The organism is Pseudomonas sp. SA233 (assembly GCF_054792385.1).
This window is the reverse complement of the sequence record NZ_CP096449.1, coordinates 169,889-400,574: the sequence shown is the minus strand read 5'-3', so window position 1 is coordinate 400,574 and position 230,686 is coordinate 169,889. Positions and strand designations below refer to the sequence as shown.

Genomic DNA, 230,686 nt, shown 5'->3' with positions numbered 1-230,686 from the left:
CAGGCCCTGGGCGTCGATCACCAGGTCGTACTTGCGCTCGCGTACACGTTGCTTGAATGCCTTCCACTCACCGCTCTTGATGGTTTGCCAGAGGTTCTTGCGCCAGCGGCGAATGGCCACCGGGATCACCTGGTCGACCGCCGGGTGCCAGCTGGGGATTTCGGCGAAGCCTTCTTCCACCACCCAGTCGAAGCGGATGCCCGGGATGGCGTGGGCGGCATCGGTAAGCGCCGGCAAGGTGTGGATCACATCACCCAGCGACGAAGTCTTGATGATCAGTACCCGCACTTAGTCGACCTCGGCCACGGTATCGATCAGGTCCGGCCCGGTCAGGCTGTGCAGGGCAGCGATGACTTTGCCCGGTTCCAGCAGGCGCAGGCAGTTGTAGTGGCCGAAGCGGCAGGTGCGGTCGAAGCACGGGCTGCACTCGATGCCGGTGCGCACCACTTCCACGTGCTCGGCCAGCGGCGGGGTGAAGCCCGGCGAGGTCGAGCCGTACACCGCCACCAGCGGGCGGTTCAGCGCGGCGGCCACGTGCATCAGGCCCGAGTCGTTTGACACCACGGCATGGGCGCAGGACATCAGGTCGATGGCCTCGGCCAGCGAGGTTTCGCCGGCCAGGTTGGACGACTCTTCACGCAAGCCCGGGATCAGCCGATCGCGAATCTGCTCACCGACCGGGTGATCGTTCTTCGAGCCGAACAGCCACACCTGCCAGCCCTGGCGGATCATCGCATCGGCCACGGTGGCGTAGTGCTCGGCCGGCCAGCGCTTGGCCTCGCCGAACTCGGCACCGGGGCACAGCGCCAGCACCGGGCGGTCCAGCTCCAGGCCGAACTTGGCCAGGGCGGCGTCGCGGCTTTGCGCTTCGATCTGAAGGCTGGGGCGCGGGTACGGCTGCGGCAGCTCGGCGCCGGGTGCGTAGGCCAGGGCCATGAAGCGCTCGATCATCAGCGGGTAACGGGCCTTGTCCAGCTTGCGCACGTCGTTGAGCAGGCCGAAGCGCATTTCGCCGCGCCAGCCGGCTCGCTTGGGGATACCGGCAAAGAACGGCACCAGCGCCGACTTCAGCGAGTTGGGCAGCAGGATGGCCTGGTCGTACTGGCCGGCCAAGGACTTGCCGATGCGTCGCCGCGTGGCCAGTTCCAGTGCGCCGTGGCCGAGCGGGAAGCTCAGGGCCTGACGGACCTCGGGCATGCGTTCGAGGATCGGCCGGCTCCACTCGGGGGCCAGCACATCGATCACGCAGTCGGGATGCTGCTGTTTCAGGCACTGGAACAGGGTCTGCGCCATCACCATGTCGCCGACCCAGCTGGGGCCAATGATCAGTATTCTCATGCTTAGTCCAGAAACGCTCGGGGAGGCTACAGGCTGCGGTACAGCCTGGCCTCCCCTCTTTATCTTCAGGCTATGTGGCGGACAGTGTACCACTCAGGCATATCCGCCGCTGAGTGCAGACCCTGTGGGAGCGGGTTTACCCGCGAACACCGGCGAAGCCGGTGCCAGGCACCGCGTGGCCTTATTCGCGGGTGAACCCGCTCCCACAGGGTTGGCGGGGCCTTCAGGTAAGGCCCAATTCACCCCAGATCCGCCGCACCTCACGGCGTTCATCGGCAAACTGCGCCGCATCGATAACCCCGGCCTGCTTCTGCAGGGCCTGGCGGTGCGAGGCCGAGCGGAACGCCTTGTACACTTCACGCAACAGCACCGCGTCACTGGCCGGCATCAAACCCGCCTGCTCCAGCTCTTCCAGAATGCGGATGTTATCGGTCCATCGGAGTATGGCCGGGTGGTCGTGGGACCAGGCCAAAGCGGCGTATTGCACCATAAATTCGATATCGACGATACCGCCGGCATCCTGCTTGATATCGAACGGCACACCGGCCTCGAAGGCGTTGGCCGCGGTACCGGCAGCGGTGGCCTTGGTGCCGAGGTTGTCGCGCATCTTGGCGCGCATTTCGCTCACTTCGCTGCGCAGTTTTTCCAAGTCGCGGGCCTGGCCCAACACCTTGGCGCGCACGCCTTCGAATGCCGTGCCCACCTGCTTGCAGCCCACCAGCACCCGGGCCCGCACCAGGGCCTGGTGCTCCCAGGTCCAGGCCTCGTTCTGCTGATAGCGCTCGAACGCTCCCAGCGAGCTCACCAGCAGACCCGAGGCACCCGACGGGCGCAGGCGCATGTCCACGTCATACAGCTGGCCCGAGTTGGTCTGGGTGGTCAGCAGGTGAATGATGCGCTGGCCCAGGCGGGTGAAGAACTGCGCACTGTCGATCGGCTTGGCGCCGTCGGTTTCCGCCTGCGGGTCGCCATCATGGATGAATACCAGGTCCAGGTCCGAACCGTGGCCCAGCTCCAGGCCACCGACCTTGCCGTAGCCGATGATGATGAAGCCCGGGTCGCACAGGCTGCCGTCGCTGCGCTTGGGCTGGCCGTGGCGGGCCACGGTCTGGCGCCAGGCGAGGGCCAGTACCTGGTCGAGGATGGCCTCGGCCAGCCAGGTCAGGTAGTCGCTGACTTTCATCAGCGGCAGGTTGCCGCTGATTTCCGAAGCGGCCACGCGCAGGCTGTGGGCCAGCTTGAAGTGGCGCAGCGCCTCCATTTGCTGTTCCAGGTCGTCCTCAGGGATGCGCGTCAGGCGTTCGCGCAGTTCGCTGGCCAGCTCCGGCGCCAGTGGCGGGCTGAACAGGCGGCCTTCGTTAAGCAGCTCGTCGAGCAGCAGCGGGTAGCGGGCAATCTGCTCGGCAATCCACGGGCTGGCGGCGCACAGGGTCAGCAAGCGGCGCAAGGCGCCGGGGTTTTCGGTGAGCAGCACCAGGTAGGCAGAACGCCGAGCCACGGCCTCGACCAGCGGCAGCACGCGCTCGAGCACCAGGTCGGGGTTGTCATGTTCCACAGCCTGGGCCAGCAACCGTGGGATAAAGGCGTCCAGGCGCTCACGGCCAATCCGCTGCATCGAACGCAGCTGCGGGCTGGAGCGCAGCGCGGCCAGGCGCCGCAGGGCTTCGGCGGGCTGCTGGAAACCGGCCTCTTGCAGCTGACGGCCAGCCGCATCTTCATCCTGTGCCTGCTCCCACAGCGGTGACCATTCCCCCCCCACCACCAGCTCGCCCTCGCCGTCTTCATCATCCGGGTCGGCGATCACTTGGCGGAAGTGCCAGTCAATACGGCCACGCCAGTGCGTCAGCTGGTCATGGAAGCTTTGCCAGTCGGCATAGCCAAGCATGTAGGCCACCCGCGCCTGATCGATCTCGTTGTCCGGCAGCATCTGCGTCTGGCGGTCGGCGATGGCCTGGATGGCGTGTTCGGTATAGCGCAGGAACTCATAACCCTCGCGCAACTCGGCGACCACGGCTGGCGGCAGGTAGCCCTGGCCCTCGAGGGTGGCCAGCACTTTAAGCAGCGGCCGCTGTTGCAGGCTGAGGTCGCGCCCGCCGTGGATCAGCTGGAAAGCCTGGGCGATGAATTCCACCTCGCGAATGCCACCGGCACCCAGTTTGATGTTGTCGGACATGCCCTTGCGCCGCACTTCCTGCTGGATCAGCTGCTTCATGGTGCGCAGCGCTTCGATCGCGGAAAAGTCCAGGTAGCGGCGGTACACGAACGGCCGCAGCATCTCCTGCAACTGTGCCCCGGTCGCCTGGTCGCCGGCCACAACCCGCGCCTTGATCATCGCGTAGCGTTCCCAGTCACGGCCCTGGTCCTGGTAGTACTGCTCCAGGGCATTGAAGCTGAGCACCAGCGCGCCGGCCGAACCATACGGGCGCAGGCGCATGTCGACGCGGAACACGAAACCGTCGACGGTGACCGGGTCCAGCGCCTTGATCAGGCGCTGGCCCAGGCGGGTGAAGAACTCCTGGTTGTCCAGCGAGCGCTTCACCCCCTCGGTTTCGCCGCCTTCGGGGAAGGCGAAGATCAGGTCGATGTCCGACGACAGGTTCAGCTCCACCGCGCCCAGCTTGCCCATGCCCAGCACCACCATGTGCTGCGGCTGGCCGCTGCGGTTGCCGACAGGCGTGCCGAACTGCTGACAGTGGCGCGGGTACAGCCATTGGTAGGCTTCGTCGATGGCGGCGTCGGCCAGGTCGGACAGGTCGCGGCAGGTTTCGCCCAGCGCGGCCTGGCGGGTGATGTCGCGCCAGATGATGCGCAGCTGTTGGCGGTTGCGCTCGCGGCGCAGGTTGCGCGCCAGCTCGTCCTCGCTCTGCGCCGCCTGGGCGGCTGCAGCGATGTGCCCGCGCAGTTCACCCGCGGCGTAACGCCGATCCAGCTCGCCACTGGCCAGCAGGCCGAACAGCATGGCCGGCTCGCGCCGGATCAGGCCGAGCACGAAGTCGCTGGCGGCGGCTACCTGGTCGAACTGTTGCCGGTGCAGCGGGCTCCAGGCCTGGAGGTCGAGTTCCGGGTGGGCAGCCACCGCATCGCTGATGAATTGCTGGTTGCGCGCGACCAGCGGCTGCAGGGTAGCGGGCAGATCGGACGGCAAAGGTAGGCGCATGGTCTATCCTTGATCGGCGTGAAATAGAGGGGAAGAAGCGGCCAAGGGGAAGCCGGACCACGGTTGGACTGTCGTACAAAAGTTGGAAATAGCTGAAAGAAGCGAAAAAATGGCAGCAAACATCAAGAATTACCCGTTCGCGACACAATGCCAACCAACATGAACGTTTTTCCTCACAAGCCAACATGCGACGAAACGTCGCACAAATGTAGTTTTACTACTACTCGTGTCGTGTAAAAGCATGAAATGCGAAAGCAAATGTAGTAAAACTACACGGCGCCGGAGGACACCCCGGTAATCCAAGAATTCACGACGTCTGCCCATAAGGCCAGTCGCAATCTCAGGCAATCGATTCTGGTTGCCTTTCCGCCCTGGAGCAAGCCATGCAAGACCTCGATCCAATCGAAACCCAGGAATGGCTGGATGCCCTGGAGTCGGTCCTCGACAAAGAAGGCGAAGACCGCGCTCATTACCTGATGACCCGTATGGGCGAGCTGGCCACCCGTAGTGGCTCCCAGCTGCCGTATGCGATCACCACGCCATACCGCAACACCATCCCTGTCACCCACGAAGCACGCATGCCTGGCGACCTGTTCATGGAACGCCGCATTCGCTCGATGGTGCGTTGGAACGCCCTGGCCATGGTCATGCGTACCAACCTGAAAGACTCGGACCTGGGCGGACACATCTCCAGCTTCGCCTCCAGCGCCACCCTGTACGACATCGGCTTCAACTACTTCTTCCAGGCCCCGACCGAAGAACACGGCGGCGACCTGATCTTCTTCCAGGGCCATGCTTCGCCAGGCATCTACGCCCGTGCGTTCATGGAAGGCCGCATCAGCGAAGACCAGATGAACAACTTCCGTCAGGAAGTGGACGGCAACGGCCTGTCTTCGTACCCGCACCCATGGTTGATGCCTGATTTCTGGCAGTTCCCGACCGTTTCGATGGGTCTGGGCCCGATCCAGGCCATCTACCAGGCACGTTTCATGAAGTACCTGGAAGCCCGCGGCTTCATCCCGGCCGGCAAGCAGAAGGTCTGGTGCTTCATGGGTGACGGCGAGTGCGACGAGCCGGAATCCCTGGGCGCAATCGCCCTGGCCGGCCGCGAGAAGCTGGACAACCTGATCTTCGTCATCAACTGCAACCTGCAGCGCCTCGACGGCCCGGTTCGCGGCAACGGCAAGATCATCCAGGAACTCGAAGGCGTGTTCCGTGGCGGTGGCTGGAACGTCAACAAGGTCGTGTGGGGCCGCTTCTGGGACCCACTGTTCGCCAAGGACACCAACGGTGCCCTGCAGCGCCGCATGGACGAAGTCATCGACGGCGAGTACCAGAACTACAAAGCCAAAGACGGCGCGTACGTTCGTGAAAACTTCTTCAACACCCCAGAGCTCAAGGCCATGGTCGAAGACCTGTCCGACGAAGAGATCTGGAAGCTCAACCGTGGCGGCCACGACCCGTACAAGGTTTACGCGGCGTACCACCAGGCGGTCAACCACAAGGACCAGCCTACCGTCATCCTGGCCAAGACCATCAAGGGTTACGGTACCGGTGCCGGCGAAGCCAAGAACACCGCGCATAACACCAAGAAGGTCGACGTCGACAGCCTGCGTCACTTCCGTGACCGCTTCGACATCCCGGTCAAGGATGCCGACCTGGAGAACCTGCCGTTCTTCAAGCCGGAAGAAGGTTCTGCCGAAGCCAAGTACCTGGCCGAGCGCCGTGCTGCCCTGGGCGGTTTCGTGCCACAGCGCCGCGCCAAGAGCTTCAGCGTACCGACCCCGCCACTGGAAACGCTGAAAGCGATCCTGGACGGCTCGGGCGACCGCGAAATCTCCACCACCATGGCCTTCGTGCGTATTCTGGCGCAGCTGGTCAAGGACAAGGAAATCGGCCAGCGCATCGTCCCGATCATCCCGGACGAAGCCCGTACCTTTGGTATGGAAGGCATGTTCCGCCAGCTGGGCATCTACTCGTCGGTCGGCCAGCTCTACGAGCCAGTCGATAAAGACCAGGTGATGTTCTACCGCGAAGACAAGAAGGGCCAGATCCTCGAGGAAGGCATCAACGAAGCCGGCGCCATGTCGTCGTTCATCGCTGCCGGTACCTCGTACAGCTGCCACAACCAGCCGATGCTGCCGTTCTACATCTTCTACTCGATGTTCGGCTTCCAGCGTATTGGCGACCTGGCCTGGGCCGCTGGCGACAGCCGCACCCGTGGCTTCCTGATCGGCGGTACTGCCGGCCGTACCACCCTTAACGGTGAAGGCCTGCAGCACGAAGACGGTCACAGCCACATGATGGCGGGCACCATCCCGAACTGCCGCACCTACGATCCGACCTACGGCTACGAGCTGGCGGTGATCATCCAGGACGGCATGAAGAAGATGACCGAAGAGCAACAGGACATCTTCTACTACATCACCGTGATGAACGAATCCTACCAGCAGCCAGCCATGCCGGCCGGTGTCGAGGAAGGCATCATCAAAGGTATGTACCTGCTGGAAGAAGACACCCGCGAAGCCGCGCACCACGTACAGCTGATGGGCTCCGGCACCATCCTGCGCGAAGTCCGCGAAGCAGCGAAGATCCTGCGTGAAGAGTTCAACGTTGGTGCCGACGTGTGGAGCGTCACCAGCTTCAACGAACTGCGTCGCGACGGCCTGGCCGTGGAACGCGCCAACCGCCTGAAGCCTGGCCAGAAGCCACAGCAGACCTATGTCGAGCAGTGCCTGAACGGTCGCAAGGGCCCGGTCATCGCCTCCACCGACTACATGAAGCTGTTCGCCGAGCAGATTCGCCAGTGGGTACCGAGCAAAGAGTTCAAGGTCCTGGGTACCGACGGTTACGGTCGCAGCGACAGCCGCAAGAAGCTGCGTCACTTCTTCGAAGTCGACCGCCACTTCGTGGTGCTGGCTGCCCTGGAAGCCCTGGCTGACCGCGGCGAGATCGAACCAAAGGTTGTTGCAGACGCTATCGTCAAGTTCGGTATCGACCCGGACAAGCGCAACCCACTGGACTGCTGAGGAGTATTTTTAAGTGAGCGAACTCATTCGCGTACCTGACATCGGCAGCGGTGAAGGTGAAATCATCGAGCTGTTCGTCAAGGTCGGTGATCGTATCGAGGCTGACCAGAGCCTGCTGACCCTGGAGTCCGACAAGGCCTCCATGGAGATCCCGGCCCCGAAAGCCGGCGTCATCAAGGAACTGAAGGTCAAGCTGGGCGACCGCCTGAAAGAAGGCGACGAGCTGCTGGTCCTGGAAGCCGAGGGCGCCGCTGCAGCGGCCCCTGAGGCTCCGGCCGCCGCTCCGGCCCAGGCTGCTGCGCCGGCTCCGGCCGCCGAAGCCGCCCCTGCCCCAGCTCCGGCAGCAGCCCCGGCTGCCGCCAGCGTGCAGGACATCCACGTGCCGGACATCGGTTCGTCGGGCAAGGCCAAGATCATCGAAGTGCTGGTCAAGGTCGGCGACACCGTCGAAGCCGACCAGTCGCTGATTACCCTGGAGTCCGACAAGGCCTCCATGGAAATCCCGTCGCCGGCTGCCGGCGTGGTCGAAGAAGTCCTGTGCAAGCTGGAAGACGAAGTCGGCACTGGCGACCTGATCTTCAAGCTGAAAGTCGCGGGCGCTGCCCCGGCTGCTGCTCCGGCACCTGCCGCTGCTGCCCCGGCCAAGGCTGAAGCGGCTCCGGCCGCCGCACCTGCCGCTGCAGCCCCGGCTGCTGCCCCTGCACCGGTTGCTACCGCACCGGCTGCCGGTAGCAACGCCAAGGTTCACGCAGGCCCGGCGGTTCGTCAGCTGGCCCGTGAATTCGGCGTCGACCTGGGCGCGGTTGCCGCGACCGGTCCGCACGGCCGCATCCTGAAAGAAGACGTGCAGGTCTACGTCAAGGCGATGATGCAGAAGGCCAAGGAGGCACCGGCAGCCGCCGGCGCAACCGGTGGCGCCGGCATCCCGCCGATCCCTGCCGTGGACTTCAGCAAGTTCGGTGAAGTGGAAGAAGTGGCCCTGACCCGCCTGATGCAGGTCGGTGCTGCCAACCTGCACCGCAGCTGGCTGAACGTGCCGCACGTGACCCAGTTCGACTCCGCCGACATCACCGAGCTGGAAGCCTTCCGCGTTGCGCAGAAGGCCGTGGCCGAAAAGGCTGGCGTTAAGCTGACCGTGCTGCCCCTGCTGCTCAAGGCCTGCGCCTTCCTGCTCAAGGAACTGCCAGACTTCAACAGCTCGCTGGCGCCAAGCGGCAAGGCCATCATCCGCAAGAAGTACGTGCACATCGGCTTTGCCGTGGACACCCCGGACGGCCTGCTGGTCCCTGTGATCAAGAACGTCGACCAGAAGAGCCTGCTGCAACTGGCTGCCGAAGCGGCTGCGCTGGCCGAAAAAGCCCGCACCAAGAAGCTGTCGGCCGACGAGATGCAAGGCGCCTGCTTCACCATCTCCAGCCTCGGCCACATTGGCGGCACCGGCTTCACGCCGATCGTCAACGCACCGGAAGTGGCGATCCTGGGCGTCTCCAAGGCGACCATGCAGCCAGTCTGGGATGGCAAGGCCTTCCAGCCGAAGCTGATGCTGCCGCTGTCGCTGTCCTACGATCACCGTGTGATCAACGGCGCTGCCGCCGCGCGCTTCACCAAGCGCCTGGGCGACGTGCTGGGCGATATCCGCACCATGCTGCTGTAAGGCAGCCCGCTGCCCCTCCCTGCGAGGGGCAGTATGCTTTTCGAGCTGCCACGCTCGTACCTCAACCCCGTCGATTGGCGGGGCTTTTTTTTTTGCCTCGCATAAGGCACATTGGGGGCGCAAAGCGGCCCCGGATATATCAGCCAGACTACAGATTCCCACCCACCAGCCGATAACCCGTCCACAGCATCACGCATGGCTGCTTGCCAGCCCCCGGGACATGATGCAACCTTGCCAGACCTGCCGCCCCCAAAGGCCGCGTTTCCTCTTCAAGCGAGTCTTCGATGAAAAGCCAACCCGATGCCGCCAGCCGTGTGGCGGCCGAGGTCGTCACGCAGTTACCCGTGCCCTCGCGGCTCGGCATGCTGCGCTTCGAAAGGCTCAACGAAGCCACTTGGGCCATGCTCTACCTCGACCCGGCCTGCGAGCGCCAGTTCGGCCTGCACGCTGGCGACCTCTGCGCCCTGGTAGACGCACCCTACGCCAGCCTGATGGAACCCGAGGCCCGCTACCGGCTACACGACGAGATCCAGCTGCAACTGGCCCAGCGCGGGTACTACCGCGTGCGCTACACCTTGCACACGCCAACTGCTTCGCTACGCCTGCTGGAGGCTGGGGAAGCCTACAAGCAGCACAACCGCCATCTGTTGCGCGGCTACCTGAGCGTGCTCGACGACCAGGCCGAAGAAACCAGCGATGCCGGTGCCAGCGACCTGGAATCGCGCAACAACCGCCTGCAACTGGCCCTGCAACTGAACCAGCGCGCGCAGCAGGAACAACTCGAACACCTGGAACGGGTACGTGGCCAGCAAGACCTGATCCTGCGCCTGGCCCGCCAGCGCTACAGCGCAGACAACTCTCTGCGGGAAGCCGCCCAGCTGATTACCCAGAGCGCCTGCGAAATCTACAAGGTCGATATTGCGAGTATCTGGCACCTTGAAGACCAGCGCCTGGAGCCGATCATCGCCTGGTACCGGGACACGCAAGAACACCGCCAGCCCAATGCCATCGATGCCAGCCGCTTCCCCGACTACCTTGACGCGTTGCACGCCAGCCGCGCCATCGACGCCCACAATGCCAGCCACGACCCGCGGACCCGCGCCCTGACGCAAAGCCTGTGCCCGGATAACAAGGCCATGCTCGATGCCAGTATCCGTGTCGATGGCCAGGTCGTCGGCGTGCTGTGCCTGGAGCAGACCGGCCAGACACGGGCCTGGCAGTCGGACGAAATCGCTTTTGCCGGCGAACTGGCCGACCAGTTCGCCCAGGTCATCACCAACCACAACCGGCGCACCGCCGCCAGCGCCCTGCACCTGTTCCAGCGCGCGGTCGAGCAAAGCGCCAGCGCCTTCCTGCTGGTCAACCGCGACGGTGTGGTGGAATACGTCAACCCCAGCTTTACTGCCATCACCCAGTACAGCACCGAGGAAGTGCAAGGCCGCCACCTGGCCGAGCTGCCAGCGCTGGAGAACCTGAGCGAGCTGCTGTTCGACTCGCCGTCGAGCCTGGCCATGGGCAACAGCTGGCAGGGCGAGTTCAAGAGCCGGCGCAAGAACCTCGAACCCTACTGGGGCCAGCTTTCGATTTCCAAGGTATATGGCGACAACCGTGAGCTGACCCACTACATCGGCATCTACGAAGACGTCACCCAGACGAAGCTGGCCCAGCAGCGCATCGAGCGCCTGGCCTACACCGACAACCTGACCAACCTGGGCAACCGCCCGGCGTTCATTCGCAGCCTGGACGAGCGCTTTGCCCGTGATGGCGAATACTCGATGTGCCTGCTGCTGGTGGACATCGACAACTTCAAGCGCATCAACGACAGCCTCGGCCACCAGACCGGCGACAAGCTGCTGATCAGCCTGGCCCGACGCCTGCGCAACAGCTTGCACTCCGGCGGTATCCTCGCGCGCTTTGCCAGTAACGAGTTCGCGGTACTGCTCGACGATACAAGCCTTGAAGATGGCCAGGGCGTCGCCCAGCAATTGCTGCGCACCCTCGACAAACCGATGTTCGTCGACAACCAGCTGATCAACGTCACCGCCTCGGTGGGCCTGGCCTGCGCGCCACTGCATGGCGCCGACCCGGCCAGCCTGATGAAGAACGCCGGCCTGGCGCTGCACAAGGCCAAGGCCAACGGCAAGCATCAGGTGCAGGTGTTTACCGAAGTGCTCAATGCCGAAGCCAGCTACAAGCTGTTCGTCGAGAACAACCTCCGTCGTGCCCTGACCCAGAACGAGCTGGAGGTGTTCTACCAGCCCAAGCTGTGCCTGCGCAGCGGTCGCCTGTTGGGGCTGGAAGCGCTGCTGCGCTGGAACCACCCTGAACGCGGCATGATCCGCCCGGACCAGTTCATCAGCGTGGCGGAAGAAACCGGCCTGATCATCCCCATCGGCAAATGGGTGGTGCGACAGTCGTGCCGCATGAGCCAGCAACTGCGCGAAGCTGGCATGGGCAACCTGCATGTGGCCATCAACCTGTCCCCCAAGCAGTTCTCCGACCCGGACCTGGTGGCATCGATCAGCACGATCCTCGAGGAAGAAGCCCTGCCCCCGCACCTGCTGGAGCTGGAGCTGACCGAAGGCCTGCTGCTGGAAGCCACCGAAGATACCCACCGCCAGCTGGATGAACTGAAGGCCCTGGGCCTGACCCTGGCCATGGACGATTTCGGCACCGGTTATTCGTCGCTGAGCTACCTGAAGAAGTTTCCGATCGACATCCTCAAGATCGACCGCAGCTTCATCAACGAGATCCCGGACAACCAGGACGACATGGAAATCACATCAGCGGTGGTGGCCATGGCTCACAACCTCAAGCTGAAGGTGGTGGCCGAGGGTATCGAGACACCGGAGCAGCTGGCGTTCCTGCGTCGGCACCGCTGCGACGTGGGCCAGGGCTACCTGTTCGACCGGCCGATTCCGGGGCGCGAGCTGGCTGAACGGCTGAAGCGCTATCCGCGTGGCCCGGTGGCCTGACAGCCGCGCAAACCTCGGGCACTATAGAGCCCATACGGGCCCCTTCGCGGGTGAACCCGCTCCCACAGGTACATCACAATATTCGAAATCTGTGCAGGACCTGTGGGAGCGGGTTTACCCGCGAATGCCCCCAGCCCCCATCTCAAAGATCTACAGAGGAACGGCCATGGTCCTGCGTTCGGAAATCCTGGTGAACAAAAACGTCATGCCAACCGCGGAACAGGCCCTGCCTGGCCGCGAAACGCCAATGAGCCTGCCCGAGTTCCACTATGTGTTCAAAGACACGCCGCTGCTCGGCCCTTTCTTCGAAGGCGCCATCGACTTCGCCATCTTCGGCCTCGGTTGCTTCTGGGGCGCCGAGCGCCGCTTCTGGCAACGTGAAGGCGTAGTCAGCACAGTGGTCGGCTACGCAGGCGGCTTCACCCCCCACCCCACTTACGAAGAAGTCTGCTCGGGCCTGACCGGCCACACCGAAGTGGTGCTGGTGGTGTTCGACAAGGACAAGGTCAGCTACCGCGAGCTGCTGGCGATGTTCTGGGAACTGCACAACCCGACCCAGGGCATGCGCCAGGGCAACGACATCGGCACCCAGTACCGTTCGGCCATCTACTGCACCAGCCCTGAACAGCTGGAACAGGCCAAGGCCAGCCGCGACGCCTTCCAGGCCGAATTGAGCAAGGCCGGCTTCGGTGAGATCACCACCGAAATCGATCAGGCACCGACCGTGTACTTCGCCGAGGCCTACCACCAGCAGTACCTGGCCAAGAACCCGGGGGGCTACTGCGGTATCGGCGGTACCGGCGTGTGCCTTCCACCGAGCCTGCAGGGTAACTGAAGCATGAGCACGATGACCCTGTTCCACTCGCCGTTGTCGCCTTTCGTGCGCAAGGTCATGGTGGTGTTGCACGAGACCGGCCAACTTGAGCGCGTGCAGCTGCAGCCGGTGAACATCAGCCCGGTCAGCGGCGACCCACAGCTCAACCAGGACAATCCGATCGGCAAGATCCCGGCCCTGCGCCTGGAAGACGGCACCGTGCTGCATGACAGCCGGGTGATCTGCGAGTACCTCGACCTGCAGCACGTCGGCCTGCCGCTGCTGCCGCGCGAAGGCTCGGCGCGTTGGCGGCGCATGACGCTGGTGTCGCAGGCCGATGCCATCATGGATGCGGCGGTGTCGAGCCGCTACGAGAGTTTTCTGCGCCCTGTAGACAAGCGCTGGGATGGTTGGCTGCAGGCACAGGGCGACAAGATCCGCCGTAGCCTGGCCAATCTGGAGCAGGAGCATTTGCCCGAGTTGATGTCCGGGTTCGACCTGGCAGCGATTGGCGTGGCCTGTGCGCTGGGGTATCTGGATTTGCGCCAGCCCGAGTTTGGCTGGCGCGAGCACCAGCCTGGCTTGGCTGCGTGGTATGCCGAGGTGGTCAAGCGGCCGTCGATGGTGGCAACAGCACCGGCAGCCTGACAGGCCCATTCGCAGCACAAGGCTGCTCCTACAGGCACTCGCGCTCCCCTGTAGGAGCAGCCTTGTGCTGCGAATGCCTCACCTCGGTATCACAGGAAACAACTGCCCGATCCTGAGGGCCAACCACCGCCCTATCTCTCTGTCCTCCCTCATGCCGCCCTCCCCACCCGGGCCCAATCCAGCCGCCTGGTCAACACCATGAATACCCCCAGCAGGCCAAAGCACAGCAACGAGCCCATCAACAGCGCATAGTCCTCGGCACTCAGCAGCCCATAGAGCAGCGCATACAACGTCGCCAACCCCACCGCAAAGCCCACCCCACGCCCCAGGCTGCGCAGCACATGGCTCAGATAGAAGCCGATCAGCAGCACACACGCCGAAGCTGACAACCCATACGCCAAACCAAAGCCGATGTGCTCGGACAACGACAGCAACAGCAGGTAGAAGAACGCCAGCGCCACCCCCACCAGGATGTACTGCACCGGGTGCACGCTGAGGTTCTTCAGCACTTCGAACAGGAAGAAGCCGGCGAAGGTCAGGGCGATGAACAGCAAGGCGTACTTGATCGCCCGCTCGCTCTTCAGGTACTGGTCCACCGGGTCGACGAAGCTGACACCGAAGCTGCGCTCGCTGAAGTCCGCACACTGCCCGGCGGTGGCGCACTGGCGCAGGGCGTCTTCGAGGTTGGTGGCAAAGAACGAGGTCTGCCAGTGGGCAGTGAAGCCGTGGGCGTCGATATCGCGGCGACTGGGCAGGTAGTTGCCGACGAAGCTCGGGTGCGGCCAGTTGGCACGCAGGTCCACGGCACTGGTGCGGCCCACCGGCATTACGTGCAGCTGACCGGTGCCTTGCAGTGCGAGATCGAAACCATAGCTGAATTCACGCGCCTGCAAGCCGTCCAGCCCCGGCAGGCTGGCGTGCACGCCGCCGCGCATCCAGTCGAGCCGGGTACCGGCTTCGAACGGTACTTTCTGCTCGCCGATGCTCAGCTCAAGGCCGTTTTCGATGCCGCGGATATCGCTGATACCCACCACCAAGAACGGCTTGTCGAAGCGGTAGTCGTCGAAATCCTTGTCGATGCCCCAGCGTTCCGGGAGCTTGAAGCGGCCACTGATACGGCCCTTGGCGTGGAACAGCCGGGCCTGGTAGATGCCACGGGCGCGCAGTTCGGTGTCCACGCCCAGGTCGGCGTCGAAGTTTTCCGGCAGGAAGTACAGGTGACCGGCAATGGTGCTGGTTTCTTGCGTGCGCTCGCCGTCCTTTTCGATCCAGCGGCGCTGGTACTTGCGGTAGGGCACCACCAGCAGCGGGCCGCTGAGTTGCTGGTCGAAGCTGGCGCTCTGGGCGATATCGCGCAGCACACTGTCGCGCAGGGCCTGGCGTTCACCGATCAGGCCGCTGATCAGCAGTAGCGGGACGAGCAGCAGCAACATCAATACGGCGATCATGCCGAGTTTGAAACCGAGGGTCTTGTTCATGGGGCCTCCTGTGGCTGTGGGCGCAGTGTCTGCGCCTTGCGTGGAGGCCTCGGGGAGATGGTGTGGAGATTGTGTGTTTTTGGGGCTGCGCAGCAGCCCCGGCAATGTCAGCTGATACGCCGCACCGGCAGCCACAACCTCACCCGCACCCCACCATCGACGTTATCCACCGCCAACGCCCCGCCATGCAGCTGCATCACCTCGGCCACGAAATTCAGCCCCAGCCCGGTACTCTTGCGCCCACTCCCCGGCCGCGGCAGCGAGTAGAACCGCTCGCTCACCCGCCCAATGGCGTAGGCAGGTATCGCCTGCCCCTGGTTGAACACACTCAGCGCCACCCGCTCGCCATCGCGCTCCAGGTCGAACAGCAGCGCGCCGCCCTCCGGGGTGAAGTCCAACGCGTTGTCGAGCAGGTTGGCCAGCGCCTGGCGCATCAGGAATGGGTCACACAACAAGCGCAAGCCAGCCGGCACCCGCTGGCGCACCTGCAAATCGGCACCTTCGATACGCGCCGCATGGGCCAACAGCAACTCGTCCACCAATGCAGCCAGCGCCACCTGCTGCTCATCCTCCAGCGCCTGCATCTGCTCGACCCGGGCCAGGTTGAGCAGGCGTTCGATCATCTGCTGCAAACGCTCGCTCTCGCGCTCGATGTTGCCGGCAAAACGCGCCCGCTGGTCAGCCGGCATATCATCGCCCTGCAACAGTTCGGAAGCGCCACGAATGGCCGCCAGTGGGCTTTTCAGCTCGTGTGTCAGGGTATGCACATACCGCTCGACATAGGCCTTGCCCTCCAGTTGCGTGCGCATGCGCTCGACCGCCTGGGCCAGGTGCGCCAGTTCGCCACCCTTGTAATGCGGCAGGGCGGCGCGCTCGCCCTCGCTGACCGCCTGGGCGTAGCGGGCCAGCCGGCGCAGCGAGCGCGCCAGCCACCATGACAACGCGGCACCGATCAGCAGGCCCAGGCCGATCAACCCCAGGCCCAGGGTCAGCAAGCGCCGTTCGGAGCGGTCGATGTACGGTTGCAGCGAGCTGTTGGGCTTGGCCACGGTGACCACGCCGATGATCTTGCCCTCGTCGATGATCGGTGCGCCCACGTGCATCACTGATGTGCTTTCATCGTCGGGGTCGCTGCGGGTGGAGCGGGCGCCGTACCGGCCCCGCAAGGTCAGGTACACGTCATTCCACTTCGAGTAGTCCTTGCCCAGGTCCTCGCCACTGGAGTCCAGCAGCACGGTGCCCTTGGCGTCGGTGACATAGATGCGGTGGCTGACCTGGTTCTTGGCCAGGCCCCAGATCTGCGCACCCGGGCTGCGCGAGCCGTAGGCCTTGAGCACTTCGGGCAAGCGGCTCTGGTTCAGGGTGCCGGCCTTGACGTCATCGCGCAGGATCTCGGCCAGCAGGTTGGCGGTGTCCACCAGCGTTTCTTCCGAGGACTGTCGCACTACCGGACGGATCTGTTCACGCACCGTGTTGAGCAGAAAGTAGCCCGCCAGCCCGACGAACAGGAAGTACACCAGGAAGATCCGGATGCCCAGGCGCATCAGGCATGGTCCGGGCTGTAGCTGTAGCCGAGGCCGCGGTGGGTCTGGATCGGTTCGGCGTCGCTGGCCACCTGGCGCAGCTTGGCGCGCAGGCTCTTGATATGGCTGTCGATGGTGCGCTCGTACCCCACGTCAGAGGCCACGCCCACGGCGTCGAGCAGCTGTTCGCGGCTGAATACCCGGTGCGGTTGCTCGAGCAGGCATTGCAGCAGGCGGAATTCGTGGCGGGTAAGGGGAAGAGGCTGGCCGCGGTAGGTGATCTGCATGCGCAAGGTATCGAGCTGGAACAGCGTGGTCTCGACAGCTGGCTCGACCCTGGGGCCCATGCGCTTGAGGATCGCCCGTACTCGCGCCGCCACTTCACGCGGGCTGAAGGGTTTGACCACATAATCGTCTGCGCCGATTTCCAGGCCCACCACCCGGTCGATTTCGCCGTCGCGGGCGCTGAGGAACATTACCGGTACTTCGCTGAAGCGGCGCAGCTGACGGCAGGTTTCGAAGCCACTGATATCGGGCAGGCCGATATCGAGGATGACCAGGTCGGCCGGGCGCTGACGCTGCTGGTCGAGGGCGGCGCTGCCCAGGGTTACCCATTCGGTGCTATGGCCGTCGGCCTGCAGGGCATAGACCAAGGTGTCGGCGATGGCGGCTTCGTCTTCGACGATGAGGATGTGGGGCATGGCGTCCGGCCTAACTGGGGGCAGACTGGACTTTTAACTTACCGGCCTCTTCGCGGGCAAGCCCGCGAAGAGGCCGGCACAGGTGGCTTGCGATCAGCAGTCAGGCTTGCCAGCGGTGAACTTCTTGGCCGGGTTGACCGCCGCCTTGAACTCGCGCAAAGCCTTGGAGCCCACCAGCAACGGGTAGTTGAAGCTGCTGCGGTCCACCAGGTTGACCTCGACGGTGCGCTTCACGTCCCCCAGGCACAGCTCCAGGTCGACCACCGGGCGCTTGGAGATTTCCGGCGCATCGCCGTCCTCTTCTTCATCGGCACGGCCCTTGATCTTGCTGATGCGCGAGACCTTGTGCTCGTACACCTTGCCGTCCGAGTCCTTGGTAGCCAGGCGGAAGCGCACCCACTCGTCGCCATCACGGGTGAACAGCTCGATGTCCTTGGCCGACAGCGACGCGGTGAAGGCACCGGTATCCATCTTGGCTTTCAGGGTTTCGCCCAGTTCGGGCAGGGCTATGTTCTCGTAACGGCCATAGATTGTGGGCTCGGCGGCCATGACCGGCAGCGCCAACAACGACAACAGGGCAAGCAGAGGTTTCACAGGCAAGCTTCCTTGAGGAGGGTCAGTGCTTAGACTGCACTGGCAGGATAGGTTCGCTGTCACAAGCCTATCCAACATAATGTGAAACATTTGTCCTCGCCGCAGGGCACTGGAAATTTGGCGTAGGCCACTGCCCTGCTTATCATTGCCAACCGTTTATCTCCCACAATAAGAGTCTCTTTATGCGTCGCCTGCTGACCGGCATCCTCACTACCACCCTGCTGCTGCTCAACACCCTGGTGTTGATCTGCCCGCTGCTGGTCTTCGCCCTGCTCAAACTGGTGCTGCCGGGGCGTGGCCGTGACTATGCCTCGTGGGCGGTGATGTGGGTGGCCGAGACCTGGTCGGAGATCGACAAGGCCATCTTTGCCCTGTGCATTCCTACCCAGTGGGATATCCGCGGCGTCGAGAACCTGCGCAAGGACACTTCGTACCTGGCCGTCAGCAACCACCAGACCTGGGTCGATATTCCGGCGCTGATCGAGAGCCTCAACCGCCGTACACCGTTCTTCAAGTTCTTCCTCAAGAAAGAGCTGATCTGGGTGCCGTTGCTGGGCCTGGCTTGGTGGGGCCTGGACTACCCGTTCATGAAGCGCTACAGCAAGGCCTTCCTGGAGAAACACCCAGAGCTCAAGGGCAAGGATCTGGAGATCACCAAGGCGGCCTGCGAGCTGTTCAAGCGCCAGCCGGTGACCGTGGTGAACTACCTGGAAGGCACACGCTTTACCGAGGCCAAGCACCGCGAGCAGCAATCGCCCTATCGCTACCTGCTCAAGCCCAAGGCTGGTGGCGTAGCGTTCGTGCTGGCGGCATTGGGCGAGCAACTGGATGCCTTGCTGGACGTGACCATTGTCTACCCCGGCAACAAGGCGCCGGGGTTCTGGGATTTGCTAAATGGCAGTATCAGCCGGGTGATTATCGACATTCGTGTGCGTGAACTGGACCCGATGCTGTGGGCAGGGGATTACGAGAATGATGCTGAGTTCAGGCAGACCGTGCAGGCCTGGGTGAACCAGTTGTGGGTGGAGAAGGACTTGCGGATCGAGCAGCTGCGGGTGGAGATGGGCTGAGATTTCCATTGCCTGACCAGGCCTCTTCGCGGGTAAACCCGCTCCCACAGGTACTGCGCAGTACTCAAGACCTGTGAGCCCCCTGTGGGAGCGGGTTTACCCGCGAAGAGGCCGGTACAGGCATTACAAGAATCCGATTAAAAACCTGGCTAATAATCAGCATTAGGATTACTTCTTTGTCACACCCCACCTAAGTGGATAAAAATCGACCAAAGCACAACTACAAAAAAGCTCTGGATCGAACGATGGCCAACCCACCCAGCTCCACCCCCGTCCAGCTCCGCCGTGTCCTCGGCCTGCCCGCCCTGGTGTTCTTCGGCCTGGTGTACATGGTCCCGCTGACCATCTTCACCACTTACGGCATCGTCACCGAACTTACTGGTGGCCGCACGGCCGGCGCCTATATCGTCACCCTGGTGGCCATGCTGTTCACCGCCACCTCCTACAGCTTCATGGTCAAACGCTTCCCGGTCGCGGGCTCGGCGTACTCCTACACCAACATGGCCTTCGGCCCGAACGTTGGCTTCCTGGCCGGCTGGTCGCTGCTGCTCGACTACCTGTTCCTACCGATGATCAACTACCTGCTGATCGGCTTGTTCCTGAACATCGCCTTTCCGGCCATCCCCGCGTGGTCGATCGCGCTGGCCTCTATCGCCCTGGTCACGGTGCTCAACGTGGTCGGTATTCACTCTGTGGCCAAGACCAGCAACCTGATCGTCGGTGCACAGATCGTCTTCATCGGGGTGTTCGTCGCCCTGTCCTGCCAGTCCCTGGCCGGCCAACCGCTCGACCTGCTTTCACCACTGCTGGGCGACGGTTCGCAGCCGGGCTTCGGCGCGCTGATGGCCGGTGCGGCGGTGCTGTGCCTGTCGTTCCTCGGTTTTGACGCTGTCTCGACCTTGGCCGAAGAATGCCGCGATGCCCGCCGCGATGTGCCACGGGCAATCATCCTCACCACCCTGTTCGCCGGGGTGCTGTTCACCGTGCTGGCCTATGTCAGCCAACTGGTACTGCCGGGCACCACCTTTGCCAATGCCGATGCGGCGGCCAACGAGGTGATGTTCAAGGCGGGCGGGCAGTTCCTGGCCAACTTCTTCACTGCGGCCTATGTGGCTGGCAGCCTGGGCTCGGCGCTGGCCTCGCAGGCGGCTGTGTCGCGCATTCTGTTCACCATGGGCCGTGACAAGGTGCTGCCGCAGCGAACGTTCGGCTACCTGTCACCGCGCTTTGGCACGCCGGTGTTCGCCATTCTGCTGGTTTCGGCGTTCTCGTTGCTGGCGTTGGTGATCGACCTGGCGACCCTTGCCTCGCTGATCAGCTTTGGTGCGCTGGTGGCGTTTTCGGCGGTGAACCTGGCAGTGGTGAAGACACACCTGGTGGACGATGCCTCACAGCGCAGCCTCAAAGGGCTGCTGAGCCATGGCCTGGTGCCGCTGGTGGGGTTGGGGTTGACACTGTGGCTGTGGACCAGCCTGTCGGCGCTTACCTTGGTGATTGGCCTGTGCTGGTTTGCGCTAGGTCTTGCGTACCTGGCAGTACTGACCGCCGGCTTCCGCCGCCCGGTGCGGCTGGTGGATTTTACCGAAGCGACCTGACTCGCCTTTGCGGGATACACCAATCTCATGGCCTGCGCTGGCCTTTGTAGGAGCGACCTTGTGTCGCGAAAGGGCTGCAGAGCAGCCCCGGCTATATCTACATCGATGCTGAAATAGGGCGGCCGCTTTGCGGCCCTCTCGCGACACAAGGCCGCTCCTACAGGTACAGCGTCAGCCTTCAAGGCTGTGAAGCTGGCAAAATCCTCAGACCGAAGGTCGAGTCAACGGAGCAGGAGTGGTCCACAAACTCCCCAGGTTCTGCAACAACGACCCGGCAATCCCCTGCTGCCCCAGGTACTGCAACAGCAACGGCGCAAACTGCCCGATCATCCCGGTATCCATCCCCAGCGCCTTGAACGCATTGTCCAGGTCGCTGCGGTTTTCCACATTGTTGCCCAGCGCATTGCTCAACGCCGACTGGCTCTCGCTGTTCTTGCCCAGCAGCTCACCCAGGCCACTCAAACCACCCAGTGCATTGGCCCCGGCAAGCAGGTCCAGCCCTGGCACGGCCTTGGTCAATTGGCCGTAGTCGTCGCTGCTCAGGTTGTTGCGCGCCAGCCCAAGCATGGCCCCCGCCCCGCCCACGGCTTGCTCCGGGGTGATATTCAATTGGCTGCCCAAGGTATTGAGCAGGTTTGCCTGCGCCTCGGGTGCCTGTAACTGGCCTTGCTGGCTCTGATTCTGGTTCTGCATGGCCGACACGGCGTTGGCGGCGTCGCTGAGGTTGAAGGCGAACACCGGGCTTGCGGCCAGGGTCATCAGGATTGCCAGGGTGAATGCTCTCATCGGGAGGGGACCTCGTCGGCCAGGATGGCGTGGGAAACGAGTAATTTGACTCATGGTTTTGGGGTTTGTTCCAGCCGTTCGTTACCTAGCAGAATTGCTAGTTGTCACCATCTAAACATGGCGCGCAATGTAAAGCACCATCGCAAAATCGCAAGCGCCCAGGAAGAAATTTATGATGGACAACACCGGAAGTAGAAGAGAATTGGTTTCAACATCAATCGGCCCGCACTCCCAAAAGGTCTCAGATAGAAGAACCATGACCTTCTATAAAAATGGCAAACTTACTACCGAGATATATGCGCAAGGCTATTGTCATGTTTTCGGTGCGCAAGCCACCCATATGGCTCAGCTTGACAAAACTCAGGAGCCCAACTTTTTTAGAGTCGATGAAGCCAATACAGTACTTGGCATGCTGAGTGACTCAATGTCGTACTCCCCCTATGGCTATCTAAATATTGAAAAAGCGGCAGCACTGCTCGGATTCAATGGGCAGCGGCGAGACCTTTTGACTCAAGGATATCTACTGGGCAATGGGCGCCGACTATACATCACATGCCTTATGCGGTTCGGCAGCCCGGACACGTTCAGCCCCTTCGACAGAGGAGGTGTGAATGCTTACGCTTACTGCCAGAACGACCCTATCAATAAAGTAGACCCCTCGGGGAACATTCCCCACCATTTACGTAGCGTCGCCAAGTGGATCGGCAATATTACGGGATTGAGAAAGCCTTCATCCAACCCAGGGGGCACTTTAAGCATCATCAATGAACCAGGTGTACGAGATAAAATATTCAGTCAACTTCCAGCAAAAGACCTGGGGAACCTCGCCTCCACATCAAAGGCATTCCACTTGGAGATTGGGGAATTATCCATAAAGAATGTCAAAAAACTAGATGCAAACTTAGTACCTGCGGCAATCCAAGGAGAAGTTGAGGGCATTCTTCCAATTGACACAAAACGTAAGCGCGCCCTTCATAATAGTGTCATACAGGAAATTGAAAATTTACCTATCCGCCGACTGGAAAACAGCGACGCACTTGCTGACCTGCACCCAGGAGTCGCATTCTTACGTATAAATAGAAATAACCAAAAAATGCTAAACTTTGCCCATGAATCCGGAGTTCCCATAATCGATCCAGTAAGTGGCAGGCGAAATGCCATTCGCTTGCAGCGCTAGCTACAAATACCACTCCCATAGGAAGTACATTACGCCTTTGTGTCTATATTTGTACTACAATGCCACAAAGCCCCTCACCTCCTGAGGGGCTGTCATTTTCAAGCCGCACGGAACATACTCCCAACTCCCTCCAAGCCATTGTGGTGTTCTGGGTTGCGTCCTAGTCTCGGGCGGTCGCTGTACATCAGCGATCGGCTTTGACAGGCCGACTCAAATTGAAAGCTATGCCCTGCCTTTCATGGCGGCTGTGCGTGGGGCATCTTCGGGTGCGCCGAGTTCCTCAATTTGACAGGTCTGTCACCCCACTGCACAACTGCCGCCCTTTGTTTGACAGCAAATGGCGGCGGATTCATCGCAAATTGAGGGTTACACCATGCTGAAAACTGTTTCTGATCCGTCCCATAATCCCCACTCCCTTGAAGACGGCATCCTCCAGACCATGGAGTACGCCCAGTGATGATCGCCGACGGGCATATTCAAATCTTCAGCAGACACGGACTTTACGTCGCGGCGGGCACCGAAATACTTCAGGAATACAGCAATTATTTTGAGCGTATTGGAAGGAGAGCAGAGGAGATCCGCCAACAACTCGGGACTGATCAACTCCGATGGTTTCACTTTTAACGCAGATACCCAGATACTCAAAGGAGTCGGCCCCTAATCACCCGCTACCTGATAAAACTGCTGGCCGCCGGTGATAGGGCCAGCACTACGCGTCCTAAAATTTCAGACTGAAGGCTGAACCAAAGGCGCCGGCTTTGCCCACAGTGAAGGAAGAGACGACACCGCACGGTCAGCTTTCCCTCAGCCTTTGCTGGAACGCTTGGATATCGCGCGCCATTTGCTCTTCCAGAGTTATAAACCTGCCAAAATCTGTAGGCTCGCCTGGACTTGAAACTCGCTTGAACCTAAGCAAGTGGTGCGCCGCCCTGGGAATCCTAAGTTCATTTATACCTTTGCTCCGTACCACTCCCCGTGAGGATTCTTTCTGAACCCCTTCAAAATCAACTGCACTTACCGCTAACACAGTACCTTTTTTCTTTAAACGTGCATAGTTTAGCGCGTTCTCGTACGTATCGGTCACAAACAATGTGCCAGTTGGGCTTTTAAAACCTTCGTTCAAAATTTTCCTTGCTGCGGCCTTACTTGTACCATGATAACCAATCCGGACGTTTTGGTCTGCCTGCTTTCCGCCAGGACTTTTAGAGGACCAATGAAGACTCCTAAAAAAGTTGAAAATCCGCCCATGACCTGTCGGATCGGTAAAGTTTACAGGGTCACCAATGCAGTACACGTACGAATTCACTCCCCCTCTACCAAATGGGCTCAAGTTATCCGGACTGGTAAATCGCATCAGACTGGGACTATACGCACGATATCCATTACCTAATAAGTAACGAACTGCGATTTCATCAAATCGCTCACCACTGAACCCGAGCAAAGCATCCTTTAAATTTTCTAAGGATCCACAACCATAGGGCGCGTAGGCGACTCCAAATTTCGCTCCATATTTCGGCACACGCGAAACAGATAGTTTTTCATCATGATAAAGCAGTCCTATCTCGTATCGACCGTCATGAATTTCACGCTGGGCAAGCACGCCGTGCTCGAACCTATAAATCGATTGCCATTTATAGCCTTGGTTTCTTGCATGTAGATTATCACCTTGATAGAAATACTGAGCGAAGGCTAGTTCCAACTTGACATCATATTTCTCAGGCATCCCTTGTTCAGGTACAGGTTCAATAGGCATAGATATCACCTCCAGCAGCATGATTACCTCTATCCATACACTCGCCCACTCAGGTTATGCCGTCTACTAGCAAAAATATCAGTTGATGGCGCTACTCACAGCGCAATCGGACATTTCTTCAGAGAAAGGCCAAAGAGCCATGTCGCTCCAGAAAAGCAACTGTCAAATTTGCCAGTAGCAGAATCGACATAGATGAAGTTAGTCTAATTTATACTTCCGCGACTCCGCCATCGTACCGCCAAGCACCACGAGGCTAGCTCAATCAATTTATTGGAGGACTATCATGGCACACCTCTTCTACCAAAGCAGTCATCTCATCACTTTAAAAATAGGCGATTATTACCGCTCGACTTTCCGGTCCGCCAAACATATTTTCGCTGAATCCTCTACTGATAGCGCCCGAAAACGTGAACTGTTAGCGACAGATACGAAAAACTCAATAATGTACGCCCATGACAGCGTAAAAAAAGAAGAGTATGCATATGCCGCTTTTGGGCATTCGAGAAAACTACCGTCCAAACGGACGTTGCAAGGATTCAATGGCGAATTTATAGATATACTATTAGGAGTCTATCACCTTGGATTGGGGTATAGAGCATACTCCCCAGATCTAATGCGCTTTCAATCACCTGATAGTCTCAGCCCCTTTGGAAAGGGTGGAACGAACTGTTACGCATACTGCGGCGGAGATCCAGTCAACTATACAGACCCGACAGGTCATACACTCGTACGTTTGAAAAATGGCCAGATCATGAGGGTAGGCAAGAACTCTGCCGTGGCGCTTTCTCGTGAACTCAAGCCCAACACGCTCAAGCCCTCCACGCTCAAACGTACCACCTCGCATGCCAGTGCATTGCGTCCAAATGCCCCACGCTACTCTGCCACACCTGAAAATCACTTTGGTAAAATAACAGAGCCCGATATATTCGAGGCCATTATTAGCAATCTATTCTACCAAGAGGCAGCCGCACTCTCAAATACATCTAGATCCATCAATAGCTATACCGCCCCAATCATTCAAAGATACACAAAAGCAATAACCGCAAACAATCAAACAATGAGCGCTGCGAGGGCGGGAACACTCTCCGGCGTACCGGGCAATTTCAGCAGAAGCGCTGTAGCTAGGTTTGATCTATTAGAAGATATAAACAGCATAGGAGTTCATGGCGGTGCAAGCAATTATTTGAGACTGATCAGAGATGGCCGACAGCAAGCTCGTCGAGACGCTTGGAGAGAGCGAACTGGTAGGCTTGAGCACCTCATCTTCGATGCTGATTAAAACATGAGGGCGAACACTTCAAAGTCGCCCTCTACAAGCGGCTTTGAATGTTCAATACATTTCTCAGATTTATTGTATTCGTCCGGCCAATAGATCTTCCTGCCGCAACCGCCGAAGGCCATGGTGTCCACCAAATTTGAGTGGACTTCGGTTGCACGATCAGAAAGCCGTAGCGGTATGTGCGGGATATGACCATTGACGGACTGATGGACAACAAGCCGCAGCTGCTTTGGGCTTCACATTACCTGAGCGCGTTGGCCAAGGCGCTGATGGATGATGCCGAGTTGGGGATGATGCGCTGAGCCTTGTATATGGCCGGTTAACGCGGTCAGCTGTAGGAGCGGCCTTGTGTCGCGAATGGGCTGCCAAGCAACCCCAGGGTTTTGGCGCAAATGCACAGCGCAGCCCTTTCGCGACACAAGGCGCTCCTACAGGGGGCAGTGCAGGCTTGAGATCAGTGCAACAGCCACAAAAAAGCCCCTCGATTCGAGGGGCTCTTGTTAATCGGCGCTGATTACGCCGCCCCCCACATCTTGTGCGGGTCAATCACGAACTTCTTCGGCACACCCGCATCGAACTCGCCATAACCTTCCGGCGCCTGGTCGAGGTTGATCACCTGCACACCCACCACTTCGGCAATGTTGATACGGTCCCACATGATCGCCTGCATCAGCTGGCGGTTGTACTTCATGGTCGGGGTTTGGCCGGTGTGGAAGCTGTGCGATTTCGCCCAGCCCAGGCCGAAGCGGATGCTCAGCGCACCGATCTTGGCAGCAGCATCCACTGCACCCGGGTCTTCGGTCACGTACAGGCCCGGGATACCGATGTTGCCGGCAACGCGGGTAACCTGCATCAGCGAGTTCAGCACGGTGGCCGGCGCTTCATGCTTGGCACCTTCGTGGCCATGGCCGCGCGCCTCGAAGCCAACGGCGTCGATGGCGCAGTCCACTTCAGGCTCGCCGAGGATATCGACGATCTGCTCGTGCAGCGGGGTGTCCTTGGACAGGTCGACCACTTCGAAGCCCTGGGACTTGGCGTGAGCCAGACGGGCCTGGTTGAGGTCGCCGACGATGACGCAAGCAGCACCCAGCAGGCGCGCCGAGGCAGCGGCAGCCAGACCGACCGGGCCGGCGCCAGCAACGTAGACGGTGCTGCCCGGGCCAACGCCGGCAGTCACGGCACCGTGGTAGCCGGTCGGCAGGATGTCGGAGAGACAGGTCAGGTCACGGATCTTTTCCATGGCCTTGTCGCGCTCGGGCAGCTTCAGCAGGTTGAAGTCGGCGTACGGCACCAGCACGTACTCGGCCTGGCCGCCGGTCCAGTCGCCCATGTCGACGTAACCGTAGGCACCGCCAGCGCGGGCAGGGTTGACGGTGAGGCAGACACCGGTGTGCATTTCCTTGCAGGAGCGGCAGCGGCCACAGGCGACGTTGAATGGCACCGAGACCAGGTCGCCAATCTGCATGCGCTCGACGTCACGGCCCTTCTCGACGATCTCGCCGGTGATTTCGTGGCCCAGTACCAGGCCGACCTGGGCAGTGGTGCGGCCACGGACCATGTGCTGGTCGGAGCCGCAGATGTTGGTGGAGACCACCTTCAGGATCACGCCGTGCTCGATCTTCTTGCCGCGTGGGTCCTGCATTTTCGGGTAGTCGATCTTCTGCACCTCGACCTTGCCGGCGCCGAGATATACCACTCCACGATTGCCAGACATGCTCTTACCTCGCTTGATTTATATTTATGCAGCGGTGGTTGAACGCGCCGCCATCCGTGGGCGGCATGTGTTACTGGAATGCAGGGAATTGTGGGCCTGATGGGGACGGATGCACTGACTGGAAACGACAGGCAAATGCCTCTGAACGGCAATCGGCCAGGTGGTGGTCGCGCGCTTGCGCAGGACGATGAATATCTACCGCAATACGTCGGCGGCCGGGTGTTTCGATAGGGATGCAGCAACCCATCGTCCATCAAACTGGAGAACCACCATGACAGATATTGAACGCCCCGAGGACGCCTTCTGGCCCTACTGGGTCGAGGCTGCCAAGCAGCAGGGCTTCGACCCAGACATCGAAGCAGCATTGTTCGGCAAACAGCGGTACTTTCTGGACGCCGATAAGATCTTCTATTACGCGGCTTATGGTCCCGGCTACGACTTCGACGAAGAAGCCGAAGGCATGGATCTTCACGAGTTCAAAGCAGGCTGGGTGGACCGCGACGGCGATCCAATCCCAGGTAACAAACTGGGTGCGGACATGCGCCAGAGGTTCGTTACAGCCATCCGCGAAACCCTGAAAGCCCATGCCCGCGATAAAAGCTAGACGCGGTCAGAGCACCACAGTCCTGTTCGCATTGAGGAACACTCGTCGCTCGATGTGATACCCCACCGCTCGCGCCAGGGTCAGGCACTCGATGTCGCGCCCCTTGGCAATCAGGTCTTCGGGGTAATGACTGTGGTCGACCACCTCCACGCCCTGGGCGATGATCGGGCCTTCGTCCAGGTCGTTGTTGATGTAGTGCGCCGTAGCGCCAACCATCTTCACGCCCTTGTTGTACGCCTGGTGATAAGGCTTGGCACCCTTGAACCCTGGCAGCAACGAGTGGTGAATGTTGATCGCCCAACCATCCAGGCGCCGGCACAGCTCCGGTGACAGCACCTGCATGTAGCGCGCAAGAATCACCAGTTCGGCACCGGTTTCCTCGATCACCTGAAGTACCTTGCGCTCTTGCCCGGGCTTGTCCTTGGGGTCGAGGGCAAAGTGGTAGTAAGGAATCTTGTGCCAGTGTGCCAGTGGTTCGAGATCAGGGTGGTTGGACACCACCGCGACCACGTCCATGGCCAGCTGACCGATACGCTGGCGATACAGCAGGTCGTTAAGGCAGTGGTCGGCCTTGGACACCATGATCACCACCTTGGGGCGATGGTTAGGTGCGGTCAGCTCGAAGGTCATGCCGAACGCCTCGCTGCGCTCGGCAAGGCCGGCCCGAAAGCCGGCTTCGTCGAAATCATCCGGCTGGCGGAACTCCACGCGAATGAAGAAACGCCCCGACAGCCGGTCATCGAAGGAGTGGTGCTCCGTCACGTAGCAGCGCTGCTCGAAGAGGTAACGCGTCACCACGTCGACGGTGCCGAGCATGCTCGGGCAGTCGGCGGTGAGAATCCAGGTATCCGGTGCCCGACTCATGTTCTGTTCTCCTTAAGCCTCGATGCTCAGGCCGTACTCGGCCGAAGCGTCCTGCAGCCACAGCCACCAGTAGTCGGCGAAGCTGCGGCGAATCACCAGCTCCCAGGTATCTTCGGCGGTGCGGCGGATCACCAGTTGCGACTTGGCGAAGACGGTGCCGACTGCCTTGCCCACCGGGAAGTTGTTCGGATGAACATCATAGCTGGTGGATTTCATCAGCACTTCGCGCACGTTCGGGCCGCGCAGTTCCAGCAGGCTCTGCCCACCGCTGACGTTGACCACCTGGATGTGCTGGCCTTCGAGGGCTGCGCGCAGCTTTTGCTCAACGGCAAACTCCTGGCCGCCCGGGACGATCAGCAACCACTCGTCGGGGCCCATCCATTGCAGCGACATTTCGTTGTTGGCGACCACGGTCAGGGCCACTGGCAGCTCCAGGCCCAGGGCCTTGTGCACACCGGCGGCGAATTCCGGGTCGTGGCCATCGCCACGGATGGTCAGGTGGCCGAGGAACTTGCGTTCACGCAGGGTCACGCCTGCGTTCTTGCGGCCTTTGCCAACCAGGCTGGCCAGGTCGGCGTGGTGCAGTGGCGACTGGGCCTTGGCCTCGGCGCCGGGGTTTTGCTGGAAGACGTTGATAGCGCTCATTTCTTACCTGCCTTGAATTCTGTTGATCGCGAAGACCTGAGGTAGAACCTGTAGTCACAGACTGAGGAGACCCATTGTGGGAGCGGGTTTACCCGCGAAGAGGGCGGTGAATCCACCATCGCATTCGCGGGTGAACCCGCTCCCACAGAGGCCGCATTCCAATCAGAGCTACCGGTGAAGCCTCAAACGTTCTGCCGCTCACCCTTCGGATCGAAGAACACCGAAGACACGATCTCCGCCTCGATCACGCTGCCATCCGCCTGCGGCGAATAGACGCGCTCGCCCATGCGCTTGAGGCCGCCTTTGACCACACCCATGGCGAACGAGTAGCCGAGGGAGTTGGACGCATAGCTGGAGGTGACGTGGCCAACCATATCCATCGGGATCGGCTGTTTCGGGTCGAATACCAGCTGGGCGCCTTCCGGCAGCCACTGGTTCGGGTCGACCGGCTTCAGGCCTACCAGTTGCTTGCGGTTCTCGCGCACGCAGTCTTCGCGGTTCATGCCACGCAGGCCGATCCACGAGTACGGCTTGTTGCGGCCTACGCACCAGCTCATGTTCAGGTCGTCCGGGGTCATCGAGCCGTCGGTATCCTGACCAACGATGATGAAGCCCTTCTCGGCACGCAGTACGTGCATGGTCTCGGTACCGTAAGGGGTCAGGTTGTACTTCTTGCCTGCCTCGATGATCTGTTCCAGCACGCCCATGGCGTAGTTGGCCTGCACGTTGACTTCGTACGACAGCTCACCGGTGAACGAGATACGGAACACCCGGGCCGGTACGCCGCCGACGTTGCCTTCCTTCCAGGTCATGAACGGGAAGGCTTCCTTGTCCATGTCGATGTCGGTCAGCTCGCTCAGCAGCTTGCGGCTGTTGGGGCCGGACAGGGTCATGGTGGCCCAGTGGTCGGTGACCGAGGTGAAGTACACCTTCAGTTCCGGCCACTCGGTCTGGTGGTACAGCTCCATCCACTGCAGCACACGGGCGGCGCCGCCAGTGGTGGTGGTCATGATGAAGTGGTTGTCGCCGACGCAGGCGGTCACGCCGTCGTCGAAGACCATGCCGTCTTCCTTGCACATCAGGCCATAGCGGGCCTTGCCCACGTCGAGCTTGGTCCAGGCGTTGGTGTAGATGCGGTTGAGGAACTCACGAGCATCCGGGCCCTGAATGTCGATCTTGCCCAGGGTCGAGGCGTCCAGCAGGCCCACGCTGTCGCGCACGGCCTTGCATTCACGGGTCACGGCGGCGTGGATGTCTTCACCGGCTTTCGGGAAGTACCACGGGCGTTTCCACTGGCCGACGTCTTCGAACTCGGCGCCGTTCTTCACGTGCCAGGCATGCAGGGCGGTGAAGCGTACGGGCTCGAACAGGTGACCACAGTGACGGCCCGCTACTGCACCGAAGGTAACCGGCGTGTAGTTGGGGCGGAACATGGTGGTGCCCATTTCCGGGATGGTAATGCCGATCGAACGGGCGGCGATGGCCAGGCCGTTGATGTTGCCCAGTTTGCCCTGGTCGGTACCGAAGCCCAGCGCGGTGTAGCGTTTTACGTGCTCGACCGACTCGAAGCCTTCGCGGGTGGCCAGTTCGATGGCGGCCGCGGTGACGTCGTTCTGCTGGTCGACGAACTGCTTGGGTGCGCGGGCAGTGCCCTTGTCGTGCGGCACCTGGAACAGTGCCACGGTGGCCTCTTCCTTGCGCGCAACGGTTTTTGGCAGGCTGCCAACGGTGGCCTTGAAGCCCGCTTCGGTGGCTGCGCGAACGCCGCCTTCGAAGCCATCGGCGATCACGTCGCCCAGGGCGTAGACGCCGTTGATGCCACCCACGCATTCGCGTTTCTGCGGAGCATCGCCCGGCACGAAGCCGAGGATGTCTTCACGCCATACCGGGCGACCGCCCAGGTGCGAAGCCAGGTGCACGATCGGGCTGTAGCCGCCGGAGGTGGCGATCAGGTCGCACTCGAGGGTTTCGCCAGGGCTGGTGACCTTGTGTGCCTGCACATCGATGGCGGCCACGCGGGCGCCGGTGACGTGCTTGCTGCCCTTGGCCTCAATCACGGCGCTGGAGGTGAGGATGCGAATGCCTTTGGCACGTGCTTCTTCAACCAGCGAGCCACGTGGGTTGTGGCGGGCGTCGGCAATGGCGACCACTTGCAGGCCGGCGTCGTGCCAGTCCAGCGCGGCGCGGTAGGCGTGGTCGTTGTTGGTCGACAGCACCAGCTTGCGGCCCGGGGCCACGCCGTAGCGGCGTACGTAGGTGGACACGGCACCGGCCAGCATGTTGCCCGGCAGGTCGTTGTTGCCGTACACCAGCGGGCGCTCGTGGGCGCCGGCAGCCAGCACCACGCGCTTGGCGCGGACGCGGTGCACGCGGTGGCGTACCTGGCCGATCGGGGCGCGATCGCCGAGGTGGTCGGTGAGGCGCTCGTGGATGGTCAGGAAGTTATGGTCGTGGTAGCCGTTGACCGTGGCACGTGGCAGCAGGGTCACTTCAGGCAGGCTTTCCAGCTCTTTGACCACGGCGCTGACCCAATCGGCAGCAGGCTTGCCGTCGAGGGTTTCGCGGGTGTCGAGCAGACTGCCGCCGAACTCTTCCTGCTCGTCAGCCAGAATCACGCGGGCACCGCTGCGGCCAGCGGCCAGGGCAGCGGCCAGGCCGGCAGGGCCGGCACCGACGATCAGCACGTCGCAGTGCTGGTTCATGTAGTCGTAGCTGTCCGGGTCGTTCTGCAGCGGCGCGCGGCCAAGGCCTGCGGCTTTGCGGATGTACTTCTCGTAAGTCATCCAGAACGATTTCGGGTACATGAAGGTTTTGTAGTAGAAGCCCGGCGGCATCATGCTGCCGCCAACCTTGCCCAGGATGCCCATGACGTCGTTATTGACGTTCGGCCAGCCGTTGGTGCTGGTAGCTACAAGACCTGCGTACAGCGCCTGCTGGGTGGCACGCACGTTGGGGATCTGGGTGGCTTCGCTGGAGCCGATCTGCAGGATGGCGTTCGGCTCTTCGGTACCGGCGGCGATGATGCCGCGTGGACGCGAATACTTGAAGCTGCGGCCGACGATGTCGACGCCGTTGGCCAGCAACGCGGCGGCCAGGCTGTCACCGGCATAACCCTGGTAGGTCTTGCCGTTGAAGCTGAAGTTAAGGACCTTGCTGCGGTCGATACGGCCGCCGCTGGCGAGGCGATAGGTCTGGCTCATACTTTTTCCCCTTGGCCTTTGACGGTCGACGCGGCGCTGCTCTGCTTGCCGCTGGCGGTCACTTGCGGCTTCTCGCCAATCTTGTAGGTTTCCAGAATCTCGTAGGTCACGGTGTCACGGGTGACGTTGAAATACTGGCGGCAGCCGGCAACGTGGTCCCACAGTTCGTGGTGAATACCGCGTGGGTTGTCACGGTAGAACATGTAGGTACCCCACTCCTCGTCGGAGCAGGCGTTAGGGTCCAGCGGGCGGGCGATGTGCGCCTGGCCAGAGGCGTGGAACTCTTCTTCGGAGCGCAGCTCGCCGCAGTGGGGACAGAAAATATGCAACATGACGGTGTCTCCGGTTAGTGGGCGACGGCGGCGGCGCCGTGTTCGTCGATCAGTGCGCCGTTGTAGAAACGGTCCATGGAGAACGGCGCGGCCAGTGGGTGCATTTCGCCCTTGGCCAGGCTCGCGGCGAAGACGTTGCCCGAACCCGGGGTCGCCTTGAAGCCGCCAGTACCCCAACCGCAGTTGAAGAACATGTTCTTGACCGGGGTCTTGGTGATGATCGGGCAAGCGTCCGGCGAGGTATCGACGATGCCGCCCCACTGGCGGTTCATGCGCACGCGCGAGAGGTTGGGGAACATCTCGACGATGGCCTGCAGGGTGTGCTCGATCACCGGGTACGAACCGCGCTGGCCGTAGCCGACCCAGCCGTCGATACCGGCACCGATCACCAGGTCGCCCTTGTCGGACTGGCTGATGTAGCCGTGCACGGCGTTGGACATGATCACGCTGTCGATGATCGGCTTGATCGGCTCGGATACCAGTGCTTGCAGAGGGTGCGATTCCAGCGGCAGGCGGAAGCCGGCCAGCTTGGCCATGTGACCGGAGTTACCGGCGGTGACCACGCCGACGCGCTTGGCGCCGATGAAGCCTTTGTTGGTTTCCACACCGATGACCGCGCCGTTTTCCTTGCGGAAGCCGATCACTTCAGTCTGCTGGATCAGGTCCACGCCCAGGGCGTCGGCGGCACGGGCGAAGCCCCAGGCCACGGCGTCGTGACGGGCCACGCCGCCACGGCGCTGCACGGTGGCACCAAGGATCGGGTAGCGGGTGTTCTTCGAGCAGTCCAGGTACGGGATCTCGGCCGCGACCTGGGCGGTGTTGAGCAGCTCGCCATCCACGCCGTTCAGGCGGTTGGCGCTGACCCGGCGCTCGGAGTCACGCATGTCCTGCAGGGTGTGGCACAGGTTGTACACGCCGCGCTGGGAGAACATCACGTTGTAGTTGAGGTCCTGGGACAAGCCCTCCCACAGCTTCATGGCGTGCTCATACAGGTGTGCCGACTCGTCCCACAGGTAGTTGGAACGTACGATAGTGGTGTTACGGGCGGTGTTGCCGCCGCCCAGGTAGCCCTTCTCGATCACGGCAACGTTGGTGATGCCGTGCTCCTTGGCCAGGTAATAGGCCGTGGCCAGGCCATGGCCGCCACCGCCGACGATAACCACGTCGTAGACCTTTTTAGGGGTTGGCGTGCGCCACATGCGCTGCCAGTTCTCGTGGTGGCTGAGGGAGTGCTTGAAAAGGCCGAAGCCCGAGTAACGTTGCATGGTGTTTGACTCCACTCAGCGGTAAACAGGGAAATCTGCGCACAGGGCCGCGACGTTCTTCGCCACATCGGCTTCGACGTCTGCGTCACCGAGGTTGTCGAGGATGTCGCAGATCCAGCCGGCCAGGGCCACGCACTGAGCAACCTTGAAGCCGCGGGTGGTAACGGCCGGGGTACCGATGCGCAGGCCCGAGGTGACGAATGGCGACTGCGGGTCATTCGGCACGGCGTTCTTGTTGACGGTGATGTGCGCGCGGCCCAGGGCGGCGTCGGCATCTTTGCCGGTGAGGCCCTGGCGGATCAGGCTGACCAGGAACAGGTGGTTGTCGGTGCCGCCGGAAACCACGTCGTAGCCACGGTCGATGAACACCTGGGCCATGGCCTGGGCGTTTTCGATCACTTGTTGCTGGTAGACCTTGAATTCAGGCTCCAGCGCTTCCTTGAAGCAAACGGCCTTGGCGGCGATCACGTGCATCAGCGGGCCGCCCTGGGCGCCGGGGAACACCGCGGCGTTCAGCTTCTTCTCGATCTCTTCGTTCGACTTGGCCAGGATCAGGCCGCCGCGTGGGCCGCGCAGGGTCTTGTGAGTGGTGGTGGTAACCACATCGGCGAACGGAATAGGGTTCGGGTACAGGCCAGCGGCAACCAGGCCGGCTACGTGGGCCATGTCGACGAACAGCAGTGCGCCGACCTTGTCGGCGATGGCGCGGAAGCGTGGGAAATCGAGGGTCTTGGAGTAGGCCGAGAAGCCGGCAACGATCATTTTTGGCTTGTGCTCGACAGCCAGGCGCTCGACTTCGTCGTAGTCGATCAGGCCGGTGTTGGTGTCGATGCCGTATTGCACAGCGTTGTACAGTTTGCCCGAAGACGACACCTTGGCGCCGTGGGTCAGGTGGCCGCCGTGGGCCAGGCTCATGCCGAGGATGGTGTCACCAGCCTGCAGCAGGGCCAGGTAGACGGCACCGTTGGCCGAGGAGCCGGAGTGCGGCTGGACGTTGGCGTAGTCGGCACCGAACAGCTGCTTGGCGCGCTCGATGGCCAGGGCTTCTACCTTGTCCACGTGCTCGCAGCCACCGTAGTAGCGCTTGCCCGGGTAGCCTTCGGCGTACTTGTTGGTCAGGCCGCTGCCTTGGGCCTGCATCACGCGCTTGGAGGTGTAGTTTTCCGAGGCGATCAGCTCGATGTGGTCTTCCTGGCGCTGCTCTTCGGCATTCATCGCCGCCAGCAGTGCATCGTCGTAACCCTGAATCTGGTCTTGCTTGCTGAACATCGTGTATCTCCCGGCAGCGATCGTTTTTTGTCGTGGGGCACTGTGGCCCTTTGTGGCGATGTTATGACTGGCCGGGGCGGGTCAGATGCCTGCGCACGCCTTGCAATGGCGCGTTTACGACATTCGCTTTTGTGTTGACCGTGCCGGCCCTTTCGCGGGTGAACCCGCTCCCACAGGTACGGCGCTGCCTCAATGCTTGCAATCTCCCAGTGGGAGCGGCTTTAGCCGCGAATAGGCCAGTACAGGCAATGCCGAAATCAAACGCTGCACCGCTTGTATAGGCAACTGCTGAATCGATGGTTTAGAGTGCTGTTCTGCGTCGTTCACAGGACAGTGTCATGACAGATAAGAGCCAACAATTCGCCAGCGACAACTATTCCGGCATCTGCCCCGAAGCCTGGGCAGCGATGGAAAAGGCCAACCATGGCCACGACCGCGCCTACGGCGACGACCAGTGGACCGAACGCGCCGCGGAATACTTCCGCAAGCTGTTCGAAACCGACTGCGAGGTGTTCTTCGCCTTCAACGGCACCGCCGCCAACTCCCTGGCCCTGGCCTCGCTGTGCCAGAGCTACCACAGCGTGATCTGCTCCGAGACCGCCCACGTCGAAACCGACGAGTGCGGTGCGCCGGAGTTCTTCTCCAACGGCTCCAAGCTGCTGACCGCGCCCAGCGTCAACGGCAAGCTGACACCACAGTCGATCCGCGAAGTGGCGCTGAAGCGCCAGGACATCCACTACCCCAAGCCACGGGTGGTGACCATTACCCAGGCCACCGAGGTGGGCACCGTGTATCGCCCCGATGAGCTGAAGGCGATCAGCGCCACCTGCAAGGAGCTGGGACTGAACCTGCACATGGACGGTGCCCGCTTCAGCAATGCCTGCTCGTTCCTGGGCTGCACCCCGGCAGAGCTGACCTGGAAGGCCGGCGTCGATGTGCTGTGTTTTGGCGGCACCAAGAACGGCATGGCAGTGGGCGAGGCGATCCTGTTCTTCAACCGTCAGCTGGCCGAGGACTTCGACTACCGCTGCAAGCAGGCCGGGCAACTGGCATCGAAGATGCGCTTCCTGTCGGCGCCTTGGGTGGGCCTGCTGGAAGATGGCGCCTGGTTGCGCCATGGCGCGCATGCCAACCATTGCGCGCAGTTGCTCGCCTCGCTGGTGAGTGACTTGCCGGGAGTGGATCTGATGTTCCCGGTTGAGGCCAACGGGGTGTTCCTGCAGATGCCGGAGCATGCGATCGAGGCACTGCGCGCCAAGGGGTGGCGGTTCTATACCTTCATTGGCAGTGGCGGGGCGCGGTTCATGTGCTCGTGGGATACCGAGGAAGAGCGGGTGCGCGAGCTGGCGGCGGATATCCGCGCCATCATCAGCGCCTGACAGGCCGCATTCGCGGGTAAACCCGCTCCCACAGGGATCGCGCAGGTTTCAAGGCCTGAGGTGAGCCTGTGGGAGCTACAGGTACAGCTCTGCCCTCAAGAGCAATGATGAACCTGTGGGAGCGGGTTTACCCGCGAAGAAGCCAACACTGATCTAAAGCCTGAACCCACCCATCTGCCGCGCCAGGTCATCCGCCAAGCCACGCAGCGCCTGGCACTCTTCGCGACAGCCCTGCACCTCCGCCGCGGTCTCCCGCGCCAGGTCGGAAATCCCCTGCACCGTACGATTGATCTCCTCGGTCACCGCCGACTGCTCTTCGGTCGCAGTAGCTACCTGATGGTTCATGTCGCTGATGTGCTCGACCTGGTCAGTGATCGCCCCCAATGACGCTCCGGTGCGCTGGCTAGACTCCACCCCGCTACCCGTCGCCTGCTGCCCAGCCTGCATCGAACTCACAGCCGAACCCGCGCCCTGCTTCAAGCGCTGGATCATCTGCTGCACTTCGTCGGTGGACAGCTGCGTGCGCCGGGCCAAGGTACGCACCTCATCGGCCACCACGGCAAATCCACGGCCCATCTCCCCTGCCCTGGCCGCCTCGATGGCGGCATTCAGCGCCAGCAGGTTGGTTTGCTCGGAAATACTACGAATAACCGCAAGAACTTCGTCGATCGAGGCTACTTCATCGGCAAGTTGGCTGACTGCCTCGGCAGCCTTGCCGATATCACCCGACATCCCCTCGATACCACGGATCGAGCGCTGCACCACTTCACGCGCCTGCAGGGCTTCGTCCCTCGCCGATTGCGAGGCCTGGGCAGCATCACCGGCATTGCGGGCAATGTCCTGCACGGTCAAACCCATTTCGTGCACGGCGGTAGCGACCATTTCGGTCATTTCCTGCTGGCGCCCGGAACGCTCGGCGGTGTTGTCCACCACCTGTGTCACCTGCTCGACCGCCAGGTGCAGCCGCTCGGAAGTGTGCAATACCTCGCCGATCAACCGGCGCTGGCTGTCGAGGAAGCGGTTGAAGCCACGCGCCAGGTCACCCAGTTCGTCCTGGCGTGAATCGTCCAGCCGATGGCTCAGATCACCCGCGCCACTGCCAATCTGCACCAACGCCGCTGTGACGCGGCGGATCGGCCGCACCAGGCCACGCGCCAGCAGCACCACCAGCAACAGCGACACCAGGGCCACGGCACCACCGATCAGGCTGGTCAGCCATACCGCCTGGTGCATTGGCGCGTAGATTTCCTCCTCCGGCACCTCGGCCACCAGGGTCCAGTTGAGGTCGCGCAGGGGCAGGCCGAGCGCCAGGTAGCTTTCGCCGTCACGGCTGAAGCGGCTGCTGCGCAGGCCTTCGCCGCCGGTCATCAGCACCTTGGCGGCATCCGCGCCGAGCTGTTCGGTGAGCTGGCGTTTGCCGCTGAAGGCAGCGTCCGGATGAACCTGGATCAGGCCATCGTTACGCACCAGGAACACCTTGCCGTGCTCGCCAAATTTGAAGTCATGGATCAGCTTCGACAGTTCGGTCATGCGCAGGCCCATACCGGCCACACCGACCAGTTGGCCATTCTTTTCCACGCGATAATCGATGAACAGCGCGAGCTCGCCGGTGGCACCGTCGATGTCGATGTTGATCAGGCGTTCGGCACCGCTGTCGATGTAGCCGTAGAACCATTTGTCCTTGGGATTGCTTCGGCTGAGGGTACGGTCCAGGCCATTCTCGTTGTAGTAGTGGCCGGTGTCGGTCGAGACGAACAAGGTGGTGAAGGCCTGGTTGCGCTGCTTGGCGGCGGTCAGGTATTCGATGAATGGAGCGGCATGGGCGGGGTCTTCACCGGCGGCAAGCCAGTCGCGCAGCAGGGTGTTGCCGGCAATATCCGCCGCCGCCACCAGCGGCTGTCCGAGCATGCGCTCGATGTCGTTGCGGATGGCCTCGATGCTGGCGGGCAGCGCGGTATCGACCAGATAGCGTTCGGTGAGACGGTTTAGCGCCACCGTGAAAATGATGACCACCACCAGGATGCTCGCCAGCAGGGCTGCGCCCATGCTGGAGATCAACTGCCACTGGATGCTTTTACGCCAGATACGCATGCCCTACTCCCCGCATAATTATTGTTTTGCGGAAAGTGTATACACTTGCGTATCCAGTTAATCCAGTGACCTGAAGCAATCAGATACCCTGTGGGAGCGGGTTTACCCGCGAATGCGATGCTGAATACACTGACGCATTCGCGGGTGAATCCGCTCCCACAGAGGACGATGTAAGGCCTTATTGTTCGGCTATGGTCCGCACGATGGCATCCACCGTGGCATCGATCTGCGCCTGGGTACGCTCCAGCGTCTTGCGGTGCTCATCCTGCAGCTCGATCTGCCGCGAACACAGGTTCAGCGCGGCCAGCACCAGCAGCTTGTCGCCGATCAGGGTCGGGTACTGACGCTTGGTCTGGGCCAGGGCGGTGTTGAGCATCTGCACCGCCTGGGCCAGGGTCGCTTCCTGGCCTTCAGGCGCCTTGATCGAATAGTCGTTGCCGAGGATCGACACGACATTGATCGGCTGCGCTCGAAGTGTCATGCGCCTACGACGCCGGCGTTGGCGCGCTCGAGCAGGGCCTGCAGGCGTGCAGCAGTGCTGCCGTTCTTCTCTTCCTGCTCCATCAGCGACAGCTGCAGGGTTTCGTTCTCTTCCTTGGCCTGGGCCAGTTCCTGACCGAGGGCGGCGTTCTGCTCGGTGAGTTGAGCGTTCTTCTGCATCAGGTCGCTGACCAGTTGCTCGATTTGATTCAGGGAAGCTTCCAGCATGGGTCTATCTCAGGTTGTTGCGAGGGGCGCACACGATAAAGAAAAGTGCGGCCCATCGCCATTAAATATCGGATTCACAAAGTGTCTAACCCGCAGATTGACAGGGTAGCCGGCCCCTTGTTCCGACCTGGGTCAACCGCCGGTCAGGAAAAGGACAGACGAAAGCGCCCGCGGCCAGCAGCAGAACAACGAAATCGAACAGGCGGCCAGCACCCTCATAGAGATGATCAGCGCTGTGGAAGAAGTGGCGCGGAAAGTGGACGCAACCTGGCGAACATCATTGACCTGTCGGTGCAGAGTGCTACCGGGGCGCAACAGGCCCGTGCGGTGATTGCAGAATTGTCACGCCTTGCCTTGGACTTGAATGGGTTGGACGAGATACAGCCCTGATCTGTTCAGCAAGCTCCAAGGGGCTTGGAGACTCGCTGGCGGTGGTAGGGCCAACGAAGGGCGAAAAATCAGCCCCAGCCAAATCCATCATGAGAGGCCCAGAACTATTCTCAACCTGTTTCTTCAGCGACCTGCCGACCGAAAGTCCTTTTAACCCGACCTTCACAATACTCCCTGCAGTCGCCAACTCTTTACCACCAGGTACTCCGTAAAAAGCCAGGCTGCCTCCGATACTGGCCGTCCATTGAGCCGCTTCAGCCAACACCTTCAATCTAGCTGGACGAGCCCAAGCTGCTTTAATCCGCGAGCCTAGCCATATCGCGCTTTTGAGAAACGAGAGAATGCTGAATGCTCCGCTCGGATCTTGCCTGTTAACCGGATCTCCCAAGCAATAGGCATAAGCATTGATACCCCCCTTGGAAAATGGGCTTAGCTGGTCTGCAGACAAGAATCGCCTTGATGCGGAGCTATATGCTCTTCTGCCATTGCCGAGCAGATAAAAGCCTGTGAAGTTATCTTGGCGCTCGCCATTAAATGCGAGTACCCAAGCAGCATTGCCTGGATGTGCACCATAGGGGTCATATGCGCCGTGTGTTCTGCAGTGGCTGCCGTAAAACACTGAACCGCTCATATCCACAACTAGCAAATGGCAACGGTTCATGCTCAATACTCAAAGAGGACTGAGGCAATTCTATTTGGTACCTCGGGTAATCTGGAACTGTCGGAAATACCAGTTGTGAAACACAACAGGGCCGCTTTGCGGCCCTGGGAACACCGGATCAGTAATCGATCCGCACATCTCCTTTCGGCACACTGCAGCACGACAGGATGTAGCCCTCGGCTTCGTCCTCTTCGGTAATGCCGCCGTTGTGCTCCATCTCCACTTCGCCGCCCAGCTTGAGCACCTTGCAGGTGCCGCAAATGCCCATACCGCAGGCTTTCGGGATCATCAGGCCAACCTTGGCCGCCGCCGCGTGCACGGTCTCGCCCGGGGCGATGCGGATGCTCTTCTCGCTGCCGATGAACTCCACCAGGTTGAGGTCGGCCGCATCCAGTTCCGGCGCGTCGGCAGCCTGCTCGGCATGCTCCACCGCATCGGCCTTGGCCTCAGGCGGCGTCGCACCGAACGATTCCTCGTGATAGTTCTTCATGTCGAAGCCGACCGCTTCGAGCATGCGCTTGACCGCAGTCATGTATGGCGTCGGGCCGCAGCAGAACACCACACGGTCCATGTAGTCCGGCGCGATCAGCTCCATCAGGCGCTGGTTGAGGTAACCGCGATAACCCGCCCACGGCTCACCCAGGCCATGCTTTTCACAAATGATGTGCAGGCTGAAATTGGGGATGCGCGAGGCCATCTGCTCCAACTCGCGGTGGTAGATGATGTCCTTCGGCGAACGGGCGCTGTGCACGAACACCATGTCGACATTGCCGTTGGTGTCGTAGAACCAGCGCGCCATCGACATGACCGGGGTGATCCCGACACCGCCCGAGAGGTACAGCACCTTCTGCGCCGGGAAATCGATGGCGTTGAACAGCCCCACCGGGCCGTGCACCGGCAGCTCGGCGCCTTCGTGCATGGTGTCGTGGAGGAAGTTGGACACCAGGCCGCCCGGTACACGCTTGACGGTGATCGAGAAGCTGTAGGGCACCGACGGTGAACTGGAGATGGTGTAGGAACGCATCACCGGCTTGCCTTCGATCTCCAGCTCCAGGGTGACGAACTGCCCCGGCTTGAAGAAGAACATGATCGGTTGATCGGCCATGAAGCAGAAGGTGCGCACGTCCCAGGTCTCCTGGATGACCTTGACGCAGCGCACGATGTGGCGGCCGTTGGCCCAGGTCTGGGTAGTGACCGGATTGAGGAAGGTATCGGACATGTTCATCTCCAGCAGCCGACTATTGGCCGTTTTATGGCTTGGATAATGCGCAAGCTGAAGACGACGTACATTCCTGCCAGCGACATCGGCGTGCTTATCGCGACCAGCCCCGCACTGCAAGGGCTGGCGCGTCGTAATTCAAATCGGCCATGTCGCCCATGGATACGGTTCATGACGCCTTCGGACGCACACTCCACGGCAAAACAACTAGCTGTTTCTGATGAGCAGCCTTGCGGCACCACAACAACGATTAGCCACCTTTTGCCGGCCGCACACGGCCCCGAGGAATACACGATGGACGTCACCGCAACCCTGAGCCTGGGCGATCCACTGGAACCTGCACGCAAGGCCACCGCCGAGATGCTGCAGACCCGCGAGCGCACCTACTCGCTGCCCCAGCCTTTTTACACCGACGAGCGTCTGTTCCAGATCGACATGCAGGAGATCTTCCACAAGGAGTGGCTGATCGCGGGGCTGGTAAGCGAGATCCCGACAAAGGGCAACTTCCTGACCCTGCAGATCGGCAAGAACCCGATCATCGTGATCCGTGGTGCCGAGGGTAAGGTGCATGCCTTCCATAACGTCTGCCGCCACCGCGGCTCGCGTCTGTGCACCAGCGAAAAAGGCAAGGTGGCCAAGCTGGTCTGCCCTTACCACCAGTGGACCTACGAGCTGGACGGCCGCTTGCTGTTCGCCGGCACTGAAATGGGCGCCGACTTCGACATGAACCAGTATGGCCTGAAGCCGGTGAACGTGAAGGTCGCTGGCGGCTACATCTTCATCAGCCTGGCGGAAAACCCGCCCGCCATCGACGAGTTCCTGGCCACCCTGGACCACTACATGGAACCGTACGACATGGAAAACACCAAGGTGGCGGTACAAACCACCTTGATGGAAAAGGCCAACTGGAAACTGGTGCTGGAAAACAACCGCGAGTGCTACCACTGCAATGGGTCGCACCCTGAGCTGCTGAAAACCCTGCTGGAGTGGGATGACACCAACGACCCTCGCGCCGACCAGGCCTTCAAGGACCACGTAGCCGCCTCCGCCGCTGCCTGGGAAGCCGAGAAGATCCCGTACCTGCACAAGAGCCATGGCCTGCGTAACCGTATCGTGCGCATGCCGCTGCTCAAGGGGACCGTGTCGATGACCATGGATGGCAAGCAGGCGTGCAAGAAGCTGATGGGCCGCATCAAGAACCCGGACCTGGGCTCGATGCGCATCCTGCACCTGCCACACTCCTGGAACCACTGCATGGGCGACCACATGATCGTGTTCACCGTGTGGCCGATCAGCGCCCAGGAAACCATGGTCACCACCAAGTGGTTGGTGCACAAGGATGCCGTGGAAGGCGTGGACTACGACCCTGAGCAGATGCGCAAGGTCTGGGACGCAACCAACGATCAGGACCGTCGTTTGGCTGAAGAGAACCAGCGTGGGATCAACTCCACTGCGTATCAGCCTGGGCCTTACTCGAAGACCTACGAGTTTGGCGTGGTCAACTTCATTGACTGGTATAGCCAGCGCTTGCTGAACAATCTGGGCGCGGAACCTGCGCCTTACCTGAAAGAAGTGCAGGCGCAGTAACTGCCCGGGAAATACGGATAGCGACAGATGTCGCTATCCGTATTTCTAGGATGGGGTTATGCCTCTGATACCGGCCGCTGAAGTGTTCACATTTGCGGTAGGCGGAAATTCTCGCGGCCCCAAAGCGACAGGCGTGTCCGTTTTCCATGGCTTCTCCTGAGCCAGCCCCCATGCCTCATAGCCCGTCGTTGCGAGCGACACAACGGTCAGCGTAGCCAAGGCCCATGTCTGCCAGTTGTTTTCAGGATCGGCCGTTCTCACAATACCAATGGTCAACCCCGCAACGCCAGCGACCGCACTCACGCTGGACAAAGCCCAATCCTGTCGTGTTGGCGGCATAATCGACGGTGAAAGGCTTTCCACGGCAATTCTTCGACTAGCGCCCACCTGCTTGACGAAAGCTCTGAATCGTAGCGCGCTGATAAACAGACCTAGCACGTTGGTAAGGATACTTAGCACTGGCAGTACATAATCCTCTGCCTTCTGCCCTGTGGGATCGCGGTGGTTGACCGGGTCACCAAGGCAGTACAAATAAGCATTGAGCCCGCCCTTGCCGAACGGGCTTTGCGTGTCCGGTGACAGGAAACGCATGAGCGAGGGTGTGTAGGTACGATGGCCATTTCCCAGTGGGTAATTCCCAGTCACTGGGTCCCGATACTCTCCACAAAATGCCAGCCCTGGTGCGCAGGCGGCGCTTATGACTCCATAAGGCGCATAAGCACGCGGGCCGCCGAGATGCGCACCCAGTACAGAGTGCTGCCGATCGGCATTTAGCAGGTATGTCGCCATGAGTTATTCACAAATACGAAGACCTGTGGATACGGTAATGGTTGGTTGAACATTCGCGTACTGGCAAAAATGTCAGGTAGGACCTTGATCATTATTTGACCATATCAGCCAAGGTCGCGTATTAACTGGGCTACAGCGGAGTTCATACATCTTGTCCACAGAAACACCAACAGACTTTGTGGGCAACCAATGAGCTTTTTGCGATCGCCCTGTTGATAAGTGACCCAAGGGCTTGATTTTCAGGCATCGCGTAGCATCCGGGCGGGATTGTTCAATTTTTGAACAGATCTGCCAAAGCCTTTGACTACGCCGCTTACAGGTGATGCCGAACAGATTATCCACAGACCGGCTAACAGCGATTGTGGGCAAAATAAGCAGGGTGCTGCCGTGCTTTGCATGCGAAGGCAGGGATAAGACTGATCGTTTTTTGATCAAACGCTTGGAGGCCATGTCAGACAAGGGCTGCGGCCATGCGCCAACACTTTATCCACACCTTGGCGAACAGATTCGGTGGGCAAAAGCGCTCGGGTGGATGCTGAGTATTGAATGTAGGAGCGGCCTTGTGTCGCGATGGGCCGCAGCGCGGCCCCAGGATCTCGACTACGAGTCAAGATTGCTGGGGCTGCTGCGCAGCCCATCGCGACACAAGGCCGCTCCTACACCGGGACCGCGTGAGGCTCTAGCGCAGCACGCCTTCTTCCACCAGCAGCTTGAGGATGGCCTCGGCGCCTTCCTGTGGAGAAACGTCCTTCAACACCTTGCCACCGCCACCACTGGCCTTGGCCGTCGCCGCCTTCATCCGGTCGGCACCGCTCTTGGCCTTGATCACCTTAAGCCGCTTGGGCCGTGGGCGGGCTGGCTGCAGTTCGGCTTCGGCCAGCAGTTCGTCCTCGACGATAGCCACGTTGCGTGCCGCCAACACACCCCGACGCGCCGGCCCGAAAGCGCTCTGGCGCGGCTTGGGCGCAGCGTTATCCACAGTCGCCAGCAGCGGCAGGCGTACCTTCAGTCGACGCCGCTGACCGCGCGGCAGCGCCTGCAATACCTGGGCGGTGCCGTTGTCGATCGACTCCACTTCAGCCAACCCCACAATCAGTGGCCAGCCGAGCTTTTCGGCCAACAGGAACGGCAACATGCCCGACCCTTCGCCAGTCTCGGCCTGGCTGCCGGTCAGCACCAGCTGTGCCCCGGCATCGCGCAGGTAATCCCCGAGCACGCCCAGCACGTCGGCACCGGCCGGCTGCTCCAGCACATCCAGATGGTCCAGGCCCATCCCCAGGTAGGCGCGCAGCGCCTCTTCCCGTGGGTCGCCGGCATGCACCACCTGCAAGTTATCCCCCGCCAGCTGCAAACCCAGCTCCACGGCGCGCGCATCCTGCTCGGCGCGGCGAGCGCGGCCGGAGCTGGGGTGGGCACCGATGGAAACCAGGCTGATCACTTTCGTACTCATGCTCGTGCCCTTACGCCGCGTCGCGCTGGCCGCCGCTGCGGTAGTTGTCCACAGCCTCGATCAGTGCCTGGAGAATCGCCGAACTGTCGCCAATTACCGACAGGTCGGCCCGTTTGATCATGTCGCAGCCTGGGTCCATGTTGATCGCCACCACCTTGTCGCAGGCGCCGATGCCCTGCAGGTGCTGGATCGCGCCCGAGATACCCACAGCCACGTAGACCCGCGCGGTAACCCAGGTACCGGTGGCACCCACCTGGCGGTTGCGCGGCATGAAGCCGTCGTCCACCGCCACCCGCGAGGCGCCTTCGGTGGCGCCAAGGGCCGCGGTGGCCTTGTGATACAGGTCCCAGTCCTTGACCCCGTTGCCGCCCGAGACAATGAACTCGGCTTCAGCCATGGCAATGGTGGCCGGGTCCACGGCCACCGAGCCGAGGTCTTCGATGCGCGACAGGCTGCGTGCCACGCTTGTGGACAACTCCACCGGCAGCGCTTCGTGACGGGTTTCGCTGACTGGCTCGGCGCACTCGGCCGCCGCCAGGATCAAGCGTGGTACGGCGCGTTGCAGGTCTTGCTGGCCGGCACCGGCACGGCCGATGCACTGGCCGTCCTTGACCTGCCATACCCGCGTTGCCGGGCGCTCGCCCAGTGCCGCGCCCAGGCGCCGGCCCAGTTCGCCGCCACCGGTGCGGCTGTCGGGCAGCAGCCAGTGGCGCGGGGTGAACTGGTTATCCACAGCCCGCAAGCCTTGTACCAGTTGCTCCGGTGCATAACCTTCGAAAGCCTCGCCTTCGATGACCAGCAGGCGGTCGACCCCGGCTGTGGAAAAGTTGCTTTCCTTGTGCTCGCCAAACACCACTGCCAGCACCGCACCGTCGCTGCCGGCCAGGCTGTGGGCCAGGCCGAGCAGGTCGCGGTCGTGGCTGCTCAGGCGGCCACCGACCATGTCCGGCACCACGGCGATGTAGAACGCCGGCGCCGGCACCTGGTGCAGCGGCAGCTTGACTTCGGCCGCCGCCGTGCGTCGCCCGCCCACGGCGGTGCCCTGCTGGGCGCCGCTGCGGTCGATGCGCTTGATGCCGGCCGGGCCGATGAAGCCTGCGGCAATCGCGTGGGGGTTCTTGCGGATGAGGCCGTTGGGCCCCATCCAGCTGGTCTGCTGCGTCTGCATCGCTGCATGCAGCGGGTGCAGACGGTTACGGGCGATCCACTCGGCGCGTGGGTCGCGGCGGATAATGTCGCTCATCAGTGCACCTCCGCAGGTTCACGTTTGGCCGTTTGCGGCTTTGGGGCAGAGGGCGCGTCCTCTTCGATCAGCACGTCGGCCACCAGTTCGGCCAGGTCCTTGATCTGCGGGCGCGGTTCGACCACACCTTCGAGCATGGCGGTGCACTGTGGGCAACCCACAGCTACCAGCTCGGCCTCGGTCTCGCGGATGTCGTCCATGCGCATGTCCGGGATACGCTGCTTGCCAGGGATGTCGGTGATCGGCGCACCGCCACCACCGCCGCAGCAACGGGAACGGAAGCCCGAGCGCTGCATCTCGCGCACTTCGATACCCAGGGCCTTGAGCACGGCACGCGGAGCTTCGTACTCACCGTTGTAACGGCCCAGGTAGCATGGGTCGTGGTAGGTGACGCTGCCGCCCTTGTGCTGGCCGAGGTTGAGCTTGTTGGCCGCGATCAGTTCGGCGATGTAGGTGCTGTGGTGCAGCACCTCATAGTCGCCGCCCAGGGCGCCGTACTCGTTTTTCAGCACATGGAAGCTGTGTGGGTCGCAGGTGACGATGCGCTGGAACTTGTACTTGGCCAGGGTCTGGATATTGCGCTTGGCCAATTGCTGGAAGGTCGCTTCATCGCCCAGACGGCGCGCCACGTCGCCGCTGTCGCGCTCTTCCAGGCCGAGCACGGCAAAGTCCACGCCCGACGCCTTGAGCACTTTGACGAACGAGCGCAGGGTGCGCTGGTTGCGCATGTCGAAGGCACCGTCACCGACCCAGAACAGCACCTCGGTGGTTTTCACCTCCGACAGCAGTTGCAGGTTGAGGTCGGCGGCCCAGTTCATGCGCCCGCCAGGGGCGAAGCCGCCCGGGTTGTCAGTAGCGATCAGGTTGTCCAGCACTTCGGCGCCCTTGTTCGGGGTGGCGCCTTTTTCCAGGGTGAGGTGACGGCGCATGTCGACGATGGCATCGACGTGCTCGATCATCATCGGGCACTCCTCGACGCAGGCACGACAGGTGGTGCACGACCACAGCGTTTCGGCGTCGACCAGGCCATTGACGATTGGCTGGTGCGGGTGGCCGCCATGCTCACCGATCGGTTTGCCCGGGTATGGGCTGCCGGCAAACTGCGCGTCGGTACCACCGGCCAGGCCGATGACCATGTCCTGGATGAGCTTTTTCGGGTTCAGCGGCTGGCCGGCGGCAAAGGCCGGGCACATGGCTTCGCATTTACCGCACTGCACGCAGGCGTCGAAGCCCAGCAGCTGGTTCCAGGTGAAGTCCACCGGCTTTTCCACGCCCAGCGGCGCGTTCGGGTCTTCCAGGTCCAGCGGCTTGAGGCCGGTGGAACGGCCGCCGCCAAAGCGTTCGGCGCGGCGGTGCCAGGCCAGGTGCAGGGCACCGGCGAAGGCGTGTTTCATCGGGCCGCCCCAGGTCATGCCGAAGAACAGCTCCGACACGCCCCACAGCACGCCCAGGCCGAGAATGCCCACCATCACCCAGCCACCGGTGTTGGCCGGCAGGATGCCGGCAACCGGCAAGGTGGCGATGAAGAAGCTAACGGCAAACGCCAGCAAGCTCTTCGGCAGGCGCATCCACGGGCCCTTGGACAGGCGCGAAGGCGGGTTGAGGCGGCGCTTGAAGACGAAGATGGCGCCGCTGAACATGATCACCGTGGCCACCAGCAACGCGTAGCCGAGGATCTTGCTCTGCAGGCCGAAGCCGTGCACCAGGATCGCCAGCACGGCCGACAGCACGAAGCCGCCAGCGGTGGCCACGTGGGTCTTGGACATGTACTTGTCGCGCTCGACCACATGGTGCAGGTCCACCAGGTAGCGGCGCGGCATGGCCAGCAGGCCGCCGATCAGGTTGACCTTGGACGGCCGGCCACGCCGCCACATGCGCACCCGGCGCAGGGCGCCGAGCACTGCCAGGCCAAGGGCAGCGAACAGCAGGATTGGTAGAAGGGTGTTCAACATGGGAGGCTCCCACAACAGCTGGATTCTTGCGCCACTCTGAAGATGGGATTGGCCCCTTGTAGGAGCGGGTTTACCCGCGAATGCGTCAGATCAGACAACTCTGTTGCTTGTGCTGACGCTTTCGCGGGTGAACCCGCTCCCACAGGGACCGCGCCCGGTGGCGACGATTTTTCTCGATCAGAAGTCCTTGCACAGGCGCAAGGCGTCGTAGATCGCCGCATGCACGTTGCGCTGGGCCACGCAGTCGCCGATGCGGTACAGCAGGTAGCCTTCGCCCGGCTGGCTGAGGATCGGCTGTGGCTTGATGGCGAACAGCGCCTCCACGTCGATCTGGCCTTTGTTGCGCGAACCTTCCTTCAGTGCGTAGTACAGCTGCTCGTCAGGACGCACGCCGTTCTCCACCACCACCTGGTCGACCACGCGCTCTTCCTTGGCGCCGGTGTATTCGTTTTCCAGCACCGCCACCAGCTTGTCGCCTTCGCGGTAGACCTTTTCCAGCATCATGTCGCCGGTCATGATCACTTCTTTCGGATACATGCTGCGGTAGTAGGTCGGGAAGGTAGTACCGCCCATGGCCACGCCTGGCTTGATATCGTCGGTGACGATCTCGACCTGGCTGCCCTTGTCGGCGATGAAGTCAGCCACCGACATGCCAGTGAACTCGCAGATGGTGTCGTACACCAGCACGTTCTTGCCCGGCGCAACCTTGCCGTCGAGCACGTCCCAGCTGCTGACTACCAGCCCTTCGGCGGCGCCCCAGTGCTCGTTCTGCTCCAGGAAGGAATGCCCACCTACCGCCAGCACGATGATGTCGGGGCGCAGGTCCTGGATGGCAGCCACGTCGGCGGCGGTGCCCAGGCGCAGGTCGACCTTCAGGCGCGCCAGCTCCAGCTGGTACCAACGGGTGATACCGGCGATCTGGTCACGCTGCGGGGCCTTGGCGGCGATGGTGATCTGCCCGCCAATCTGCTCCTTCTTCTCGAACAGGGTCACATCGTGGCCACGTTCGGCAGCCACACGGGCCGCTTCCATGCCGGCCGGGCCGGCACCAACCACCACCACCTTGCGCTTGGCGCCGGTGGTCTTCTCGATGATGTGCGGCACGCCCATGTATTCACGGGAGGTCGCGGCGTTCTGGATGCACAGCACATCCAGGCCCTGGTACTGGCGGTCGATGCAGTAGTTGGCACCGACGCACTGCTTGATCTGGTCGATCTGGCCCATCTTGATCTTGGCGATCAGGTGCGGATCGGCCATGTGCGCACGGGTCATGCCGACCATGTCCACGTAGCCACCTTCGAGGATACGGGTAGCCTGGTTCGGGTCCTTGATGTTCTGCGCGTGCAGCACCGGTACCTTGACCACTTCCTTGATACCGGCCGCCAGGTGCAGGAACGGCTCCGGCGGGTAGCTCATGTTCGGGATGACGTTGGCCAGGGTGTTGTGGGTGTCGCAACCCGAGCCGACCACGCCGATGAAGTCGAGCATGCCGGTGGCGTCGTAGTAGGCAGCGATCTGCTTCATGTCCTCGTGGCTGAGGCCATCGGGGTGGAATTCGTCGCCACAGATACGCATGCCCACGCAGAAGTCGTCACCGACTTCGGCGCGCACGGCCTTCAGTACTTCCAGGCCGAACTTCATGCGCCCTTCGAAGGTGCCGCCCCATTCGTCAGTACGCTTGTTGACCCGTGGGCTCCAGAACTGGTCGATCATGTGCTGGTGCACGGCCGACAGTTCCACGCCGTCCAGGCCGCCTTCCTTCGCACGGCGGGCAGCTTGCGCATAGTTGCCGATCACGCGCCAGATCTCTTCCACCTCGATGGTCTTGCAGGTGGCGCGGTGCACGGGTTCACGGATACCCGACGGCGACATCAGGGTCGGCCAGTTGAAGCCGTCCCAGCGCGAGCGACGGCCCATGTGGGTAATCTGGATCATGATCTTGGCGCCATGCTTGTGCATGGCGTCGGCCAGGTTCTGGAAGTGCGGAATGATGCGGTCGGTCGACAGGTTGACCGACGACCACCACTCCTGCGGGCTGTCGATTGCCACTACCGACGAGCCGCCGCAGATCGCCAGGCCGATACCGCCCTTGGCCTTTTCTTCGTAGTACTTCACGTAGCGGTCGGTAGTCATGCCGCCGTCAGTGGCGTAGACCTCAGCGTGCGCGGTGCTGAGCACACGGTTGCGGATGGTCAGTTTGCCGATCTGGATCGGCTGGAACATTGCTTCGAATGCCATGACGCTATCTCCGGCTTACAACGGCTTTGTAACGAACAGGCCATCTTCGTGGCCTTCTTCCGACCCGCCATAGACCTGTTCGGCCACGGTGCGGATCGAGCTGCCGCGGGCAGCGAGAATCTGGTCCATGGCGCCGGCGAACCAGCCGGTGAACATGTAATCGACCTTGCGGCCGCACTTGCCATAGACGTACACGAATGCGGAGTGCTTGAGCTTGACGCTGCAGGTGCCTTTGTCGAGGTCGATGTCCTGGATTTCGAACAGGCCCCAGCCACGCTGGCTCAGACGCTTCATGTAGTGCTCGAACACCGCCACGCCTTCCAGGCCATGGCACTCGGCCTCTTTTTCACACCAGTGCCAGGCGGACTTGTAGCCGGCCTTGTAGAGGATCTCGGCGTACTTGTCGGCGCCCAGGACTTCTTCGATGCCCATGTGGTTGTTGACGAAGAAATGGCGCGGCACATACAGCATCGGCAAGGCGTCGCTGGTCCAGACACCGGTCTCGCTGTCTACTTCGATTGGCAATTGCGGGGCGATCTTGGCCATGGAAACTCAACTCCATAAAATTTTTTATCGGGATGCCCCGGCGTTGCTGGCAGGGGCTTTCAGGCTTGGAGAGCGGCTTATTCGCCCCACACGTCCTTGAGGACGTTGACCCAGTTCTCACCCATGATCTTGCGCACCACGCGCTCGGAGTGGCCGCGCTTGAGCAAGGTTTCGGTGAGGTTGGGGAATTCGCCCACAGTGCGGATGCCCAGTGGGTTGATGATCTTGCCGAAGTTGGTCAGGCGACGGGCGTAACCCTTGTCGTGGGTCAGGTATTCGAAGAAGTCCTGGCCGTGGCCCTGGGTGAAGTCGGTACCGATACCGATGGCGTCTTCACCGACGATGTTCATGGTGTACTCGATGGCTTCGGCGTAGTCGTCGATGGTCGAGTCGATGCCCTTGGCCAGGAACGGCGCGAACATGGTCACGCCAACGAAACCGCCGTGGTCGGCGATGAACTTCAGCTCTTCGTCCGACTTGTTGCGCGGGTGCTCTTTCAGGCCCGAAGGCAGGCAGTGCGAATAGCAGACCGGCTTTTTCGACTCAAGGATGACTTCTTCGGAGGTCTTGGAGCCCACGTGGGACAGGTCGCACATGATGCCGACGCGGTTCATTTCGGCAACGATCTCGCGGCCGAAGCCCGACAGGCCGCCGTCACGCTCGTAGCAACCGGTACCGACCAGGTTCTGGGTGTTGTAGCACATCTGCACAATGCCCACGCCCAGCTGCTTGAATACGTCGACGTAGGCGATCTGGTCTTCGAAGGCGTGGGCGTTCTGGAAGCCGAAGAGAATGCCGGTCTTGCCCAGTTCCTTGGCCTTGCGGATGTCGGCGGTGGTGCGTACCGGCATCACCAGGTCGCTGTTATCGCGGATCAGCTTCTGGCTGGCGGCGATGTTGTCGACGGTAGCCTTGAAGCCTTCCCAGACCGACACCGTGCAGTTGGCCGCAGTCAGCCCGCCTTTGCGCATGTCTTCGAACAGCTCGCGGTTCCATTTGGCAATGATCAGGCCGTCGATGACGATGCTGTCGGCGTGAAGTTCGGCTGGGCTCATCAGGCTGTCCCCTTTTATTGAATGGGTTTGCGCCAAACCTTATTGCCGGCGCTTTGGGGCCAGCATATGCCTGTGCCCAAAGGCGCCCCGATGCAAAAACGACAGGGGGTTTGCCGAAAGCGTCAATGCGCGACATCGCGCCCTCTGGCGCGCCGTCTGGCGATGAGAGACAGTCTCGATAACGACATTTCCGACCGTTTCATGAACATTTCTTCAGGGAGCTATCGTCTTGTCGGCGGCTGAGCGAGAATCCAGCCGATTCGTCAGCCTTGTTGAGGAGAAAACGGATGAAATCAATGGCATGGCTGGTATTGCTGGCTGTCGTATCGGGCGCCCAAGCCGGCGAGGAAGAAAGCACCCCGTGCGACAACGTCGAGACCGACCAGCAGACATTCGCTTGCGCGGCGTTCAACAAGCAGACGGCCGAGCGTGAACTTAAGTCGGCGTATGACGACCTGATACAGCGCATTCGCGACCAGTACGCCGACGAAGGCGACAAGGCAGACGCCTTGGCCGAGCGTATGGAGGCGGCCGAGAAACTGTGGACGCAACTGCGCGATGCCGACTGCAAGGTCGAAACCTATGCCGAGAAACCGGGCAGCAAGGCGTTCGAAGCGGCGTGGAACACCTGCGTGGCACAACGCAGCGATGACCGCTCGGAGTACCTGCAGTCCATCGGCCAGCAGTAAGGGAGTTCCTCGGCAGGAAAGGCTTTCGGCTTATCTGTCTTGACGATCCGAACCAAAGTGCGTCCCCGGCGCCTCACCCGAGGTGCCGATGATGAACTCGATCGGAAACCAAGACATGACCTCTACTATCAGCAAGACCGACATGAACAGCGCCATTGCCGCCCTGAAGAAAGAAGGCGAAGAACGCGCCGTCATGGTTGCCAACACCGTCTGCATCTTTGCCCCGGATGTACCTGCCAGCGTTGCCGAAGACGTGCTCGATGGCATGCGCTTGATGAACCTGTCGGCAAACAAGAAGTTCGACAAGGAAACCCAGCAGCGCGAGTGGTACAACTTCTACAACGACGGCCTGGGCAAGTTCGGCTGGACGCTGACCGGCGCCGCCCATGTCGAGGAAGCAATCGACAAGGACACCCACACGCTGGCCACCCTGGTGCCGCAGATCGTCACCGTCCAGATCGGCGCCAGCCATCGCCTGAGCCGCTGTGTAAAACGTTCCTTCGAAGTGATCGTGCAAACACCCAAGGCGCAGCAACTGCTCGAAGAAAGCAGCGTGAGCGTTTCGGGCAAATCCAGCACCATTCAGATTTCGGCCTGCGAGATGACACCGCAAGGCCTGCCGATCATGCACATGACCAGCGTTCAGCTGAGCTATGACAAGGCCGAGAAAGCCGCAGGGTCCGCTGGCCGCATCATCGACAAGTCGAATACCCGTGTATACCGGGCCTCGCAACAGGGCTCGTTCAGTGTTCGCCACTTCGACGCCATGCGCGAAGCCGTCAGGATGAAGTTGGCCAGCCAGGCGTTCGACATCCTGGCATTGGACATCTGACCTGCACCTGGCGCCGTCATGCGGCGCCAGGTTCCCCTTCCTACGCCTACGGCGAGGGCCAAAAGCATGCCCACCAAACCTGCCACCCAACCCTGGGAAGACCTTCACGCCTGCTTGCGCCTGGCGCAACTGGAAGCCAACCAGGTTCACGATCGCCAACAGGATGGCCAGCGCTGGTTCAGCCGTTTTCTGCAGGGCCTGGAGAAAACCGGTGTCGAACTGATCGAGCGGACGACGAAAAGCATCAACTGCGTACCCACGGATGCTGTGTTTCAAGACGTCTTCAACGGCTGGATTCCAGCGCCCCAGCGTCGCAACCTCAAGTTCGAGCGGGTTGCCAACGACATACTTAATGGCTTGAAACAGCCAGACCTCGCCCTGCTGCGCAGCACTTCGGCCAGCTCGCACCTGCGCATCGAATTTGACCTGGATGACAGCGGCAGCCCGCTGGCGATCGTCTTCAACCTGTGCTGTTCGACCGACCCGGATGCCCCACGTACGCGCCTTGCCCTGCAACTGGACCACATGGGCGCGAAACTCGACGCCCGGGCTTTCGAGGCGCGACGAGTACAGGTCGAAAACCGCCTCCAGGCGCTTTCTGACCTCGATCAGTTCTAACCAGGCGGCATTGCACGCTCCACGGCTGAGGGTGGTCGCCACCGTGCAAAGGTTAGTCGCCAGAACGCATGGCCCAGAGCATGGGCCGCGTAAAGGATTTCAGTTACTTTTTCACCCTGTTTGGCTTCTGCTCGGTAGACAACTTGGCCGATTCGCTCGATACCTCCTACCGATTGCGCCATGCTCAGCCCCTTAGGCAGCGGATGCTCCTGATACATGTCTGGGACGTTGAATCACCAAGGTGATTAAAGATGAATGATTCGATTAACAATATTAAAGAAATAGAATTTTTGGAGTTTGTGAACAAAATTTACCTAGTTGACTACCCTAGCGACGAAGCTCACCGTAGCGCTGTGGAGAAGTTTGAGAAACTGTCAGAGCACCCCGCTGGATCAGATCTTCTTTTTTACCCAGAGGAAGGGAAAGATAGCCCTGAGCAAATTGTGGCCGAGGTGAAGGCTTGGCGTGCTGCAAACGGCAAACCAGGGTTTGCTCAACCTTAATATGTGTCCCCCGATCAAAAAACTGATCGGGGCTCCCACCTCGTCTAACCAAACAAGTTTCCAAGGAGGCGAGAGTTGAACCTCGATGGCTCACGAGGACCAGTCACACCACCCGGGCCAACCGATCCTCCCGCGGACACCGCTCGAACCGTGCCCGGTAGCTGCGTGTGAAATACGACGCCGACTCGAACCCGCACGCCACCGCCACCTCCAGCACACTCATGTCGGTCTGGCGCAATAACTGCCGAGCCTTGTCCAGTCGCAATCGCAGATAGAAGCCACTGGGCGTGTCGTCCAGATGCAAGCGGAACAGGCGCTCCAGTTGCCGCCGGGTCACCTGCACTGCATCGGCCAGCACCTGGGTGTTGAGCGGCTGCTCGATATTTCGCTCCATTTCTCCGATCACCTTCACGAGCTTCTTGTTGCTGATGCCGTAACGGCTCGCGATCTGCATACGCTGGTGGTCCTGGCGCTGGCGAATGCGCCCGAGCACGAACTGCTCGGACACCTGCACCGCCAGCTCGCTGCCATGGGCCTGGCCGATCAGGTCGAGCATCAGGTCGATCGACGCGGTACCGCCTGCGCAGGTGATGCGACGCCGATCGATCTCGAACAGCTCCTGGGTCACCTGCAAGCGTGGATAGCGCTCCTTGAACGCCTCCAGCGCCTCCCAGTGCACGGTGGCGCGGTGGCCGTCGAGCAGGCCGGCCTCGGCCAGCACCACCGCGCCGGTATCGATGCCACCCAGAACCACCCCCTCATGGTCCAGGCGGCGTAGCGCCTGCTGCAGCGCCGGCCCATAACAGGCCAATGGCTCGAAACCGGCGACGATCAGCAGGATGCCACCAGGCTCGCCCGCCGCCAGCGCTGCATCGGCGTTCACCGACATGCCATTGCTGGCCAGCACCGCCCCGCCGTCCAGGCTCAACACCTGCCAGCGATACAACGGGCGCTTGAAGCGGTTGGCCACCCGCAGTGGTTCCAGGGCACTGATGAAACCCATGGCCGAGAACCCGGGCAACAACAGGAAGTGAATGATCTGCGGCATTGCATGCTCCACGGCAAAGGTGGTCGCCTCCGTGCAAATGTTGGTCGCCAGGGTGCGATTTTCCACCCTGACAGCAGCGTAGCTTCTTCATACGACCCAGAGAGGTCGAACCCCAATAACAATATGCACTGCCGATGGAGAGCCACCATGCACAGCTTGATCCGCCGCAGCCTGTTGACCCTTGCCCTGAGCAGCATCGCCACTTCCCCACTATTCGCCGCCGAGCCCGCGGCTTGCAAGAACGTCCGTCTGGGCGTGGTCAACTGGACCGACGTCATCGCCACCAGCGCCATGGCGCAGGTGCTGCTCGATGGCCTTGGCTACCAGACCAAGCAGACCAGCGCTTCACAGCAGATCATCTTCGCCGGCATCCGCGACAAGCGCCTGGACATGTTCCTGGGATACTGGAACCCTATCATGACCCAGACCATCACACCGTTCGTCGACGCCAAACAGGTCAAGGTGCTCGACAAGCCGAGCCTGGAAGACGCCCGCGCCACCCTGGCGGTGCCCAAGTACCTGGCCGACAAGGGCCTGAAGACCTTCGCCGACATCCACAAGTTCGAGAAGGAACTGGGTGGGAAAATCTACGGCATCGAACCAGGCTCCGGCGCCAATACCCAGATCAAGGCGATGATCGCCAAGAACCAGTTCGGCCTGGGCAAGTTCCAGCTGGTCGAGTCCAGCGAGGCCGGCATGCTCGCCGCCGTCGACCGCGCGGTGCGGCGCAACGAGGCAGTGGTGTTCTTCGGCTGGGCACCGCACCCGATGAACGTGAATATCGACATGGTCTACCTGGGCGACAGCCAGGACGCACTGGGCCCGGACGAAGGCCGCGCGACAGTGTGGACGGTGACCGCGCCGGACTACGCCGAACGCTGCCCCAACGCCCACCGCCTGCTGGCCAACCTGAATTTCAGTGCCGAGGACGAGAGCCGCATGATGCAGCCACTGCTCGACCACAAGGATGCGCTGGAGTCGGCCCGCCAGTGGCTCAAGGACCACCCCGAGGACAAGGCCCGCTGGCTGGAGGGTGTGACCACCTTCGATGGCAAGCCGGCTGCCGACAACCTAAACCTCACTGCCAACTGATCCGGCCCATTCGCGGGTAAACCCGCTCCCACAAGTCATGCACATGCCAGGGGCAACATCGTCCCCTGTGGGAGCGGGTTTACCCGCGAAAAGGCCACCAGACACCACAAGGAACCCCGACATGAACCACGACGTCATCATCACCTGCGCCCTCACCGGCGCCGGCGACACCGCCTCTAAAAGCCACCTTGTTCCAGTCACACCCAAGCAGATCGCCGAGTCTGCCGTAGAGGCCGCGAAAGCCGGCGCCACCGTGGTCCACTGCCACGTGCGCGACCCGCAAACCGGCCGCTTCAGCCGTGACGTGGCGCTGTATCGCGAAGTCATGGAGCGCATCCGCGAAGCCGACGTGGACATCATCGTCAACCTTACCGCGGGCATGGGTGGCGACCTGGAAATCGGCCCGGGTGAAACACCACTGGAGTTCGGCGCGGGTACCGACCTGATCGGCCCACTGGAGCGTCTGGCCCATGTCGAAGCGCTGCTGCCGGAAATCTGCACCCTCGACTGCGGCACTCTCAACTTCGGCGACGGCAACTCGATCTACGTCTCCACCCCGGCACAACTACGCGCCGGCGCCAAGCGCATTACCGAGCTGGGGGTAAAAGCCGAGCTGGAAATCTTCGACACCGGCCACCTGTGGTTCGCCAAGCAGATGATGAAGGAAGGCCTGCTCGAAGACCCGCTGTTCCAGCTGTGCCTGGGTATCCCGTGGGGCGCTCCGGCCGATACCACCACCATGAAGGCGATGGTCGACAACTTGCCGCCAAACGTCACCTGGGCCGGGTTCGGTATCGGTCGCATGCAGATGCCGATGGCCGCACAGGCGGTGCTGCTGGGCGGCAACGTGCGGGTGGGCCTGGAGGACAACCTTTACCTGGACCGTGGCGTGCTGGCCAGCAACGGCCAGTTGGTCGAGCGCGCGGTGGAAATCATTTCGCGCCTTGGCGCACGTGTGCTGACCCCGGCCGAAGGCCGGGAAAAGATGAACCTCAAACGCCGCTGACACTTTCAGGAGCCCAACATGACCTTCATCACCGAGATCAAGACCTTCGCCGCGCTGGGTAGTGGCGTGATCGGCAGCGGCTGGGTCGCGCGCGCCCTGGCCCACGGGCTGGACGTGGTCGCCTGGGACCCGGCGCCAGGCGCCGAGCAGGCCTTGCGCAAGCGCATCGCCAACGCCTGGCCGGCACTGGAAAAACAAGGCCTGGCCCCAGGCGCATCACAAGACCGCCTGAAGTTCGTCGCCACCATCGAGGAATGTGTCCGCGACGCCGATTTCATCCAGGAAAGCGCCCCTGAGCGCCTGGACCTGAAGCTCGACCTGCACGCAAAGATCAGCGCCGCCGCCAAACCCGACGCGATCATCGGTTCCAGCACCTCGGGCCTGCTGCCCAGCGAGTTCTACGAGTCGGCCACCCACCCCGAGCGCTGCGTGGTCGGCCACCCGTTCAATCCGGTGTACCTGCTGCCGCTGGTGGAAATCGTCGGAGGCAACCGCACCGCCCCCGAAGCCATCGAAGCGGCCCGGACCATCTACACCGCCCTGGGCATGCGCCCGCTACACGTACGCAAGGAAGTGCCCGGGTTCATCGCCGACCGCCTGCTCGAAGCGCTGTGGCGCGAAGCACTGCACTTGGTCAACGACGGCGTGGCCAGTACCGGCGAGATCGACGATGCCATCCGTTTCGGTGCCGGCTTGCGCTGGTCGTTCATGGGCACGTTCCTCACCTACACCCTGGCCGGTGGTGATGCGGGCATGCGTCACTTCATGGCCCAGTTCGGCCCGGCGTTGAAACTGCCCTGGACCTACCTGCCGGCGCCGGAACTCACCGACAAGTTGATCGACGATGTGGTCGAAGGGACATCCGTGCAACTGGCGGATCGCAGCATCGCCGCGCTGGAGCGCTATCGTGATGACACCCTGTTGGCAGTGCTGGAAGCGGTAAAGACCAGCAAGGCCAGCCACGGTATGGCTTTCGGCGACTGAGGAGACCGCGATGCCCGCACTGATCACCTACCGCACCCCGGTCCAGGAGGACTGGGTCGACTACAACGGGCACCTGCGCGATGCCTACTACCTGCTGATATTCAGCTACGCCACCGACGCGCTGATGGAGCGCATCGGCCTGGATGCCGACAGCCGCGGCCAGAGCGGTAACTCGCTGTTCACCCTGGAGGCGCACATCAACTATCTGCACGAAGTGAAGCTGGGCACCGAGGTATGGGTGCAGACGCAGATCATCGGCTTTGATCGCAAGCGCCTGCATGCGTACCACAGCCTGCACCGGGCAGGGTTCGCCGAAGCGCTGGCGGCCAGTGAGCAGATGCTGCTGCATGTGGACCTGGCGGGGCCGAAGTCGGCTCCGTTCAGTGAGCGTAGTGTCGAGTTGCTGCAAGGGTTGGTGGATGAGCAGCAGGATGTGCCCCCGGCTGAGTTCGTCGGACGGGTGATGGGTTTGAACACCCGATCCTGAACAAAACTGCGTACCCTGTGGGAGCGGGTTCACCCGCGAATGCGATGGTGAAGCTACCGACGCATTCGCGGGTGAACCCGCTCCCACAGAGGCATGCATGCCTGCAAGTACTGAGCAAGACATTGTGCCAACAGCGGTGGAGGTGTTGCTCCGGGCAAAAAATAACCCCGGAAAGCCGTGAGCATCCGGGGCCAAGAGCGAGCAACATCCACTGTACACGAACGAGGGTGACCAAACCCTCCGTTGCGGCAGATGGCTTGAGTTTGCGCACTTCCCGAACACTGGATTTAGCCGTAAACGACCTGTTCTTAGCCAAAGCAGCCATGGCGCCATTCTGTTGTTGCGGGCATGTCGCCGGCGTCACAGAATCGGTCGTAAATCACAGCAGCACTCTCTTAGCGATAAAAGGGACAACAGCCATGATGCATGCGGATTTGATTGACCAGGACGATCTGGCAGGCCACCTGCGCGCGCGCGGGTTCGAGATTCCGGCCGGCGCTACTGCCGAGCAGGCGTGCGAAGCGGTGGTGCGTGGGCTGACCGAGCCCAATGCACGGGCGCTGAAGGGGATGGTGGAGCAGATGTATACCGGTAGTGCGACGATCCTGCCGGCGGTGCGCCAGGCCATCGACAAACAGCTGTTGCCGGCGTTGGCGCAGTTCAACAAGCGCGGCTGATTCGTTTTCCTGTACTGGCCTCTTCGCGGGTAAACCCGCTCCCACAGGTACTGCACTGAATTCAAAAGCAGTGCAGTACCTGTGGGAGCGGGTTTACCCGCGAAGAGGCCAGTGCTGTTTCAGAGCCTTACACTGGCAAAGGTCGACTCGTTGCGCGCCTGGCTCAGGGCCGCCATCGGCCCGCTGTGCGGCGACAGGGTCATGGCCTGCGGGATCGGCATCATCGCCACCTGCTGCGCGGTGTTGGAGCCCACGCGCTCGTCACGCGGCGGAATGCCGAAGTACTCGCGATAGCACTTGGAGAAGTGCGGGGTAGACACGAAGCCGCACACCGACGCCACTTCGATGATCGACATCGGCGTCTGCTTCAGCAGCTGCCGGGCGCGGATCAGGCGCAGCTTCAGGTAGTAACGCGACGGCGAACAGTGCAGGTACTTCTGGAACAGGCGCTCGAGCTGCCGGCGCGATACCGACACGTATACCGCCAGTTCGTCCAGGTCGATCGGCTCTTCGAGGTTGGCCTCCATCAGCGCAACGATTTCCTGCAGCTTCGGCTGGTTGGTGCCAAGCATGTGCTTGAGCGGCACGCGCTGGTGATCCTGCTCGTTGCGGATGCGCTCATAGACGAACATTTCGGAGATCGCCGCCGACAGTTCACGGCCGTGGTCGCGGCTGATCAGGTGCAGCATCATGTCCAGCGGCGCAGTACCGCCGGAGCTGGTGAAGCGGTTACGGTCGAGGGTGAACAGGCGGGTGCTCATGTTGACGCGCGGGAAAGCCTCTTGCATCGCGGCCAGGCACTCCCAGTGCACACTGCAATCGAAACCATCCAGCAACCCGGCACAGGCCAAGGCCCAGCTGCCGGTGCATACCGCGCCCAGGCGGCGCGACTGGCGGGCCTGGGTTTGCAACCAGGTGACATGCTCGCGGGTGACACTGCGCTGGATGCCCACGCCGCCGCAAACAATCACGGTATCGATGGGAGGCGCACTGTGCATCGCGGCGTCAGGGGTTATCTGCAAGCCATCGCTGGCCCACACCTGTCCACCATCGGCGGTGAGGGTGTGCCAGCGGTACAGCTCGCGGCCGGACAGCTGGTTGGCCATGCGCAGCGGCTCGACGGCCGACGCCAGGGAAATCAGGGTGAAATTGTCCAATAGGAGAAACCCGATGGACTGGGGGGCTGTGCGGTTCTGGGTTGGGTTCCCGGAGGTGTACGACGTCATCGCGATTTCTCCTCACACAAATGCAGGGGGTGCCTCAGGCGAGCACTGATTTCTTGTTATGTATGGCCCCGGTTTCATGTGTGGGGGCCTTGGTACCAATCTCTACGCAAACGCCGTGCCTGAAGTTGAACGGCCATCCAAAAAAACCTGAAAACGACGCCTTTGTTAGGCAAATCAGGTGCTTTGATCGAGTTGGTCAATCATCGTAGAACGGGCGTGCTAGGCGGTGTGCGTGGAATGGCTGAGCAATTTGGTGACACGCGCAGTGTAGGATGCCCAGAAACGACACTCTTGAGTGTCACCGACAATGCCCGCACTGATTACGACACCCGACGATTGGTATGCGTCGCACTGCACCATAAGGATGCATTGGGGGGCTGTGCTGCACCTGCGTCAAACTCAAGGGCCTCTTCACGGTTTCACCCGCGAAGAGGCCCTTGAGGTCCGGTCAAGCTATCAGCACTCGATCGCGCTGACCGCCAAACCACCGCGCGAAGTCTCTTTATACTTGTCGTGCATGTCGGCCCCGGTATCGCGCATGGTGCGGATCACCTGGTCGAGGGAAATGAAGTGCTCGCCGTCACCACGCAGGGCCATCTGCACAGCGTTGATGGCCTTGACCGCGGCAATCGCGTTGCGCTCGATGCACGGAACCTGCACCAACCCACCGACCGGGTCGCAGGTCAGGCCCAGGTTGTGCTCCAGGGCGATCTCGGCAGCGTTCTCCACCTGTGGCGGGGTCGCGCCCAGCACTTCGGCAAGCCCCGCCGCTGCCATGGCGCAAGCCGAACCGACTTCCCCTTGGCAACCCACTTCGGCACCAGAGATCGAGGCGTTCTTCTTGCACAGGATGCCCACCGCGGCAGCACCGAGGAAGAAGTCGACCACGCTGGACTCGTCCACCGCATCGCTGAAGCGCATGTAGTAGTGCAACACCGCCGGGATGATGCCCGCCGCACCGTTGGTCGGTGCGGTAACCATACGCCCGCCGGCAGCGTTTTCTTCATTGACCGCCAAGGCGAACAGGTTGACCCACTCCATGGCGCTCATGGTCGAGCCGATCACGTTGGGTTTGCCGATTTCCTGCAGGCTGCGGTGCAGCTTGGCGGCGCGGCGGCGCACGTTCAATCCGCCGGGCAGCGTGCCTTCGTACTTGAGGCCGTTGTTGACGCATTCCTGCATGGCTTCCCAGAGCTTGTGCAGGCCGGCGCGGATCTCTTCCTCGCTGCGCCAGACCTTCTCGTTGGCCATCATCAATTGCGACACGCTGAGGTCGTTTTGCTTGCACAGGCGCAGCAGTTCGGCAGCGCTATTGAAATCGTAAGGCAGCACCGTCTGGTCAGCATCCAGCACGCCGCTGGCGGCCTGGGCGGCATCGACCACGAAGCCGCCACCCACCGAGTAGTAGGTGTCGCGGTGCAGCTCGCCCTGTTCGCCTTCGGCAACCAGGGTCATGGCGTTGGGGTGGTACGGCAAATTCTCGTCCAGCAACAGCATGTCGCGGGCCCAGACGAATTCGATGGGCAGGCGGCTGTCCAGCTGCAGGGTGTTGGTTTCGCGCAGGTCGGCTATACGCGGCACGATCTGGGTCGGGTCGATGGCGTCAGGCCATTCACCCATCAAGCCCATGATGGTGGCATTGTCGGTGCCGTGCCCCACACCTGTGGCCGACAGCGAGCCATACAGGCGCACTTCGATCCGCTTCACACGTTCCAGCTCGCCGCGTTCGCGCAGGCCCTGGACGAACAGGGCGCCAGCACGCATGGGGCCTACGGTGTGGGAGCTGGAGGGCCCGACACCGATCTTGAACAGGTCGAACACGCTGATGGCCATTGTCGAATCACCTCTTGCTGGGCTTGTCTCTGCGCGCCATGCGCAGGGCGGGGCAACTGCTAGGCTGAAGCAGCGGGCCGCCTTGAATGCACGCATCATCGGGCTTTTACCAACCCCCTCGCCGTCTGCAACCGACGTACTTTTGTCCAGCAGCGCCGCGCTGTTTTCAACCGGGGAGCTGCCCTTGCCACGCCGCTTTACGGCGGCCTGGTGACGTAAAAATGCGGCTGAGGGGGTGGAAAAATCCATAAACGACATCGCCCATACTGGATACGACCCGTTCCGTACTGGTTACGACCCCACCAGTAGGCGATTGCCCGGCGCTGGAGGATTATCGAAAGCGACTCGTAAAGCACGGCCACGCATCCTGCCCTCTGCAGGCCTGGTCGACCGGACCCTGAGAAAGCCCGGCGACCCACGCGAACCCGAAGACAAAATCACAGGAGTCCATCCATGAAAGGTTCACCCTCGCTGTTGCTGGTTGCGTTGCTGTCCGCGCCTTTGCTGGCCCAGGCCGCCGAACCCGAGCAATGCCAGACGGTACGGTTCTCGGATGTCGGCTGGACCGACATCACGGTCACTACCGCGACCACCAGCGTTGTGCTCGAAGCACTGGGTTACAAGACCCACACCACCATGATCTCGGTACCGGTGACCTACAAGTCGCTGGCCACCGGCAAGGACCTGGACGTGTTTCTCGGCAACTGGATGCCGACCATGGAGAACGACATCAAGCAGTATCGCGACGCCGGCACCGTGGAAACCGTGCGCGCCAACCTGGAAAACGCCAAGTACACCCTGGCAGTGCCCCAGGCGCTGTATGACAAGGGCCTGAAGGATTTCAGCGACATTCCCAAGTTCAAGCAGGAACTGGACGGCAAGATCTACGGCATCGAGCCCGGCAACGATGGCAACCGCACCATCCAGAGCATGATCGACAAGAACGCCTTCGGCCTGAAGGACGCCGGATTCAAGATCGTTCAGTCCAGCGAGGCCGGCATGCTGTCGCAGGTCGACCGCGCGCAGAAACGCGGCGAGGCCATCGTGTTCCTCGGCTGGGAACCGCACCCGATGAACACCCGCTTCAAGATGCAGTACTTGACCGGCGGAGACGAATTCTTCGGCCCCGACTTCGGCAAGGCGACCGTATTGACCAACACCCGCAAGGGCTATGTGCAGGAATGCAGCAACGTTGGCCAGCTGTTGAAGAACCTGTCGTTCGAGCTCAAGGATGAAAGCACCATGATGGGCTATGTCCTGGACGACAAGATGAAACCCGAGGCGGCTGCCAAGAAGTGGCTCAAGGACAACCCTGGCAAACTGGATGCCTGGCTGGCCGGCGTAACCACCGTGGATGGCAAACCCGGCCTTGAGGCGGCCAAGGCCAAGCTGACGCAATAACGAAATACGCAATAGCGCTACCTCGGGGCAGGACCGTGCCTGCCCCGGGTTGAGTTCAATCTATGCAGGTGGAAGCTCGCTATCATGCTTATCGATCAGAAAATACCCCTGGGCCAGTACATCGCGTCGTTCGTCGAGTGGCTGACCCAGAACGGCGCGAATTACTTCGACGCCATCGCGCAAGGCCTGGAGTTCATGATCCATGGCGTAACCAGTGCCCTGACTTTCTTCAATCCGTTCGTGCTCATCGCTCTGTTCGCCGCCCTGGCGCATTTCATCCAGCGCAAGTGGGCGCTGACCGCATTCGTCGCCCTGTCGTTCCTGCTGATCCTCAACCTGGGTTACTGGCAGGAAACCATGGAAACCCTGGCGCAGGTCACCTTCGCCACGGTGGTTTGCGTGGCCATCGGCGTGCCACTGGGCATCGTCGCCGCGCACAAACCGATGTTCTATACCGCCATGCGCCCCGTACTCGACCTGATGCAGACGGTACCTACCTTCGTCTACCTGATCCCCACCTTGACCCTGTTCGGCCTGGGTGTGGTGCCGGGGCTGATCTCGACAGTAGTGTTCGCCATCGCCGCGCCGATCCGTCTCACCTATCTGGGCATCTGCGACGTCCCGCAGGAGCTGATGGATGCCGGCAAGGCCTTTGGCTGCTCACGGCGCCAGCTGCTCACCCGTATCGAACTGCCGCACGCGATGCCAAGCATCGCCGCCGGCGTTACCCAGTGCATCATGCTGTCGCTATCGATGGTGGTGATCGCCGCCCTGGTCGGCGCTGACGGCCTGGGCAAACCTGTGGTCAACGCACTGAACACCGCCGATATTTCCCTGGGCTTCGAAGCGGGCCTGGCGATCGTGCTGCTGGCGATCATGCTCGACCGTATCTGCAAGCAACCGGACCTGCCGGTAAGGGGTGAAGCATGAGCATCATTCGTTTCGAAGACGTCGACGTCATCTTCTCCAACAAGCCGCGCGAAGCGCTGGCGCTGCTCGACCAAGGCCAGACCCGCGAGCAGATTCTCAAGCAGACCGGCCTGGTTGTGGGTGTCGAGAAGGCCAACCTGGATATCCAGAAGGGCGAGATCTGCGTGCTGATGGGCCTGTCCGGCTCGGGCAAGTCGAGTTTGCTGCGCTGCATCAACGGCCTGAACACCGTCAGCCGCGGCAAGCTGTTCGTCGAGCACGAAGGCAAGCACATCGATATTGCCCACTGCACCCCGGCTGAACTGAAGATGATGCGCACCAAGCGCATTGCCATGGTGTTCCAGAAGTTCGCCCTGATGCCTTGGCTGACGGTGCGCGAGAACATCAGCTTTGGCCTGGAAATGCAGGGCCGCCCCGAGAAGGAACGGCGCAAGCTGGTAGACGAGAAGCTCGAACTGGTGGGCCTGACCCAGTGGCGCAACAAGAAGCCGGACGAACTGTCTGGCGGCATGCAGCAGCGCGTGGGCCTGGCCCGGGCGCTGGCGATGGATGCCGACATCCTGCTGATGGACGAACCGTTCTCGGCACTGGACCCGCTGATCCGCCAGGGCCTGCAGGACGAGTTGCTTGGCCTGCAGGCCAAGCTGAGCAAGACCATCGTGTTCGTCAGCCACGACCTGGACGAGGCACTGAAACTGGGTAGCCGCATCGCCATCATGAAGGACGGGCGGATCATCCAGTACAGCAAGCCGGAAGAGATCGTGCTCAACCCGGCCGACGAGTATGTGCGTACCTTTGTCGCCCATACCAACCCACTGAACGTGCTGTGCGGGCGCAGCCTGATGCGCAGCCTGGACAACTGCAAGCGGGTGAACGGTTCGGTGTGCCTGGACCCCGGCATCGACTCGTGGCTGGACCTTGGCGAAGGCGGCTCGATCAAGCGCGCACGCCAGGGGCAGAACGGGCTTGACCTGCAGAACTGGGCACCAGGGCAGGATGTGGAGCTGCTGGGCCGCCGCCCAACGTTGGTAAATGCCGATATCGGAATGCGCGAGGCGCTACAGATTCGTTATCAGACCGGCAACAAGCTGGTGTTGCAGGATAACGACAAGGTGGTGGGGATACTTGGGGATACCGAGCTTTATCACGCATTGCTCGGCAAGAACCACGGTTGATGCCATTGGGGCCGCGTTGCGGCCCTTTCGCGACACAAGGCCGCTCCTACAGGGGAACGCATATCCCTGTAGGAGCGGCCTTGTGTCGCGAAAGGAGGGCAAAGCCCTCCCAACAATGGGTCAGCGAACGACGATCCCGCGCGAAGCCATGTAGGCCTTGGCTTCCGGCACCGTGTACTCACCAAAGTGGAAGATACTGGCAGCCAGCACCGCACTGGCATGCCCTTCCAGAATGCCGTCAGCCAGGTGCTGCAGGTTACCCACACCGCCCGAGGCAATCACCGGAATACCCAGCGCATCACTGATCGCACGGGTAACACCCAGGTCGAAGCCGTTCTTCATGCCGTCCTGATCCATGCTGGTCAGCAGGATCTCGCCAGCACCCAGGCCTTCCATCTTCTTCGCCCATTCAACGGCATCCAGCCCGGTCGGCTTGCGCCCGCCGTGGGTGAAGATTTCCCAGCGTGGTTCTTCGCCCGGCCCGGACACCTTCTTGGCATCAATGGCGACAACGATGCACTGCGAACCGAAACGGTCCGCTGCCTCGCCGACGAACTCTGGGTTGAACACCGCGGCCGTGTTGATCGAGACCTTGTCGGCACCGGCATTGAGCAGGTTGCGGATGTCCTGCACGGTGCGCACGCCACCGCCCACGGTCAGCGGGATGAACACCTGGCTGGCCATGCGCTCGACGGTATGCAGGGTAGTGTCGCGGCCGTCGACGCTGGCAGTGATGTCGAGGAAGGTGATTTCGTCGGCACCTTGCTCGTCGTAGCGACGGGCGATTTCCACCGGGTCGCCGGCATCACGGATGTTCTCGAACTTGACGCCCTTGACCACCCGGCCGTTGTCCACGTCCAGGCAAGGGATGATGCGCTTGGCCAGTGCCATGGTTCAGTCCTCAGCCTTGGTAGTTGTCGCAGAAGGCCTGGGCCTCGGCGACATCGAGGGTGCCTTCGTAGATGGCACGGCCGGTGATGGCGCCGATGATGCCCGGGGCCTTGGCGTCCAGCAGGGCCTTGATGTCGCCCAGGTTGTGGATGCCGCCCGAGGCGATCACCGGGATCGAGGTAGCTTCTGCCAGCGCCTTGGTGAACGGCACGTTGCAGCCCTGCATCATGCCGTCCTTGGCGATGTCGGTGTAGACGATCGCCGAGACGCCATCGGCCTCGAAACGCTTGGCCAGGTCGATGACCTGAACCGAGCTCACTTCAGCCCAGCCGTCGGTGGCGACAAAGCCGTCCTTGGCGTCCAGGCCGACGATGACCTTGCCCGGGAAGGCCTTGCACGCTTCGGCGACGAATTCCGGCTGCTTGACCGCCTTGGTGCCGATGATCACGTAGCTGACGCCGGCCTTGACGTAGTGCTCGATGGTTTCCAGCGAGCGAATACCGCCGCCGATCTGGATCGGCAAAGTCGGGTAGCGCTTGGCAATGGCAGTGACCACTTCACCATTGACCGGCTGGCCTTCGAAGGCACCGTTGAGGTCGACCAGGTGCAGGCGGCGGCAGCCACCCTCGACCCACTTGGCGGCCATGCTCACCGGGTCGTCGGAAAATACCGTGGAGTCTTCCATGCGGCCTTGGCGCAGGCGCACGCAGGCACCGTCCTTCAGATCGATAGCGGGGATAATCAGCATCTTTGGAACCTGTCTGTTCTTGGGGTTTCAGGGCTTCTCGAGCGCCCACAGATCGCTTTCGATGCTCTCGAACCGCTCCTTGAGGTGCAGCTGAACATCGGCAATCGCCCTGTTGTAGTAAAGGGGTGCAATTTCTTTGCTGAACAGTTCGAGGACTTCGGCCACTTCGAACGACCCCAGCTCCAGCTCGAAACGGTCTTCGAGGAAGCGCTTGAGCATGTGCAGCGCTTCGCGCTCCTGCTCGGGGGCCAGGGTGATGACCGGGGCCTTGGTCTTCGACCTGCTCATTTACCAGCGCCCGTCCCAGGCGACGAAGTTCTGCAGCAGCTGCAGGCCATGGGTATGGCTCTTCTCCGGGTGGAACTGCACGGCAAAGCGCGAGCCATCGGCCAGTGCAGCGGCGAAATCGACACCGTAATGGCCGCGACCGACCACCTGGGCCGGCTTGCCGGCATTGATGTAATAGCTGTGCACGAAGTAGAACCGCGCACGATCGGGGATGTCGTGCCACAGCGGGTGGTCGTTGGTCTGGCCGACTTCGTTCCAGCCCATGTGCGGCACCTTCAGGTGCTCGCCGTCTTCCTGCAGGTCTTTGCCGAAGAAGCGAACCTGGCCGGGGAATAGGCCGATACAGTCGACACCGTCGTTTTCTTCGCTGTGGTCGAGCAGTGCCTGCATACCCACGCAGATGCCGAGAAACGGGCGGTCCTGGCTGACTTCACGCACCAGGCTGTCGAAGCCCAGGCGGCGGATTTCTGCCATGCAGTCGCGAATCGCGCCCACGCCCGGGAATACCACGCGGTCGGCTTCGCGGATGACCGTGGCATCACTGGTGACCAGCACCTTGCCGGCACCTACATGCTCGAGCGCCTTGGCCACCGAGTGCAGGTTGCCCATGCCATAGTCGATTACGGCTACCGTCTGCATTTACAGGCACCCTTTGGTGGAAGGCATCTGCCCGGCCATGCGCTCGTCGAGGGTAATGGCCATGCGCAGGGCGCGGCCGAAAGCCTTGAACACGGTCTCGATCTGGTGGTGGGTGTTGTGGCCACGCAGGTTGTCGATGTGCAGGGTGACCAGGGCGTGGTTGACGAAGCCCTGGAAGAACTCCTGGAACAGGTCGACATCGAAGCCGCCGACGCTGGCGCGGGTGTACGGCACATGCATCTGCAGGCCCGGGCGACCGGAGAAGTCGATGACCACGCGCGACAGCGCTTCGTCCAGCGGCACATAGGCGTGGCCGTAGCGGAAGATGCCCTTCTTGTCACCGATGGCCTGGGCAAATGCCATGCCCAAGGTGATGCCGACGTCTTCGACGGTATGGTGATCGTCGATATGCGTGTCACCCTTGCACTCGATATCCAGATCGATCAGCCCATGGCGGGCAATCTGGTCCAGCATGTGTTCAAGGAAAGGCACACCGATATCGAATCGGGCCTTGCCACTGCCATCGAGGTTGATCGAGCACTTGACCTGGGTTTCCAGGGTATTGCGCTCGACGGAAGCCTTACGTTCGACCATCACCAGCTCCGCAAAATCATTAGGCGAAAAGGGCTTCATTATAGGCCTAGAACGCGCCGGCTTGAAACGCGGATGACATATGGCAGAACGAGGAATTACGCAGGCTGGATACCGTTACAGGTCTATACAACCGCATGGCTTGGGGCTGCTTTGCAGCCCATCGCGACACAAGGCCGCTCCTACAGGGGTCACCTGTGGGAGCGGCCTTGTGTCGCGAAAGGGGCGCAAAGCGCCCCCAATCAATGGAACAGCACAGCCGTCTTCTGCAGGGTAATCCAAACGCCCCAGGCCAACGGCACCACCACCACTGCCCAGGCCAGCAGCACCAGCGGCAGGCTACCCGGCGCCGCTTTCCACTCCAGCGAGCGCGCCCCATCGGCGCCCTTGTCATGGCTCAAAGCTCGCTCGGCAGCCAGTTCGGCATCGCTCATGAAGTGCTTGTCGGCCACCGGTCGTACCAGCATGTTGCAGACAAAGCCCAGCACCAGCAGGCCGGCGAGGATGTACAGGGTCATGTCATAAGCAGCCGCACGCTCCACCCCGGCCGCCAATTGGTACTCGCGCAGGTAGGTGATAAGCACCGGCCCCAGCACCCCCGCCGCCGCCCAGGCAGTCAGCAGGCGGCCATGAATTGCGCCGACCATCTGCGTACCGAAGAGGTCGGCCAGGTAGGCCGGTACCGTGGCAAAACCACCACCGTACATCGACAGGATGATGCAGAACGCCGCCACGAACAGCGCCACGTTACCCAGGTGCCCCATGTTCGGCACCAGGCTGTACAAGCCCACGCCCAAGGCAAAGAAGGCGAAATAGGTATTCTTGCGGCCAATGTAGTCCGAGAACGACGCCCAGAAGAACCGCCCGCCGATGTTGAACAGGCTCAGCAGGCCGGTGAAGCCGGCGGCGATCGCGGCAATCTGCGCCAACTGGGCGCTGTTCAGCTCGCTGAAGCTCAGCCCGTTGCCCAGCAGCTTGCCGGCGAACACTTCCTGCAGCAACGGCGAAGCCATGCCGAGGATGCCGATACCCGCCGACACGTTCAGGCACAGCACCAGCCAGATCAGCGCGAACTGCGGGGTCTTCCAGGCCACGCTGACGTGAACGTGGCGGTCGGTGACCATGGTGTTGCCAGCTTTCTTCACTGGGGCGCTCCAGCCTTCGGGCTTCCAGCCGGTTGGCGGTACGCGATACGCCAGGGCACCAGCGGTCATGAACACGAAGTAGATCGCCGCCATGACGACGAAGCTCTGCCACACGCCCACTTCCTGCGCATTGCCGAAATGGCCCATCAGCGCGGTGGCCAGCGGTGCACCGACCATGGCCCCGCCACCGAAGCCCATGATCGCCATGCCGGTGGCCATGCCGCGCTTGTCCGGGAACCACTTGATCAAGGTCGACACCGGCGAGATGTAGCCCAGGCCCAGGCCGATACCGCCGATTACGCCGGAACCCAGCCACATCAGCCACAGCTGATGGGTTTTCACGCCAATCGCCGAAATCAGCATGCCACCGCACCAGCACAGCGCCGACACCAGGCCAGCCTTGCGCGGGCCGGCGTGTTCCAGCCAACCACCCAGCACGGCCGCCGAGCAACCGAGGAAGACGAAGAACAGGGTGTAGATCCAGCTCAGCATGGAAATCGGCCAATCGCATTCGGCGCTGAACATACGGGCCATGAAGCCCATGTCCGCCGCGCAGGCGACCGGGGCGGTGATGCCTAGGGCTTGCGACAGCGGCAGCCAGAACACCGAGAAACCATAGGCCATGCCGATGCACAGATGAATGGCAAGGGCGGCCGGTGGGACCAGCCAGCGGTTGAAGCCCGGACGGGCGATGATGCGCTCCTTCGACAGGAAGCCTGGCGCACTGGCCAAGGTCCCCGCCGCGACGGTACTGCTCATGGATCAGATCCTTCTTATAGGGAGGGTGCAGGCAAAGCGGCGCAAGGGTAGCAGTATCAAGTAGCGTGAAAGCAATCTGATATCGTTAATTTTTGCTCGGCTGAAACGGTCATGTTGCCTATACCGGCCCTATCGCCGGCAAGCCAGCTCCCACAGGGATCCCACCGACCTCGGGGACAGCGGGATCCCTGTGGGAGCTGGCTTGCCGGCGATAGGGCCAGTACAGGCCACACATTCGGAACTGACAAAATCATGGCTGTCGAAAGCCGTACCATCTGCTGTACGCGTAGGAAATGCCCCGTATCTCTAGTCGAATACGCAGGGGTAACCACTGCGGCGCTATACTCTGGCGCTTGAATTTCAAAAACGGACTACAAGGACTCGCCCATGAAAGCGTTCGGCAAAATCCTGGGACTTGGGCTTCTCGGGTTGCTGCTGATCATCGTGGCGCTGGGCTTCGCCCTGACCCACCTCTTCGATCCCAACGACTACAAAGACGAGATTCGCCAGCTGGCACGTGACAAGGCTCACGTCGAGCTGACCCTCAACGGTGACATAGGCTGGAGTCTGTTCCCGTGGCTGGGCCTGGAGTTGCACGATGCGAGCATCGCCACCTTGAACAAACCCAAGGAGCCGTTCGCCGACCTGCAGATGCTCGGGCTTTCTGTACGTGTGCTGCCACTGCTGCGCCGCGAAGTGCAGATGAGCGACGTGCGCGTCGAGGGCCTGAACCTGACCCTGGCCCGTGACGAAGAGGGCCATGGCAACTGGGAAGACATCGGTAAACCGCTGCCCGCGCAGAACGGCGCCAGTGCCGATGAGCAGGCCAGTGCTCCAGCCCAGGCACCGGCCGAACAGGCGTCGCCACCGGTCGCCAGCAACGAACGCGCCGTCAAGCTTGACATCGACAGCCTGACCGTGAACAACGCCCGCGTACAGTACACCGATGCCAAGACCGGCCAGAGCTACAGCGCCGAAAGCATCCAGCTGAGCACCGGCCCGGTCCACGAAGGGGCGAACATTCCGCTCAAGGCCAGCGCTTTCCTCAGCGCCAGCCAGCCGAACATCAAGGCCCGCACCGAACTGGCCGGCGAGCTGCGCTTCGACCGCAAGCTCAAGCGCTACAACTTCGAAGACATGCGCCTGTCGGGCGAAACCTCGGGTGAGCCCACCGGCGGCAAGACCGTGACCTTCGCCGCCCAAGGCCAGTTGCTGGTCGACCTGGCCGCCAATGTCGCCTCGTGGAACGGCCTGAAAGTCTCGGCCAACCAGCTGCGCGCCCTGGGCGAGCTGAACCTGCGAGACCTGGACAAGGCACCGCAGCTGAGCGGCGGCCTGTCCATCGCCCAGTTCGACCTGCGCACCTTCCTCGACAGCATCGGCCGCCCGCTGCCGGCCACCAACGACCCGGCGGCCTTCGCCAAGCTGGAACTGGTCACCCGCCTGCAGGGCACGCCGAACAGCCTGGCCCTGGAAGACCTGGCGGTGAAGCTGGACGACAGCACCTTCACTGGCCGCGTGGCCGTCGAAGACTTCGCCAAACAGGCCCTGCGCCTGCAGCTCAAGGGTGACACCTTCAACGCCGACCGCTACCTGCCGGCCAAGAGTGAAGAGGCCAAAGGCGCCACCGCCGCGCGTCAGGCCGAGGTCAAGCAACAGGAAGCCACCGCGGTCGCCGGCCCTGGCACCACGCCGCTCCCCAACGCCCCGACCCAGGTCGCCTGGAGCGACGACAAGCTGCTGCCGGTCGACCGCCTGCGCGCCCTCGACCTACAGGCCGACCTGGCCTTCGGCTCGCTGACCCTGGACAAACTGCCGATTGAGGACGCCCAGCTCAAGGCCATTGGCCAGGGCGGCCTGCTGACCCTGCAAACCCTGCGCGGTGAGCTGTACAACGGCACCTTCGAGGCCAAAGGCACCGTCGATGTGCGCCCTGCCGTGCCGCAACTGGGCGTCAACACCAGCATCCAGCGGGTGCCGGTGGAACACTTCATCAAGACCGAGGGCAAGGAACAGACGCCACCGGTCAAAGGCCTGCTGACCCTGACCAGCGACCTGACCGCCACCGGCAACAGCCAGAAGGCCCTGGTCGACACCCTCAACGGCAACGCCAACTTCGTCATCAACGATGGCGTGCTGGTCAATGCCAATCTGGAACAGCAACTGTGCAAGGCCATCGCCACGCTGAACCGCAAGTCGCTCAGCGGCGAGCCGCGTGGCAAGGACACCCCGTTCCAGGAACTGCGTGGCAGCCTGGTAGTACGCAATGGCGTCGCCAACAACCCGGACCTCAAGGCGCGCATTCCGGGCCTGACCGTCAATGGCCATGGTGACCTCGACCTGCGTGTACTGGGCATGGATTACAACGTTGGCGTGGTCGTCGAAGGCGACCAGCGCGCCATGCCGGACCCGGCCTGCCAGGTCAACGAACGCTATGTCGGTGTCGAAATACCGCTGCGTTGCCGCGGCCCGCTGGAGCTGGGCGCCAAAGCCTGCCGCCTGGACCAGGACGGCCTGGGCAAGGTTGCCGCCAAGGTGGCCGGCAATCGTCTGCAAGACAAGATCGATGAAAAACTCGGAGACAAAGTGAGCCCGGAATTGAAAGACGCGCTCAAGGGGCTGTTCAAGCGATGAGCCCCGAGCAGTTCTCCAGCGCAGTGCTGGATTGGTATGACGAACACGGTCGGCACGACCTGCCCTGGCAACAGGGCATCAACCCGTACCGGGTGTGGGTGTCGGAAATCATGTTGCAGCAGACCCAGGTCAGCACCGTACTCAACTACTTCGACCGCTTCATGCAGGCCCTGCCGACCGTGCAGGCCCTTGCCGAGGCGCCGGAGGACGAAGTGCTGCACCTGTGGACAGGCCTGGGTTACTACACCCGGGCACGCAACCTGCAAAAGGCCGCGAAGATCGTGGTCGAACAGCATGGCGGCGAATTCCCGCGCAGTGTCGAGCAGCTCACCGAGCTGCCTGGCATCGGCCGCTCCACCGCCGGCGCCATCGCCAGCATCAGCATGGGCATCCGCGCACCGATCCTCGACGGCAACGTCAAGCGCGTGCTGGCCCGCTACACCGCCCAGGCCGGCTACCCCGGCGAACCCAAGGTGGCCAACCAGCTGTGGGCCACGGCCGAACGCTTTACCCCACAGCAGCGCGCCAACCACTACACCCAGGCGATGATGGACATGGGTGCCACGCTGTGCACCCGCAGCAAGCCCAGCTGCCTGATCTGCCCGCTGCAGCGCGGCTGCGAAGCGCACCTGCACGGTGAAGAAACCCGCTACCCCGAGCCCAAGCCGCGCAAGGCACTGCCGCAGCGCCGCACGCTGATGCCGCTGCTGGCCAACCACGAAGGCGCCATCCTGCTTTACCGCCGTCCGTCCAGCGGCCTGTGGGGTGGTTTGTGGAGCCTGCCGGAACTGGACGACATTGCCCAGCTCGATGACCTGGCCTACCAGCACGGCCTGCGCCTGGCTGACAGCCGCGCCATGGACGGCCTGACCCATACCTTCAGCCACTTCCAGCTGGCGATCGAGCCCTGGCTGGTGCGCGTCGACCCGGTCGGCCAGCACGTGGCCGAGGCCGACTGGCTCTGGTATAACCTCGCCACCCCGCCGCGCCTGGGCCTCGCCGCCCCGGTGAAAAAGCTGCTCAAACGCGCGGCCGACGAACTGATTGCAGGAGACGCCCGATGACCCGCACCGTGATGTGCCGCAAGTACAAAGAAGAACTGCCAGGCCTGGAGCGCCCGCCCTACCCAGGCGCCAAGGGCCAGGACATCTTCGAACACATCTCGCAGAAAGCCTGGGCTGACTGGCAGAAGCACCAGACCATGCTGATCAACGAAAAGCGCCTGAACATGATGAACGCCGAGGACCGCAAATTCCTCCAGGGCGAGATGGACAAGTTTTTCGCCGGCGAAGAATACGCCCAGGCGGAAGGCTACGTTCCACCCTCGGAATGACCACACGGAACGTAAGCGACGGAATTAATTTAAAATTTTTTCAAAAAGTCGTTGACGAGCGGTCTGAAAGTCTATTTAATTCACCTCGTCGCCCAGATAGCTCAGTCGGTAGAGCAGAGGATTGAAAATCCTCGTGTCGGCGGTTCGACTCCGTCTCTGGGCACCACCTTCAAGCTTCTGGTGGTTGCAAAGTTACCCGAAGCGACAACAAGAAACCCGCCTAGTGCGGGTTTTTTGTTGTCTGTGGTTTTCTGCCCGCTCCGCCTATCCGCCCAAGCATACCCCCACCGCAACATACCGTCATGACAAGGCGCTGGACTCGGTTACCACTCACGCCGAGACTCTTCCCCCAAGCGGCCCGCTTGAAAGGAGAGGCAAATGGTTTTTACGGTAGAAGAACAGCAGCTGTGGAACTGCGCCATAGCATTTGCAAAAGCCAATAAGAAAGCGATCGCCAGAAAACTCACCTGTACCGATCGGTACCCGGCCGAGCAGGAGCCAGTGTCGGTTTTCATGTCTGGCTCACCCGGCGCAGGCAAGACAGAGGCTTCCATTGAGCTTCTGAACCTGTTCTCCGATCAGCCAATCCTTCGGATTGATCCTGATGAGCTGCGCAGTGAGTTTGCCGACTACCAAGGCGGAAACGCCTACCTCTTCCAGGGCGCGGTCTCCATCGTGGTAGAAAAAATTCTGGATTTCGCCCTGAAACAGCACCAGTCGTTCCTGCTTGACGGGACGCTGGCCAACCTGGATGTAGCACGGCGCAACATTGATCGCTCGCTACAGAAGGGGCGCTACGTTCAGATTCTCTACGTCTATCAGAATCCGCAGTTAGCATGGGAGTTCGTGAAGGCCCGGGAGCAAGCTGAAGGACGACGGATTCTGGTCGACCATTTCGTCGAACAGTATTTCGCCGCTCGTGACGTGGTGAATACCCTTAAGCTAGAGTATGGCAAAGAGGTCCACGTTGACCTACTGTTGAAGCACATTGATAACTCGAACCGCCTTTACAAGGCAGGCGTTGACAAAATCGACTACCACATTCCCGAGCGCTTCACCCGCGAACAACTGAAGGCGACGCTTGAGAACCCCCAGGAGTGAAGCATGAGCCTCTTCAAGTCCACACCCGAGAAGGTAAAAAGCCCCTTCGCGGAGTTCATTCGCAATGCCAAGTCCGACGAGAAGAAACGCGTATATAACACCGTGCTCGTTGAAGCCACAAAACGCCAGAAAGCAGTCATGCTCGAGGCTGCTGCCAAATCTGCGTAAGGCCTGTTCTCAATGGCCGCTGGACTGCATCAACCCTGCAAGGGCCCATAAAGGGCCCTTTGAAGCACACCATTTTCCGCTAGCCTTCATACCCCTTGCTTTCACCCCTCTTCCTCCGTCTCCAGACCAATGAACCGCAGGCAGAAATGGCCCATTCAGGCAACCTGAGTTGACCAGCATCAAAAAGCCATCAATCGCTCATCCTTAAGATGCCAGGTGGACATTCGACCTGACCTCGCAAGGACCTCCATGAGCGAAGAATCCCCCCTCCTGCTCCCCGCCCCCAGCGAGCCCGCCATCACCCCAGCCCGCACGCGCCGCCCACGCCAGCGCAAGCCGGAGCCGACGATCACCAGCATCAGCCGGCAACCTGCTGCACTGGAAGTCGCCACCGCCCCCAAGGGCAGCAACGAAGAGAGCACCTCGGCCCGCTTGCCCACCAGCTACCCGTACCGCACCCGCATGCGTCGCCAGGACTACGAGAAGGCCAAGCATGCGCTGCAGATCGAGTTGCTGAAGGTACAGAGCTGGGTGAAGGAAACCGGCCAGCGCGTGGTGATCCTGTTCGAAGGGCGCGATGCGGCAGGCAAGGGCGGCACCATCAAGCGTTTCATGGAGCACCTCAACCCACGCGGCGCGCGCATCGTGGCCCTGGAGAAGCCTTCCGAGCAGGAAAAAGGCCAGTGGTACTTCCAGCGCTACATCCAGCATCTGCCCACGGCAGGTGAAATGGTGTTCTTCGATCGCTCCTGGTACAACCGCGCCGGTGTCGAGAAGGTGATGGATTTCTGCTCGCCATTGCAGTACCTGGAGTTCATGCGCCAGGCGCCGGAGTTGGAGCGCATGCTGTGCAACAGCGGCATCCTGCTGTTCAAGTACTGGTTTTCGGTGAACCGCGAAGAGCAGCTGCGCCGCTTCATCTCGCGCCGGGACGACCCGCTCAAACACTGGAAGCTGTCCCCCATCGACATCAAGTCGCTGGACAAGTGGGAGGACTACACCGCAGCCAAGGAGGCGATGTTCTTCCATACCGACACGGCCGATGCACCTTGGACGGTGATCAAGTCCGATGACAAGAAGCGTGCGCGGATCAATTGCATCCGGCACTTCCTGCATTCGCTGGACTACCCGGGCAAGGACCGCAGCGTGGCGCATGCGCCGGATGCGCTGCTGGTCGGGCGAGCGTCCCACGGCTTCGAGGAAGATGAGGCAGAGCCGCAGGCCAGTTGAATCGGCGTGCCTGCTGCGCTTCAATACGCGCAATTTCCGCCCCACCAAGGATTCACCCCATGGCCACCCCAACCAAGCAACAGAAACGCGCCAAGCGCGCCGCCAGCAAGGCCAAGCAGAACCGCATGGTACGCAGCGGCCAGGCGGTCAAGGCCAGTGCTGGCGACAGCGCCAGCATCGAGCAGGTGTACAACAAGGCCATGGAGTCGGGCAGCTACGACCCGCTGTTCAAGAAGATGAAGGAAGCCCAGGAAGGCGGCTTGGTACCGATGATTTCGGTGTTCCTGGTAGACCCGCTGCTGGCCTTGGTGCTCAAGGGGCACAAGGAAGAGCACGCCACCGATTACATCGTGCTGGTGTTCAACGCCTACCGCAAATGGCTGGATGGGGCCGACGAAGAAGCCACCATGGCCTGGCTGGAGAGCGATGAGTTCCAGGCCGCCTACGTGGCGGCTTCGGAGCTGGTTGCCAAGCAGCAACAGCAGCAGAAGCAATTTGGCTGACAGGGCTGTGTAGCCTGACCGGGCCCTATCGCCGGCAAGCCGCCTCCTTACAGGTACACCCCAGGCCCAAAGGCAATGCCGTCCCTGTGGGAGCGGGCAAGCCCGCGAAAGAGCCGGAACAGGCAACAAAAAAGGCCGCGCCCTTCACAGGACGCGGCCTTTTCATTTCAGCCAGCGCGGATCAGTTATCCAGCGCCACCCGCCCGGCAGCTTCACGCTTGCGGTGCACCAGCAAGCCAGCCGCCACCACACCAATGCTCAGCAGCGCGGTCGCGATGATTTCGGCGCGGTGGTCCTCACGCAGCGCCATTACCACCAGAATGGCAATGATGAAGGCAATGGTCGCCCAGGTAAGGCCCGGGAACAGCCACATCTTGAAGGTGATCTTCTCGCCGCGGGCCTCACGCTGGGCGCGCATGCGCAGCTGCGATACGGCAATCACCAGGTACACCAGCAGCGCAATGGCACCAGAGCTGGCCAGCAGGAACTCGAACACCTGGGCCGGGGCCACGAAGTTGGCGAACACACAGAGGAACGCCGCTGCAGTAGACAGCAGAACCGCCACATGCGGGGTAGCCGACTTGGTGGTGCGCTGGGCAATGGCCGGGGCGTCACCACGCTTGCTCAGCGAGAACAGCATGCGAGACGAGGTGTACAGCGCCGAGTTCAGGCAGCTGGTCACGGCGATCAGCACGACGATGTCGACAATCAGCTTGGCATTCGGCACGCCGATGCGGCTCAGCACGGTCTGGTAGGAACCGGTCTCGGCCAGGGCCGGGTCGTTCCACGGTACCAGGGCTACGACCAGGAAGATCGACACCAGGTAGAACAGGCAGATACGCCAGATCACCGAGTTGGTGGCGCGGCTGATCTGCTTGCCCGGGTCCTTCGACTCGGCAGCGGCGATGGTAACGATTTCGGTACCCATGAACGAGAACATGGTGGTCAGCATGGCTGCCAGCACCGCGCCCAGGCCGTTAGGCATGAAGCCCTGGGTGTCGAACAGGTGGCTGGCACCGCTTACCTGGCTGCTCGGCACAAAGCCGAACAAGGCAGCACAACCCACAGCGATGAAGCCGATGATCGCCAGCACCTTCAGCAGAGCGAACCAGAACTCGAACTCGCCGTAGTTCTTCACGCTGCACAGGTTGGTCAGGGTCAGCGCCAAGGTGATGACCAGGGAGAACGCCCACAGGTCGACCGCAGGGAACCAGGCATGCAGGATGGCCGCGGCGGCGTTGGCCTCCAGCGGAATTACCAGTACCCAGAACCACCAGTACAGCCAGCCAATGGTGAAACCGGCCCAGCGCCCGATGGCGCGGTCGGCATATGTAGAGAAAGAACCGGTGTCAGGCGAGGCGACAGCCATTTCACCCAGCATGCGCATGACCAGCACGACCAGCGTACCGGCGGCAGCGTAAGCCAGCAGCACGGCAGGGCCGGCAGCAGCGATGGCGTGGCCGGAGCCAACGAAAAGGCCGGCACCGATGACGCCAGCGATGGACAGCATGGTCACATGCCGTTGTTTGAGCCCCTGAGCGAGGTCATTGGAATTGTTACCGCTCATTGAAACTACCTTTGTAAGGAGTGGACCACTCCGACTGCGGTTACGGAGCGCGCCTGGGGTTGACCTGGGCGTCGCTGCAATCGGCGGTTTCCTACTGGCAATAAGCGCGCCATGTGCTGAATGCATTCGTCAGAAAAGTCGGTAGCCCTTTTAGCATGCGGTTTGGAGGGCTTTCGGCCAACGGCTGACCGAAAGACCATCAAATCATCGGATTACTGAAATACCCACTTACAAACGCACCAAAGGTGCTCCCCGGTAACACCTGTGCACCGCTGCAATGCAAAAAAGTGCAACCTAGAGGTACAACCTAAAGACCTGGCCGCCCCCGTTCGCGGGCATGCCCGCTCCCACAAGTCAGGTGCAACCATTTGAGCCCTTTTAAAGAACCTGTGGGAGCGGGCGTGCCCGCGAAAGGTCTAAAACCGCTTCCATGAGCGGGCCAAAGCTGGCACCATCGCGCCTTTTTTCATCAAGGCTCTGGTGCTGGGCGACACCTTCGCGGACATCCGCGCGACGTTGCGCTGCAACGATGCGACAAACTGCCCCACCAGCGCCCCGAGTCCCCAGCGACCCTGTTGGCCGTGATAATGCCGCTATGCTAGCGTGGCGCACGCCAGGAAGGCCGCCAACAGCTGGGAACGCACCCGTACACATGAGGACCGCACATGGCTCAGGCCACGCCCGCGCTGGAAATCCGCAATCTGCACAAACGCTACGGCGAGCAGGAAATTCTCAAGGGCATTTCGCTGACCGCACGCGACGGTGACGTGATCTCCATCCTGGGGTCGTCCGGCTCCGGCAAGTCCACCCTGCTGCGCTGCATCAACCTGCTCGAAAACCCGCACCAGGGCGAAATCCTGGTTGCCGGTGAAGCCCTCAAGCTCAAGGCCGCCAAGAACGGCGACCTGGTCGCCGCCGACAACCGCCAGATCAACCGCCTGCGCAGCGAGATCGGTTTCGTCTTCCAGAACTTCAACCTGTGGCCGCACATGTCGATCCTCGACAACATCATCGAGGCGCCGCGCCGCGTGCTCGGCCAGAGCAAGGCCGAGGCCATCGAAGCCGCCGAAGCCCTGTTGAACAAGGTGGGCATCTACGACAAGCGTCACAGCTACCCCGCCCAGCTTTCCGGTGGCCAGCAGCAGCGCGCCGCCATTGCCCGTACCCTGGCCATGAAGCCCAAGGTCATCCTGTTCGACGAGCCAACTTCGGCGCTCGATCCGGAAATGGTCCAGGAAGTGCTAAACGTTATCCGCGCATTGGCCGAAGAAGGCCGTACCATGCTGCTGGTGACGCACGAGATGAGCTTTGCCCGCCATGTGTCCAGTGAAGTCGTCTTCCTGCACCAGGGCCTGGTCGAAGAGCAGGGATCGCCGCAGCAGGTCTTCGAGAACCCGACCTCGGCGCGTTGCAAGCAATTCATGTCCAGCCACCGCTAACGGAGCAATACATGCACACTTACAAGAAGTTCCTCCTGGCAGCTGCTGCCACGCTGGTGATGTCGGCCAACGCCCTGGCCGCAGAAAAACTGCGCATGGGTATCGAAGCCGCCTACCCACCGTTCAACAACAAGGATGCCAGCGGTAACGTGGTCGGCTTCGACAAAGACATCGGCGACGCCCTGTGCGCCAAGATGAAAGTCGAGTGCTCGGTCGTCACCTCCGACTGGGACGGCATCATCCCGGCCCTGAACGCCAAGAAGTTCGACTTCCTGGTGTCGTCGCTGTCGATCACCGACGAGCGCAAACAGGCCGTGGACTTCACCGAGCCGTACTACTCCAACAAGCTGCAGTTCATCGCGCCGAAAAACGTCGACTTCAAGACTGATAAACCTTCGCTGAAGGGCAAGGTCATTGGCACCCAGCGCGCAACCTTGGCTGGCACCTACCTTGAAGACAACTACCCGGATGTCGAGATCAAACTCTACGACACCCAGGAAAACGCCTACCTCGACCTGGTTTCCGGCCGCATCGACGGCATCCTGGCCGACAAGTACGTGCAGTACGAGTGGCTGAAGAGCAAAGACGGCTCGAACTTCGAGTTCAAGGGCGAGCCAGTGATGGACAGCGACAAGATCGGCATTGCCGTGCGCAAGGGTGACACCAAGCTGCGCGACGACCTGAACAAGGCCCTGGCAGAAATCAAGGCCGACGGCACGTACAAGAAGATCAACGACAAGTACTTCCCGTTCAGCATCGAATGATCCGCCCCGACCGGCGCGCCCTTGCGGCGCGCCAGTCCCTAGAATGACCTGCCCATGAATATCGACCTGCACGGATTCGGTCCGGCCATGATGGCCGGCACCCTGATGACCGTAAAACTGGCGCTTTGCGCCTTGCTGCTGGGCCTGGTCCTGGGCCTGCTCGGCGCCCTGGCCAAGACTTCCGCGATCAAGCCGCTGCAATGGCTTGGTGGCTTCTATTCGACCCTGGTTCGCGGCGTGCCCGAACTGCTGTGGGTACTGCTTATCTATTTCGGCACCGTCGGCTTGATGAACGCCCTCGGTGAAGCCCTGAACATGCCGGGCCTGGAGCTCAGCGCCTTCGCGGCGGGCGTGATCGCCCTGGGCCTGTGCTTCGGCGCCTACGCCACCGAAGTGTTCCGTGGCGCCATCCTGGCGATCCCCAAGGGCCACCGTGAAGCCGGCCTGGCGCTTGGCCTGTCCAAAGGCCGCATCCTGTCGCGGATCATCCTGCCGCAGATGTGGCGCATCGCCCTGCCCGGCCTTGGCAACCTGTTCATGATCCTGATGAAGGACACCGCACTGGTATCGGTGATCGGCCTGGAAGAAATCATGCGCCACGCACAAATCGGCGTGACCGTGACCAAAGAGCCGTTCACCTTCTACATGGTCGCGGCCTGCATCTACCTGAGCCTGACCATCATTGCCATGACCGGTATGCACTTCATGGAAAAACGCGCCGCTCGCGGCTTTGCGAGGGCTGAATAATGAATTGGGAAGTCATCATCAAATGGCTGCCACGCCTGGCCCAGGGTGCGACCCTGACCCTGGAGCTGGTAGCCATCGCGGTGGTTGCCGGGTTGATCCTGGCCATCCCGCTGGGCATCGCCCGCTCCTCGCGCCACTGGTATGTGCGCGCGGTGCCGTTCAGCTACATCTTCTTCTTCCGTGGCACACCGCTGCTGGTGCAGCTGTTCCTGGTCTACTACGGCCTGGCGCAGTTCGACGCGGTGCGTTCGAGTTCGCTGTGGCCGTACCTGCGCGATCCGTTCTGGTGCACCGTGCTGACCATGACCCTGCACACTGCTGCCTACATCGCCGAGATCCTGCGCGGCGCGCTGCAGTCGATCCCCAAGGGTGAGATCGAGGCGGCGCGGGCGCTGGGCATGTCTCGGGCTAAGACGCTGTTCTACATCATGCTGCCACGCGCAGCGCGCATCGGCCTGCCGGCGTACAGCAACGAAGTGATCCTGATGCTCAAGGCCAGCGCCCTGGCCAGTACCGTGACCCTGCTGGAACTGACTGGCATGGCACGTACCATCATCGCCCGCACCTACCTGCCGGTAGAGATCTTCTTTGCCGCGGGGGTGTTCTACCTGGTGATCTCGTTCGTGCTGGTGCAGGGCTTCAAGCTGCTGGAGCGCTGGTTGCGCGTGGATGCGTGCCAGGGCCGCTGAGACCTCACTGACTGCTTCGCGGGCACGCCCGCTCCCACAGGGACCCCACAGCCCTCAAGCTGTGCACTATACCTGTGGGAGCGGGTTCACCCGCGAAGAGGCCCTGAAAAACAACACACATCCCATGCCCAACCACCTCCACAGCCCCCACCTAAGCACCCGCTTCCAGGCCCTCGACCAGTTCCTGATCGAGCACCAGCAACTGTGGAAACCCCGCCCCTTCACCAGCCTGCAGCTGGCTTGGGAAACCGCCCACCCCGAGCTTGCCGCCCACCTGCGCCAATGCTCCCTGGAAGACGCCGAAACCGACACCACCGCTGCCCCGTTACCCGCCCCGTTCCCGCAACTGGCCCAGCAAGCCCGACAGCTTTCGGCACTCGGCAACCTCCCGGAAACCGACCTGCCCCCCGCCGCGCATCGCCTCGACGTAGCCGTCCCCGGCCGCAAATGGCAGCAGATCGAAGCCTTCGCCAGCCACCTGGCCTTCCGCGAACAGCCCCGTCACTGGCTGGACTGGTGCTCCGGCAAAGGCCACCTGGGCCGCCGCCTGCTGCAACCCGGCCAACACCTGACCTGCCTGGAATACGATGCCGAACTGGTCGCCGCCGGCCAGGCCCTGAGCACGCACCACCACTTGCCGGCGCAGCATGTGCACCAGGATGTGATGGCCAACGACAGCGCCCGCCACCTGGCTGGCGACAAAAGTGTGGTCGCCCTGCACGCCTGCGGCGACCTGCATGTGCGACTGATGCAACTGGCCAGCCAGCAAGGTTGCCGACAACTGGCCGTAGCCCCCTGCTGCTACAACCGCATCGCGGCGCAGCATTACCAGGCGTTATCCACAGCCGCCCAAGCCTCCAGCCTGCGGCTGTCGCTGGACGACCTGGGCCTGCCCTTGAGCGAAACCGTTACCGCCGGCGCCCGCGTGCGGCGCCAGCGCGACACCTCGATGGCCCGGCGCCTGGGCTTCGACCTGCTGCAACGCCAGCAGCGCCAGACCGACGAGTACCTGCCGACACCGTCGCTACCCGTGGCCTGGCTGGAGGAGCCCTTCGAGCAGTACTGCCGCGACCTGGCCGAACTCAAGCAATTGCAGCTGACTGGCAACCCGGACTGGGCAGCCCTGGAAGCCGCCGGCTGGCAACGCCTGGCCGAGGTCCGCAACCTGGAGCGCGTGCGCAACCTGTTCCGCCGGCCGCTGGAGCTATGGCTGGTACTCGATCGAGCCCTGTTCCTCGAAGAACAAGGCTACAACGTACGCCTTGGCCTGTTCTGCGACTACCCACTCACCCCGCGCAACCTGCTAATCCTTGCCGAACGCGACCGTTAGCCGCAGCGCAACCTGTGGATAACTCTGTGAACAAGCTTGTGATTACCTGTTGGATCCAAGCGCTATTTCAAGCGTTTTGCTTATTCCGGCTTGCGCGTCAAGGCCAGTAAAAACAGGCGTTTGCGCAAAGACCGGCGGTGTATCGATCCGGCATGCCTTTCGCGCAAGTCGCCGATGCCACTTGTGCATAAACATTTCTTGTGGTTGGCGACTGCGTCTAAAGCCTTACCCAGAATGGCCTGATTCACGCGGTCCCACACTGACCGCATCAGGGCTCAATGCGCCTTGTTCTTGGCAATCTCGATATCGTTCATCAGCGCCTTGGCCATGTCGCACAGATAATCGGCAGCGCCCAGGAATTTATGGTCATCCTCCATATCCCCCTCGCGCACCAGATGCTTGATGTAGCCCATCAGGATCGAGACATGCTCATAGGCAGCATCGACGGGGACGCCAGGCTCGACGCGTAGCAGATTGAGGGATGGGTTACCGGCTGCGAGGAAGGTTTCCACGCCTGCGGTGGTGATTGGCTTTGGGCTGCGGGGATCAGTATCAATCGTTTTCAATTTTCAAACTCCTAGTTCAAAGGAGTTGCCGTGTTCATTCTTTCTCACGGAACAAAGGCGGCAACCGTGCACGAGGTGAGAAACCGAGTGAACATAGGAAGCTCGGCCAGACCAAGGTCTGCCCGCGCACGGTCGCCATTACGCAGCCGATACGTTCAAAATCGGGTTCTCACACCCGGTCGCCAGAGCGACCCGAGAACGGTATCCGTGAGCCATTTCCCCGACAACAGCGATACTTCGGCGGCGCGCGTAGGATAGTTCCGAAGCCACCAAACCCTGAAGCTGTTAGCTCCCTAGTTCAGAATTTTCGTACGGCTGATGGCCCTTTCGCGGGTAAACCCGCTCCCACAGGAATCTCACAAGGCTTGAGAACAGTGATATCTCTGTGGGAGCGGGTTCACCCGCGAAGAGGCCAGAACAGGCAACAAAAAGCTAAAGCCTCACCGCTGATCCCGCCCAACGGTGTATCATCCGCCCCCCAAATGATTAAAAAGTGACGTCGCGCGCTGCCCGCCAGCCCCGCGACCTTCTGGCGTTGCGCCAGAACCGACAATGGACTAACGGACCCGACCATCGTGACCCAAGCCAAGCCCCTCGCCCTGCTGACCCTCACCCTGGCCCTGACCGGCTGCGCCAGCGGCACCGCTCCCCACCCCACCAGCAGCCTGGGCTGGAACCACCCCGGCATGCAGCTGGGCGGCGACAACGGCCTGCCCCTGCGCACCGAAAGCCCCTGCCGCAAGCGCGGCTGCGACAACGACAAGCTGTTCTTCAACCCGGGCAAAACCGAGCCGAGCGTCACCACCATCCATCGCGGCTGGTAGGAAAATTCTTCTTTCAGACCGGTGACTTAGGTCATTTGCGAACATTCGCAACGAAGTGGTTTACAGGCGCCAACCGATCGTTATAATGACGCCCCATTGCCGGTATAGCTCAGATGGTAGAGCAACTGACTTGTAATCAGTAGGTCCCGGGTTCGATTCCTGGTGCCGGCACCATATAAAAAAGGGCTTGCAGCGATGCAGGCCCTTTTTTTTGCCCCTGCACGTACCAACACACGTACCAAGCGGCTGCTAGAGGTGCTCCATGGATTGGCTGCAGTTCTTTTCCTCTGTTCTCTCATCGCTGGCTTGGCCGGTAGCCGTAATCTGGCTGGCCTATCTGCTTCGGGCCCCGCTCCGCAAACTGATACCCCGAGTTCGTACCGTTAAGTACGGTGAATTTCATGTCGACATCGGGGAACAGCTCGAAGAGGTCAAAGAAAAGGTAGACGCAGCCGCATCGAAGCCTGCGGAAACACCTGAAGATCCCCCAATCAGTTTCCGCGCCCTGGCCAAGGCAGACCCCAGAGCGGCCATCCTCAGCGCCTGGATTCCAGTCGAAGTCGAGCTGAACGCCATTGCGAAAAAAAATGACGCCAAGTTCGTGATCGGAAAACCTGCTTTAAGGCAGCTCCAGGCGCTGCTGGAGAAGGGGGTACTTGATCAGCTCACTGTCGAAACGATCGCTAATTTGCGACGCATCCGAAACTCAGCTGTTCACGTAACCGAAGAAAGCGTCAGCTTCGATGATGCAATGGCTATGGCGGAAATGTGCCAGTGGGTCACCGCACAGCTGAAACGTATCAACAACGGTGACTGACAGCGAAGTGATCTGAACAGGGATTGCTGATGATGCTCCAAACACAAAATATCCATCTGGCCCGCTGCCCCCATTGCAATGTGGCAAAGCCCAACCTCAGCCAGTGCTCGTCCTTCCAAACGACCGATAGCGCCGGTAAAGACCGGCGCACATGGGCTTCCTATTACTGCAAGACCTGCGGGGGAGTGATGCTCACAGCTGCTTGGGTGGAGACGAAGAACCCTCTCATTCACGCAATGTGGCCTTCTATTCCGGAAGTCGACGAAGCTGTACCAGGTCGCTCTAAGCAGTATCTGGAGCAGGCAATCGCTAGCATCCATGCACCTGCAGGCGCAGTAATGCTGGCTGCGTCGTGCGTCGATGCAATGCTCAAGGAGAAAGGTCTCAAGGATGGGTCGCTGTACACACGAATTGATAAAGCTGCAGCGCAGCACTTGATCACTTCCGAAATGGCAGCGTGGGCCCATGAAGTCCGCCTTGATGCTAATGACCAGCGGCATGCTGACGACCAAGCTGACTTGCCTACGACAGGTGATGCGCAGCGCTGTACTGAATTCGCTCAAGCGCTTGCACAGTTCTTATTCGTCTTGCGAAGCCGCGTAGAACGAGGAAGAGCAAAGTAATACGTGTGCGCACACACGGGTTGAGCCCCCCCCTGAGGGCGCAAAATCGCACAAGCGCCACGTATGGGCCAATCAGGCCTACCCTATTCCAGCGTTGGCCGAGCGTCGCCTCATCATCGTGGCCGCCCACGGCGGGAAGGTGCAGAAGAGCAGCCTGGACAGTACCTAGCTGCGCTTCATCACCAGGGCAATCAAGGACGGCATCATCACCGAGGAGCAGCGCTTCGCATTGCATGACCTCAAACGTCGCGGCATCACCGACACACCCGGTGATCGTAAGCAAAAGCAAGACGCCAGCGGCCACCGCGACGAAGCGATGCTCGACATTTACGATTTCAGCCTGCCCCTCGTATCCCCTTCGGCAGAGTAAATAAGGCGAATCCGGGGGAACGATTGCGCGCGCCAAGACATGGTCGGTCTAGTCAAATGTTCTGGCATAGGCCAAGGGTTAGGCTCCAAAGGGGCAAAAATCGTGCAATAACGTGTGATTTTGCTATCATCGCGAGGTCGAAGGTTCACCCGCAGATAAAGGAGGGGACATGACTGATACTATTCAGAATCTTTACAGTGCCCTCCGAGCTCACGGTCTCCCGAAGAAGGCGGTGCAAGCTGTTCTGCCGTCTTGGTGGGAAGATGCCATTGCCGATACCCCTGCGGGGCTTCAACAAGCCAAGCTGATGGTGGCCAAAGCGCTTAACCTAAAGATACGACCTCTCGTCGAGGATCCACCTCGGGTCGAGTTCGATCTGCCTGAGATGCGTCGCTTTAAACTGGTGAAAGGTACGACTGAGGACGATGTGCAGCTTGCCGTCGCTCTGGCTCGTAGTGCCAGCAAGCTTGTTCTCTCAGCCTATGACCGTGAGTTCATACGTCCTGGTTCTGCTGCGGCAGTGCGTCAGCAGATCCTAGCGAGTGGCAAACCTTGGGTAGATCTCGAAAGTCTACTCAGTTATTGCTGGCAAGCGGGCATTCCAGTCGTTCATCTGGCGTCTTCTTTGATGAAACGCAAGATGGACGGTATTGCTATGGCCACTCGTGGCCGTCCGACAATCGTCTTGTCCTCGCGTAAGGCATGCGGATACCTGTTGTTCCACTTGGCGCACGAGCTGGGTCATGTTGCCTTGGGTCATCTTGATCCCAATGGCGCCATCGTTGACACCAGCATCGAAGAGGATGCCAACGGTAAAGACGATGCGGAACGCGCTGCAGACGCCTATGCGTTAGAGCTACTTACAGGTCGGCAGCCGCGGCTTACCCTCACTGGCTTCTATAAAGCGCCTGTACTTGCCAGAATGGCGACCGAGTATGGTAAACAGCATTCGATTGACCCCACCCACGTGGTGTTAAATAGCGCGCACAACGGCAACTTCTGGGCACTATGCACCGCCACTCTAAAAGTGCTGAGTGAAGATAAGAAAGATCAAGATCTAGTTAACCGATTACTGCTAGAGAACGTAAAAGACGAGCTCAAGGAAGACAGCCTTTCATTGCTAGGGACTTTAGTTGGTCTATAATGATTCTACTGTCGGACAATGATCTTGTTGTAAAACTTGCTCAATGCGACCTTATCGGAGAAGCGCTGGACCTGCTACGCTCCAGCGCTAAAGACTGCTCTGTCTTAAACACGCTAAGGTATAGCCTTAGGCTGAACGATCCCGAGAAAGCAATTGCACGGTATGTGGGTAGTGTTCAGGCATTTGAGCGCATCAACGAACTGCTTGACTCCTGCCAAGTGCTGCCTGAGGCTCCGATTGATTTTGATCTGCTTGAGCACTTAAACGAAATCCCAGAGATCGATCCGGGAGAGCAGGCGTTATTCATGCACGCCAAAGATCATCATGAAAGGGTAATCGACTACCGGATTTTAACTGGCGACAAACGAGCCCTACGCGCCATTTGCAATTACGATCAGCCCCAGCATTTCGAGTTCCTTAGAGCTAAAGTCACCTGCTTAGAATCTTGCATGATCGGCTTGGTGAGCAACTTCGGCTTTGATCATATAAATCAAAAAGTTAGTGCAGCGAAAGCGCAGGTAGTCGAATCAAAATATGATCAGGTGCTTCGTGCCGCATTTGGATATGGGAGAGGCCCAGAACACTGTTTGGAGTGCCTTCACAGTTACTCCAACGATATCCGCTGGCTGCTGTAACTCTGCAAAATCTCTGTACCCTTCGGGCTACCACTGCGCTGGTAACTCAGAGCATGCGATCGCCCCCATCATCTAACTCGACATTTGCCTGCGCCATGCGCGCCTGGCTTCCCTCCAGCTCGTTCATCGCCCGGCGCTCCGTCACCTCCTTTACCGACCAGAACCCGCTGGCTTTTCCTACTGCTGACCAAACACTCAAGAACTATCCCCACGAAGCGAAGAGCGACAAGGCCGCAGCGGTGTGATTACACTTAGCTAGCTACTACCCACGCAAGGAGCCCCCCGCTCCCCAGATTGTTATCTCTCAAGCGCCTGACAGCTAGACCCTGTAGCCCATCTTGCAAAGCTTATGCTTGAACTCCTTCATGCGGTCTTCAGCAACCTGCATCGCATGCCGGTCAGACCTGTTGGTCGTTTTCACGATCGAATGCAGCACAACGACCATATCCGCGTATTTGGCCACATAGACGCATCGGAATGCAGGACTGCCGTTGATGATGAACTCTATCGCTCCCAACCCCACCGAGACAGTCAGCGACTTTATCGGCCGCTCAGGGCCTGCCCATACTGAATGCGCCGCAGGTCCTTACCGAAGTCGTCCTGGGACATCTTGTGGCAGGCCTTTGTACTCACGCTCAGCTGCTGGACTGGCAAACGCAAACTTTCTCAAAGCGGTACCCGGAAAAGATTACCAAGGATATGACTGGCGTAGATGCCAGAGGCTGAGAAATGTAGCGCAGTTGCATGCGCTTGACGGTTGCAAAAATGTTTCTGGATTTCGCTCGGTAATCCTGCCGTAAAATCTTGCCTTGGCTGCAGTTATCCACAGGTGCTCACGCGAAGGCGCAAGCGCTGTCGTCGACAGTCCCAAAGCGACCCAAACTTTCAAGGGCGCAATAAAACGTGAAATCCCATTGATCTCGGTCGTAAGGAGTCGCAGACCCGTCTCAGTGGAGACTCTTATAGCTCGCAGGGGCCTTGATCCCCAATAGCGCTAGCCAAGTTGGTATGCTTACCACTTCCTTTGTACGGGATCGACGCCATGCCCGCCTCACAGTCGTTTCAACCCCGCTTTCACGAAAATGAGATGACACTGGCTCTCTATCGAAGCATCATTCATGAGGCTCATCGTTCCGTTTCAAACCAGCCACATGATGGTTTTTTCGAAGCAATAGTCCTGCTTAAATAGCAGAAAACACCAGGGAACAGGTATAAAGCGTGCCAACCCCGTGGAATTAAACAACTATTAGACCAAGCAAAAAACACCAAATGAAAATAGCTATCGTTATAGGCGTGGAAAAGTACGAATCAAAGAGTTTCGACGATTTATCAGCCTGCAAAAAAGACGCCGCAGCAATTAAAGCAGTTATCGAGAACGTGAAGCACCTAGAAGAAATACTTTTCTTGGGCGAAAACGAATCAGCATCGGAGATTAAGCGAAAAATTTCTGACCTTGTAGAAAAGTACAAGGGCGAAGATCTGAAGGAACTATTCTTTTATTTTTCAGGTCACGGAGAACGGTTTGAGGATGACTTTTTCTATGTATTATCCGACTTCGACCCTAAACGCAAGGAAACTACCGGGCTTAGAAATTCGGAACTGGACGATTGGATAAAAACACTGTCACCAAAACTCTGCATTAAAATAATCGACGCATGCTTTAGTGGCACCCAATACATTAAAAGCGAGTTCAACGCTGAAGAGGAACTTACAAAGTCAGCCAAAAAATACGGCTTGAACGATGTATACTTCTGGTTTTCTTCGAGAGATAGCGAATCATCTTATGCAGGCACTGAGTTCAGTTATTTTACAGAGAGCATTCTAACAGCCATATCCGAACTAGAAGGTGAAGTGCGCTACAGAGAAATTATGGCTGCGGTCGCAGATGACTTCGCCGATAAAGGCGGACCCAAACCGATATTTGCAACCCAATCCGACAACATAGAAAAATTCGGAACAATCACAAAGCAGACTCACAACATAATAAACAAGTTATTTGGCTTTTCAGAGGAGCAAGACAGTCAAGAGGCCACTCCAAAAACTCAGCCACCCGCGCCAAAAGAAGAATCCATTTATGCGAGGGTTCAAAAAATATCCACATCCACATGCTACAACGAGCAAACTCTTATTGCTTTCATTAATGAATTCAAAAAAGAGATAGAAAGCTGGCCTACTGAAATAAAAAAAATCTACAAGATCTCTCTGGACGCGGATTTGTTCCCTAGCGATATTCCCAATCAATCCAGAATCGGAGAGTGGCTCAACAGTAAAGCTGAAGAAAATTATTTTGCCGCCGTGGCGTACGGAACAAAAAGCTACACAACCGAAGAATATAAAGCCCTGCCCAAAAAACCCACGACAAAAAATGATCCATTCGGAATAATTGGCGCATCTTTAAGCGCACTTTCACGATATCGAAATCAAGAAGAAGTAGAGTACAAGCTGGAAACCGTAACAAAAACCAAACAATATGTGAACGGATTCAATTATACCCATTCAGCGCAAAACAGAATATTGAGATTGGATTTCAATCCAGTATTTGAAATCGCACCACCTATTACTGTGCATACTATTTCCATCTACTCCAACCGATCACTTTCCATTCACTTTTCTTACGAGACGCTGAATAGAAAAAACTGGGAAGACTATTCATCTCCATTATGCGAAAAATGGAGAACCATCAAGGTTAACGTAAATGGAAAAAAGGCTGCAGAGGCTGCCTCTAATCATATAAAGAAAGAGATCACCCAATGGTTGGAGACCGAGCTAAAGAAAAGAACTGAATAAGCCATCCCCCTCTCCAAGATTGATCTCAATCAAGCCTGACGCCGGCACGCAGCTTAGCCTGAGATCAGTCAGCCCTTGAGGGAAGGAAACCATGGCCAAGAAATTCCCCAAAACCCCCAGCCACCCGGAGCGCATCTGCTGGGGCTGCGACCTGTACTGCCCGGCCAAGTCATTGGCCTGTGGCAATGGGGCGAGTCGGACCATGCACCCGGTGGAACTGTTTGGTGAGGACTGGGACAGTTTCGAGGACCGGCTGGAGAAGCCGATTGATCGCGAGCAAGGGACAGGGCCTAGGTGAAATGGGGCCGCTTTGTGGCCCATCGCCGGCAAGCCGGGCACTCATAGAACTGCAGATAACTCATTGAATTAGCAGGGTCCATGTGGGAGCGGCTTTAGCCGCGAACACCGGCGCAGCCGGTGCCATGCACCGCGTTGGATTCTTCGCGGCTAAAGCCGCTCCCACAGGGTACGCGGATTGCTTGCAAATTCAGTTATCTACGCGACAGCGCAGCCCAAAGGGCTGGGCCATCTACCACAGGTACAGCGCATGGTTTGAGCCTGGCGCCGACCCAGCGAATCAGGTGCTGCGGTGGATGGCACGGGCTTCGCCCGTGTTCGCGGGCACGCCCGCTCCCACAGGGATCGCGCCACCTGTTAGAAACTGAGCAAGGCAGTTGCTACCAAAATACCTGTGGGAGCCCGGCTTGCCGGCGATGGGCTGCGCAGCAGCCCCAGGTGCGGTTGATCAGAACGCTGTGCTGACCGTCAGCGACAGGTTGCGTGGGTCACCATAAATCGCCCCGGCATAGAACCCGTAACGGGTGTAGTAGTGCTTGTCGAACAGGTTGTTGGCGTTGAGGCTGACGCTGGTGTCGTCGGTCAGCTGGTACTTGGCCATGGCATTCCAGATGGCATAACCGGACCAGTTCACGTCAGTGGCACCCGTGCTCACACCATTGCTCGGCTGGCCCGCCGGGCTGGAGATTGCGCGGATGTTGCTCTGCGCAGTAACCCCGGCACCCAGGGTCAGGCGGTCGAGCGGGCCGGAAAGGCGGTAGGTGGTCGAGGCCTTGAACAGGTGCGACGGGTCGCTGCGGCCGTCGCTGTCGACGCGGCGGAAGTGCAGGTAGGTGTAGCCGGCGTACACGTTCCAGCTGGGGGTCAGGGCGCCGGCGATTTCCAGGTCGATACCGTCGGTTACCTGGCCGGAACCGGCCTTGTAGGCGTCGCCACCGGTGGGGGTGGTGAGGTCGCCGTCGAGCACTGCCTTGTTTTCCTGCTTGGTGCGGAAGTACGCCGCCGAGGCGTTCAGGCGGCCATCGAACCACTCTCCCTTGATACCCGTCTCGTAGCTTTGCCCGCGAATCGGCTCGACCTTGCTGCCGCTGCTGGTTTCAGCGGTTTGCGGGGTGAAGATGTCGGTGTAGCTGGCATACAGCGAGTAGTTGTCGTTGAGGTCGTACACGGCGCCCAGGTACGGGGTGACGATGCCGTTCTCTTCCTGGCTGGTACGTGCGCCAGCCACGCTGCGGGTGGTGGCCGAGTAGTTGCTGGTGCGCACGCCGAGGATGACCGAGAGTGGGTCGGTGATGCTCAGGCGGGTTGCCGCGTACATGCCCTGCAGGCGGGTGGTGGTCTTGCTGTGGCGGCCGGTGCGCGAGGCGATGATGTTGTAGTCGTCATCCACGCCATTGCGCCAGTCGGTCAACGGGAAGCCGTTGTTGGCGCGGAACTGGCAACCCAGCGCAGGCGCACTGGCCATGCCGTCGCCAACCATGGTGCAGGTGTATTCCGGTGACCAGGCCACGGTGCGGCTGTCGTTGTAGCCAACCATCGCCTGGTGGGTACGGCCAAACAGTTGGAACGGGCCGGACAGGTCGATCTGCGCCGACTGCTGGGTGGTGTCGGTGGAGCTGTGCAGGCCGTTGAGCACGGCGCCGCTGCCATCCTGGTCCCAGTAGCCGCCGTAGCTGCCGCGGCCTGCCGAGTTGACCTTGGCCAGGCCGCGGTGGTTGAGGGTTTCGGCGATGCTCTGGGCGGCTTTCAGGTCCAGCGTCCAGTCGTTGTCGAAGCGGTGTTCCAGCGAGCCGAACGCGGTGCGGGTGGTGTACTCGCCAAAGCTCCAGCTGGGTACCACGTTGGTGCTGCGCGGCAGGTCGGTCTTGCTGCCATCGCTGTACCAGATCGGGATGTTCGCACCCCAGCCACCGCCGACAATCTTGTTGTACTCGTACTGGTAGCCGGCACCGAGAGTGGTGGCGTCGTCCAGATCGAACTCGAAGTTGGCCAGCGCTGCGCGGGAGCGCTCGGACTGGTTGTCGCGGAATGAGTTGGCGTCCTGCTGGGTCATCACGAAGCGCGAACGCAGGCGGCCGTCTTCGGACAGCGGCAGGTTGAGGTCGGCGCCCAGGCGGCGCTTGTCCCAGCTGCCGTAGGTGGCATAGGCGCTACCGCCGAACGTCCTGGTCGGTGCCTTGCGGATCAGGTTGACCGTGGCCGACGGGTCGCCGGTACCGCCCAGCAGGCCGTTGGCGCCGCGCACGATGTCGATGCGCTCGTACAGGTCCATGTTCAGTGCGTTGCCGCCGCCACTGAAATCGGACCCGCCCTGGAACTGCAGGCCATCGACCTTCCAGTTGCTGATCGAGTAACCACGGGCACGGTAGTCGGTACGCCCGCCCACTTCGGACTTGCTCGCGGTCACGCCTGGGGTGGTTTCCAGCGCTTGCTCGATGGTGTGGATGTCGCGGTCATCCATTTGCTGGCGGGTAATGGTGGTGACCGACTGCGGCGTCTGGCGCGGCGTCAGGGCCAGGCCGGTGGAGCTGCGGGTGCTTTCGACGGTGTAACCCAGCTGACCAGCTTCGTCGGCAGGCAGCAGGGCGCTGTCTTCGATCTGCGTGGCCTCCAGTTCCAGGGGCTTGCTGTCGGCAGCCATCGCACCACCGCTGACGGCCACGGCAATGAACAGGGCCAGCGGTTTGAGGCGTGTGCCGCCTCGGCTGATGGAGGGGAAGGCGTTCGAGGTGCTCTCGGAGTTCATTTGGGAAGGCTTCGTATTTGCAGATGATTTTTTGTTAGGATTCTAGGGATCGGCCCCCCGGGCTCCAGACCCGGCTTGTACGGGGATGTAATCGAACGTAACGAGCGCTACCAGCCCTCACCGAACAGGTGTTTTTCTGCATGAGCACAACTTTGCTTGTTGTCGACGATGACGACGAGATCCGCGAACTTCTTTGTGATTACCTGACAGATGCCGGCTATAACGTGCTGGCAGCGGCTGACGGCGAGCAGATGCGCGAGCAACTGGCCCGGCACAAGGTTGAGCTGGTGGTGCTGGACCTGATGCTGCCGGGCGAAGATGGCCTGAGCCTGTGCCGCCAGCTGCAAGCCACGCCGGGGCTGGCGGTGATCATGCTGTCGGCCAAGGGCAGCACGCTGGACCGCATCATCGGTCTGGAGGTGGGTGCCGATGACTACCTGGCCAAGCCCTTCGAGCCACGCGAGCTGATCGCCCGGATCAAGGCCGTGCTGCGTCGTCCGCAACGCCTGGATGCCCCCGCCGAAGAGCCGGTAGAAGATGCCCAGCTGTTCGCCGGCTTCCGCCTGGAACACGTGAAACGCCTGCTCACCCGCCCCGATGGCGAGACCCTGACCCTGCCCCGCTCCGACTACCGCGTACTGCGCGAGCTGCTGGAAGCCAACAATCGCGTGGTGTCCCGCGATCAGCTGACGCGCAGTGCGTTCGGCCGCGACCACCTGCCCGACGACCGTTCGGTGGACATGTGCGTCAGCCGCCTGCGCCAGCACCTGCGCCACGCGCCGGCGGGTGCCGCGCAAATTCTCACCATCCGCAACGAAGGCTATTTGCTGAGCATCGCCGCCAACGGGGCCGATGCCTGACATGCGCTGGCTGCGGCGGCTGTGGCCACGCACGTTGTTCGGCCAGTTGCTGCTGATAATGGTCAGCGGCACCGTGCTGATCCAGTTGATGTCCAGCAGCATCTGGTTCGATGTGCGTTTTGCCCAGGTTCTCGAGGCCCCTGTCCGGCTGATTGCCGCACGCAGCGCGCCGTTGATCGCCCAGGCCGACTGCCGTGCCGGTTCACTGCAGGCGCCAGCGCATTACCAACTGCGTTGCAGCGAAGCCCTGCCCACGCCGGTGCAGGGCGAGCGCCGCGGGCGCAGGCGTGTCGAGCTGTTGCTGCACCAGGCCCTCGAGTACGAGTTGGGGCATGCCCAGGATGTGCGCCTGATGAAGGTGCAGTTGACCGACGAACAGGGCCAGCCGATCGTCTGGCGCAGCCTGTTCGGCCTGCGCACGGCCCAGGCGCATCTGCAGTTCGCGGTGCCGTTGGCCGGTGGGCACTGGCTGACCATCGAGGGCCAGGAACTGCAAGGCTGGAGCGGCGAGTCGGCCTGGGTGCTGATCAGCGATTACCTGTTGCGGGTGTACGCGCTGCGCATCGTCGCGGTATTGCTGGTGTGCCTGATAGCCGTGCGCCTGTGCCTGCGCCCGCTTCGGCGCCTGGCCGATGCCGCGCGCGGCCTGGGTAGCAACCTCGAGCAGCCGCCCTTGGCGCTGGATGGCCCGGAGGAAGTGCGCCAGGCGGCCCAGGCCTTCAACGCCATGCAGCAGCGGCTGATCGCGATGGTCAACGACAAGGCCTACTTCCTGGCCGCCGTGTCCCACGACCTGCGCACCCCGCTGACGCGCATGCGCCTGCGCCTGGAGCGCTTGCCGGACGACGAAAACCGGCAACGCCTGCGGCAGAACATTGCGCAGATGGACAACATGATCGGCCAGGTGCTCGATTACCTGCGCGCGGGGGAGCAGCAGAACTTGCAACAGGTAGACCTGGACCGGCTGGTGGTGCGCCAGTGCGCGGAGCTGGCCACTGCCGAAGAGCCGTTGCCGGTGCATGGCCAGGCGGGCAGCCTGCGGGTCGATGCCCTGCTGCTGCAGCGCTGCCTGCAGAACCTGCTGGTCAATGCGTTGCGTTATGCCAAGGAGGTTTCGGTCACGCTGGAGCAGGCGATCACAGGGGTGTTCATCCATATCGATGACCGCGGCCCGGGGATTGCGCCGGGCCTGCTGGCGACCAGCATCGACCCGTTCGTGCGTGGTGAAGGGTCGCGCAACCAGGCGTCCGGGGGGTATGGGCTGGGGTTGAGCATCGCCCAGCGGATTGCTGCCAGCCATGGGGGCGAGTTGCTGCTGGCGAACCGCGAGGGGGGTGGGTTGCGGGTCAGCGTGTTGTTGCCTCGCTAACACTTTTGTGGGGGGGAACTGTACCGCCTGTGCTGGCCTCATCGCCGGCAAGCCAGCTCCCACCGGAACTGCGCATGGCTTGCAATCGGTGCGGTCGAGGTGGGAGCAGGCTTGCCGGCGATGAGGCCAGCACAGGCAACACAACCACAATCAGGTAACAGTCTTTTACCGATTACCCAGGTTTTCCCCTCCCCGCCTTTGCCTATCCTATGCCCGGTCATCCTGCCTGCGATGGACCCATGAAACACTCTCTACCCAGCCGCTACGCCTGCCTCGCCCTCTGCCTGCTGTTCACCTTCGCCAGCCTGCCGCTGCTACCCCAGCATGCCTGGCTGTGGCCGTTCACATTGATCACCGCGCTGCTCAGCCTGGTCGGCCTGAACGACCTGCGGCAAAGCCACCACGCCGTGCGCCGCAACTACCCGATCCTGGGCAACATCCGCTACCTGATCGAAACCATCCGCCCGGAAATCCGTCAGTACCTGATCGAGGGCGACGACGACAAGCTGCCGTTCTCCCGCTCGCAGCGTTCGCTGGTCTACGCCCGGGCCAAGAACGAAAGCGCCGAGAAGGCCTTCGGCACCCTCAACGATGCCTACAAGCCCGGCTTCGAGTTCATCAGCCATTCCATGCTGCCAGTGGCCACGCCAGACCCGGCATCGTTCCGCATCGCCATTGGCGGGCCGCAATGCCGCCTGCCCTATTCGGCATCGATCTTCAACATCTCGGCCATGAGCTTCGGCGCCCTCAGCGCCAACGCCATCGCTGCCCTGAACCGCGGTGCACGCATGGGCCGTTTTGCCCATGACACCGGCGAAGGCAGCATCAGCCCGTACCACCGCGAACATGGCGGTGACCTGATCTGGGAAATCGGCAGTGGCTACTTCGGCTGCCGCACCGAGGACGGCCGCTTCGACCCGCAGCGCTTCGCCGAGCAGGCGCGTTCGCCGCAGGTGAAGATGATCGAGATCAAGCTCAGCCAGGGCGCCAAGCCGGGCCACGGCGGCATCCTGCCGGGGCACAAGGTCAGCCCCGAAATTGCCGCAACCCGTGGCGTGCGCGTGGGCGAAGATTGCATCTCGCCAGCGGCGCACAGTGCCTTCCGCACGCCAGTCGAGTTGCTGCAGTTCGTGGCCAGCCTGCGCGAGCTGTCGGGCGGCAAGCCGGTGGGGTTCAAATTCTGCCTGGGCCACCCTTGGGAGTTCATGGGCATTGCCAAGGCCATGCTGGCCACTGGCATCACTCCGGACTTCATCGTCGTCGATGGCAAGGAAGGCGGCACCGGGGCGGCGCCACGCGAGTTCAGCGACAACATGGGCGTGCCGATGCGCGAGGGCCTGATGTTCGTGCACAACACCCTGGTCGGCCTGAACCTGCGCGCCGGCATCCGCATTGGCGCGGCGGGCAAGATCGTCAGCGCCTTCGACATCGCCAGCGTGCTGGCCATCGGGGCGGACTGGGTCAACTCCGCGCGCGGCTTCATGTTCGCCATTGGCTGCATCCAGTCGCAGAGCTGCCATACCAACAAATGCCCGACCGGCGTGGCCACGCAAGACCCGCTGCGCCAGCGCGCCCTGGTGGTGCCGGACAAGGCCGAGCGGGTGGCCAGCTTCCACCGCAACACGCTGCATACGTTGGCCGAAATGTTGGCTGCCGCGGGCCTGGAACACCCTTCGGAGCTCAAGCCCAAGCACCTGGCGCGGCGTATCAGCCCTAGCGAAATCGGGCTGTTCTCGGACCTGCACACGTTCCTCAAACCGGGCGAATTGCTCAGTGGCTCGATTGAAAGCGAGTTTTATGCGCGGATGTGGCGGATGGCGCGTAGTGACAGCTTTGCGCCGGAGACTGGGGAGGGAGAGGTGAAGGTTGCTGGTGTGCGGCGCAGGGAAGTGGTGGAGACGGCTTGAAAGCCGGGGGCCGCTTTGCGGCCCTTTCGCGACACAAGGCCGCTCCTACAGGAGTACGCAATCTCATGTAGGAGCGGCCTTGTGTCGCGATGGGCTGCAAAGCAGCCCCTAGGCCATCAGATCAGGATCAGAAGATGCTGATCGGGTACTCGACGAATACGCGGACTTCGTTGCCGTCGTCGTTGTAACCGTTCTGCTGCACGGCGTTGTTGGTACGCACGAACGAGCTACGCAGCTTGATCGACAGGTCCTTGGCCGGGCCGTCCTGCACCACGTAACGGATCTGGTTGAAGATCTCGCGCTCTTTACCTTCACCGAAGCCCTGCGGGTTGTCGACGTTGCGGGTGTTGATGTTGTCACCCACCACGTAGGCCAGCTTGTAGGTCAGGCCCGGGATGCCGTAGGCACCGAAGTCCAGGCCGTAGCCCAGCTGCCAGGAGCGCTCGTCTTCGGCGTTGAAGTCGGACCAGTACGAGTTGGCCAGGTAGATGGTCGAACCACCGTCACCCACGCCACCCTCGTTCTGGTACCAGCCGTAGTTGTAGCCGGTGCTGCCGGTGCTGCGCTGGTGGGCGATGGTGAACGAGTGCGCACCGAACGCGTAGGTCGCTGCCAGGCTCCAGATGGTGTTGGAGTCGCCGTTGAGTTTGGCGCTCTTGACGAACTTGTTGTCGATGTCCGACTTGTAGCCGTTGAAGTCCAGGGTCAGGGACTGGTCGTTGGCAATCGGGAAGACATAGTTCAGGCCCAGGTAGTGCTTCTTCATCACGTCTTCGTTGTCGGCGGTGTACAGCGAAGCGGTGAAGTTGTCGGTGAACTTGTAGCTACCACCAAGGACGTTGATCGACTTCAGGCCACCACCGTCACGGCGCTCGGCGCTCTTGCGCGCTTCCTGGGTGAAGCGGCCGGCGTTCAGTTCCAGGCCCTGGATCTCTTTGGAGGTGATCAGGGTACCGGTGAAGCTTTCTGGCAGCAGACGGGCGTCGTCGTACTGCAGCACTGGCAGTGCCGGCATCTGGTCACCGTACTTGAGCACGGTGTTGGAGATGCGGAACTTCACTGCAGCGCCACCACGGGCCAGGTTGTGCGGCGAGTTGGCGTTGCCGTTCTCGTCCTTGAAGTCCGAAGGCTTGAAGAAGTCGACACCGGCGCCACCGTTGTGGCCCTTGCCGCCGTCCAGACGCACGGCGTACAGGCCGAATGCATCGACGCCGACACCGACGGTGCCCTGGGTGAAGCCGGAGGAGAAGTTGGCGATGACGCCCTGGCCCCATTCGATCTGGTCGTCGGTGCCGTGCTTCTTGTCACGATTGATGTAGGCGTTGCGCAGCAGGACGTTGGCGTGGCTGTCCTCGATGAAGCCTTTGCTGTCGGCCTGATCATTGGCCTGTGCCTGGGTCGCGGCGATCATCGCCAGGGCGACCAGGCTGATCCTGGTTTTCAACATGTTGTTTTCCTTATTTCTTAATCAAAAACGCTCTGCAATATGACGCCAGGAACCAACGCCCCTTCGTAGGTTCGACGCTATGCGGATCCAGACTGGAAGGCCTGCCGGTAATCACACGGCGGCCTCTGGCAGCAGCATGGCCAAGATCATGGCCAGCAGGCGTTGGCCGAATCCTAGCCGTGTGCGATTACAAATGTCAAAAAGTCGTGAAATGCAGGTTGATATAACCAAAATCGCGCGCTTGCCTGGTGCATTTCCATGTAAGTTTGCGCTATCAGCGGACAATTTATCTTGTGTGGGAAATAGCCTTTTGATCGAACGGACAATTTTCCTGTCAGGGCGCCTTCGCAGCGCAAGGCTGCTCCTACAAGGAAACGCGGGGCGGCAGAAACCGTAACAAACTGACACAGATGTAATGACAAGCCTTTACAAATACTCAAGCAATAGCAAATAACAAGCATTACCATCCGCATCTCTTTTTCACCTGCTCGATCCGGATGTGCCCATGCTTGTACCCTGCCGTCTTTCACCCCTGACGCTTGGCCTGTCGCTGCTGTTCGGCGCCGGCTTGGCCAGTGCCGCCACCACCACCCTGCCGGAACTGTCGGTAACCGCCGACAGTGAACGCGAAGAGGACAACCCGCGGGTCAAGGAGGTAAGCACCGCGACCCGCACCTCGACGCCAGTACGCTATGTGCCGCAGGCCATCGACACGGTGAAGACCGTCAACGTGCTGGATTACGGCAGCAACACCCTGGGCAAGGCGCTGGAAGGCATCCCCAACGTCAGCAGCGGTGCCGACACCCGCTTCGACAGCGTGCGCATCCGCGGCTTCGAAGCCAGCAACGACTTCTACCTGGACGGCATTCGCGACGACAGCCAGTACATCCGCGACCTGCATAACATCGAGCGGGTCGAAGTGCTCAAGGGGCCGGCAGCGGTGCTTTATGGCCGTGGCAGCCAGGGCGGTATCGTCAACCGGGTGAGCAAGGCGCCGGAGCACGGCCGCCGTTCGAGCATCGAGGCGCAGGCCGGCAGCGAAGACCTGCGCAGCCTGTATGCCGACCTCAGTGCCGACCCCGGCGACACCGTCAGCCTGCGCCTGAACATGGGCAACCAGGACAACAACAGCTTCCGCGACGGCATCGACGGCAGCCGCCAGCTGTTCGCCCCGTCGATCAGTTGGCAGGTCACCCCCGACCTGAACTGGCTGGTGCAATACGAATACAGCCGCTACAACCGTACCCCGGACCGTGGCATCCCCGGGGTCAACGGCCGCCCGGCCGATGTCGGCCGCAGCACCACTTATGGCGACACACAGCGCGACTATATCGACGACCGCGCCCAGTCGCTGCGCTCGCGCCTGAACTATCAGCTGAACGAAACCTGGCAGTTGCGCCATACCCTGGGCCTGTTCAAGCTCGACAGTGAGTTCGACAACACCTACGTCACGGGCTACGACGCCAGCACCGACACCTTGACCCGCCAGCGCTGGCAGCAGGACCTGAACACCCGCAATCTGTTCAACACCCTGGAGGCCGAGGGCGACTTCGACACCCTGGGCCTGGAGCACAAGCTGTTGCTGGGCCTGGAGTTCGGCAACCAGAAGCGCGACCCGGTGCTGTACAAAGCGGTCGACCAGAAACTGCAGGGCCTGGGCAAGCCCGGCCGCAACCAGCAGCTCAATGGCCCAATGACGTTGTTTAGTGACAACCATACCGTGGTCGATAGCCGCGGCCTTTATCTGCAAGACCAGATCCGCCTGAACGATCAGTGGCAGGTTCTTGCCGGCGTACGCTTCGACCAGTTCGACGTGCAGACCACCAACAAGGATGGCGTACGCGAGACACAGGACAGCAACAGCACCAGCCCACGCCTGGGTGTGGTCTATACTCCGTGGCGCGACCATTCGTTCTACGCCTCGTGGAGCAAGACCTTCTCGCCGGTTGGCGGCGGGCTGATCGGCATCACCCCAGGCGCAAAAGGCAACGGTAACGACGCCAAGCCGGAAGAAACCCGTCAGAAGGAAATCGGCGTGAAGAGCGACTGGCTCGACCAGCGCCTGACCACCACCCTGGCCATCTACGAGCTGGAGCTGTACAACCGCCGCACCCGCGACCCGCTTGTCCCGGAAAACATCTTGCTCAGCGGCATGCAGCGTTCGCGCGGTATCGAGCTGACCGCCACCGGCAACATCGTTGGCAACTGGTACGTGCGCGGTAGCATCGGCCTGCAGGACGCGACCATCGTCAAGGACAACAACGGCCAGGAAGGCAACCGCATCAATGACGTGGCCAAGCGCAACGGCAGCCTGTTCGTGACCTGGAAACCGGAACTGGGCTGGTACGCCGAAACCGGCCTGACGTTGGTAGGCGAGCGTTATGCGGACAACCAGAACACCACGGTGCTGCCGGGGTATGGCCGCTGGGATGCACTGGCGGGGTACCGCACGCATGACTGGGATGTGCGGGCGGCGCTGAGCAATATCGCCGACAAGACCTATTACAGCTCGGCAACCAGTGCGGCGCAGATCCAGGTGGGTGACCCGCGCAGCCTGGTGGTGACTGGCAGCTACAGCTTCTGATCTTTATTGCCTATGCCGGCCTCTTCGCGGCTAAAGCCGCTCCCACAGGTACCCCACATGTATCGAGCCCAGTGGGGTACCTGTGGGAGCGGCTTTAGCCGCGAAGGGGCCAGCACAGGTTGAAGCAATCGATCAGTGCCACACCGCCATCAGCGCCTGCATTTCTGCTTCGCTGATCAGCCCTTGGGGGTATCGTCCGGCAAGCAGACGTCGTGGGTCGGTCGTCCTGACCCTGATGCTTCCATGGTGTTTCAACCACTTCGCCACAAGCCTGAGCGATTGGTGATTCACTGCCGATGGGCGCAAAGCCGACTCACTTGCTGCGTTCATTTCTACACGTACTCCCTGGCCCGTGAGCGGCTAATCTACGTAAGGATTGTTACAGGTCCGAGAGCGCGGCATGGCCGAGCTATCTCACTGAAAACAATACAAAACTTATGCCAGCACCAGCCTGCGGACGGCCCTCGCGAATAAAAAAGGCCCGTCATGACGGGCCTCTTGATTCACCGTGCGCTCAACGCTTGACCGGTGCCGGTTGCTGCTGGGTCAGGCAGTGGATGTTGCCACCGCCCAACAGCAGCTCACGACCAGGGATCATCACCACCTCATGGTCGGGGAAGATCTTAGCCAGGATCGCTCTGGCCTCGGCATCTGCCGGGTCGTCGAAGCTAGGCGCGATGATGCCGCCGTTGACGATCAGGAAGTTCACGTACGAGCCGGCCAGGCGCACCGATGGGTCACGCTCCTGGCTGCCTGCCACCTGATCGACCCCGGCACACTCTTCGGCAGTAGCGAACAGCGGGCCCGGGATCGGCATTTTGTGCACGATGAACTCGCGGCCCTTGGCATCGCGGGTGTTCTTCAGCACCTCCATGGCGGCATGGCAGCGTGCATAGTTGGGGTCGTTGGAATCATCGGTCCAGGCCAGTAACACTTCGCCCGGGCGCACGTAACAGCAGAAGTTGTCGACATGGCCATCGGTCTCGTCGTTGTACAGGCCATCCGGCAGCCAGACCACGGTGTCCACCGCCAGATGATCGCGCAGCACCGCTTCGATCTGCTCGCGGTTCAGGTGCGGGTTGCGGTTGCGATTGAGCAGGCATTCTTCGGTAGTAATCACCGTGCCTTCGCCATCCACGTGGATTGAGCCGCCCTCGAGCACGAAGCCTTCGGTGTGGTAGCGCTGGCAGCGCTCCATTTCCAGGACCTTGGCCGCCAACTCCTCGTCACGGTTCCACGGTGCGTACAGGCCGCCGTCGAAGCCGCCCCAGGCATTGAAGCCCCAGTCCACACCACGCACTTCACCCTGGTCGTTGATGACGAAGGTCGGGCCGGTGTCACGCACCCAGGCATCGTCATTGCTGATCTCGACCACGCGAATGTTCGGCTGGTCGAGCTGGCGGCGGGCATTCTCGTACTGGCCAGCGGAAACCGCGACGGTTACCGGCTCGAAGCGGGCAATGGCCTTGGCCAGGGTCACATGGGCAGCCTGCGCCGGCTTGCCGCCAAGGCGCCAGTTGTCCGGGCGCTCCGGCCAGACCATCCACACCTGGGTTTGCGGGGCCCACTCGGCGGGCATGTGGAAACCATCGGCACGGGGAGTGGAGTTGAGGGTTTTCATGATTGACCTCTGTGATGGCCCTGAGCCGGACTGTGCTGGGGCGTTTGTCAATTTATAACCGATATATATCGATATTTGAAGCCCGATAATCGGGAAAATCACGAGCAAGCAAGGGAATTAAATCGATAACAATCGATACACCCCCAACCTTGACCGAGGAGCAAAACGGCACGACATCTACCATAGCCAACCCTTGTGAATGCCGTTGAAGCCCGAGGCGGAAAAAACGGCCAGACCGGCTAGGGTCAATACATGAGCAGAACGGGCCAGCGAACCGCCATGAACATCATCCCTACCGCGATCCCTGAAGTACTGATCATCGAGCCGAAGGTTTTCGGTGACAGCCGTGGTTTTTTCTTCGAGGCATTCAACGCCCGTGAGTTCGCCCGGCAAACCGGCGTGAATGTCCAATTCGTCCAGGACAACCACTCGCGCTCCATCAAGGGTGTGCTGCGTGGCCTGCACTACCAGGTGGAAAACACTCAAGGCAAGCTGGTGCGCGTGGTGCAGGGGGAAATCCGTGATATTGCCGTGGACGTGCGCAAGAGCTCGCCAACCTTCGGCCAATGGGTCGCGGTGCAGCTGTCGGCCGACAATCATCGCCAGTTATGGATTCCACCCGGCTTTGCCCACGGCTTTGCGGTGATGAGCGAGTCGGCCGAGTTCCTCTACAAGACCACCGACTACTACAACCCGGGCGCCGACCGCTGCATCCGCTGGGATGACCCGACGCTGGCCATCGATTGGGGGCTGCAGCAGCCACCGGTGCTGTCGGACAAGGACAAGCTCGGCCTGCCGCTGGCAGAAGCGGAACTGCTGCCTTAACTAGCGCATAATTGCGGCAGACTTTTCTGGCGCATTTACGTGATGATTGCAAAACCCACGCCCCCACGCCGTCCCCGCTGGCGCAGCCTGGCCCTGTTGGCCGTGTGCCTGGTCCCGTTATTGTGGCCCCTGCATCACCTGGCCGAACGTTACTACCAGGAAGAACTGGCCTCGCAGAACCGCCAGACCCTCGACCTGTACGTCGCCAACCTGCTCGGTACCCTGCACCGCTATGAAACCCTGCCACAGATACTCGGCGACCTGCCGGCGCTGCGCGGGGTGCTGGCCGACCCGTTCCGCCTGGAGGCAGTGACCAATGCCAACCGCCTGCTCAAGGACATCGTCCAGCAGACCGGCGCCGAGGTGATGTACCTGATGGACGTCAGCGGCAATACCCTGGCTGCCTCCAACTGGGACAAGCGCGACAGCTTCGTCGGCCGCAACTTCGCCTTCCGCCCCTACTTCAACGAAGCCATGGCCGGCCGCCTGGGGCGCTTCTTTGGCCAGGGCACCACATCGGCCAAGCGCGGTTACTTCTTCGCCGCCGCCGTGCGAGACCGTGAACGCATCGTTGGCGTACTGGTAGTCAAGGTCGACCTCGACCACACCGAAACCCTGTGGGGCCGCACCCCCGAGCAGCTGTTGCTGACCGACCACAATGGCGTGGTCATCCTGACCTCGCGGCCCGACTGGCGCTTCCGCGCGACCCGCGCGCTGACCGAGGCCGAGCGCCAGGCCATCATCGCCATCCAGCCCTACCCGACCCAGGCCCCGCAACCGCTGGTACTCAACCCGGACGCCTGGATCAGCCAGACCCGCGACATCAAGGAAACCGGATGGCAGGTCAGCATCCTCGCCCCGCGCATGCTGGTCGACCGTTCGGTGCAAACCGTCATGGCCATCGGCGCTGGCACCCTGCTGGTGCTGATACTGCTGGCCGGCCTGGTGATGCAGCGGCGCCGTCACTACATCGACCGCATCGACTTCGAGGCACGCGGCCGCCAGGAACTGGAAAAACGCGTGGCCGAGCGCACCGCCGACCTCGAAGGCCTGAACACCCGGCTCAAGAGCGCCGTACTGGAGCGTGAGAACGCCCAACAGGAGGCGGTGCGCGCCCAGGACGAACTGGTGCAGGCCGGCAAGCTGTCGGTGCTCGGCACCATGTCGGCCAGCATCAGCCACGAACTCAACCAGCCGCTGGCCGCCATCCGCAGCTACGCGGAAAACGCCGAGATCCTGCTCGACCACCAGCGTACCGAAGACGCCCGTGGCAACCTCAAGCTGATCGGCGAGCTGACCGGGCGCATGGCCTCGATCATCGCCCACCTGCGCGCCTTCGCCCGCCGTGACCGCCATGCCCCGGAGAGCGTGGCCTTGCAGCCGGCCCTGGACGACGCCCTGGCGCTGCTGGCCAAGCGCCGCCGGGCGATGGCCGTGGAGCTGATCCGCGACCTGCCGGAAGCCACCTTGTGGGTACAGGCCGGCGAGACCCGCCTGCGCCAGGTGCTCGGCAACCTGCTGGCCAATGCCCTCGACGCCCTGACCGAAAAAGCCAACCCGCGCCGCCTGTGGCTAAGTGCCGAACAGCGCGATGACTGCGTCTACCTGTACATTCGCGACAACGGCCCCGGCTTCAGCCGCCAGGCCCTGGAGCACGCCAAGGAGCCGTTCTTCACCACCAAGACCCGCACCCAGGGCCTGGGCCTGGGTCTGGCCATCTGCGAAAGCCTGATGCGCGCCCTGGGCGGTGAACTGCTGCTGGCCAACCACCCGGAGGGTGGCGCACTGCTGACCCTGCAGCTGCGTGTGGCCGCGCCTGGCGCTACTTTGCCCAATTCGGAGGACCCCTCGGCATGACCACCGAGACACTGATCGACAGCCGAGCCCAGGTCATCCTGGTCGATGATGATCCGCACTTGCGCCAGGCCCTGAGCCAGACCCTGGACCTGGCCGGGCTCAAGGTGGTCGCCCTGGCCGATGCCCAGGGCCTGGCCGAACGCATCGAGGCCGACTGGCCCGGGGTGGTGGTCAGCGACATCCGCATGCCGGGTATCGATGGCCTGCAGCTGCTGGAACAACTGCACGGCCGTGACAACGAGCTGCCGGTATTGCTGATCACCGGCCACGGTGATGTGCCGCTGGCGGTGCAGGCAATGCGCGCCGGGGCTTATGACTTCCTGGAAAAACCCTTTGCCAGCGACGCCCTGCTGGACAGCGTGCGCCGCGCCCTGGCCCTGCGCCGCCTGGTGCTGGACAACCGCAGCTTGCGCCTGGCCCTGAGCGACCGCCAGCAACTGGCCACCCGCCTGGTGGGCCAGTCGCCGTCCATGCAGCGCTTGCGCGAGCAGATCGGCGCCTTGGCCGGCACTCGCGCCGACGTGCTGATCCTGGGTGAGACCGGTGCCGGCAAAGAGGTGGTGGCCCGCGCCCTGCACGACCTGTCCAGCCGCCGCGACGGGCCGTTCGTGGCGATCAACGCCGGCGCACTCGCCGAGTCGGTGGTCGAAAGCGAGCTGTTCGGCCATGAGCCCGGGGCGTTCACCGGCGCGCAGAAACGCCGCATCGGCAAGTTCGAGTTCGCCAACGGCGGCACGCTGTTCCTCGACGAAATCGAGAGCATGAGCCTGGATGTGCAGGTGAAACTGCTGCGCATGCTTCAGGAACGGGTGGTCGAGCGCTTGGGTGGCAACCAGCTGATCCCGCTGGACATCCGCATCATCGCCGCGACCAAGGAGGACCTGCGCCAGTCCGCTGACCAAGGGCGGTTCCGCGCCGATTTGTATTACCGCCTGAACGTGGCGCCGCTGCGTATTCCACCGCTGCGCGAACGCGGCGATGACATCCTGGTGCTTTTCCAGCACTTCGCCGACGCCGCCAGCGAGCGCCATGGCCTGCCGCCACACGCCCTGCAACCGGCCCAGCGCGCCATGCTGCTGCGTCACGACTGGCCCGGTAACGTACGCGAGCTGCAGAACGCCGCCGAGCGTTTCGCCCTTGGCCTGGAACTGGCTCTGGACGGCCAGGCGCCGCCTGCGGCAATGCCTTCGGTACCGATGCCGAGCGGCAACCTCAGCGAACAGGTCGAGCAATTCGAGCGCTCGCTGATCGCTGCCGAACTGGCCCAGCCACACAGCTCCATGCGCAGCCTGGCCGAGGCGCTGGGCATCCCCCGCAAAACCTTGCACGACAAGCTGCGCAAGCATGGCTTGAGCTTCGATGGCGGTAGCGGCGGGCATGACGATCAAGAGGACAACCGTTAATGAACACCGATAGCCAGTACCTGCAGACCGTCCTGCACGGCGACATCCCCCTGACCCGCGAAATGGGCCTGGAAGTGCTCGATTGGCAGCAGCACACCCTGCGCCTGCAATTGCCGCTGGCGGCCAACGTCAACCACAAGAGCACCATGTTCGGCGGTAGCCTGTACTGCGCCGCAGTGCTGGTGGGCTGGGGCTGGCTGCACCTGCGCCTGCGCGAGTCGGGTATCGATGACGGGCATATCGTCATCCAGGAAGGGCAGATCAGTTATCCGCTGCCGGTTACCGGGGCGGCGGTGGCGCGCTGTGCGCCGCCGGATGAGAAGACCTGGGAGCGGTTCCTGACCATGTACCAGCGGCGCGGGCGGGCACGGTTGACGCTGGAGACCACGGTGAGCAATGCCGGTAGTGACGAGCCTGCTGTTACCTTCAGCGGCCAATACGTGCTGCACCGCTGAAACCAATGGACTGTCGCGACTCCTGTAGGAGCGGCCTTGTGTCGCGATCGGGCCGCGAAGCGGCCCCGGCAATTAATGCGGCAATGCTGAAACCCTGGGGCCGCGCTGCGGCCCGATCGCGACACAAGGCCGCTCCTACACGATCATGTCCGCCTGTCAGATCAGGCTCAGGAAGGCTTGACGCCACACAGCATTTGCCGGCAACGCCAGGAAATGCGGGTTGAGCAACGACTCCCGCGCCGGGTACCGGAACGGCAAGCCATCCAGCCCGATTACCTCCCCACCAGCCCCTTCCACCACCCCCTGCGCCGCCGCGGTATCCCACTGCGAGGTCGGTGCCAGGCGGGGATAGCAATCGGCGCTGCCCTCGGCCAACAGGCAGAATTTCAACGAACTGCCGATATTGGCCAGCTCCAGTTCCCCCAACGCAGCCCCCAACCCGGCCAACAGCGCTTCCTGTTCCGGGCTGGAATGGCGACGGCTGGCAACCACGGTGAAACGCCCATCTGCCGGCGGCGCGTCGCGAACCTGGATCGGCTGCGGAGCCTCACCCGCTTCCGCACGCCAGGCGCCCAACCCACGCCCACCGAAGTAGCAGCGCCCGTTGGTCGGCATGGATACCACGCCGAACACCACCTCGCCGTTTTCGACCAGGGCGATGTTGACCGTGAACTCCTCGCTGCCGGCGATGAATTCCTTGGTGCCGTCCAGCGGGTCGACCAGCCACCAGCGGCCCCAGCCCTGACGCTCGGCCAGCGGAATGTTGCAATCCTCTTCAGACAGCACCGGGATCTGCGGCGCCAGCGCCAGCAGGCCATCGGCAATCACCCGGTGCGCCGCCAGGTCGGCGGCGGTGACCGGTGAATCGTCGGCCTTGTTGGTCACGGCCACATCGGCGCGCCAGAACGGCAAGATCGCCTCGCCCGCCAACAGGGCCAGCTTGACCACTTCGTGCATCAGTTGCAGGTCGTTCATGCTTCCAGCAGCCCCCGCTGAATCAGCAGGTCACGCGCCAGGTACAGCGCCGCCAAGGCACGCCCCTCGGTGAACTGTGGGTGCATGGCCAGGGCCGAGAGCTCGCGCAGGTTAACCTTGTCGACCCGCATCGGCTCCGGCTCATCGCCCTCCAGGCGCTCCTCGTACAGGTCGCTGGCCAGCACCACCTGGATCTTCTGGCTCATGTAGCCCGGCGACAGCGACAGCTCGGTAAGGTGCTCCAGCTGGCGAGCGCCATAGCCGGCTTCTTCCTTGAGCTCCCGGTCGGCTGCCGCCAGCACGTCCTCGCCCGGCTCGATCAGGCCTTTGGGCAACGACAGCTCGTATTCGTCGGTGCCGCCGCAGTATTCCTCCACCAGCACCGCGTGCTCGGCATCGAGCATGGCCACGATCATCACCGCCCCATAACCATTACCCCGGCCCACCAGGCGCTCGTAGGTACGCTCGTTGCCATTGCTGAAGCGCAATTGCACGGCTTCGACGCGAAACAGGCGGCTGCTGGCGACTATTTCGCGGCTGAGGACGGTGGGTTTCTGGCGCATGGGGCGGCTCCTTGGCGTGAACGGGTTACTATACCGTGGCTTGCCGACTGATCGAGAGTTTCCCATGCCTGTTCTTCCCTGGTCCGCCATCGATACCGTCCTGCTGGACATGGATGGCACCCTGCTCGACCTGCATTACGACAACCGCTTCTGGCTGGACCACCTGCCCCAGCGCTATGCCGAGCTGCACGGGGTGAGCCGGGCCATGGCGGAAATGGAACTGCAGCCGCTGTTCGAACGCAATGCCGGCACGCTTAACTGGTATTGCCTGGACTTCTGGAGCCGCGAACTGCGGCTGCCGATCCGTGAGCTGAAACAGGAAATCGCCGACCTGATCGCCCTGCGCCCGGATGCCGACACTTTCCTTGCTGCGATCCGCGACGCGGGCAAGCGCGTGGTGATGATCACCAATGCGCACCGGGATTCGCTGTCACTGAAGCTGGAGCGGGTGGAGCTGGCGCCGTACTTCGAACGGCTGATCAGCTCGCATGACTACGGCTACCCGAAGGAAAGCCCGCAGTTCTGGGATGCATTGCAGGCGGACATCGGCTTTGAACCGGAGCGCAGCCTGTTCATTGATGACACCTTGGCGATTCTGCGCAGTGCGCGACGGTTTGGCGTGGGGCATCTGCTGGCGGTGCGCCAGCCGGATAGCCAGGCCGGGCCGCGCGATACCGAAGAGTTTGCGGCGGTCGAGGATTACCGGGAATTATTGGTAGGCCTGTGAGGGCCCTTTCGCGGGTAAACCCGCTCCCACAGGATCACCACAGGTCTGAACTGTGTGCGATCCCTGTGGGAGCGGGTTTACCCGCGAAGAGGCCGGTACAGGCTGCAGAGATCAGTCAGGAATACGCAGCACCTGCCCCGGATAGATCTTGTCCGGGTGCTTGAGCATCGGTTTGTTGGCCTCGAAGATCTTCTGGTACTTGTTGGGGTCGCCATACACCTTCTTCGAAATCGCGCTCAACGTATCCCCCTTCTCCACCGTCACGAACCGCGCAGCCTGGGCCACCGGCCCGATCACGGTGATCTGGTCATCCACACTGGCAACGCCTGCGACGTTACCCGCCGCCAGGATGATCTTCTCCTTCTCCTCCTGGCTGGCCACCTCACCCTTGAGGATGATCGTGTCTCCCTCTACAGTGGCCGTGATATTCGGGTTGCCCAGGCCGACACTTTCCACGTGTTTCTTCAGTTGCTCTTCGGCATTGGCATTGCCGGGGGTCAGCAGGTCGATCAACTTCTCGCCCGCTTCCTTGACGAAACTGAACAAGCTCATAGCGCTCTCCTTGTTGGCGAAACCTCGGACACAGCAGTCTAGGCCAGCTTTTCCCCTGGCGCCCCATGCGACCAATCGACGCGGTCTATCAAGGCATAGACCCTAGCGATTAGACGCCGCCGGCCCGCACGCCTAGGCTTGTGCTATCTGAAAGTTGCCGATAGTCCGATGAACAGTCAGCCCCGATGAACAGCAAGCCTCCAGTCTGCGCGGCCTCATCGCCCTTGACCATGCCCGCCGCCAGCAACACCTACGATTACGTCCAGCTCAACGATGCCAGACGCGACAGCACGCCCCTGGCCGAAGAAGTGGCCCTGGCCATTGCCTACAACGGGCTGAACCAGGCGGTGATGCTGGTCAGCCCCACCGACCTGGAAGACTTCGCCGTCGGTTTCAGTGTCGGCAGCGGCATAGTCGAAGGCACAACGGAAATCTACGACCTGAAACTCTCCGGCAGCGGCTCGGCAATGTACGCCGACCTGGAGATTTCCAGCCGTGCGTTCTGGAACCTGAAAAACCAGCGCCGCCAAATGGCCGGCACCAGTGGTTGCGGCCTGTGCGGGGTCGAAGCGCTGGAGCAGGCACTGCCAGAGCTGGCCAAGCTGCCTGGCGCACCTTTGCCACCCGCGCAATGGTTGGTCGGCCTGCGTGAGCGCATCGATGCCTTCCAGCCCCTCGGCCAACACTGCGGCGCGGTGCATGCGGCGCTGTTCATGGACCGCCATGGCGAGCTGCTGCTAGGCCGCGAAGACATCGGCCGACACAACGCCCTCGACAAGCTGATCGGCGCCTTGCTGCGCCAAGACATCGACAGCCAGGGTGGCCTGGCCATCGTCACCAGCCGCTGCAGCCTGGAGCTGATCCAGAAGGTTCTGCGGGCCGGTATCCAGACCTTGGTCAGCCTGTCGGCGCCCACCGGCCTTGCCCTGCAATGGGCGCGCAAACACAACCTCAACCTTATCCATTTGCCCAAGCACAGCGCACCGCGGGTCTACAGCCCAGCGGCGGAGTCGTAACAGTCGTGACCTCGTACCAACACCTCCCGGACAACGCCCCAGCCTCTCCACCTCGTTACAAGCCCTACCACGGCCCCGCCGGTGGCTGGGGCGCGCTGCGCAGCGTGGCCAAGGCCTGGGTCGGCAGCGATAACGCGCTGAAGAACATTCGCGCGCTGCTCAAGACCAACCAGAACGGCGGTTTCGACTGCCCCGGCTGCGCATGGGGCGACTCGCCGGAAAGCGGCATGGTCAAGTTCTGCGAGAACGGTGCCAAGGCAGTGAACTGGGAGGCGACCAAGCGCCGCGTCGATGCCGCGTTTTTCGCCCGCTACAGCGTCACCTCGCTACTGCAACAGAGCGACTACTGGCTGGAGTACCAGGGGCGCCTGACCGAGCCGATGGTCTATGACGCGTCCAGCGACCGCTACCAGCCGATCAGCTGGGACGCCGCGTTCACCCTGATCGCTCGCGAGCTGAACAAGCTGGCCAGCCCTGACCAGGCCGAGTTCTACACTTCGGGGCGCGCCAGCAACGAAGCAGCGTACCTGTACCAGCTTTTCGTGCGGGCCTACGGCACCAACAACTTCCCCGACTGCTCGAACATGTGCCACGAGGCCAGCGGCGTGGCCCTGGGGCAAAGCGTCGGGGTTGGCAAGGGCACCGTCACCTTCGACGACTTCGAGCACGCCGATGCGATTTTCGTCTGGGGCCAGAACCCCGGTACCAACCACCCGCGCATGCTTGACCCGCTGCGCGATGCGGTAAAACGCGGCGCCCAGGTGGTGTGCATCAACCCGCTCAAGGAACGTGGCCTGGAGCGCTTCCAGCACCCGCAGAACCCGTTGGAAATGCTGACCAACAGCGACCGGCCGACCAACACCGCATTCTTCCGCCCGGCCTTGGGCGGCGACATGGCGATGCTGCGCGGCATGGCCAAATTCGTCCTGCAATGGGAGCGCGAAGCCCAGGCCAACGGAGAACCGGCAGTCTTCGACCATGCCTTCATCGCTGAACATGGCCATGGCGTCGACGACTACCTGGCGGTAGTGGATGCCACCCCGTGGGAGCATATCCAGGCCCAGTCCGGCCTGGCGCTGGCCGACATCGAACTGGCCGCGCGCATGTACTGCCGTGGCAAGCGGGTGATCATGTGCTGGGCGATGGGCATTACCCAGCACCGCCACTCGGTGCCGACCATCCAGGAAATCGTCAACCTGCAGATGCTGCGCGGCAATATCGGCGTGCCAGGCGCAGGCCTGTGCCCGGTGCGCGGCCACAGCAACGTGCAGGGTGACCGCACCATGGGCATCAACGAGCGCCCGCCGGTGGCCCTGCTGGACGCCATCGAGCAGCGCTTCGGCTTCCCCGTGCCCCGGCACAATGGCCACAACACCGTCGAGGCAATCCACGCCATGCTCGACGGCCGGGCCAAGGTATTCATCGGCCTGGGCGGCAACTTCGCCCAGGCAACGCCGGACACCGAGCGCACCGCCCAGGCACTGCGCAACTGCGAGCTGACCGTGCATATCAGCACCAAGCTCAACCGCAGCCACCTGGTGCACGGCAAGCAGGCACTGATCCTGCCGTGCCTGGGGCGCACTGACATCGACCTGCAGGCAGAAGGGCCACAGGCGGTAACGGTAGAGGACTCGTTCAGCATGGTCCACGCCTCCAATGGCCAGCTGAAGCCGCTGTCGACGCAGATGCGCTCGGAGCCGGCGGTCATCGCCGGTATCGCCGCCGCCACCCTGGGCAAGAAGCCCGTGGACTGGCACTGGCTGGTGGCTGACTACGACCGTATCCGCGAGCTGATCGGCGACACCATCGCCGGCTTCAGCGGCTTCAACCAGCGCCTGCGCGAGCCGGGCGGTTTCTACCTGGGCAACAGCGCCGCCAGCCGCGAATGGAATACCAGCACCGGCCGCGCGAACTTCAAGGCCAACCTGCTGCCCGACACGCTGCTCGACGAGCGTGTACGCGCCAGCGGCCAGGTGCCAGACCTGATCATGCAGTCGATGCGCTCGCACGATCAGTACAACACCACCATCTACGGCCTGGACGACCGCTACCGTGGCGTGCGTGGCCAGCGCGAGGTGCTGTTCGCCAACGAAGCCGACATCATCCGCCTGGGCTTCCAGCCGGGGCAGCAGGTCGACATCGTGTCGTTGTGGGGAGATGAGCATGTGCGCCGTGTGCACGGCTTCACCCTGCTGGCCTTCGACATCCCGGCCGGGCAGGCGGCGGCGTACTACCCGGAGGTGAACCCGCTGGTGCCGCTGGAAAGCATTGGCGATGGCAGCCATACGCCGACGTCGAAGTTCATTGCCATCAAACTGGAGCGGGCGCGGGACGACGGGCGCATCCTGTAGGAACGGTGTTGGCCTCTTCGCGGGTAAACCCGCTCCCACAGAGGCAACTCAAGGACTGAGAGCGGTGGTATCCCTGTGGGAGCGGGTTTACCCGCGAAGAGGCCGGAAGCCCTTGCGCAAAAATCAAAAAAGCCCTGTTCCATAGCGGTTCAGGGCTTCGTCATAAAGATCTCAGACAGCGAAAAAACGATAAAGTTTCACAGTAAATACAGTAAGTTAGATAATTGTGTACAACTCGTGTTACTCGTCGGATTTCCGTTGCCAGCCTCGCCTGTAAGGCTCAAAAATCGCCCCGTCATCCTAATGAGGCTCTCTTGATGAAGAAGTACTCCTCGATACTGTTGTTGTCTTTCAGCTTGCTCAGCGGCGTTGCCATGGCAGGCGGCACCACCGAGGCCGGCATTGGCGGCGCATTGGGTGGGGTACTGGGCTCCGTGGTGGGCAACTCCATCGGTGGTAGCACCGGCGGCGCCATTGGTGCCGGCCTGGGCGGCGCGGCTGGCGGTGCCTTGGGTGCCGACAAGCGTCAGCGTGGGGAAGCCGCAATCGGCGGCGCGCTGGGCGCAGCAGGCGGTAACGTGGTCGGCCGCTCCGTGGGCGGCACTACCGGTAGCTACATTGGCGCGGCAGCCGGCGGTGGTGCCGGTGGCGCACTGGGTAACTACATGGGTAAGGAGGCCGACAGAGACGATTACCACGAAGGCCGCCGCTACCGTCGTGGTTATGACGACGACCGGCGCCACTGGGACCGTGGCCATCATTACGGCCATCGCAAGCACAAGCGCCACTGGCGCGACTAACGCCTGAGGGCCCTGCCCCGGCAACAGAAGCCCCGCCCCTGCCAGCGGGGCTTTTTTATGCCTGCTGTTCCAGCAGTACACCAGACAGGATCACCTGCAGCGTCTCTGGCAATGCCACCGGCCGGCCACTGGCGCGTTCGATGAACACCTGCACCACCGTGCCTGCCGCACACGCCTCCGGCTCCCCTGGGCGGAACAGGGCCAGGCGGTACTCCACCGTGCTGCCCGCCAGGCGCATCACCCCCAGCCCCACTTCCAGCACATCCGGGAAGCCGGGCAGTGCGTAGAAATCCGCCGCCGAACTGACCACGAAGGCCGCCAGCTCGCCGTCACGCAGGTCCAGTTCGGCCTGTTCGACGAGGAACGCCTGGATGGCGGTTTCGAAAAAGCCGTGCACGGTGGCACCGGCGACGTGGCCATTCAGGTCATTGTCCTGAGGGCGAGTGAGGATGGGGTGGAAGTGGGAGAAGGCAGTGCGCTGAGGGGATTCGGTCATCTGGCTGGCTCTTGTCTTCGCAATGGATGCTGACAGTGAAACAGAAAAACCGGTTTCCCGCTGCTTGTGCCGGCCTCTTCGCGGCTAAAGCCGCTCCCACAGGTACACCACCAACGTTGAATGCAGTGCAGTACCTGTAGGAGCGGCTTTAGCCGCGAAGAGGCCGGTACAGGCAGTAGAAAACGAAAAGGCCGCCCGTTGGGGCGGCCTTTTCGTTACCGGCAAGCTCAGCTTACAGCTGCGGGCCAGCGGCCTTGATGGCGTCGGAAACTTCGAACTTCTTGAAGTTTTCGATGAACAGCTTGGCCAGGCCTTTGGCGGCCTCGTCGTAGGCAGCCTTGTCAGCCCAGTTGGTGCGCGGGTTGAGCAGCTCGGTATCAACGCCCGGAACGGCCTTAGGCACGTCCAGGTTGATGATGTCCAGGTGCTCGGTTTCGGCACCGATCAGCGCGCCGCTCTGGATCGCAGCGATCACGGCACGGGTGGTCGGGATGCTGAAGCGCTTGCCAACGCCGTAGCCACCGCCGGTCCAGCCGGTGTTGACCAGGTAGACCTTCGAGTCGAAGCCCTTGATACGCTTGATCAGCAGCTCGGCGTACTCGCCAGCCGGGCGCGGGAAGAACGGGGCGCCGAAGCAGGTGGAGAAAGTCGACTTGATGCCGCTGCCCGAACCCATTTCGGTGGAACCGACCAGCGCGGTGTAGCCGGACAGGAAGTGGTAGGCCGCCTGCTCGTTGTTCAGGATCGAAACCGGAGGCAGAACACCAGTCAGGTCGCAGGTCAGGAAGATGACTGCGTTCGGCTCGCCGCCCAGGTTCGCTGCGGAACGCTTGGCAACGTGCTCCAGCGGGTAGGCCGCACGGCTGTTCTGGGTCAGGCTGACATCGGTGTAGTCAGCGTGCTTGTTGGCGTCGAGGACGACGTTTTCCAGCACGGCGCCATGTTTGATGGCTTTCCAGATGACCGGCTCGTTCTTCTCGGACAAGTCGATGCACTTGGCGTAGCAGCCGCCTTCGATGTTGAAGACCACGCCCTCGCCCCAGCCGTGCTCGTCGTCACCGATCAGGTAACGGCTTTCGTCGGCCGACAGGGTGGTCTTGCCGGTGCCGGACAGGCCGAAGAACAGGGTCACATCGCCTGCTTCGCCGATGTTGGCGGCGCAGTGCATTGGCAGCACGTCGGCAGCCGGCAGCAGGAAGTTCTGCACCGAGAACATGGCTTTCTTCATTTCACCGGCGTAGCGCATGCCAGCGATCAGCACCTTCTTCTGGGCGAAGTTGATGATCACGCAACCATCGGAGTTGGTGCCGTCACGCTCAGGCTCGCACACGAAGTTGGCGACGTTGAGGACTTGCCACTCGCCACGGCCAGCCGGGTTGTACTGTTCCGGGTTGATGAACAGGCAACGACCGAACAGGTTCTGCCAGGCAGTCTGGGTGGTCATCTTCACCGGCAGGTAGTGCTCGGCGGCCGCCCCTACGTGAACGTAGGAAACGAAGTGATCCTGGGCGTTGTTGAACGCCTCGACGCGGTCCCACAGGGCATCGAACTTGTCGGCCGGGAACTTGCGGTTGATCGGGCCCCATGAAATGGCGTCCTGGGTGGAAGGCTCTTCGACGATGAAACGGTCAGCCGGCGAACGGCCAGTACGGTGACCGGTCTCCACGACCAGTGCGCCAGTATCGGCTAGTACGCCTTCACCGCGTTGCAGCGCTTCTTTTACCAGCTCATCGACGCTCAGGTCGGTGTACACGGTGTTGTTGGCTTGCGTCATGAGATACCCCATCCGGCCCGAGGCCGAGTGCTCCAAACGTTTTGTAGTTGTCTTGAAAAAACTACTACAGCGAAAAAAGTGGCCGGATTATGCCAGAAACGCCCAAAAAAAGTAGGCCCCTCCTGTCAGAACTGCGCTTTTGCGCAATTCGACAGGAGATTGTCCTGTAGTTAAACGTTTCAGTGACGAGTTTCTGAGGCTACGTCAGTGCCGCCACCGGCAAACAGTTGCGCCACATCGCTGGCGTCGAAGAAATAGCGCTCGTTGCAGAACTGGCAATCGATCTCCACCTGCCCGCCGCATTCTTCAACCAGCGCCTTGGCATCGTGCTCGCCCAAACTGACCAGCGCATTGCCGGAACGTTCGCGAGAGCAGCTGCAGTTGAAGCGCAGCGGCTGGATATCGAACAGGCGCACGGCATCTTCGTGGTACAGGCGGTGCAGCAGAGTTTCGTTGTCCAGCGCCCACTCATCAGCCTTGAGCGTGGTGGCCAATGCCACAACGTGCTGCCAGCTTTCTTCACGCTCTTCATCGTCCGGCTGGCGATCGCGCGGCAGTTGCTGCAGCAGCAGGCCACGGGCCTTGCCGCCTTCGGCGTTGAGCCAGAAGCGCGTGTTGAGCTGTTGCGACTGGACGAAGTAGTTGGTGAAGCACTCCGACAGGGTGGCGCCGTCGAGGTCGACGGTGCCTTGGTAGCGCTGGCCCTTGACCGGATCAATGGTCAGGGTCAGGTGGCCGTCGGGCATCAGCTGCGACAGGGTCGCATTCGCCGGGATCTGGTCCGCTTCGTAGCGGGCCATGCCACGGATGTCCCGGTCACCTGAACATTCGACCATCAACAGCGGAATCGGCCCTGCGGAACGCGCCTGCAGAATCAGCAGGCCGTCGAACTTCAGCGCCCCCACCAGCAAGGCGGTGGCGGCCATCAGCTCGCCCAGCAGTGCCTGCACCGGCTGCGGGTACTCATGACGCGCCAGCACCGCGGCATAGCTGTCATCGAGAGACACCCACTCGCCGCGCACATCGCGCTCGTCGAAGATGAAACGTTGGGTGAAATCGGTATCAGGCAAGTCGCTCATAGGTTTTGGCTATCTGAAAATGATGACAAAATGGTTACAAGGGTTGTCGGGAAACATGCGAAAACCCCCTGACAGAGCGCTCACAAGGCGCTCCGATTCCTGTTTGCAATAGAGGTATTTTATGGACAATCGACCACTGTTCCAAGCAAGGTGGTCCTGGGGGCCATTGGCAGCCTGTACGCTGCTTCCTATCGCTCTACTGTGTTTCTGGTTATGGCCCATTGGCCAGATCTTGTGCCTGACTTTCGACGAGTGGCTATTCCACAGCCTGAATGCGCCGCTGGCCGACAACACCACCTGGCGCTACATCTGGACCGTCGGTAGCCTGCGCCCATTCGATATCGTCGTCGGCCTGATCCTTCTGGCAGTGCTTATCCGTGGCGACTGGGTGTTCAAGGCAACCCAGGTGCGCCAGGCCTTTTTCGGCTTCCTGGTCACGCTAATCCTCTTAGTGGTGATTCGCGCGCTGTTTTCCAAGTGGGTGGATGCAGCCGGCTGGCAGCACAAGAGCCCTTCGATGATGTTCGACGAGGTGGTGCACCTCAGCGACTACTATCCGAACCTGGAGGCGGCCTGGGAGCTCAAGGACCGTTCCAGCAAGAGTTTCCCGGGGGATCATGCCTCGGTGCTGCTGGTCTGGGCGCTGTTCATGAGCGTGTTCAGCCGCCGCCTGGTGCAGTACCTGGTGGTCTGGGGGTTGGCGGTTTTGTTCATGTTGCCGCGCCTGGTGGCCGGTGCCCACTGGGGGCAGGATGACTACATCGGCGGGCTGCTGATGGCGGTGCTGGCGTTGGGCTGGAGCTGCTACACGCCGCTGGCGGCCAAGGGAAGTGCGGTGCTGATGCGCTGGACGGCGCCGTTGTTCGCGATCGCGGCCAAGTTACCGTTGGTCGGGCGCTTGGCGGTGACCCGCTAGAATCTTGGGGCTACTGCGTAGCCCATCGCGACACAAGGCCGCTCCCACAAGACCGCACAAGGCATTCAGGCAACGCCCTGCTTGTGGGAGCGGCCTTGTGTCGCGAAAGGGCCGCAAAGCGGCCCCGGCTATTCGAAGCTCCCATGCAACTGGTGAATCTGCCGCCGCTGCTTCTTGGTCGGCCGCCCATCGGTGGTCACGCCCATCGCCCCGGCCTTGCGCAGTTCCGCCGCCTGTTCACGCCGGCGCACGCTGTCCTCGGTCTCTTCGTACAACGTCTGCGCCTCTGGCGCCCCACGCCGAACCACCGACAGAGCCTTCACCACCACGGTGCGCTCGTCGAACCCGGTGCGCAGCACGAACTCGTCACCCACCCGCGGCTCCTTGCCCGGCTTGCAGCGCTCACCCCGGCAATGCACCTTGCCGCTCTCGATCGCCGCCTTGGCCAGCGCGCGAGTCTTGTAGAAGCGTGCCGCCCACAGCCATTTGTCCAGGCGGACCTTGTCGTCGTCTTCGGCTTTTTGTGCCATCCCGTTACCTCGAACGCTGTGTTTCATCGAACTGTACTACCGTAACGATCGGATGCAAAAAATCCCCGCCGTGCTTACAGTTCACCACCTCATCCGCAGGGTGCGCTTCGTGAAGACATTTGACCATTTGACTGTGATCGGCCTGCGCGAGTGGGTCGCCCTGCCCGACCTCGGCGTGGCCGGGCTGCGCGCCAAGATCGACACTGGTGCCAGCACCTCCAGCCTGCACGCCACCGAGGTGGAACCGTTCGAGCGCGACGGCCAGCCCTGGGTCCGCTTTACCGCACATCTTGGCTCGGTGGTGCAGTTGCGCCACCGCCGCTGCGAGGCACCGCTGGTGACCATGAAAACCATCAAGAGCTCCAACGGCCAGGCCCAGACCCGCTATGTCATCCGCACGTCACTGGCCCTGGGCGATGGTGTGTGGGAAGTGGAGTTCACCCTGGCCTGCCGCAAGAACATGCGTTATCGCCTGTTGCTGGGTTCCAAGGCCCTGATCCATGGCCAGCTGGTGGTCAACCCTGGCCTCAAATACGTACAAGACAAACCGGCCTTCCCGGCCACCCTTTCTACTGCCACAGGTGCTGCATGAAGATCGCTGTGCTGTCGCGCAATCCGCGTCTGTATTCCACCCGCCGCCTGGTCGAAGCCGGTACGCAGCGGGGCCACGAAATGGTGGTGATCGATACCCTGCGGGCCTACATGAACATTGCCAGCCACAAGCCGCAGATCCACTACCGCGGCAAGCCGCTGGAAGGCTTCGACGCGGTGATCCCGCGCATCGGTGCATCGGTGACCTTCTATGGCTGCGCAGTGCTGCGCCAGTTCGAGATGATGGGTGTATATCCGCTCAACGAGTCGGTAGCGATAGCCCGCTCCCGCGACAAGCTGCGTTCACTTCAATTGCTGTCGCGGCGCGGCATCGGCCTGCCGATTACCGGTTTCGCCCACTCGCCGGACGACATCCCCGACCTGATCCAGATGGTCAATGGCGCCCCGCTGGTGATCAAGGTGCTGGAAGGTACACAGGGCATCGGCGTGGTGCTGTGCGAAACCACCAAGGCCGCCGAATCGGTGATCGAGGCGTTCATGGGGTTGAAGCAGAACATCATGGTGCAGGAATACATCAAGGAAGCGGGTGGCGCGGATATCCGCTGCTTCGTGGTCGGCGACAAGGTCATTGCGTCGATGAAGCGCCAGGCCAAGCCGGGCGAATTCCGCTCCAACCTGCACCGCGGTGGGGTGGCCAGCCTGATCAAGATCACCCCGGAAGAACGCATGACCGCCATTCGCGCGGCCAAGGTAATGGGCTTGAGTGTGGCGGGTGTGGATATCCTGCGCTCCAACCACGGGCCGCTGGTGATGGAGGTGAACTCATCGCCGGGGCTGGAAGGCATCGAAGTGACCACCGGCAAGAACGTGGCCGCCATGATCATCGAGCATCTCGAGAAGAATGGCGGGCCTAATCAGACTCGGACCAAGGGTAAGGGCTGAGATTTTGGGGCTGCTTTGCAGCCCATTCGCAGCACAAGGCTGCTCCTACAAGGGATCTCGCCCCCCTGTAGGAGCGGCCTTGTGTCGCGAAAGGGCCGCAAAGCGGCCCCGGCAATCACACGGCATTACGCGGTAGCAACAGCCCCAAAGGCAACCGTACCCGCGCCTCGATCCCGCCACCAGAGCGATTGCGCAACTCCACATTCCCGCCATGCTGCGCCGCGATCCGCTTGACGATCGCCAGCCCCAGCCCGGTGCCCTTGCCCCCCCGGGCCCGGTCACCACGAATGAACGGGTTGAAGATGGTCTCCAGCTCCGACTCGTCGATCCCCGTCCCGCGGTCCAGCACGCTCAGCACCACATACGGCGCACTCTCGTCGCCCGACACATAGGCGGCCACCTCGACCCCCTTGCCGGCGTGGTGCAGGGCATTGCCGATCAGGTTGCCCAGCATGCGTTTGAGCGAAACCCGGCGCAGCGGGAACGGTGGGATTGGCTCCAGGCACAACCGCACCCGCTCTTCCGGCTGGTTGTACGGCGCCACCACTTCGCGCACCAGGTCGGCCAGGTCGACCTCCTCAACCGGCTCGTCACGGCCATCGCGGATAAAGGCCAGGAACTGGTCGAGGATCGCGTCCATGTCCTCGATATCGCGGACCATGTCGTCACTCAGTTCGCTGTCGCTGTCCAGCAACGACAACGACAGGCGCAGGCGCGTCAGCGGTGTACGCAGGTCGTGGGAAACCCCGGCCAGCATCAGCTCGCGCTCGCGCCCGGCCTGCTCGACATCCTCGGCCATCTGGTTGAAGGCCTTGTACACCTCGGTCATCTCGCTGGGCGTATCGCTGATCGGCAGGCGCACGCTGCGCCCCTGGCCCAGCTGCCGGGCGGCGAACACCAGGCGCTTGAGCGGCTGGTTCAGCTGGCGCACGAAGATCCAGGCCGAAGCTGTGGACAACAGGCCGATGGCCAGGAACCAACCCAGCACGTTCCAGATCTTCTGCCCACGCAGCGGGTGCGGGTACAGCGGTACCTTCAACCAGCCCGGCCCCAGGCTTGGCGCATTGACCCACAACGCCGGCGGCGCATGAATGCGCAGCCGTACCTCGGTGTCTTCACCCAACTCGGCCTGCATCTGCCGTTGGTAGATTTCGCTGTAGGGCCAGTGCTGCTCACCCTCGGGCACGCCCGAGCCGGTGACCCGGATAAGGCCTGCCGCTTCGGCGATCTTGTCGCGGTTTTCTTCGTCGGCCGCCCAATAAGCGCGCAGGGTCAGCGCAACACCGTGGCTGTACTGACGGTCGACCAGCACGTCCTCGTTCATCAGCAGGTAGACCAGGGTCAAGGCCTTGGAGAACAAGACGACGATCAACACCAGCCACAGGGTGCGGGCGAAGAAACTTTGCGGAAACCAGAGCGGTGTTTTCATCGACGGCGCGGCATCATTTACCGGCGTTTCCGTCCGGCACGAACACGTAGCCCACGCCCCACACGGTCTGGATATAACGCGGCTTGGACGGGTCCGGCTCGATCATGCGGCGCAGACGCGAGATCTGCACGTCGATGGAGCGTTCCAGCGCATCCCATTCACGGCCACGCGCCAGGTTCATCAGCTTGTCGCGGGTCAGCGGCTCGCGCGCGTGCATCACCAGCGCCTTGAGCACGGCGAACTCGCCGGTAGTGAGCATGTGCACTTCGTCGCCACGCTTGAGTTCGCGGGTGGCCAGCGACAGCTCGTAGTCGCCGAAGGTGACCGACTCGTCTTCGCTACCCGGCGCACCCGGCACGCTCGGTGCCTGGCGGCGCAGCACGGCCTTGACCCGGGCCATCAGCTCGTCCGGGTTGAACGGCTTGCCCAGGTAGTCGTCTGCACCCAGCTCCAAGCCCTTGATACGGCTGAGCTCGTCACCCTTGGCGGTGAGCATGATGATCGGGATCTGGTTGTTCTGCTGGCGCAGGCGCTTGCACGCCGACAGGCCATCCTCGCCGGGCAGCATCAGGTCGAGCACCACCAGGTTGAACACCTCACGCTGCAGCAGGCGGTCCATCTGCTCGGTGTTGGGCACCGCACGGGCACGGTAGCCCTTGCTGGTGAAGAAACGTTCCAGCAGGCTGCTCAGCCCCGGGTCGTCGTCGACGATGAGAATCTTGTCACCTTCAGCGGTGTTTGGCGTGCCGGTCATGAATAACTCCTCTGATATCGCCGCGCATTATGGCGTAGCCATTGCTGCACGTTGCGTGAGCATTGTTAGCAGATTTTTCCCCCGGCGCCAGTTCCGGCTGGCCGGGCGCCATCACCGCAAGCCGTTTGCGATGGGTATAATGCGCGGCTTTCATCCAGCGCCGCCGGGCGACAGGCCCACAGGCGACCCCCGTATTCACAAATGTCAGGTGGTTTACATGGACAGCATCAACAGCCGTATCGCCGAGGAACTGGGCGTACGCCCCCAGCAGGTCGAGGCGGCCGTGGGCCTGTTGGACGAAGGCTCGACCGTGCCCTTCATCGCCCGCTACCGCAAGGAAGTGACCGGTAGCCTGGACGACACCCAGCTGCGCCATCTGGAAGAGCGCCTGCGCTACCTGCGCGAACTCGACGAGCGCCGTGCCAGCATCCTGGCCAGCATCGAGGAGCAGGGCAAGCTGACCCCGGCACTGGCCCGCGAGATCAAGCTGGCCGATACCAAGACCCGCCTCGAAGACCTGTACCTGCCGTACAAGCAGAAGCGCCGCACCAAGGGCCAGATCGCCCTGGAAGCCGGCCTCGGCGAGCTGGCCGACGGCCTGTTCAACAACCCAGACCTTGCCCCGGAAAGCGAAGCCGCACGCTTCGTCAACGCCGACAAGGGCGTGGCCGACGTCAAGGCCGCGCTGGAAGGCGCCAAGTACATCCTCATGGAGCGCTTCGCCGAGGACGCCGCCCTGCTCGACAAACTGCGCAGCTTCCTCAAGCAGGAGTCGGTGCTCAGCGCCCGCGTCGTGCCTGGCAAGGAAGAGGAAGGCGCCAAGTTCCGTGACTACTTCGCCCATGACGAACTGCTGCGCAACGCCCCGTCGCACCGCGCCCTGGCAATTTTCCGCGGGCGTAACGAAGGCGTGCTGAGCGCCTCGCTGAAGGTGGGCGAAGAACTGCCCGGCACCTTGCACCCGTGCGAATTGATGATCGGCAACCACGTCGGCATCGAGAACCGCAACCGCCCGGCCGACAAGTGGCTGGGTGAAGTGGTGCGCTGGACCTGGAAGGTCAAGCTCTACACCCACCTGGAAACCGACCTGTTCGGCGAGCTGCGCGACAACGCCGAAGGCGAGGCGATCAATGTGTTCGCCCACAACCTGCACGACCTGCTGCTGGCCGCCCCCGCCGGCCCGCGCGCCACCCTGGGCTTCGACCCGGGCCTGCGTACCGGCTGCAAGATCGCCGTGGTCGATGCCACAGGCAAGTTGCTGGACCACACCACGGTCTACCCGCACGCGCCGAAGAACGACTGGGACCGCACCATTTCGATCATGGCTGCGCTGTGCGCCAAGCACTCGGTGGAGCTGATCGCCATCGGCAACGGCACCGCCAGCCGCGAAAGCGACAAGCTGGTGGCGGAGCTGGTCAAGAAGTACCCAGCGCTGAAGATCACCAAGATCATGGTTTCCGAGGCCGGCGCTTCGGTGTATTCCGCATCGGAACTGGCCGCCCGCGAATTCCCGGACCTGGACGTGTCGATCCGTGGCGCCGTGTCGATTGCCCGCCGCCTGCAGGACCCGCTGGCCGAGCTGGTGAAGATCGACCCGAAATCCATCGGTGTCGGCCAGTACCAGCATGACGTGTCTCAGCTGAAACTGGCGCGCGGCCTGGACGCCGTGGTCGAGGACTGCGTGAACGCCGTGGGCGTGGACGTTAACACCGCCTCCGTGGCCCTGCTGACGCGCATCTCCGGCCTTAACGCTACCCTGGCGCAGAACATCGTCGCCCACCGCGATGCCAACGGCCCGTTCGCCACTCGCGCGGCACTGAAAAAGGTCAGCCGCCTGGGTGAGAAAACCTTCGAACAGGCCGCCGGCTTCCTGCGTGTGATGAACGGCGACAACCCGCTGGATGCCTCCGCGGTGCACCCCGAGGCCTACCCGCTGGTGCAACGGATTGCCGCCGATACCGGCCGTGACATCCGCTCGCTGATCGGTGACAGCAGCTTCCTCAAGCGCCTGGACCCGAAGAAATTTACCGATGAAACCTTCGGCCTGCCGACCGTCACCGACATCCTGCAGGAACTGGACAAGCCTGGCCGCGACCCACGCCCCGAGTTCAAGACCGCCACCTTCCAGGACGGCGTCGAGGATCTCAAGGACCTGGAACCGGGCATGATCCTCGAAGGCGTGGTGACCAACGTCACCAACTTCGGCGCCTTCGTCGACATCGGCGTGCACCAGGACGGCCTGGTGCACATTTCGGCGCTGTCGGAGAAGTTCATCAAGGACCCGCGTGAAGCGGTCAAGGCCGGCGACGTGGTCAAGGTCAAGGTCATGGAAGTGGACATCCCGCGCAAGCGTGTCGGCCTGTCCATGCGCATGAGCGACACCCCTGGCGAGAAGGTCGATGGCAACCGCGGCGGTAACCGTGGCAATGGCGGCAACCGCCAGCAGCAGGCGCCGCGCCAGCGCGAAACCGCCACCGCAGCACCGGCCAACAACGCCATGGCAGCCCTGTTCGCCAACGCCAAGCAGCTGAAGAAGAAGTGATGGACGTTCCACGCGAATACGTCGAAAGCGCCTTCAGCCAGCTCCTCGGCTGCCGCCTGCAACGCCTGGAGACAGGTGTTGCCGAGGTAGCCCTGGCGCTCGAGCCACACTTGCGCAACCGTGGCCAGAAGCTGCACGGCGGGGCGATCTTCAGCCTGGTGGACATCGCCATGGGCCTGGCCTGCTCGGCCAGCCATGGCTTCGACCAGCAAAGCGTCACCATCGAGTGCAAGATCAACTACATGCGCGCCGTCAGTGACGGCGAGGTGCTGTGCACCGCCCGCGTGCTGCACGCCGGGCGGCGCACCCTGGTGGTCGACGCCGACGTAGTTCAGGGCGACAAGCTGGTGGCGAAAGCGCAAGGAACCTTCGCGGTTCTCTAGCTCACCAAGCATTATCTGCGGTATTTTCAGCAGTGCGCTGGCACTGCTGGATCCGCGTTAACCAGGCGACAACGCCAGTTCCTTTCTTCCTACCCTTGTAGACCGTTATCTCTACCCCCATATTGGGGCGACTGACGCGTGAAGGAATACATCTTGAGCGACCTCCTCAACCGCCGCCTGAGCCTGCTCGGCGCCAATCTTCCCCTGCTCAAGCAGTGCCTGCACGGTATTGAGCGCGAATGTCTGCGCGTGACCGACGAAGGTCGCCTGGCCCAGACCCCGCATCCGCAAGCCCTGGGATCGGCGCTGACCAACGAGCAGATCACCACCGATTATTCCGAGTCGCTGCTGGAGTTCATCACTCCGGCCCTTCCCGACCCGGCCAAGGTGCTGGAAAGCCTCGAAGAGACCCACCGTTTCGTCTACAGCAAGCTGGGCGACGAATACCTGTGGAGCCCGTCGATGCCCTGCACGCTGCCGGCCGAGGAGGACATCCCGATCGCCGAGTACGGCAGCTCGAACATCGGCAAGCTCAAGCACGTCTACCGCAAGGGCTTGGCCCTGCGCTACGGCCGCACCATGCAGTGCATCGCCGGTATCCATTACAACTTCTCGCTGCCCGAAGCGCTGTGGCCGTTGCTGCGCTCCGCAGAAGGCGGCAGAGAAAGCGACCGCGACTACCAGTCGTCGGCCTATATCGCGCTGATCCGCAATTTCCGCCGCTACAGCTGGCTGCTGATGTACCTGTTCGGCGCCTCCCCGGCCCTGGACAAAGGCTTCCTGCGTGGCCGCCCGCACCAGCTCGAAGAGCTGGATGCCGAAACCTTGTATCTGCCCTACGCCACCAGCCTGCGCATGAGCGACCTGGGCTACCAGAGCAACGCCCAGGCCGGCCTCACGCCGTGCTACAACAACCTGGCCAGCTACACCGACAGCCTGCGCAAGGCGGTGGGCACGCCTTACCCGCCTTACGTCGAAGTCGGCACGCACGTGGATGGCGAGTGGGTACAGCTGAACACCAACATCCTGCAGATCGAAAACGAGTACTACTCGAACATTCGCCCCAAGCGCGTCACCTACACCGGCGAGCGGCCGATCCAGGCCCTGACCTCGCGCGGCGTGCAGTACGTGGAAGTGCGTTGCCTGGACATCAACCCGTTCCTGCCGGTGGGCATCGACCTGACCGAGGCGCGCTTCCTCGACGCGTTCCTGCTGTTCTGCGCGCTGGAAGACAGCCCGCAACTGGACAACGGCGAATGCGGCCAGTGCACCAACAACTTCCTGACCGTGGTCAAGGAAGGCCGTCGCCCGGGCCTGGAACTGCGCCGCAATGGCCAGCCGATCGGCCTGAAGGACTGGGCCAGCGAGCTGATCGAGCGTATCCGGCCACTGGCCGATCTGCTCGACCAGGCGCAAGGCGGTGCAGAGCACGGCAATGCCCTGGATGCCCAGCAGGCCAAGGTCGACGACGCCTCGCTGACCCCGTCGGCCCAAGTGCTGGCGCGCATGACCGAGCATAACGAAAGCTTCGTCAAGTTCGCCCTGCGCCAGAGTCGTATTCACGCCGAAACCTTCCGCGAGCAGCCACTGCCGGTCGAACGCCAGCAGGCCTTCGAAACCCTCGCCCGCGACTCGCTGGCCGAGCAGTCGCGCCTGGAACAGCAGGAAGTCGGCGACTTCGACCTGTTCGTCGGCGCCTACCAGGCCAGCATCCTGGCGATCAGCAACTGATGACCCGCACTGCCACCCCGCGCAAGCCGCGCGCCAGCAGCCAGGCCAGGATCGAGGCGATCCTGGCTGCTGCACGCGAGTTGCTGGCCGAGCTGGGGGTGGCGAGCCTGTCGATCTACAGCGTGGCCGAGCGCGCACAGATACCACCGTCGTCGGTGTACCACTTCTTCGCCAGTGTGCCGGCGCTGCTGGAGGCGTTGACGGCCGATGTGCACCGGGCCTTTCGGGAAGCGCTGAGCGCGCCGATCGACAGCAGTGCGTTCAACACCTGGCACGAACTGTCACGGCTGATCGAGCAGCGCATGCTGGATATCTACAACGAGGACGCGGCGGCGCGGCAGCTGATCCTGGCCCAGCATGGCCTGAGCGAAGTGGTGCAGGCCGACCGGCAGCACGACATGGAACTGGGCGACTTGATGCACAAGTTGTTCGACCAGCATTTTCATCTGCCCGTGATGCCGGCGGATGTGGACGTGTTTGCCCTGGCCATGGAATTGAGTGACCGGGTGTATGCGCGGTCGGTGCAGCTGCATGAGGCGATCACCCCGCGCATGGCCGAGGAAGGCAAGCGAGTGTTCGAGGCGTATCTGGGGTTGTATCTACCGCCATTTCTGGCGAAGCGTTCCAGCTGAGATCATTGGGGCCGCTGTGCGGCCCTTCGCGGGCACGCCCGCTCCCACAGGGGCCGCGCAAAACATGAAACCTGCGCAGTACCTGTGGGAGCGGGCGTGCCCGCGAAGGGCTGCAAAGCAGCCCCATGGCCAACACCCATCACAGCTTGGCGATGGACACTTCAGTCGATTTCACGAAGGCAATCACTTCACTGCCCACCTGCAGCTCCAGCTCACGCACAGAGCGGGTGGTGATGACCGAAGTGACGATGCCCGAGGCAGTCTGCACGTCGATTTCCGACAGTACCGGGCCTTCCAGGATTTCCTTCACGGTGCCTTTGAACTGGTTGCGAACGTTGATGGCTTTGATAGTCATGATTTGATTCCTTCTCTATGGCTTCAGTCTGGTAAGTGAGTCAGTGCGCCCAACGCAGTTGCGTGGGCAAAGGGGCTACAGGATCCGGCTCGGGCGCAGCGCCCGGGGCCGACAGAACACGGTTGAGCACTTCGCTCTCCAGCGCGGCCAGGCGGTGGGAACCACGCGCCCGAGGCCGTGCCAGGTCGACAGTGAGGTCGAGCCCGACTTCGCCGTCCTCGATCAGGATCACCCGGTCAGCCACGGCGACTGCCTCGCTGACATCGTGGGTAACCAGCAACACGGTGAAACCGTGCTGACGCCACAGGCGTTCGATCAGTTGCTGCATCTCGATACGGGTCAATGCATCCAGCGCACCGAGCGGCTCGTCCAGCAGCAGCAGGCGCGGCTGGTGAATCAGCGCCCGGGCCAGGGCCACACGCTGCTTCTGGCCACCCGACAGAGCCGCCGGCCATTCATTGGCGCGATCGGCCAGGCCAACCGACTCCAACGCTTCCAGCGCACGCGGGCGCCAGTCGCCAGACAGGCCCAGGCCAACGTTGTCGATCACCTTCTTCCATGGCAGCAGGCGCGCGTCCTGGAACATCAGGCGGGTTTCTTCGCGGGCCTGTTCCAGCGGCGCGGCACCGGCCAGCAACTGGCCTGCAGTGGGCTGGTCGAGACCGGCCAGCAGGCGCAGCAAGGTGCTCTTGCCGCAGCCACTACGGCCGACGATCGCGACGAACTGGCCGGCAGGTATATGCAGCTCAATCCCCTTCAGCACTTCGCGCTGGCCAAAGGTCTTGCGCAGGCCGCTGGAAGCCAGCGGGATGCCACGCAGCAGGCGTGGCGGCTGTTCCTTGAGTACGGTCATGCGCCCTCCTTCTTCGCCGCTTGATAGGCCGGGTGCCAGCGCAGCCACACTCGCTCCAGGCCCCGGGCTGCGAGGTCGGCAAGCTTGCCGAGCACGGCATACAGGACGATGGCCAGCACCACCACGTCGGTCTGCAGGAACTCGCGGGCGTTCATCGCCAGGTAACCAATGCCGGCATTGGCCGAAATGGTTTCGGCAACGATCAGGGTCAGCCACATGAAGCCCAGGGCAAAGCGCACGCCTACCAGGATCGAAGGCAATGCTCCGGGCAGGATCACCTGGCGGAACAGGCTGAAGCCGGACAAGCCATAGCTGCGCGCCATTTCCACCAGCGCCGGGTCGACGTTGCGGATGCCGTGATAGGTGTTCAGGTAGATCGGGAACAGCGTGCCCAGCGCCACCAGGAAGATCTTTGCCGACTCGTCGATACCGAACCACAGGATCACCAGCGGGATCAGCGCCAGGTGCGGCACGTTGCGGATCATCTGCACCGAGCTGTCGAGCAGGCGTTCGCCCCAGTTCGACAGGCCGGTGATGAAGCCCAGCACCAGGCCGATGCTGCCACCGATGACGAAGCCCAGCCCGGCACGCCAGCCACTGATGGCCAGGTGGGTCCAGATCTCGCCGCTGCGCACCAGCTCGACGCCGGCGCTGACCACGGCGCTGGGCGCGGGCAGAATGCGCGTCGACAGCCAGCCGGCGCTGACCGCCAGTTGCCAGGCAGCCAGCAGCAGTACCGGCAGCGCCCATGGCGCCAGACGCTGGCCAAGGTTGTTGGAAGTTGCACGACTCATGGCCTGGCCCTCAGCTCTGCGCAACGGACTTGGGCAGGATGTCGTTGGCCACCATTTCGCCAAACGGGCTCACATAGCCGCCGGCCTTGGCTTGGTCCGGGCGTTGCACACCCAGGTGCGGGAACAGCAGCTCGGCCACCCGGTACGACTCTTCCAGATGCGGGTAGCCGGAGAAGATGAAGGTATCGATGCCCAGCTCGGCGTATTCCTTGACGCGTGCCGCGACGGTCGGGCCATCCCCCACCAGCGCGGTACCGGCACCGCCACGCACCAGGCCGACACCGGCCCACAGGTTGGGGCTGACCTCCAGCTTGTCACGGTTGCCGTTGTGCAGGGCGGCCATGCGTTGCTGGCCGACCGAGTCGAAGCGCGCCAGCGAGGCCTGGGCGCGAGCGATGGTGTCGTCGTCCAGGTGCGAGATGAGCTTGTCGGCAGCGGCCCAGGCTTCTTCGTTGGTTTCCCGCACGATCACGTGCAGGCGGATGCCGAAGCGCACTTCGCGACCCTGAGCAGCGGCTTTCGCACGCACCTGGGCGATTTTTTCAGCGACCGCACTCGGCGGCTCGCCCCAGGTCAGGTACAGCTCGACCTGCTCGGCGGCCAGGTCCTGTGCGGCTTCGGAGGAACCACCGAAATACAGTGGCGGGCGTGGTTGCTGGATCGGCGGGTAGAGCAGCTTGGCGCCCTTCACCTGGATGTGCTTGCCGTCGTAGTCGACCACCTCGCCTTCCAGCACCTTGCGCCAGATACGGGTGAACTCTACAGAGGCTTCATAACGTTCCTGATGGTTCAGGTGCAGGCCGTCACCGGCCAACTCGTCCGGGTCACCACCGGTCACCAAGTTGAACAGCGCGCGGCCGTTGGACAGGCGATCAAGGGTTGCTGCCTGGCGTGCCGCCACGGTCGGCGAAATGATCCCGGGGCGCAGGGCGACCAGGAACTTCAGCCGCTGGGTCACCGGGATCAGCGATGCCGCGACCAGCCAGGAGTCCTCGCAGGAGCGCCCGGTAGGTATCAGCACGCCACCAAAGCCGAGCCGGTCGGCCGCCTGGGCGATCTGCTGCAGGTAGCCATGGTCGACCGCGCGGGCGCCATCGGAGGTGCCCAGGTACTTGCCATCACCGTGGGTAGGAAGAAACCAGAAGATATTAAGGCTCATTGGAGTTGTCTCCTCAAGGGGGCTCAGCCAGGGCGGCGCCCCGACGCGGGCGAATCAATCAAGGCGCACTGGCGACCTTGGCCGGGGGTGTCCAGATCACGTCCTTGATGCTCAGCGGCTTGGGAATCAGCTTCAGTGCCTGGAACGTGTCGGCGATCTTCTGTTGCGCGGCCACCACTTCCGGGGTGAGCGGCGCGGCACCGTAGCCTTGGCGCTTGACCGAGGTCAGAGTGATGTCGGCAGGCAGGCCGAGCAGCGGCGCGACCTGGTCGGTCACTTCCTGTGGGTTGGCCTGGGACCATTCACCTACGGCACGCACTTCTTCGATCAGTGTGTTGATCACCGCCGGGTGCTGGGTCGCGTAGTTGCGGGTAGCCAGGTAGAACTGATGGTTGTCGACCAGGCCCTTGCCATCGCGCAGGGCATGAGCCTGAAGCTGTTTCTCGGCGGCAGCCTGGTACGGGTCCCAGATCACCCAGGCGTCCACGCTGCCGCGCTCGAAGGCGGCGCGGGCGTCGGCCGGGGGCAGGTACACCGGCTGGATGTCGCTGTATTTCAGGCCGGCGTCTTCCAGGGCGCGAACCAGCAGGTAGTGAACGTTGGAGCCTTTGTTGAGGGCGACTTTCTTGCCCTTGAGGTCCTTGAGCGACTGGATCGGCGAGCCATTCGGCACCAGGATCGCCTCGCTGTGCGGTGCTGGCGGCTCGTAGGCGACGTACAGCAGGTCGGCACCGGCAGCCTGGGCGAACACCGGCGGGGTTTCACCGGTGACGCCAAAATCGATTGAGCCGACGTTCAGCCCCTCAAGCAGCTGCGGGCCGCCGGGGAACTCGGTCCATTGCACCTGCACGCCCTGCTCGGCCAGGCGCTTTTCCAGCGTGCCCTTGGCCTTGAGCAGCACCAGGGTGCCGTATTTCTGGTAACCGATACGCAGGCTCTCGGCCTGGGCTTGGGTGATGGCGCCGAAGGACACAGCCGCCGCAAACAGGGCGACCAGACCGCGACGCAAGAAGACTGTGCGCATGGCGCTCTCCTGTGCGAGTGGGTTCGGGTTGCACCTGCTTGCCTCGTTGTCGGGCGAGTAAGGTGGTGAAGCGGGTTGGGCCGGTCAGATGCTCCAGCGAGCGCTGATCAGGCGTTCGTTCAATACGCCGGGCGCCACGGGGCGCGGCCGGCGGGCTAGTGCAACGTGGAAGGTTTCCAGCGCGTCCTGCAGGCGTTCTTCCAGCGCCGCTACCAGCTGCGCGGGCCTGGAGCCTTCTGCGTAGGCGACCTGGCTGTCGTCGGCGAAGATCCCTTGCAGGGTCTCTTGCGCCTTGAGTGCCGACAGCACGGGTTTCAGTGCGTAATCCACCGCCAGCATGTGGGCGATGCTGCCGCCGGTGGCGATCGGCAACACGATCTTGTGTGCCAGGGCGCGTTCGGGCAGCAGGTCGAGCAAGGTTTTCAGGGCACCGGCGAACGAGGCCTTGTACACCGGCGTGGCGACGATCAGGCCATCGGCCTGGGCCACCAGCTGCTGGAAGTGCTGCACCTGCGGGCTGTCAAATCGGGCGTGCAGCAGGTCTTCGGCGGGAAAGTCACGTACCTGGAACGTCACTACCTCGACGCCACGGTCCTGCAGCCACTGGCGAGAACGCTCCAGCAGCACGCCGGAGCGTGAACGGGTACTGGGGCTACCACCGATTGAGACGACCAGCATTGCAGCGCTTCCTTGTGTTTTGTTGGAGGTGACATTAGCAGTCGCCGCATATATCTAGAAATCATATTTTTTCATTTGTTTATTCCATTTTTTTATCTTCAAGGGCCTATTCGCGGGCACGCCCGCTCCCACAGGTTTTGTGGCAAAGCGTAGAACTGCACAGGTCTTTGTGGGAGCGGGCATGCCCGCGAAGAAGCCAACGCGGTTTCAGCAGGATAAAAAAGGGCCGTCGAAACGGCCCGAATATCCCTGCTTGGCTAAGAGCAATGCAACGAGGAATCCTTTAACGATTGGGCTGCGGGGTCAGCCGCAGATAGGGTTTGACCGCCCGGTAACCTTTGGGGAAACGCTGCCTGATCTCTTCCTCGTCCTTCAGCGAGGGCACGATTACCACGTCGTCACCGTCCTGCCAGTTACCTGGTGTGGCGACCTTGTGGTTGTCGGTCAGCTGCAGCGAGTCGATCACCCGCAAGATTTCGTTGAAGTTGCGCCCGGTACTGGCCGGGTAGGTGATGGTCAGGCGCACCTTCTTGTTCGGGTCGATGACGAACAGCGAGCGCACGGTCAGGGTGTCACTGGCATTTGGGTGGATCAGGTCGTACAGGTCAGACACCTTGCGGTCGGCGTCGGCAATGATCGGGAAGTTGACGACGGTGTTCTGGGTCTCGTTGATGTCATCGATCCAGCGGTGGTGCGAATCGACCGGGTCCACCGACAGGGCGATGGCCTTGACCCCGCGTTTGGCGAAATCGTCCTTAAGCTTGGCGGTCAGGCCCAGCTCGGTGGTGCACACCGGGGTGAAGTCGGCTGGGTGAGAGAACAACACCCCCCAGCTGTTGCCCAGCCACTCGTGGAAGCGGATCTTGCCTTCGCTGGAATCCTGTTCGAAATCGGGGGCGATATCGCCGAGTTTTAGGCTCATGGGCTGCGGCTCCTGTGCTGGGTTCTGTACCGTGTGGGTTCAATGTGCCTGCATTCGATTAAAAACAAAAAGAATAAATACTGATTTATTTATAACCGTTAGGCATACAAAATTGCAGACACAAAAAAGCCTCGCACTAGGCGAGGCTCTTTTGGTTACACCACGAACTTACATGAAGGCGTAAGTGTAGTTCACGATGAAGCGAGTCTGATCCTGGTCAGAGCTGCTTTCGCCGCTACCACGGTAGACACCCTGACGCAGGCTAAAGCCCAAGCCTTTGAGGGTACCCTGCTGAATGGTGTAGTCGACGCGCGCGTCACGTTCCCATTCGTTGTAGCTGCCGTCGCCCGACTTGTTGCGGATATCGTCACCACGCAGGTAAGCCACCGAAGCCTTCAGGCCTGGAACGCCCAGGGACGCGAAGTCATAGGAGTACTGACCGAAGGTGGTGTTCTCACCGGCGCGAGCGAACTGGTTGATCATGCTGTCGGTGAACAGGTAGAAGCTGGAACCACCAGCGCCTTCCGAGGTACCGCTGTCGTTGACCAGGCTGCCCTGGTTGAGCCATACGAAGCCGCCGTCGTCACCGACCTGCTGGTGACCGAGCATCAGCGCATGGCCACCCAGGGTGTAGGTGAACATGGCGGACCAGGTCTTGTTGTCGATCTTACCGTCGGTCTTCTCGTAACCGCCGTTGTTGTTGAAGTTGTACTCGCCTGGGCCACCTTTCTTGTTCTTGCCGTCGGCGCTGCTATCGAAGTAGCGCAGGTCGGTCTTGAACGACTGGTCGTCAGCGATCTTGAAGACGTGGGTAGCACCCAGGAAGTGCTGCTTGTAGAAGTCTTCCAGATTCGAGTAGTAGTACTGCAGGGTCAGGTCTGGAGTGAGCTTGTAGTCCAGGCCACCGTAGCGGAACTTGTTGCTTTCAGCGGTAGCGCCCGCAACGGACAGACCGGTACGGTTGCTCGAGGCACGACCCATGGCATGGGTCAGCTGACCGGCGTTGATGGTCAGGTTGTCGATTTCCTTCGAGGTGATGGTGCCACCCTCGAAGGTCTGCGGCAGCAGACGACCATCGTTGGAGACCAGGATCGGGAGGTTTGGCGCGAGCGCGCTACCGAAATGCGCTTCGGTCTTCGAGAAGCGAGCCTTGGCGTTGGCACCAAAACGGGCCCATTGGGCTGCGGAACCCTTGCCGTCATCCGGGAAGAAACCGCTCTTGTGATAACCCTCACCACCATCCAGATGAATACCCCACAGCGCTTGGGCATCAACACCAAAGCCAACGGTACCTTCAGTGAAGCCCGAGATGTAGTCGAGCTTGAAGCCCTGACCGGATTCACGCTGATCTGGGCGTTCTGCACCAGCTTTCGCGTGATCTTCACGATTGTCGTTGTTGAAGTACATGGTGCGCGAGCTGAGCGACAGTTTGCTGTCTTCAACGAAACCGGCAGCGCCTGCTTGTTGGGCGAGAACCCCCAGTGCCACGGCCAGGGCCAGGCTGGACTTGTACATGTTTTGCTCCTCTACGTTCTAATTCTTGTGTATCTCTGGTGGCGGGATCTGCTGCCCCGCTCACCGTGGATTGGCGATTTAGTCCCAAAGCGTGACCGTAAAGTCAATCGTTTCTAAACGTTTCGCGACTTTGGTCTAAGACGCCAGCTGCGCTACAGGATAATGACAATCCTATAAATCCAAAATGACCGTTTTATGAATTGGTAAGATTTTTAAGGAATATGTTAGGAATTATTACTGCTATTCGTTAGAAGCAGCATGTTTTTCATAACCAATAGTTATTTGCAAACGTTTGCTCATAACCTAATTCCGTATCGTTCTATCGGGACGAAAAAGCCTAGCAGCACTCTCGGATTTCACCATTGAGCGAAATCACAACGTTTCCCTGTTAACGCGTCTCAAACCATTGGCTCCTAAGCTAATGCAAAAAAGTTATTTATTTTGCATTTCTTAGATCAATTAGCCTTCTCGTCATCCACCACACCGATTGCCTGACGAGAGGTTCACCATGATCCCGCACGCCCCGCTGCGCCTGTTCGCCGCCCTGACCCTCGCCAGCGCCAGCTGGTTGGCCCAGGCTGCTGACCTGACCGTGGCCTACCAGACCACCGTCGACCCGGCCAAGGTGGCGCAGGTCGATGGCAACTACGAAAAAGCCAGCAAGGCCAGCATCGACTGGCGCAAATTCGATAACGGCGCCGACGTGATCACCGCCGTAGCCAGCGGCGATGTGCAGATCGGCTACCTGGGCTCCAGCCCGCTGGCCGCCGCAGCCTCCCGCAAGCTGCCGGTCGAGACCTTCCTGATCGCTACGCAGATTGGCGCCGGTGAAGCACTGGTCGCCCGCGACAGCATCAAGACTCCGCAAGACCTGGTCGGCAAGAAAGTCGCCGTGCCTTTCGTCTCCACCGGCCACTACAGCCTGCTGGCCGCGCTGAAGAGCTGGAACATCGACCCGGCCAAGGTGCAGATCCTCAACCTGGCGCCACCGGCAATCATTGCCGCCTGGAAGCGCGGCGACATCGATGCCACCTACGTCTGGGACCCGGCCCTGGGTGTGGCCAAGGAAAACGGCAAGGTGCTGATCACCTCCGGCGAGCTGGCCGAGACAGGCGCACCGACCTTCGACGCATGGATCGTGCGCAAGGACTTCGCCGCCAAGCACCCCGACGTGGTCAAGGCCTTCGCCAAGGTCACCCTCGACGCCTACGCCGACTACCGCAAGAACCCGCAAGCCTGGCTGGCAAACCCCGACAACGTAAGCAAGCTGGCCAAACTGTCGGGCGCCAAGCCTGCCGACATCCCGGTGCTGCTGCAGGGCAACGTGTACCCACTGGCCGTCGACCAGGCCAATGCATTGGGCACACCGACCACCCAGGCGCTGACCGACACGGCCACCTTCCTCAAGCAGCAAGGCAAGGTCGACGCGGTGCTGCCGGACTACTCGCCCTACGTCAGCGCCAAGTACCTCCCCAACTAAGCCTGTAGAAACCGACCGGAGCCTGCCATGGCCTTGCTCGAACTGGAGCGCATCAGCGCACAGTACCCCGGCGCCGAAACCCCGGTGCTGGCCGACATCAACCTGAGCCTGGGGCCACGCCAGCTGCTGGTGGCCCTGGGCCCTTCCGGCAGTGGCAAGACCTCGCTGCTCAACCTCATCGCAGGCTTCGTCGCCCCCAGCGGCGGGCGCATAACCCTGGACGGCGTGCCCGTCCAGGGCCCCGGCGCCGAGCGCGGCGTAGTGTTCCAGGACGATGCGCTGCTGCCTTGGCAGAACGTGCTGGGCAACGTCGCATTCGGCCTGGAACTGGCCGGCGTGCCACGCGCCGAGCGTGAGGCCAAGGCCCGCGAAATGCTGGCCCTGGTCGACCTCGACGGCTTTGGCGAACGGCGTATCTGGCAATTGTCCGGTGGCCAGAAGCAGCGTGTTGGCCTGGCCCGGGCGCTGGCAGCCGATCCACGAGTGTTGCTGATGGACGAACCGTTCGGCGCACTTGATGCCTTCACCCGCGAGCAGATGCAGGAGTTGTTGCTGCAGGTATGGCAACGCACCGCCAAGCCGGTGTTCCTGATTACCCACGACATCGAAGAAGCCGTGTTCCTCGCCAGTGAACTGGTACTGCTGGCGCCCAACCCGGGGCGCGTGGTGGAGCGCCTGCAACTGGACTTCGGCCAGCGCTACGCAGCGGGTGAATCGGCGCGGGCTATCAAGTCCGACCCGGCTTTTATCGAAACCCGCGAGCACGTACTTGCGCGGGTGTTCTCTCAACGCCAAAACCTGCAGGAGCGCGCATGAGCAGCCTGGACCTGCCGGTCACCGGCAAGCGCAACACCCAACCCCGGCCAGCCACCAAGCTGCGCCGCCCCCTGCCCACCCGCTGGATCAGCACCCTGACCCTGGCCAGCCTGCTGTTGGCCTGGTGGCTGGTGACCGCGGCCGGCTGGATCGAGCCGCTATTCCTGCCCTCGCCCGCCGACATCCTGGCCAAGGCCGGGACCCTGCTGACCCAAGGCTATATGGATGCCAGCCTGTGGCAGCACCTGGGTGCCAGCCTGGGGCGCATCGGCGTGGCCCTGCTTGCCGCTACCCTCACCGCCATCCCGGTGGGTATCGCCATCGGCTACAACCGCGTGGCCCGCGGCATTCTCGACCCGCTGATCGAGTTCTACCGGCCGATCCCGCCGCTGGCCTACCTGCCGCTCATCGTCATCTGGTGCGGCATCGGCGAGCTGTCCAAGGTGCTGCTGATCTATCTGGCAATCTTCGCCCCCATCGCCATTGCCACCGCTACCGGCGTGCGCACTGTCGACCCGGCCAAACTGCGTGCAGCGCAGTCACTGGGCGCGACCAAGGCCCAGCTGATCCGCCACGTGATCCTGCCCAGCGCCCTGCCCGACATCCTCACCGGCATCCGCATTGGCCTGGGGGTTGGCTGGTCGACCCTGGTGGCCGCCGAGCTGATCGCCGCCACCAGCGGCCTGGGCTTCATGGTGCAGTCGGCGGCGCAGTTCCTGGTTACCGATGTGGTGGTGCTGGGGATTTTGCTGATCGCCCTGATCGCCTTCGCACTGGAAATGAGCCTGCGTGCCCTGCAACGCAAACTGGTGCCTTGGCACGGGCAGAGCCACTGAATCCTGTTGACCACGCCAGCAGCCTGGCGCCTGATTGAAGAGACCGACATGAGCCTGACCATCACCCCCCTCAGCCCGGCGCTCGGCGCCCAGATCAGCGGCGTGGACATCAGCCGCGATATCAGCGTCGAAGAACGAGACGCCATCGAGCAGGCGCTGCTGCAGCACCAGGTGCTGTTCTTCCGCGACCAGCCGATCAACCCGCAGCAGCAGGCGCGGTTTGCCGCCCGTTTCGGCGACCTGCACATCCACCCGATCTACCCCAACGTGCCGGAAACCCCGCAGGTGCTTATCCTCGACACGGCGGTGACCGATGTGCGTGACAACGCCGTGTGGCACACCGATGTGACCTTCTTGCCGACCCCGGCCCTGGGCGCGTTGCTCAGCGCGAAGCAGTTGCCGGCCTATGGCGGCGACACCCTGTGGGCCAGCGGCATCGCTGCCTTCGAAGCCTTGTCGGCGCCGCTGCGCGAGATGCTCGACGGGCTGACCGCCACCCATGACTTCACCAAGTCGTTCCCGCTGGAGCGCTTTGGTACCACGCCGGAAGACCTGGCGCGCTGGGAAGCAACCCGGCGGAACAACCCGCCGCTGTCGCACCCGGTGGTGCGCACGCATCCGGTGAGCGGGCGCAAGGCGTTGTTCGTCAATGAAGGGTTCACCACGCGCATCAATGAGCTGGGCGAACTGGAAAGCGAGGCACTGTTGAAACTGCTGTTCGCCCATGCAACGCGGCCGGAGTTCAGCATTCGCTGGCGGTGGCAGGAGAATGACGTGGCGTTCTGGGACAACCGCGTGACCCAGCATTTTGCGGTGGATGACTACCGGCCGAACCGGCGGGTGATGCATCGGGCGACCATCCTCGGGGATGCGCCCTTCTGAAACCGGGAGGCCTTTGGCCTCCATTCGCAGCACAAGGCTGCTCCTACAGGGAAGCGCGATCCCTTGTAGGAGCAGCCTTGTGCTGCGAATGGGCCGCAAAGCGGCCCCAGCGATCTAGCGGACCAGATGCAGGAACTGCATGTGCCGTTCGTACTGGTCGAGGATGTCGTTGATGATCTGCTCCTTGCTGTAGCCGACCAGGTCATAGTTCTGGCTGCCTTCGCTCAGGTGCACCTCCGCCCGGTAGTAGCGGCGGTTCTTCAATTCCTGCGTACCCAGCCCACCCAGGGCGAACGATGGCGTGAAGTAGCCACGCATCTGCACCTGGTAAATGAACGGCTGTTCCTCGCCATGGCCAATCTTCAGGCTGACGTTGTCGTGGCTCGGGTCGTCCTGGGTAATCAGCACCAGGCCCTTCTGCTCGAACACTTCACGCACATCGGCAATTGCCGGGCGCACCACGTCGTCCATGAAGCGGTACACCTCATCTCGCGACGGGAAGTGCACCGCCTGGCTCAGGCGCTGGCGCCAGCCGCCACGGCCGCGGCGTGACTGGGCGAACGGGGCAAGCGAATGCATCTGTGCGATCTGCCGTTGCGACTCCAGGTAGAACGCCTTGTGCAGCCCCCACATCATGCACAGCAGGATCAGCGAGAACGGCAACGAGGTCAGCACCACCGCCGACTTCAGCGAGTCGATGCTGCCGGCGAACAACAGCGCACTGGTGATCAGCGCCGTCATCGCGCCCCAGAAGATGCGCAGCCAGTTCGGCCCATCCTCGTCGGCATCACCACCCTTGGCCGACAAGGTCGACAGTACCACGGTGCCCGAATCGGCCGAGGTGACGAAGAACACAAAGCTGATGAACACCGTCACGGCGATCACCGTCTTGCTCCAGGGGTAAGTCTCTAGCAGCAGGTACAGGCTCATCGACGGGTTATCCAGCGCCGACTGGCCCAGCGCGGTCATGCCGTGGTTGATGACCTGGTCCAGGGCGCTGTTGCCGAAGATCGACATCCACGCCAGGGTGAAGCCCAGCGGAATCAACAGCACGCCAAAGACGAACTCGCGGATGGTGCGGCCACGGGAGATGCGGGCGATGAACAGGCCCACGAACGGCGCCCAGGCAATCCACCAGGCCCAGTAGAACACCGTCCAACCGCCCAGCCAGTCGCGGTTCTCGCCGTAGGCATAAACGTCGAAGCTCTTGCGCGGCAAGGCACCCAGGTAGTCGCCGAGGTTCTGGATCAGCGTGTTGAACAGGTGCTGGGTAGGCCCGGCGAACAACACGAACAGCAACAGCGCGCAGGCCAGGAACAGGTTGATGTCGCTCATCACCCGCACGCCCTTCTCCACCCCGGCGACCGCCACGGCCACCGCCGCGCCCATCATCAGGGTAATGAGCAGCACTTGCACCCACTGGCTGTGGTCGATGCCGAACAGGTAGTCGAGGCCGGCGTTCAGGTGCAGCACGCCAAAACCCATGTCGGCCCCCAGGCCGAACACCGTGGCGATGATGCCGAAACCGTCCACCGCATAACCGATCGGCCCGTTGATGCGCTTGCCGATCAACGGGTACAACGCCGAACGCAGGGCCAGCGGCAGGTTGTGCCGATAGGCGAAGTAAGCCAGGGCCATGCCGACGAAGGCGAACACGCCCCAGCCATGCAGGCCCCAGTGCAGGAACAGGATCTGCATCGCCTGGCGCCCGGCCTCGGCCGTGCCCGCTTCGCCCTGGGGCGGCTGCAGCATGTGGGTCAGGGGTTCGGAAACGCAGAAGAAGAACAAGGTGATGCTGATGCCGGCGGCGAACAGCATGCCGGCCCACGACAGGTAGCTGAACTCGGGTTCGTCGTGGTCGGCACCGAGCTTGATCTTGCCGTAGCCGGACAAGGCGGTGACCACCACGAAGACCAGGTACAGCGTCATCGCCAGCATGTAGTACCAGCCGACCGTGTTGGCCGCCCAGTTCTGCGCCGCCAGCAACCAGTCGCCTGCTGCTTGCGGATAGGAAATGACCACGAGGCCGAAGATGAGGATGAAACTTGCCGCGAAATAGAACACCGGGGGGTTCATGCGGATCTTGCCATTGGCAAGGGAAGGGGTCGGTGCACTCATCGGGGGCGCACCTCGTCGAATGACGTAAGGCTCGGAATGAACGGGTTCAGCAAAGGAATCCTCCTGTTGAACACCGGCAGCGGACCAGCGTTTTTTTCATTGAACAAGCGTTCAAGTTAAACATGGATCGGATTTCAATGCGAATTGGGGCGCTGATTGGTGCCCTCCTGCACGGGCCTCTTCGCGGGTAAACCCGCTCCTACAGGTACTGCACAAGATTCAAGATCTGTGGGGTCCCTGTGGGAGCGGGTTTACCCGCGAAAGGGCCGGTACAGGCCAAGGAAATGCTAGATCAGTTCTTGTCCTGGCAATCCAGCTGAAGGTTGGCCTGGGTAATGTTGCTCTCGGCCGGCACACTGCGGGTCAGCCACACATTACCGCCAATGGTCGAGCCTTTGCCGATGGTGATCCGCCCCAGCACCGTGGCCCCCGCATAGATCACCACATCGTCCTCGACGATCGGGTGGCGTGGCAGGCCCTTGTGCAGGGTTCCCGATTCATCGCTGGGGAAGCGCTTGGCGCCCAGGGTCACCGCCTGGTAGATGCGCACACGCTCGCCGATGATCGCGGTTTCGCCGATCACCACGCCGGTACCGTGGTCGATGAAGAAGCTCGGGCCGATTTGCGCCCCGGGGTGAATATCGATTCCAGTGGCCGAATGCGCCAGTTCCGAGCTGATCCGCGCCAGCAGCGGCAGGCCGGCCTGGTACAGATGGTGCGCCAGGCGATGGTGGATGATCGCCAGGATGCCCGGGTAGCACAGCAGCACTTCATCGACACTGCGCGCAGCCGGGTCGCCGTGATAGGCGGCCAGCACGTCTGTGTCCAGCAGCACGCGCAGGCCCGGCAGGGCGGCGGCGAATCCCTGCACCAGGCTCAGCGCATGGGCATCGACGCCGGCCAGTTCGCCCTTGCTTTGTCGTGCGGCGTAGCGCAGCTCCAGGCGGGCCTGGGCCAGCAAGGCGGTCAGGGCGGCATCCAGCGTATGGCCGACGTAGAAGTCTTCGCTTTCTTCGCGCAGGTCGACCGGGCCAAGGCGCATGGGGAACAGTGCGCCGCACAGTTGCTCCAGGATGTGCCGCATCGCCTCGCGCGAAGGCAGCTCACGCCCGCCCTGCTCGCCGCTGCTGCGGCCATTGCGGGTGCGCCATTGTTCACGGGCGCCGCGCAGGCCGGTGACGATGCTCTGCAACTGCCAGTGCCCGGATGAAGGTTGTTCGCTCACGGTTTTCTCCTGCCTGAGTAGGCCAAACTCATTTTTATTTGCAGGCCTGGCCTCTTCGCGGGCTCGCCCGCTCCCACAGGGACCGCACAAATTCCAAGCCCTGTGCAGTACCTGTGGGAGCGGGCGAGCCCGCGAAAGGGCCGGACCTGCCTACATACAATCCACTCTACGGCAAATCCATCCCTTGGAAAAAACAACGCTTTATTCCATCCTGCGCTAAGTCAGGCATAAGCCGCGATGACGGAGCAGGCAACCTCGCCTACCCTCAATGCAGCCAGCACCTGGCAAAACCAAAAGGAAATAACAAAATAATTTTTTAGTATTTCCTGGCCTAAGCAGCCGACCCTATAGTCGCCACCCACTACTTACACAACAAGCGCGGGGCTCTGAAATGTCGAAATTCGCCAAACCGCTACTCAACGCCAGCCTGGCACTCCTGCTGGGTGCCGGCCTGCTCAGTCAGGCCTTCGCTGGCGAGCAGCTGAAGACCATCCAGGAAAAAGGCGTGATCAACGTCGGCCTCGAAGGCACCTACCCACCGTTCAGCTTCCAGGACGAAAACGGCAAGCTGACCGGCTTCGAGGTGGAACTGTCCGAGCTGCTGGCCAAGGAGCTGGGGGTAAAGGCCAAGGTGCAGCCGACCAAGTGGGACGGCATCCTCGCCGCACTGGAATCCAAGCGCCTGGACGTGGTGATCAACCAGGTGACCATTTCCGAAGAGCGCAAGAAGAAGTATGACTTCTCCGAGCCTTACACCATCTCCGGCATCCAGGCGCTGATCCTGAAGAAGAAGGCCGAGCAACTGAACATACACAAGGCCGCAGACCTGGCAGGCAAGAAGGTCGGTGTAGGCCTGGGCACCAACTACGAGCAATGGGTCAAGAAGGACGTGCCGCAAGCCGATGTGCGCACCTATGAAGACGACCCGAGCAAGTTCGCCGACCTGCGCAACGGCCGCATCGACGCCATCCTGATCGACCGCCTGGCCGCGCTGGAATACGCGCAAAAAGCCAAGGACACCGAACTGGCCGGCGATGCCTTCTCGCGCCTGGAAAGCGGCGTGGCCCTGCGCAAGGGTGAACCGGAACTGCTGGCAGCGATCAACAAGGCGCTGGACAAGCTCAAGGCCGACGGCACGCTGGCCAAGCTGTCCGAGAAATACTTCGGTGCCGATGTCACCAAATGATCGCTGAAAGCCTGCAACTCGTTGTCGACTCCGCGCCCTTCCTGCTGAAGGGCGCGGGCTATACAGTGCTGCTCAGTGTTGGCGGCATGTTCTTCGGCCTGGTGCTGGGCTTTGCCCTGGCACTGATGCGGTTGTCGAAGATATTGCCCCTGAACTGGCTGGCGCGGGTCTACGTGTCGTTCTTCCGCGGCACGCCGCTGCTGGTGCAGCTGTTCGTCATCTACTTCGGCATGCCGCAGATCGGCATCGAACTCGACCCGATCCCGGCTTCGCTGATCGGCCTGTCGCTGAACATGGCCGCCTACATCTGCGAAATCCTGCGCGCGGCGATTTCCTCGATCGACCGTGGCCAGTGGGAAGCCGCCGCCAGTATCGGCATGACCCGCGTCCAGGCCATGCGCCGGGCGATCCTGCCCCAGGCCTTGCGCACCGCACTGCCGCCGTTGGGCAACAGCTTCATCTCGCTGGTCAAGGACACTGCCCTGGCGGCAACCATCCAGGTGCCCGAGCTGTTCCGCCAGGCCCAGCTGATCACCGCACGCACCTTCGAAGTGTTCACCATGTACGTGGCGGTGGCGGTCATCTACTGGGTGTTGTGCAGCATCCTCGCGCACTTCCAGAACCGCATGGAAGCGCGAGTCAACCAGCATGACCAGGAGCATTGAGCATGATTGAAGTCAAAGGCCTGACCAAGCGGTTCAAAGGCCAGACCGTGCTCAACGGTATCGACCTGACCGTACAACCCGGCGAAGTGGTGGCCATCATCGGCCCCAGCGGCTCGGGCAAGACAACCTTCCTGCGTTGCCTGAACCTGCTGGAAACACCCGATGCCGGGCAGATCCAGATTGGCGATATCAGCATCGACGCCAACCGCCCGCTGGGTGGGCAGCAAAGTGCGATTCGCCGCTTGCGCCAGCAGGCCGGGTTCGTGTTCCAGAACTTCAACCTGTTCCCTCATCGCACCGCCCTGGAAAACGTGATCGAGGGGCCGGTGATCGTCAAGAAGACACCCCGCGAGCAGGCGATCGAACTGGGCCGGCGCCTGCTGGCCAAGGTCGGCCTGGCCGGCAAGGAAGACGCTTACCCGCGGCGCCTGTCCGGTGGCCAGCAACAACGGGTGGCCATCGCCCGCGCCTTGGCAATGGAGCCGGAGGTGATCCTGTTCGACGAGCCGACCTCGGCGCTGGACCCCGAACTGGTGGGTGAAGTGCTGGCGACCATCCGCGGCCTGGCCGAGGAGAAGCGCACCATGATCATCGTTACCCACGAGATGAGCTTTGCCCGGGATGTGGCGAACCGGGTGATCTTCTTCGACAAGGGCGTGATCGTGGAACAGGGCGAGGCCAAGGCGCTGTTTGCGGCGCCGAAGGAAGAGCGTACCCGGCAGTTCTTGCGCAAGTTCCTGGGGACTGCTGCCTCCGAGTAAACCTGTTGCGGCCTTTTCGCGGGCACGCCCGCTCCCACAGGTGTGGCACCGATTTCAAGATCTGTGCTGTACCTGTGGGAGCGGGCGTGCCCGCGAAGAGGCCGGCACATCCGCAGCAAAATCCCCCTTCTATACATATTCCAAAGAGTTAGTTCATAAACTTTTTATAAAGCATTAGGGTATATAAACCGGACCACCGGACCAGCACACATCTGTCGCGATCAGCTGTTAGCGACATAATTCATTTGCGAGGTCAGGAATGGTCAGGATCACGATCACCCCAGTGCGGAACGCCAGGGCATTGAGTGCAGCCAAGGAGCGGTACTGATGTCCAGCCAACCCGATACCCAATTCCACAGCGATCTCGACAGCTCGCCCCTGCTGCTGCCGGCCAAGGTTCTACGCAACGACGCCGAAGCCCTGCAAGCAGCCCGCGAACTGGCCGAGGTCGCCCGCGAGCAGGCCGCCCGCCGCGACCAGCAACGCAAACTGCCATGGGCCGAGATCGAACTGTTCACCCGCAGCGGCCTTGGCAGCATCAGCGTACCCAAGGCACATGGCGGCCCGGAGGTGTCGTTCGAGACCGTGGCTGAAGTGTTCCGCCTCATCAGCGCCGCCGACCCGGCCCTGGGGCAAATCCCGCAGAACCAGTTCGGCATGCTGCAACTGCTGCGCCTGACTGCCACCGAGGCGCAGCAGACGGTGATCTTCCGCAGCGTGCTCGATGGCTGGCGCATCGGCAATGCCGGCCCTGAACGCGGCACCAAGGACACCCTGACCCTCAAGGCCAGGATCACCCGCGTCGGCGACAGCTATCGCATCAGCGGCGAGAAGTTCTATTCCACCGGCGCCCTGTTCGCCCACTGGGTGGCGGTCAAGGCACTGGACGACGAAGGTCGCCAGCGCCTGGCATTCGTCCGCCGAGGCAGCCCGGGGCTGCGCATCGTCGATGACTGGTCCGGTTTCGGGCAGCGCACCACTGCAAGCGGCACCGTGCTGCTCGACCAGGTCCCGGTGGATGCCGACCTGGTGATCGACAACTGGCGCCAGCGCGACATTCCCAACATCCAGGGCGCTGCCTCGCAGCTGATCCAGGCGGCGATCGATGCTGGCATTGCCGAAGCAGCGATCGAGGACGCCATCAGCTTCGTGCGCGAAAAGGCCCGGCCATGGATCGAAGCCAAGGTCGACCGCGCCAGCGACGACCCTTACGTAATCGCCGACATCGGCCGCCTGAAGCTCGAGCTGCACGCCGCCGAAGCCCTGCTGCGCAAGGCCGCGCGGGTCCTCGACGAGGTCAACGCCGAGCCGATCGATGCAGCAAGCGCAGCGCGGGCCTCGATCGCTGTGGCCGAGGCCAAGGTACTGACCACCGAGATTGCCCTGCAGGCCAGCGAAAAGCTGTTCGAGCTGGCCGGTAGCCGCGCCACCCTCGCCGAGTTCAACCTCGACCGCCACTGGCGCAATGCCCGGGTGCACACCCTGCATGACCCGGTGCGCTGGAAGTACCACGCGGTTGGCGCTTACCACCTCAACGGCACCTTGCCTGCACGGCATTCCTGGATCTGACTTGCTGCCTTTGGGGCTGCTACGCAGCCCTTCGCGGGCGAGCCCGCGAAGGGCCGCGCAGCGGCCCCCGGAGAACACCATGACTACAAACATCATCACCAGCGACACCCAGGCCCTGAACGTCGCCGAGGAAGTCGCACGACACCTGCGCCGCGACAGCGCCCTGCGCGACCGCGAGCGCCGTCTGCCGCACGCCGAACTGGAACTGTTCACTCGCTCCGGCCTGTGGGCCATCAGCGTACCCAAGGCCTTCGGCGGCGCCGGCGTGTCCAACGTCACCCTGGCCAAGGTCATCGCCCGCATCGCCCAGGCCGACGGCTCGCTAGGGCAGATCCCGCAAAACCATTTCTACGGCCTGGAAGTGCTGCGGGTAAACGGCACACCCGAACAGCAACAGCGCCTGTACGCCGAAGTACTGGCCGGCAGCCGCTTCGGCAATGCCCTGGCCGAACTGGGCACCAAGACCGCCAACGACCGCACCACTCGCCTGACCCGCGACGGCGATGGCTTTCGCATCAACGGCCGCAAGTTCTATTCCACCGGCGCCATCTACGCCCAGCGCATTCCCACCTCGGTGGTCGATGAACAGGGCGTGCAGCACCTGGCCTTCGTCCCGGCCGACAGCCAGGGCCTGCAGGTGATCGACGACTGGAGCGGCTTCGGCCAGCGCACCACCGGCAGTGGCTCGGTGGTATTCGACAACGTGTACGTCAGCGCCGCCGACGTGGTGCCGTTCCAGAGCGCCTTCGAACGCCCCACCCCGGTCGGCCCGCTGGCGCAGATCCTTCATGCCGCCATCGACACCGGCATCGCCCGCGCCGCATACGAAGATGCCCTGCACTTCGTGCGCACCCGCAGCCGCCCCTGGGTCGACTCCGGCCTGGACAAGGCCAGCGATGACCCGCTGACGCTGAAGAGTTTCGGCCATCTGGCGATCCGTCTGCACGCCGCCGAAGCCTTGCTGGAGCGCGCGGGCGAATATCTGGACCGCGCCCGCGACGACAGCACTGCCGAAAACGTGGCCGCCGCGTCCATCGCGGTGGCCGAGGCCCGCGCCATCAGCACCGAGATTTCCCTCGCGGCCGGCACCACCCTGTTCGAACTGGGCGGCAGCCAGGCCACCCTGGCCGAACACAACCTTGACCGCCACTGGCGCAACGCCCGCGTGCACACCCTGCACGACCCGGTGCGCTGGAAGTACCACGCCATCGGCAACTACTACCTCAATGATGCCAACCCACCACGCCGGGGGACCATCTGATGGCCAAGCAGATCCTGCTCAATGCTTTCAACATGAACTGCATCGGGCACATCAACCACGGCCTGTGGACCCACCCACGGGACACCTCGACCCAGTACAAGACCCTGGACTACTGGACCAGTCTGGCGCGGCTGCTGGAGCGCGGCTTGTTCGACGGGCTTTTCATCGCCGACATCGTCGGCACCTACGACATCTACGGCCAGTCGCTGGACGTCACCCTCAAGGAGTCGATCCAGCTGCCGGTCAACGACCCGCTGCTGCTGGTCTCGGCCATGGCCGCCGTCACCCGCCACCTGGGCTTCGGCCTTACCGCCAACCTCACCTACGAAGCGCCGTACCTGTTCGCCCGGCGCCTTTCCACCCTGGACCACCTGAGCCATGGCCGGGTGGGCTGGAACATCGTCACCGGCTACCTCGACAGCGCCGCCCGGGCCATGGGCCTGGCGCAGCAACCAGAGCATGACCGCCGCTACGACCAAGCCGACGAGTACCTGCAGGTGCTGTACAAGCTGCTGGAAGGCAGCTGGGCTGACGATGCCGTGGTCGCCGACCGCCAGCAGCGCGTCTATGCCAGGCCCGACAGGGTGCGCAAGGTCAACCACCAGGGCGAGTTCTACAAGGTCGACGGCTACCACCTGTGCGAGCCCTCGCCGCAACGTACACCGGTACTGTTCCAGGCCGGCAGCTCGCAGCGTGGCCTGGCCTTCGCCGGCAACCACGCCGAATGCGTGTTCATCAGTGGCCAGGACAAGGCCGCCACCCGCGCCCAGGTCGACAAGGTGCGCGCCGCCGCCCAGGCCGCTGGCCGCGACCCGCAAGCGGTCAAGGTGTTCATGGGCATCACGGTGATCGTCGCCGCCACCGAGCAGCAGGCCCAGGCCAAGCATGCCGAGTACCTGCGCCATGCCAGCGCCGAGGCCGGGGTCGCGCACTTCGCAGCGTCCACCGGCATCGACTTCGCCGCCTACGCCCTGGACGAGCCGATTGCCTTCAGCCAGGGCAACGCCATCCAGTCGGCCACGCGCCAGTTGCAGGACAACGCCTGGACCCGCCGGCGCCTGCTGCAGCAGCACGCCCTGGGTGGCCGTTACGTAACCCTGGTCGGCGCGCCCGAGCAAGTGGCCGAACAGCTGATCGCCTGGGTCGATGAAACCGGCCTGGACGGTTTCAACCTGACCCGCACCGTAACCCCGGAAAGCTTCGAGGACTTCATCGACCTGGTCATCCCGCAGTTGCAACAGCGTGGCCGCTACAAGACCGCCTACGCCGAAGGCACCCTGCGCGAAAAACTGTTCCAGGCCGACCACCCGCATTTGCCCGCCGACCACCCTGGCTCGGCTTACCGCTTTACCTCTACCCCTGCCCCGACTGGAGCCCTGCACCATGCTTGATAAACTGTTCCGGCCCGTCGCGGCCATTGCCCTCACTCTCGGCCTGTCCGCCAGCGCGCTGGCTGCCGAACCGCTGAAGATCGGTACAACTTCGGCCTTTGCCATCCCGCTGGAAGCCGCAGTGGAAGAAGCGCACAAGCAAGGTCTGGAAGTGAAGCTGGTCGAGTTCAGCGACTGGATCGCACCCAACGTCAGCCTCAACAGCGGCGACATCGACGCGAACTACTTCCAGCACATCCCGTTCCTGGAAAACGCCAAGACGGCTGCAGGCTTCAACCTGGTGCCCTACGCCCCGGGCATCATCAACAACGTCGGCCTGTACTCGAAAAAGTACAAGAGCTTCGCCGACCTGCCCGAAGGCGCCAGCGTGGCCATCGCCAACGACCCGATCAACAGCGGCCGTGGCCTGCAGCTGCTGGCCAAGGCCGGGCTGATCACCCTCAAGCCGGGGGTCGGCTACAAGGCCACCGAGGACGATATCGTCGCCAACCCGAAAAAGCTGAAGATCCTTCAGGTCGAGGCCGTACAGCTGGTTCGCGCCTATGACGACGCCGACCTGGTGCAGGGCTACCCGGCCTACATCCGCCTGGCCAACAGCTTCGACGCCGGCTCCGCACTACTGTTCGACGGCCTGGAGAACAAGGAATACGTGATCCAGTTCGTCATTCGACCGCAAAGCAAGGACGACCCACGCCTGGCCAAGTTCGTCGACATCTACCAGCACTCGCCAGTGGTGCGCGCAGCCTTGGACAAAGCCCACGGCAAGCTCTACCAGGCCGGTTGGGAGGGCTGACATGAGCCAGGCCAGCGCGCTGCGGGCGCCCACCGCACAACCACTGCCGCCAACGGCCAGGGAGCAGGCCTTGCGCCCGGAGGTCAATGAAGCCCATGTGCGCTTCATCGGCCTGGGCAAGACCTACCCGGGCCAGGCGCAACCGGCCTTGCAAGGCATCGACCTGAACATCCGCCATGGCGAGATCTTCGGCATCATCGGCCGCAGCGGCGCCGGCAAGTCATCGCTGCTGCGTACCATCAACCGCCTGGAGCAACCCAGCCAGGGGCGGGTGCTGATCGACCAGGTGGACATCGCGCCCTTCGACGAGGAGCACCTGGTAGCCCTGCGCCGGCGTATCGCCATGATTTTCCAGCACTTCAACCTGATGTCGGCCAAGACCGTGTGGCAGAACGTCGAGCTGCCCCTCAAGGTGGCCGGCGTGGCCAAGGCCGAACGCCAGCGCAAGGTACGCGAACTGCTGGAGCTGGTGGGCCTGCGGGAAAAGCACCACGTGTACCCGGCGCAGCTGTCCGGCGGGCAGAAGCAGCGCGTGGGCATTGCCAGGGCGTTGGTGCATGACCCCGAGATCCTGCTGTGCGACGAGGCCACCTCGGCGCTGGACCCGGAGACCACTGCTTCCATTCTCGAACTGCTGCGCGACATCAACCAGCGCCTGGGCCTGACCATCGTGCTGATCACCCACGAGATGGCGGTAATCCGCGATATCTGCCACCGGGTAGTGGTGCTTGAACGTGGAGAAGTGGTCGAGCAGGGTGAGGTCTGGCGGGTGTTTGGCTCACCACGCCACGAAGTCACCCGTACCCTGCTGGCACCGTTGCAAGCCAGGTTGCCAGCCGCGCTGCGAGCCAGCCTTCGGGCCAGCCCGGCAAGCCGCGACAGTGCCGTGGTACTGAGGTTGACCCTGCTCGGCGAGCCCGAACTGTCTGCCCTGTTCAACGAGCTTGGCGGCCGCGTACGCCTGCTGCAGGGTGGCGTGGAAACCATTGGCGAGCATGCCCTGGGGCAGCTGATCCTGTCGGTGCAACACTCACCGCACGACACCCATCAATTGCTGGAGCGCGCCCGCCGCTGGGCCGAGGACGTGGAGGTACTGGGCCATGTGGTTTGATCGCCTGCTGGAAGGTTTGCTCGATACCCTGCTGATGGTCGGCGTGTCGTCGCTGATCGCCCTGCTGGTGGGGATACCGATGGCGGTGCTGCTGGTCACCAGCGACAAGGGTGGGATCTTCGAGGCGCCGCGGCTGAACCGGGTGCTGGGTGCATTCGTCAACCTGTTCCGCTCGATCCCGTTCCTGATCCTGATGGTCGCGCTGATCCCCTTCACCCGCTTGGTAGTGGGTACCACGTATGGCGTGTGGGCGGCAGTGGTGCCACTGACCATTGCCGCCACGCCGTTCTTCGCGCGGATTGCCGAGGTCAGCCTGCGCGAAGTCGACCACGGCCTGGTGGAGGCTGCACAGGCCATGGGCTGCCGGCGCTGGCACATCGTCTGGCACGTGCTGCTGCCCGAGGCGCTGCCGGGGATTGTCGGGGGCTTCACCATTACCCTGGTGACCCTGATCAACTCCTCGGCAATGGCCGGAGCGATCGGTGCCGGGGGACTGGGGGACATCGCCTACCGCTATGGCTACCAGCGCTTCGACAGCCAGATCATGCTGACCGTGATTGCCATGCTGGTGGCGTTGGTGGCGTTGATCCAGTTGGGTGGAGACCAGTTGGCGAAAGGCTTGAACAAGCGCTGAAGTCTTCGCGGGCACGCCCGCTCCCACAGGTACTGCACAGGGCTTGAATACAACGATATCCCTGTGGGAGCGGGCATGCCCGCGGAGGGGCCTTCAACCCCAGCGAAGATCCCCGGCAGGCACCGGCCGCCCGAACCAGTACCCCTGCCCAAGCTGACACAGCTCATGCAGCAGGAAGCTGGCCTGCTCGGCCTGCTCGATGCCCTCTGCATGCACTTGCATGCCCATGCTGCGGGCCAGGGCGATGATCACCCGAACGATCGCGATGTCGTCCTCATCCAGCGGCAACCCGGCAACGAAGCCTTGGTCGATCTTCAGCTTCTGCACCGGCAAGCGCTTGAGCCGCAGCAGCGATGAATAACCGGTGCCAAAGTCGTCGATAGCCAAGGTCACCCCCAGCTCGCGCAGGCGATGCAACTGCTCCAGCGCCACCTCCGGGTCCTCCATCACCGCGCTCTCGGTCACCTCCAGCTCCAGCAAGGCCGGGGCCAGGCCGGTTTCGTCCAGCACCTCGGCCACCTGCTGGTACAGCTCGTGCTGGCCAAACAGGCGGCTGGAAATGTTCACCGCAACGAATGCCAACCGCCGTCCTTCACCCTGCCATCGCACCATCTGCCGACACGCCTGGCGTAGTACCCAGGCGTCGATCTCGGCAATCAGCCCGGTACGCTCGGCAATCGGGATGAACTCGCCCGGTGGCACCAGGCCGCGCTGAGGGTGCTGCCAACGCACCAAGGCTTCGACGCCGACCTGGCGGCCGGTCGCCAGGTCGTGCACCGGCTGGTAGAACACCCGCAGCTCGTCCTGCTCCAAGGCTCGGCGCAGCTCGCCGGCGGTTTCGACCCGGTGTTGGGCGTGAGCGGTCAGTTCTTCGGTGTACAGCGCATAGCAGGCCCGCCCATTGCTCTTGGCCTTGTACAACGCCGAGTCGGCATTGCGCAGCAACTGCTCGGCACTCAAGGCATCGCTGGGAAACAGGCTGATGCCCACGCTGACGCTGATGAACAGGCGGTGACCGTCGAACTGGAACGGCTCGCGCATGCGCTCGATGATGCCCTGCGCCAGCTTGCCCGCCTGGCCAACCTCATGGCAGTTTTCCGCCAGCACGCCAAATTCGTCGCCCCCCAGGCGCGCCAAGGTCACGCCGCTGCGCAGCACCTCTGCCAGGCGCTCGCCCACCAGCTTCAGCAACTGGTCGCCAATGGTGTGGCCGAGGCCGTCGTTGATGCTCTGGAAATGGTCCAGGTCCAGCAACAGCAGGGCACAACCACGCTTGTTGGCCTGGGCTGCGGCCAGCGCCTGCTCGACCCGGTCGTTGAACAGCAGGCGGTTGGGCAGGCCCGTCAGCGGGTCATGGTGGGCCAGGTAGGCCAGCTCCTGTTCAGAATGCTTGATCGCGCTGATGTCGCTGAACACCGCCACGTAATGGCTGAGCTCGCCTTGATCGTCGCGGATGGCGCAAATGGTCTGCCATTGCGGGTAGATTTCACCGCTCTTGCGCCGGTTCCATATTTCGCCGCTCCACTCGCCCTTTTCCGCCAGAGTGGCGAAGATCTGCTGGTAGAACGCCAGGCCATGGCGGCCCGACTTGAACTTGTTCGGGCGCTGGCCGATGACCTCGTCCTGCTGGTAGCCGGTGATACGCATGAAGGCACGGTTGACGTGCACGATCAGGCCATGGCGGTCGGTCACCAGCACGCCTTCGAGGGTGCTGTCGAACACTGCCGCAGCCATGCGCAGGCGTTCACGGTCTTCACCACGCATACGCGCGCCAACACCGATGAAGTCAAGCAGCCGCACCCGCGACACATAGATCAGAAAGGCGCTGAGCAGCACCCAGACCACCACGTTGATCTGCCGGCCCACGGTCAGTGCCAGGGGGTCGTCGGTCATGCCGTGCAACACCACCTCGGCCAGCGTCAGCCAGAGGATCGAGAGCACCACATACAGCGCGGCCATGCGCAAGGCGTCGCGAACGGAAACAGACATGTCGGGTGCAATTGCCCATGAAAAATGATGGGGCATTATAAAGGCTGAAACATGTCGTGACTTCCTATCTGAACGGGTAACTGTATTTATTTCCTGCCCAAGGGATAATCAGCCCCTCCTCCTGCATTCCGAGGGTATTTACACCTATGTGGTACAACGGCCTGCTCGACTTGTCGGCCTGGCAACTGGTCGGCATCACCCTGCTGATGACCCACGTGACCATCGTCAGCGTCACGGTCTACCTGCACCGCTATTCCGCGCACCGGGCCCTGGAGCTAAATGGCGCGCTCAAGCACTTCTTCCGTTTCTGGCTGTGGCTGACCACGGCGCAGAACACCCGCGAATGGACTGCCGTCCACCGCAAGCACCACGCCAAATGCGAAACCCCCGACGACCCACACAGCCCGCTGTACAAGGGCCTGGGCACGGTGCTGCGCAAGGGTGCCGAGCTTTACCGGGAAGAGGCGCGCAACCCCGAAACCCTGCGCATCTACGGCAAGAACTGCCCGGACGACTGGATCGAGCGCAACCTCTACTCACGCTACAAGCTGGGCGGCATCGCGCTGATGGCGGTGATCGACCTGCTGCTGTTCGGCACCATCGGCATCACCATCTGGGCAGTGCAGATGATGTGGATTCCGTTCTGGGCCGCCGGCGTGGTCAACGGCCTGGGCCACGCTCTCGGCTACCGCAACTTCGAGTGCCGCGACGCCGCGACCAACCTGGTGCCGTGGGGCATCGTCATCGGTGGCGAAGAGCTGCACAACAACCACCACACCTACCCCAACTCGGCCAAGCTGTCGGTCAAGCGCTGGGAGTTCGACATGGGTTGGGCGTGGATCCGCCTGTTCTGCCTGCTGCGCCTGGCCAAGGTACAGCGCGTGGCGCCCATCGCCCACCGGGTGGCAGGCAAGGCCAGCCTGGACATGGACACTGCCATGGCCATCCTCAACAACCGCTTCCAGATCATGGCCCAGTACCGCAAGCTGGTGATCGGCCCGTTGGTCAAGCAGGAGCTGGCCCGCGTCGATGCTTCGCTGCGTCACCACTTCCGCCGCGCCAAGCGCCTGTTGTCGCGCGAGACCAGCCTTCTGGAAGACCGTCACCATGTGCGCATCGAGTCGATGCTCGCCCACAGCCAGGCGCTGAAGACCATCTACGAAAAACGCCTGGCCCTGCAGCAGATCTGGGCGCGCACCAGCGCCAACGGCCACGACATGCTGGCCGCCATGAAGGACTGGGTACACGAGGCGGAAACCAGCGGCATCCACGCCCTGCGGGACTTCGCGGCACAGCTGAAGACGTACTCCCTGCGCCCGACCGGCGCCTGACCGCCGTTGATCGGCACGCCCCTTTGGCTGGGCGTGCCGCCCGGAACTTCGCCCTCTCGTTTACACTCATATCTGGCACATCGCCCGCGTGGCGGGCCAGATGCTGGCCGCACGCTTTCACGCCGAGATCTGCTCCGTGCACATGGCCAAGAACATTCCGACGACACTGCCCGGCACCCCGCCTCCGGAAGCCGCCCAGACCTTGCTTGCGCTGCTCCACGCCCAAGGCGAGGTTGCCCGCCTGAGCGAGCGCGAACAGCTGTTCAGCTCGCTGCTCGACAGCGTCAATGCGGTGCTATGGGCCTTCGACTGGGAAACCCGTCAGGTGCTGTACGTCAGCCCCGCCTACGAACGCATCTTCGGCCGCCCGGCCAGCCTGGTGCTGGCCGACTACAACGAATGGCGCGACAGCATCTACCCCGACGACCTGGAGTTCGCCGAACGCAGCCTGGCCCAGGTACTGCTCAAGGGCTCGGTGGAAGACCGCGAGTACCGCATCCTCAATGCCGACGGCCAGCTGCGCTGGCTGAGCGACAAGTGCTACATCAACCAGCAACGCGATGGCGACCGGGTGATCATCGTCGGCATCGCAGAAGACATCACCGAGAAGAAGCAGCTCGAAGGTGAACTGCAGCGCCTGGCCACCACCGACGTGCTGACCCAGAGCAGCAACCGCCGGCACTTTTTCGAATGCGCCCAGCAAGCCTTCGACAGCGCCCGCGAAGACGGTACACCACTGGCCTTCCTGCTGCTGGACATCGACGACTTCAAGCGCATCAACGACAGCTACGGTCACCAGGAAGGCGACCAGGTGTTGCAGCAGATCGCCGATAGCGGTAAGGCCGTACTGCGCCGAGGTGACCTGTTCGGACGCATTGGTGGCGAGGAGTTCGCGGCAGTGTTCCCCGGCTGTAGTGCCCAGGTCGCGGAGCAGATTGCCGAGCGCTTGCAGCGGCAGATCCAGCGGCTGAGCTTCAGCCATGGGGAGCAGACCTACGGAGTGACGGTGAGCCAGGGGGTGACCGGGCTGACTGACGAGGATGTGGCGCTGGACAGCCTGTATGCCCGGGCCGATGCGGCGATGTACCAGGCCAAGCGGCAGGGCAAGAACCAGATCGTCCGCGGCTGAGCTCTGGGGGTGCTCTGCACCCCAATCGCCGGCAAGCCCCACAGGTCGCAATCCTCCAGCCTTGTGCAGTACCTGTGGGAGCTGGCTTGCCGGCGATGGGCCGCAAAGCGGCCCCAAAATCTCAGCTGGAAACCTCGGCCTCAGCCACCGGCGGCTCTTCCTGCGGCTTCACCTCCGGGTTCTCCACCTTACGCAACCGCCTCAGCTCCGGCAGGCCAAGCTTGAGCAGGCGCGCGGTCTTGCTGCTGGCCACCTTCTCCAGCCCCTGCTCGGCCGACAGCCGCGACAACTGCCCGGCCAGGTTCATGGCCAGGATCTCCCGCGAGTACACCCCGCCGCCCAGCTGGTAGATCGCCGCGATCAACTCGCGCAACCCCAGCGGCAACCGCCAGCGCGTACGCAGCGCCGAGCCGAACGCCGCACCGAACTCATTGAGCGACAGCTGCACCTGGTCCTCATCCAGCTCGCCCCCGGCCAGCCGCCATTCCTGCAGGCAGCGCAGCACCGCCAGGTCGCCCAGGCAATGCAGCAACCCCGCGCAATAACAACGCCCTTCGTCCAGCTCGAGCATGCGTGCCAAGGTGCGGCCATATTCGGCAGCGTGCAGCGACAACTCCCAGTAGCGGGCAGCATGCTCCGCCAGCAGCGGGTCGCTGAGGCGAGCGCTGCGCTTGAGGGTCATGCCCAGGATCAGGTTCATGCTCTGGGTGCCGCCAAGCTTGTTCAAGGCCTGCAGCAGCGTCTGCACTGGTGCTTCGCGGTGCAGCGCTGCGCTGTTGGCCGCCGCAATCAGCACGGCTGTGATCTGCGGGTCGCCCTGCACTTCCTCTTCGAGCACTCTCAGGTTCAGGCCCTGGGGGTTGAGCGCGCGCTTGATCGCCACCTGCACATCGGCCAGCAGCGGCCCGCCATCGGCGGTAGCGCGACGCTGCTCGAGGTAGGCCGGCAGGCTGGCACCTGGCTGCAAGGCCGGCACCGGGCAGGCGATTTCTTCGCCAACCGCCAGCAGCAGCTCTTCCAGGCGCTTGCGAAGAGTTTCCAGGTTCAGCGGCTTGCTCAGGTAGGCAGTAGGGTGCAGGGGCAACGCCTCATGCACACTGGCACTGTCAATGCGGTTGCTCATGAGGATGAACGGCAACCTCGAGCCTTTGGCGCGTACCTTGCGCAACAGGTCGAGCCCATCGACACCTGCCAGTTCGCGCGCGGCAATGATCAGGTCGGGCTTGCTCGACAGCGCGCTCAAGGCCTGCGAGCCGTCGGCGCAGAGCTGCAGGCGGGCATCACAGCGCACGCTCAGCAGCATTTCGCTGAGCATGTCACGTACCCAGGGGTCGCCCTCGACAATAAGTACGCTTGGTGGGGTGGGGTCTGCAGCGTTCATCGCCAACTCCTGAATAGCCCTGCCACACAGTCCATCGCAGCTTCCTGAGCAAATCCTTCGACAACGATAGCGCCCCAAGGCTTTCCTGGGCACAAAAAAAACCCGCCGAAGCGGGTTTTTTCTGAAGCACGTCACATCAGGCGAGTTCAGCGAAGCACTCTTCGATGATAGCCAGGCCTTTGTCCAGCAGAGCATCTTCTGCGGTCAGCGGAACCAGGATACGCAGAACGTTGCCGTAGGTACCGCAGGACAGCAGGATCAGGCCCTTCTCGCGAGCCTTGGCGACAACCTGGCCAACGGCAGCTGCGTTCGGGGTGTGAGTGCCTTTCTCGAAGACTTCGACAGCGATCATCGAGCCCAGACCACGGACGTCGCCGATGATCGGGTACTTCTTCTGGATTTCACGCAGGCCGGTGGTCAGGCGCTCACCCACAGCTTTGCTGCGGTCCAGCAGTTTCTCTTCTTCGAACACTTCGATCACGGCCAGGGCCGCGGCGCAAGCGATCGGCGAACCGGCGTAGGTGCCACCCAGGCCGCCAGGAGCGATGGCGTCCATGTATTCGGCCTTGCCGCACACACCGGCCAGCGGGAAGCCGCCAGCGATGGATTTGGCGAAGGTGGTCAGGTCAGGCGCAACGCCCATCTGTTCCATGGCGAAGAAGGTGCCAGTACGGCCAGCGCCGGTCTGTACTTCGTCGGCGATCAGCAGGATGCCGTGCTGGTCGCACAGGGCGCGCAGGCGCTTCATCAGCTCTTTCGGCGCTGGCAGGAAGCCGCCTTCGCCTTGTACCGGCTCGAAGATGATCGCGGCGATGTCGCGCGGCTCGGCGTCGTTCTTGAAGATGCGCTCGACCGAGGCGATGGCGTCGTCAACGCTGATACCGTGCAGTTCGCTAGGGAACAGAGCGCGGAAGATGCCACCTGGCATCAGGCCCATGCCAGCGGAGTACGGCACGACCTTGCCGGTCAGGCCCAGGGTCATCATGGTACGGCCGTGGTAGCCGCCGGTGAAGGCGATTACGCCAGCGCGGCCAGTGGCGGCACGGGCGATCTTGACGGCGTTTTCAACGGCTTCGGAGCCGGTGGTGACCAGCAGGGTCTTCTTGTCGAAGTCGCCTGGGACCAGCTTGTTGATCTTTTCGCACAGTTCTACATAGGGTTCGTAGGCCAGCACCTGGAAGCAGGTGTGGCTGACCTTGGTCAGCTGCTCTTGCACGGCCGCAACCACTTTCGGGTGCAGGTGGCCGGTGTTCAGTACTGCGATGCCGCCGGCGAAGTCGATCAGTTCGCGGCCTTCAACGTCGATCACGGTCGAGTTCTTCGCGGTATCGACGAAGATCGGGTGGATCTGGCCAACGCCACGTGGGACGGCGGCGACACGACGTTGCATCAAAGATTCGTTGGTCTTGCTCATAATGCCCTCATTGCGCCGGTTTGGAGTGGCGCTTTTATTCGGGGGTGGCTGGGAGTGCTCGCGAACAGTATTCGTTGATCGACTGCCGTGAACGCCCTGGCCACCAGGTACAGCGATGTAAAAAAGGCCAGCGAGACGTCGCTCTCGCGCCCCGCTGGCAGAGGTAAAGCCTTTACCGTGCTATCAGACGCTGATGCACAGGTATTTGATTTCGAGGTAGTCCTCGATACCGTACTTGGAACCTTCGCGGCCCAGGCCCGAAGCCTTGATGCCACCGAACGGTGCCACTTCGTTGGAGATCAGGCCGGTGTTGATACCTACCATGCCGTATTCCAGGGCTTCGGCAACACGGAACACACGGCTCATGTCGCGGGCGTAGAAGTACGAGGCCAGGCCGAACTCGGTGTCGTTGGACATGGCGATCACTTCGGCCTCGTCCTTGAAGCGGAACAGCGGCGCCAGCGGGCCGAAGGTCTCTTCCTTGGCGACGGCAGCGGTCTTCGGTACGTCGACCAGAATGGTCGGCTCGAAGAAGTTGCCTTCGATGATCTTGCCACCGGACAGTACCTTGGCGCCTTTGCCAACGGCGTCTTCGATGTGTTCCTGGACCTTGGCGACAGCCTTGCCGTCGATCAGCGGGCCAGTGGTGGTGCCTTCTTCCAGGCCGTTACCGATCTTCAGCTTGGCAACAGCGGCAGCCAGCTTCTGGGCGAACGCGTCGTAGACGCCGTCCTGCACGTAGATACGGTTGGCGCAGACGCAGGTCTGGCCGTTGTTGCGGTACTTGGAGATGATCGCGCCCTCGACCGCCTTGTCCAGGTCGGCGTCGTCGAACACGATGAACGGGGCGTTGCCACCCAGCTCCAGGGAAACCTTCTTGATGTCCTTGGCGCATTCTTCCATCAGCTGGCGACCGATTTCGGTCGAGCCGGTGAAGGACAGCTTGCGGACCAGGGAGTTGCCGGTCAGTTCGCCGCCAACTTCGCCAGCGCTGCCGGTAACCACGCTCAGCACGCCAGCCGGGATGCCGGCACGGTGGGCCAGCTCGACCAGGGCCAGGGCGGAGTATGGGGTCTGCGAGGCAGGCTTGAGCACCATGGTGCAGCCAGCGGCCAGGGCCGGGCCGGCTTTACGGGTAATCATGGCGGCCGGGAAGTTCCACGGGGTGATGGCCGCGGTAACACCGATTGGCTGCTTGATGACGATCAGGCGCTTGTCTGGCTGGTGGCCCGGGATGGTGTCACCGTAGACGCGCTTGGCTTCTTCGGCGAACCACTCGATGAACGAGGCAGCGTAGGCGATTTCGCCCTTGGCTTCGGCCAGCGGCTTGCCTTGTTCGGTGGTCATCAGGCGAGCCAGGTCGTCCTGGTTCTCGATCATCAGTTCGAACCAGCGACGCAGCTTGGCCGAACGCTCCTTGGCGGTCAGGGCACGCCAGGCCGGCAGGGCCTTGTCGGCGGCTTCGATGGCGCGGCGGGTTTCCGCGGTGCCCATCTTCGGCACGGTACCGATGACTTCACCAGTGGCCGGGTTGGTGACCTTGATGGTCTGGCCGTTGTCCGCATCCAGCCACTCACCATTGATGTAGGCTTGCTGGCGGAACAACTGAGCGTCTTTGAGCTGCATGTCGGCTTCCCGAATTGTTGATTGTTGAAAAGCGCCCAAGGCAGGGCATCGAGCGTTTGAAATCTCAAACGAATGCTAAGCGGCTGCTGGGGTGTTGGACAATAGGCTGTTCGAAAAAAAGAACGAATGGTTGAACACCCTGGCGGAAATTTCATCATTTGCATAATGGCAACCGGCCTCTTCGCGGGCCTGCCCACGAAGAAGAGGCCAATACAGGTTAGACGACCGAGCTGTAGGAAATGAGATGGGAGGACCGACGGCCTTGCAGGAAGGGATGAATCAGAACGCCTTGGCCAGGTCGATTAGCAGGGCCCGGTAACCCATGCTACCTGGTTGTCGACTGTGCACCCTCAGCGCCACCAGCACCTCCCCTCCAGGCTCCCGCGCCGCACTTCGCCCTCTTCGTGGCAGAAAGTAAAAACAGCTACAGATCAAGGCGATGGACGCCATCGGATCAGATGGGTATCATGCGTGCGCGTTGCACTCGTAGCTCAGCTGGATAGAGTACTGCCCTCCGAAGGCAGGGGTCGTGGGTTCGAATCCCGCCGAGTGCGCCATATCCCTCACAAAGCCCGCCTTGCGCGGGCTTTGTCGTTTCTGCAAGACAGTGTCGGCCTGCTCGCGTTATTTCGTTTGGCGCTTACTGAAGCCGGCTTTAGTCCTGATGGCTTTACCTGGTTGGATCCATCTGCTTAGAATAGTGGCATTATGCCTCATCCTTCAGATGGATCGTCGCAAGGTTAACCATACCCTCCAGGGAATCAGGAATGAAAATGCTGAAACACTGTCTGGCCTTGACCATCGTCGCCACCCTCGTGGGTTGCCAGGCGACCGGTGAGCAATACCAATCCGATGTGTTCGATGCCAGCCAGGTAAACACCCAGCAGGAAGCCAAGACCGTGAAAATCATCACGGTCTCGCCGACCAAGATCAAGGTCAGCAACGAGAAGAACCAAAAAGCCGCAATGATGGTGGGTGGTGTACTGGGTGCGCTGGGTGGCGCGGCGCTGGGTGCAGGCCACAACAAAGACACCGCGATCATCGGCGGCGTGGCAGGCGGTGGCGCCGGCGCACTGGCAGGTTCTCTGGTAAGCGATACCTCGCTGGTGCCTGGCGTACTGATCGGCTACTCGGAAAATGGCAAGATCTACACCTCCGCCCAGGTTGGCCGCCCGTGCGATTTCGAAGTGGGGGGCATCTCCCTGATGGTCATGACCATCTCCAACGAAACCCGCATCCAGCCAAATGCGACCTGCCCAGATCCGAAAAAGAGCTGAGGCCTGAGCACATGAAGCACATTGTTCTGGGCACCGCCCTCGCACTGTCTGCCGCCACTGCCATGGCGGGCCAGTTCGATCAGCTCTACCAGATCGAACAGCAGACCAAGCAATCCGAAGCCGCTCTGGAAACCGAACGCCTGCGCCAGGCCGCCGCCGCCGAGCAGCGCGCCGAAGCTCGCGAAGCTGCTGCCCGCCAGCAGCGCGCAGCGGCCCAACGTGCCTCCGCGCAGCGTGCCGCCGAGAAACAGCAGGCGCAAGCAGCCGAGCGCAAGCGCGTGCAGACCCGCGAAGAAGCCTACGAGGACGACCTGCGTGCGCTGGAGCTGGAAGAGCGTCGCCTGGCCCTGCAAGCGAAAAAGGCAAAGGTCGCCCGCGCCAACGACTACATCGATGCCGAATTGCGCGACAGCGCTGCACGCACCGACGTGATCCAGTCCAATGCAGACTCCGCACGCAACGTCACCTCGGGCGCCAAGTCGCTGCTCGAGGACGCCGGCAAGGCGGAAGTAAAACGCGCCGGCAGCCTGTTCGGCGAGTAACCATCCAGGTGCGGTCCCGGCCCGCAGGTCGTGACCGCCCGTTGCAGAGACAACATCATGCTACGTCTGATCATGCTGGCCACGGCCGGCCTGCTGCTGAGCGGCTGCCTGCAGGAAGAAGCCAAGTTCCCCACCGTCGACCTGCACGGTCGCCTGGTCGTAGACCAGGAAATGACCGCATCGCGTCAGGCGCAGGGCATCCAGGGCGAGTACTTCAAGCGCGTCCTCAGCGTGAATGGCCAGGACATGGCCTTCAACGACTTCGTCCAGCAATACTGCCCGGACAGCAATACCCGCAACGAAACCTGCATCAAGGCCTTCCGCATCAAGAAGATCGACGATGTCAGCGGTGCCACGAGGTTCCTGCCCAACGGGCTGTAATCACCGTTGGAAGCACTGGAAAGGCCCCGGCAACGCGCCCGGGGCTTTTTCGTTTGTGCGACATGTCGTGTTTCTGGCACTCCCGTGCCACGGGTCATTGGTGTTAGCGTGGGCGTCTTCCCGTTTCCCGACGGGTAACCCACAACAATGATTGGCGAAGGAATGCGCACAACCATGCACCTGAAAAAACTTACCGCCACCACCCTGCTGCTGGCCAGCATCGGCCTGTTCACCCAACCGGCACAGGCCAACCTTACCCAGCAGCAGTCCGCGGCCATCGTCAAAGCCTTCGACGGTAGCGACCCAAGCGACTTCAAGCAGTTCCTCGGCAAGCTCAAAGGCAGCGACCTGGCCAAGGCCGACAACCTCGCGGCAACCCTGGATGCCTACCTGGCCGGCAAGCCATTGGCCGCCGAGCAGCAGAACGAGATCAACCGCCTGCTCGGCCTGTATACCCGCATCAAGTACGGCAAGGCTGCCAGCGAAACCCTGCGTGAACTGGTGGCCATCCCCACCTTCAACGTCGAAGGCACGCCGCAGCACGAGAACCCCGAGTTCCTCAGGATCGCCGACAAGATCAAGGCCCTGGCCGACAGCTTCGGCCTGGCTTTCCGCAATATCGACAACCGGGTGTACGAGATTTCGCTGGGCAGCGGTAAGGAAGTGGTCGGCATCCATGCCCACGCCGACGTGGTGCCGGTCAACCCGGACAACTGGAAGCTGGCCGATGGCACGCGCCTGGACCCGTTCAAGGTCACCCTGGTCGGTGACCGCATGTACGGCCGCGGCACCGAAGACGACAAGAACGGCATTGTCGTGGCGATGTACGCGCTGAAAGTGGCCAAGGACGAAAACCTGCCGCTGGCCCGCCAGTTCAAGCTGCTGATCGACACCACTGAAGAAACCAGCGGTGATGCCATCCCCTACTACTTCGAGCGCAACCCCACGCCCGACTACAACCTGGCCCTCGATGGCGGCTACCCGGTGGTCATCGCCGAGAAAGGCTACGGCACGATCATGGCCAGCTTCAGCAAGCGCCAGGCCAGTGGCAAGGGTGCCGAGATCGTCAACCTGACCGGCGGCCTGGCCACCAACCAGATCCCGACAACCTCGGTCGCGACTCTGGTCACCGACAACCCGGCGAAGCTGGCCAGCCAGCTGGAAAAAGCCGGCGCCGATTACGTGAAGCGCAATGGCGGCGACTTCAGCATCGCCGCCAAGGCCGATGGCAAGCAGGTGTTGCTCACCGTGACCGGCGTTTCCGCCCACTCTTCGGAGCCGGAGTCCGGGGTCAACCCGGTGGCGCGCATGCTCGGTTTCATCAACGGCCTGGGCAAGGATGTGCCGCTCAAGCACAACCACTTCACCGATGCCGCCCGCTACGCCGCCGACAACTGGGGCCTGGACTACCTGGGCAACAAGCTCGGCGTGGCCTTCAAGGATTCGTTCATGGGCCCTCTGACCGCCTCGCTGACCTTTGTCGGGGTGGATGAAAAAGGCCTGAAACTGGCGGTGAACCTGCGCATTCCGAAAGGCAAGCCAATCGCCACGATCAAGGACGAACTGGCTGACAAGCTGGGCAAATGGACCCGGCAGAGCCATACCTCGGTGGCCTTCGAATACAGCCTGGACGAGCCGATGTACCGCAACCCCGAGGGCGAATGGGTCAAGGCCTTGCTTGACGTGGCCACCGAGAACCTGGGCATGAAGCACGAGTTCGGTACCTCGGCGGGCGCCACCTCGGTACACGACCTGCCTAACGGCGTGCAGTTCGGCCTGGCCATGCCGGATGTGAAATACACCGGGCACAACGACAACGAGTTCAAGACCGTTGAGCAGTTCATGCTGGACTTGCAGGTGGTGAGCGAGATGGTGGCGCGGATCGGGCAGATGCCGAAGCTCTAATTGGCTGTACCGGCCTCTTCGCGGCTAAAGCCGCTCCCACAGGTACAGCGTATTCCTGTAGGAGCGGCTTTAGCCGCGAAGAGGCCGGCACAGGCGACAACTCATGACGTTTTTCAATCGACTCGATGCCGTTTCCTGCATTGCCGTGCAGAGCGCCGTGCCGGATGCTTTATTTACTCCGAGACATCGCTTTTTCCCAGCAGAGGCCCGTATGAAGACCGTCGAACAAATCCTCAAGACCAAGTCCCAGCATCAGACCGTGTACACCATCGGCCCGGATGACTCGGTACTCGACGCACTGAAAATGCTGGCGGAAAAAAACGTCGGTGCACTCCCGGTGGTCGAGGCCAACCAGGTGGTGGGTATCGTCAGTGAACGGGACTATGCGCGCAAGCTGGTACTCAAGGGCCGCTCGTCCGCCGCCACCCCTGTGCGCGAGATCATGAGTGCGCCGGTGGTCACCGTGGAACCGAAGCAGAACCTCGAGTACTGCATGAACCTGATGACCAACCGCCACCTGCGCCACCTGCCGGTGGTCAGCAATGGCGAGCTGCTCGGCCTGCTGTCGATCGGTGACCTGGTCAAGGAAACCATCGCCGAACAGGCAAACCTGATCCTGAAACTGGAGCAATACATCCGCGGTGAATGAAGCGCCTCAATGGTAGGCGCGCTCCAGTTCGTCCAGCTGATGGTCGAAGCTGCGCAGGCGCGCCGACCAGGTGTACACCAGCACTTCCAGATCCCGATTGAGCACGGCAGTGTTGCCATTGCCGCTGCGGGTTGGTTCGCCCAGATCCAGCTGGTAGCGTTCACGGGCCATGGCCTGGGCCACGCTGGACAGGTCGCGGGCATTGGCCAGCCAGTGGTGGTGGTGGTCATGAATTTCGCGGTCGAGCAAACGGCACTGGCGTTTCAGGGCATCCAGGCTCTGCTCCAGCGGCGTGCCCTTGAGCTCGCCCATGACCTCTTCGAAGGTGCGCCCCGAATGCCAGTAGCTGCCCCAGAAGTAGCGGTCGAACACCGTCTCGACGCGGCGCAGCGCAACTTTGGTGTTCCAGATGGTCAGCAACGTTCGCCCCTGCACCACCTCGCGCTTGTTCAGGTGCAATTGCTGCCAGGCGATCCAGGTCAGCGCCACCAGTGCAACCGCCACGGTGACGGCGGCAGCGGCATACAGGAAGTGCACTGCCTGGTTCATCTGTTGCGTTTGCCGTATGCCGTAGAAATAACTGGCCGTCAACGTGCCCAGGATCGTCACGGAGCACCAGAAGCCCGGTGCGTAGGGATCTTTCATCGCGCTATCCCCTTGTTGTTTTCCTGAGCATAGCAACGGCCAATCACTCGTCAGGCACCACTCGGCGCTTTATTTTTTGCGCAGGTGCAGCGCCTCGTTCAGTTGGTCGATCATCGGAATCCAGTCGTCATCAGCGATGTACTTCTCTTTCAGGAAATCGCGCTGGGAATCGCTCCAGAAAGGCGCATCAACCAGCTTTATATCGTCATCGAGCGGCGAATGGGTGGTGATGAAACGGTCGATATCGACCGGATCGTCAGACAGCCCCAGCTGTTTGAAAATCTCAGACAAAGGATGAATCGTATTATCCATGGTTCCTCCTCGTCGCCAGACCGGTCGTCGACGATGCCGGCCCGGCATGGGTTGAGAGCATCAGCTGAGCTCACGCACTTCGGCGCGCGGCACCAGCTTCAGATATTGCTCCATGCTCATGTGGATCAGGTGATCGTGATCACCCGCCTCCAGATAGACATCGCCTTGGCGGGTAAGACTCGAATCAAGCAGCATCTTTATCTGGTAGGCATCGCCCAGCGCCGGTACGGCACCGCGCTCGCAGTCGCCGAACAGGCTCGGCAGGCCGCTTTCACGGGTCAGTTGCCAGGCCCCGGACATGCGCACCTTGGTCATGTCCAGATGCCGGTTGGCCGGTAGCACGGCCATGATGTAGTTGCCATGACGGTCATCGAGCATCACCGACTTGGCGACCCGCTCGGCGGGCACGCCGGCCGTACGGGCCGACTCCAGGCTGGTGGCCGAATGTGGATGGGGAATGATGTCGTAATCGCAGTTGGCCTTGTCCAGGCGATCCTGCAGGGTCTTTGCCATACGCATGATGCACCTCCGGTTTCGCCCCCCAATTTCCAATTTTAGGCCGGGTACCAGCAGGCAGGGCTAAACTTGTGCAATAGAGGCAAACGAGGTGACGACAGGTGATCGCCCGCTGCTGGCGCTGGCTATTGCTGCTGTTGCTGCTTGGTATCACGCCAGGCGGTCAGGCAGCGCCTGGTGCAGTCTGGGTGCTGGGTGTCGATGACGCCATCGGCCCTGCCAGCGCCGACTACCTGGTGCGCAGCCTCGACCAGGCCAAGGCACAGGGTGCACAACTGGTGGTTATCCGCATGGACACCCCGGGCGGGCTGGACAGCGCCATGCGCCAGATGATCAAGGCGATTCTCGCCAGCCCAGTGCCGGTCGCAACCTTCGTCGCCCCCAGCGGAGCCCGCGCCGCCAGCGCCGGCACTTATATCCTCTATGCCAGCCATGTCGCGGTCATGGCGCCCGGTACCAACCTGGGGGCCGCAACCCCCGTGCAGGTCGGTGCTCCGCCAGGCACGCCCAAGGATGACAAGGCCAAAGGCAGCGATGACGATACCCTCGCGCGCAAGCAGGTCAACGATGCGGCGGCCTACATCCGTGGCCTGGCGCAGCTGCGCGGGCGCAATGCCGACTGGGCGGAGAAGGCCGTGCGCGAGGCGGTCAGCCTGTCCGCCAGCGAGGCCTTGAGGCTTGACGTTATCGACCTGATGGCCGATGACCTGCGTGACCTGCTGCACAAGCTCGATGGCAAAACGCTCACTGTCGCTGGCCAGCCCCTGCAACTGCAGACCGCCGGCGCCAACCTGGTCGAGCACCTGCCGGACTGGCGCACACGGGTGTTGGCGGTCATCACCAACCCCAGCGTGGCGCTGATTCTGATCATGATCGGTGTGTACGGCCTGCTGTTCGAATTCATGAACCCCGGCTCGACGGTCGGTGGCGTGGTCGGCGGTATATGCCTGCTGCTGGCGCTATATGCCCTGCAGCTGTTGCCGGTGAGCTTCGCCGGGGTGGCGCTGATATTGCTCGGCATCGCCTTCATGATTGCCGAAGCCTTTCTGCCCAGTTTCGGCGTGGTCGGCTTTGGCGGCATTGTCGCCTTCGTGGTCGGCGCGCTGATCCTGATCGACACTGACGCCCCTGGTTTCGGTATCCCGTTGACCCTGATCGGCATCCTGGCGGTGCTCTCGGCGCTGCTGATCGGCGGCGTGCTGGGCATGGCCCTCAAAGCCCGCCGACGGGCGCTGGTCAGCGGTGACGCCGGCCTGGTCGGCAGCCTGGTCACCGTCACCCAAGTGATGGCGGGCAACCCGTTCTGTGGCTTTGTGCTGGCCCAGGGCGAGCAATGGCAGGCGCAGTGTGCAACGCCACTGCAAGCGGGCCAGAACGTGCGGGTGACCGCGCGCCATGGCGTCATGCTGGAAGTGAGCGCCGCCGCGCCCGCGGCGCAAGGAGAATGACCATGTTCATGCAATTGGGCTTCGGCGCGGTGCTGATCGTGCTGGCGATGCTGTTGCTGTCGGCGTTCCGCATCCTGCGTGAATACGAGCGCGGCGTGGTGTTCCAACTGGGGCGCTTCTGGCAGGTGAAGGGGCCGGGGCTGATCCTGCTGATCCCGGTAATCCAGCAAATGGTGCGGGTTGACCTGCGCACCGTGGTGCTGGATGTACCACCTCAGGATGTGATCACCCGCGACAACGTCTCGGTCAAGGTCAACGCCGTGCTCTACTTCCGAGTGCTCGACCCGCAGAAGGCGATCATCCAGGTCGAAGATTTCCTCGTGGCGACCAGCCAGCTGGCCCAGACCACGCTGCGCGCGGTGCTCGGCAAGCACGAACTGGATGAACTGTTGGCCGAACGCGAGCAACTGAACTCGGACATTCGCCAGGTGCTTGATGCACAGACCGATGCCTGGGGTATCAAGGTGGCCAACGTCGAGATCAAGCACGTCGATCTCAACGAATCGATGGTGCGCGCCATTGCCCGCCAGGCCGAGGCCGAGCGTGAAAGGCGGGCCAAGGTGATCCATGCCGAGGGTGAGTTGCAGGCGTCGGAGAAGTTGATGCAGGCGGCGCAGATGCTGAGCAAGGAACCAGGGGCGATGCAGTTGCGTTACATGCAAACGCTGGGGACGATTGCCGGGGACAAGAGCTCGACCATCGTCTTTCCGCTGCCGGTGGATTTGCTCAAGGGGTTGGTGGACAAGCAGAAATAGAGGTGGCCCATTCGCGGGAAAGCCCGCGAATGGCCTACATACGGTCTGTCAGACTGGCGCGCGACGCAGAGTCGCCAGGAAGGTGGCCGCGCCAATGAACAACCCGGCGAAAGTCCGGTTCAAACGCTTCTGCTGTTTGGGCGTACGCAGCAGGCGCAACACCCGCGCAGCCAACCCGGTATACCCCGCCATCACCAGCATATCCACGGCGACCATGGTCACGGTGATCGCCACATACTGGGGCAACAGCGGTTCATGCGGGTTGATGAACTGCGGCAGCACCGCCAACATGAACACCAGTGCCTTGGGGTTGCTGACGTTGACCAGGAAACCACGGAACACCAGGCTCAGCGGTTTGCCGATCGGACGCACGGCGGATTCATCGCTCATGTCCAAGGGCAGCGCACGCCACTGTTTGTAGGCCAGGTAGACAAGGTAGGCGACACCGAACCATTTGATGATCTGGAACGCCGTGGCCGAGGCAGCCAGAACAGCGCCAACGCCGGCGGCGATGATGGCGATCTGCAGGATCAGGCCCAGTTGCAGGCCCAGGGCGTTCCAGTAACCACGCCAGAAACCGTATTGCAGGCCACTGGACATCGAGGCAATCGCCCCGGCGCCGGGTGAAAGGCTGATCACCCAACAGGCGGCAAAGAAGCCCAACCACACTTCCATCGACATCACACACCTCGCTCGGACATTTGTTGCAAAACGTTAAGCTAAGGTGTTGGTGAAAAAATAACCAGTAAATTTTGCAGGATTTGTTCTACCTGTACTGTCCTCTTCGCAGCACAAGGCTGCTCCTACAGAGTTACGCGGTCGCTGTAGGAGCAGCCTTGTGCTGCGAAGAGGACGGTACAGGATTAATCAGTCCGCTTCGGCGGGCGCCTCTTTGTGCATCGTCTGCACCTCAGCCCCGCGCCAGCGCCGTACCGACTTCTGGAAGAACTGGCTATTGGGCACCTGCACCAGCGCCCCGCCCGCCTCGGGCATTTCCATCAGGGTGGTGAACAGCAGGTTGATGGCAATCACCCGGCCCTTGACGCCCGGCTTGTCGAGGGTGTCGACCAGTTCGACCACATCACCAATACGAAACGGCCCGACGGTGAAGATCAGCACCGCGCACAGCAGGTTGGACAGCACGCTCCACATGGCGAAGAAAGCCACTGCCGCCACCGCGACGAAGCCGGACAGTGCTGTCCACAGCACAGTCGCCGACACACCCAGGCGCTCCAGCACGAACAGCAACGCGCTGCCCATGATCAGCCAGCGCAGGCCGCCACGCACCGGCACCAACAGCTCCGGCGGCAACGGGTAACGCTGGCTCAGGCGGCTCAGCCCGCGTGCAACGATGCGCTGCAGGACGAAGGCCACTACCAGGATCAACAGTATCTGCAAGCCCAGCCAGAAGGTGTCCATCCATTGCCCTGGCAGCAGCGAACGCAGTTCCTCCATCAGGACAGCGCCTCGAGCTCGGCCTGCATGCTTTCGAGGGTTTCCAGCGCTTCCATCCAGGCCTCTTCCAGTTCGCCTTCGCGCTGCTTCAGCTTGGTCTGGCGCGCCAGCAGGTCACGCAACTCGTCCTTGCGCGAAGCGTCGTAGAGGCCACCATCACCCAGCGCGGTCTCGATCTCGGCTAGTTGCGCGTGCACCTGGTTGAGCTCGGCTTCCAGCTTGTCGGCCGCCTTTTTGTGCGGGGCCAGTTGCTGACGCAAGGCTGCGGCAGCCTGGCGTTGGGCCTTCTTGTCGGTCTTATCCGGGTTGACCGGGGTGGTACTGGCTGGCGCGCTGCGCTGGCGGTACTCGACCAGCCAGCGGCTGTAGTCGTCCAGGTCACCATCGAAGATGTCGACCTTGCCATCGGCCACCAGCAGAAAGTCGTCGGTGGTGCTCTTGAGCAGGTGACGGTCGTGCGACACCACCACCACGGCACCGGCAAACTCCTGCAGGGCCATGGTCAGCGCCAGGCGCATTTCCAGGTCGAGGTGGTTGGTCGGTTCGTCGAGCAGCAACAGGTTCGGTCTTTCCCATGCGATCAGGGCCAGTGCCAGGCGAGCCTTTTCACCACCGGAAAAGTTCACCACCGGCTCGTCGACGCGGTCGCCATGGAAGTCGAAGCCGCCCAGGAAGTCGCGCAAGGTCTGCTCACGTTCGGTGGGGGCAATGCGCTGCAGGTGCAGCAGCGGGCTGGCCTTGTCGTCCAGAGAGTCCAGCTGGTGCTGGGCGAAGTAGCCCACGGCCAGGTTCTCACCTCGCACCAGGCGGCCCGACAATGGCTCGAGCTCGCCAGCGAGGTTCTTGATCAGGGTCGACTTGCCAGCGCCGTTGGGGCCGAGCAGGCCAATGCGCGCACCGGGGGTGAGCTGCAGCTTGACCTTGTCGAGGATCGCCTTGTCACCGTAACCCAGGCGGCCTTCGGACAGGCTCAGCAGCGGGCTGGAGATTTTCTGCGACTCGCGGAAAACGAAGTCGAACGGCGAATCGACATGCGCCGCCGATAGCTCCTCCATGCGCTCCAGTGCCTTGATCCGGCTCTGTGCCTGGCGGGCCTTGGTGGCCTGGGCCTTGAAGCGGGCAATGTACTTTTCCATGTGCGCACGCTGGGCCTGCTGTTTCTCGTAGGCCTGCTGCTGTTGCGCCAGGCGCTCGGCCCGGGTGCGCTCGAAGGCCGTGTAGCCGCCCTTGTACAGGTTCAGCTTGCGCTGCTCGACGTGCAGCACATGGTCGACCACGGCATCGAGGAAGTCGCGGTCGTGGGAGATCAGCAACAACGTGCCGGGGTAGCCCTTGAGCCAGTCCTCCAGCCACAGGATAGCGTCCAGGTCCAGGTGGTTGGTGGGCTCATCGAGCAGCAGCAGGTCGGAGGGGCACATCAGGGCCTGGGCCAGGTTCAGGCGCATCCGCCAGCCACCGGAGAAGTCGCCGACGCGGCGGTCCATCTGTTCGTTGGTGAAACCAAGGCCGGCCAGCAGCTTGCGTGCGCGGGCGTCGGCGGTATAGCCGTCGGCGCTATCCAGCTCAATGTGCAGGCGCGCCAGGGCGGTACCGTCGTGGGCCTGCTCGGCCGCAGCGAGTTCGGCCTGGACCTTGCGCAGGCGCACGTCACCGTCGAGCACATAGTCCACGGCCAGGCGGTCGAGTGTATCGACCTCCTGGCGCATGTGGGCGATACGCCAGTCACCGGGCAGCTGGCAATCGCCGGCATCGGGCGACAGCTCACCGCGCAGCAAGGCGAACAGGCTGGATTTTCCGGCGCCGTTGGCGCCGATCAGGCCGGCCTTGTGACCGGTGTGCAGGGTCATCTCGGCGCCTTCTAGCAAGCGCTGCGGACCACGCTGTAAAGTGAGGTTGGATAGTCTGATCATGATGGTCGCGGAGTCTACCAGCTTCCTCGGCCCATAGCGCGAGTGGAACCATGCACACCGACCTGTGGAATCACGCCCTGGCCCTGTACGCCAGGCCCGGCGTGGAAGCCGCCTGCCTTGAACTGCAGGCGCTGGGTGGCGATGTCTGTCTGCTGCTGTGCGCAACCTGGCTGCAGGCGGGTGGCGTGGCCGTGCGGGACGAACGCGTACAGGCATTGCGCGAGGTTACCGAGCCCTGGCAGCGCGAAGTGGTCAACCCATTACGTAGTTTGCGCCAACAGTGGCGAGCAGCAGCGCAAAGTGATGCGCAGCTGGCGGCGTTGCGTGAGCAGGTGAAGGGGTTGGAGTTACAGGCCGAGAAAACCTTGCTGGAACGCTTGCAGGAGCGTTCGCAACAGTGGCCGGTGGGCGCCCATGAGCCCATGGAAGACTGGCTGGACCGGCTGGCGCCGGACCAGGCCCGCCACCACGACGCGCTGGTTCGGTTGCGCGTCGCGGCGGCAGCGCTTCAGGACGCCGAAGACGGTGCCTGAGCCGGGGTGCTGGCAGGTGCCGATGGCGCTACCGAAGCTGCCGGGGTGGCCGAGTTGGTCGCGGCGGCCGGAGTGCTGGCGGCTGGCGTAGCCGGTTTGGCTTCGGCTGGCTTGCTGGCAACAGGCTTGGCAGCTGCTGGCTTGGCGGCGGGTTTGGCGGCCGTACGTGCTGGAGCCTTGGCGGCAGCTGGTTTCGCGGCCGGCTTGGCAGCAGCGGCTTTGGCTGGCGTTTTGGCCGCCGCTGGCTTGGCTGCAGGCTTAGCAGCTGCGGTGGCTTTGGCTGCTGGCTTGGCAGCAGGTTTGGCAGCAGCAGTGGCCTTGGCGGCTGGCTTGGCCGCAGGTTTGGCAGCAGCAGTAGCCTTGGCAGTTGGCTTGGCTGCAGGTTTGGCAGCAACAGTGGCCTTGGCGGCTGGCTTCGCTGCAGGCTTGGCAGCAGCAGTGGCCTTGGCGGCTGGCTTCGCTGCAGGCTTGGCAGCAGCAGTGGCTTTGGCAGCTGGTTTGGCTGCAGCAGCGGCCTTGGCGGCTGGCTTGGCCGCAGGTTTGGCAGCAGCAGTGGCCTTGGCGGCTGGCTTGGCTGCAGGTTTGGCAGCAGCAGTGGCCTTGGCGGCCGGCTTGGCTGCAGGTTTGGCCGCAGCAGCCTTGGTGACGGGTTTGGCGGCTGCCGGTTTGGAGGTCTTGGCAGCACGCTGGTCAAGCGCCTTGGCTGCAGCTTCGCGAACCTTGCCTACACCTTGGGCCAGCTTGAGGCTGTCCTGGGCATCGCGCTTGAGTTGCTGAATATAAGAACGAGTCTGGGTTTGACGTTCCTTGAGGGAGTCGAGCAGTTCTTCAAGTTCTCCAATGACTTTTTGCGCCTTGGTCTGCGCCTTGGCTTTACCTGCCTTGGCCGCGTCTTGCAGTTTCAGGCGACCGTTGTGCAGTTTTTCCTGGGCCTTGCCACGCTGCTTTTCCAACTTGGCCAGCAGTTTTTCCGCATCAGCCAGCGCTTGCGAGCAGGCATCTTCCAAGTGTTCGAGCAAGCTGCCCGAAAGTTGCTGGAGCAGGTGTAACGGCGTGCTTACTGGCTTCTTTTTAGCCGACATGGTTTACCTCCTGGCTGACGAGATTGCGGCTCATACTATGCTTCTGCTGCTACCGCCGCTAGGGCATGTTGACAGTATTGTTTACGCCGCGTTGCATGCCTGGGCAAAGTTGTTATCTTGCAGCTCCGAGCAAGTGTAGTTGCTGAATAAATCATTGCTGATATTTGGCAGTTATCTGTATTGCACAGCACTCCTGCAGGAGCGGCCTTGTGTCGCGATGGGCTGCGGAGCAGCCCCTGGATTTCAGCACCACCGCAGATATTGCCGGGGCTGCTTTGCAGCCCTGTCGCGACACAAGGCCGCTCCTACAAGGACCGCGAGCACACAATACAAAACGGAACACTGGCATACTTCCCCGCTCATTGGCGCAGGAACTGACCATGCCTCGATATCTTCTTTTAGGTTTGTGCCTGCTGGCACCCATCGCCCTGGCCGACAGCGAAGAACATGACCTCGCCTACAGCATCGGCGCCAGCCTGGGTGAGCGGCTGCGCCAGGATATGCCGGGCCTGCAGTTGGATGCGCTGGTAGAAGGCCTGCGCCAGTCCTACCAGGGGCAACCGCTGAAACTCGACAAGGCACGCATGCAGGCTTTGCTCCAGCAGCAGGAAGCACGGGAAGGCGATGCCGCCATGCAGAAGCTGCAAGCTGCCGAAACACGCTTCATGGCCAACGAGCGTGGTCGTTATGGCGTGCATGAACTACCGGAGGGTGTGCTCTACAGCGAACTGCAAGCAGGCACGGGCGCGCAGCCCAAAGCCAGTGGCAAGGTGCAGGTGCGCTATGTGGGCAGGCTGCCAGACGGCTCGGTGTTCGACCAGAACCAGACGCCCCAGTGGTTCAGCCTGGACTCAGTCATCGAAGGGTGGCAGGTGGCCTTGCCAAAGATGCACGCTGGCGCCAAATGGCGCCTGGTGATCCCGTCGGCGCTAGCGTATGGCGCCGAGGGTGCGGGCGACCTGATTGCACCCTACACCCCCCTGGTGTTCGAGATAGAACTGCTGGCGGTTGGCGACTGACGCCAACGCTCACGCCGGCAATGCGCCTTCTTCCTTGTGCGCGTTGTGCAACACTTCGATCAGGCAGTCTTCAAGTTCGAAGCGCTCGTGCAGCAGGCCACCCAGCTTGCCCAGCTTTTCGGCAAAGCGTTCGGTGTCCTTGCACTCACCCTTGGCGCAATGGTCATTGAAGGCCAATGCGACCTGAGTACTGTCGTTGATCCGTGGGTTGATCTCTTCGGCCAGCTTCAGCGCCTTCTCGTCGCCGAAGGCCTTGGCCTCACTGACCAACTGCTCGCAGACTTCGAAATGCCACGCCGAAACGTAGTCAACGAGGAGCGCGCAAAAGTCCCCGTTCGTGTCCTTGTCGGCGAAGGCCGGCTTGGCATCGCGCAGCGCGCGGAAAGCCTGCACCAGTTCCTGGCGCTCCTCCAGCCAGCGGTCGATCAGTTTGTGAACCCCACCCCAGCGTTCCTGAGCGTTCTGACAACTATCGAGCATGGCAATCTCTTCCCTTCTGGGTAGATGCCGCTGCACCTCGCACCACGACCGTGCAGCACAAAGGTGACATCAGCAGGCGGCATCGAGCAGTTGTGTTTTCGGTATGCGTGCTGGGAGATTATTCCCGCGCGTGCTGCCCTTCAAGGTACGCAGCGGACAAAGTTCATACAAGTGTTTAATACCCTGTTACACGGCCATTGGTCGTGCCAATGGCGCAACCTTGCGCCAGGTCATGTTCTCGCCAGGGTGCGGAAACGATACGCCAGCAGGCAACTCAAGGGCAGCACCGCCAGCAGCAGGAAGGCCAGCAGGCTCCACTCGGGCAGGGTCAGGTCGAGAAAGCTCCAGGTGAGCGAGTTGCAATCCGGGCCGCCGAACAACAATTGGCGGGCCGCCTCGCCCCAGGATTGCTCGAACAGCCGCCCGAGCGGCACCGGGCAGACTGGAATGGCCCCGTCATCCCCTTGCAACCAGACATGCCGCGCTGCCAGCAGCGCCCCGGCCAGCGAACAGCCCAGCGTCGCCCGCGCGTAACAGCGAATGCCCGCCGTACCCGGTGCCTGCAGCACCGCCGCCAGGCACAGCAGCGCGTACAGGCCAAGCAGCAGGCGCTGGCTGAAACACAACGGGCAGGGCACCAGCCCGAGGACGCTTTCCAGGTGGAAGGACGCGGCCAGTACCGCCAGTGCAGCAAGGCAGGCAGGTAGGAAAAAGGTGCGCAAACGGGCCGGCAACATGGGCGGTGAAGGTCCCGGGATAATGAAGTGGCCTGAAACGGTAGAGGAAAGACGCGCTTTGTTTCAAGGCGCGACAGCAACGACAAGTCGCTGAATCGCGAAGGAAATTTCCAACCGTGCAGTAGGAAACGTCTGAAGAAATGGACTGCAGATCTAACTTACATCGAGAGAAAAGTTACCCGTCCCCGGAGCCCGCGCCTTTGCGCGGGCCCTGGGGTAGGTCAGGCGCGTACGCCTTCGGGCAAAGGCAGGGCCAGCAGGCGCTCGTCCAGCAGGCCGAGGCCCTCCTGGAACAGCTGGTTGCTGCGCTCGGTCTCGCCAAGGCCGGCGAGCAGGCGCGCCAGCTCAGCACAGGCCTCGGGGTTGCGTTCCATGCGCAGGCTGCTTTCCAGATAGTCCCGCGCCTTGCCCCACAAGCGGTTCTGCAGGCTCAGACGGCCCAGGGTTAGCAGCAGGCTGGCATCTTGCGGGTGGGCCTTGAGCCAACCTTCGGCTGTTTGCAGCTGGCGCGCCGGGTCATCGCCGCGCACCAGGCCGTACAGGCGTGCCAGGTGGCTTTCGTATTCACGCTTGAGGGCGGTGCGAAGCACTTGTTCCGCTTCGCTCTGGGCGCCCACCTGACGCAATTGCTCGGCATAGGCCAGCACCAGTTGTGGCTCCTGGCGCTGGGCAGCAGTCAGTTGCTGCCAGGCGCGCTCCAGAGCCTGACGGGCGCTTTGCGCATCCTCGCCACGGGTGGTGGCCAGGCTCAGGTTCTGGCCCCAGGCACGTTGCTCCAGGGCAGCCAGCTCGGCGGCCGGCAGCACCTTGCCCTTGCGCAGGTCAGGCAGCAGGCGGATCAGGGCAGACCAGTCGCCGCGTTCCAGGTGCAGCCGCTGCAGTAGGCGCAGCACCTGGCCGTTGTGCGGGTGGCGCTCCTGCATGGCCAGCAGGGTTTCCAGCGCGCCGTCGCTTTCGCCACGGTCCATCTGCAATTGCGCATGGGTCAGGGCAATAGCCAGCTCCGCTTGCGGCTGGCGCTCCAGGGCACGTTCCAGCAGGTTGTCGCTGTCTTCGGTTCGGCCTTGCTCGTTGGCGGCACGCGCGGCACCGAGGTAATACAGCAACGGCTGGCGCTCGGCCTCGGCGGCACGGTGCAGATGGCGCTGGGCACTGGCCCAACGGCCCTCGGCGAGGTCCAGCTGGCCCTGCTCGATGGCCAGACGAACACGCCGGCTGCGATTACGCCGCGACCACGGGTTGACCACGCCACTGGAAGTCAGCACCAGGCCGACCAGGTAGCGCACCAGCCACAGCAACAGCACCACAACCAGCAAGCCGGCCAAGGCCGCCCACAACCCCGACTGGTAGCGGAAGCTGCCATAGGAGATCAGCACGTAACCGCTGTGCTTGGCGACCGCGATACCTAGCGCCGCGGCGACCACGATCGCCAGCACGGCCAGCAGGTAGACACGCTTCATGGCTTGCCCCCTTCAGCATCGGCCGGCAGGTGGCGGCGCTGAATATAGGCCTGCACTGCAGCCAGACTTTCGCTGAGGTCAGGGGTAACCACCGACACCGGCTGTTCGGCCAAGGCATTGAGGCTGTCAAGCATGGCCTTGCTTTGCGGGTTGTCGGCGTTGAAGTTGGCCAGCAGCACGCTGCGGGCGTCGTCCAGCGCCTGGGTGTAGACCTTGCTATCGCCATTGAGCGCTGCCCACTGGGCCTGTTCGATGGTCAGGCTCAGGGCCAGGCGCAGCTGGTTCAGTTGCTGCCCGGCCAGCAGCGGACGCACGTTGTCATCGGCGTTGAAGTCGATCTGGAAGTACTTGGAGATTTCGGCCCACCACTGGGACAGGCGACTGGCGCCGTCACCATCGGCGGTGAGCGCGCCCAAGGCATCGGCATTGGTGTCGAACTCTGGCGACTGGGCGCTGAGTTGCTGCACCAGCTCGCGCTGAGCGGCCAGTTTCAGGAACAGGCCGGTACGGTCCGGTTGCTGGGTGCTGTTGAGCGTGGCCAGGCTGCGCGCCAGTTGCTCACGGGCGGCGAAGGCACCCGGATCGCTCTGCTCGCGCAGGATCTCGTCCGCCCCCTCGACCAAGGCCTTGGCACTGGTGATGTCCTGCAGCGCCGACAGGCGCAGGGTGGCCAGGCGCAGCAGGTGCTCGGCCTCGGCCAGGCGCCATTCCTTGCGGCTTTCGCCCAGTATGGTTTCCAGGCGCTGGCTGAGGCGTTGCTGGTCGCCCTGCAACTGTGCCACCAGGCGGCGGCGGTCTTCCAGCTCGCTGGCCGCTGGCAGGCTGGCCAGTTGCGCGCTGATCTGTTGCTCACGCTGCTGCAGGGCCTCGGCGCGCTGGTTCAGCGCCTCGATGTGCTGGCCCTGGTTGAATTCGCTGCCTTGCAGTTGACGCACCTGCCAGACACCCCAGCCACCTACCGCCACCCCGGCCGCACCCAACAGCAGGGCCAGCGTTGCCAGGCCACTGCCGGAGCGCTTGGCAGGTGGGGTGGTGACGGGTTCCGCCGGCGCCTGTGCCGACGGCTGATCGTTATTGGACAAGACAGTCTCGCTCACGTATCCATCCTTTGCATGGGGGCGCATCGCGTTCAGCTTAGCGCCTTAAGAGGCAGGTGCAGCGCTGCGCTGCACGGCTGCCAGCAAGGCCGTGGCACTGGCGCCACGGCAATCCACAACCTGTTGGGCCCCGGCGGCCCTGGCCTGATCGGCAACCCGAGGGCTGGGCACGAACAGCGGCAGACGCGCGAGCTGCGGCCAATCGGCGCCGGCCATCTGCTGCAAGTGTTCAAAACCCTGCCCACTGCTGACCACCAGGCCATTGAGGCGTTCCGCTTCGATGCGGCGCATCAGGGTGCCCGCCGGGTAAGCCGGCAGGCAGCGACGATACAGTTCCAGATAATCGACACTAGCACCTTGCTCTGCAAGACGCTCTGCCAGCAGTTCGCGACCTCCGACACCACGAACGATCAAGATCCGCGGTGCCGGCACGGCAACTGCCTGGCGCAGGGCTGGCAGCGCCAGCAACGCTTCGCTGTCATCGCCACGTGGGGGGAAGCTCACCGCCAGGCCCGAGCCCTGCAGCACAGCGGCGGTTGCCTCGCCCACGGTGAACCAGCCTTGCACGGGTGGCTGCAGGCCGGCATCGGCCAGTTGCTCAAGCAACAACCGGGCTGCCGGCTTGCTGACCACGATGATCGCCTGGAAGCCCTGCAGGCCTTCCAGCAACAGGCGTTGCTGGTTGTCCACAGCGACGGGCTCGATTGCTAGCAGCGGCAGGCAGCTGCTGGCTACCCCCGCCGCTGCCAGGCTTTGCGCCAGTGCCGCACAGTCCTCGGCAGGCCGGGTCAGCAACAGGCGCCACGAACTCACGGGTGGCCGGCCTCGCCGTAGACTTCCTTGAGGATGGCCTCGGCGCCCTGCCCCAGCAGGTCCTCGGCCACCTGCACGCCCAGGGTTTCGGCGGCAGTACGTGGAGCGCGGGCATCGGCCACCAGCAGGGTACCGCCGCTGGGCTGGCCGACCAGGCCACGCAGCCACAACTGGTCACCTTCCAGTACCGCATAGCAGGCAATCGGTACCTGGCAGCCGCCATTCAGGCGTTTGTTCAGGGCGCGCTCGGCCACCACCCGGTCGGCGGTATCGGCATGGTGCAGCGGCGCCAGCAGCGCGTGGATTTGCTGGTCGGCGCTGCGGCATTCGATGCCCACCGCGCCCTGGCCGCCAGCCGGCAGGCTGTCATCGACGCTGATGGTGGAGGTGATGCGGTCTTCGAAGCCCAGGCGGATCAAACCGGCGGCGGCGAGGATGATGGCGTCGTACTCACCGGCATCCAGCTTGGCCAGGCGGGTGTTGACGTTGCCGCGCAGGAAGCGGATCTGCAGGTCCGGGCGACGCGCCAGCAACTGGGCCTGGCGACGCAGGCTGGAGGTACCGACGATGCTGCCGGCAGGCAGCGCATCGAGGCTGTCAAAGGTATTGGAAACGAAGGCATCGCGCGGGTCTTCGCGCTCGCAGATGCAGTACAGGCCCAGGCCTTCGGGGAAGTCCATGGGCACGTCCTTCATCGAATGCACGGCGATGTCGGCTTCGTTGTCCAGCAGGGCGGTTTCCAGTTCCTTGACGAACAGGCCCTTGCCACCGATCTTTGCCAGCGGCGCGTCGAGCAGCTTGTCGCCACGGCTGACCATGGGCACCAAGGTCACCAGCAGACCGGGGTGGGCCTGCTCGAGGCGGGCTTTGACGTATTCGGCCTGCCACAGGGCCAAGGCACTTTTACGGGTGGCAATGCGGATTTCGCGAGTGGACATGGAACGCCCCGATCCAGAGAAATGCTGTCGATGATAACAGCATCGCCGGTATCGCTAGCAGATGTGGATCAGGATCCTGTGCTTACCTGTACCGCCCAATCGCCGGCAAGCCAGCTCCCACAGAAGCCGTGCAAGGCTCAAGGCTGACGCTATACCTGTGGGAGCTGGCTTGCCGGCGATTGGGCCGGTACAGGCTCAGAGGGTTTGCATCATCTTGCGCACACCGGCCACATGGCGCCGGCTGACGGTCAGGGCGTCACCGTCCAGGCCTTTCAGGTATAGCTGGAAATGCCCCAGCGGCGTGCGCTGCAGGCGTTCGATACGCTCACGGGCGACCAGGGCATTGCGGTGGATACGCACGAAGCGTTCGCCAAACTCGTCTTCCAGGGCCTTGAGCGGCTCGTCGAGCAACACTTCCCCGGCCTCGTGGCGCAAGGTCACGTACTTGTGGTCGGCAATGAAATAGATCACCTGGGGCAAAGGGATCAGCTCGATGCCTTTGCGCGTGCGGGCACTGATGTGGCTACGCGGGCCGCCGCCTTCGTTGGCCGGTCTGGTGAGCGCCGCCAACTGAGCGCGGTTGGGCTTTTCGGCCTTGCGCAGGGCATCGCGCAAGGCCTGGGCCTGGAAAGGTTTGGTCACATGGCTGAGGGTACTGTCCTTGAAAGCCTCGGCACCGTATTCATCGTCCCCGGTGCAAAACACCACTGCCGGAGGCGCCTCGCGCTCGCACAGGCGAGCAGCAACCTGCAGGCCATCCAGGCCTGGCATGCCGATGTCCAGCAGGACCACATCGGGCTTGAGGCTTTCGATCAGCGCCAAGGCCTCCTCGCCGTTGGTGGCGCTAGGCTCCAGCACGGTGTAACCCTCCAGTTCGCCGAGCAGCCGGCTAAGGCGCTCACGGCCTTGGGGTTCGTCATCAACGATCAGGACATTCATAATTGCGCTGGATTCCTGAATGAGTCTCGCACAGGTATAGCGTAGACAGGTATGGTTCGAGCGACACTAAGGTCACGCTCTAGACCGGTGCGAAGGCCAAAGATTCACTCGGCCGGCAGATTCACTGCCAGTCCTCTGTCCAACTGTAGACGGTCCGTGGAACACTGCCGTTCATTCCTGCAAATCCTTCTCTATCGTTTTCCGCGCATTTCTCTCGACCAGCGCCCTGCGGCGGCCGGCCCAAACCCTGCTATCATCGGCGCCACTTTTTCGTTCACGCCTGCAATGAGTGAATCCATGAGCACCGACAAGACCAATCAGTCCTGGGGCGGCCGCTTCAGTGAGCCCGTCGACGCCTTCGTCGCCCGTTTCACCGCCTCGGTCGATTTCGACAAGCGCCTGTACCGCCACGACATCATGGGTTCGATCGCCCATGCCACCATGCTGGCGCAGGTCGGCGTGCTCAGCGATGCCGAGCGCGACACCATCATCGATGGCCTGAAGACCATCCAGGGCGAGATCGAGGCTGGCACCTTCGACTGGCGTGTCGACCTCGAAGACGTGCACATGAACATCGAGGCACGCCTGACCGACCGTATCGGCATCACTGGCAAGAAGCTGCACACCGGCCGTAGCCGCAACGACCAGGTGGCCACCGACATTCGCCTTTGGCTGCGCGACGAAATCGACCTGATCCTGGCCGAAATCACCCGCCTGCAGCAGGGCCTGCTGGAGCAGGCCGAGCGTGAAGCCGAAACCATCATGCCCGGCTTCACCCACCTGCAAACTGCCCAGCCGGTCACCTTCGGCCACCACCTGCTGGCCTGGTTCGAAATGCTCAGCCGCGACTACGAGCGCCTGGTCGACTGCCGCAAGCGTGCCAACCGCATGCCCCTGGGCAGCGCCGCGCTGGCAGGCACCACCTACCCGATCGACCGCGAACTCACCTGCAAGCTGCTGGGCTTCGAAGCCGTGGCCGGCAACTCGCTGGACGGTGTGTCGGACCGCGACTTCGCCATCGAATTCTGCGCCGCCGCCAGCGTGGCGATGATGCACCTGTCGCGCTTCTCCGAAGAGCTGGTGCTGTGGACCAGCGCGCAGTTCCAGTTCATTGACCTGCCAGACCGCTTCTGCACCGGCAGCTCGATCATGCCGCAGAAAAAGAACCCGGACGTGCCGGAACTGGTACGTGGCAAGAGCGGCCGTGTGTTCGGCGCCCTGACCGGCCTGCTGACCCTGATGAAAGGCCAGCCACTGGCCTACAACAAGGACAACCAGGAAGACAAGGAACCGCTGTTCGACGCCGCCGACACCCTGCGCGACTCGCTGCGTGCCTTTGCCGACATGATCCCGGCCATCAAGCCCAAGCACGCCATCATGCGTGAAGCGGCCCTGCGCGGCTTCTCCACCGCTACCGACCTGGCCGACTACCTGGTACGCCGTGGCCTGCCGTTCCGTGACTGCCACGAGATCGTGGGTCACGCGGTGAAGTATGGCGTGGACACCGGCAAGGACCTGGCCGAAATGAGCCTGGACGAACTGCGCCAGTTCAGCGACCAGATCGAGCAGGACGTGTTTGCCGTGCTGACCCTGGAAGGCTCGGTGAATGCCCGTAACCACATTGGTGGTACCGCACCGGCGCAGGTGCGTGCGGCCGTCGCCCGCGGCAAGGCGCTGCTGGCTTCGCGTTAAGGCCCATTGCGAGGGCTTCGCCCTCGTTCGCGGGCACGCCCGCTCCCACAGGTACAGCGTTTCCCTGTGGGAGCGGGCGTGCCCGCGAATGCCCCAACACTATTCTCAGCGTTTACCGCTGCGAATCATCTCCATGAAGGCCGGCATCGCCGCCTCCTTGTCCGCCACGATCCGCGCCATGTGCGGGTTGTCACCCATCAGCTGCAGCAACGCCTTGGCCTGCGGGAAGTCCGCCAGGAAGTCGATGTTCAGCACCTTCTTGCCCACCGCGTAGGCCAGGTCGACCGAGAAGCAGAACATCAGGTCTGCCAGGGTCAGTTGCTCACCCGCCACATAGGGTGCGAAGCGGCCGTTACGCTTGAGCGTGGCAAAACCGGCCAGCAGATCCGCGCGAGCTTTTTCCTTTATCAGTGGCTCGACCTGCATGCCAAAGAAAGACTCGGCATAGCAGGTACGCGCCGGCAGCTCGATGTAGAGCTCGATTTCCTTGAGCAGCTCACGCACTTTGGCCTGCCCGAACGGGTCGGCCGGCAGCAGCGCCTTGCCGCCCTGGGTCTGCTCGATATAGTCGAGAATCACACTGGTTTCGCTGAGGAAGCCGTGTTCGGTCTGCAGCACCGGCACCTTGCCTCGCGGGCTCACTTGCAGCGCCTGTGGCGCCTGGCCGCCATAGAAGGTGACTTCCTCGAAGGGCAGGCCTTTTTCCAGCAGGGCCAGCTTGACCATGTTGTAGTAGTTGCTGACCGAGAATCCATGAAGCTTGAGCATGAGGTAAGAGCCTCCAGGCCGTAAGGGGTTGGCCCGGCTTTTATAGACCGTACGCCCGCCGCTGACCAGCGTCATGCGCCCCGTCAATGCCCGGGCATTGCCGCCACAGGCGTGGCACACTGTGCATCCCATCACAGGAGTACCGCCATGAGCGAGCCCACCGACATCGACTATGACGACGACGAAGCCTTCGCCGAGGCAACGCTGACCCAGGCCATCGAGAACCAGATCGAAAGCGGCGACCCGGCGGCGGCGAAAGCCACGTTCAACAAACTGACCCTGGTCGGTTACGAGCGCGAAGACATTCTCAACCTGATGGCCCATGTACTGGCCTTCGAAATTGACAACATGCTGGTGGAAGAACGCGAGTTCGACCGCGAGTGGTACGAGAACGCCCTGCGTGCGCTGCCCGAACTGCCGCCTGAGATGGATCAAGGCGAGGACGAATAACCCGGCTACACTCGAAGATCAGGCACCGTAGAACGGTGCCGTCATCCTTGTCTGGAAGTCAGGAGTCGCCATGCCTTTTACCCCCGATCTGATCGCTGAACTGGAAGTACTTTCGCTGTTCAAGCACGACAGCAGCCAGGAAGGCATCAAGATTCACAAGAACGCTTCCCCTGCCCTGGTAGCCGCCGCGCAACGCCTGCATGAAAAGGGGCTGACCGATCAACCTGATGGCGGCTATCTGACCAGCCTGGGTCATGACGCTGTCGAAAGTGTCCAGTTGCTGCAGAACATTCTCAAGGCGCCACAGCCGGCTTGAATGGCGGTCTTGCTCAAACTTTGAAACTCGCGCGGTCCCTGTGGGAGCGGCTTTAGCCGCGAACACCGGCGAAGCCGGTGCCATACACCGCGCCGCTTGCTTCGCGGGTAAACCCGCTCCCACAGGGGGCCGCGCCAGCCTGTCAGGCGATCAGTTGGCCGCTGCCCTGCGCCTTTCCGCCAGGCGCGAGCGCCCGTACAAGAACACGATGGCCAGCAAGGCCAGCGCCTGCGCTGACAGCGAGTAGGCGTCGGCGTGGATCCCCAGCCAGTCGAATTCGAAGAACGCCACTGGGCGCGTGCCCAGCACCCCTGCCTCTTGCAGCGCCTTCACGCCATGCCCGGCGAACACCACCGACAAGGCACATAGCAGCGCGGCGTTGATGCTGAAGAACAGCGACAGCGGCAGCTTGGCCGAGCCACGCAGGATCACCCAGGCCAACCCCACCAGCAGCACCAGCGCCGTGGCACCACCCGCCAGCACCGCCTGGTGCCCGGCTGGGCCGGCCTGCAGCCACAGGGTTTCGTAGAACAGGATCACTTCGAACAGTTCGCGGTAAACCGAGAAGAACGCCAGCACGGCAAAACCGAACCGTCCACCACCACTGACCAGGCTGCTCTTGATGTAGTCCTGCCAGGCGGCGGCATGGCGGCGGTCGTGCATCCACACGCCAAGCCACAGCACCATCACTGCAGCGAAAAGCGCCGTGCAGCCTTCCAGCAGCTCGCGCTGGGCGCCACCAACGTCGATCACGTAGGCTGCCAGGGCCCAGGTGGCGAAACCAGCCACCAGCGCCAGGCCCCAGCCGATGTTGACGCTGCGCACCGCCGACTGCTGGCCAGTATTGCGCAGGAAGGCCAGGATCGCCGCCAGTACCAGAATCGCCTCCAGTCCTTCGCGCAGCAGGATCAGCAAGCCGGATACAAAGCTCAGCGACCAGCTCAGGCCATCGCTGCCCAGCAGTTTGGAAGCCTGCTCGAGCCTGGCCTTGGCTTCGCTCAGGCGTTGCTCAGCATGGGCCACGGGCAAGCCGTCCTGCAGCGACTGACGGTAGGCCATCAGCGATTTTTCGGTGTCCTTGCGCGCTTGGGTGTCGATGTTGTCCAGCGAGCTTTCCACCAGCTCGAAGCCTTCCAGGTAGGCCGCTACTGACAGGTCATAGGCCTGGTCGTGATCACCTGCGCGGTAGGCCGCCAGGCTCTTGTCCAAGGTGCTGGCGGTGTACTCGAGCAATTGCGCCGGTCCACGTTTGACCTGCGGCGGCTGCGCGCGCTGGGCGCGGAACGCCTCCACGGCCGTGGCACCTTCGCTGGCGGCGACTTCGGCCGGGGTCTGGCGGGCCAGGTCGGCGATGTTCCAGGTCTTGTCGCCTTTGCCGGCTTCTGGCTTGGCGGTGAAGCTGGCGATGTAGGCAGCCACATCCCAACGCTGGCGATCATCCAGCTGGTCGGCAAACGAAGGCATCTCGGTGCCATCGATGCCCAGGGCCAGGGTGTTGTAGAGGTCGAACAGGCTCAACTGGTCGAGGCGCGAAACATCGCGCAGGTTGGCGGGTGCAGGCTCCAGGCCCACGCCGGCCGGGCCGTCGCCGGCGCCAGTTTCGCCGTGGCAGATCGAGCAGTTTTGCGCATACAGCGAAGCGCCACGGGCCGGGTCCGGGGTAATCACCGGAGCCTGACTGACCTCATAGGCTACCGCCAGGCGAGCACCCAGCTGACGGGCCTGCTTGGCAACAGCCGGGCCGCCCTGGCGCTGGTCGATGGCCTGGCGCAGCGCCTGGACGCCCTGCTCCAGGGCTGCTTGTTCAGCATGCGCAGGCAGGCCTTTGACCAAGTCGGCCAATACCGCGCTGAACTCCTGCTGCTCGCGGTATTCACCATCGTCGATCACCTTGCCGTCTTGCACGGTGGGCGGGTAGTCGGCGCCAATGTAGTCCAGCAGGTGCAGGGCCTTGGTGGCCTCGGCGGGGGCTTCGGCCAGCGCCAGGGTGCTGCACAGCGCCAGCACCGGGCCGAGCAAAATAACCGGCAGCCAAGCAAGCAGACGGGAACGGGTTTTCATGGCCAGTCTCGAAGGGAATGCGAAAGAGAACATTGTTCACTCCCACTTTGCTTCACTCAAGGGTGCTGGGCGGATTTCATGAAAAATCTTGGTACAAATCAGATGAAGAGTGGGGATGTGCTGAAACTGTGGAGATTCTGTCTTGTGTTGCCTGTTATGGCCTCATCGCTGGCAAGCCAGACTCCCACAGGTATTGCGCATGGCTTGAGGGAGATGCGGTCGAGGTGGGAGCAACTGTCTTTAGAAATTTATTTTCAAGCATTTGGTTTCAGGCTCGGAAATATCTTACGACGCCTCAGTTCGGTGCGGGTTGAAAACGGCAAGGCCTGGCCCTCATGGTCCAACCACCGATTCAGGCGAGCTTTTCCTTCACCGTGAAATCCACTTCCAGATCGGCATTGGCCAGCAGATTTACCAAGGCATCCAGGGAAAACTTGTCAATCTTCCCATTCAACAGCTCACTCAAGCGCGGTTGAGTGACATGTAGCCGACGCGCCGCATCCTTCTGAGGTAGATCCCAGGCACGCACCGTCTTGACCAAAATCCGCATCAGCTGCGAGCGCAGCCGAAGGTTGTCTGCCTCCTCTGGCGTATCAGCCAGCGCGTCCCATACAGATGCCGAGCGTTCATTCGCCATGGTTGATCACCTCTCAGTCCAGCGACCTGAATCGGGCTTTCGCCACCCAGCGGAAATATTTGATTTCAGATGTGGAAGACCATTCAGGCTAAAAGATGAGGCCGCATAGCGGCCCCAAGCGCTTGAAGGCTATTGAAGAACCTTGCTCATTCCTCGCTCCATATCATCAATCAGCGCCTTGGCCATCTCACTGAGTATCCGCGCAGCACTACCAGCAATACGGTCATTTTCCATTTCCGCTTCGGTGGTCAGGTGGCGGATACAGCCGAGCAACACCGATAACTGAGAAAAGGCATGGTTGAACGGCACATTGGGCTGCAGGCGGAACAAGTCGAAGGTTTCCACTCCTGCGGTTGCAGAGTCTCTGGGATCATTGCTCATCGGGTCGCTCCTTGATCGTGGCGGGTTGCATGGGTGCGGTCGCACACGGCATTGATCAGGCGGCAGAGCAATCGAATATTCATGCCCATGGCATTGCGCATGTCGCCGGGAGGGTTGTCGAGCAGGACTGTGGTGGTGTGGTCGATGGTCAGGGTGATGGCGCTGATCAGCTCTTCGCAGTCTTTGGGGCTGAGTGGATCGATTAGTGAGAGTGCGGGAGGGTCGAGCAGAAGCAGATCGGTAACTGGTGGATCGGGGACGAGCTTGTTCATAATTGCATTCCCTGTGAATAACTATGAACTGCAATCCTCTTCGTCTCACGGAATTGGGTGGCAGTCGTGCGAGGGGTGAGACCCGGGCTCACAGGAAAACCCGACCAGGCGAAAGCCTGCCCGCGCACGACCACCATTAAGCGGTGCGTTCTGTGAGTCCGGGGGTCTCAATCCCGATCGCCTTGCGAGGCGACCCCGCGACAGTATTCCGGGAACACTTTCCAGCCAAGACAGCACCTTCCGACAGGTGCTGTAGGATAATTCGACAGGGCGTCCGAACTGAAGCATTTGGTTTCTGGTTCGGAAATGTCTTACAGCTCTAGAGCCTAGGCGAGGGCTTTGCCCTCGATCGCCGGCAAGCCAGCTCCCACATGGTCCGTACCAATTTCAAGGCATGCACAAGCCGGCTATCACAGGTGAACCACAGGTCTCAAAAGCGGTGGAGTACCTGTGGGAGCCGGCTTGCCGGCGATTGGGCCTCAAGGCTTGGCGGTGTCCTTCCACCCCCCACCCAACGCCAGGAACACACCAATCTGCCCCTGAGCCACCTGACTATTGGCCGCTGCCAGCTGCGCGCGCATGTCGGTGTAGGTGCGCGTCGCCTGCAGGTCGGCCAGGAACGATTCACGCCCAGCCTGGTAATAGCGATGAGTCTGGTCCGCCGCTTCCTTGGCCGACTTCTCCGCCTCGGCCAGCGCGTCACGCCGGTCCAGCAGGGCGCTGTACTGCGCCAGGCGGGTCTGGGTCTCGCGAATGGCGTTCAGCACTACCCCATCAAAATTCGCCAGGGCTGCCTGGGTCGAGGCTTCGGCCATGCGAATGCGGGCACGGGTGCCATTGGTGGGGATGGTCCAGCTGATCTGCGGGCCGAAGCCCCAGCGGTTGGTCGCCGGCTCGCCAAGGTTCTCGAGGATACCAATGGTGCCAACCTGGGCGCCGATGCTGATGTCCGGGTACAGGGCGCCGGTGGCCACGCCGATGTAGGCAGTGGCAGCGGCCAGCTGCCGTTCGGCCTGGCGCACGTCTGGACGGCGCTTGAGCAACGCCGCGCCATCGCCCACCGGCACCAGCTGGTTAAGGTGCGGCAGCTCGGCACAATCGGCAGTGCCGGCAGGCAGCTGATCGACCGGTTTTGCCAACAAGGCAGCCAGGGTATACATGCCCGTCTCGCGCTCCGCCTTGAAGCGTGGCAGCTCGGCGCGCAAGGATTTGAACTGGGTCTGCGAGCGGGTGACCTGGGTTTCGTCGCCACGACCGGCATCACGCAGGCGCTGGTTGAGCTTCACGCTCTGCTCCTGCAGGTCGAGCGACTCACGGGCAATGTGGTATTCCTCGTTGGCCGAGCACACTTGGGTATAGGCCTTGACCACGTCCGCCACCAGGGTGATGCGGGCGGTATCGGCGGCGGCCTGCACTGCGTCGGCATTGGCCTTGGCCGCCTCGGTGCCACGCTTGAAAGTACCCCACAGGTCGAACTGGTACGACGCACTGATGATGGCCTCGCCGATGTTGGCCACCGGCACTTTCTCTGGCAGCAGGAAGGCCTCGCCCGATTCCTGCAGGCGCTGGGCGCCAAGTTTGACGCCGCCGTTGAAGCCACCTTGCGACTCAGCCACTTCGACCTGGGCGCGCGCCTTGGCAATGTTGGCGGCAGCCACGCGCAGGTCGGTGTTGGCACTCAGGGCCTGGCGCACCAGCTCGTTCAGCCGTTGATCCTGATACAGCTGCCACCAGTCCTCAGGCACCGGTGCCGATACCACGCTGTCGGCATCCTGGCGCAACGGGCCATTGAGGTCGCTGCGTTGCACCGCCGCGTCCTTCGGCACTTCATAGTCGGGGCCGACCATCATGCAGGCCCCCAACGACAGGCACAGCCCCGCCAGGATCAGCTGTTTCATGGGCGCTGGCCCTCGATGATCGACACCGTGGCGGTTCGCCCGGCAATCATGCGGAAGTCTTGCGGCACTTCATCAAAGGCGATGCGCACCGGAATACGCTGGGCCAGGCGCACCCAGCTGAATGCCGGGTTGACGTTGGGCAACAGGTTGGCACCACTGCTGCGGTCACGGTCTTCGATGCCGGCGGCGAAGCTTTGCACATGGCCACGCAGGCGGGTGTTGTCGCCCATGACGCGAATGTCCACGGCATCGCCGATGTGGATACCGCCAAGCTTGGTTTCCTCGAAGTAGCCATCGACGTGGTACGAGGCGCTGTCGACCACCGACAGCACCGGCCGGCCGGCGGTGACGAATTCGTGATTACGCGGTGCTCGGTCGTTCAGGTAACCGTCCACCGGGCTGCGCACCACCGAGCGGTCGAGGTTGAGCTGGGCGGTATCGACGGCTACCTGCGCCTCGCTGACGGCAGAGCGGGCACGGGCCTCGCGGGACTGGCTTTCTTCCAGCTGTTCGGCGGCCACCAGATTGCCAAGCTTGCGGTTGCGCTGCGCTTCGCGGGTGGCCTGGGCCAGGGTTTCCTGGCGCTCGCCCAGGGTCGCCTTGGCCTGGCGCAGGGCCAGGGTGAAACGGTCCTGATCGATGGTGAACAGCACATCGCCGCGCTTGACGGTCTGGTTGTCACGCACCTCGACCTTCTGGATCAGCCCGGACACGTCCGGAGCAATCTGGATCACGTCGGCGCGGATGTGCCCGTCGCGGGTCCATGGGGCGAACATGTAGTACACCACCATCTGCCACACGAGCACGGCGGCGAAGGTCACTACCAGCAAGGTCAGGACCACGCGGCCCAAGGTCAGCAAAGGTTTTTTCATGGCAGCATCAGGTTTCGGCAAAAGTGGTCCACCGCACCAAGCAGCACGGCATACAGGGCAACGTTGAACAACGCCCGGTGCCAGACCAGGCGGTAGAAATGCAGGCGCACCAGCACCGCGTGCACCCCGAGGAACAGCAGGTAGGTGCCAAACATCATCACCAGCAGCGTGGGCAGGAATACCCCGCTGATATCCAGTTCACCAATCACAAGGGTGCTCCGTCGAGGCCGGGGGGCAGTTGCGGTTGTTCGGCTGGCTCGAGCATCACCTCCACGCCCGGCAGCAGTGCCAGGCGCAGGCCGCTCAGTGCGTGCAGCAGGTGGGTGCGGGCATCGCCGCGCTCGTACAGCTCATCCAGGTTCAGCGCCAGGCGCGCGCGCTCCATGTTGCGCAGCAGCGCGGCCGGGGCGTGCAGGCGCTCGCCGGCGCGCAGGCAGGCGGCGTAGTGCGCGCCGACTTCCTCGACTACCGTGTTCAGCCGCTCACGAGCCTGCTGCCCGGCACGCGGCATGTAGGCCAGCAGGTCGAGCAGGTTCAACCCCACCCGCAGGTCGCGCAGTGCCACGCCGCTGTCCTGCCCGGTTTGCGACAAGCGCGGCAGATGCTGCATCAGGCGGTCGAGCATCTGCACACCGACCTGGCGGTGCTCGGCCAGGGTGGCCGGCTCGGTCATTTCAACGATGTCGCGCCAGGCGAAGCGGGTCATGCGCTTTGCCGCCAGCTCCACGCCGAACGGGCGCATCACCAAGGTCCAGATGAAGGCGAACAGCAGCCCCACGGGGCCGGCGAGGTTGGAATTGAGGAAAGTGAAGAAGTCAGCATCGTAGGCGCCCTGGATGCTGATGAAGGTCGAGGTGTTGACGATGGTCAGCAAGGTACCAAGGTAGAAACGCGGCTGCACGGTCAGGGTGCCAACGCAGATGAACGGCACGGCAAAGGCCAGCACCAGCATCGGGAAATCGTGCAGGTTGGGCAGTACCAGGAACAGGTAAAGGCTGGAGAAGATGACCGACATCAGCGTCCAGAAGAAGAACCTGTAGATCTGCGGCGCCGGGTCGTCCATGGCGGCGAAGAAGCTGCACGACACGGCGGCGAGGATCACTGCACTGGCGCCGTCGTTCCAACCCAGGCCAATCCACAGGCCGCAGGCGACAACGATCGCCAGTACGGTTGAGGCCACCGAATACAGCATCAGGCCACGGTCGAAGAACGCCGTCAGGCGGCCCAGGCGCCAGTGGCGGTACACCGCGCGCCAGGGTTTGGAGTCGTCGCTGCGCAGGGCATGCTGCAGGCTGCAGCAGTCCTGCCACAGGTCGGCCCATTCGGTCAGGCGGTACAGAGCGTTGGACAGTAGCAATTCGGCGCGCTGGTCGAGGGCAGCGGCGCCCGGCTGCAGGCGCTCGATCTGTTCGTGCAGGGCGGTCCAGCGGGCGACCGAGGCGCTGTCGACGGTGCCCTTGAGCCATTCGCGGGCGGCATTGAGCAACGGTTGCAACTGGGCGAACTGTGCCGGGGCGCGGCCTTCGAGGGCGACCAGGGCGTCGTCGAGGGCATCGATCACGGGCAGCAGGTGGATCATGCGCCCGCGCAACTCGCGGGCATTCTTCAGGGTGTGCGGACCGGCGCCTTCATGGCCGAGCTGGCCGATCATCAGCTCCAGCGAGTTGAAGGTGGCAACCATCGCCCCGCGCATGCCGCCAACCTGGTCTGCGCTGGCTTGGCGGGCCAGGTAGGTGTCGCTATAGCGGATCGCCTCGGTGAACCAGCTACCAGTGGCACCGACTACAACCGGCGCCAGCCGGCGTGGCCAGAAGATCGCTCCGACCACCGCCGCGCAGACGATCCCCAGGCAGATTTCCTGGGCGCGGGAAGACGCCACGTCGAACACAGCAAGCGGGTTGTCGACCACCGCCAGGGCAATCATCGGCAAGGTGTAGCCGGCCAGCATCAACACGTAGTTGTTGGCGGTGCGCAGGTTCAGCGAAAGGAACAGCAAGGTGCCGGTCCACAGGGCGATGGCGATGCTCAGCAGCAACGGCGACTGCACCAGCGGTGGGACCAGGAAAATCGCCCCGCCGGCGCCGAGCAGCGTGCCCACGGCACGGTACAGGGCCTTGGAGCTGGTGGGGCCAAGGAACGGGCTGGAAACGATGTACACCGTGGCCATGGCCCAATAGGGGCGCGGCAGCTGCATGAGCAGGGCGATGTACAGGGCGATCATGGAGGCGGCAAAGGTACGCACGCCATAGAACCAGTCGCGGGCCGGGGGCACCGAGCTGAAGAAGTTGCTCATGCTGCCCCGCCTGTGTTGCCCAGGCCGGCGGCTTCGAAGGCACGCAGCACGCGCAAGGCGGCTTCCAGGTCGGCCTGGTCGATGCCATGCAGCACCTCGCGGCGCAGGCGCACCAGCTCGGCTTCGATAGACTCGGCCAGGGTGCGGCCTTCGGCGGTCAGGCTCAGGGCCTTGGCGCGGCGGTCCAACGGGTCCTCGCTGCGGCATACAAGGCCGGCCTTGCACAGCTGGTCGAGCAGGCGCACCAGCGACGGGCTTTCCAGGCCGGCGGCCTGGGCCACGGCCACCTGATGCACGCCGTCACCCAGGCGCACGATCATCAGCAACGGCACGGCACAAGCCTCGGAAATTCCGTAACCGGTCAGGGCGGTATGGCAGATACGCCGCCAATGGCGGGCGGCAACCACCATGCCGCTGCTGACTTGCAGGCGCAGGAGATCAAGGGACATGACAGGAACCAAGGATATTCATAGTTTGCTAACTATCAATATACGCCTGTGCCTCCCCCTGTCGTCAACCGGGGGTGACGGATGAATTGTTGTTCATGCTGGGGTTTTGGTCTGCCTGTGCCGGCCTCTTCGCGGGTAAACCCGCTCCCACAGGTGCTGCATAGGATTCAAGCCATGCGCGGTACCTGTGGGAGCGGGTTTACCCGCGAAGAGGCCCGGACAGGCAACAGAGCATTCAGGGCTGTATCTGGTCTTCCAGCTTCATGGTCAAGGCCAATGTACTGCCCATCTGCACCGCCCGGTCACGCCACTCCTGGTAGCGGCCCTCGTCACGGCTGCTGAAGTGCACCGCCAGCTCTTCAGCCGCCTGCACCACCCCCGCAGCTGCCGCCAGTTCCAGCCAGTACAGTGCGGCCTTGAGATCAGCCTCCACGTACAGCCCGTGCATCAACCGGTAGCCCACCTCGAAACGGCAGCGTGCCTCGCCCTGCTCGGCCCCGCGCAGGAACCACTGGTAGGCCTGTACAAGATCTACCTGCCACTGCAGGCTGCCATCGCACACTTCTTCCTCGTACAGGTCACCCAGGGCAGCAGCGGCATGCAGCATGCCCCGCTCGAAAGCCTGCCGGTAGCACTCCGCCGCCTGTAGGTAAGAGGGTTCGATACCTTTGCCAAAGTAATGTTGCTGCCCAAGGTTGAACCACGCCGCGGCATTGCCTTGCAGGGCCGCCATGCGCAACAGGTGGCCGGCCAACACGGTGTCAGCACGCCAGTATTTGCCGTTGAGCCAGATCCAGCCAAGGTCGTTGAGCGCCGCCACATTGCCTTGCAAGGCCTGGCGGCGCAGGTCGACGTAAACCATCTGCAAGTCGCTGGCTTCGTCCAGGCGACTGACCAGCAGCGAGCGCTGGCTGGGCAACCCTATCCCGGCAAACAGTCGCTGTCGCCTCCCGACAGCGGCCGGTGGGGCAATGACCCGCTCGGGCAGAAGGCGGGCAAGCAGCGAATGGATATTGCTGGCAGCAGACATGTTCATCCTCATTGAACGACACACAACCCCAACCTTCGGCTGTGATGAGGCGTGATTCTGCGTGACGTAACGTCAAAACCTGTCGCGAACGATTCGGCACCAGGCAACCAAATGCGACTTCCTTGATCTGAGCAGGCTGTGGCCAATTGCCATGACCCACGCCTGCCGCCATCCTATTGCGGCAAGCCTAGACAAGGACGTTATCTTTTGCCGTTCGCCACCACTCGCGCCACCCTCAGCCGACAGTGGGCGCTGCTGCGCCAGCTGCCCAGCCGTTCCCCAGGCATTACCAGCGCCGAATTGGTCTGGCGCCTGCGTGACGTGGGCTTCACCGTCAGCAAACGCACTGTCGAGCGTGATCTCAATGAGCTGTCGCTGATATTTCCGCTGGAGCGCAATGACAAGAGCATTCCGTTTGGCTGGCACTGGTCGGCGAACGTTGCTGGCGAGTTGCGTGGGAATTTCGATCTGCAGGGTTTTTTGCGCGGTGGTTCGCTGCAGCCGGCGCAAGGTGAAGGGGTCGAGCTACAGGCCTGGGTCAGCGACCTGCTGGCCCGACAGTTGCGTGAAGCGCCGTTGAGTGTCGATATGCAGCTGACAGCGCTGGAGCAGGGCCATCGGCTGCGGGCCACCGTGGAGGATGGCTGGGGGTTGCGCTGGTGGGTGCTGAGCCAGGGAGCAGGCGTGGTGATCGAGCAGCCCAGCCAGCTACGCATGGAGATTGCCAGGACACTCGTTGAAGCGGCGGCACAGTATCAGGATGGCCATTGAGCTCAAGGCTCACCCACCAGCAAGTCTCGATTTCCCATGGCTAATAACCTGGCCTGCAATTGCGAGATGGAAGTAGAGCACAAGCCGCTTATAGCAAAGTGGCACTTTACCCCTCCAATTAATAATAAATTAAGCCGATATAATCAACTGGGCAAGCTTAAAAGCTTCAGAACATTATGGGCAACAACAAAAACAACCGTAGAAGTCATTAGCCCTCCCCACGAAACTAGAATTTTAATTTTCAGATCCTTTGGAAAGCGCAATATTTCGGAAGCATCCGCAACACCTTTGCTAACAAAGACACCGGGCATGATAATGCATATTTGCGGCCAGGCAGATGCGCAACACTTTACCTAGCAAACCCGCCGATGAGAAACTTAACCGATTATCTCGTACATAACTGCATCCCGACAGGTTCGATTCAACCAAATCAAGATATCGGCAGGCTAGGTAAATCATAATACCCACACTGATCATTATCCAGAATAACAACATGGACATTCCTATTACTTCAACTGTCGATTTCATTCAATCCTCTTTCCACACACTCGCCTCCCAAGCGGGTCAAACCAACAACCTTGTTGCTCCCATCTTCCCGGCAAGCTTCCTCAGACAAGGCGAAATTGAGCACCGCGCATCACACTGCAGCCTGCGCGCTTCCTCCAAACACTTTCTTAAAAAGACCCGAGCGCGAGGAATGCGACTGAAGAAATACACATTGTGCACCACGTTACTATAAGCAGTCTTTTCATACGCGTCGGAAAGTTCTGCAGTTGCGCCTCGTCAACCAATCCCTTGCGAGCAAATAGGTATGGCGTGCTCAGAAGTGCTGATATGGTACAGATACGCATAATCTTACCGATGATGCCTGCGTGCAAATAAAGCTTCCTATTCCCCGATACAAAACTGCTTTTTGATAGCAGACCTTCAATCTCATCAAGATATCTTATGGCGACATATATTTTCACTAAAAGCGCAACCATACCCAAGCAGAAAAAACAAATCGCGACCACATTCATCTCAAGACTGCTCACGCTTTATTACTCACCGTAAATTATTGCAAATCGCCGTAGGAGTGGTCACCTGGCAATCAGTTTCGTAAAGCCCCTACCCCATATGCAAAATGCTGACAACGACAAGGTTCGTGAGCCACAGCGAAATCAGTAGCCTTTCGATGTACTCAGTTACTGCTCGTACCTCTGGAACATCAACCAGCCCTTTTCCCCTCACAAAGTCTCTCAGGCCCAAAGAGCTTACGACTGCCACCCAAGGCAATTCAAACATAATAAAGCCAAGCCTGAAACGCCAGCATAGCTAAGACTTCAATCGTCAATGCTAGCCATAGCCCAATTAACAAAAATCTCAGCGACCTCGGAAATCTCTTTATCTCGTCGGAGTTTGCTAGTCCACGCTGTACGTAGGGGCCTGGCATTGTCAAAAGAAAGGCAATACTGCACACACGTAAAACCTTACCCGGCATACCAGCATGAAAAAAGCCTTCCTTAACGCCCTGTATATATCTAGACTTCTCCAAAAGGGATTCAGCCCTATCTAAACATGCATAAGCAACATAAACCAGGACAAGCAGAGTTATTACTCCCAAGCCAAAGATCATCAAGACAATCAGGCCAGGCTCAAACATAGTCATTCTGAAACCTTGCGATATAGGAAATCACCTGCAATTTCACCCCATCCCCCAAAGATCTCGCCGCCGACTGCTCCCCCAACCGCCCCGCCGACCACTCCGCAAACCAAAGAGCCAGGACCTGTTGTAATTCCTAGCACAAACGCGCATGCCCCGGTGGCGATTGCACCGCCATAAGCGCCCACAATACTACTTCCAGTCAAACCTAATAACAGAGAACCACCCTCTACGTACTTAGCTCTGGCACACTCCTCCTCCCGCCCCAGAGTACAAGCTTTTTTAATTTCCAGCCCAGTAGCGGCTACATCCAACGCAACCCCGATGTAGGCCCCTTTCTTGATCAGACTCGCAGCCTTCGCCACTCCCGTTACCTTCTCTGCATACCCGGATATCTCCCCAGCATTCAGATAACGCTTGGTGGAAAGCTGCAGCATTCGCTTGATCGATCCCTGATTTCGTAGACCCGAGCCATAGGCGGCCGTCCTCCCCAGCTGTTCGTCCAACGTCCTGAACAGCTCCACACGCTTGGCATAGAACTCTTCCCGCGCCCTGAACACACCACCACTCATATGCTCGCGGTGCAGTAGCTCGATCTGTTCCAGCGTCTTCTTGATTGCATCCAGATACCTGGCCCAGCCATCGCTCGCTGCCCCTGCCCCCATCGATGCATGGGCCAGTAGACTTTGCAGCATCTCGAAGTTATCCAGCATGAAACCGTCAACACCGCCCCCGTTGAGCATGATGTCGCGGTGGATGCCAGCCGCCTTGCCCATGAGAAAGGCTTCATGGCTGGTGCAGGAAGAAGTATCGGGGTCACCGACGATCACCAGTTCGCCGGCCAAGACCACGGTGTTGACGATATGCCCATTGAGCACATCGAACTTGGCCTGCTGGTTGGCGTTCATCGGTGTACCGTTCTTCAGGGTCGCGTAATTCTGTGCCTTGGGATTTATAAAGCTGCGTGCCTCGGACATGGTCGTTCCTCACGTAAACTTCTTGTTGGCAATCCGGTCCCAGCCACCGGTCACATTGCCGCCGGCACGGCCATCGGCGCGTTGCTGCCGGGTGTAGGTGGTCTTGATACGGCCGTAGTCGAGCTGGATGATTTCAGTCGGCACGCCGGCATGCGCGCTTTGTGCATAGTCGGCGATGATCACTTCTTCGAGCACCACTTCGTAGTATTTGAGCTTGTCCCCACCGGCGCGGCAGACGACCAGCCTCACCTCTTTCAGGTGCTGCCCGGCGCAACTGGCTTCGAGCAGTTTGCAACTGGCGTTGTCCAGGTACTTGGTGAAGGTGAGGTTGCTCAGGGTGGTACGCCCGGAAGTGGCGCCGCCCGCGGAACTGGCGGTGGCGGAGGCGCTTTGGCTGCTGCCGAACGTGTAGCCAAGGATCTCGATCCAGTTGCTGTATTGCTCGTCCTTTGCTTCGCCAGCGATTTCCGCGATTTGAATATAAGCGTCGAAAGCCATGGTTACTGTTCCTTGTAAACAATTGAGCGGAACAGGCTAGGCACGGAAAAACTCCAACGCAATCGTTCTGCGGAGATCGATGCTAAATTAGGAATTTTCTTACGAGTTATACGACAAGTCGGCTTGAAAATATTTGAAAGTGTTTCAGAGCTACGCCATTTGGGCCGACAACATCAGCCCGATCACCGGCAAGCCGACGATTGGGCCAACCAAGCACATGCGCGTCAGCGCTGCATCCCCCAGCGGCGAACGGTCAACCGCTCCAGGGTATTGAACACCAGCCCTTCCACCAGCAAGCCGATCAGGATCACCACCGCCAACCCGGCAAACACCTTGTCGGTGTACAGCTCGTTGCGGTTCTGGAAGATGTACCAGCCCAACCCGCCTTTTCCACTGCTGGCCCCGAACACCAGCTCGGCAGCGATCAGTGTGCGCCAGGCGAATGCCCAGCCGATCTTCAGCCCCGACAGGATTGACGGCAGCGCCGCCGGGACAAGGATATGCAGTACCAGCCGCAGCCCTTTCAGGCCGTAGTTGCGCCCGGCCATGCGCAAGGTTTCCGACACGCCTAGGAAGCCCGCATAGGTATTCAGCGCCAGCGCCCATAGCACCGAGTGCACCAGCACGAAGATCAGGCTGTTGTCGCCCAGCCCGAACCACAGCAAAGCCAGCGGCAACAGGGCAATCGCTGGCAATGGGTTGAACATCGAGGTCAGGGTGCCCAGCAGATCGCGCCCAAGCTGGGTCGACACCGCCAAGCTGGTGAGGCCGAAGGCCAGGATGATTCCCAGCAGGTAACCCTTGAGCAGAATCACCAGCGACACGCCAACCTTGGCCGGCAACTCACCGCTGACCATGCCGTCCCACAGCGCCGTGGCCGTCTGCAGGAAGGTCGGTAGCAGCAGATCGTTGCCCTGGTAGCGGGCAATGGCCTCCCACAGCACGGCGATCACCAGCAGGATGACCGCCTTGCGCAACCAACCGTGCTGCCACAGGCGCTGAGCCAAAGGCAGGTTGCGCTCCACAGGCACACTGAGCAAAGGCTCCAGCTGCACCTCGTATTCCTGGCGTACAGGTGTAGTGGTCATGGCTGAAGCTCCCGTCAGTAGGCGATACGGATATCGTTGAAACCAAGATCGTCGGGCTGTTCGGGGGCATCCACCTCATCGAACAGCAAACGATGGATGCGCCGGGCACTGGCCTGGAAGTCGCTACCCCCCAGGCTGCCCAAGTCGTACTGGTGGCTGTGCACTTCGGCGCGCACCCGCCCCGGGTGGGGCGACAGCAGCAGGATGCGGTTGCCGACCACCAGCGCTTCTTCGATGGAGTGGGTAACGAACAGCAGGGTAAAACGCACCTCCTCCCATAGCAGCAGCAATTCTTCCTGCATCTTGCGCCGGGTCAGCGCATCAAGTGCCGCGAACGGTTCGTCCATCAGCAGGATCTTCGGCTGCGTGGCCAAGGCCCGGGCAATCGCCACGCGCGCCTTCATACCGCCCGACAGGGTGTGTGGGTAGGCATCGGCGAAGGCGGCCAGGCCGACTTTTTCCAGGTAGTGCAGTGCCCGCTCCTCGGCCTCGGCGCGTTTCAGCTGGCCCGACACCAGCAGAGGGAACATGACGTTCTGTTTCACCGTCTTCCATGGCGGCAGCTGGTCGAACTCCTGGAACACCACGATGCGGTCGGGGCCCGGACCGCTGACTGGCTGACCTTGCAGCAGAATCTGCCCCTCCTGGGGCGAGATGAACCCAGCCACGGCCTTGAGCAAGGTGGACTTGCCGCAGCCGGAGGGGCCTAGCAGCACGAAGCGGTCGGCACGGTCGACTTCGAAGCTGACCTGGTGGGTGGCCCGCACCACGCGTTGTGCGGTGCGGTATTCGAGGCTGAGGTTATCCACCTTGAGCAAAGGCGGCGTTGCGACACGGCTCAGGTTGCTGGCCGTGTGGCCTGGCAATGGGGCAGTCATGATTGGTCAGCTCCCCTGCAGCGGGCGTTCATCCTGGAAGAAGTAGTCCTTCCACGATTCCGGCTTGTGCTTGATGGCGCCTACCCGATAGAGGAAGTCGGCCAACTTGTAGGTGTTCTTTGGCGTGACGGTGAATTCGTACTGCGGGTTGTCGATCAGTCTGATCAACGTGTCGCGGTCGATCTTGGCCTTGGTCACGCGGATATAGGTGTCGGCGGCGGCCGCCTTGTCCTTCTGGGCGAAGTCCGCGGCTTCGGCCAGCGCATCGACGAAGGCCTTGTAGGTCTTGGGGTTGTCCTTGCGGAATTTTTCAGTGGCGAACAGCAAGGTCGGCGAGTTGGGGCCGAGCAGTTCGTAGCTGTTGAGTACAACGTGCACGTTCTTGTTGGCGAGCACCTGGTCCTGGAACGGCGGGTTGGAGAAGTGTCCGTTGAGTTCGGTGCCACCGGCCAGCAGCGCGGCAGTGGCATCCGGGTGCGGCACGGCCAGGGTGTATTTGTCGAGGCGGTTGTATTCCTTGTCGCCCCATTGCTGGGCGGCGGCGTACTGCAGGAAGCGCGACTGCACCGAAACACCTACCGCCGGTACGGCGATGCGGTCCTTGTCGGAGAGGTCGGCAATGGTCTTCACATTGGGGTTGCTGCTGACCAGGTAGTACGGGAAGTTGCCCAGCGAGGCCACGGCCTTGACGTTCTGTCGGCCCTTGGTACGGTCCCACACGGTCAACAGCGGACCGACGCCAGCGCCGGCGATGTCCACCGAACCGGACAGCAGTGCGTCGTTGATAGCCGAACCACCCGACAGCTGGGCCCAATCGACTTCGATGTCGATGCCCTGCTCCTTGCCATGTTTTTCGATCAGATGCTGGTCACGCACTACGTTCAGCAGCAGGTAGACGATACCGAACTGTTCGGCGATGCGAATCTTGCCTTCTTCTTGCGCCGCGGCGGGGGCCGCCAGGCTGCCGACGACAAGGCTTGCGCCCAGGCCGATGCTTGCCGCCAGGCGGCTGATGGATTTACGCATGATTGGTTTCCTCAGTCGTCAGAACGGGGCATCGCCCTGGATGGTGGTGCGGTAAAGCTTGCGTCGCAGGTGTGCGGGGCAGCCGGTGGCCAGGTGGATCAGCGAGCGGTTGTCCCAGAACACCAGGTCGCGGGGCTGCCACTGGTGGCGATAGATGTTCTGCTCCAGCACGCTCAGGGCATACAGCTGTTGCAGCACGTCGCGGCTTTCGTCACTTGGCAGGCCGACGATACGGGTGGTGAAGCCTTCGCTGACGAACAGCGCCTTGCGGCCGTTTTCCGGGTGGGTACGCACCACCGGATGGATGACTTCCCGTACCTGCGCCAGCTGCTCGGCGGTCAGGGTCGGGCGCCAGTTGCCTTCGAACTTGGTCTCGGCGTAACGGGCGGTGTAGGAGTGAGCGGCACTGCGGCCCTCGACCACCTTGCGCAGGGTCGCGGGTACAGCGTCCCAGGCCTTGTGCATGTCGGCGAACAGGGTATCGCCGCCTTCGCTGGGCAGTTCCTGGGCATGCAGCATGGAGCCAAGGCTGGGCAGTTCCTTGTACGACAGGTCCGAGTGCCAGAACTTGCCGGCATCACCCAGGCCGATGTTTTGGCCGTTTTCGATGATGTTGGAAACGATCAGGATCTCGGGGTGGCCGGCGAGCAGGAACTGCTTGAGCACATGGACCTGCAATGGGCCGAAGCGGCGGCTGAAGGCGATCTGCTGGTCGGGGCTGATGCGCTGGTCGCGGAACACCAGTACATGGTGGTCGAGGTGGGCGCGATGGATACGGGCAAAATCCACGGCGTTGACCGGCCTGGCCAAGTCCAGGCCGATGATTTCGGCACCTACAGCACCGGAAAAAGGGCGGATTTCGAAGCGTTGCGGCAGTGCGCTGTCGATGATCGACAAGGCGTTCGAGGCGGCTGACATTTTTCACTCCCACGCAGTGCGCGACTTCAATGGCGCGCAACGATCAGAAACGCACGGGGATTTCCCGTGTGGGTTCAAGTCGTGCGGCGCATCGATTGGTCGACGGGTACGCAGTGGAAGCGACTATAAAGTCATAAGAGTTTTATTTTAAATACCGATAAAGAATAACCATAGCACGGCTGTCAGAGGCGGTGCGCAATCAGATCAACCCGCCCTGCTCTTCCTCATCGATGAGGTTGTTCAGGCTGCTGAGCGCCTTGCGCGCTGTAGAACGGTTGAGCAGCTTGGCCTGCGCACCGGGGGGCAGGTCGGTGATCTTGAACACACCCTTGGCGGTCAGCACATCGATCAAGTCCTCGAGCACGCGGATCATGTCGAGATCGCTTTGCTTGAGCTGGTTGAGGCTGTTTTCCACGACGTCATCGGCAAACCATTCCTGGATATCGGCATGGTCGGCGGGGAGCATTTCGGTGAACTGGTCAAAAGCGGCTGCTTCGACCCGCTGCAACTGGCCAGCGGCATCGCGTTGCACGTAGAACATGGCGGTGTCCCTCGTCACATTGGTTCCTGGGTGGTAGACAGCAGCATAGGCAAAGATCACCGGGCACGCAGGCCCGGCGCCAGAGTATGCGCTGTCGCAGGATGCCAGGAAAGTACCATGGCCGCTGAGCGGCCAATCGCCGGCAAGCCAGCTCCCACAAGAACCGCACAACTCTCCAGAGCTGCACAGTTCCTGTGGAAGCTGGCTTGCCGGCGATCGGGCTGCAGTGCAGCCCGCTAGCGCATCAGTAATCAACTGTCCTTATTGTGGATGATGATTGTCGGGTCAGCACCGCTGATCAACGAGTTGATCGTGGTGTTGGACCAGTTCACCCCTTCCAGCTTGATGGTCACGTCGGCGTTGGCGATACCACCGGCGGCATTGAGCTTGCCTTCGCTGCTGACCTGCAGCGTCGTCGTGCCTTCCACCGTGGTGAGCTTCAGGTAGTTGTCGATGGTGCTGCCCTTCTCGCCCTGGAGCAGGTCCTTCAGGTCGATGCGGTCGCCTTCGGCCACCTTGAAATCCTTGATCACGTCTTTGCCGGTATCGCCAGCCTTCCATACGAAGGTGTCGGCACCGCTGCCACCGGTCATGGTGTCATCGCCCTTGCCACCAAGCAGGATGTCATTGCCTTCACCACCGAGCAAAGTGTCCTTGCCCAGGCCACCGATCAGTATGTCATTGCCCTTGCCACCGTCGAGGGTATCGTCTCCGCCTTGGCCGAACAGGAGGTCATTGCCCGCCCCACCGTTGAGAATGTCATTGCCATCGTTGCTGCGCGAGACATCGAATTCGCTGACGTGCTCGACGATGTACTTGTGCAGCACGCGACCGTCGACATCACCCAGGGCCACACCCAGCTGGCCTGCGACATATCCCTGTATGGCTTCGACACCGTTGCCGGCGACCGAACCGAAGCTCACCAGGTCACCGAAGATGATGTCGTTGCCATCACCACCGTTGACGGTGTCATTGCCCGGCACGGTGGCTTCGGTGTGGCCCAGGATCGCTTCCGCCAGTTTGCTCGGGTCGATGTTGGTCTGCGGCTTGCTATCGGTGTCGTAAGGCTTCAGGTCGTTGACATTGACCGCGCTGTTGAGGCCAATGGCCTCCACGCCAGACAGCTTGGACAACAACAGGAAGCTCTGCTGGGAATTGAGGTCCGCATAGTAGTCGGTCCAGCGGTCGGAAGTGGCGTAGGAAAACTCATAAGTACCATCTCCCTGAGCATGCAACTGTCCGCTTGCATAACTGTCGGTTTTCCAGTTGTTGCCGTTTCCGGTTTTGTACTCGGCGGTCATGTTGCCAGCGGCGTCGATGCTGAATCGGTTGTTGTTCCCCACCAGCTTGCCAGTGACCACATCACCCAATTTGTAGTTGATCGACTTCAGCACTGCATCCAGTGTGTAGCTTGAGTTCATGAGCGTGGGGTCATACTCGCCGGTCTGGTACACGTTTGGCTGGCCGTCGGTGATGAAGAACGTCTGGCGGCTGCCGGTGTTGCCCGCATCCATCAATTGCTTGAACCAGTTGGCGGTGGTCTTGAACGCATCCTCGTAGTTGGTCGAGCCGCTGGAATAGAGTGTATTGAGCGCACTGTAGAGCGAGCTCAGCGCGTTCTTGTCGCCCAGGTTGACCGAAACCGTACTGTTCACCTGGGTGGAGAAGTCCACCAGCAGGATGTTCACTGTACCGGACTGCGCGCCCTTGACGCTGTTGGCCAGCGTATCGAACACCGACTTCAGCGAGTTGCGCGCGGCATCGACCGCGCTGCCCATGCTGCCTGAGGTATCGACGATGAACGCAATGTTGTAGTCCTGACCCGGCGTCACATGCAGGCCACTGATGTCGGCAACGATGATGTCACTGGTGGTGGTGCCGGTGAAACTGTCGCTGTCGGTAGTCAGGTTGCTGGCGGTGTAGGTGTCCGGATAGACAGTTACCTTGATCGTGCCTTCGGTGGAGGCTTTGCTGCCGCCCACGCTTTCGGTAGCGGTCGAGGTGACCTTCACATCGAAACTGCCCTGGTAGTACGCCGGCGGCTTGATGCTCAGGCCGTTGAGGCTCCAGCCGGTGACGTCAACCGAAGTGGCGCCGACGGTTATGGTATGACCAGCGCCATCGCTGAGCACCGAACCTGCCGGAATGCCGCCCAGCTTGACGCTCAGGCTCTCGGAGCCGTCAGTGTCGGTCAGGTTGGTGGAAATGCCGACCAGCTTGACGGTGCCGTTCTCCGGCCCTTCGTTGAGCTTGTAGCCGTCGTAGTAGCCTTGGCCATCACTGCCATGGAAATCGGACACGGAAAGCCCGGCGTTACCCATCGCCGCAACGTTCGGGTACATCGGGATGGCCGAGCTGCTCAGGTCGGTCACCGGGCCGTTACCGACCTTGACGTTGATATCCAGGCTGCCCGGGCCGGACTGGTTGGCGTGGTAGATCTCCAGGGTGTAGTAGCCGCTGACAGGCGGCGAGAAGCTGCCGGAGATCGTACCGCCCGCCCCCCAAGTGGCGCCGACCACGCTGGTTTTGCCGATGTAGACCTGCAGGCTGTCATCGGCGGTGCCGCTGAAGGTGTAGGTCTGGCCGGCTTCCAGGTAGATCAGGCCGGAGGTCTTGGAGCCCGTACCGGCGGCAACGCTGCCGCCCGAATCGGCGCTGGTAACCTGCTCGGTCTTGCTGGCACTGCCAGAGTTGGCGAACACGTTCTTCAGCGCAGTACCGCTGATGCCGTTGCCGTTGGTGCCCAGGCCCGTGAGGCTGTTCCAGGTTTCCTTGGTCAGGCCAAGCGATTCGGGGGTGTTGCTGCCGATGTTCAGGCCAGGCTTGTCGGCTACAGGTGCAATATCGACCTTCAGCGTGGCCTCGCCACCAGCAGCGGCACCGTCGGTAGGCTTGTACTTGATCTGGGCATAGTCGGCCTGCTTGTTGCCGACGCCCGTTCCGCCATATCCGTCGATACCCGACTCGTTGGGTTTTGGCACGAACCGCAGGTTGCCGGCAGCGATGTCAGCCTGGCTGACGGTCTGGTTCTGGGCGACGTTGACCCAGGCGGTGCCGTTGAAGAGCTGCAGGGAAGCCGCTGGCAGCTGGGTGAAGGTCACACCCAGGCTCGACAGGGCGCTGTCGACGTCGGAAATGTTGAAGTCGTTCCAGGTCAGCACCAGCGGCGTGTCTTCGACGCCAGTGACGGCGCCGCCAGTGGCGACCGGTGCGTCGTTGACAGCGATCACATTCACCGTGGTCGTGGCGGTGTTCGAGGTATTAACGCCGTCGGTCACCGTCACGGTGATGATGCGAGGCGTGGTGCTCGGGTTCTCGCTGCTGTTGATGAAGGTGATGTTCTTGATCGCCTGGATATAGTCGGCCAGCGACGCAGCGCCGCTCAGGGTCAGGACTACCTTGCCGTCTGTGCTGTTGGCGTTGATCGTGATGCCGTTGACACTGTTGCCCAGGTTCAGCGCATCACCCGGCTGGCGGTTGGTCAGGGTGACCGTCGCGCCCGTCAGCTGCGAGCTGTCGAAGTCGGTGATAGTGACGTCCACATCGCCGATCGACACACCACTGCCTGGCTGGTTCTCGGTGAAGGTGGTCTGGTAGTCGGCTCCGGTCTTGCCGCTGGAGTCGTTGCCATCCAGGTCCAGAACCGGAGCTGGCTCGAATATCTGGGTGGTCACGCTGCCGGCGCTGGAGCTGATGTCGAGCTTCTCGAAGTTACCGCCAGTGGCCGAATCGATCTTGACCGTGAAGTGCTCGGTACCCTCGGTGGCGTTGTCCTTGAAGGTCGGGACGGTGAACGTTGCCTGCGAGCTGTTGGCCTTGATCACTACGGTAGCCACGCCGGTGTAGTCCGTGCCATCGGCCGCGGTGCCGGTGTAGGTCAGTTTGACGGTGACGTCGGTCTCGGCCTTGTTGGTCAGGTTCAGGACGTACGTGGCATTACCACCTTCGGCGACCGCGGCGGTGCCGCTGATGCTCAGGGTGGTGGTCTGGATGGTATCCGTGACAGCAGTGACCGCCGCCGTATCGCTGACGTTCAATTTCTCGAAGTTGCCACCGCTGGTTTCGGTGATCTTCGCCGAAACGTTGCCTGCATCGATATAGACGTCATCGGCTGGCGCCGGAACGGTCACGGAGCCGGAGAGCTTGCCCGCATCGATGCTGATCACAGCGCCGTTGCTCAGCTTGATGGTCATGTCGGTGCCAGCCTTGTTGGTCAGGGTGGCGGTGTAGGTGATCTGGCCACCTTCTGCGACGGTTGGCGTGGCGCTGAGGCTCAGGCTAGTGTGGTCGATGGTGTCGCTGACCTTGGTTACCGCATAGGCTCCACTGGTAGCCAGCAGCTCGAAGTCGCCGCCAGTGGTGCCATCGATCTTGGCCTGAACGGTACCCGCATCGATGTACACATCGTCGCTCGGCGCGTCGATGGTGATCGAACCTTCTTTCTGACCCGCCGCGATGGTGATGGTCTCGCCGTTGCTCAGCTTGACGTTCAGCGCAGTACCCGCCGGGTTGGACAGCGTAGCGGTGTAGGTAATCTTGCCGCCTTCGGCCACGGTATCTGTCGCGGTCAGCGTGAGCGTGGTGACGTCCGGGGTCGCCGGGTTGTCGGTGACAGTGGTCACTGGCTCGCCAACGGCCACGGTCTTCTCGTAGTTACCACCCGAGATGTCGGTGATCTTGTTGGTCAGGTCCAGGTTGGTGTTATGGACGTTGTTCGGCGCGGTGAACGGCACCGACGCCGACGACTCACCCACCGGAATGGTGATGGTCTGGCCGTTGGCCAGTTTCACCACCAGGTCCGAACCGGTGACCTTGTGGTTGACCGACGCGGTGTAGGTCACTACGCCGCCCTCGACCACACTTTGCGTGGCGGTCAGGGTCACGGTAGTGGTGTCGATGGTATCGGTGACCTTGGTCACAGCCGCAGTGCTGCTGACGTCCAGCTTCTCGAAGTCACCACCGGTGGTACCGGTAACGGTCACGCTCAGGTCTTCGGCATCGACATACACATCGTCGCTCGGCGCGTCGATGGTGATCGAGGCTTCCTTCGAACCGGCGGCGATGGTGATGGTCTCGCCGTTGCTCAGCTTGACGGTCAGCGCAGTACCCGCCGGGTTGGACAGCGTAGCGGTGTAGGTAATCTTGCCGCCTTCGGCCACGGTATCTGTCGCGGTCAGCGTGAGCGTGGTGACGTCCGGGGTCGCCGGATTATCGGTGACAGAGGTCACTGGCTCGCCAACGGCCACGGTCTTCTCGTAGTTACCACCCGAGATGTCGGTGATCTTGTTGGTCAGGTTCAGGTTGGTGTTATGGACGTTGTTCGGCGCGGTGAACGGCACCGACGCCGACGACTCACCCACCGGAATGGTGATGGTCTGGCCGTTGGCCAGTTTCACCACCAGGTCCGAACCGGTGACCTTATGGTTGACCGACGCGGTGTAGGTCACTACGCCGCCCTCGACCACACTTTGCGTGGCGGTCAGGGTCACGGTAGTGGTGTCGATGGTATCGGTGACCTTGGTCACAGCCGCAGTGCTGCTGACGTCCAGCTTCTCGAAGTCGCCGCCGTTGGTGCTATCGATCTTGGCCTGAACGGTACCCGCATCGATGTACACATCGTCGCTCGGCGCGTCGATGGTGATCGAACCTTCTTTCTGACCCGCCGCGATGGTGATGGTCTCGCCGTTGCTCAGCTTGACGGTCAGCGCAGTACCCGCCGGGTTGGACAGCGTTGCGGTGTAGGTGATCTTGCCGCCTTCGGCCACGGTATCTGTCGCGGTCAGCGTGAGCGTGGTGACGTCCGGGGTCGCCGGGTTGTCGGTGACAGTGGTCACTGGCTCGCCAACGGCCACGGTCTTCTCGTAGTTACCACCCGAGATGTCGGTGATCTTGTTGGTCAGGTCCAGGTTGGTGTTATGGACGTTGTTCGGCGCGGTGAACGGCACCGACGCCGACGACTCGCCCACCGGAATGATGATGGTCTGGCCGTTGGCCAGTTTCACCACCAGGTCCGAACCGGTGACCTTGTGGTTGACCGACGCGGTGTAGGTCACTACGCCGCCCTCGACCACACTTTGCGTGGCGGTCAGGGTCACGGTAGTGGTGTCGATGGTATCGGTGACCTTGGTCACAGCCGCAGTGCTGCTGACATCCAGCTTCTCGAAGTCGCCGCCGTTGGTGCTATCGATCTTGGCCTGAACGGTACCCGCATCGATGTACACATCGTCGCTCGGCGCGTCGATGGTGATCGAACCTTCTTTCTGACCCGCCGCGATGGTGATGGTCTCGCCGTTGCTCAGCTTGACGGTCAGCGCAGTACCCGCCGGGTTGGACAGCGTTGCGGTGTAGGTGATCTTGCCGCCTTCGGGCACGGTATCCGTCGCGGTCAGCGTGAGCGTGGTGACGTCCGGGGTCGCCGGGTTGTCAGTGACAGTGGTCACTGGCTCGCCAACGGCCACGGTCTTCTCGTAGTTACCACCCGAGATGTCGGTGATCTTGTTGGTCAGGTCCAGGTTGGTGTTATGGACGTTGTTCGGCGCGGTGAACGGCACCGACGCCGACGACTCGCCAACCGGAATGGTGATGGTCTGGCCGTTGGCCAGTTTCACCACCAGGTCCGAACCGGTAACTTTGTGATTGACCGATGCGGTGTAGGTCACCACACCACCTTCAGCGACGGTCGAGGTCGCGGTCAGGGTCACGGTAGTGGTGTCGATGGTATCGGTGACCTTGGTCACGGCTGCGCCGCTGTTTACATTCAGCTTCTCGAAGTCACCACCCGTGGTTTCGGTCACTTTGACCTGCAGTACTTCAGCATCAATGTAGACATCATCGCCTGGGGCGTCGACGATGACCGAAGCCTCCTTCGAGCCGGCGGCAATGGTGATGGTTTCACCGTTGCTCAGCTTGATCACCAGATCGGTGCCGGCCTTGTTGGTCAAGGTCGCGGTATAAGTGATCTTGCCACCCTCGGCAACCGTCGGTGTCGCGCTCAAGGTAAGGTGGGTAATGTCCTTGGTGCCTGGTCCGTCGGTCACGGTCGTCACCGGCTCGCCAACGGCTACGGTCTTCTCGTAATTGCCGCCCGAGATGTCGGTGATCTTGTTGGTCAGGTCCAGATTAGTGTTGTAGGCATTGTCTGGCGCGGTGAAGGGCACCGACGCCGACGACTCACCCACCGGAATGGTAATGGTCTGACCGTTGGCCAATTTCACCACCAGGTCAGAACCGGTGACCTTGTGGTTGACCGACGCGGTGTAGGTCACCACACCACCCTCGACCACGCTTTGCGTGGCCGTCAAGGTCACGGTGGTAGTGTCGATGGTATCGGTGACTTTGGTCACGGCCGCCTTGCTGCTGACATCCAGCTTCTCGAAATTGCCACCCGTGGCATCGGCGATGGTCACGCTGAGGTCTTTGGCATCGATGTACACATCGTCGCCTGGGGCGTCGACGATGATCGAAGCTTCCTTCTGGCCTGCCGCGATGGTGATGGTTTCGCCGTTGCTCAGTTTGATGACCAAGTCAGTGCCGGCCTTGTTGGTCAAGGTGGCGGTGTAGGTGATCGTGCCACCTTCGGCCACTGTCGGTGTGGCAGAAAGCGTCAGGCAGGTAATATCCTCTGAGCCTGGGCCATCAGTAACCGTTGTGCTGACTTCCGATTTGTCCAGGGTCAGCTTTTCAAACTTCCAGGCATCTGCACCGCTGACCGAGTCGATCGCATTTACTACAGGCTGAGCACCTACATAGACATCATTAGGCGCGGTAACGGTGATCGAGCCGGTGTTGCTGTTGGCCGGCACCACAACAACGGTCTTGCCGTCGCTGAGGGTGAAGTACAGCGGCGAGTGGTTGTTGATCGGCAGGCCGTCTTGGCTGGTCAGCGTGACGGTATAGGTAATTTCGCCACCCTCGGTGACGGAATCGGTAGCCGTCAGCTTGGCCACTACTTCGTTGATGGTGTCAGTCACTCCCACCGACGCGGCTCCGCCAAATTGCAGATTCTCGAAGGTGCTGCCTGCGGTATCGGTCGCCGACTTGAGGCCAACACTGATAGTGCCGGCGTCCTGGTAAACGTCGTCGCCCTGTACGGCATGGGTGTACTGCGCACTGGTTTCTCCCGCCTTGATCGTGACCTGGGCATCGTTGCTCAAGGTCACGACAAGATCGTGCGCCAGCACGGTGTTGACCTTCACGGTAAAGGTCGGGTTCTGGTTCTCGAGGACCGATACCTGGTCGGCCTCGATGCTAACCCACACAAGGTCACCACCAGAGCCTGGGGTGCCGGATTCATCAGTCACGGTGGTAGTGACCTCGGTTTTGTCCAAGGTCAGTTTCTCGAACTTCCATACATCAGCACCGCTGACCGAATCGATCGCATTGACTACCGGTGGATTGGCGCCCATGTAGACGTTGTCCGGCGCGGCAACGGTTATCGAACCGGTTGTACTGTTGGCCGGTACCTCAATAACGGTCTTGCCATCGCTGAGAGTGAAATACAGCGGCGACTGGATGCTGAGCGGCAGTCCATCCTTGCTGGTCAGCGTGACGGTGTAGGTAATTTCGCCACCTTCGGTTACGGACTCGGTAGCGGTCAGTTTGGCGACGACTTCACTGATGGTGTCCGAGATCTCAACGGTGGCCGGGCCTCCGAACGCCAGCTTCTCGAAGGTGGCACCCGAGACGGTGGCATCTGTCACGCTGAGCGTGACGGAGCCGGCATCCTGGATGACATCATCGCCTTGGGCTGCGGTCTTGTATTCCACTTCGGTCTTGCCGGCCTCAATGGTCACGGTGTCGCCGTTCGACAGAGTAACTGTCAACGGACGGTCCAGTGCCTGGCTTACCTTCACAGTAAAGGACGGCTGCTGGTCCTCTGTCACGTTGCCATTACTGACGATGCTTACGGTGACGGTATCGATACTGTCATTGATGACAGTCGATGCAGGCGTCGGGTCTGGCGTCAGCTGTTCGAAGTTGCCACCGGTCGCACCGGTAATCGTGGTGCTGACAGTCGAGCCGTTGTTATAGACGTCGTTGGCCGGGGTTTCGAAGTCGACGCTGCCCTGGGTCTTGCCGGCTTCGACGGTGATGGTCTGGCCGTTGGACAAGGTTACGGTCACCGGGGTCTGAGCCGGGTTGCTCAGGGTCACGGTGTAGGTGATCACCCCGCCTTCGGTCACCGACGGAGTGGCCGTCAGGGTCGCAGTGGTGGTATCGACCGAGTCGTTGATCGTGGTCTGCGCCGGGGTCGGATTCGGCGTCAGTTGCTCGAAGTTGCCGCCGGTCGCACCGGTAATCGTGGTGCTGACAGTCGAGCCGTTGTTATAGACGTCGTTGGCCGGGGTTTCGAAGTCGACGCTGCCCTGGGTCTTGCCGGCTTCCACGGTGATGGTCTGGCCGTTGGACAGGGTCACGGTTACCGGGGTCTGAGCCGGGTTGCTCAGGGTCACGGTGTAGGTGATCACGCCGCCTTCGGTCACCGACGGAGTGGCCGTCAGGGTCGCAGTGGTGTTATCGACCGAGTCGTTGATCGTGGTCTGCGCCGGGGTCGGGTTCGGCGTCAGCTGTTCGAAGTTGCCGCCGGTGGCGCTTTCGATGGTCACGCTAACGGTCGAGCCGTTGTTGTAGACGTCGTTGGCCGGGGTTTCGAAGTCGACGCTGCCCTGGGTCTTGCCGGCTTCCACGGTGATGGTCTGGCCGTTGGACAGGGTCACGGTTACCGGGGTCTGAGCCGGGTTGCTCAGGGTCACGGTGTAGGTGATCACGCCGCCTTCGGTCACCGACGGAGTGGCCGTCAGGGTCGCAGTGGTGTTATCGACCGAGTCGTTGATCGTGGTCTGCGCCGGGGTCGGGTTCGGCGTCAGTTGCTCGAAGTTACCGCCGGTGGCGCTCTCGATGGTCACGCTAACGGTCGAGCCGTTGTTGTAGACGTCGTTCGCCGGGGTCTCGAAGTCGACGCTGCCCTGGGTCTTGCCGGCTTCCACGGTGATGGTCTGGCCGTTGGACAGGGTCACGGTTACCGGGGTCTGGGCCGGGTTGCTCAGGGTCACGGTGTAGGTAATCACGCCGCCTTCGGTCACCGACGGAGTGGCCGTCAGGGTCGCGGTGGTGTTATCGACCGAGTCGTTGATCGTGGTCTGCGCCGGGGTCGGATTCGGCGTCAGTTGCTCGAAGTTGCCGCCGGTCGCACCGGTAATCGTGGTGCTGACAGTCGAGCCGTTGTTATAGACGTCGTTGGCCGGGGTTTCGAAGTCGACGCTGCCCTGGGTCTTGCCGGCTTCCACGGTGATGGTCTGGCCGTTGGACAGGGTCACGGTTACCGGGGTCTGAGCCGGGTTGCTCAGGGTCACGGTGTAGGTGATCACGCCGCCTTCGGTCACCGACGGAGTGGCCGTCAGGGTCGCAGTGGTGTTATCGACCGAGTCGTTGATCGTGGTCTGCGCCGGGGTCGGGTTCGGCGTCAGCTGTTCGAAGTTGCCGCCGGTGGCGCTTTCGATGGTCACGCTAACGGTCGAGCCGTTGTTGTAGACGTCGTTGGCCGGGGTTTCGAAGTCGACGCTGCCCTGGGTCTTGCCGGCTTCCACGGTGATGGTCTGGCCGTTGGACAGGGTCACGGTTACCGGGGTCTGAGCCGGGTTGCTCAGGGTCACGGTGTAGGTGATCACGCCGCCTTCGGTCACCGACGGAGTGGCCGTCAGGGTCGCAGTGGTGTTATCGACCGAGTCGTTGATCGTGGTCTGCGCCGGGGTCGGGTTCGGCGTCAGTTGCTCGAAGTTGCCGCCGGTCGCACCGGTAATCGTGGTGCTGACGGTCGAGCCGTTGTTGTAGACGTCGTTCGCCGGGGTCTCGAAGTCGACGCTGCCCTGGGTCTTGCCGGCTTCCACGGTGATGGTCTGGCCGTTGGACAGAGTCACGGTCACCGGAGTCTGAGCAGGGTTGCTCAGGGTCACGGTGTAGGTGATCACGCCGCCTTCAGTGACGCTTGGCGAAGCGGTCAGCGTTGCGGTGGTGGTATCGACCGAGTCGTTGATCGTGGTCTGCGCCGGGGTCGGGTTCGGCGTCAGTTGCTCGAAGTTACCGCCGGTGGCGCTCTCGATGGTCACGCTAACGGTCGAGCCGTTGTTGTAGACGTCGTTCGCCGGGGTCTCGAAGTCGACGCTGCCCTGGGTCTTGCCGGCTTCCACGGTGATGGTCTGGCCGTTGGACAGGGTCACGGTTACCGGGGTCTGGGCCGGGTTGCTCAGGGTCACGGTGTAGGTAATCACGCCGCCTTCGGTCACCGACGGAGTGGCCGTCAGGGTCGCGGTGGTGTTATCGACCGAGTCGTTGATCGTGGTCTGGGCCGGGGTCGGGTTCGGCGTCAGTTGCTCGAAGTTGCCGCCAGTGGCGCTTTCGATGGTCACGCTAACGGTCGAGCCGTTGTTGTAGACGTCGTTGGCCGGGGTTTCGAAGTCAACGCTGCCCTGGGTCTTGCCAGCTTCCACGGTGATGGTCTGGCCGTTGGACAAGGTTACGGTCACCGGGGTCTGAGCCGGGTTGCTCAGGGTCACGGTGTAGGTAATCACGCCGCCTTCGGTCACCGACGGAGTGGCCGTCAGGGTCGCGGTGGTGTTATCGACCGAGTCGTTGATCGTGGTCTGGGCCGGGGTCGGGTTCGGCGTCAGTTGCTCGAAGTTGCCGCCAGTGGCGCTTTCGATGGTCACGCTAACGGTCGAGCCGTTGTTGTAGACGTCGTTCGCCGGGGTCTCGAAGTCGACGCTGCCCTGGGTCTTGCCAGCTTCCACGGTGATGGTCTGGCCGTTGGACAGGGTCACGGTCACCGGAGTCTGAGCCGGGTTGCTCAGGGTCACGGTGTAGGTGATCACCCCGCCTTCGGTCACCGACGGGGTCGCCGTTAGGGTCGCGGTGGTGTTATCGACCGAGTCGTTGATCGTGGTCTGCGCCGGGGCCGGGTTCGGCGTCAGCTGTTCGAAGTTGCCACCGGTGGCGCTCTCGATGGTCACGCTAACGGTCGAGCCGTTGTTGTAGACGTCGTTGGCCGGGGTTTCGAAGTCGATGCTGCCCTGGGTCTTGCCGGCTTCGACGGTGATGGTCTGGCCGTTGGACAGGGTCACGGTTACCGGGGTCTGGGCCGGGTTGCTCAGGGTCACGGTGTAGGTGATCACCCCGCCTTCGGTCACCGACGGAGTGGCCGTCAGGGTCGCAGTGGTGGTATCGACCGAGTCGCTGATCGTGGTCTGCGCCGGGGTCGGATTCGGCGTCAGCTGTTCGAAGTTGCCGCCGGTCGCACCGGTAATCGTGGTGCTGACAGTCGAGCCGTTGTTATAGACGTCGTTCGCCGGGGTCTCGAAGTCGACACTGCCTTGGGTCTTGCCAGCTTCAACGGTGATGGTCTGGCCGTTGGACAAGGTTACGGTCACCGGGGTCTGAGCCGGGTTGCTCAGGGTCACGGTGTAGGTGATCACCCCGCCTTCGGTCACCGACGGAGTGGCCGTCAGGGTCGCAGTGGTGGTATCGACCGAGTCGCTGATCGTGGTCTGCGCCGGGGTCGGATTCGGCGTCAGCTGTTCGAAGTTGCCACCGGTGGCGCTCTCGATGGTCACGCTAACGGTCGAGCCGTTGTTGTAGACGTCGTTCGCCGGGGTCTCGAAGTCGACACTGCCTTGGGTCTTGCCAGCTTCAACGGTGATGGTCTGGCCGTTGGACAAGGTTACGGTCACCGGGGTCTGAGCCGGGTTGCTCAGGGTCACGGTGTAGGTGATCACCCCGCCTTCGGTCACCGACGGAGTGGCCGTCAGGGTCGCAGTGGTGGTATCGACCGAGTCGCTGATCGTGGTCTGCGCCGGGGTCGGATTCGGCGTCAGCTGTTCGAAGTTGCCGCCGGTCGCACCGGTAATCGTGGTGCTGACAGTCGAGCCGTTGTTATAGACGTCGTTCGCCGGGGTCTCGAAGTCGACACTGCCTTGGGTCTTGCCAGCTTCAACGGTGATGGTCTGGCCGTTGGACAAGGTTACGGTCACCGGGGTCTGGGCCGGGTTGCTCAGGGTTACGGTGTAGGTGATCACCCCGCCTTCGGTCACCGACGGAGTGGCCGTCAGGGTCGCAGTGGTGGTATCGACCGAGTCGCTGATCGTGGTCTGCGCCGGGGTCGGATTCGGCGTCAGCTGTTCGAAGTTGCCGCCGGTCGCACCGGTAATCGTGGTGCTGACAGTCGAGCCGTTGTTATAGACGTCGTTCGCCGGGGTCTCGAAGTCGACACTGCCTTGGGTCTTGCCAGCTTCAACGGTGATGGTCTGGCCGTTGGACAAGGTTACGGTCACCGGGGTCTGGGCCGGGTTGCTCAGGGTTACGGTGTAGGTGATCACCCCGCCTTCGGTCACCGACGGAGTGGCCGTCAGGGTCGCAGTGGTGGTATCGACCGAGTCGCTGATCGTGGTCTGCGCCGGGGTCGGATTCGGCGTCAGCTGTTCGAAGTTGCCGCCGGTCGCACCGGTAATCGTGGTGCTGACAGTCGAGCCGTTGTTATAGACGTCGTTCGCCGGGGTCTCGAAGTCGACACTGCCTTGGGTCTTGCCAGCTTCAACGGTGATGGTCTGGCCGTTGGACAAGGTTACGGTCACCGGGGTCTGAGCCGGGTTGCTCAGGGTCACGGTGTAGGTGATCACCCCGCCTTCGGTCACCGACGGAGTGGCCGTCAGGGTCGCAGTGGTGGTATCGACCGAGTCGCTGATCGTGGTCTGCGCCGGGGTCGGATTCGGCGTCAGCTGTTCGAAGTTGCCGCCGGTCGCACCGGTAATCGTGGTGCTGACAGTCGAGCCGTTGTTATAGACGTCGTTCGCCGGGGTCTCGAAGTCGACACTGCCTTGGGTCTTGCCAGCTTCAACGGTGATGGTCTGGCCGTTGGACAAGGTTACGGTCACCGGGGTCTGGGCCGGGTTGCTCAGGGTTACGGTGTAGGTGATCACCCCGCCTTCGGTCACCGACGGAGTGGCCGTCAGGGTCGCAGTGGTGGTATCGACCGAGTCGCTGATCGTGGTCTGCGCCGGGGTCGGATTCGGCGTCAGCTGTTCGAAGTTGCCGCCGGTCGCACCGGTAATCGTGGTGCTGACAGTCGAGCCGTTGTTATAGACGTCGTTCGCCGGGGTCTCGAAGTCGACACTGCCTTGGGTCTTGCCAGCTTCAACGGTGATGGTCTGGCCGTTGGACAAGGTTACGGTCACCGGGGTCTGAGCCGGGTTGCTCAGGGTTACGGTGTAGGTGATCACCCCGCCTTCGGTCACCGACGGAGTGGCCGTCAGGGTCGCAGTGGTGGTATCGACCGAGTCGTTGATCGTGGTCTGCGCCGGGGTCGGATTCGGCGTCAGTTGCTCGAAGTTGCCGCCGGTCGCACCGGTAATCGTGGTGCTGACAGTCGAGCCGTTGTTATAGACGTCGTTCGCCGGGGTCTCGAAGTCGACACTGCCTTGGGTCTTGCCAGCTTCAACGGTGATGGTCTGGCCGTTGGACAAGGTTACGGTCACCGGGGTCTGAGCCGGGTTGCTCAGGGTTACGGTGTAGGTGATCACCCCGCCTTCGGTCACCGACGGAGTGGCCGTCAGGGTCGCAGTGGTGGTATCGACCGAGTCGTTGATCGTGGTCTGCGCCGGGGTCGGATTCGGCGTCAGTTGCTCGAAGTTGCCGCCGGTCGCACCGGTAATCGTGGTGCTGACAGTCGAGCCGTTGTTATAGACGTCGTTGGCCGGGGTTTCGAAGTCGACGCTGCCCTGGGTCTTGCCAGCTTCAACGGTGATGGTCTGGCCGTTGGACAAGGTTACGGTCACCGGGGTCTGAGCCGGGTTGCTCAGGGTTACGGTGTAAGTGATCACCCCGCCTTCGGTCACCGACGGAGTGGCCGTCAGGGTCGCGGTGGTGGTGTCGACCGAGTCGTTGATCGTGGTCTGCGCCGGGGTCGGGTTCGGCGTCAGTTGCTCGAAGTTGCCGCCGGTGGCGCTCTCGATGGTCACGCTAACGGTCGAGCCGTTGTTGTAGACGTCGTTGGCCGGGGTCTCGAAGTCGACGCTGCCCTGGGTCTTGCCGGCTTCCACGGTGATGGTCTGGCCGTTGGACAGGGTCACGGTTACCGGGGTCTGGGCCGGGTTGCTCAGGGTCACGGTGTAGGTGATCACGCCGCCTTCAGTGACGCTTGGCGAAGCGGTCAGCGTTGCGGTGGTGGTATCGACCGAGTCGTTGATCGTGGTCTGCGCCGGGGTCGGGTTAGGCGTCAGTTGCTCGAAGTTGCCGCCGGTCGCACCGGTAATCGTGGTGCTGACAGTCGAGCCGTTGTTATAGACGTCGTTGGCCGGGGTTTCGAAGTCAACGCTGCCCTGGGTCTTGCCAGCTTCAACGGTGATGGTCTGGCCGTTGGACAGGGTCACGGTTACCGGGGTCTGGGCCGGGTTGCTCAGGGTCACGGTGTAGGTGATCACCCCGCCTTCGGTGACGCTTGGCGAAGCGGTCAGGGTCGCGGTGGTGGTGTCGACGGTATCGGTAACCTGAGTAACCGCTGGTGTTTGCGGCACAGTCACTATCAGCCCGCCGCCCCCGGTGGTGCCCGTTACGGTCGCCGAAATCTGGCCGCCGTCGATATACGGGGTATCGTTCGCGGGGACCACGACGTTTACACTCCCAGTGGTCTGCCCGGCCGGAATGACAATCACGGCACCGTTGGACAGGGTGACCACCAGGTTTGTGGTCGGCGCCTGGCCAACCGTAGCGGTATAAACGATTACGCCACCCGCTTCACTGATGGAAGAGGTAGCGCCCAGAACCAGGTCGGTAGCAACATTGGTATCGGTCGTCGGAGTAGTCACCTGGTTGTTGCTGGTGGTATCCAGCTGGCCAACCTCTTCGCCATCGAGCACGGCAGCAAAGCCCAGCCCATCAGTCGGAAAGCCGACGGTAGGGTCGACCCGGCCTGCGGTTTCTTCGAGCATGACAAAGCTGTGGCCACCCCCAAGTGCACCACCACCGCCCGCCGACGACGGGCCAGCCGCAGTTGCTTCAAGCTCGGTAGTCGGGTCGACACCGGCGGCGATCGCCTGTTGCAGCTCTTCCACTGACGGCGCGGCCTGCGCGGTAGCCTGACTCAGGTCGGTGCTGCTGTCAGGCGCATCAGCGCTCCACTGGCTGTCTCGACCCAGGTCAAGCAAACGGCCGTCGGCCAGCTCCAAAGTAACTGCACCGCCTGGGCCGGTGAGCACTTCTTCACCAGCCAGCAGGCGGTCCCCTTCGATCAGAACACGCCGAATGCCCTCTGGGGATACCGCAATAACCTGGCCAACAAGACTTTTGACGATGGCTACAACGCTGCTCATTGGACTCTCCGTGTGACCCGATAGGTACTTCCCTGCCAGAGCGGCACTCGCAGACCACTTCAGGCGGAAATATGTTGATGATCTTTCGACGCTTACCGGCGTCAATATTCCGTCTATAACTTATTGGAATTTACCAAATGCCAAACTATTGACCTGCATTCTGCCATCCTAAACAATCGCCAATGTAATGTCACATTGATATTCGCATATTAACCCTGTGCTTTCTGGGGACAAGTGTCATACATCACCTAAAGCGCGCGCAACGCGACATTCAGAGCATCTTTCTCGGCGCTTAGGTGATGGTATCGGATGGGTCAGGACACCCTTTCATCGGCAATTGTCAAAATTCGAGCGTCAATTTACAAATCACCTTCAGCTCGCTCAAATAATAGCTTTGTTAGAAGCACAACCCTTGCCTAAATGGGGCCCGGCGGTGACTGGAGGCCGCGCAGAACCTGGGCCTTGTGACAGTTCGCGACTCTCGGTAGCCAGTACAGTCGCACAATAAGGGTGCCAATTTGCCGCAGATCAAAGAGATAGCGAACCACAGCGTAAATACTGCCAGCCCTAATACGAGAAAGCGTCACCGCTTGTATAGACCAGGTTTGTCAGAGAACGCTTTTCTAATAGATGAATTTTGCCTAATTAGTCGCGCAAGTTCGTCAACAAATCAGCGCCTGTTTCTTGACCATGGTGCAGAGCGATACCGCAACACCTCTGTCGCCAGCTGGATGGCAGGCTATGCTGAAAACTGATTCGACCTGGATGCAAAAATGAAACATCCACCACCCAGCACCGTCTGCCAGGAATGAAGACCGCAGAACTGTTTACTCAATACCGATTCAAGGCGACCATTAGCCGGTTGCCCAAGCGCCAGGGTGCCGTAGCCTCATGACCACTGCCTGGCAGCACGGGTGAGCCAGCCTGAACGGCGGCACACCCACCCCACCCACCACAAGGATGAAGAGAGCGCCGCGTGGAATCCGAAGTCAGTCGAGTCCAACTCAGCCACGATCCACGCAGTCAGCATGACGATCCCCTGCTGGATAGTCTGTTGAGCCTGTGTGTCCTGCACCAGAAACCTGCAAGCCGGGTCATGCTGACCACCGGCCTGCCGTTGCCGGCCCAGCGCCTGAGCCCCGAGTTGCTGCCCCGCGCTGCCGCCAGGGCCGGCCTGCAGGGGCGCCTGCTGCAGCGTAAGCTGGAGCAGATCCCGAGCATCGCCATGCCAGCCATGTTGCTGCTCAAGGAAGGCCGCAGCGCCGTCCTGCTGGGCTGGGAGAACGAAGACACCGCACGCCTGTTGCTTAGCGAGAGCGATGGCGGTGAGGTGCATGTCAGCCGCGAAGCCCTGCAGAGCGATTACAGTGGTCGGGTATTCTTTGCCCAGCCGCAGCACAAGTTCGACGTCAACCACGGCAACCTCATCCCGCGGGCGAAGTCGTGGTTCCGCGATACCTTGCTGCGCAGCAAATGGCTGTATATAGACGCCATCGCCGCCAGCCTGGTGATCAACCTGATCGCCCTGGCCGCGCCACTGTTCGTGATGAACGTATATGACCGGGTGGTACCCAACCAGGCCACCTCGACACTCTGGGTACTGGCCGTCGGCATCGCCGGCGCCTACATCTTCGACCTGATCCTCAAGGGCCTGCGCGGCTTGTGCCTGGACCTGGCCGGCAAGAAGACCGACCTGATCATTTCGGCAACGTTGTTCGAACGTATCGTCGGCATGTCGATGAAGTACCGCCCTGCCAGGGTTGGCAGCTTTGCCCAGAACATTCATGAGTTCCAGGGCCTGCGGGACTTCCTCGCCTCGCTGACCCTGACCAGCCTGATCGACCTGCCCTTCACCGTGCTTATCCTGATCGTCATCGCCATCATTGGCGGGCATCTGGTGTGGATACCGATCATCGCCTTCCCGCTGGCCCTGGGCATCGGTTATGCACTGCAACGGCCACTGATGGCGACGATGGAACGGACCATGGCCCTGGCTTCGGAGCGCCAGTCCAGCCTGATCGAGACCCTTGCCGGCCTGGATGCGGTAAAGGTCAACAACGCCGAAAGCGAACGCCAGTACATGTGGGAGCAGACCCTCGGCACCCTCAGCCGTCTCGAACTGCGGGTGAAAGTGCTGTCTAGCCTGGCGATGAACATCACCCTGCTGATCCAGCAACTCGCAGGCGTGGCAATGATCTGTGTCGGCGTATACCTGATCATCGACGGCAACCTGAGCATGGGCGGCCTGGTAGCCTGCTACATGCTCAGCGGCCGCGCCCTCGGGCCGCTGGGCCAGCTCAACGGCCTGCTCGCCCGCTATCAGCAAGCCAAGGTGACCATGGTCTCCACCGACCACATGATGGAACTACCGCAAGAGCGCAACTTCGAAGAACGCCCGCTGAGCCGCAAGCTGCTGCAGGGCAGCGTCGAGTTCCGCGGGGTCGATTTCACCTATCCGAACCAACAGAACCAGGCCCTGAAGAACATCAACCTCACCATCCGCCCCGGCGAGAAGGTGGGCATTATCGGCCGCAGTGGCTCGGGCAAGAGCTCGTTGGCCAAGCTCATCGTCGGCCTGTACGAGGCCGACGGCGGCTCGCTGCTGGTCGACGGCGTGGACATTCGCCAGATCGACGTCAGCGAACTGCGCCACAACATCGGCTACGTGCCGCAGGACATTCAGCTGCTGGCCGGTACCCTGCGCGATAACCTGGTCAGCGGGGCCCGCTACATCGAGGATGAGTTGATCCTGCAGGCTGCTGAACTGGCAGGCGTACATGAATTCGCCCGGTTGCACCCGGACGGCTACGAGCTGCAGGTGGGTGAGCGCGGGCAGAACCTGTCCGGCGGCCAGCGACAGAACGTCGCCTTGGGCCGTGCGCTGTTGCTCAACCCGCAGATCCTGCTGCTGGACGAACCGACCAGCGCCATGGACAACACCGGCGAAGAACGCCTCAAGCAGCGGCTGCAGGCGGTAGTGGAAGGCAAGACGATGCTGCTGGTCACTCACCGTGCCTCGCTGCTGTCACTGGTGGACCGACTGATCGTGATCGATCGCGGGCAGATTGTCGCCGACGGCCCGAAAGCCGCGGTCATGGATGCGCTGAAGAAGGGGCAGATCAGTGTTGCATAAGCTGGATGTAGGGCAATTCAAGGAAGGCCTGCGGCGCTATTTCAAAGGGTCCGATTCACTGGGCGGGCAGCCGCTGCCAGAGGTCAACAAGGCCCTGATCGAGGATGCGCCGCGAGTCGTGCGGCTGACCATCTGGGGCGTGATCCTGTTCTTCGTGTTCCTGATCGTGTGGGCCAGCGTCGCACCCATCGACGAAGTTACGCGGGGTGAAGGCAAGGCCATTCCGTCGTCCAAGGTGCAGAAGATTCAGAACCTGGAGGGGGGCATCGTCGCCGAGATCTTCGCCAAGGAAGGGCAGATCGTCGAAGTGGGCCAGCCATTGCTGCGCCTGGATGAAACCCGATTCGCCTCCAACGTGGGTGAAACCGAGGCCGACCGCCTGGCCATGGCTTTGCGCGTCGAGCGCCTGAGCGCCGAAGTGGGCGACACCCCGTTGAAGATCGATGAGGAACTGCGCAAGGCCGCGCCAAGCCAGGCAGCAAGCGAAGAGTCGCTGTACCAGAGCCGGCGCCAGCAACTGCAGGACGAGATTGGTGGCTTGCAGCAACAACTGGTCCAGCGCCAGCAGGAACTGCGCGAGTTCAGTTCAAAGCGCGCCCAGTATGCCAACAGCCTGGAACTGTTGCGTAAAGAGATCAGCATGTCCGAGCCACTGGTGGCAACCGGCGCAATCTCGCAGGTTGAAGTGCTGCGCCTGCGTCGTGCCGAGGTGGAGAACCGCGGTCAGCTGGACTCCACAGCGCTGGCTATCCCGCGTGCCGAGGCGGCCATTCGCGAGGTGCAAAGCAAGATCGAAGAGACCCGTGGCAAATTCCGCAGCGAAGCGCTGACCCAGCTGAACGAAGCGCGCACAGAGCTGAACAAAGCTACGGCGACCAGCAAGGCGCTGGATGATCGCGTGCACCGCACCATGGTTACTTCGCCGGTACGCGGTATCGTCAAGCAACTGCTGGTGAATACCATTGGCGGGGTGATCCAGCCGGGCAGCGATATCATAGAAATCGTGCCGCTGGACGACTCACTGGTCATCGAGGCGAAGATCCTGCCCAAGGACATCGCCTTCCTGCACCCTGGTCAGGAAGCGACGGTCAAGTTCACGGCCTATGACTACACCATCTACGGTGGGCTGAAGGCCAAGCTGGAGCAGATCGGTGCCGACACCATCACCGATGAAGACAAGAAGACCACCTATTACCTGATCAAGCTGCGCACCGACCGCAGCCACCTGGGCACTGACGAGAAGCCGCTGCTGATCATTCCGGGGATGGTGGCGACGGTCGATATCATGACTGGCAAGAAGACCATCATGAGCTACCTGCTCAAGCCGATCATGAAGGCGCGTTCGGAGGCGTTGCGCGAGCGTTGACCGCCATTGCTACCGTGTTCGCTGTAGGAGCGGCCTTGTGTCGCGAAAGGGCTGCACAGCAGCCCCAGCGATTTATGCATCTTTGCTGAAATCCTGGGGCCGTTGTGCGGCCCTTTCGCGACACAAGGCCGCTCCTACAAGGGACCGCATACCCTCAGCGCCAGGGGGCAGGCTCACCAACCAACTGCCCCTGAATCCCGCCTACACCCATCTCCCGCAACACCAACCGCTCACCTTCCGTCTCGACCCGCTCGGCAATCAGCGGCAGGTCGATACTGTGTGCGGCACGCTGGACCGCTTCGATGAACAGCCGCTTGTGCTGCTCTTGGTCAATGTTGCGGATGTAGCTGCCATCGATCTTCAGGTATGCCAGGCCCAGGTGCGCCAGGTTGCCGATCATGCTGAAACGCCCACCAAAGCGTTGCAGCGCCAAGCCGAAGCCAAGCGCGTGCAGGCGCCGGGTGAGTTGTTCCAGAACCGCCTGCTCAGGCAACTGTTCCTCGCCAATTTCGAAAACCAGCCGCGGGCCAAGCGCCGTGTTCTGGCCCAGAAGCTCGAAGACACGCTGGAGGGCCTTGGGGTCGGCCAGGGTGGCGGCGGACAGGTTCAGCGCCAACACCTGTTCATGCCCTCGAAGGTGCGCCAGCACCTTCTCCAACACCAGCACATCAAGCCGCGGCATCCAGCCGAAGCGCTCCAGCCAGGGCAGGAAGCGGCCTGCCGGCAGCGCCTCGCCCTGGCCATCCTGCAAACGCGAAATCACCTTGTGGTGCAGTACCCGTTGTACAGAAGCGCAATCTACGACTGGCTGGAAGAACAGTTCGAATTGCCCATTATTGAATGCCTGGTCCAGCCGCTCATGCCAGACATGCTGACTATCCGCAGCAACTGCGGCCACACCTTGTTCAAGGCATACCCAACCCGGTGTTGGCTGGTTCTCGGCGCGTGCCAGCGCCTCGTCGGCAAGCTTCAGCAATGCCTGTGGTGAATCACCGGGGCTGAACGGCGCCAGGCCGATACAGGCCACCGGGTCTACATCACTAGCGCCTGTTTCGTGCAGGCTGTGCAGCGTTGCTTCCAAGGCCTGGGCAAGCTGTACCGCCTCTTCATGCACCATGCCCGGCGCCAACACGGCGAACTCGCCCCCGCGGCTGCGGGAAATCAGGTCGTTGGTTTCCGGGTAGCTGGCACAGGTGCGACGCAACTGCTCACCCACAGCCTGGAGCAACTGGTCGGTACGCTGGCCGCCAAGACGGGCGTTCAACCCCGCCAGCCCCTGGACCCGCAGCAACAGCAGGTAGCCGGCGCGCGCTTCTTCCAGGTTGCTCACCCGGGTGTTCAACTGCATCTCGAAATAACGGCGGTTGGAGAGCCCGGTCAGGCTGTCCTGGTAGGACTCGGCACGCAGCCGCTCACTGCGCTCGGCCTGCTCGGTGAACAGTGCCTTGAGCTTCTCGACCATCTGGTTCATCGCCTGCACTACCCGACGCAGCTCCGGTGTGCGCGGCAACTCAGGCAGGCTGAGGAATTCGCGGCGGGCAATGGCGTGGGACTGCTCGACCATGTAATCCAGCGGCCGTAACTGGCGACGCAGGAGCAAGGCGCCGAGTACGGCGCTGGCCGCGCCACACAGCAGCAGCCAACCCAGGCTGCCCAGGGCGCTTTGCCAGAGCTTGGCAATGGCGAACATCGGGTGGCTGATCACCTCAACACGCGCAGCCTGCTGCCAGCCACGGCTGACGATGGCGTCGCCGCCGGCAGCTTCCAGGCCGATCAGGCCCACGAACCAGCGCGGTACACCGCCGGGGTCCGGCTCGGCGTGGCGCTCTACCAGCACGGCATTGGAGCCTAGGTCGACAACCTTGATGCTTGAGTAGTAACCACTGTCGAAGATCGAACTGACCATCAGCTCGACCATCGCCGGATCATCGATATTCGGCGTCAGCGACAGCGCCAGCGCTGTCGCCGCATCCTGGGCGTGCGAGCGCAACTGGTTGACGTACTGGCTGCGCGAGCTTTCCAGGCTGACCATGAAACTGCCACTGAAGGCGACCACCAGGAACAGGCAAATGGCCAACAGCAATTGTTTGAACAGTGACATCTGTGCTCCTTCAGTAAACCGGCTCGGCCGGGAACCCTTCGGCCTGCATTTTCTTCAGCAAATCCTGCCAGCGTGACAGCCGCTTGGTATCGCCGACCTTCTTGTTGCCTGCGGCGCCCGTCAGCCACAAACCCTCACCATTGAAGGCGTACACCGGCAGCAGGTCGGTACGCTGGCTTGCCGGCTTGATGGCATCCATCAGGCTGTCGAGTACCAATGGTTGAGCCTGTGGGCTTGAATAATAGGTCAGGACCATGTGCGCCCGGTTCTGCCGCAGCGCCTTTACGTAGGTAATGCGCAGCTTTTCACTGGGAATACCCATGCGCCGCAGGCTGAAATACTTGGCGATGGCGTAGTCCTCGCAGTCTCCTGCACCCTTGATCAGCGCCTGCACCGGCGTGGCCCAATAGTCGACCTCGTGCCACAGGTCGATGTCCTCTACATAGCGCAATTGCTGGTTGAAGAAGCGGTTGACCACCTGCAATCGCTCAAGCTCCGTACCCTGCTTCTGCGTAGCCATCAGGCTCTGCCAGGCATCGATACGGCCCTGCCCGGCGCCCAAGGGGCCATACAGGGCCTGCGACTTGCGGCTGATCTGGGAAAAGTCCCAATCCGCGTGCAGCCCACCCAGCAGCAGGCTGCCCAGCAGCGCAGCAAGGCCGACACGTTGCACAACGGTTTTGAGCATCCAGGATATCGCCACTGCCAAGCCCTGTTCAGGCCAGTCGAAAGCAGCGATGGTGCGGCCTGCAACGGCAAAAG

General features: G+C 62.0%; 196 protein-coding genes, 3 tRNA genes and 3 pseudogenes (2 of these 202 cut by a window edge). 99 read left to right on the top strand and 103 right to left on the bottom strand.

The features are described from left to right. The 3 genes from waaC to glnE form a co-directional block, all read right to left on the bottom strand. Positions 1-288: the start of a lipopolysaccharide heptosyltransferase I gene (gene waaC / locus M1D87_RS01825; RefSeq protein ID WP_015268679.1), read on the bottom strand. The gene continues 771 nt to the left of window position 1, outside the view; 288 of the gene's 1,059 nt are visible here — the first part of the coding sequence; the start codon lies at positions 286-288; its stop codon lies beyond the left edge, outside the window. After that, positions 289-1,338 carry a lipopolysaccharide heptosyltransferase II gene (gene waaF, locus M1D87_RS01820; protein WP_123084629.1) on the bottom strand — a complete coding sequence of 350 codons (1,050 nt, stop codon included), beginning with the start codon at positions 1,336-1,338 and terminating at the stop codon, positions 289-291. Between the two features lie 223 nt (positions 1,339-1,561). After that, positions 1,562-4,495 carry a bifunctional [glutamate--ammonia ligase]-adenylyl-L-tyrosine phosphorylase/[glutamate--ammonia-ligase] adenylyltransferase gene (gene glnE / locus M1D87_RS01815; RefSeq protein WP_123084630.1) on the bottom strand — a complete coding sequence of 978 codons (2,934 nt, stop codon included), beginning with the start codon at positions 4,493-4,495 and terminating at the stop codon, positions 1,562-1,564. 383 nt (positions 4,496-4,878) lie between these two features. Here glnE and aceE point away from each other — a divergent pair, with 383 nt between their 5' ends. The 5 genes from aceE (at position 4,879) to M1D87_RS01790 (ending at position 13,615) form a co-directional block, all read left to right on the top strand. Beyond that, the gene (aceE, locus tag M1D87_RS01810; RefSeq protein ID WP_003258640.1) at positions 4,879-7,524 is read left to right on the top strand and encodes a pyruvate dehydrogenase (acetyl-transferring), homodimeric type; all 2,646 of its coding nucleotides are present in this window, start codon (positions 4,879-4,881) and stop codon (positions 7,522-7,524) included. Between the two features lie 13 nt (positions 7,525-7,537). Beyond that, positions 7,538-9,178 (top strand): dihydrolipoyllysine-residue acetyltransferase, encoded by a 1,641-nt coding sequence (gene aceF, locus M1D87_RS01805; protein WP_015268676.1) that lies wholly within the window; start codon positions 7,538-7,540, stop codon positions 9,176-9,178. A gap of 284 nt (positions 9,179-9,462) precedes the next feature. Then, entirely contained in the window at positions 9,463-12,153 is a 2,691-nt protein-coding gene (locus M1D87_RS01800) for a putative bifunctional diguanylate cyclase/phosphodiesterase (RefSeq protein ID WP_123084631.1), read from the top strand. A 166-nt stretch (positions 12,154-12,319) separates the two neighbouring features. Further along, positions 12,320-12,988 carry a peptide-methionine (S)-S-oxide reductase MsrA gene (gene msrA, locus M1D87_RS01795; RefSeq protein ID WP_232880980.1) on the top strand — a complete coding sequence of 223 codons (669 nt, stop codon included), beginning with the start codon at positions 12,320-12,322 and terminating at the stop codon, positions 12,986-12,988. 3 nt (positions 12,989-12,991) lie between these two features. Then, the gene (locus M1D87_RS01790; RefSeq protein ID WP_123084633.1) at positions 12,992-13,615 is read left to right on the top strand and encodes a glutathione S-transferase; all 624 of its coding nucleotides are present in this window, start codon (positions 12,992-12,994) and stop codon (positions 13,613-13,615) included. A gap of 149 nt (positions 13,616-13,764) precedes the next feature. Here M1D87_RS01790 and creD read toward each other — a convergent pair whose 3' ends face one another. The 4 genes from creD to rloA2 all read right to left on the bottom strand — a co-directional run bounded on the left by creD (position 13,765) and on the right by rloA2 (position 17,911). Further along, entirely contained in the window at positions 13,765-15,093 is a 1,329-nt protein-coding gene (gene creD, locus M1D87_RS01785) for a cell envelope integrity protein CreD (RefSeq protein ID WP_232880982.1), read from the bottom strand. A 107-nt stretch (positions 15,094-15,200) separates the two neighbouring features. Continuing rightward, entirely contained in the window at positions 15,201-16,637 is a 1,437-nt protein-coding gene (gene creC, locus M1D87_RS01780) for a two-component system sensor histidine kinase CreC (RefSeq protein WP_123085915.1), read from the bottom strand. After that, on the bottom strand, positions 16,637-17,317 hold the full coding sequence (gene creB / locus M1D87_RS01775) for a two-component system response regulator CreB (RefSeq protein WP_039613202.1): 681 nt from the start codon (positions 17,315-17,317) through the stop codon (positions 16,637-16,639). Before creB ends, creC begins: the two co-directional genes overlap by 1 nt. Before the next feature lie 93 nt (positions 17,318-17,410). Beyond that, positions 17,411-17,911: a retropepsin-like aspartic peptidase RloA2 gene (gene rloA2, locus M1D87_RS01770; RefSeq protein WP_123085389.1), complete on the bottom strand. Its 501-nt coding sequence runs from the start codon at positions 17,909-17,911 to the stop codon at positions 17,411-17,413. 182 nt (positions 17,912-18,093) lie between these two features. On the opposite strand from rloA2, the gene M1D87_RS01765 reads away from it, so the two are divergent. Next, positions 18,094-18,981 (top strand): acyltransferase, encoded by an 888-nt coding sequence (locus M1D87_RS01765; RefSeq protein ID WP_013970527.1) that lies wholly within the window; start codon positions 18,094-18,096, stop codon positions 18,979-18,981. Positions 18,982-19,226: 245 nt separating this feature from the next. Then, entirely contained in the window at positions 19,227-20,576 is a 1,350-nt protein-coding gene (locus M1D87_RS01760; RefSeq protein ID WP_123085390.1) for an APC family permease, read from the top strand. Positions 20,577-20,780: 204 nt separating this feature from the next. Here M1D87_RS01760 and M1D87_RS01755 read toward each other — a convergent pair whose 3' ends face one another. Beyond that, on the bottom strand, positions 20,781-21,362 hold the full coding sequence (locus M1D87_RS01755) for a DUF2780 domain-containing protein (protein WP_123085391.1): 582 nt from the start codon (positions 21,360-21,362) through the stop codon (positions 20,781-20,783). Between the two features lie 172 nt (positions 21,363-21,534). Here M1D87_RS01755 and M1D87_RS01750 point away from each other — a divergent pair, with 172 nt between their 5' ends. Both M1D87_RS01750 and M1D87_RS01745 read left to right on the top strand, forming a co-directional pair. Continuing rightward, positions 21,535-22,539: an RHS repeat-associated core domain-containing protein gene (locus M1D87_RS01750; RefSeq protein ID WP_259677113.1), complete on the top strand. Its 1,005-nt coding sequence runs from the start codon at positions 21,535-21,537 to the stop codon at positions 22,537-22,539. A gap of 453 nt (positions 22,540-22,992) precedes the next feature. Further along, complete coding sequence (locus tag M1D87_RS01745; RefSeq protein ID WP_183596721.1) at positions 22,993-23,163, top strand: hypothetical protein; 171 nt, start codon at positions 22,993-22,995, stop codon at positions 23,161-23,163. A gap of 169 nt (positions 23,164-23,332) precedes the next feature. On the opposite strand, the gene M1D87_RS01740 is transcribed toward M1D87_RS01745, so the two are convergent. Then, entirely contained in the window at positions 23,333-24,313 is a 981-nt protein-coding gene (locus tag M1D87_RS01740) for an RHS repeat-associated core domain-containing protein (RefSeq protein WP_259677114.1), read from the bottom strand. Between the two features lie 262 nt (positions 24,314-24,575). On the opposite strand from M1D87_RS01740, the gene M1D87_RS01735 reads away from it, so the two are divergent. Next, positions 24,576-25,571, top strand: coding sequence for an RHS repeat-associated core domain-containing protein (locus M1D87_RS01735; protein ID WP_123085393.1), 996 nt, complete (start codon positions 24,576-24,578; stop codon positions 25,569-25,571). A gap of 176 nt (positions 25,572-25,747) precedes the next feature. Then, positions 25,748-25,873 (top strand): annotated as a pseudogene (locus M1D87_RS01730) (DUF3077 domain-containing protein); the annotation flags it as partial. A gap of 212 nt (positions 25,874-26,085) precedes the next feature. Here the strand turns inward: M1D87_RS01730 and fdhA are convergent. Next, a complete protein-coding gene (fdhA, locus tag M1D87_RS01725; protein WP_039613198.1) occupies positions 26,086-27,285 on the bottom strand; it encodes a formaldehyde dehydrogenase, glutathione-independent in 1,200 nt (399 codons plus the stop codon). Between the two features lie 271 nt (positions 27,286-27,556). On the opposite strand from fdhA, the gene M1D87_RS01720 reads away from it, so the two are divergent. Continuing rightward, entirely contained in the window at positions 27,557-27,889 is a 333-nt protein-coding gene (locus tag M1D87_RS01720; protein ID WP_123085394.1) for a hypothetical protein, read from the top strand. 6 nt (positions 27,890-27,895) lie between these two features. Here M1D87_RS01720 and purU read toward each other — a convergent pair whose 3' ends face one another. The 6 genes from purU to M1D87_RS01690 all read right to left on the bottom strand — a co-directional run bounded on the left by purU (position 27,896) and on the right by M1D87_RS01690 (position 35,464). Further along, positions 27,896-28,753, bottom strand: a complete 858-nt coding sequence (gene purU / locus M1D87_RS01715) for a formyltetrahydrofolate deformylase (protein WP_013970522.1) — start codon at positions 28,751-28,753, stop codon at positions 27,896-27,898. 12 nt (positions 28,754-28,765) lie between these two features. After that, positions 28,766-29,398: a sarcosine oxidase subunit gamma gene (locus tag M1D87_RS01710; RefSeq protein WP_013970521.1), complete on the bottom strand. Its 633-nt coding sequence runs from the start codon at positions 29,396-29,398 to the stop codon at positions 28,766-28,768. A gap of 182 nt (positions 29,399-29,580) precedes the next feature. Then, the gene (locus M1D87_RS01705; RefSeq protein WP_039613195.1) at positions 29,581-32,598 is read right to left on the bottom strand and encodes a sarcosine oxidase subunit alpha; all 3,018 of its coding nucleotides are present in this window, start codon (positions 32,596-32,598) and stop codon (positions 29,581-29,583) included. Then, entirely contained in the window at positions 32,595-32,930 is a 336-nt protein-coding gene (locus M1D87_RS01700; RefSeq protein ID WP_039613194.1) for a sarcosine oxidase subunit delta, read from the bottom strand. Before M1D87_RS01700 ends, M1D87_RS01705 begins: the two co-directional genes overlap by 4 nt. A gap of 14 nt (positions 32,931-32,944) precedes the next feature. After that, a complete protein-coding gene (locus M1D87_RS01695; protein WP_003255680.1) occupies positions 32,945-34,195 on the bottom strand; it encodes a sarcosine oxidase subunit beta family protein in 1,251 nt (416 codons plus the stop codon). A gap of 15 nt (positions 34,196-34,210) precedes the next feature. Further along, entirely contained in the window at positions 34,211-35,464 is a 1,254-nt protein-coding gene (locus tag M1D87_RS01690) for a serine hydroxymethyltransferase (RefSeq protein WP_123085395.1), read from the bottom strand. A 338-nt stretch (positions 35,465-35,802) separates the two neighbouring features. Here M1D87_RS01690 and M1D87_RS01685 point away from each other — a divergent pair, with 338 nt between their 5' ends. After that, complete coding sequence (locus M1D87_RS01685) at positions 35,803-36,843, top strand: threonine aldolase family protein (RefSeq protein WP_061550715.1); 1,041 nt, start codon at positions 35,803-35,805, stop codon at positions 36,841-36,843. A 153-nt stretch (positions 36,844-36,996) separates the two neighbouring features. Here the strand turns inward: M1D87_RS01685 and M1D87_RS01680 are convergent, their stop codons facing one another. The 6 genes and pseudogenes from M1D87_RS01680 to gbcB all read right to left on the bottom strand — a co-directional run bounded on the left by M1D87_RS01680 (position 36,997) and on the right by gbcB (position 41,912). Next, positions 36,997-37,701: a methyl-accepting chemotaxis protein gene (locus M1D87_RS01680; protein WP_461241472.1), complete on the bottom strand. Its 705-nt coding sequence runs from the start codon at positions 37,699-37,701 to the stop codon at positions 36,997-36,999. Between the two features lie 207 nt (positions 37,702-37,908). Further along, positions 37,909-38,751, bottom strand: a pseudogene (locus tag M1D87_RS01675) (PDC sensor domain-containing protein); the annotation flags it as partial. A 361-nt stretch (positions 38,752-39,112) separates the two neighbouring features. Further along, positions 39,113-39,415: a cell division protein ZapA gene (locus tag M1D87_RS01670; protein WP_003257516.1), complete on the bottom strand. Its 303-nt coding sequence runs from the start codon at positions 39,413-39,415 to the stop codon at positions 39,113-39,115. Beyond that, on the bottom strand, positions 39,412-39,642 hold the full coding sequence (locus tag M1D87_RS01665) for a hypothetical protein (RefSeq protein ID WP_003257514.1): 231 nt from the start codon (positions 39,640-39,642) through the stop codon (positions 39,412-39,414). Before M1D87_RS01665 ends, M1D87_RS01670 begins: the two co-directional genes overlap by 4 nt. Before the next feature lie 301 nt (positions 39,643-39,943). Then, positions 39,944-40,693, bottom strand: a complete 750-nt coding sequence (locus M1D87_RS01660; RefSeq protein ID WP_407682538.1) for an RHS repeat-associated core domain-containing protein — start codon at positions 40,691-40,693, stop codon at positions 39,944-39,946. A gap of 118 nt (positions 40,694-40,811) precedes the next feature. After that, positions 40,812-41,912 (bottom strand): glycine-betaine demethylase subunit GbcB, encoded by a 1,101-nt coding sequence (gene gbcB / locus M1D87_RS01655; protein ID WP_015268654.1) that lies wholly within the window; start codon positions 41,910-41,912, stop codon positions 40,812-40,814. Positions 41,913-42,206: 294 nt separating this feature from the next. Between gbcB and gbcA the strand changes: the two genes are divergently transcribed. After that, positions 42,207-43,499 carry a glycine-betaine demethylase subunit GbcA gene (gene gbcA / locus M1D87_RS01650; protein WP_015268653.1) on the top strand — a complete coding sequence of 431 codons (1,293 nt, stop codon included), beginning with the start codon at positions 42,207-42,209 and terminating at the stop codon, positions 43,497-43,499. Between the two features lie 45 nt (positions 43,500-43,544). Here the strand turns inward: gbcA and M1D87_RS01645 are convergent, their stop codons facing one another. The 7 genes from M1D87_RS01645 to M1D87_RS01615 all read right to left on the bottom strand — a co-directional run bounded on the left by M1D87_RS01645 (position 43,545) and on the right by M1D87_RS01615 (position 52,772). After that, entirely contained in the window at positions 43,545-44,288 is a 744-nt protein-coding gene (locus M1D87_RS01645) for an RHS repeat-associated core domain-containing protein (protein ID WP_123085397.1), read from the bottom strand. Positions 44,289-44,967: 679 nt separating this feature from the next. Then, positions 44,968-45,738: an electron transfer flavoprotein subunit beta gene (gene etfB / locus M1D87_RS01640; RefSeq protein WP_003257512.1), complete on the bottom strand. Its 771-nt coding sequence runs from the start codon at positions 45,736-45,738 to the stop codon at positions 44,968-44,970. Between the two features lie 10 nt (positions 45,739-45,748). After that, positions 45,749-46,981, bottom strand: a complete 1,233-nt coding sequence (gene etfA, locus M1D87_RS01635; RefSeq protein WP_039613190.1) for an electron transfer flavoprotein subunit alpha — start codon at positions 46,979-46,981, stop codon at positions 45,749-45,751. Further along, positions 46,981-48,933 carry a dimethylglycine demethylation protein DgcB gene (dgcB, locus tag M1D87_RS01630; protein WP_123085399.1) on the bottom strand — a complete coding sequence of 651 codons (1,953 nt, stop codon included), beginning with the start codon at positions 48,931-48,933 and terminating at the stop codon, positions 46,981-46,983. Before dgcB ends, etfA begins: the two co-directional genes overlap by 1 nt. Positions 48,934-49,110: 177 nt before the next feature. Next, positions 49,111-51,171 carry a dimethylglycine demethylation protein DgcA gene (dgcA, locus tag M1D87_RS01625; RefSeq protein ID WP_013970508.1) on the bottom strand — a complete coding sequence of 687 codons (2,061 nt, stop codon included), beginning with the start codon at positions 51,169-51,171 and terminating at the stop codon, positions 49,111-49,113. 15 nt (positions 51,172-51,186) lie between these two features. After that, positions 51,187-51,717: a DUF5943 domain-containing protein gene (locus M1D87_RS01620; protein ID WP_013970507.1), complete on the bottom strand. Its 531-nt coding sequence runs from the start codon at positions 51,715-51,717 to the stop codon at positions 51,187-51,189. Between the two features lie 77 nt (positions 51,718-51,794). Continuing rightward, positions 51,795-52,772, bottom strand: a complete 978-nt coding sequence (locus tag M1D87_RS01615) for a dipeptidase (protein WP_003257506.1) — start codon at positions 52,770-52,772, stop codon at positions 51,795-51,797. Positions 52,773-53,059: 287 nt separating this feature from the next. Between M1D87_RS01615 and M1D87_RS01610 the strand changes: the two genes are divergently transcribed. The 4 genes from M1D87_RS01610 (at position 53,060) to M1D87_RS01595 (ending at position 55,414) form a co-directional block, all read left to right on the top strand. Beyond that, positions 53,060-53,461, top strand: a complete 402-nt coding sequence (locus M1D87_RS01610; RefSeq protein WP_013970506.1) for a lysozyme inhibitor LprI family protein — start codon at positions 53,060-53,062, stop codon at positions 53,459-53,461. 115 nt (positions 53,462-53,576) lie between these two features. Further along, entirely contained in the window at positions 53,577-54,293 is a 717-nt protein-coding gene (locus tag M1D87_RS01605) for a hypothetical protein (protein ID WP_232880987.1), read from the top strand. A 66-nt stretch (positions 54,294-54,359) separates the two neighbouring features. After that, a complete protein-coding gene (locus tag M1D87_RS01600) occupies positions 54,360-54,911 on the top strand; it encodes a hypothetical protein (protein ID WP_123085401.1) in 552 nt (183 codons plus the stop codon). A gap of 251 nt (positions 54,912-55,162) precedes the next feature. Then, positions 55,163-55,414, top strand: a complete 252-nt coding sequence (locus M1D87_RS01595; protein WP_123085402.1) for a bacteriocin immunity protein — start codon at positions 55,163-55,165, stop codon at positions 55,412-55,414. Between the two features lie 103 nt (positions 55,415-55,517). Here M1D87_RS01595 and M1D87_RS01590 read toward each other — a convergent pair whose 3' ends face one another. Continuing rightward, entirely contained in the window at positions 55,518-56,462 is a 945-nt protein-coding gene (locus tag M1D87_RS01590; RefSeq protein WP_421091526.1) for a GlxA family transcriptional regulator, read from the bottom strand. 147 nt (positions 56,463-56,609) lie between these two features. Between M1D87_RS01590 and choX the strand changes: the two genes are divergently transcribed. The 5 genes from choX (at position 56,610) to M1D87_RS01565 (ending at position 60,708) form a co-directional block, all read left to right on the top strand. After that, positions 56,610-57,554 carry a choline ABC transporter substrate-binding protein gene (choX, locus tag M1D87_RS01585; protein ID WP_013970502.1) on the top strand — a complete coding sequence of 315 codons (945 nt, stop codon included), beginning with the start codon at positions 56,610-56,612 and terminating at the stop codon, positions 57,552-57,554. Between the two features lie 121 nt (positions 57,555-57,675). Further along, positions 57,676-58,560, top strand: coding sequence for a beta-keto acid cleavage family enzyme (locus M1D87_RS01580; protein WP_024088001.1), 885 nt, complete (start codon positions 57,676-57,678; stop codon positions 58,558-58,560). A gap of 18 nt (positions 58,561-58,578) precedes the next feature. Further along, positions 58,579-59,544: an L-carnitine dehydrogenase gene (locus M1D87_RS01575; protein ID WP_013970500.1), complete on the top strand. Its 966-nt coding sequence runs from the start codon at positions 58,579-58,581 to the stop codon at positions 59,542-59,544. 10 nt (positions 59,545-59,554) lie between these two features. Next, on the top strand, positions 59,555-60,031 hold the full coding sequence (locus tag M1D87_RS01570; RefSeq protein ID WP_039613187.1) for a thioesterase family protein: 477 nt from the start codon (positions 59,555-59,557) through the stop codon (positions 60,029-60,031). A 419-nt stretch (positions 60,032-60,450) separates the two neighbouring features. Further along, positions 60,451-60,708: a hypothetical protein gene (locus M1D87_RS01565; RefSeq protein WP_003257487.1), complete on the top strand. Its 258-nt coding sequence runs from the start codon at positions 60,451-60,453 to the stop codon at positions 60,706-60,708. 119 nt (positions 60,709-60,827) lie between these two features. Here the strand turns inward: M1D87_RS01565 and gbdR are convergent, their stop codons facing one another. Beyond that, entirely contained in the window at positions 60,828-61,934 is a 1,107-nt protein-coding gene (gbdR, locus tag M1D87_RS01560) for a choline metabolism transcriptional regulator GbdR (protein ID WP_015268639.1), read from the bottom strand. A gap of 456 nt (positions 61,935-62,390) precedes the next feature. Further along, the gene (locus tag M1D87_RS01555) at positions 62,391-63,767 is read right to left on the bottom strand and encodes an L-serine ammonia-lyase (RefSeq protein ID WP_039613186.1); all 1,377 of its coding nucleotides are present in this window, start codon (positions 63,765-63,767) and stop codon (positions 62,391-62,393) included. A gap of 453 nt (positions 63,768-64,220) precedes the next feature. Between M1D87_RS01555 and M1D87_RS01550 the strand changes: the two genes are divergently transcribed. The 3 genes from M1D87_RS01550 (at position 64,221) to choV (ending at position 67,273) form a co-directional block, all read left to right on the top strand. Then, entirely contained in the window at positions 64,221-65,168 is a 948-nt protein-coding gene (locus M1D87_RS01550; protein ID WP_003257486.1) for a choline ABC transporter substrate-binding protein, read from the top strand. Positions 65,169-65,249: 81 nt separating this feature from the next. Further along, on the top strand, positions 65,250-66,098 hold the full coding sequence (gene choW / locus M1D87_RS01545; protein ID WP_169774667.1) for a choline ABC transporter permease subunit: 849 nt from the start codon (positions 65,250-65,252) through the stop codon (positions 66,096-66,098). After that, entirely contained in the window at positions 66,095-67,273 is a 1,179-nt protein-coding gene (gene choV, locus M1D87_RS01540) for a choline ABC transporter ATP-binding protein (RefSeq protein WP_003257485.1), read from the top strand. Before choW ends, choV begins: the two co-directional genes overlap by 4 nt. Positions 67,274-67,393: 120 nt before the next feature. Here the strand turns inward: choV and hisF are convergent, their stop codons facing one another. From hisF to M1D87_RS01510, 6 genes are all read right to left on the bottom strand, one after another. After that, positions 67,394-68,164 carry an imidazole glycerol phosphate synthase subunit HisF gene (gene hisF / locus M1D87_RS01535; protein ID WP_013970495.1) on the bottom strand — a complete coding sequence of 257 codons (771 nt, stop codon included), beginning with the start codon at positions 68,162-68,164 and terminating at the stop codon, positions 67,394-67,396. 10 nt (positions 68,165-68,174) lie between these two features. Next, positions 68,175-68,912, bottom strand: a complete 738-nt coding sequence (gene hisA / locus M1D87_RS01530) for a 1-(5-phosphoribosyl)-5-[(5-phosphoribosylamino)methylideneamino]imidazole-4-carboxamide isomerase (RefSeq protein ID WP_003257484.1) — start codon at positions 68,910-68,912, stop codon at positions 68,175-68,177. Between the two features lie 27 nt (positions 68,913-68,939). Then, positions 68,940-69,200 carry a DUF2164 domain-containing protein gene (locus M1D87_RS01525; protein ID WP_039613185.1) on the bottom strand — a complete coding sequence of 87 codons (261 nt, stop codon included), beginning with the start codon at positions 69,198-69,200 and terminating at the stop codon, positions 68,940-68,942. After that, positions 69,201-69,839: an imidazole glycerol phosphate synthase subunit HisH gene (hisH, locus tag M1D87_RS01520; RefSeq protein WP_013970493.1), complete on the bottom strand. Its 639-nt coding sequence runs from the start codon at positions 69,837-69,839 to the stop codon at positions 69,201-69,203. Then, entirely contained in the window at positions 69,840-70,433 is a 594-nt protein-coding gene (hisB, locus tag M1D87_RS01515; RefSeq protein ID WP_003255736.1) for an imidazoleglycerol-phosphate dehydratase HisB, read from the bottom strand. It lies immediately after the preceding gene. Positions 70,434-70,672: 239 nt separating this feature from the next. Continuing rightward, positions 70,673-72,334, bottom strand: a complete 1,662-nt coding sequence (locus M1D87_RS01510; RefSeq protein WP_015268635.1) for an OFA family MFS transporter — start codon at positions 72,332-72,334, stop codon at positions 70,673-70,675. A 387-nt stretch (positions 72,335-72,721) separates the two neighbouring features. Between M1D87_RS01510 and M1D87_RS01505 the strand changes: the two genes are divergently transcribed. The 8 genes from M1D87_RS01505 (at position 72,722) to M1D87_RS01470 (ending at position 79,303) form a co-directional block, all read left to right on the top strand. Beyond that, positions 72,722-74,968 (top strand): AsmA family protein, encoded by a 2,247-nt coding sequence (locus tag M1D87_RS01505; RefSeq protein WP_232880988.1) that lies wholly within the window; start codon positions 72,722-72,724, stop codon positions 74,966-74,968. After that, positions 74,965-76,032: an A/G-specific adenine glycosylase gene (gene mutY, locus M1D87_RS01500; protein ID WP_013970490.1), complete on the top strand. Its 1,068-nt coding sequence runs from the start codon at positions 74,965-74,967 to the stop codon at positions 76,030-76,032. Before M1D87_RS01505 ends, mutY begins: the two co-directional genes overlap by 4 nt. Then, positions 76,029-76,301, top strand: coding sequence for an oxidative damage protection protein (locus M1D87_RS01495; RefSeq protein WP_003257478.1), 273 nt, complete (start codon positions 76,029-76,031; stop codon positions 76,299-76,301). Before mutY ends, M1D87_RS01495 begins: the two co-directional genes overlap by 4 nt. Positions 76,302-76,391: 90 nt before the next feature. Continuing rightward, a tRNA-Phe gene (locus M1D87_RS01490) sits at positions 76,392-76,467 on the top strand. A 212-nt stretch (positions 76,468-76,679) separates the two neighbouring features. After that, positions 76,680-77,402, top strand: a complete 723-nt coding sequence (locus M1D87_RS01485; protein ID WP_123085403.1) for a zeta toxin family protein — start codon at positions 76,680-76,682, stop codon at positions 77,400-77,402. A 3-nt stretch (positions 77,403-77,405) separates the two neighbouring features. Then, entirely contained in the window at positions 77,406-77,570 is a 165-nt protein-coding gene (locus M1D87_RS01480; RefSeq protein WP_172827546.1) for a hypothetical protein, read from the top strand. Between the two features lie 249 nt (positions 77,571-77,819). Beyond that, positions 77,820-78,800: a polyphosphate kinase 2 gene (gene ppk2 / locus M1D87_RS01475; RefSeq protein WP_232880989.1), complete on the top strand. Its 981-nt coding sequence runs from the start codon at positions 77,820-77,822 to the stop codon at positions 78,798-78,800. A gap of 59 nt (positions 78,801-78,859) precedes the next feature. Beyond that, complete coding sequence (locus M1D87_RS01470) at positions 78,860-79,303, top strand: hypothetical protein (protein ID WP_013970488.1); 444 nt, start codon at positions 78,860-78,862, stop codon at positions 79,301-79,303. A gap of 181 nt (positions 79,304-79,484) precedes the next feature. Here the strand turns inward: M1D87_RS01470 and gabP are convergent, their stop codons facing one another. Further along, positions 79,485-80,870, bottom strand: a complete 1,386-nt coding sequence (gene gabP / locus M1D87_RS01465; protein WP_013970487.1) for a GABA permease — start codon at positions 80,868-80,870, stop codon at positions 79,485-79,487. Positions 80,871-81,535: 665 nt separating this feature from the next. Between gabP and M1D87_RS01460 the strand changes: the two genes are divergently transcribed. The 5 genes from M1D87_RS01460 to M1D87_RS01440 all read left to right on the top strand — a co-directional run bounded on the left by M1D87_RS01460 (position 81,536) and on the right by M1D87_RS01440 (position 85,839). Then, entirely contained in the window at positions 81,536-82,309 is a 774-nt protein-coding gene (locus M1D87_RS01460; protein WP_003257472.1) for an ABC transporter ATP-binding protein, read from the top strand. 11 nt (positions 82,310-82,320) lie between these two features. After that, positions 82,321-83,073, top strand: a complete 753-nt coding sequence (locus M1D87_RS01455; protein WP_013970486.1) for an ABC transporter substrate-binding protein — start codon at positions 82,321-82,323, stop codon at positions 83,071-83,073. 54 nt (positions 83,074-83,127) lie between these two features. Then, positions 83,128-83,820 (top strand): ABC transporter permease, encoded by a 693-nt coding sequence (locus tag M1D87_RS01450; protein ID WP_013970485.1) that lies wholly within the window; start codon positions 83,128-83,130, stop codon positions 83,818-83,820. Then, positions 83,820-84,509, top strand: a complete 690-nt coding sequence (locus tag M1D87_RS01445; protein WP_123085525.1) for an ABC transporter permease — start codon at positions 83,820-83,822, stop codon at positions 84,507-84,509. Before M1D87_RS01450 ends, M1D87_RS01445 begins: the two co-directional genes overlap by 1 nt. A gap of 124 nt (positions 84,510-84,633) precedes the next feature. After that, positions 84,634-85,839 carry a methyltransferase gene (locus M1D87_RS01440; RefSeq protein WP_123085524.1) on the top strand — a complete coding sequence of 402 codons (1,206 nt, stop codon included), beginning with the start codon at positions 84,634-84,636 and terminating at the stop codon, positions 85,837-85,839. Positions 85,840-86,114: 275 nt separating this feature from the next. Here the strand turns inward: M1D87_RS01440 and M1D87_RS01435 are convergent, their stop codons facing one another. Then, positions 86,115-86,405 carry a DUF3077 domain-containing protein gene (locus tag M1D87_RS01435; RefSeq protein ID WP_003257466.1) on the bottom strand — a complete coding sequence of 97 codons (291 nt, stop codon included), beginning with the start codon at positions 86,403-86,405 and terminating at the stop codon, positions 86,115-86,117. Positions 86,406-86,980: 575 nt separating this feature from the next. Here M1D87_RS01435 and M1D87_RS01430 point away from each other — a divergent pair. The 7 genes and pseudogenes from M1D87_RS01430 to M1D87_RS01400 all read left to right on the top strand — a co-directional run bounded on the left by M1D87_RS01430 (position 86,981) and on the right by M1D87_RS01400 (position 90,818). Then, a complete protein-coding gene (locus tag M1D87_RS01430; RefSeq protein WP_025337360.1) occupies positions 86,981-87,229 on the top strand; it encodes a hypothetical protein in 249 nt (82 codons plus the stop codon). Positions 87,230-87,327: 98 nt separating this feature from the next. Next, a tRNA-Thr gene (locus tag M1D87_RS01425) sits at positions 87,328-87,403 on the top strand. 88 nt (positions 87,404-87,491) lie between these two features. Then, positions 87,492-88,046: a hypothetical protein gene (locus tag M1D87_RS01420; protein WP_123085522.1), complete on the top strand. Its 555-nt coding sequence runs from the start codon at positions 87,492-87,494 to the stop codon at positions 88,044-88,046. 29 nt (positions 88,047-88,075) lie between these two features. Then, positions 88,076-88,669: a DUF4145 domain-containing protein gene (locus M1D87_RS01415; RefSeq protein WP_421091525.1), complete on the top strand. Its 594-nt coding sequence runs from the start codon at positions 88,076-88,078 to the stop codon at positions 88,667-88,669. A gap of 34 nt (positions 88,670-88,703) precedes the next feature. Further along, positions 88,704-89,039 (top strand): annotated as a pseudogene (locus M1D87_RS01410) (hypothetical protein); the annotation flags it as partial. Between the two features lie 169 nt (positions 89,040-89,208). Continuing rightward, positions 89,209-90,183, top strand: a complete 975-nt coding sequence (locus tag M1D87_RS01405) for an ImmA/IrrE family metallo-endopeptidase (protein ID WP_061303815.1) — start codon at positions 89,209-89,211, stop codon at positions 90,181-90,183. After that, positions 90,183-90,818, top strand: a complete 636-nt coding sequence (locus tag M1D87_RS01400; protein WP_061303813.1) for a hypothetical protein — start codon at positions 90,183-90,185, stop codon at positions 90,816-90,818. The genes M1D87_RS01405 and M1D87_RS01400 overlap by 1 nt, the downstream gene beginning before the upstream one ends. 319 nt (positions 90,819-91,137) lie before the next feature. On the opposite strand, the gene M1D87_RS01395 is transcribed toward M1D87_RS01400, so the two are convergent. Then, a complete protein-coding gene (locus M1D87_RS01395; RefSeq protein WP_259677125.1) occupies positions 91,138-91,341 on the bottom strand; it encodes a type II toxin-antitoxin system RelE/ParE family toxin in 204 nt (67 codons plus the stop codon). 746 nt (positions 91,342-92,087) lie between these two features. Here M1D87_RS01395 and M1D87_RS01390 point away from each other — a divergent pair. Both M1D87_RS01390 and M1D87_RS01385 read left to right on the top strand, forming a co-directional pair. Next, positions 92,088-93,605, top strand: a complete 1,518-nt coding sequence (locus M1D87_RS01390; protein ID WP_421091524.1) for a caspase family protein — start codon at positions 92,088-92,090, stop codon at positions 93,603-93,605. A gap of 91 nt (positions 93,606-93,696) precedes the next feature. Then, complete coding sequence (locus tag M1D87_RS01385) at positions 93,697-93,903, top strand: DUF3079 domain-containing protein (protein WP_123085521.1); 207 nt, start codon at positions 93,697-93,699, stop codon at positions 93,901-93,903. 447 nt (positions 93,904-94,350) lie between these two features. Here the strand turns inward: M1D87_RS01385 and M1D87_RS01380 are convergent, their stop codons facing one another. Next, complete coding sequence (locus tag M1D87_RS01380) at positions 94,351-96,648, bottom strand: TonB-dependent siderophore receptor (protein WP_123085520.1); 2,298 nt, start codon at positions 96,646-96,648, stop codon at positions 94,351-94,353. A gap of 140 nt (positions 96,649-96,788) precedes the next feature. Between M1D87_RS01380 and M1D87_RS01375 the strand changes: the two genes are divergently transcribed. From M1D87_RS01375 to M1D87_RS01365, 3 genes are all read left to right on the top strand, one after another. Next, entirely contained in the window at positions 96,789-97,508 is a 720-nt protein-coding gene (locus M1D87_RS01375) for a response regulator (RefSeq protein WP_054573664.1), read from the top strand. Between the two features lies 1 nt (position 97,509). Continuing rightward, positions 97,510-98,877, top strand: coding sequence for an ATP-binding protein (locus tag M1D87_RS01370; RefSeq protein WP_123085527.1), 1,368 nt, complete (start codon positions 97,510-97,512; stop codon positions 98,875-98,877). Positions 98,878-99,116: 239 nt separating this feature from the next. Further along, entirely contained in the window at positions 99,117-100,784 is a 1,668-nt protein-coding gene (locus M1D87_RS01365; RefSeq protein ID WP_123085086.1) for an FMN-binding glutamate synthase family protein, read from the top strand. 127 nt (positions 100,785-100,911) lie between these two features. Here the strand turns inward: M1D87_RS01365 and M1D87_RS01360 are convergent, their stop codons facing one another. Further along, entirely contained in the window at positions 100,912-102,231 is a 1,320-nt protein-coding gene (locus M1D87_RS01360) for an OprD family porin (protein WP_015268619.1), read from the bottom strand. Between the two features lie 505 nt (positions 102,232-102,736). Here M1D87_RS01360 and M1D87_RS01355 point away from each other — a divergent pair. Next, positions 102,737-104,815, top strand: coding sequence for a TonB-dependent receptor (locus tag M1D87_RS01355; protein WP_123085087.1), 2,079 nt, complete (start codon positions 102,737-102,739; stop codon positions 104,813-104,815). A gap of 514 nt (positions 104,816-105,329) precedes the next feature. Here the strand turns inward: M1D87_RS01355 and aguA are convergent. Beyond that, a complete protein-coding gene (gene aguA, locus M1D87_RS01350; RefSeq protein WP_039614238.1) occupies positions 105,330-106,436 on the bottom strand; it encodes an agmatine deiminase in 1,107 nt (368 codons plus the stop codon). A gap of 279 nt (positions 106,437-106,715) precedes the next feature. Here aguA and rfbC point away from each other — a divergent pair, with 279 nt between their 5' ends. Genes rfbC through M1D87_RS01330 form a run of 4 tightly spaced genes read left to right on the top strand, consistent with a single transcriptional unit; the run spans position 106,716 to position 110,976 of the window. Further along, entirely contained in the window at positions 106,716-107,261 is a 546-nt protein-coding gene (rfbC, locus tag M1D87_RS01345; RefSeq protein ID WP_013970471.1) for a dTDP-4-dehydrorhamnose 3,5-epimerase, read from the top strand. A 42-nt stretch (positions 107,262-107,303) separates the two neighbouring features. Then, positions 107,304-109,118 (top strand): sensor histidine kinase, encoded by a 1,815-nt coding sequence (locus M1D87_RS01340; protein WP_102083348.1) that lies wholly within the window; start codon positions 107,304-107,306, stop codon positions 109,116-109,118. Continuing rightward, positions 109,115-110,521: a sigma-54-dependent transcriptional regulator gene (locus M1D87_RS01335; RefSeq protein ID WP_015268614.1), complete on the top strand. Its 1,407-nt coding sequence runs from the start codon at positions 109,115-109,117 to the stop codon at positions 110,519-110,521. The genes M1D87_RS01340 and M1D87_RS01335 overlap by 4 nt, the downstream gene beginning before the upstream one ends. Then, positions 110,521-110,976, top strand: a complete 456-nt coding sequence (locus M1D87_RS01330; RefSeq protein ID WP_015268613.1) for a thioesterase domain-containing protein — start codon at positions 110,521-110,523, stop codon at positions 110,974-110,976. The genes M1D87_RS01335 and M1D87_RS01330 overlap by 1 nt, the downstream gene beginning before the upstream one ends. Before the next feature lie 156 nt (positions 110,977-111,132). On the opposite strand, the gene cysQ is transcribed toward M1D87_RS01330, so the two are convergent. Next, positions 111,133-111,951, bottom strand: a complete 819-nt coding sequence (cysQ, locus tag M1D87_RS01325) for a 3'(2'),5'-bisphosphate nucleotidase CysQ (RefSeq protein WP_123085088.1) — start codon at positions 111,949-111,951, stop codon at positions 111,133-111,135. Then, positions 111,948-112,514 (bottom strand): ADP compounds hydrolase NudE, encoded by a 567-nt coding sequence (nudE, locus tag M1D87_RS01320; protein ID WP_013970466.1) that lies wholly within the window; start codon positions 112,512-112,514, stop codon positions 111,948-111,950. The genes cysQ and nudE overlap by 4 nt, the downstream gene beginning before the upstream one ends. Positions 112,515-112,578: 64 nt before the next feature. On the opposite strand from nudE, the gene yrfG reads away from it, so the two are divergent. After that, positions 112,579-113,241, top strand: a complete 663-nt coding sequence (yrfG, locus tag M1D87_RS01315; RefSeq protein WP_003257447.1) for a GMP/IMP nucleotidase — start codon at positions 112,579-112,581, stop codon at positions 113,239-113,241. A gap of 111 nt (positions 113,242-113,352) precedes the next feature. Here the strand turns inward: yrfG and lysM are convergent, their stop codons facing one another. Beyond that, positions 113,353-113,793 carry a peptidoglycan-binding protein LysM gene (gene lysM, locus M1D87_RS01310; protein ID WP_061550688.1) on the bottom strand — a complete coding sequence of 147 codons (441 nt, stop codon included), beginning with the start codon at positions 113,791-113,793 and terminating at the stop codon, positions 113,353-113,355. Between the two features lie 185 nt (positions 113,794-113,978). Between lysM and fdhD the strand changes: the two genes are divergently transcribed. From fdhD to M1D87_RS01295, 3 genes are all read left to right on the top strand, one after another. Further along, positions 113,979-114,809 carry a formate dehydrogenase accessory sulfurtransferase FdhD gene (fdhD, locus tag M1D87_RS01305; protein ID WP_013970464.1) on the top strand — a complete coding sequence of 277 codons (831 nt, stop codon included), beginning with the start codon at positions 113,979-113,981 and terminating at the stop codon, positions 114,807-114,809. 5 nt (positions 114,810-114,814) lie between these two features. After that, a complete protein-coding gene (locus M1D87_RS01300) occupies positions 114,815-117,160 on the top strand; it encodes an FdhF/YdeP family oxidoreductase (protein ID WP_123085089.1) in 2,346 nt (781 codons plus the stop codon). 317 nt (positions 117,161-117,477) lie between these two features. After that, complete coding sequence (locus M1D87_RS01295) at positions 117,478-117,960, top strand: glycine zipper domain-containing protein (RefSeq protein WP_025337335.1); 483 nt, start codon at positions 117,478-117,480, stop codon at positions 117,958-117,960. A gap of 55 nt (positions 117,961-118,015) precedes the next feature. Here M1D87_RS01295 and M1D87_RS01290 read toward each other — a convergent pair whose 3' ends face one another. From M1D87_RS01290 to hslO, 3 genes are all read right to left on the bottom strand, one after another. Next, positions 118,016-118,456, bottom strand: coding sequence for an acyl-CoA thioesterase (locus M1D87_RS01290; protein ID WP_123085090.1), 441 nt, complete (start codon positions 118,454-118,456; stop codon positions 118,016-118,018). 232 nt (positions 118,457-118,688) lie between these two features. Then, positions 118,689-120,230 (bottom strand): phosphoenolpyruvate carboxykinase, encoded by a 1,542-nt coding sequence (locus tag M1D87_RS01285; RefSeq protein ID WP_061550685.1) that lies wholly within the window; start codon positions 120,228-120,230, stop codon positions 118,689-118,691. 179 nt (positions 120,231-120,409) lie between these two features. Next, positions 120,410-121,309 (bottom strand): Hsp33 family molecular chaperone HslO, encoded by a 900-nt coding sequence (gene hslO, locus M1D87_RS01280; RefSeq protein WP_013970459.1) that lies wholly within the window; start codon positions 121,307-121,309, stop codon positions 120,410-120,412. 121 nt (positions 121,310-121,430) lie between these two features. Between hslO and M1D87_RS01275 the strand changes: the two genes are divergently transcribed. Further along, a complete protein-coding gene (locus M1D87_RS01275; protein WP_075044322.1) occupies positions 121,431-122,225 on the top strand; it encodes a phosphatase PAP2 family protein in 795 nt (264 codons plus the stop codon). A gap of 128 nt (positions 122,226-122,353) precedes the next feature. On the opposite strand, the gene M1D87_RS01270 is transcribed toward M1D87_RS01275, so the two are convergent. Continuing rightward, entirely contained in the window at positions 122,354-122,755 is a 402-nt protein-coding gene (locus tag M1D87_RS01270; RefSeq protein ID WP_013970457.1) for an RNA-binding S4 domain-containing protein, read from the bottom strand. Between the two features lie 109 nt (positions 122,756-122,864). On the opposite strand from M1D87_RS01270, the gene rimB reads away from it, so the two are divergent. Continuing rightward, entirely contained in the window at positions 122,865-123,347 is a 483-nt protein-coding gene (rimB, locus tag M1D87_RS01265; protein ID WP_003257436.1) for a retropepsin-like aspartic endopeptidase RimB, read from the top strand. Beyond that, entirely contained in the window at positions 123,344-124,249 is a 906-nt protein-coding gene (gene rimK, locus M1D87_RS01260; RefSeq protein WP_013970455.1) for a 30S ribosomal protein S6--L-glutamate ligase, read from the top strand. Before rimB ends, rimK begins: the two co-directional genes overlap by 4 nt. Before the next feature lie 115 nt (positions 124,250-124,364). Here rimK and M1D87_RS01255 read toward each other — a convergent pair whose 3' ends face one another. Further along, positions 124,365-125,678, bottom strand: a complete 1,314-nt coding sequence (locus M1D87_RS01255) for an ATP-binding protein (RefSeq protein ID WP_013970454.1) — start codon at positions 125,676-125,678, stop codon at positions 124,365-124,367. Between the two features lie 13 nt (positions 125,679-125,691). After that, positions 125,692-126,432, bottom strand: a complete 741-nt coding sequence (ompR, locus tag M1D87_RS01250; protein WP_012270052.1) for an osmolarity response regulator transcription factor OmpR — start codon at positions 126,430-126,432, stop codon at positions 125,692-125,694. 217 nt (positions 126,433-126,649) lie between these two features. On the opposite strand from ompR, the gene M1D87_RS01245 reads away from it, so the two are divergent. The 4 genes from M1D87_RS01245 to M1D87_RS01230 all read left to right on the top strand — a co-directional run bounded on the left by M1D87_RS01245 (position 126,650) and on the right by M1D87_RS01230 (position 131,720). Then, positions 126,650-128,974, top strand: a complete 2,325-nt coding sequence (locus M1D87_RS01245; RefSeq protein WP_061550683.1) for a Tex family protein — start codon at positions 126,650-126,652, stop codon at positions 128,972-128,974. Then, on the top strand, positions 128,974-129,357 hold the full coding sequence (locus tag M1D87_RS01240) for a PaaI family thioesterase (RefSeq protein ID WP_003257433.1): 384 nt from the start codon (positions 128,974-128,976) through the stop codon (positions 129,355-129,357). Before M1D87_RS01245 ends, M1D87_RS01240 begins: the two co-directional genes overlap by 1 nt. Before the next feature lie 153 nt (positions 129,358-129,510). Beyond that, positions 129,511-131,088 (top strand): glutamate--cysteine ligase, encoded by a 1,578-nt coding sequence (gene gshA / locus M1D87_RS01235; RefSeq protein ID WP_183596674.1) that lies wholly within the window; start codon positions 129,511-129,513, stop codon positions 131,086-131,088. Further along, positions 131,088-131,720, top strand: coding sequence for a TetR/AcrR family transcriptional regulator (locus M1D87_RS01230; protein WP_025337328.1), 633 nt, complete (start codon positions 131,088-131,090; stop codon positions 131,718-131,720). The genes gshA and M1D87_RS01230 overlap by 1 nt, the downstream gene beginning before the upstream one ends. A 139-nt stretch (positions 131,721-131,859) precedes the next feature. Here M1D87_RS01230 and M1D87_RS01225 read toward each other — a convergent pair whose 3' ends face one another. The 8 genes from M1D87_RS01225 to M1D87_RS01190 all read right to left on the bottom strand — a co-directional run bounded on the left by M1D87_RS01225 (position 131,860) and on the right by M1D87_RS01190 (position 139,020). Continuing rightward, positions 131,860-132,075: a TOBE domain-containing protein gene (locus tag M1D87_RS01225; protein WP_003255829.1), complete on the bottom strand. Its 216-nt coding sequence runs from the start codon at positions 132,073-132,075 to the stop codon at positions 131,860-131,862. A gap of 40 nt (positions 132,076-132,115) precedes the next feature. Beyond that, entirely contained in the window at positions 132,116-132,928 is an 813-nt protein-coding gene (gene ssuB / locus M1D87_RS01220; protein ID WP_013970450.1) for an aliphatic sulfonates ABC transporter ATP-binding protein, read from the bottom strand. After that, a complete protein-coding gene (gene ssuC / locus M1D87_RS01215; RefSeq protein ID WP_003257431.1) occupies positions 132,925-133,722 on the bottom strand; it encodes an aliphatic sulfonate ABC transporter permease SsuC in 798 nt (265 codons plus the stop codon). The genes ssuB and ssuC overlap by 4 nt, the downstream gene beginning before the upstream one ends. A 10-nt stretch (positions 133,723-133,732) precedes the next feature. After that, positions 133,733-134,881, bottom strand: a complete 1,149-nt coding sequence (gene ssuD, locus M1D87_RS01210; RefSeq protein ID WP_123085092.1) for an FMNH2-dependent alkanesulfonate monooxygenase — start codon at positions 134,879-134,881, stop codon at positions 133,733-133,735. 58 nt (positions 134,882-134,939) lie between these two features. Further along, entirely contained in the window at positions 134,940-135,905 is a 966-nt protein-coding gene (locus tag M1D87_RS01205) for a sulfonate ABC transporter substrate-binding protein (protein WP_123085093.1), read from the bottom strand. Between the two features lie 84 nt (positions 135,906-135,989). Continuing rightward, positions 135,990-136,583 (bottom strand): NADPH-dependent FMN reductase, encoded by a 594-nt coding sequence (ssuE, locus tag M1D87_RS01200; RefSeq protein ID WP_024087992.1) that lies wholly within the window; start codon positions 136,581-136,583, stop codon positions 135,990-135,992. Between the two features lie 283 nt (positions 136,584-136,866). Continuing rightward, positions 136,867-137,505 (bottom strand): peroxiredoxin, encoded by a 639-nt coding sequence (locus M1D87_RS01195; RefSeq protein ID WP_015268594.1) that lies wholly within the window; start codon positions 137,503-137,505, stop codon positions 136,867-136,869. A 168-nt stretch (positions 137,506-137,673) separates the two neighbouring features. Beyond that, complete coding sequence (locus tag M1D87_RS01190) at positions 137,674-139,020, bottom strand: OprD family porin (protein WP_123085094.1); 1,347 nt, start codon at positions 139,018-139,020, stop codon at positions 137,674-137,676. Between the two features lie 508 nt (positions 139,021-139,528). Here M1D87_RS01190 and tauA point away from each other — a divergent pair. From tauA to tauD, 4 genes are read left to right on the top strand one after another with little or no spacing between them, the layout of a single operon-like run. Then, entirely contained in the window at positions 139,529-140,500 is a 972-nt protein-coding gene (gene tauA, locus M1D87_RS01185) for a taurine ABC transporter substrate-binding protein (RefSeq protein ID WP_123085095.1), read from the top strand. A 27-nt stretch (positions 140,501-140,527) separates the two neighbouring features. Then, entirely contained in the window at positions 140,528-141,316 is a 789-nt protein-coding gene (tauB, locus tag M1D87_RS01180; RefSeq protein ID WP_123085096.1) for a taurine ABC transporter ATP-binding subunit, read from the top strand. Further along, a complete protein-coding gene (tauC, locus tag M1D87_RS01175) occupies positions 141,313-142,152 on the top strand; it encodes a taurine ABC transporter permease TauC (protein WP_023660882.1) in 840 nt (279 codons plus the stop codon). Before tauB ends, tauC begins: the two co-directional genes overlap by 4 nt. Before the next feature lie 48 nt (positions 142,153-142,200). Next, the gene (gene tauD / locus M1D87_RS01170) at positions 142,201-143,034 is read left to right on the top strand and encodes a taurine dioxygenase (protein WP_123085111.1); all 834 of its coding nucleotides are present in this window, start codon (positions 142,201-142,203) and stop codon (positions 143,032-143,034) included. Positions 143,035-143,148: 114 nt separating this feature from the next. On the opposite strand, the gene betT is transcribed toward tauD, so the two are convergent. Then, positions 143,149-145,110, bottom strand: coding sequence for a choline transporter BetT (gene betT, locus M1D87_RS01165; RefSeq protein ID WP_170931082.1), 1,962 nt, complete (start codon positions 145,108-145,110; stop codon positions 143,149-143,151). A 334-nt stretch (positions 145,111-145,444) separates the two neighbouring features. After that, a complete protein-coding gene (gene epsC, locus M1D87_RS01160) occupies positions 145,445-146,377 on the bottom strand; it encodes a serine O-acetyltransferase EpsC (protein ID WP_039614256.1) in 933 nt (310 codons plus the stop codon). Between the two features lie 391 nt (positions 146,378-146,768). Here epsC and tcyJ point away from each other — a divergent pair, with 391 nt between their 5' ends. The 9 genes from tcyJ (at position 146,769) to M1D87_RS01115 (ending at position 155,748) form a co-directional block, all read left to right on the top strand. Continuing rightward, positions 146,769-147,563, top strand: coding sequence for a cystine ABC transporter substrate-binding protein (tcyJ, locus tag M1D87_RS01155; protein WP_015268587.1), 795 nt, complete (start codon positions 146,769-146,771; stop codon positions 147,561-147,563). Continuing rightward, entirely contained in the window at positions 147,560-148,228 is a 669-nt protein-coding gene (tcyL, locus tag M1D87_RS01150) for a cystine ABC transporter permease (RefSeq protein ID WP_003255849.1), read from the top strand. Before tcyJ ends, tcyL begins: the two co-directional genes overlap by 4 nt. Positions 148,229-148,230: 2 nt before the next feature. Further along, on the top strand, positions 148,231-148,989 hold the full coding sequence (gene tcyN / locus M1D87_RS01145) for an L-cystine ABC transporter ATP-binding protein TcyN (protein WP_013970435.1): 759 nt from the start codon (positions 148,231-148,233) through the stop codon (positions 148,987-148,989). A 327-nt stretch (positions 148,990-149,316) separates the two neighbouring features. Continuing rightward, the gene (locus M1D87_RS01140) at positions 149,317-150,558 is read left to right on the top strand and encodes an SfnB family sulfur acquisition oxidoreductase (protein ID WP_123085099.1); all 1,242 of its coding nucleotides are present in this window, start codon (positions 149,317-149,319) and stop codon (positions 150,556-150,558) included. A gap of 79 nt (positions 150,559-150,637) precedes the next feature. Further along, positions 150,638-151,819: an SfnB family sulfur acquisition oxidoreductase gene (locus M1D87_RS01135; protein ID WP_102083335.1), complete on the top strand. Its 1,182-nt coding sequence runs from the start codon at positions 150,638-150,640 to the stop codon at positions 151,817-151,819. Further along, the gene (locus M1D87_RS01130) at positions 151,819-153,210 is read left to right on the top strand and encodes an LLM class flavin-dependent oxidoreductase (protein ID WP_123085100.1); all 1,392 of its coding nucleotides are present in this window, start codon (positions 151,819-151,821) and stop codon (positions 153,208-153,210) included. Before M1D87_RS01135 ends, M1D87_RS01130 begins: the two co-directional genes overlap by 1 nt. Further along, positions 153,203-154,003: a MetQ/NlpA family ABC transporter substrate-binding protein gene (locus M1D87_RS01125; protein ID WP_061550669.1), complete on the top strand. Its 801-nt coding sequence runs from the start codon at positions 153,203-153,205 to the stop codon at positions 154,001-154,003. The genes M1D87_RS01130 and M1D87_RS01125 overlap by 8 nt, the downstream gene beginning before the upstream one ends. Position 154,004: 1 nt before the next feature. Further along, positions 154,005-155,114: a methionine ABC transporter ATP-binding protein gene (locus tag M1D87_RS01120; RefSeq protein ID WP_232880999.1), complete on the top strand. Its 1,110-nt coding sequence runs from the start codon at positions 154,005-154,007 to the stop codon at positions 155,112-155,114. After that, positions 155,104-155,748, top strand: a complete 645-nt coding sequence (locus M1D87_RS01115; RefSeq protein ID WP_123085102.1) for a methionine ABC transporter permease — start codon at positions 155,104-155,106, stop codon at positions 155,746-155,748. Before M1D87_RS01120 ends, M1D87_RS01115 begins: the two co-directional genes overlap by 11 nt. 93 nt (positions 155,749-155,841) lie before the next feature. On the opposite strand, the gene dibA is transcribed toward M1D87_RS01115, so the two are convergent. Next, positions 155,842-157,737 (bottom strand): phosphodiesterase DibA, encoded by a 1,896-nt coding sequence (gene dibA, locus M1D87_RS01110; RefSeq protein ID WP_123085103.1) that lies wholly within the window; start codon positions 157,735-157,737, stop codon positions 155,842-155,844. A 146-nt stretch (positions 157,738-157,883) separates the two neighbouring features. Between dibA and desA the strand changes: the two genes are divergently transcribed. Both desA and M1D87_RS01100 read left to right on the top strand, forming a co-directional pair. Next, complete coding sequence (desA, locus tag M1D87_RS01105) at positions 157,884-159,068, top strand: delta-9 fatty acid desaturase DesA (RefSeq protein ID WP_039614263.1); 1,185 nt, start codon at positions 157,884-157,886, stop codon at positions 159,066-159,068. A gap of 100 nt (positions 159,069-159,168) precedes the next feature. Beyond that, positions 159,169-160,197 (top strand): GGDEF domain-containing protein, encoded by a 1,029-nt coding sequence (locus M1D87_RS01100; RefSeq protein ID WP_039614264.1) that lies wholly within the window; start codon positions 159,169-159,171, stop codon positions 160,195-160,197. A 121-nt stretch (positions 160,198-160,318) separates the two neighbouring features. On the opposite strand, the gene M1D87_RS01095 is transcribed toward M1D87_RS01100, so the two are convergent. The 3 genes from M1D87_RS01095 to gabD all read right to left on the bottom strand — a co-directional run bounded on the left by M1D87_RS01095 (position 160,319) and on the right by gabD (position 164,618). Further along, positions 160,319-161,578, bottom strand: a complete 1,260-nt coding sequence (locus tag M1D87_RS01095; RefSeq protein ID WP_123085104.1) for a response regulator — start codon at positions 161,576-161,578, stop codon at positions 160,319-160,321. A gap of 136 nt (positions 161,579-161,714) precedes the next feature. Next, entirely contained in the window at positions 161,715-162,992 is a 1,278-nt protein-coding gene (gene gabT, locus M1D87_RS01090) for a 4-aminobutyrate--2-oxoglutarate transaminase (protein WP_421091523.1), read from the bottom strand. Between the two features lie 183 nt (positions 162,993-163,175). Beyond that, complete coding sequence (gene gabD, locus M1D87_RS01085) at positions 163,176-164,618, bottom strand: NADP-dependent succinate-semialdehyde dehydrogenase (protein WP_015268576.1); 1,443 nt, start codon at positions 164,616-164,618, stop codon at positions 163,176-163,178. Between the two features lie 480 nt (positions 164,619-165,098). Here gabD and M1D87_RS01080 point away from each other — a divergent pair. The 6 genes from M1D87_RS01080 to M1D87_RS01055 all read left to right on the top strand — a co-directional run bounded on the left by M1D87_RS01080 (position 165,099) and on the right by M1D87_RS01055 (position 169,372). Beyond that, positions 165,099-165,175: transfer RNA gene (locus M1D87_RS01080), tRNA-Arg, on the top strand. 216 nt (positions 165,176-165,391) lie between these two features. Next, positions 165,392-165,895, top strand: coding sequence for a hypothetical protein (locus tag M1D87_RS01075; protein WP_322265147.1), 504 nt, complete (start codon positions 165,392-165,394; stop codon positions 165,893-165,895). An 11-nt stretch (positions 165,896-165,906) separates the two neighbouring features. Continuing rightward, entirely contained in the window at positions 165,907-166,437 is a 531-nt protein-coding gene (locus M1D87_RS01070) for a DUF5384 family protein (protein WP_015268560.1), read from the top strand. Positions 166,438-166,494: 57 nt separating this feature from the next. After that, complete coding sequence (locus M1D87_RS01065) at positions 166,495-166,818, top strand: hypothetical protein (RefSeq protein WP_015268559.1); 324 nt, start codon at positions 166,495-166,497, stop codon at positions 166,816-166,818. 174 nt (positions 166,819-166,992) lie between these two features. Further along, positions 166,993-168,723: a dipeptidase gene (locus M1D87_RS01060; protein WP_039614266.1), complete on the top strand. Its 1,731-nt coding sequence runs from the start codon at positions 166,993-166,995 to the stop codon at positions 168,721-168,723. Between the two features lie 211 nt (positions 168,724-168,934). Continuing rightward, complete coding sequence (locus M1D87_RS01055; protein ID WP_003260233.1) at positions 168,935-169,372, top strand: CBS domain-containing protein; 438 nt, start codon at positions 168,935-168,937, stop codon at positions 169,370-169,372. A 6-nt stretch (positions 169,373-169,378) separates the two neighbouring features. Here M1D87_RS01055 and M1D87_RS01050 read toward each other — a convergent pair whose 3' ends face one another. The 3 genes from M1D87_RS01050 to M1D87_RS01040 all read right to left on the bottom strand — a co-directional run bounded on the left by M1D87_RS01050 (position 169,379) and on the right by M1D87_RS01040 (position 170,848). Next, positions 169,379-170,017 (bottom strand): NADH:ubiquinone oxidoreductase subunit N, encoded by a 639-nt coding sequence (locus M1D87_RS01050; RefSeq protein ID WP_102083332.1) that lies wholly within the window; start codon positions 170,015-170,017, stop codon positions 169,379-169,381. Positions 170,018-170,086: 69 nt separating this feature from the next. Further along, complete coding sequence (locus tag M1D87_RS01045) at positions 170,087-170,329, bottom strand: DUF2789 domain-containing protein (RefSeq protein ID WP_003260231.1); 243 nt, start codon at positions 170,327-170,329, stop codon at positions 170,087-170,089. Positions 170,330-170,389: 60 nt separating this feature from the next. Next, positions 170,390-170,848 (bottom strand): aminoacyl-tRNA deacylase, encoded by a 459-nt coding sequence (locus tag M1D87_RS01040; protein WP_003260230.1) that lies wholly within the window; start codon positions 170,846-170,848, stop codon positions 170,390-170,392. A gap of 98 nt (positions 170,849-170,946) precedes the next feature. Here M1D87_RS01040 and M1D87_RS01035 point away from each other — a divergent pair, with 98 nt between their 5' ends. Together M1D87_RS01035 and M1D87_RS01030 are read left to right on the top strand one after the other, a co-directional pair. Then, the gene (locus tag M1D87_RS01035; protein ID WP_123085107.1) at positions 170,947-172,293 is read left to right on the top strand and encodes an NfeD family protein; all 1,347 of its coding nucleotides are present in this window, start codon (positions 170,947-170,949) and stop codon (positions 172,291-172,293) included. A gap of 2 nt (positions 172,294-172,295) precedes the next feature. Further along, a complete protein-coding gene (locus M1D87_RS01030; RefSeq protein ID WP_015268552.1) occupies positions 172,296-173,048 on the top strand; it encodes a slipin family protein in 753 nt (250 codons plus the stop codon). Positions 173,049-173,096: 48 nt separating this feature from the next. Here the strand turns inward: M1D87_RS01030 and M1D87_RS01025 are convergent, their stop codons facing one another. The 3 genes from M1D87_RS01025 to M1D87_RS01015 form a co-directional block, all read right to left on the bottom strand. Continuing rightward, on the bottom strand, positions 173,097-173,729 hold the full coding sequence (locus M1D87_RS01025; protein WP_015268551.1) for a LysE family transporter: 633 nt from the start codon (positions 173,727-173,729) through the stop codon (positions 173,097-173,099). Positions 173,730-173,915: 186 nt separating this feature from the next. After that, a complete protein-coding gene (locus M1D87_RS01020; RefSeq protein ID WP_061303786.1) occupies positions 173,916-174,503 on the bottom strand; it encodes a mechanosensitive ion channel family protein in 588 nt (195 codons plus the stop codon). Then, positions 174,503-176,413 carry an ATP-binding cassette domain-containing protein gene (locus tag M1D87_RS01015; RefSeq protein ID WP_015268549.1) on the bottom strand — a complete coding sequence of 637 codons (1,911 nt, stop codon included), beginning with the start codon at positions 176,411-176,413 and terminating at the stop codon, positions 174,503-174,505. The genes M1D87_RS01020 and M1D87_RS01015 overlap by 1 nt, the downstream gene beginning before the upstream one ends. Positions 176,414-176,463: 50 nt before the next feature. On the opposite strand from M1D87_RS01015, the gene M1D87_RS01010 reads away from it, so the two are divergent. After that, on the top strand, positions 176,464-176,946 hold the full coding sequence (locus M1D87_RS01010) for a TIGR02444 family protein (RefSeq protein WP_102083329.1): 483 nt from the start codon (positions 176,464-176,466) through the stop codon (positions 176,944-176,946). On the opposite strand, the gene M1D87_RS01005 is transcribed toward M1D87_RS01010, so the two are convergent. Next, on the bottom strand, positions 176,922-178,028 hold the full coding sequence (locus M1D87_RS01005; RefSeq protein ID WP_232881697.1) for an AlgP family protein: 1,107 nt from the start codon (positions 178,026-178,028) through the stop codon (positions 176,922-176,924). The genes M1D87_RS01010 and M1D87_RS01005 overlap by 25 nt on opposite strands. A 380-nt stretch (positions 178,029-178,408) precedes the next feature. Here M1D87_RS01005 and M1D87_RS01000 point away from each other — a divergent pair, with 380 nt between their 5' ends. Next, positions 178,409-179,047 (top strand): FKBP-type peptidyl-prolyl cis-trans isomerase, encoded by a 639-nt coding sequence (locus M1D87_RS01000; RefSeq protein ID WP_123085109.1) that lies wholly within the window; start codon positions 178,409-178,411, stop codon positions 179,045-179,047. A gap of 9 nt (positions 179,048-179,056) precedes the next feature. On the opposite strand, the gene M1D87_RS00995 is transcribed toward M1D87_RS01000, so the two are convergent. From M1D87_RS00995 to M1D87_RS00965, 7 genes are all read right to left on the bottom strand, one after another. Beyond that, the gene (locus tag M1D87_RS00995; RefSeq protein WP_023662697.1) at positions 179,057-179,527 is read right to left on the bottom strand and encodes an Rsd/AlgQ family anti-sigma factor; all 471 of its coding nucleotides are present in this window, start codon (positions 179,525-179,527) and stop codon (positions 179,057-179,059) included. 230 nt (positions 179,528-179,757) lie between these two features. Then, the gene (locus tag M1D87_RS00990; protein WP_038408525.1) at positions 179,758-180,264 is read right to left on the bottom strand and encodes a disulfide bond formation protein B; all 507 of its coding nucleotides are present in this window, start codon (positions 180,262-180,264) and stop codon (positions 179,758-179,760) included. Positions 180,265-180,485: 221 nt separating this feature from the next. After that, positions 180,486-181,724: a heme biosynthesis protein HemY gene (locus tag M1D87_RS00985; protein WP_015268543.1), complete on the bottom strand. Its 1,239-nt coding sequence runs from the start codon at positions 181,722-181,724 to the stop codon at positions 180,486-180,488. Beyond that, positions 181,721-182,821, bottom strand: coding sequence for a uroporphyrinogen-III C-methyltransferase (locus M1D87_RS00980; protein WP_015268542.1), 1,101 nt, complete (start codon positions 182,819-182,821; stop codon positions 181,721-181,723). The genes M1D87_RS00985 and M1D87_RS00980 overlap by 4 nt, the downstream gene beginning before the upstream one ends. Before the next feature lie 45 nt (positions 182,822-182,866). Then, a complete protein-coding gene (locus tag M1D87_RS00975) occupies positions 182,867-183,634 on the bottom strand; it encodes a uroporphyrinogen-III synthase (RefSeq protein WP_232881693.1) in 768 nt (255 codons plus the stop codon). Continuing rightward, positions 183,631-184,572, bottom strand: a complete 942-nt coding sequence (gene hemC, locus M1D87_RS00970; protein ID WP_025337275.1) for a hydroxymethylbilane synthase — start codon at positions 184,570-184,572, stop codon at positions 183,631-183,633. Before hemC ends, M1D87_RS00975 begins: the two co-directional genes overlap by 4 nt. A 195-nt stretch (positions 184,573-184,767) precedes the next feature. Then, complete coding sequence (locus tag M1D87_RS00965; protein ID WP_015268539.1) at positions 184,768-185,511, bottom strand: LytR/AlgR family response regulator transcription factor; 744 nt, start codon at positions 185,509-185,511, stop codon at positions 184,768-184,770. A gap of 297 nt (positions 185,512-185,808) precedes the next feature. Between M1D87_RS00965 and argH the strand changes: the two genes are divergently transcribed. After that, positions 185,809-187,203, top strand: coding sequence for an argininosuccinate lyase (gene argH, locus M1D87_RS00960; RefSeq protein WP_025337274.1), 1,395 nt, complete (start codon positions 185,809-185,811; stop codon positions 187,201-187,203). A gap of 105 nt (positions 187,204-187,308) precedes the next feature. Here argH and M1D87_RS00955 read toward each other — a convergent pair whose 3' ends face one another. After that, a complete protein-coding gene (locus tag M1D87_RS00955; protein ID WP_123085110.1) occupies positions 187,309-187,971 on the bottom strand; it encodes a glutathione S-transferase in 663 nt (220 codons plus the stop codon). 147 nt (positions 187,972-188,118) lie between these two features. On the opposite strand from M1D87_RS00955, the gene M1D87_RS00950 reads away from it, so the two are divergent. Both M1D87_RS00950 and M1D87_RS00945 read left to right on the top strand, forming a co-directional pair. Next, positions 188,119-188,421 carry a hypothetical protein gene (locus M1D87_RS00950; RefSeq protein WP_039614276.1) on the top strand — a complete coding sequence of 101 codons (303 nt, stop codon included), beginning with the start codon at positions 188,119-188,121 and terminating at the stop codon, positions 188,419-188,421. 70 nt (positions 188,422-188,491) lie between these two features. Then, positions 188,492-188,737, top strand: a complete 246-nt coding sequence (locus M1D87_RS00945; RefSeq protein WP_015268535.1) for a TIGR02647 family protein — start codon at positions 188,492-188,494, stop codon at positions 188,735-188,737. Positions 188,738-188,887: 150 nt separating this feature from the next. On the opposite strand, the gene M1D87_RS00940 is transcribed toward M1D87_RS00945, so the two are convergent. From M1D87_RS00940 to M1D87_RS00895, 10 genes are all read right to left on the bottom strand, one after another. Continuing rightward, complete coding sequence (locus M1D87_RS00940) at positions 188,888-190,831, bottom strand: FTR1 family protein (protein ID WP_102083324.1); 1,944 nt, start codon at positions 190,829-190,831, stop codon at positions 188,888-188,890. A gap of 319 nt (positions 190,832-191,150) precedes the next feature. Next, entirely contained in the window at positions 191,151-191,435 is a 285-nt protein-coding gene (locus M1D87_RS00935; protein WP_003260206.1) for a helix-turn-helix domain-containing protein, read from the bottom strand. Between the two features lie 129 nt (positions 191,436-191,564). Further along, positions 191,565-191,816, bottom strand: coding sequence for a DUF3077 domain-containing protein (locus M1D87_RS00930; protein WP_038408518.1), 252 nt, complete (start codon positions 191,814-191,816; stop codon positions 191,565-191,567). Next, on the bottom strand, positions 191,813-192,088 hold the full coding sequence (locus tag M1D87_RS00925) for a hypothetical protein (RefSeq protein WP_003260202.1): 276 nt from the start codon (positions 192,086-192,088) through the stop codon (positions 191,813-191,815). The genes M1D87_RS00930 and M1D87_RS00925 overlap by 4 nt, the downstream gene beginning before the upstream one ends. 479 nt (positions 192,089-192,567) lie before the next feature. After that, complete coding sequence (locus M1D87_RS00920; RefSeq protein ID WP_025337268.1) at positions 192,568-193,986, bottom strand: efflux transporter outer membrane subunit; 1,419 nt, start codon at positions 193,984-193,986, stop codon at positions 192,568-192,570. Continuing rightward, on the bottom strand, positions 193,983-194,858 hold the full coding sequence (locus M1D87_RS00915) for an efflux RND transporter periplasmic adaptor subunit (RefSeq protein WP_039614279.1): 876 nt from the start codon (positions 194,856-194,858) through the stop codon (positions 193,983-193,985). The genes M1D87_RS00920 and M1D87_RS00915 overlap by 4 nt, the downstream gene beginning before the upstream one ends. Further along, positions 194,855-195,067 carry a DUF1656 domain-containing protein gene (locus M1D87_RS00910; protein WP_003255905.1) on the bottom strand — a complete coding sequence of 71 codons (213 nt, stop codon included), beginning with the start codon at positions 195,065-195,067 and terminating at the stop codon, positions 194,855-194,857. Before M1D87_RS00910 ends, M1D87_RS00915 begins: the two co-directional genes overlap by 4 nt. Beyond that, positions 195,064-197,151 carry an FUSC family protein gene (locus M1D87_RS00905; protein ID WP_123085383.1) on the bottom strand — a complete coding sequence of 696 codons (2,088 nt, stop codon included), beginning with the start codon at positions 197,149-197,151 and terminating at the stop codon, positions 195,064-195,066. The genes M1D87_RS00910 and M1D87_RS00905 overlap by 4 nt, the downstream gene beginning before the upstream one ends. Next, positions 197,148-197,600 carry a MarR family winged helix-turn-helix transcriptional regulator gene (locus M1D87_RS00900; RefSeq protein WP_123085384.1) on the bottom strand — a complete coding sequence of 151 codons (453 nt, stop codon included), beginning with the start codon at positions 197,598-197,600 and terminating at the stop codon, positions 197,148-197,150. Before M1D87_RS00900 ends, M1D87_RS00905 begins: the two co-directional genes overlap by 4 nt. Before the next feature lie 235 nt (positions 197,601-197,835). Beyond that, positions 197,836-198,630, bottom strand: coding sequence for a tetratricopeptide repeat protein (locus M1D87_RS00895; RefSeq protein ID WP_102083319.1), 795 nt, complete (start codon positions 198,628-198,630; stop codon positions 197,836-197,838). 207 nt (positions 198,631-198,837) lie between these two features. Between M1D87_RS00895 and M1D87_RS00890 the strand changes: the two genes are divergently transcribed. Beyond that, positions 198,838-199,401, top strand: a complete 564-nt coding sequence (locus tag M1D87_RS00890) for a WCX domain-containing protein (protein WP_015268527.1) — start codon at positions 198,838-198,840, stop codon at positions 199,399-199,401. 36 nt (positions 199,402-199,437) lie between these two features. After that, complete coding sequence (locus tag M1D87_RS00885; protein WP_421091521.1) at positions 199,438-199,758, top strand: hypothetical protein; 321 nt, start codon at positions 199,438-199,440, stop codon at positions 199,756-199,758. A gap of 919 nt (positions 199,759-200,677) precedes the next feature. Here M1D87_RS00885 and M1D87_RS00880 read toward each other — a convergent pair. The 9 genes from M1D87_RS00880 to M1D87_RS00840 form a co-directional block, all read right to left on the bottom strand. Then, positions 200,678-201,049, bottom strand: a complete 372-nt coding sequence (locus M1D87_RS00880) for a hypothetical protein (protein ID WP_054573363.1) — start codon at positions 201,047-201,049, stop codon at positions 200,678-200,680. After that, positions 201,046-202,020 carry a hypothetical protein gene (locus tag M1D87_RS00875; protein WP_102083317.1) on the bottom strand — a complete coding sequence of 325 codons (975 nt, stop codon included), beginning with the start codon at positions 202,018-202,020 and terminating at the stop codon, positions 201,046-201,048. Before M1D87_RS00875 ends, M1D87_RS00880 begins: the two co-directional genes overlap by 4 nt. 9 nt (positions 202,021-202,029) lie before the next feature. After that, on the bottom strand, positions 202,030-202,518 hold the full coding sequence (locus M1D87_RS00870; RefSeq protein ID WP_123085385.1) for an Hcp family type VI secretion system effector: 489 nt from the start codon (positions 202,516-202,518) through the stop codon (positions 202,030-202,032). A gap of 224 nt (positions 202,519-202,742) precedes the next feature. Beyond that, positions 202,743-203,606: an ABC transporter permease gene (locus M1D87_RS00865; protein WP_015268522.1), complete on the bottom strand. Its 864-nt coding sequence runs from the start codon at positions 203,604-203,606 to the stop codon at positions 202,743-202,745. Positions 203,607-203,620: 14 nt separating this feature from the next. Further along, a complete protein-coding gene (locus M1D87_RS00860; RefSeq protein ID WP_025337263.1) occupies positions 203,621-204,484 on the bottom strand; it encodes an ABC transporter ATP-binding protein in 864 nt (287 codons plus the stop codon). A gap of 6 nt (positions 204,485-204,490) precedes the next feature. After that, complete coding sequence (locus tag M1D87_RS00855) at positions 204,491-205,510, bottom strand: ABC transporter substrate-binding protein (protein ID WP_123085386.1); 1,020 nt, start codon at positions 205,508-205,510, stop codon at positions 204,491-204,493. An 18-nt stretch (positions 205,511-205,528) separates the two neighbouring features. Further along, positions 205,529-206,428 carry a TauD/TfdA dioxygenase family protein gene (locus M1D87_RS00850; RefSeq protein ID WP_123085387.1) on the bottom strand — a complete coding sequence of 300 codons (900 nt, stop codon included), beginning with the start codon at positions 206,426-206,428 and terminating at the stop codon, positions 205,529-205,531. Between the two features lie 199 nt (positions 206,429-206,627). Continuing rightward, positions 206,628-206,969: a hypothetical protein gene (locus M1D87_RS00845; RefSeq protein WP_015268518.1), complete on the bottom strand. Its 342-nt coding sequence runs from the start codon at positions 206,967-206,969 to the stop codon at positions 206,628-206,630. 251 nt (positions 206,970-207,220) lie between these two features. Further along, positions 207,221-223,324 carry a retention module-containing protein gene (locus M1D87_RS00840; RefSeq protein ID WP_461241462.1) on the bottom strand — a complete coding sequence of 5,368 codons (16,104 nt, stop codon included), beginning with the start codon at positions 223,322-223,324 and terminating at the stop codon, positions 207,221-207,223. A 976-nt stretch (positions 223,325-224,300) separates the two neighbouring features. Here M1D87_RS00840 and M1D87_RS00835 point away from each other — a divergent pair. Further along, a complete protein-coding gene (locus tag M1D87_RS00835; RefSeq protein WP_123085612.1) occupies positions 224,301-226,457 on the top strand; it encodes a type I secretion system permease/ATPase in 2,157 nt (718 codons plus the stop codon). Beyond that, positions 226,447-227,823 carry an HlyD family type I secretion periplasmic adaptor subunit gene (locus tag M1D87_RS00830; RefSeq protein WP_015268515.1) on the top strand — a complete coding sequence of 459 codons (1,377 nt, stop codon included), beginning with the start codon at positions 226,447-226,449 and terminating at the stop codon, positions 227,821-227,823. The genes M1D87_RS00835 and M1D87_RS00830 overlap by 11 nt, the downstream gene beginning before the upstream one ends. Before the next feature lie 154 nt (positions 227,824-227,977). Here M1D87_RS00830 and lapD read toward each other — a convergent pair whose 3' ends face one another. Both lapD and lapG read right to left on the bottom strand, forming a co-directional pair. Continuing rightward, entirely contained in the window at positions 227,978-229,924 is a 1,947-nt protein-coding gene (gene lapD / locus M1D87_RS00825; protein ID WP_061552266.1) for a cyclic di-GMP receptor LapD, read from the bottom strand. Positions 229,925-229,934: 10 nt separating this feature from the next. Beyond that, a protein-coding gene (gene lapG, locus M1D87_RS00820; RefSeq protein WP_003259712.1) for a cysteine protease LapG crosses the window boundary here: on the bottom strand, positions 229,935-230,686 show its 3' portion. Its footprint extends 10 nt past the window's final position; the window shows 752 of its 762 coding nt (coding positions 11-762); its start codon lies off the right edge, out of view; it ends in the stop codon at positions 229,935-229,937.

What these genes read in the sequence shown, in the direction of transcription:
- M1D87_RS00965 (WP_015268539.1), bottom strand. Translation starts at nt 185,511, where the DNA reads ATGAATGTCCTGATCGTTGATGACGAACCCCAAGGCCGTGAGCGCCTT.
- M1D87_RS01060 (WP_039614266.1), top strand. Translation starts at nt 166,993, where the DNA reads ATGCACCTGAAAAAACTTACCGCCACCACCCTGCTGCTGGCCAGCATC.
- M1D87_RS00860 (WP_025337263.1), bottom strand. Translation starts at nt 204,484, where the DNA reads ATGACTGCCCCATTGCCAGGCCACACGGCCAGCAACCTGAGCCGTGTC.
- M1D87_RS01400 (WP_061303813.1), top strand. Translation starts at nt 90,183, where the DNA reads ATGATTCTACTGTCGGACAATGATCTTGTTGTAAAACTTGCTCAATGC.
- M1D87_RS01705 (WP_039613195.1), bottom strand. Translation starts at nt 32,598, where the DNA reads ATGAGCCAGACCTATCGCCTCGCCAGCGGCGGCCGTATCGACCGCAGC.
- M1D87_RS01695 (WP_003255680.1), bottom strand. Translation starts at nt 34,195, where the DNA reads ATGCAACGTTACTCGGGCTTCGGCCTTTTCAAGCACTCCCTCAGCCAC.
- M1D87_RS01100 (WP_039614264.1), top strand. Translation starts at nt 159,169, where the DNA reads ATGCTGGCCGCACGCTTTCACGCCGAGATCTGCTCCGTGCACATGGCC.
- tcyL (WP_003255849.1), top strand. Translation starts at nt 147,560, where the DNA reads ATGATCGCTGAAAGCCTGCAACTCGTTGTCGACTCCGCGCCCTTCCTG.
- hisF (WP_013970495.1), bottom strand. Translation starts at nt 68,164, where the DNA reads ATGGCACTGGCCAAGCGCATCATCCCTTGCCTGGACGTGGACAACGGC.
- M1D87_RS00925 (WP_003260202.1), bottom strand. Translation starts at nt 192,088, where the DNA reads ATGAACAAGCTCGTCCCCGATCCACCAGTTACCGATCTGCTTCTGCTC.
- M1D87_RS01510 (WP_015268635.1), bottom strand. Translation starts at nt 72,334, where the DNA reads ATGAGCAGTACCGTCGCGGCGGGGACCTTGGCCAGTGCGCCAGGCTTC.
- M1D87_RS01025 (WP_015268551.1), bottom strand. Translation starts at nt 173,729, where the DNA reads ATGTCGATGGAAGTGTGGTTGGGCTTCTTTGCCGCCTGTTGGGTGATC.
- argH (WP_025337274.1), top strand. Translation starts at nt 185,809, where the DNA reads ATGAGCACCGACAAGACCAATCAGTCCTGGGGCGGCCGCTTCAGTGAG.
- M1D87_RS01095 (WP_123085104.1), bottom strand. Translation starts at nt 161,578, where the DNA reads ATGAACGCTGCAGACCCCACCCCACCAAGCGTACTTATTGTCGAGGGC.
- M1D87_RS01610 (WP_013970506.1), top strand. Translation starts at nt 53,060, where the DNA reads ATGAAATCAATGGCATGGCTGGTATTGCTGGCTGTCGTATCGGGCGCC.
- M1D87_RS01055 (WP_003260233.1), top strand. Translation starts at nt 168,935, where the DNA reads ATGAAGACCGTCGAACAAATCCTCAAGACCAAGTCCCAGCATCAGACC.
- M1D87_RS01330 (WP_015268613.1), top strand. Translation starts at nt 110,521, where the DNA reads ATGAACACCGATAGCCAGTACCTGCAGACCGTCCTGCACGGCGACATC.
- M1D87_RS01245 (WP_061550683.1), top strand. Translation starts at nt 126,650, where the DNA reads ATGGACAGCATCAACAGCCGTATCGCCGAGGAACTGGGCGTACGCCCC.
- gabP (WP_013970487.1), bottom strand. Translation starts at nt 80,870, where the DNA reads ATGAGCGGTAACAATTCCAATGACCTCGCTCAGGGGCTCAAACAACGG.
- M1D87_RS01295 (WP_025337335.1), top strand. Translation starts at nt 117,478, where the DNA reads ATGAAGAAGTACTCCTCGATACTGTTGTTGTCTTTCAGCTTGCTCAGC.
- M1D87_RS01620 (WP_013970507.1), bottom strand. Translation starts at nt 51,717, where the DNA reads ATGGCCAAGATCGCCCCGCAATTGCCAATCGAAGTAGACAGCGAGACC.
- tcyN (WP_013970435.1), top strand. Translation starts at nt 148,231, where the DNA reads ATGATTGAAGTCAAAGGCCTGACCAAGCGGTTCAAAGGCCAGACCGTG.
- M1D87_RS01290 (WP_123085090.1), bottom strand. Translation starts at nt 118,456, where the DNA reads ATGACCGAATCCCCTCAGCGCACTGCCTTCTCCCACTTCCACCCCATC.
- etfB (WP_003257512.1), bottom strand. Translation starts at nt 45,738, where the DNA reads ATGAGTACGAAAGTGATCAGCCTGGTTTCCATCGGTGCCCACCCCAGC.
- M1D87_RS01125 (WP_061550669.1), top strand. Translation starts at nt 153,203, where the DNA reads ATGCTTGATAAACTGTTCCGGCCCGTCGCGGCCATTGCCCTCACTCTC.
- M1D87_RS01190 (WP_123085094.1), bottom strand. Translation starts at nt 139,020, where the DNA reads ATGTACAAGTCCAGCCTGGCCCTGGCCGTGGCACTGGGGGTTCTCGCC.
- M1D87_RS01230 (WP_025337328.1), top strand. Translation starts at nt 131,088, where the DNA reads ATGACCCGCACTGCCACCCCGCGCAAGCCGCGCGCCAGCAGCCAGGCC.
- tauC (WP_023660882.1), top strand. Translation starts at nt 141,313, where the DNA reads ATGAGCAGCCTGGACCTGCCGGTCACCGGCAAGCGCAACACCCAACCC.
- purU (WP_013970522.1), bottom strand. Translation starts at nt 28,753, where the DNA reads ATGAGTCGGGCACCGGATACCTGGATTCTCACCGCCGACTGCCCGAGC.
- betT (WP_170931082.1), bottom strand. Translation starts at nt 145,110, where the DNA reads ATGAACCCCCCGGTGTTCTATTTCGCGGCAAGTTTCATCCTCATCTTC.
- M1D87_RS00870 (WP_123085385.1), bottom strand. Translation starts at nt 202,518, where the DNA reads ATGGCTTTCGACGCTTATATTCAAATCGCGGAAATCGCTGGCGAAGCA.
- M1D87_RS00895 (WP_102083319.1), bottom strand. Translation starts at nt 198,630, where the DNA reads ATGTCTGCTGCCAGCAATATCCATTCGCTGCTTGCCCGCCTTCTGCCC.
- M1D87_RS01135 (WP_102083335.1), top strand. Translation starts at nt 150,638, where the DNA reads ATGACTACAAACATCATCACCAGCGACACCCAGGCCCTGAACGTCGCC.
- M1D87_RS01555 (WP_039613186.1), bottom strand. Translation starts at nt 63,767, where the DNA reads ATGGCCATCAGCGTGTTCGACCTGTTCAAGATCGGTGTCGGGCCCTCC.
- M1D87_RS01455 (WP_013970486.1), top strand. Translation starts at nt 82,321, where the DNA reads ATGCACACTTACAAGAAGTTCCTCCTGGCAGCTGCTGCCACGCTGGTG.
- M1D87_RS01600 (WP_123085401.1), top strand. Translation starts at nt 54,360, where the DNA reads ATGCCCACCAAACCTGCCACCCAACCCTGGGAAGACCTTCACGCCTGC.
- M1D87_RS01575 (WP_013970500.1), top strand. Translation starts at nt 58,579, where the DNA reads ATGACCTTCATCACCGAGATCAAGACCTTCGCCGCGCTGGGTAGTGGC.
- M1D87_RS01495 (WP_003257478.1), top strand. Translation starts at nt 76,029, where the DNA reads ATGACCCGCACCGTGATGTGCCGCAAGTACAAAGAAGAACTGCCAGGC.
- M1D87_RS01740 (WP_259677114.1), bottom strand. Translation starts at nt 24,313, where the DNA reads ATGCTGCTGGAGGTGATATCTATGCCTATTGAACCTGTACCTGAACAA.
- creB (WP_039613202.1), bottom strand. Translation starts at nt 17,317, where the DNA reads ATGCCCCACATCCTCATCGTCGAAGACGAAGCCGCCATCGCCGACACC.
- ssuB (WP_013970450.1), bottom strand. Translation starts at nt 132,928, where the DNA reads ATGACCGTACTCAAGGAACAGCCGCCACGCCTGCTGCGTGGCATCCCG.
- lysM (WP_061550688.1), bottom strand. Translation starts at nt 113,793, where the DNA reads ATGAGCTTGTTCAGTTTCGTCAAGGAAGCGGGCGAGAAGTTGATCGAC.
- hemC (WP_025337275.1), bottom strand. Translation starts at nt 184,572, where the DNA reads ATGTCCACTCGCGAAATCCGCATTGCCACCCGTAAAAGTGCCTTGGCC.
- hslO (WP_013970459.1), bottom strand. Translation starts at nt 121,309, where the DNA reads ATGAGCGACTTGCCTGATACCGATTTCACCCAACGTTTCATCTTCGAC.
- creD (WP_232880982.1), bottom strand. Translation starts at nt 15,093, where the DNA reads ATGAACAAGACCCTCGGTTTCAAACTCGGCATGATCGCCGTATTGATG.
- M1D87_RS01005 (WP_232881697.1), bottom strand. Translation starts at nt 178,028, where the DNA reads ATGTCGGCTAAAAAGAAGCCAGTAAGCACGCCGTTACACCTGCTCCAG.
- hisA (WP_003257484.1), bottom strand. Translation starts at nt 68,912, where the DNA reads ATGCTGATTATCCCCGCTATCGATCTGAAGGACGGTGCCTGCGTGCGC.
- M1D87_RS01040 (WP_003260230.1), bottom strand. Translation starts at nt 170,848, where the DNA reads ATGCGTATGGCAAAGACCCTGCAGGATCGCCTGGACAAGGCCAACTGC.
- yrfG (WP_003257447.1), top strand. Translation starts at nt 112,579, where the DNA reads ATGCCTGTTCTTCCCTGGTCCGCCATCGATACCGTCCTGCTGGACATG.
- lapD (WP_061552266.1), bottom strand. Translation starts at nt 229,924, where the DNA reads ATGTCACTGTTCAAACAATTGCTGTTGGCCATTTGCCTGTTCCTGGTG.
- M1D87_RS01680 (WP_461241472.1), bottom strand. Translation starts at nt 37,701, where the DNA reads ATGGGTTTGACCGTGCAGGACATTGCCCGCAATGCCGGTGATGCTGCC.
- M1D87_RS01440 (WP_123085524.1), top strand. Translation starts at nt 84,634, where the DNA reads ATGCCCAACCACCTCCACAGCCCCCACCTAAGCACCCGCTTCCAGGCC.
- M1D87_RS00920 (WP_025337268.1), bottom strand. Translation starts at nt 193,986, where the DNA reads ATGAAACAGCTGATCCTGGCGGGGCTGTGCCTGTCGTTGGGGGCCTGC.
- M1D87_RS00840 (WP_461241462.1), bottom strand. Translation starts at nt 223,324, where the DNA reads ATGAGCAGCGTTGTAGCCATCGTCAAAAGTCTTGTTGGCCAGGTTATT.
- M1D87_RS00855 (WP_123085386.1), bottom strand. Translation starts at nt 205,510, where the DNA reads ATGCGTAAATCCATCAGCCGCCTGGCGGCAAGCATCGGCCTGGGCGCA.
- desA (WP_039614263.1), top strand. Translation starts at nt 157,884, where the DNA reads ATGTGGTACAACGGCCTGCTCGACTTGTCGGCCTGGCAACTGGTCGGC.
- M1D87_RS01670 (WP_003257516.1), bottom strand. Translation starts at nt 39,415, where the DNA reads ATGACACTTCGAGCGCAGCCGATCAATGTCGTGTCGATCCTCGGCAAC.
- aceE (WP_003258640.1), top strand. Translation starts at nt 4,879, where the DNA reads ATGCAAGACCTCGATCCAATCGAAACCCAGGAATGGCTGGATGCCCTG.
- M1D87_RS01340 (WP_102083348.1), top strand. Translation starts at nt 107,304, where the DNA reads ATGATTGCAAAACCCACGCCCCCACGCCGTCCCCGCTGGCGCAGCCTG.
- dibA (WP_123085103.1), bottom strand. Translation starts at nt 157,737, where the DNA reads ATGTCTGTTTCCGTTCGCGACGCCTTGCGCATGGCCGCGCTGTATGTG.
- ssuD (WP_123085092.1), bottom strand. Translation starts at nt 134,881, where the DNA reads ATGAGCCTTAATATCTTCTGGTTTCTTCCTACCCACGGTGATGGCAAG.
- M1D87_RS01045 (WP_003260231.1), bottom strand. Translation starts at nt 170,329, where the DNA reads ATGGATAATACGATTCATCCTTTGTCTGAGATTTTCAAACAGCTGGGG.
- M1D87_RS01470 (WP_013970488.1), top strand. Translation starts at nt 78,860, where the DNA reads ATGGCCACCCCAACCAAGCAACAGAAACGCGCCAAGCGCGCCGCCAGC.
- M1D87_RS00915 (WP_039614279.1), bottom strand. Translation starts at nt 194,858, where the DNA reads ATGAAAAAACCTTTGCTGACCTTGGGCCGCGTGGTCCTGACCTTGCTG.
- M1D87_RS01360 (WP_015268619.1), bottom strand. Translation starts at nt 102,231, where the DNA reads ATGTTGAAAACCAGGATCAGCCTGGTCGCCCTGGCGATGATCGCCGCG.
- tauB (WP_123085096.1), top strand. Translation starts at nt 140,528, where the DNA reads ATGGCCTTGCTCGAACTGGAGCGCATCAGCGCACAGTACCCCGGCGCC.
- M1D87_RS00845 (WP_015268518.1), bottom strand. Translation starts at nt 206,969, where the DNA reads ATGTTCTACGTGCAACGCGATGCCGCTGGCCAGTTGCAGCGGGTCGAA.
- M1D87_RS01710 (WP_013970521.1), bottom strand. Translation starts at nt 29,398, where the DNA reads ATGAGCGCTATCAACGTCTTCCAGCAAAACCCCGGCGCCGAGGCCAAG.
- M1D87_RS01285 (WP_061550685.1), bottom strand. Translation starts at nt 120,230, where the DNA reads ATGACGCAAGCCAACAACACCGTGTACACCGACCTGAGCGTCGATGAG.
- gbcB (WP_015268654.1), bottom strand. Translation starts at nt 41,912, where the DNA reads ATGTCCGATACCTTCCTCAATCCGGTCACTACCCAGACCTGGGCCAAC.
- dgcB (WP_123085399.1), bottom strand. Translation starts at nt 48,933, where the DNA reads ATGTTGAACACCCTTCTACCAATCCTGCTGTTCGCTGCCCTTGGCCTG.
- gabT (WP_421091523.1), bottom strand. Translation starts at nt 162,992, where the DNA reads ATGAGCAAGACCAACGAATCTTTGATGCAACGTCGTGTCGCCGCCGTC.
- M1D87_RS01195 (WP_015268594.1), bottom strand. Translation starts at nt 137,505, where the DNA reads ATGAGCCTAAAACTCGGCGATATCGCCCCCGATTTCGAACAGGATTCC.
- mutY (WP_013970490.1), top strand. Translation starts at nt 74,965, where the DNA reads ATGAGCCCCGAGCAGTTCTCCAGCGCAGTGCTGGATTGGTATGACGAA.
- ssuC (WP_003257431.1), bottom strand. Translation starts at nt 133,722, where the DNA reads ATGAGTCGTGCAACTTCCAACAACCTTGGCCAGCGTCTGGCGCCATGG.
- ompR (WP_012270052.1), bottom strand. Translation starts at nt 126,432, where the DNA reads ATGACCGGCACGCCAAACACCGCTGAAGGTGACAAGATTCTCATCGTC.
- hisH (WP_013970493.1), bottom strand. Translation starts at nt 69,839, where the DNA reads ATGCAGACGGTAGCCGTAATCGACTATGGCATGGGCAACCTGCACTCG.
- waaF (WP_123084629.1), bottom strand. Translation starts at nt 1,338, where the DNA reads ATGAGAATACTGATCATTGGCCCCAGCTGGGTCGGCGACATGGTGATG.
- M1D87_RS00985 (WP_015268543.1), bottom strand. Translation starts at nt 181,724, where the DNA reads ATGAAGCGTGTCTACCTGCTGGCCGTGCTGGCGATCGTGGTCGCCGCG.
- msrA (WP_232880980.1), top strand. Translation starts at nt 12,320, where the DNA reads ATGGTCCTGCGTTCGGAAATCCTGGTGAACAAAAACGTCATGCCAACC.
- M1D87_RS01120 (WP_232880999.1), top strand. Translation starts at nt 154,005, where the DNA reads ATGAGCCAGGCCAGCGCGCTGCGGGCGCCCACCGCACAACCACTGCCG.
- M1D87_RS00875 (WP_102083317.1), bottom strand. Translation starts at nt 202,020, where the DNA reads ATGTCCGAGGCACGCAGCTTTATAAATCCCAAGGCACAGAATTACGCG.
- M1D87_RS01685 (WP_061550715.1), top strand. Translation starts at nt 35,803, where the DNA reads ATGACAGATAAGAGCCAACAATTCGCCAGCGACAACTATTCCGGCATC.
- M1D87_RS01690 (WP_123085395.1), bottom strand. Translation starts at nt 35,464, where the DNA reads ATGTTCAGCAAGCAAGACCAGATTCAGGGTTACGACGATGCACTGCTG.
- M1D87_RS01665 (WP_003257514.1), bottom strand. Translation starts at nt 39,642, where the DNA reads ATGCTGGAAGCTTCCCTGAATCAAATCGAGCAACTGGTCAGCGACCTG.
- M1D87_RS00995 (WP_023662697.1), bottom strand. Translation starts at nt 179,527, where the DNA reads ATGCTCGATAGTTGTCAGAACGCTCAGGAACGCTGGGGTGGGGTTCAC.
- M1D87_RS00905 (WP_123085383.1), bottom strand. Translation starts at nt 197,151, where the DNA reads ATGAGCAACTTCTTCAGCTCGGTGCCCCCGGCCCGCGACTGGTTCTAT.
- creC (WP_123085915.1), bottom strand. Translation starts at nt 16,637, where the DNA reads ATGCGCCTGGGCATCCGGATCTTCCTGGTGTACTTCCTGTTCGTCGGG.
- M1D87_RS01760 (WP_123085390.1), top strand. Translation starts at nt 19,227, where the DNA reads ATGGCCAACCCACCCAGCTCCACCCCCGTCCAGCTCCGCCGTGTCCTC.
- M1D87_RS01765 (WP_013970527.1), top strand. Translation starts at nt 18,094, where the DNA reads ATGCGTCGCCTGCTGACCGGCATCCTCACTACCACCCTGCTGCTGCTC.
- M1D87_RS01255 (WP_013970454.1), bottom strand. Translation starts at nt 125,678, where the DNA reads ATGAAAACACCGCTCTGGTTTCCGCAAAGTTTCTTCGCCCGCACCCTG.
- tcyJ (WP_015268587.1), top strand. Translation starts at nt 146,769, where the DNA reads ATGTCGAAATTCGCCAAACCGCTACTCAACGCCAGCCTGGCACTCCTG.
- nudE (WP_013970466.1), bottom strand. Translation starts at nt 112,514, where the DNA reads ATGCGCCAGAAACCCACCGTCCTCAGCCGCGAAATAGTCGCCAGCAGC.
- M1D87_RS01790 (WP_123084633.1), top strand. Translation starts at nt 12,992, where the DNA reads ATGAGCACGATGACCCTGTTCCACTCGCCGTTGTCGCCTTTCGTGCGC.
- M1D87_RS01590 (WP_421091526.1), bottom strand. Translation starts at nt 56,462, where the DNA reads ATGCCGCAGATCATTCACTTCCTGTTGTTGCCCGGGTTCTCGGCCATG.
- M1D87_RS01115 (WP_123085102.1), top strand. Translation starts at nt 155,104, where the DNA reads ATGTGGTTTGATCGCCTGCTGGAAGGTTTGCTCGATACCCTGCTGATG.
- M1D87_RS01735 (WP_123085393.1), top strand. Translation starts at nt 24,576, where the DNA reads ATGGCACACCTCTTCTACCAAAGCAGTCATCTCATCACTTTAAAAATA.
- M1D87_RS01570 (WP_039613187.1), top strand. Translation starts at nt 59,555, where the DNA reads ATGCCCGCACTGATCACCTACCGCACCCCGGTCCAGGAGGACTGGGTC.
- M1D87_RS01130 (WP_123085100.1), top strand. Translation starts at nt 151,819, where the DNA reads ATGGCCAAGCAGATCCTGCTCAATGCTTTCAACATGAACTGCATCGGG.
- M1D87_RS01485 (WP_123085403.1), top strand. Translation starts at nt 76,680, where the DNA reads ATGGTTTTTACGGTAGAAGAACAGCAGCTGTGGAACTGCGCCATAGCA.
- M1D87_RS01595 (WP_123085402.1), top strand. Translation starts at nt 55,163, where the DNA reads ATGAATGATTCGATTAACAATATTAAAGAAATAGAATTTTTGGAGTTT.
- M1D87_RS01030 (WP_015268552.1), top strand. Translation starts at nt 172,296, where the DNA reads ATGTTCATGCAATTGGGCTTCGGCGCGGTGCTGATCGTGCTGGCGATG.
- M1D87_RS01335 (WP_015268614.1), top strand. Translation starts at nt 109,115, where the DNA reads ATGACCACCGAGACACTGATCGACAGCCGAGCCCAGGTCATCCTGGTC.
- rimK (WP_013970455.1), top strand. Translation starts at nt 123,344, where the DNA reads ATGAAGATCGCTGTGCTGTCGCGCAATCCGCGTCTGTATTCCACCCGC.
- M1D87_RS01240 (WP_003257433.1), top strand. Translation starts at nt 128,974, where the DNA reads ATGGACGTTCCACGCGAATACGTCGAAAGCGCCTTCAGCCAGCTCCTC.
- hisB (WP_003255736.1), bottom strand. Translation starts at nt 70,433, where the DNA reads ATGGTCGAACGTAAGGCTTCCGTCGAGCGCAATACCCTGGAAACCCAG.
- M1D87_RS00900 (WP_123085384.1), bottom strand. Translation starts at nt 197,600, where the DNA reads ATGTCCCTTGATCTCCTGCGCCTGCAAGTCAGCAGCGGCATGGTGGTT.
- gbdR (WP_015268639.1), bottom strand. Translation starts at nt 61,934, where the DNA reads ATGACGTCGTACACCTCCGGGAACCCAACCCAGAACCGCACAGCCCCC.
- cysQ (WP_123085088.1), bottom strand. Translation starts at nt 111,951, where the DNA reads ATGAACGACCTGCAACTGATGCACGAAGTGGTCAAGCTGGCCCTGTTG.
- M1D87_RS01615 (WP_003257506.1), bottom strand. Translation starts at nt 52,772, where the DNA reads ATGAGCCCAGCCGAACTTCACGCCGACAGCATCGTCATCGACGGCCTG.
- M1D87_RS01000 (WP_123085109.1), top strand. Translation starts at nt 178,409, where the DNA reads ATGCCTCGATATCTTCTTTTAGGTTTGTGCCTGCTGGCACCCATCGCC.
- M1D87_RS01480 (WP_172827546.1), top strand. Translation starts at nt 77,406, where the DNA reads ATGAGCCTCTTCAAGTCCACACCCGAGAAGGTAAAAAGCCCCTTCGCG.
- M1D87_RS01415 (WP_421091525.1), top strand. Translation starts at nt 88,076, where the DNA reads ATGATGCTCCAAACACAAAATATCCATCTGGCCCGCTGCCCCCATTGC.
- M1D87_RS01270 (WP_013970457.1), bottom strand. Translation starts at nt 122,755, where the DNA reads ATGGCACAAAAAGCCGAAGACGACGACAAGGTCCGCCTGGACAAATGG.
- M1D87_RS01075 (WP_322265147.1), top strand. Translation starts at nt 165,392, where the DNA reads ATGCTGAAACACTGTCTGGCCTTGACCATCGTCGCCACCCTCGTGGGT.
- M1D87_RS01525 (WP_039613185.1), bottom strand. Translation starts at nt 69,200, where the DNA reads ATGAGCAGGTCGAAGACCAAGGCCCCGGTCATCACCCTGGCCCCCGAG.
- M1D87_RS00935 (WP_003260206.1), bottom strand. Translation starts at nt 191,435, where the DNA reads ATGGCGAATGAACGCTCGGCATCTGTATGGGACGCGCTGGCTGATACG.
- M1D87_RS01700 (WP_039613194.1), bottom strand. Translation starts at nt 32,930, where the DNA reads ATGTTGCATATTTTCTGTCCCCACTGCGGCGAGCTGCGCTCCGAAGAA.
- M1D87_RS01565 (WP_003257487.1), top strand. Translation starts at nt 60,451, where the DNA reads ATGATGCATGCGGATTTGATTGACCAGGACGATCTGGCAGGCCACCTG.
- M1D87_RS01205 (WP_123085093.1), bottom strand. Translation starts at nt 135,905, where the DNA reads ATGCGCACAGTCTTCTTGCGTCGCGGTCTGGTCGCCCTGTTTGCGGCG.
- tauD (WP_123085111.1), top strand. Translation starts at nt 142,201, where the DNA reads ATGAGCCTGACCATCACCCCCCTCAGCCCGGCGCTCGGCGCCCAGATC.
- etfA (WP_039613190.1), bottom strand. Translation starts at nt 46,981, where the DNA reads ATGAGCGACATTATCCGCCGCGACCCACGCGCCGAGTGGATCGCCCGT.
- M1D87_RS01445 (WP_123085525.1), top strand. Translation starts at nt 83,820, where the DNA reads ATGAATTGGGAAGTCATCATCAAATGGCTGCCACGCCTGGCCCAGGGT.
- dgcA (WP_013970508.1), bottom strand. Translation starts at nt 51,171, where the DNA reads ATGGCATTCGAAGCAATGTTCCAGCCGATCCAGATCGGCAAACTGACC.
- M1D87_RS01385 (WP_123085521.1), top strand. Translation starts at nt 93,697, where the DNA reads ATGGCCAAGAAATTCCCCAAAACCCCCAGCCACCCGGAGCGCATCTGC.
- M1D87_RS01020 (WP_061303786.1), bottom strand. Translation starts at nt 174,503, where the DNA reads ATGGAGGAACTGCGTTCGCTGCTGCCAGGGCAATGGATGGACACCTTC.
- M1D87_RS01010 (WP_102083329.1), top strand. Translation starts at nt 176,464, where the DNA reads ATGCACACCGACCTGTGGAATCACGCCCTGGCCCTGTACGCCAGGCCC.
- M1D87_RS01070 (WP_015268560.1), top strand. Translation starts at nt 165,907, where the DNA reads ATGAAGCACATTGTTCTGGGCACCGCCCTCGCACTGTCTGCCGCCACT.
- ppk2 (WP_232880989.1), top strand. Translation starts at nt 77,820, where the DNA reads ATGAGCGAAGAATCCCCCCTCCTGCTCCCCGCCCCCAGCGAGCCCGCC.
- M1D87_RS01065 (WP_015268559.1), top strand. Translation starts at nt 166,495, where the DNA reads ATGCTACGTCTGATCATGCTGGCCACGGCCGGCCTGCTGCTGAGCGGC.
- gbcA (WP_015268653.1), top strand. Translation starts at nt 42,207, where the DNA reads ATGGACGTCACCGCAACCCTGAGCCTGGGCGATCCACTGGAACCTGCA.
- M1D87_RS01800 (WP_123084631.1), top strand. Translation starts at nt 9,463, where the DNA reads ATGAAAAGCCAACCCGATGCCGCCAGCCGTGTGGCGGCCGAGGTCGTC.
- M1D87_RS00990 (WP_038408525.1), bottom strand. Translation starts at nt 180,264, where the DNA reads ATGTTGCCGGCCCGTTTGCGCACCTTTTTCCTACCTGCCTGCCTTGCT.
- M1D87_RS01750 (WP_259677113.1), top strand. Translation starts at nt 21,535, where the DNA reads ATGATGGACAACACCGGAAGTAGAAGAGAATTGGTTTCAACATCAATC.
- M1D87_RS00865 (WP_015268522.1), bottom strand. Translation starts at nt 203,606, where the DNA reads ATGACCACTACACCTGTACGCCAGGAATACGAGGTGCAGCTGGAGCCT.
- M1D87_RS01755 (WP_123085391.1), bottom strand. Translation starts at nt 21,362, where the DNA reads ATGAGAGCATTCACCCTGGCAATCCTGATGACCCTGGCCGCAAGCCCG.
- M1D87_RS01505 (WP_232880988.1), top strand. Translation starts at nt 72,722, where the DNA reads ATGAAAGCGTTCGGCAAAATCCTGGGACTTGGGCTTCTCGGGTTGCTG.
- tauA (WP_123085095.1), top strand. Translation starts at nt 139,529, where the DNA reads ATGATCCCGCACGCCCCGCTGCGCCTGTTCGCCGCCCTGACCCTCGCC.
- rfbC (WP_013970471.1), top strand. Translation starts at nt 106,716, where the DNA reads ATGAACATCATCCCTACCGCGATCCCTGAAGTACTGATCATCGAGCCG.
- M1D87_RS01645 (WP_123085397.1), bottom strand. Translation starts at nt 44,288, where the DNA reads ATGGCGACATACCTGCTAAATGCCGATCGGCAGCACTCTGTACTGGGT.
- M1D87_RS01405 (WP_061303815.1), top strand. Translation starts at nt 89,209, where the DNA reads ATGACTGATACTATTCAGAATCTTTACAGTGCCCTCCGAGCTCACGGT.
- choX (WP_013970502.1), top strand. Translation starts at nt 56,610, where the DNA reads ATGCACAGCTTGATCCGCCGCAGCCTGTTGACCCTTGCCCTGAGCAGC.
- M1D87_RS01460 (WP_003257472.1), top strand. Translation starts at nt 81,536, where the DNA reads ATGGCTCAGGCCACGCCCGCGCTGGAAATCCGCAATCTGCACAAACGC.
- M1D87_RS00880 (WP_054573363.1), bottom strand. Translation starts at nt 201,049, where the DNA reads ATGACTATGTTTGAGCCTGGCCTGATTGTCTTGATGATCTTTGGCTTG.
- gabD (WP_015268576.1), bottom strand. Translation starts at nt 164,618, where the DNA reads ATGCAGCTCAAAGACGCTCAGTTGTTCCGCCAGCAAGCCTACATCAAT.
- M1D87_RS01375 (WP_054573664.1), top strand. Translation starts at nt 96,789, where the DNA reads ATGAGCACAACTTTGCTTGTTGTCGACGATGACGACGAGATCCGCGAA.
- aguA (WP_039614238.1), bottom strand. Translation starts at nt 106,436, where the DNA reads ATGAAAACCCTCAACTCCACTCCCCGTGCCGATGGTTTCCACATGCCC.
- M1D87_RS01580 (WP_024088001.1), top strand. Translation starts at nt 57,676, where the DNA reads ATGAACCACGACGTCATCATCACCTGCGCCCTCACCGGCGCCGGCGAC.
- M1D87_RS01380 (WP_123085520.1), bottom strand. Translation starts at nt 96,648, where the DNA reads ATGAACTCCGAGAGCACCTCGAACGCCTTCCCCTCCATCAGCCGAGGC.
- M1D87_RS01015 (WP_015268549.1), bottom strand. Translation starts at nt 176,413, where the DNA reads ATGATCAGACTATCCAACCTCACTTTACAGCGTGGTCCGCAGCGCTTG.
- M1D87_RS00950 (WP_039614276.1), top strand. Translation starts at nt 188,119, where the DNA reads ATGAGCGAGCCCACCGACATCGACTATGACGACGACGAAGCCTTCGCC.
- choV (WP_003257485.1), top strand. Translation starts at nt 66,095, where the DNA reads ATGAGCATCATTCGTTTCGAAGACGTCGACGTCATCTTCTCCAACAAG.
- glnE (WP_123084630.1), bottom strand. Translation starts at nt 4,495, where the DNA reads ATGCGCCTACCTTTGCCGTCCGATCTGCCCGCTACCCTGCAGCCGCTG.
- fdhA (WP_039613198.1), bottom strand. Translation starts at nt 27,285, where the DNA reads ATGTCTGGCAATCGTGGAGTGGTATATCTCGGCGCCGGCAAGGTCGAG.
- M1D87_RS00930 (WP_038408518.1), bottom strand. Translation starts at nt 191,816, where the DNA reads ATGAGCAATGATCCCAGAGACTCTGCAACCGCAGGAGTGGAAACCTTC.
- M1D87_RS01550 (WP_003257486.1), top strand. Translation starts at nt 64,221, where the DNA reads ATGAAAGGTTCACCCTCGCTGTTGCTGGTTGCGTTGCTGTCCGCGCCT.
- M1D87_RS01450 (WP_013970485.1), top strand. Translation starts at nt 83,128, where the DNA reads ATGAATATCGACCTGCACGGATTCGGTCCGGCCATGATGGCCGGCACC.
- M1D87_RS00940 (WP_102083324.1), bottom strand. Translation starts at nt 190,831, where the DNA reads ATGTTCTCTTTCGCATTCCCTTCGAGACTGGCCATGAAAACCCGTTCC.
- M1D87_RS01660 (WP_407682538.1), bottom strand. Translation starts at nt 40,693, where the DNA reads ATGAACCGTTGCCATTTGCTAGTTGTGGATATGAGCGGTTCAGTGTTT.
- M1D87_RS00885 (WP_421091521.1), top strand. Translation starts at nt 199,438, where the DNA reads ATGGCTAATAACCTGGCCTGCAATTGCGAGATGGAAGTAGAGCACAAG.
- M1D87_RS01275 (WP_075044322.1), top strand. Translation starts at nt 121,431, where the DNA reads ATGGACAATCGACCACTGTTCCAAGCAAGGTGGTCCTGGGGGCCATTG.
- M1D87_RS01225 (WP_003255829.1), bottom strand. Translation starts at nt 132,075, where the DNA reads ATGACTATCAAAGCCATCAACGTTCGCAACCAGTTCAAAGGCACCGTG.
- M1D87_RS01365 (WP_123085086.1), top strand. Translation starts at nt 99,117, where the DNA reads ATGAAACACTCTCTACCCAGCCGCTACGCCTGCCTCGCCCTCTGCCTG.
- M1D87_RS00850 (WP_123085387.1), bottom strand. Translation starts at nt 206,428, where the DNA reads ATGTCAGCCGCCTCGAACGCCTTGTCGATCATCGACAGCGCACTGCCG.
- M1D87_RS00945 (WP_015268535.1), top strand. Translation starts at nt 188,492, where the DNA reads ATGCCTTTTACCCCCGATCTGATCGCTGAACTGGAAGTACTTTCGCTG.
- fdhD (WP_013970464.1), top strand. Translation starts at nt 113,979, where the DNA reads ATGAACAGCAAGCCTCCAGTCTGCGCGGCCTCATCGCCCTTGACCATG.
- M1D87_RS01370 (WP_123085527.1), top strand. Translation starts at nt 97,510, where the DNA reads ATGCGCTGGCTGCGGCGGCTGTGGCCACGCACGTTGTTCGGCCAGTTG.
- M1D87_RS01140 (WP_123085099.1), top strand. Translation starts at nt 149,317, where the DNA reads ATGTCCAGCCAACCCGATACCCAATTCCACAGCGATCTCGACAGCTCG.
- ssuE (WP_024087992.1), bottom strand. Translation starts at nt 136,583, where the DNA reads ATGCTGGTCGTCTCAATCGGTGGTAGCCCCAGTACCCGTTCACGCTCC.
- M1D87_RS00955 (WP_123085110.1), bottom strand. Translation starts at nt 187,971, where the DNA reads ATGCTCAAGCTTCATGGATTCTCGGTCAGCAACTACTACAACATGGTC.
- M1D87_RS01355 (WP_123085087.1), top strand. Translation starts at nt 102,737, where the DNA reads ATGCTTGTACCCTGCCGTCTTTCACCCCTGACGCTTGGCCTGTCGCTG.
- M1D87_RS01390 (WP_421091524.1), top strand. Translation starts at nt 92,088, where the DNA reads ATGAAAATAGCTATCGTTATAGGCGTGGAAAAGTACGAATCAAAGAGT.
- M1D87_RS01050 (WP_102083332.1), bottom strand. Translation starts at nt 170,017, where the DNA reads ATGAAAGATCCCTACGCACCGGGCTTCTGGTGCTCCGTGACGATCCTG.
- M1D87_RS01605 (WP_232880987.1), top strand. Translation starts at nt 53,577, where the DNA reads ATGACCTCTACTATCAGCAAGACCGACATGAACAGCGCCATTGCCGCC.
- M1D87_RS01720 (WP_123085394.1), top strand. Translation starts at nt 27,557, where the DNA reads ATGACAGATATTGAACGCCCCGAGGACGCCTTCTGGCCCTACTGGGTC.
- M1D87_RS01420 (WP_123085522.1), top strand. Translation starts at nt 87,492, where the DNA reads ATGGATTGGCTGCAGTTCTTTTCCTCTGTTCTCTCATCGCTGGCTTGG.